Origin of the sequence: Novosphingobium sp. TCA1 (assembly GCF_009811895.1) — a bacterium.
Taxonomy (GTDB): Bacteria; Pseudomonadota; Alphaproteobacteria; order Sphingomonadales; family Sphingomonadaceae; genus Novosphingobium; species Novosphingobium panipatense_A.
Window position 1 is genome coordinate 1 of sequence record NZ_BLJH01000011.1, and the last position, 164,082, is coordinate 164,082.

Here is a 164,082-nt window from a genome sequence, read left to right on the forward strand (position 1 = left end):
AAGGACGGCGTGAATCATAACATGCTGGTATTGCTCAACAACTTTTGGATCAGGCTCTAATGCGAGCAATAATCAGCAGTAGGATCTTTTCGCCTACGCGCCAACAGATACGATAATGGTGACCGACGGGCCAGCATCCAAATCGATATGAGAGGCAGCGTCCATGAAAGCTAAATTCGGCGCGCAGGCTGTGCCGCGCCATTGAATATAGTGCATAGCCCGCTTGCCTGCCTCCAACTTAGCAAGGTATTCCGGTGTCGAAGATGGCGCTGCGACGTCGGTGGGGGCACGTGGAACTGAGTGCGTTAAAGAAGCAGCTTCAAGAACACTTTGGCGACGGCCTCGTTCTAGTTGTTGGATCCGGACTGTCCTGCGCAGAGGGCGTTCCCGGTATGGGGGCGCTTGGGCATCACCTCGTGACCCATATCCCGGCCAGCTTATCTCCGGACGACACCAAGCTCTGGGAGGATATCCATCCTCTCATCGAAACTGACGGGCTGGAAGCCGCATTGCTGAAGCATGCGCCCACCGCATCCCTTGAGGCCGCCATCGTACAGAGCACCGGCGATTTCATCGCGGCCGCGGAGGCAAGCATCATCGCCGAGGTCTTCAATAACACGAGGACGCTGAGGCTGACCAAGCTTGTCCCACACCTGCTGAAGCCAGGCACAGGCATACCGATCGTGACGACAAACTACGATCGTCTCGTGGAGTTGGCCTGCGAGGAAGCTGGGCTCGGCGTCGATACGATGTTTTGTGGCCATTTCGCAGCTCGCCTCGATCCCGAAGACAGCTACTGGAGCTTCTGCCGGCACGTGAAACTGGTGGGCAAAAACGTACGCTACAAATTCGCCTCAAAGGCCAATGTTTTCAAGCCTCATGGCAGCCTGGACTGGTATCATCGCGAGGGCAATCCAGTCCGTTATGCGGGAACATTGCCGCTGCCACGTCTTATCATCACGCCAGGGCTAAACAAATTCCGCAGCGGCTATGAGAGCCCGTTCGACAAGCATCGCGAAAAAGCGAACGACGCCATCGACAAAGCACGTCGATTCTTCATCATCGGCTACGGTTTCAACGATGATCATTTGGAAACCCATCTCACGCCACGAATCAAATCAGGCGTGAAGACAGTGATCCTTACCTATGCGCTGTCACCCAAGGCTCGAGGAATAGCGCTAGAAAACAAGAATGTGATCGCGGCGGAACGCCATGAGGAAAGCGGGGCCGCAGGCACGCGCTTCATCGTGGATGGAACGGAGATATTCCACCCTGGGATCGACTACTGGGACCTTGATGGATTTGTGAAGGGAGTTCTATCGGTATGACTGGCCCGGCGCTTGAGTTCACAGAGAACGATCAGATCGGGCGCGTAGCCGGTGTCGATACCAGTCGCGTGTCTATAGACGTGACCAATTCCGAAATGCTGACGCGCGTCGGAATCGGGCAGCTCATCGCCATCAAAGGAGCAACACAAGCGGAATTCTTGATCGGGATGACCGACCGGGTCACCCGCTCGCTACGCGAAGAGCTTCCCGATCCTGAAGGTGGCGAGTTCGGCGCGCTGACCGTCTCCCCCGCGGACCACATGCAGGCCTTCGTCATAGGCACCTATCGAACGGTCGATGGTGACAAGACCGACTCATTTAAGCGCGGCGCAGACAGTTTTCCGCAGATTGATCGGGATTGCTTCGTAATCGAAGGCGGCAATCTTCAGCGCTTCATGGGGATCTTGGGAGCCGGGTTCTCCGCAGAAGAACGGTTGAAGCTCGGCACTTTTGTTGCGGATCGCAGCGCCGAAGCGATCGCAAGTGGTGATCGCTTCTTCCAACGCCACGCCGCGATCCTCGGTAGCACCGGCTCCGGCAAGAGCTGGGCTGTAGCCCTCATCCTAGAGCGGGCGGCCAAGTTGAAATTCCCCAACATCGTAGTTTTTGACATGCACGGGGAATACGAACCACTTACGAACAAGGCCGGAGGCGGCTTCGCCCAGCGCTTCCGCATCGCTGGTCCTGGTGACCTCGCAGATCCCAAAGACGACGTGCTGTTCCTGCCTTATTGGCTTCTGAACCGTGATGAAATGCTGTCGATGATCTTAGATCGTAGCGATCAGAACGCGCCCAATCAGGCCTCCCGCTTCACGCTTCATGTCCGCGACCTCAAGGGTGCCACCCTGGATTCTTCAGGAAAAGCCAAGGTCAAAGAAACCTTTACGGTCGATTCGCCCATACCCTATGCCGTCAAGGATTTGGTGTCGCGGTTGAAAACCGACAACACCACAAAGGGGGTCGGTAAAACCGGGCCCGTCAAGGGAGAATGGGAAGATAAGCTAACTCGCTTCATCTCCCGGCTGGAAGCGAAGCTCGACGATCGCCGCTATGGCTTCATGTTCTCGCCACCCGCTGAGGCGCTAGAATATGGATGGCTCGCAAAACAAATCGTGAAACTGCTTCGGGCAGATTCTGGCAATGGCATTAAGATAATCGATTTCTCCGAGGTGCCTGCCGACGTTCTTCCTGTCGTTACCGGCACGCTTGCCCGCCTGCTCTACGACGTCCAGTTCTGGATGAGCGCAGAGTCGCGCACGCCAATCACCCTGCTGTGTGACGAAGCGCACCTCTATCTTCCGGTGAAGGATGATGCCGACGCCGTACAGCGGCAAGCGCTATGGTCGTTTGAGCGCATCGCCAAGGAAGGCCGAAAGTACGGTTTCTCGTTGCTTGTCGTGAGCCAGCGCCCCTCCGACGTGAGCCGCACTATCCTTTCCCAGTGCAACAACTTCCTCGCTCTCCGGCTAACGAACGACAGCGATCAGAATGTGATCAAACGCTTGATGCCTGACTCCCTTGTCGGCCTCACAGCGATGCTCCCGCTCCTCGACACCGGCGAAGCGCTCCTACTCGGCGATGCAGTCTTGCTCCCCACGCGGATTAAGCTCGATCAGCCGCAGGTGAAACCCGACAGCGCCACAAGGGACTTCTGGAAGGAATGGGGCACCCTACAACCCGACGAAAAGTTGCTTGAGGCAGCGGTCGAATGCCTTCGAAGCCAGGCGCGATCGAGCTGAATTATGCCCAGCCAGTCAACACAAGGCGATCTTCTGGCTCATAGCCTGTCATCACCAATGAAAATGGCAGACGTTGTTCTGCTGCCGAATGCAAATGATCCCATGATTACCGACGATTTGCTGTCTGCCGACATTGGCCGCTTTGAGGCAATCGTTGGGAATTCGGCTCAACGGCGACAGCCGCTGTGCTTCTCGACCGATGCCCCTCAGATTGCACGTTGGGCTGGCGACTATCTGGTAATGATTTCGCCCATCGCCACTGGGCTCATTGCAGCAGCCGGAACGTGGTTCGCATCCAAAGCAGGAAGGAAGGTTCGGTTAAGGGTGGGCGACGTTGAAGCGGAAGCGTCCACCATTGAGGAGGTGCAAGCACTCGTCGAGCGTGGCTTTGAGCTGAAGGCAAATTCGGCCACGACACCGTGAAGCTGAGTACGAGTTGACCAACCAAAGGTTGCAGCCAACACAACGTTATTGATCGGTCACCCACTTCTCGGGATGACCCTGCCGACCCCGCCAGCACGATGCCCTGCAATAGTCTGGTTCGTGTCTCACGCGAGTCAATGATCTGCAGTAGCAGCATCTCCGTCACGCTCGTTGGCGAATTCCACAGGCGGGACCGAAGGGCCCGTAGCTCCTCCTGAATCGTCACTAGCGTGCGTGATCCGCTCACCACACACTGTCGTAGCCATAGATATTGGGGTCAAACGCCCGCCAGCCCCATCATATAGGTGCAGCCTTCGGCGCCGAGGGCGTCGAGGTTTTGAGACAACCGCAAAAATGACTGGAGCATGGGGAGTGTATGCGCTACATTCTATCCCTACGAGGCTGTCTCATTTGCCGGGCTATCAGTGATCGGAGGGAGGCAGCGTGTGTATCAAATGCCCTTAACGGTCATTGAGGTCTGAAATGATGAAAATTACTGGGCGGAGCGCATGTACATACACACTGAGACAGAGAAACACTTATATTTATGCCTGCCAATAAATTGACGATTTCAGGAAAACCCCGGCGGGCTCGTCTCGCCGGGTTTCTTCTTGCCCGCGCGCCATTCATTTTTGCGTCATTCCGCGCTAAGGGCCGCGCCATGCAGAATGGCTGTGCTTCCCTGACCCCCTCCGGCGATAGCGCCGGCCGCGCGAATATATGCGTGGCGGCGCTCTATCAGTTCACCCGCTTCGCGGATTTCGCCGCGCTGCGCGCGCCGCTCCTGGCGCTCTGCGAGGAGGAGGGCATCAAGGGCACCCTGCTGCTCGCGGCGGAAGGCATCAACGGCACGATCGCCGGCAGCCATGAAGGCATCGGACGCGTGCTCGCCCATGTGCGGGCCCTGCCGGGCTGCGCCGATGTGGACGTGAAGCTCTCCGGCGCGGAAGACATGCCGTTCCACCGCATGAAAGTCCGCCTCAAGCGCGAGATCGTGACGATGGGCCAGCCCGACGTCGACCCGCTCTTGGTGGTCGGCACATATGTCGAGCCGCAGGACTGGAACGCGCTGATCTCCGATCCCGATACGATCGTGATCGATACCCGCAACGATTACGAAGTGGCAGTCGGTACGTTCGCGGGCGCGATCGACCCGCGCACCGCGACTTTCCGCGACTTTCCCGAGTGGTTCCGCACCGAGCGCGAGAAACTGCTGGCGGCACGGGGCGAGGGCGGCAAGGCGCCGAAAGTCGCGATGTTCTGCACCGGCGGGATTCGCTGCGAGAAGTCCACCGCCTTCCTCAAGCAGGAAGGCGTGGAGGACGTCTTCCACCTCAAGGGCGGCATCCTCAAGTATCTGGAGACGGTGCCCGAGGCAGAGAGCCTGTGGGAGGGCGAATGCTTCGTGTTCGACCAGCGCGTCACCATCGGTCATGGGCTGGTTCAGGGCAGCCATGCGCTGTGCCACGCCTGCCGCCGCCCGGTAAACGCCGAAGACCAGGCCTCGCCCCTCTACGAGGAAGGCGTCAGCTGCCCGGCCTGCCATCACGAACGCAGCGACGAGCAGCGCGCCTCCTACCGCGAACGTCACCGCCAGGAAGGGCTCGCCGCCGAGCGCGGCGAACTTCACGTCGGCGCCGTGCGCAAGCCGGAGAACCTCGCCGCGACCGATGACGACTGATCCGATCCTCTACAGCTTCCGCCGCTGCCCCTACGCGATGCGGGCAAGGCTGGCCCTGCTGGTGAGCGGCACGACATGCGCACTGCGCGAGGTGAAGCTCTCCGCCAAACCCGCAGACATGCTGGAAGCCTCGCCCAAGGGCACGGTGCCGGTTCTGGTACTGCCGGACGGCACGGTGATCGACCAGAGCCTCGACATCATGCGCTGGGCCTTGGAGCGCAGAGATCCCGAAAACTGGCTCGCCCGCGAAGACACGGCGCTCATCGCGGCCAACGACGGCCCGTTCAAGCACGACCTCGATCGCTACAAATACCCCGAACGCCACGGCACCGACGCCGCGGTTCATCGCAGCAACGGCTTGGTTTTCCTGCGCCAACTGGAGGAACGCCTGAACGATAACGATCAGCTCTGCGGCCCCACGCGCGGCCTGACCGATATGGCGATCATGCCCTTCATCCGCCAGTTCGCCGCCACCGACCCCAACTGGTTCGCCGCCCAGCCCCTTCCGCGCCTGCAACGCTGGCTGGACGCCCATCTGGCATCGCCCCTTTTCACAAAGACAATGCTCCGCCTGCCGCCGTGGCAACCCGGAGACGATCCGATACGCTTCGCCGAGGCGGATTGCTGAAGATTTGGAATGTAGGGGAAATGGTGCCGCTTACGTGACTCGAACACGTGACCCCATCATTACGAATGATGTGCTCTACCAACTGAGCTAAAGCGGCTTGCCTTGATCGGTTCGGGTTCAATACCATACCGGGGCAGGGGGCGCCTTTACCGAGCGGCGCGAGATCGCGCAAGGGGCTTTGCACCCACTCGCGAGGATCTTTTTTGGATTTCTTGTCCGTCATAAGCCGAAGCGGAGTTTGATCGCGCGATATCGCTCCAGCAGCAGCGCGGCGCGCTCGTCCGGCGTGACTTTCGCGGTCGTTGGCAGCAAGTGTTCCGGCAGGTCGGCAGCTTTCACCAGATGCGTGCGGAAAGTCGCGGGCTGCTGGCTCATCAGGTTGCGGTAGGTGAGGTTGCCGTCGGAGCAGCCTTGCGTGTCCAGCCAGTTGTGGAGGCCGGGGTCCTGGTGGGCGAGAATCAGGCGCACCACGCTGTCGTCGTCCACTTTCGTGCGGGCGGGGGTATAGCTGACCGGGCGGTGGAGGAAGTCCATCGATCCCATCAGCGCGCCGCCCATGCCGAACAGCCAGAAGCCGGGATGCCAGTCCATCTCGACGATCAGCGCTTCGTCCGGTTCGAGGTGCCAGACCATGTGCGCGGCCATGCGCCCGCGCTTGGCGTCGCTGGCGTCGTTGGCGGCCTTGTCCGCCGGGAACATGTTGAGGCTGGCGGGATCGCAGACGCCGCGCGAGGTGAGCCAGGCGTGTTCGGGCCAGTCGCGCATCAGGCCGGTGACGAAATTTCCGGCCCAGCCCATCGCTTCGGTCATCCGCGTGGGTGAGGGCAGTGGGCGGGGCGTGGCCATGCCGATCCGCTCGATCGAGAGCGTGGTGGGCGTTTCGCCGAAAGCGTCGAAGGCCTCCCGGATGAACAGCTTTCGTGATCCGGGTGTGGTGGGCAGCCAGTTCTTTTCCTGCGGAGGGCCGCCGATGATCACTTCGAAGCGGCCATCGGCATCGGCTTCGATCTGGTGACCGAACAGGTTGGCCTCTGGAATGTCGCCGAAGGGTTCGTGCAGGCTGGGCCAGTCGGTGCCGGGGATCTTGTCCGGGCGCGGGCCCTGGACTGTCACGTTCAGCCAGCGCGCGGTGCCGCGGCGGCCGCTGAGGCGGTAGACGTGATCGCCGGAAATCCATGCCTGCCGATAAGTGAAGTCGGCCAAGTCGCCGCCGAGTTTCATGGTCGGCGTGGTGAACCGGTGGATCTGCGGAAAAGCCGGATCGCGGGTTTCGAGGGCAAGGTCGAAGGCCTGCCCCAGATTCTGCGTCAGGAACCGGAAGGCATCGGCGCGCTGGAGCGGGTTGGCCGGATTGGCGTCCTTGAAGGCGGACATGCCGGCGTGCTTCAACTGTTCGCAGAACGTGTCCCACGCCGTCTTGAGTGCTGCGTCGTCGGTTCCATCGCCGAATGCCATCGTGTCAGGCTCCTAGCCGGGTGAGAATGTCGGAAAGCGTGTGGGCGGCGCGGGTGCAGGCTAGTTCGGCGCCCTCCGCCTCTATGCGCTGGCCGACCAGTTCGAGGTCGAACAGGCCGGTGTAGCCGAGATCCAGCACATCACGCAGGATCGCCTCCAGTGGCACCGCGCCGTCTCCGGGAACGGCGCGGCAGGGCGTGGTGCGGTCTCCGGGAACATGGTCGCTCACTTGCACGAGGCCGGCGAGGGGGAGGGCCTCGGCCAGCTTTTCGCGCAAGTCCGCCTCCACCCAGCAGGCGTGGAGATCGACGCAGAGGCCGATGCCCGCGAGCCGTGCGAGCCGCAGCGTATCGGGCAGCGTATGCGCGATGTGGATGTCCACCGTCAGCGGCGAGGCGTTCTCGACCAGTAGCGCGACGCCGCGGGCGGCGGCATGATCACGGCAAGGGGCGAGCAGTTCGGCGAAGCGCGTTGCCGCCTGTTCCCACGATAGTCTACCGCGCCCACCGGTGATGAGGTAGATCGATGGCGCGCCAAGCTCTGCGGCCATGTCGATCACTCGGATCAGATCGCGTGCGGCAATCCCGCTGTCTCGCTCAAGGTCGGGGTGGAGCGCGAAGGGATGGTTGATGCAGCCCACGGCGATCCGGCCATGCTGCACTGCCTCACGTGCACCATCTCGTTCGTTCGCCTGTAAGAGTCGCGGAGAAACCAGCGTGGCATGCTGCACCCCGATATCACAGCAAAACTGGAGGAAGGGGCCGGTCTCCCGGTCCACCATCGCCACTTGATGGAGGCTGACGCGCGGGTGCATCAGCGCTGTTCGATCTCTACGCCGAAGCGTTCCCGAAACGGCGCGAACTCTGCGTTCAGAGCATCGATGTCGTAACCGGCATCGACCAGCACTTGTGTCGAGTAGTGGAACTTGCCGTGGCGGTCGCCCTTGTTTTCCGCCAGATAGCGCTGCATTGCCGCTTCCGCTTCGGGCGTGAAGGGGCGGCCCGCGAAATTGTAGTAATCGCGGATCACGCCGATCGGATCGGCCACGAAGTCGCGATAGCGCACGTGGTGGATGCGCGGATCGTTCGCCAGCGGATGGGCCATCGTGTTGCCGATCGACCAGCGCACACGCTCCAGATGGGCGCGGGCTTCCTTCACCAGATCGATCTTGCCGACGATCCCGTCCATGATGTCCGCCATCATCATCGTCGAACTGGCCGCGACCATCACCGGATCGCGGTGGAGCCATACCAGCGAGGCGTCGGGATAGGCATCGAAGAAGGCGTCGAGCCGCGTGGTGTGAAAGCCCTTCAGCACCCAGTGGCGGCTGGGGCGGCTAAATTGCAGCGCCTGCAGCATGGCCTTGTGAATGCGGTACTGCGCAGGCGGATCGGTGGGCAGGCCGAAGGAGAGGTTCTGCATCGGCACGCGCCACCACGCCGTGGGGGTCATCACGCGAAAGTCGAAGGCCCAGGTGCGCTCGTCTTCGGGCAGACCTTGGCCCAGCATGTCGTTGTAGGGGTGGCAGAGCAGCCAGCGCGGCATCTTCACATTGATCTCGCGCCATTCGGCATCGGCGGTGGCGGTGCGGGGATCGGGGGCCTCCACCGTGCCCGGCGGCGGTGAGGGGTGCATGACCTCCCAGAACCGCAGCGCCCGCGCTCCGGGATCGACCGCGAGCAGCGCGTGCATCAGCGTCGTGCCCGAGCGGGGTTCGCCGCTAACGAACATGGGGCGGTCGATCGCTTCGTCGGCCAGCGGGAAGCGCTTGCGATCCTCGAAGAAGCGCAGGCGATCGGTCAGCAGCCAGAGCACGTTCTCCGCTGCCGCTGCGCGGCCTGCCGCGTCCATGGCGATGCCGTTGATGTGTTCCACCGCGAGGGCGAAGCGTTCGGGGAAGCCATCATCCGCCCAGTCGGAAACGCCGGTGATTTGCTGCGCTTCGAGAAGCAATTGCTGCGCGCTCAGGTCGGCCATGGTCAAGCCCCCACCAGACGGGCGATCTCGTCTTCGGTCTCGCGGACCTTGGCGGCGCTGGTGGCGGAGAACTTCATGCCGCCCATCGCGCCATATTCCATCAGCTTGTAGACGCGCATTCCGGCATCGGCGAAGCCCTTGATCTTGCGGGCGACCTCCTTCGGCGTGCCCACGGGCAGCACGTCGCGGATCGCCTGCGGGTCCATCTCGTCGCAGAATTTCAGCATTTTCTCGCGGCTGAGGCGCACGGGGTCGAAGTCCATGATGCCGCGCCAGTCCGTGCCCATCGGGTGTTCGTACCCGAACTGGGCAAGGTCCTTGGCGGTCATCATCAGGATGATCGATTTCACCATCGGCGCGCGCAGCATTTCGTCGATCTCGTCGGGCTCGCCGATCAGGCACATCTGGGTGAGAGCGGGGGTGAAGTGGCTCATGTCGCGCCCGGCGGCATCGCCCGCGTCGAGGATGACCTTCAGCTTCGCCGCATAGTCCTCCGGCGTCCACGAACCCGCCGGCCACCAGCCATCCGCCTCGCGCCCGGTGATGGACAGCATGCGGGGGCCTGCCGCGCCCAACCAGATCGGCGGCGCCTTGCCCTCGTAGAACTCGGTGTCCATCCGCGCATGGTGGAGGTGGAAGAACTGCCCTTCGAAATCGACCGGGCCGTCGGCATGCCACAGCAGCTTGATGACCTTGATCGATTCTTCCAGCCGCCCCACCGGCTTGTCGAAATCGAACCCGTAAGGAACCGTGTTTTCCAGCTCGCCCGAACCGAGGCCGAGGATGAAGCGGCCTTGCGACAAGTGGCTGATCGTCAGCGCCGTCTGCGCCAGCAGCGATGGATGGCGGCGCACGGTGTCGACCACGGTGGTCGCCAGCGGGGTGTTCTTCGTCAGCACTGCCGTCGCCGCCGCCACCGCCAGACCGTCGAGATGACGGTGCGGGCTGGGCGATGCTTTGGCGAGATCGGTGAATTCTGGCGTCCAGATCGAATCGGGCCAGAAGCTGACCATGTGATCGGGCAGCCAGATCGAGTGATAGCGGCCCGAATCGTAATCCTGCGCCATATCGATGCCGAGCGGTAGGGTGGTTCGCAGGAAGGCTGCGGGCTGCACATTCATAGGGCCATCCTCTCACGCAGCGTCCGCCGATCGTTGGGGTGATGGTTCGGCGCCGCTCGTTGTTTCTGGATGCGGTTGTGGGTTAGCCCTCGGCCGAGGCAAATTCCCATTTGGGGATCACGGAAATGCTGCAAGGGGAGGACGCGGCGCTCTTGGTGCCGCTGATCGAGGGACTGGTGGAAGACCCGCCCTGGCGGCGCTTCCTCGATGCCCTGCGCGCGCGGGTTGCGGCGGATTATGCCAGCCTCGTGTTCCGCCCCCTGCCGCTGGGCACGCCGGAGGCGCGGGTGATCCACCTCTATTCCGGCCAGCCCTCGCCCCCGCCGGTTTCGCGGCTCTATCGTGAGAGCCTCTACTTGCGCGATCCGATGCCCTATCACGCCATGCAGGAGGGGCGCAGCCACGCGCTGCACGAATTGCTGCGCTTCGGCGATCCGCGGCACGACGCCTATCTCGATCAATTGCTCGCGCCCTCCGGCATGAACCACATGCGCATGATCCGTTTCGCCGAGCCGGGCGGGGTGAATGGCTGGATCACGATCACCCGGCGCGACGACGAGTTCGCGGCGGATGTCGATGGCCTGCTCGAAGACCTGGCCCCCCATCTGCGCGCGGCGCTCGGCAGCTTCGTGGCGCTGGAGCGTGAGCGGATGGGCGCGGAGATCGAGCGCGAGGCCGTGCGGCGGATGAACTTCGGTTGGGTGACGCTCGACGGTGAGGGCAGGGTGCTCGATGCCGATCCGCTGGGCACGCGGATGCTGGCAGGCTCGACCGGACTCATGCGAACCCGCGATGGCCGGCTGAGCGCGCATGAAACGAAGCTGCGGCGGCAGCTTTCCGAAGCGATCGGGGAACTCGCGCGCGATCCCGATGCCCGGCCGCGTGCGCTGGTGCTGTGCCGGGAGCCGTGGCTGGACTTGCTGCTGGTCCCCTCCGGCCGGCGGATGGGGACGACGCGGGCGGCGCCGGCGGTGCTTTGCTACCTCCACGCCGATCACTGGTCTTCCGCCGACCGCTGCGGGCAGCTCGCTCAGCTGTTCGACCTTACTGCTAGCGAGGCGCGGCTGGCGCTGGCTCTCAGTCGCGGGCTGTCGATTGCCGAGGCGGGGCCGGAAGTTGGGCTGACGGTGGAATCGGCGCGGACCTATTCCAAGCGGATCTACGCCAAGACCGGGGCGCGGGGGCAGGCGGACTTGGTGCGGTTTATCCATCGCAGTGTGCTGGCGATTGCCTGAACCCATCTGATCATTTCGTCCAGTTGGATACATTCCCGCCACCTCGTGCAGGCGATTTGAACACTAGTTCAGCATTTCCCGTTGACTTCACCCTCGCCACGCTCCAGCCAATGGATACGAAAGCGGCCGCAAGGCGCCGCGCGGGTGAAGTGGAGAAGGCATGTCGGGCCAGCTTGCAGGAAAGGTCGCGCTCGTTACTGGCGCGTCGTCGGGGATCGGGGAGGCGGCGGCCTTGTGCCTTGCCGAAGCGGGCGCGACGGTGGTCGTCTGCGCGCGCCGGGCGGAGCGGCTCTCGGGGCTTGTGGAGCAGATCGAGGCGGCGGGCGGCAAGGCGCTGGCAATTCCGGGCGACATGACCGTGGAGGACGATGCGCGTGGGGCTGTGGCGCAGACCGTCGCGGCATTCGGGCGGATCGACATTCTGATCAACTCGGCCGGGATCATGGAAGCGGGCGGGATCGAGAACTGCGATACCGCGATCTATCGCCGGGTGATCGACATCAATCTGATGGGCACCGTCTACACCAGTGCCGCCGCCGTGCCGCACATGCTGGAGCAGGGCGGGGGCGATATCATCACCATCTCCTCGCTCGCGGGGCGCAAGGGCGGTCCGATGACCAGCGCCTATTCGGCCAGCAAGCACGCGGTCAACATGATGACTGACGGGATGCGGCAGGAACTGGGCGGCAAGAACATCCGCGTCACTACGCTGATGCCCGGCGCGACCGAGACCGAGGTGGCGGATTCGATTTCCGACCCGCAGTGGCGCACCGCGATCAAGGCCCATGTCAGCAAGGAAGGCGCGGTGAAGCCGCGCGATATCGGTGAGGCCATCGTCTTCATCCTCGCCATGCCGCGCCGGACGAACATCTCCGAAATTTCGATCCGTCCGACCATCGACACGAGCGCGTGAGGGGAACGATCATGGGAAGGCTTAAGGGAAAAGTCTGCATCGTCACCGGCGCGGGTTCGGGAATGGGCCGGGCGATGGCCGAACTGTTCCATGCCGAGGGCGCGCGGCTGGTGCTGGCCGATATCTCCGGCAAGCAGGACGAAGTGGCGGCATCGCTCGGCGGCGATACGGTCGGCGTGCAGTGCGACGTCTCCGACGAGGCGCAAGTACAGGCGATGATCGCTACGGCGGAGGACCGCTTCGGGCGGCTCGACGTGCTGTGCAACAATGCCGGGTTCGGCGGGCCGATGGCGCCGCTGCACACGCAGTCGCTGGAAACGTGGGATCGCGTCCACGCTACCAACTTGCGCGGCGCGTTTCTGGGCATGAAGTACGGCATTATCTCCATGCTCAAGACCGGCGGCGGGGCGATCGTGAATACGACTTCGGCCTCGGGCGTGATCGGCTGGAAGCACCATTCGGTCTACGGCGCGGCCAAGGCCGGGGTGAACCAGCTGACCAAGGTGGCGGCGCTCGACTATTCGGATCAGGGCATCCGGGTGAACGCCATCGCGCCGGGCACGATGTGGACAGGGCTGGTCGAAGCCTCCCGCACCCATGCCGAGCCGCCGGCCGAGTTCCCGGTGCTGGCGGGGATTCCGATGGGGCGCTGGGGACTGGCGAAGGATATCGCGCAGGCCGCGCTCTATCTGGCGAGCGACGAGGCGGCTTACGTGACCGGCGTGGTCCTGCCGGTGGACGGCGGCTATTCGATCGGCTTTTCGGGGATGGGGGCGGAGCGGCCGGGCATCGTCAGCGCCGGATAGAACTGCGCGGCTGGCGCTGCGGCGACCACCGGAACGAGTACTGAGGCGCGGCGCCGGTCCATCGCAGTTCGCCAGACCTCGGCGAGGAGGTCACCCCCTTGGCGATAATTTCCCCCCCGGGATTATCGCTCTGGGCGAAAATGGACCGGCGCCGCGATCCGGTCTGGGCCGGATCATGGAAAACCGAACAAAGCCGGCGGCAGTCGTCAGGGCTCCAGAAGCATAGGCTCCCGAGGATACTGGATCGGCCGCGAGGCCGGACTGCCGCCGAGTTAAGCGAAATCGCCTGCCGGGAAGGCCTGGCCGTGGGGTCGCGTCACGGGTCGGCCGGGTCTCGGCAGTGTCCGTGCCGGTTGCGTTGCCGCGGCCGATTCGAACAAGATCGTTATGTCAGCTTTCCGTCATGCCTGCCGTGAGGCAGATCACGCTTCATGACGAAAGGCCGCAGAGCGTTTGAACGCGCGTCCCGCCGATCTTGCCTGCCTTTCCCAAGCCGCCTAGCAACGCGCGCATGAATGCTCCCGAGATCGCGCAAGTAGACCCGTTCCACGCCATGGCCATCGGCCGCCTCGCCTATGAACTGGCGGGTGAGGGGCGCGATGTGATCCACATGGAATATGGCCAGCCCTCCACCGGGGCACCTGCCGCCGCGATCGCTGCCGCGCACAGGGTGCTCGACAGCGATCCGGGCGGCTACTGGGAAAGCACCGCGCTGCTCGAGCGCATCGCGCGGCATTACCGGGAAACTTACGGCGCGGAGGTCGATCGCGAACAGGTGATCCTGACGTGCGGCGCCTCTCCCGCTTTCGTGCTGGCGCTTTCCAGCCTTTTCGCGCCGGGTGCGCGGGTGGCGCTGGCCCGGCCGGGCTACGTCGCCTATCGCAATACGCTCAAGACCCTCTACCTCGAACCTGTCGAAATGGCCTGCGGCCCGGCCGAGCGCTATCAGGTCACCGCCGCCGCGCTGGACGCACTGGATCCGGCGCCGGACGGTCTGATCCTGGCCAGTCCCGCCAATCCCACCGGCACCGTGATCACGCCGGACGAACTGGCCGCCATCGCCGAAGTCTGCCGTCGCAAGAACATCCGGGTCGTTTCCGACGAGATCTACCACGGCCTCGTTTACGAGGGCGCGGCGCAGTCCACCTTGCAGCATCTGCCCGAAGCCGTGATCGTCAACAGCTTCTCCAAGTACTATTCCATGGCGGGCTGGCGGCTCGGGTGGCTGGTCGTGCCGCCCGAAGTGGTGGCACCGGCGCGGGCGCGGATGAACAACCTGTTCCTGACGCCTTCGGTGCTCGCCCAGCATGCCGGGCTGATCGCCATGGACGAAGTGGCGGAACTGGAAGGGCATGTGAAGAACTACGCCCGCAACCGCGAGTTGCTGCTGGCGGCGCTGCCCAGTCTCGGGCTCGACCGCATAGCCCCGCCGGACGGCGCGTTCTACCTCTATGCCGATATCGGGCACCTGACGAACGACAGCTTGGCCTTCTGCCAGCAATTGCTGCGCGATACCGGCGTGGCGACTGCGCCGGGCATCGACTTCGACCCGGTCGACGGTCACCGCTTCATCCGTTTCAGCTTTGCCGTTTCGACCGCGCTGGTGGAGGAAGCCATTGCGCGCATGGTGCCTTGGTTCGCCGCCAGAGTGTGAAGACCGGGCTTTGAGGGATCAGGAGGGGCAGACTCCGACCCTCGCGCCTCTTATCCGGCGTCTGTACCGTGTCTTGGTTTTAGCGGTTTCACCGACTATCGACACGGCGGTGTCCATCGTTTCGCCGTTTACCTTTCCGTGCAGATCGAAGCTGAGAGACCCCATTCCGATGCTGCAGGTCTTGCCGCCGGTCACTTTGCCCTTTCTCACGCGGATGGCCGAAAGCGTGCAGAGGCCTTCGTCTGACATGCCGATCGCGGCGCCGAGGAGCGCTTCAAGCGCCGTGTCCCGATATTCCGAGGCAATGCAGACGGTGTAGACCCTTCCGGGGAAGGGCTGAAAATTGCGATAGGGCGTCTCGCTGAAAGTGGCGGACTGATCGATCCGCCATAGGCCAGGTGCGACATGTGGCCGCCCTCCTGTTACTACGATCTCCGTGTCGGCGGGGTCCGGCGGAGCCGCAAGCACGATGGCGGCGGGACCGGCCGGTTGCTCCGGCGCGGAGGCCGCAGGATCCCATGGCGGCGGCCGGTAGGCAACGGAGGCGATCCGTTCGTCCAGACAGGCCTTGGCCGGAACGGGATCGCGAAAGCCGTCCCGGATGCAGGCATTGAGCACGGTGCAGACGAACCGGTCGATGTTGTCGTCGCCGCTGGAGATCACGGGATCGCAGCGTTTCATGTGCCTGCCCCAGAGCGCATAGTTCAGCCTGACCTTGCGGATCTTGCTGCCAAGCACGACGATATCCTCGCCCGAAGGAATGGCGGGGGATGAAGGGGCAGGGGCCTGTGCGAGGGAAACGGCTGAAGGTGCCGCGAAGGTCAGCGCTCCGGCAGCCAGGAAACGCGCTGCGCGATTTGCCGGGTGCCTCCCTCTCATGCTGCAAGGATATGCGGCTTCTTCAGGGCTGCAAGGGCTTTGCGGAGGTCCCGGCATCGGCCTTTCAGTGTTTTAACCGTAGGTCGGCGATGACGTCGCAAACATTGATCGCAGGGACGAAAGTAACGCGGTTGACCCGCGCGGCGGCCCGCCGCTTCCTTGTTGCAAGACAACGGGAGGGAAGCGATGGCGACGTTCGTGCTGGTCCATGGCGGCGGTCATGGCGGTTGGTGCTACAAGCCGGTGGCGCAATTGCTGCGCGGTATGGGGCATGAGGTCCACGCGCCTTCGCTGAGCGGCCTTGCCGACCGGGCACACCTGCTCAGCAGTGCCATCGATCTGGAGACGCATATCGATGACGTGGCGGGCCTCCTGGAATTCGAGGATCTGACGGAGGTCGTGCTGGTCGGTCACAGTTATGGCGGCATGGTCATCACCGGTGCGGCGGATCGCAAGCCGGGGCGGGTAGGCCACCGCGTCTATCTGGACGCGGCCTATCCGCGCGATGGCGAGTCTCTCTACGAGCATGCCTACGAACAGATTCACATGGCAAGACAGGGGTTGCAGGAAGTGGATGGCGTGTCCGTTGTCATGGCGCCGATGCCGGGCTTCGCGGCATTTTTCGGGGTAACCGATCCGCAGCTTGGTGCGTGGACCGATGCCAGGCTGACCGTGCAGCCGTGGAAATGCTTCGAGCAGAAGATCGTGCTGCAAAACGAATCCGCGATGAGGGCCATTCCCGAAAGCCATCTAATCTGCACTTCGACCATTCCCGGGCGCGATATGGCGCTTTTGCAATCCCGCTCGCAGGGGCGGGTGTGGGATATCGATACTGGCCATGACCTCATGCTGACCGAGCCCGCATGGGTGGCGGAGCGGTTGCATGCCATCGTTCAAACGTCTTGAACGGGTCGCCGAGACAATAAATTAAAGATAAGCTATTGAATTGTCGGATATGGCCGGAACAAGATTTAACCGCGAATAGCGTTTCACGATTGTTCGCGCCGCTGTAGCAAGCTGGGACGCGCCCCTTGTTCTGCTGGGTAGTGCGGATTGACAGTCCGCGCCGGTTGGGGACTTTGGCGCATATCAACCAGAAACACGGTGGCGAGTCCCTTGACCCAGATCGTATTCAGCAAGGAAGTATGGAGCGCGCGTCTGCGCGACTTCCTGCACGATTGCACGGGCAGCGCGCCCTCGGAAGAGCACGATCGCATTCGCGAGGCACTGCTGCTGTTCGTCGAAACGCCCGAACTTCGCGGCCGGGAAAGGCGCCCGTCCGGCGTGGATCCTATCCCTGTCGATCCGGCGGCGATCGAGGCCATGCTGGCCTGCGGGGCTACGGAGAGTGCGGTTCTGGCGCTGATCGGCCCGGACGATACTTTCATGCTGTCCCGCGGAATGAACGGCACGTGTCTGGCAACCCTGGTCATGGCCGACGGTTCCGAGGAAATGATCTGCGAGGCGGCCACGCTCTCCCTTGCCCTTCTGGCGGCCTATGTCTCGAAGCTCCTGACGGGCATGGAGCGCAAGGAAGACAAGGCACAGGTGACTTTGCCTTCGGGCGTCAGGCTGCACTGAGCGGCGAGGCTTTCGCAGGCCGGGCAATTCAATTCACCAATGCCGCTTCTATGGCGATGCGGATGGCGTCGGACGTGTGGTTCGCGCCCAGCTTGTTCAGCATGTTGGCGCGGTGGATTTCCACGGTGCGCGGGCTGATCGAGAGCCGTTCGCCGATGAGCCGGTTGGAAAGGCCGCTGGCGACGCCGCCCAGGACTTCGCGCTCGCGGCGTGTCAGGCGATCGATCCGGGCGCGGGCCATGACTTCGCGAAGCTTGCTGTTGCCGACATGCTCCGCTCGTTCGATGGCACGGGCCAGCGTGGCGTTCAGTTCATCGGCGGCGATGGGCCAGGCGATATAGTCGATCGCGCCGTCGAGAACGGCTTCGACGATGCGGTTCGCGCTGGGTTGCTCGCTGAAGGCGATGATCGGGAACCATTCGCCGTGATGTGCCATGTTGTCTATCAGATCGTCGATCGCGCCCGCCTCGTCGTGGATGAGGACCACGCCCGAACGCGGCCAGGCGCTGGACAGTTCGGTGATGTTCTCGAAAGGCTCGACGTGGATCTGTCCGGCCGAGAGGGCGTGACTGATCGCCGCGCGTCGTCGCAAGTCGTTGTCGATCAGGATGAGATTGGAAATCCGCTCCATACAGAATTCTCCCTCTTCGGCTTGTGCCTAGGGGGATATTCGCATGCGCGCCCCGATGCGCGCCCGACCTGCTCCGAAATCGAGCTATGCTTCGGATGTAACCCTGGAAGCGAGGGCTGGCGGGCGATTTCGGCAACCGAAACGGGAACAGTTGGCGCGACTTTTGATAGTGAGCGGCACCGGCCCACGCCCCCACCCGACCTCCCATTCAGTGTATCTTAGATGGGAGGTCGGGTGGGGGCGCCTGAAAGACCTAGGGGCCCGTGCCGCCAAAATCCGCTTGCGGCGGATTTTCAAACTTCTACCGATGCGCCAGCAGGGCCTGCCCGATCTCCGCGAAATCGGCGCGCAGGGCCTGCAGGCTGGGGGCGTCGAAGGTGACGGCGCTGTCCAGCACCGTGCGCCGTGCGGCATCGTAGAGCTGGTTGAGCGCGGCGGCGATCTCGCTAGAGCCGGAAACGCCCAGGTGCAGGGCGGTGATCGCGGTCAATGCGCGTGTCAGCGACCGGCTCTTGAGGCCGTTGTCGCCCTTGCGGTCGGCATGAATGGCCGTGCCGAGCGCGGCGACGAGATGTTCGTAGCACAGATGCACCAGCTCGGCCGGACCGGCGCCGCTCACCCGCGCGTCGAAATCCACCCGGCGGTATGCCTCGACCGGGGAAAGCTGGCGCCGCATCCTAGCTGCTCTTGTTCCACTGGGCGATCTGGTTCTGGAGCATCGTCAGCGTCGATTTCGAAATCCCGATGCGGGTTTCCGAAACCGTGAACTGGCCGGCGAGCCGTGCCCGCAGCTTCTCCTGCTGTTCAGCAAGCTCCGTCCGATCCTCGGCGATCTGCGAAAGCTGGCTGGTGTAGCGGCTGATCGAGCCGCCCAGCGTTCCCCCGTCGGTGGCGGAACTGGCGGCGCGGTAGATCTTGTCGTAGCTGGCGTAGACGCCGTAGAGCCCGTTGGTGAACATGGCGGCGACACCTTCGGGATCGGCCGCGAGGGCGGCGCCCACCCGCGCGGTGTCGAGCGCGAAAGTGCCGTCGCGCTGGGTCTTGAGGCCGAGGTCCGCCAGCGTTCGGGTCGCGCCAGTGGCATTCGGCATGATCGTGCTGCCCGCGAAACCCGAAAGCGCCCGCTTGAGGGCGCGCGTGCCGCTGTCCGCCGCCAGATCGCCGCCGATGGCGGTGGCGGCGTTCAGCGCGGCCATGACCTCGTTCAGCGCGTCGGTCAGATCCTGCATGGCCCCGGCGATCGAGGTTGCGGGGTCGGAGAAACCCACCGTGGTCGGCGCGCCGGGGGTGGCGGCCTTGAGTTGCAGCTTCACGCCGGGGATCGTGTCGGTGACGGTGTTCGACTTTGCGGTCATCGACAGGCCGTCGATCTTGAAAGCGGCGTCCTTCGCGCTTGCCAGCAATTGACCGCCGTTCGATGACGCGGGGGACCATGCCAAGTCCGAGAGGCCGGGGCTGGCTTCCAGCACGAAGCCGTTGGCCGCGCCCTCCTGTCCCTTGAGCACGAGACGGGCGCCGTCGACGGTTTGGGCGACATAGGCGCTGACCCCGGCGTTCGCAGCGTTGATCGCCTTCGCCGCGTCCGCCAGTGTCGCCCCGGCCGCGATCGTCACGTTGACGGGGGGATGGGCGGCATCCTCGGCGAAATCGCTCCCCGCGATAGTCCCGAAGCGCAAGGTCAGTGTTCCTGCGCCCACCGCCGAATTCGAGGCGGCGAAGGCCTTGCCGGCAAGTTGTTGTCCGCTCGCAAGCTGGGTCACTTCCAGCGAATAGGTGCCCTTGGGCGTGGTGGTGCCCGTCAACGTGCCCGCAGCGACCGCGCCGTTGGCGACATTGGGACTGCGCGACAGGTCGCCGGAGCGCACCAGCGTGCCGAGCGAGGTGTTCAGCGACAGCATCATCGACTTGATGTTCGATGCGGCCGAAATCTGCGCGGAGAGCTTGTCGGATCGCGCGGTCAGCCGGTCATTGCGGCTTGCGAACTGCGCGGCGGCGAGATTGTTCGCCAGGGCGGCCATGTCCACGCCGCTGCCGCCGCCGAGCGCGGTTACCAGCGAGGACGTGGTCTGCGAGGTGGAGGTGGGGGAAATAGCCATGCGGGGAAGAACGGCGGCTGCGAATTCTTGTTAAGGGCTGGTCTGCCGGGGATCGAGGCGGCCATCCGCGTCGAACCGGACGGTTATTGGCACGGAGACTTCGGGAGGGTGGCGGTTCTCCCCGCGTTTCAGGGCCAGCACGAAAGCCAGGATGGCGGCGACGGCGGCATAGTGGTCCTCGCGGATCATCTGTTTTTCGCGCGTGGTGAAGTAGACCGACCGGGCGAGTGCGGGATAGCGCAGCACCGGCACGGCAAACTCTGCCGCCATTTCGCGCATGGCCAGCGCCCGCTCGCCCCGCCCCTTGGCGATCACGACGGGGGCGGGCGCTTTCGCGGGATCGTAGGCCAGCGCCACCGCAAAGTGTGCGGGATTGGCGACGATGAACTGCGCTTCCTTCATGGCGGGCAGGAGGCCGCCCATGGCGATCCTGCGCTGACGTTCCCGGATTGCGGCTTTCTTCTCGGGAGAGCCCTCGCTTTCCTTTGCCTCTTCCCGCACGTCCTGAAGGGTCATCTTCAGGCGCAGCATGCGCCGCACCAGTTGCACCGGCAGATCGACCAGCGCGATGGAGAACAGTCCTGCCGAGAGCCAGAACAGCAGCCGGACAAGCGCATTCCAGGCATAGGCGAGTTCCCCGAAAAGGTTGCCGCGCCCCAGCCTTGCCAGGCTTTCCAGGTAGTCTTCCGCCCAGATCCAGGCGATCGTGCCCAGCAGGGCGACTTTGGCGATTCCCTTGGTCATCTCGATCAGGCCGGTCGGGCCGAACATGCGCTTGAGGCCGGAGACCGGGTTGATCCGTGAGGCCTTGGGCGCGAGGTTGCCGCCGACCCACCGCCCTTCGCCGAAGCCGAGCTGGGACAGGAGCGAGGCCAGGATGACGATCGCCCCCAGCAGGAGCAGCGGCGGCAGTACGGCGAGAAGCGCGCCCATCAGCGCTGCGCCGGGGGTAAAATCGTCCAGCGCCGTCCTGTTCCATGTGAAACCCGCGCGCAGGACTGCGGCTAGCAGGTCCAGCATCCATGGCCCCGCCGCCATGAGCCAGACCGCGCCGATTGCCACCGCGGCGGCAGTCGCCAGTTCGCGGGAGCGGATGACGTCGCCGCGTTTCGCCGCCTCGCGCTTGCGCTTTTCGGAAGGGGCGAAGCTCTTCTCGCCTTCCTGTTCGCTCATGGTGCCAGAAGCTCGGCTACCTGGGCGATGGCATCGGCGGAGAGCCGCACCACCACGTCGGTCAGCACTGGCGCGCCCACGAGCAGCGCAGCGATTCCGCCAAGCACGCCTGCCGGAAGCCCCAGCGAGAACAAGTTGAGCGAAGGCGCCGAGCGGCCCAGCACGCCGGTCACGATCTGCACCACCAGCAGGATCAGGCAGGCCGGGAGCGCGATGGTCACAGCGACCGCGAACATCCGTGCCGCGAACCCGGCGATCAGGGCGAAGCGCTCCGCACCCAGCCAGGTCTGTCCCGGCGGCAGGGCGCGGTAGCTTTCCACGATGAGGGCGAACCATTGCAGATGCGCGCCGTGTGCAAGGAACACCAGCGACAGCACCACGGCGAAATACTGGCCCAGTGCGGGCGATTGCGCCCCGGAACCGGGATCGACGGCAGTGGCGAGGCTCATGCCCATCGACCCGCCCACCAGCTCGGCGGCTAGGATCGGTGCGGCGAAGGAGAGTTGCAGCGCGAAGCCTAGTGCCAGCCCGACGAGGATCTCCCCCATGACCGCCATCATGCCCGCCACCGAAAACAGCACTGGGGGAGCCATTACCGGCGTCCATGCGCAGACCAGCACGGCAAGGGCGCCTGCACCGATCACCCGCACTTGCGGCGGCACTCCGGCAATGCCGAAAAGCGGGGCGGCCACCAGCGCGGCGCCGATCCGCGTCATCACGAAGAGGAGCCGCCAGAATTCCGCCTCCAGCGCGCCGAAGCCGAAATCGAGTTGGATCACGGCGCGGCCTGTCCACTTTGTCCGGCCTGTCCGCTCTGTCCGATAAGAGCGATCCGGGTGAAGACGTCCTGCGCGAATTCTCCCACCAGAGCCATCATCGCGCTGCCGAACAGGACCAGCACCAGGGCCGTCACCGCGAGCTTGGGCACGAATGTCAGCGTCTGCTCGTTCACCGAAGTGGCTGCCTGCACCACGCCTACCGCAAGGCCCACCGCCAGCGAGGCGATCAGCACCGGCGCGGCAACGAGCGCGGTGGTCCAGAGCATCCGGTCGGCCAGCGCGAGCAGGGGGGTGATATCCTCCATCAGTTGAAGCTCGCCGCCAGCGACCCCATCAGCAGTGACCATCCGTCCACCATGACGAAGAGCAGCAGCTTGAACGGTAGCGAGACCACCATTGGGCTCATCATCATCATGCCCAGGCTCATCAGCACCGAGGAGACGACGAGGTCGATCACCAGAAACGGCAGGAACAGCATGAAGCCGATCTGGAACGCGGTCTTGAGCTCGCTGGTGACGAAGGCGGGGAGCAGGATCGAGAAAGGGACTTCCGCACTATTCCTGAAGCGGAGCGGGCCGTCCTGGGCACCGTTTCCGGTGGCCATCTGCGCGAACATCGCGAGATCGCGTTCTCGGGTCTGGCGGATCATGAAGGCGTGGAATTCGCGCGCGCCTGCGGCAATGCCCTGTTCGGCATCGATCCGGCCCGCCGCATAAGGGGCAATGGCGCTGGCGTTCACGCGTTCGAGAGTCGGCGTCATGACGAAAAGCGAAAGGAACAGCGCCAGCCCGATCAGCACCTGGTTGGGTGGCGACTGCTGGAGGCCCAGCGCCTGCCGCAGGATGGCCAGAACCACCAGGATGCGGGTGAAACTGGTCATCATCAGGATCAGGCTGGGCAGGATCGTCAGCAGCCCCATGACCAGCAGGAGTTGCAGCGACAGGCTGAGGCCTGTTCCGCCCCCGGCCCCTGCACCAGATAACGAGCCGAGCGCCCGGTCGAGCGCGCCGGGGATTGCTGTCTGGGCCTGCGCGGCGCCGGGCAGGAACGCCGCGAGCACCAGACAGGAGGCGAAGTGGCCCCTCACGGCTCGGGGCTTTCCCTGCGGGCAGGGGCCTCGGCCAGCCGGGTGAGGCCCTGCCGGGTCGCCGCCACGAGGATTTCCCGGTCGTGGAAGGCGATCACCGCCAGCCGCTGGGTGGGGGAAAGCATCAGGGTCTCGACCACGCGCAGCGAACCACTACCGGGGCCGCGCCCCGCCCGTTCCTGGATCCGCCGCGTCGCCAGCAGGCAGCCCCATGCCAGCAGGCCGACCAGTGGCAGCAGCACCAGCAGCTTGAGCAGATACCACAGCATCAGGGCCGGGTGTCCTCGCCATCGGGCAGGGCGGGGGACAGCGCGTCCTCCGCCGCGTCCCCCTCCATCCCGGCGATCTCCACGATCCGCAGCCCGAACCGGCCGTTGTGGGAGACGACTTCCCCGCGCGCGATCGCCTTGCCGTTGACCAGCACGTCGAGCAATTCGTCGGTCATCCGGTCGAGCACCACCAGGCTTTCCGGCCCGAGCGAGAGCACGTCCTTCAGCTTCATCTGGGTGCGGCCCAGTTCCACGGTCAGGCACACGTCGACATCGCGAAGAAAGTCGAGGCCGCGGGGATGGATGCTCATCTTCGGTCGGTTTCCTGATCTGGCACGAGGGTTCGAAAAGCGTGGGAGGATGTTTGGAGGAGTGGGCCGGTGCCGCTCAAATCCGCGCCTCGCGGATTTCCAAACAGACTCTCAGAATGCATGGGTGAGCTGGACCGCGACGCGGTCGTCGATCTCGCCGATGGTGCCGGTGGCGAGGGTTTTTCCGCCGATTTGCAGGGGTACGCTGCGCGCCACGGCGACGGGCAGGACGTCGCCCGGTCGCAAGGCGGAAAGGCGCGTCATGCCGAGGCGCATGTCCACCAGCACGGCGGTCACTTCCAGCGGCATCGAAGCGAAGGGCTCTCCGGTCGGGCCGGGCGTGGCAAGGCGGCCCTGCCGCACGGGCGCATGGTGCTGCGAAGCCATGGCGGCGGTCAGGGTATCGATCGGCAGGGCCAGCGTGAGTGACCAGGAAGGGAAATCCACCTCTTCGATCTCCAGCGACAGGAGCAGCAACTGGGTGTCGGGCGGAAAAGGATCGAGCTGGCGCAGGCTGGTGTCGCGTCGCAGCGGGTGGACGCGGTGATCGTCACCGGGACCCAGCGCGAATGTCAGCGCATCGGCGAGGCATCTTTCGAGACGGGCGAGCAGCAGTTCGGCGGAGAGCGGGAAAGCGTCCGGCGCCGGTTCGGGCACCTCGCCGGGGCCGCCGAAAGCGCGGTCGACCAGCCGGAAAACGGGCGCGGAGTCGAAACTGGCCAGCAGCGGCAAGTCCGAAGCGCCCATGCCCATCAGGCAATGGGAGGCCAGCCCCTCGGCCGTGTCCCGGAGCGCAGCGAACGCGGCGTCCTTCGGTATGCCCGAACGGACAGAAGGGACTTCGTCGCCCGAAAGCCGGGCAAGGCCCAGGGCCAACCCTCGCGCGAGCCGTTCTCCGATCAGGGCAAGCGCGGGCTTCGGATCGGCAAGCGCGGAATCGCCAGCCACGAGTTCGCGGCAGTGGCTGGCGGCGGGGCGGGCGTGCGGCGGGGTCATCATCGCCTCACTGGATGATGAAAGTGCGGAAATAGACGCCATCCACGCCCCCGAACCCTTCCTTGCGCAGCAGCACCGCGTTGATCGCGGCGGTCATCCGCTTTTCCAGCCGGTCCTTGCCTGCGATCGTGTAGACATCGTTCTCCGGCGTATCGGCCAGGATTTCGAGCAGGGCGGAGCGGATCGCCAGTTCGTGCTTCTTCATCCATATCAGCACCCGCCCGTCGCGCCGGGTGGAGCAGGCCAGACTGAGCTGGACCAGAGCGTCGGAATCCTTGAGGTTGGAGGTGAAATCGTCGCTGAACGTGAAATAGGCGGTGCGATAGGGATCGCCGCCTTCTCCTTCCACTTCGGGCGCTGCGCCTTCCTCTCCCTCGCCTTCGGCCTTGGGCATATAGGGGTCATCCTCGCCCTTGCGGATCAGCTTGGGCTGGTTATCCTCCCGGCTTTCGGCATGGCCGCCGCCGATGGTGCCGCTCATCACCAGGGCAAGCACGCCTCCGCCGCCAGCCACCAGCATGCCCAGCGCGACCAGCAGCAGCCCGAGCTTGCTCTTGCCCTTTCCCGAGGCCCCGTCGCCCGTGGCGGCATTGCCGTCCTGCGCAGCCTTTACGTTCATGCTTGGTGCCCCCTGGCTTTCGGATCAGGCGTAGATGTCGCTCGGCCCATGGTCGGCGGTATGGGCGCGGCTGGGGAGGTCGGGGTCGCCCTGCCGATCCTGCGCCCGTCCCTCGCGGCTGGAACCGGGCTGACCTGCGCCACCGCCCCCGTTCCCGGAAGCCTGCCGCTCGGCATTGCCGCGCATGTCCGGTTGGGGCTGGCCTGATGGCTGGGGACCCTCGCGCGGCACATCGCCGTTCGATGCGCCATGGGCGAGAGCCACGGCCAGGGCGGTCTGTACCGAGCCGCCGAAGCCCGGCGCGGTACTGGCCATGGTCACGGCAAGGCCTCCCTCCTCATGACGGAATTCCAGCGAGACCTGCCCGAATTGCGCATGGCGCAGCGCCGTGCGCACGACTGGCGGGGCTACCGCGTCACGGGCTTCGGAAAGACGATCGACGAGCGCGGCGAAGTCCTGCGGTGCCTGTGGGGAAGCGGTCGTTTGCGATGGAACGGCTGCAAGCGGCGTGGTGATCTGCGCATGGAGTGGCGGCGATGCAGCGGGCAGGTCCTGACCCGTCAATATCGGCTTCGGTGCATCGCCGGATGGGGTGGCCGTGGCTGATGCAAGCGGCGTAGCGAGCGTTTGCGTGGTGGTCACCCGATGAGGTGAGTCTGGCGATGCGGGGGTAGCGATCTCCTGCGCGGGATTGCCAAGGGCCTGAGGTGCCGGTCCTGAAGGGATCGGAGTGCGATTTGTCAGCGCGGCGTGGACAGGGAGGAGATCCTGCGTACCGGCCCGGCGGGTGTCGGCGCCGGTGTTCGGGCCGATATCCGCTTCGACGGGGGCAGGGGCCAAGGGAAGTGCAACCGGAGCAAAGGTCAATTGGTCCGTATCGATCGTGGCTGCCGGAATGGGCTGCGTCACGGGTGCCGAAATCGCGGCAGGTGGGGGCAGAACGGCAGGGCGCCCAGGCAGCGTCTTCGCAATCGGAGGGTCGCCTTGTGCGACCTCGGCAGCAGCGACTTGTGGTGGAGGGGCGGGAGGCAAGAGCGGCGCCGCAAGGAGAGAGAGGTCCGGCAGCAGTGCAGGCAGGATCGGCGCGGGCTGTTCGTCAGGCGCCAATTCTTCCAGATCTTCGGTCGCGTCGACAGGCCCATCCGGCAGGATCTTGCCGGTCAGCTTGCCGACAATGCCGCTGGATGGAACGGTTGCCGGATCGACATCTTCGCCTGCCTCGAGGACGGGCTCGAGGAAAACTTCTCCGCCCATCAGCTGAAGCAGGGCAGCAAATCCTTCGTTTTCAGCCATTTCCGGAAAGGCCATGCTCCCGGTGGCCGCGATGTCGCTGCCCGGTGTGGGAATGCGCGCAGGCGTGGGGGCGGAAAACTGGATCATGCCTTGCGGCTCCTCGTTTCGGGCGAGCGGATCGTTCGCGGATTGCTATTCAAGACCCGTGCCAGACGGCTTTCGGCTCCCCAGCGCGGGGACGGTGCGGGCCCTGGCGATTGTGCGCTCCTGAAGCGCGGCGCGTTCCTCGGTGGCGGCGCGGCGGCGTTCGGCTTCGGCAAGAAGCAGTTGCTTGGCATCGGCAATGGACTGCGCGCGCAGGGCGTCGCCCTGGGTGGCCTGGCGAATGGTCTGAAGCCCGCCGACGAAGCGCCCCACCTGATGCAAAGCGCCGCCGTCGGTCATTTCGCGGCGGGTCGCATAGTCGTCGGCCATGCGGCGGGTCCGTTCGGAAAGATCGCGCAGGCGGGAGAGGGTGCTTTCCGCCTGCGCCGCCTCGATCGCGGCAGTCTGCCGGGCAATGGCGCGGATCTTTTCGAGGCGGCGCAGCCGCATGAGCCGCCTGCGATCCTCGTTCATCGTTCGGCGCCCAGCAGGGCCGCAAGCTGCGCGGCGCTTTCATCGAGCGGTACGATTTCGCGCTGGGGCTGGCCGAGAAAGCCGGTCAATTGGTCGTGCATGGCGATGGCCCGGTCCAGCTGAGGGTCGGCCCCGGCGCGATAGGCGCCCATCAGCACGAGGTCGCGATTGGTCTCGTAGCTGGCGATAAGCGCGCGGAACTGTCGGGCAAGCTGCTGGTGGTCCTGCGGGACGATATCGTTCATCACCCGGCTGAGCGAGGCCGCGATGTCCACCGCCGGATATTGCCCGCGCTGTGCAAGATCGCGCGACAGCACGATGTGGCCGTCGAGGATCGAACGGGCCGTGTCCACCACCGGGTCGTCCTGGTTGTCGCCGTCCGCCAGCACCGTGTAGAGCCCGGTGACCGAGCCGCCCGATGCCGCGGAATTGCCCGCGCGCTCGACCAGTTTGGTGATAGTCGCCAGGGCGGAAGGCGGATAGCCGCGCGCCGCGCCGGGCTCCCCCAGCAACAGGCCGATCTCGCGCGCGGCGTGGGCGACGCGGGTGAGGCTGTCCATGATCAGCAGGACCTGCCTGCCCCTTGCGCGAAAATGCTCGGCCATGGCGGTGGCCAGCATGGCGCCGCGCAGGCGCAGGTTTGGCGCATGATCGGCGGGTACGGCGATCACCACGGTCTTGTCCCGCTTTTCGGCCTGCATGTGCCGCTCGACGAAGTCCGAGACCTCGCGCGCACGCTCGCCGATCAGGCCGACGATCACCACCTCGGCGCTGGCCCCGCGCGCGATCATGTCGATCAGCACCGACTTGCCGACGCCCGAGCCTGCCATCACGCCGATGCGCTGGCCGACCCCGAACGTGGTGAGGGCATTGAGCGCGCGCACGCCGGTATCGAAAGGCAGGCGCACCGGGCTGCGGTCCAGCGCGGAAGTCCGCACGCCGCCCGCGGGCCATTCGAGGCGGCTGTGGATCGCAAAGCCGCCGTCTATGGGAAGCGCCTCGCCGTCCACTGCGCGGCCCAGGAACGGATCGCCTACCGGCAGCAGGCCGGGGCGCCCTTCCGCCCAGACCCGGGCGCCCGGACGCAGCAGGATCATGTCGCCGAGCAGCATCATCATCGTCCGCCCGTTGCGAAAGCCGATCACTTCGGCGGCCAGCGACTTGCCCGGTGCATGGGAGACGCGGCACATCGCACCGACCGGAACGGAAAGCCCGCTCACTTCCAGCAGCCCCCCGTCGCAGGCGGCGACGAGGCCGAAGCGGCGGGGCGAGAGGTCGAGCGGCTGGGCACCGAGATCGGCCAGGATCGGTTTCCAGAGCTTCAGCAAGAGGAGACTGCCCCGGTCAGCATCGCTGGAGCGCCTCGGCAATGGCGCGGCGCCAGTTGGCGGGGCCGTCCTCCACCCCGCCGGTCGCGGTTTCGATGCGGACCGTGCCGCGTTCGAGCGTGGCGTCGGGCTGTACCTGCCATTCGGCGGAGAGTCGGGGGGAAACAAGCCGGAGGTCATCGGGGTGAAGCCGGACCAGCCTTTCGTCCTCGGCGCGCTTCAGCATGGCGACGGCCACGGAGATGCGGCGCAGCAGGGCGTCGGGCTCTATCGCCAGCGGGGCTATGGCAGATTCGCACAAGGCCGAGACGGTATCGCGCAGGCGCAGGCGCAGTTCCTCTTCGAGCGCCGCGTCGAGCCGTTCGAAGGCCAGCGAAAGGCCGGTCCGTGCGGCGGCTTCCGCATCGGCGCGGATCTGCGCTTCGCGGGAGGCCTGTTCGTGGCCCATGGCGAACCCGTGGTTGAAGGCCTCGGCGACGGGGTCGGTGCTGTCGGGTTGGTCATTGGGCGGCGGCGGTGCGGGATCGGCGGCCGGAGCGGGCGTCATGTCTCCGGCGAAGCGGGCGTCCGGCTGGAATGCGGAAGGGCGGGACAGGCTTTCGGGTAGCCGCCTGCCGGTCTGGTCGGGGGGGCGTTCGCCTTCCGCGTTCCGGCGCGAGAAACCGAGGTCAGACATAGTCGTCGTCTCCCGATCCGAAAGCGATCGTGCCGTCGGCGGCCAGGCGGCGCGCTATCGTTACGACTTCCTTCTGCGCCGCGACCACATCGGCAAGGCGTGTCCGCCCCCGCGCGGCGATCTCGTCCTTCACGCCGTCGGCGGCGCGGCTGGACATGGCGCGGAAGAACACCTCGCGGTCCGCCTCGTCCACGCCCTTGAGCGCATCGATCAGGGTATCGTTGGGGACATCGCGCAGCAGGGAGCCCATCGCCTTGGGATCGAGCACGAAGAGATGTTCGAACTTGAACATCTCGTCCTCGATCTGCCGCGCCAGCACCTTGTCGCGGCGGCTCAGCTCACCCAGGACGCGCTTCTCCACGACTTTGCCGACGCCGTTGATGATCTCCGCCGCCTCGCGCGCGCCGCCGATCGAGAGCGGGCGGTGGCCGTGATGCTCGGCAATGCGGCGGGCCAGCAGGTCCTCCAGCATGAGGATGGCCTGGGGCGAGACCGGGCCGAGCGTAGCGATCCGGTGGACGATGCCGGGCTGGTCCTCGGCAGGAAGCGCGTGGAGCACGGCCGCCGCCACTTCGGGCGCGAGCTGTACCAGCAGCACGGCAATGGCCTGTGGATGCTCGCCGCGTACCAGCGGCGCGAGCGAATCCGGGGTGAGCCAGCGCGCGAGTTCGAGCGCGGGATGCTGGGGCGCGGCAGGCAGGATGCGGCGCATCATGTTGTCCGCCTTCACCTCACCCACGGCGCGGGCGAACATGCCGCGCACCTGCCCCGCCCGGTCGTGCGCGACCAGACCGAGCGTCTCGGTCCGCGCGACGAAACCGGCGATGGCCCCGGCGATCAGGTCTGGCCCGATTTCCCCCAGCGCGCACATCCTTTCGCCGAGACGGTGCAGCTCTTCCGGCTCCAGTTCCGCCAGGATGCGGCTGGTCTGCTCCTCATCGAGCAGCATCATCATGATCGCGGCGTTCTCCCCGGAAGTAAGCGGGGCGGTGAGGGGGGCGGGCGTTTCGCTCATCAGGCGGCCCTCGCCCCATTGGCCCTCGCCTCGTTTGCCTCATCGCCGGGCAACGGGTCGTTGATCATCTGGCGAAGCGCGGCGACGGCGCTGTCGGGCTGTTCCGACACCAGGCGTTGCGCCAGGTTGACCTGCCGCGAGAGCAGGTCGGCGCGTTGCAGATCGATGTCGAGACCGTCGGCGCCGGGGATCTCGGGGCGATGCGGCAGGGCACCCGCCAGCGCTGCGGTCGCGGCCGGGTCGTCGAGCGCACGTTCAAGGGCAAGGCGGACGGCGTCTCCGTCCCCGGCTTCCTCTATGACGTCGCCTTTCGCCTTGCGGCGTTTGCGGCCGGGGGCCTTGTTGCCTTGCGCAGCGTCGCCCCGCACGGCTGCGATGAGCGGGCGGATGCCGAGCATCAGCACCATCAGCACGGCCAGCAGGGCGGCGCCGTTGCGCACGATCATGGCGAACCATGGCGTTTCGTAGAAGCGAAGGGCGCTGTCGCTGGCCGGTGGGAACTTGCGGACGATCACCTTGACCTGATCGCCGCGCTGCGGGTCCGCGCCGACGGCCGCGCTTACCAGTGCCTCTATGTCCTGAACCTCCCGCGCGCCTTTCACGGCGTCCGACTTGATCGCCACGGCCACGGAAATGCGCTTGATCCCGCCGGGGCGGGTATTGGCCACCGAGACCTGACGGCCCAGTTCGTAAGTGCGGCTGGACGAGGATTCGCCGTTTGTCGGGCCGGTCGATGATGCCGATGCAGGCGTTTCCTGCGGCGGGCCGGGGCGGGGCTGTGCGGCAGGCGGCGGTGTGTTCGAGAGGACGCCCGGTACGCCCACAGCGGGAGGCGTGCCGGTGGATTGCGATTGTTCCTGCGTCTCGCTGCGCACTACGCCGTCCTTGTCGTAGCTTTCGCGCGCGGACGTCACGTCGTCCATGTCGAGCGCGACTTGCGCCTGGGTCGTGAAATTGTCAGGGCCGAGCACCGGGGTGAGCAGGCCGGAGACCTGATCGCGGATCTTCGCCTCCAGACGCGATTGCAGGTTCATGCCATCGGCGTCGGCACCGCTGTCCTGCGACAGCAGGCGCCCGTGCTGGTCCACCACTTTTACGGCATCGCTGGCAAGACCCGGTACCGATCCGGCAACGAGATTGACCACGGCCATGACCTGCCCCTCGGAAAGCTGGCGTCCAGCCTTGAGCCTGACCATGACCGAGGCGGTGGGCGGAACGTTCTCGCGCACGAAGACCGACTTTTCGCCTTCGGCGATATGAACCCGGACGGCTTCGACGCCGTCGATCTCGGCAATGGTCGCTTGCAGGTCGTGCTCGCGGGCGGAGCGCAGGCGTTCGCCTTCCAGCGTGCGGCTGGCGCCCATCGGCAGCTTGTCCAGCATCTGGTCGCCGCTTTCAGGTGCGGCGAGGGCGCCGTCGGAGGCGACCAGCATGCGGGCCTTGTAGAAGTCTCCCTCTCCCACCGTGAGCGCGCCCGTGCCGCTGTCGATCCGGTAACCGATGCCCGCCTGATCGAGCGCGGCGACCACGCCGGCGCGGTCGGCATCGTCGAGCTGTCCGTAAAGCACCCGCTGCGGCGAAGGGGCCAGCGTGGCCCATGCCAGCAGTGCCCCGCCCACGGCGGCGAAGCCGACGAAGGCAGGCAGCAGCTTCCTGACCGCGGGCTGGGCGGCGAAGGCGCCGAGGCGGGTCAGCACCGGGCCGCCCGAGCGGTCTATGAGCGGGGCGAAGAAGGAGGGGGCGGGGTGCCGGACGGCGTCACCGGCCCGCGCGGGAACGAGGTCGGCCATTCAGGTCAGACTCCCATCCGCATGATGTCCTGATAGGCCGAGAGCAGGCGGTTGCGTACCTGCATGGTGGCCTCGAAGGCGATCCCGGCCTCCTGCCGGGCCAGCATGACCCGGGCCACGTCGGTCACTTCGCCTTTCTGGTAGGCATCGGTCACGCTTTCCGCGCGGCCCTGCGCGGCATTGACGCCGTCCAGCGCCGCCTTCAGCGTATCTGCGAAGCCTTGGCCGGACGAAGGCGCAAGGTCGTTCGCCGTACTGCCTTGCGCGGCGTGGATCTGCTGAAGCAGGTCGCTGCGCTGGATGATCTGCTCCCGCATCGCCATGATCTGCTGGATGCCGCTTGAAAGGCCGGTCGGCGCGCTCATCGCCGGGCGCCCGCGGCGCCGCGCAGGCTATGCGGGCCGATGTCGATACCGGCCTCGCGCAGTGCGGCGAGGCGGTATCGCAAGGTTCTTTCGGAAATGCCGAGTTCGCGGGCGGCGCGCAGGCGGTTGCCGCCGCAGGCCTCCAGCGTCTCGACGATGGCGCGCGCTTCGGAGTGCTGGACGATGCTGGAAAGCTTGCGGCCGTGATCGGCCACCGGGACCGCCGTTGCCGCAAGCAGCGCCGCCGGGATCAGCCGGGCGGGACTGTCGAAAACGATGTGTTCCGGCGCGATCAGCGTCTTGCCGTGGACCAGCAGCAGGGCGCGGCGGATCACGTTTTCCAGTTCGCGCACATTGCCGGGCCATGCGTGGAGCTTGAGCATGGCCAGCGCGGCCTCGCCCAGGCAGGGCACCCGTGCCGGATCGGGCGCATGGCGCATCGCCATCGCGAAGGCGAGCGGCGCGATATCCTCGGGCCGCTCGCGCAAGGGACGCAAGGTGAGCGGGAAGACGTTCAGCCGGTAATAGAGATCCGCCCGAAAGCGCCCTTCGGCGACTTCGGCGGGCAGGTCGCGGTTGGCGCAGGCGATGACGCGCAGGTCTACCCTTATCGGCCGGGTCGCGCCGATCGGGACCACTTCCTGCTCCTGGAGCGCGCGCAGCAGCTTGGCCTGGAGCGGCAGGGGCAGTTCCGCGATCTCGTCGAGCAGCAGGGTCCCGCCGTCTGCCGCACGCATGAAGCCCTCGCCGGCCTGGGTCGCGCCAGTGAAGGCGCCCTTCTGATGGCCGAACAGCATGGCTTCCAGCATGGTTTCCGGCATGGCCGCGCAGTTGACGGCGATGAACGGGCCGCCCCGTCGCGGGCTGCGGGCGTGGATGAAGCGGCTGAGCACTTCCTTGCCGGTGCCGGTCGGGCCGTTGATCAGCACGGGAATGTCGCTGGCAGCCAGACGATCCGCCAGCGCGAAGACGGAAAGACTTTCGGGATCGGCGGCGATCGGATCGTCCGGCCCGGCCATGGCGGCCAGCAGCATGGCCAGCGCCGCTTCGCTCAGGGGATCGGCATAAGTCATCTCGACAAGGCCGACGCTCGTACGGGAGAGGGACGGCCGGGCACCGCGCGAAAGCCGCACGCTGCGTGTAGCAGAACGGGGGGCACTCTCGGCATCCCCGTGCAACGCGATCGCCGAACAGTCGAACAGCGACCCGGCGATGGCGACGGCGCGCCGGACCAGGGGGCCGTGACGCCGGTTAAAATCCGTGTCGAATTCCTGCTCGACCATATGTCGCATCCCCAGCGGAATTAATCGGTTTCGGGGGATCGCTATGCGTGCCTAACGGCAAACCTTTGGGAAATTTAAGGCCCCGTAGCAGCCCTTAGTGAAGGTAAATTCCGGCAGATATCCGTGTGTTCCAGAGACGGGCCGTGGCGCAGCCGGGCTTAAATTCGCCGCCCGCATGCCGGTCTTTGTCTCGACAGCCGCACCGGATGGGCCGGCAAATGCTGTTTGACCTTCGATACACGCAACGGGAGCCGATACATGTCCGTAATCAACACCAATATCAGCGCGATTCGCGCTTCGAACGCTTCGAACGCCGCCAACAAGATGCTGGGCACCGCGATGGAGCGCCTTTCCACCGGCAAGCGCATCAATTCCGCCAAGGACGACGCCGCCGGTCTTGCCATCGCCACCTCGATGACCGCGCAAGTCCGCGGCATGAGCCAGGGCATCCGCAATGCCAACGACGGCATCTCGCTGGCCCAGACCGCCGAAGGCGCGCTGTCGGAAGTGACGAACATGCTCCAGCGCGTTCGCGAACTGGCGATCCAGGCGTCCTCGGAAACCTACCAGGATACAGACCGCGATGCGATGCAGCTGGAAGTCACGGCCCTGACCGGCCAGATCGACGATATCCTCACCCAGACCACCTTCAACGGCAACACCCTGTTCGCCACCACCGGCACCGACGTCACTTTCGACATCCAGACCGGCGCGAACTCGGGCGAGACGGTCACGCTGACATCGAAGATGATCGACGGCACCAATCTCGATGCCACGGCGCTCGACGTCTCCACTGCCGCGGATGCTTCGAACACGCTCGACAGCATCGATGATGCGCTTGAGGACGTGAATCAGGCCCGCGCCTCGCTCGGCGCCGGTCAGAACCGGCTCGAATCTGCGATCAACAACCTGACGAACAACGTCACCAACCTGTCGGACGCCCGCTCGCGGATCGAGGATGCCGATTACTCGGCGGAAACCACGCAGATGGCCAAGGCGCAGATCCTCAGCCAGGCTTCGACCGCCATGCTCGCGCAGGCCAACCAGAGCCAGCAGAACGTGCTGTCGCTGCTGCGTTAAGACCTATCGGCAAAGCGGCGGGTCTATGCCCGCCGCAAGGACCCGGCGCCATTCCCCTGAGCGCCGGGTCCTCCTTTGGAGCGGCCTGGCCATCAGCCAATACCGTGAGGCAACAGACGGGAAACGATCGGTTCATAAAAGAACATAACCTTTATCCCGATCTGGAATCCCATGCGCCGCGTTCCTGCCTGCTGCCTTGCTCTTGCCTCGTTTTGCACCGCCTCCGTCGCCTCGGCAGAAACCAGCGAGGACGAGCAGGTCTGGGTCAATCTCACGGCGATGGGGCCGATTACCGGCGACGTCGTCTACTTTGCCGAACTGCAACCGCGCATGGGCGACGGCGCCTCGCGGCTCGACCAGCTGCTCTTGCGCGGCGCGGTGGGCCTCAAGCTCTCGCCCGCGGTCACGCTCTATCAGGGCTATGCCCATGTCGTGGTGCCGGTGGACGGCGGCAAGGACGTGAACGAGGAACGCAGCTTCCAGCAGCTCAATTGGGCCATGGGCAAGCCCTGGGGCGGCGAACTGACCTCGCGCTCGCGTTTCGAACAGCGCTGGCGTTCGGACGGCGGCGACACGGGCTGGCGCCTGCGCGAGATGCTGCGCTATGAAAAACCGCTGAAGCCCGGCACCCAGACGGTGAATGCGCTCGCCTATGCGGAAGGCTTCCTGGCGCTCAACGATACCGACTGGGGTGCGCGAAGCGGGTTCGACCAGTTGCGCTCCTTCGTCGGCGTCGAACTGGGCGTGAAGGATGCGACCACCGTGGAACTTGGCTATCTCAACCAGGTGATCGACCAGAGCCGGGGGCGGACGCGGGTGAACCACGTCGCGTCGGTGTCGCTGTTCTTCCGGCACTGAGGGCGGGGCGTTCTGCTGCGGGGCCTTCGACAGGCTCAGGCTGAGCGGGAACACGGCAATGCAGCGGAGATGGAAAGCGCTTCTCCAGTCCGCTCAGCCTGAGCCTGTCGAAGGCCCCGCAGCCAAGCACTCCACGACAAAAAAAAGGGCAGCAAGCCTTGCGACTGCCGCCCCTTTTTCAAATGAAACCGGAGATCAGGCCGCTTCGGCAGCCTCGGCGATCTCTTCCGGTGCTTCGTTGCGGATCAGGTAGTCGAAGGCCGACAGTGCCGCCTTAGAGCCTTCGCCCATGGCGATGATGATCTGCTTGTAGGGCACCGTGGTCACGTCACCCGCGGCGAAGATGCCGGGCAGGTTGGTGGCCGCCTTGTCGTCGATCACGATCTCGCCGCGAGGGGTGAGTTCGACGCCGGAGTCCTTCAGCCATTCGGTGTTGGGCACCAGACCGATCTGGACGAACACGCCTTCCAGCTCGACCTTGTGCTCCTGGCCGGTCTCGCGATCCTTGTAGACGAGGCCGTTCACCTTGTCCCCGTCGCCTTCGACCTCGGTGGTCTGGGCATTGGTGAGGATCACCACGTTCTTCATCGAGGCCAGCTTGTCGACCAGGACCTGGTCGGCGCGCAGTTTGCTGTCGAATTCGATCAGGGTGACGTGGCCGACGATATTGGCCAGGTCGATCGCCGCCTCGACGCCGGAGTTGCCGCCGCCGATCACCGCCACGCGCTTGCCCTTGAACAGCGGGCCGTCGCAGTGCGGGCAATAGGCCACGCCCTTGTTCTTGTACTCGGCCTCGCCGGGTACGCCCAGGTTCCGCCAGCGCGCGCCGGTGGTCAGCACGAGGCTGCGGGCCTTGAGCGAGGCGCCATTGGCGAAGACCACCTCGTGATAGCCGCCGAGTTCCTTGGCCGGGATCAGCTTTTCGGCGCGCTGGAGGTTCATCACGTCGATGTCGTATTCAGCGACGTGCGATTCCAGCGCGGCGGCCAGCTTGGGGCCTTCGGTATAGGGAACCGAGATGAAGTTCTCGATGCCCATGGTGTCCTGCACCTGGCCGCCGAAGCGTTCCGCGACCACGCCGGTGCTGAAGCCCTTGCGCGCGGTGTAGATTGCAGCCGAGGCACCGGCAGGACCGCCGCCGACGACGAGCACTTCGAAAGGCTTCTTGCCGGCCAGTACGGCGGCGGCCTTCTCATCGGCGCCGGTATCGAGCCGGGCGAGGATTTCCTCGATGCTCATCTTGCCCGAACCCCACATCTTGCCGTTCAGGAAGACGGCAGGGACGGCCATGACGCCGCGCTCCTCGACTTCCGCCTGGAACGTGCCGCCCTCGATCAGGGTGGCGTTCACATGCGGGTTGTTGAGCGCGAGCAGGGTCAGGGCCTGCACGACGTCCGGGCAGTTGTGGCAGGAGAGCGAGAAATACATCTCGAACTCGTGCTCGCCCTCAATGGCGCGGGCGATCTCGAGCGCTTCTTCGGAAACCTTGGGCGGGTGCCCACCGGCCCAGAGCAGGGCAAGGACCAGCGAGGTGAATTCATGGCCGAGCGGGAGCCCTGCGAAGCGCACCCAGGCGCCTGCGTCGCTCGCACGGCGGATGATGAAACTGGGGCGGCGCTTGTCGTCGCCGTCGAACGTCGCGGTGACCTTGTCCGAGAGCGAGGCGATCACGGTCAGCAGCTCGCGGGTCTCGGTGGACTTCTGGTCGTCGCCAAGGGAGGCGACAAGCTCAATCGGCTCGCGCAGCATGCCGAGATATTGCGAGAGCTGTTGCTTCAGGTTGGCGTCGAGCATGGTCTGGGGTCCTTTGGAATTTCGTTGGTAAAGGGGCGGCCGGGGGTTTCTGTTCCGCGTGAGGGCGCGGCTCGGGACGAGGGAAACCCCCGAGCCGCGCACCTTCAGCACGCGACCCGGAAGATCGCGTAAGTCTTAGAGCTTGCCGACGAGGTCGAGCGAGGGAGCGAGGGTTTCAGCGCCCTCTTCCCACTTGGCCGGGCAAACCTGGCCGGGGTGCTCGCGCCAGTACTTGGCGGCCTTGATCTTGCGGACCAGTTCGGCGGCATTGCGGCCCACGCCCTCGGGGGTGATTTCGACCAGCTGGATCACGCCGTCCGGGTCGACCACGAAGGTGGCGCGGTCGGCCAGGCCAACGCCTTCGCGCAGCACGCCGAAGTTGTTGGTCAGGGCGTGGTTCTGGTCACCAAGGAACGCGTACTTGATCTTGCCGATCTTGTCCGAAGTGTCGTGCCAGGCCTTGTGGCTGAAGTGCGTGTCGGTCGAAACGCCGTAGACTTCGACGCCCATGCCCTGGAGCGTTTCGTACTGCTCACCGAGGTCTTCCAGCTCGGTCGGGCAGACGAAAGTGAAGTCGGCGGGGTAGAAGAAGAACACGGCCCACTTGCCGGCGATGTCTGCTTCGGTGACGTCGAAGAAGTCCTTGCCGGCCTGGAAGGCGGTGTTCTTGAACGGCTTGATCTGGCTGCCGACGATACCCATGGATATGATCTCCCTCGATTGGGTGTTGAAGTTCGAGGAGGGAGATAGGCTGCCCATGTGACGTTGTGTAGGGCGTTGATCCGATTGACTTGATCGGATTGACCGATAAGTGGCGCCCAAATGAACGTTTCTGTCGATAAAACGTTCGCAGGCACGAAAAGCCGTGCGGCGGTGCGGCATATGGGGCAACAGCGGGGCATGGGAACGATACGACTTGCGCTGCTTCTGGCAGCCTGCGCCGCGCTTGGTGCCTGCAACAACTGGCCGACCTCGCTGGACAATCGCGCCTCGGGCGATGTGCGGTTCCGCTACCATCATCGCCTCTACGACGAATGGTCGTTCTGGGCGCCGGTAAAGCAGGGCAAGGCCGTGCTTTTCGCGCACGAGCACCGCGTGCGGGACATGTCCGGGCTGGAGATCACGCAGGGCGCGCTGACCTATCGCTACGGCCCCCGCGCGCTCGCGCCCGTGCAGCGGTTCTGCGCGGGCAGTTCCAGCTGCGCGCTGATCTATCGCGGGGAGGGGCGGCTCGAAGCGCGCACTTCCGCGCTGCCCGACGCTACGGAGCGGTAGGGAGGCTGTCGGGGCGGGCTGGAAGGCGAGGGTGCGGTCCGAAAACCGACGTCATCCTGAACTTGTTTCAGGATCCATCTTGCCGATTGAGCCGCCGTTGATGGCCAGCACTGGATCCTGAACCAAGTTCAGGATGACGTTGAGCTTTTTGGATTTCAGCTGCGTCGCTGCCAAAATCTCGTGCGCTCCTCAATCCGCCAGCGTGATCGAGATGCGCCGGTTGCGCGGGTCGTGTGGGTCGGCGGGGATCAGCAGTTCGGTATCCGCGACGCCCTCAATGCGCCGGAACCGGGCGCTTTCCACGTCGTTGCGGATCAACTGCTGGCGGGTCGCCTCGGCCCGGCCCGCAGAGAGCGACCAGTTGTTGCCGGGGACGCCCTCCCTGTAGGGCAGGGCATCGGTGTGGCCGCGGATCGTCAGCGCGCCTCCGCCGGGGCCGATCGCCTGCGAAATCGCGGCCAGCAGTTCCACCGCCTGCGGTGTCAGGATCGTGGTGCCGAGCCGGAACATCGAGAAATCGGCGTCGTCCACCATGTCGATGCGCACCCCTTGCGTCGTGTCCACCATGCGGACCTGCCGGGCAAGGCGCCGCAGGCGCTCAGTGGAGGCGAGCTTCTTCTCCAGCGCTTCCTTCGTCCGCGAACTGCGCCTGATCTTCGAGGCGCCCTCCTTCGGCCCGCCGGTGGCATCGCGGGGGATGGTGAGCGTCTTGGTGCCGGTCTGCCCGGCCTTGAAGGGATAGTTGTCCACCTGCGTCAGCGAGGCGCCGCCCAGCACGCCCTGTCCCGAACCGGCGCTGCCCTGCTTGGTCTTGACCAGGGTGGGCGTGAAATAGTCGGCAATGCCGCGCCGCTGCTTCTCGGTCGTGGCGCCCAGGATCCAGAGCAGCAGGAAGAAGGCCATCATGGCGGTCACGAAATCGGCATAGGCCACTTTCCAGGCCCCGCCGTGATGCCCGGCGGCGACCATGGTGATCTTCTTGACGATGATCGGCCGCGGCGGTTCGGGCTTCTTTTTCGTCGCCATTTCAGCGCCCCCTCAGGGCGTCGAGCAGTTCGGAGAGGCCGGGGCGGAAGGCGTGGCCCAGGCCCGAACGCGCGGATTCCACCACCAGCGGCTGCGGCCAGCCGTGCAGGGAGGCGATGATGACCTGCTTCACCGCCTGGAAGATCTGCTCGTCCTGCTCCAGGACCTGCTTCAGGCGCCCGGCCAGCGGCGAGACTATGCCATACGCCAGCAGCACTTCCATGAAGGTGCCGACCAGCGCCGAGCCGATCATCGCGCCGAGGATCGAGGGCGGTTTGTCGATCGAGCCCATGGTCTTCACCACGCCGAGCACGGCGGCGACGATACCGAGCGCGGGGAGGGCGTCGGCAAGGCCTTGCAAGGCATGCTGCGGTTCGTGGCTCTCGTGGAAATGGGTCTTCATCGCATTGTCCATCACGTCCTCCACCGCGTGGACCTCCAGCGTGCCGGAGGAGACGACGATCAGCGTCAGCGTGTCGCAGATCAGGTGGACCAGCGGCTTGTTGGAAAGCAGGCGCGGGAATTCGGCGAAAAGCGCGGAGGTTTCGGGCTCGGTGACGTGGCTTTCCAGCGCCACCGGACCTTCCGAGCGCAGGATCTTCATCAGCCGCGCGGTCAGGATGATGGCATCGACGTGATCCTGCCGATTATGGCGCGGCCCCTTGAACACTTTGCCGAGGCCGCCACCCAGGGCCTTGATCTCGTGCATCGAATTGCCGGTGACGATGGCCCCGATCGCGGCGCCGCCGATGATCAGCATCTCGTGCGGGATCGCTTCCAGCACCGGGCCGAGCGCGCCGCCGGTCATCGCGAAGCCGCCAAAGACCATCACCAGCAGAATGACCACGCCGACGATCACGAACATGCAGGAAGTCCCCCATCAGGCAGGCGCCGGTCCTGTCTCCCGCAGACCGGATGCGAGAGCAGGCTCAGCCGAGCCGGTCGAACAGGCTGAGCGAGGCGAGGCGGGTGAAGCTGGCCTGGCTGGCTTCCAGCACGGTCATCGTTTCCTGAAGCTGGGCAAGGGCCGTGGCGAGATCGATGCCGCCGAGGTCCGCCTCTTCCTTCGACCGCAGTTCCGAGAGATCGATCCGCCTGTCGTCGGTCACCTCGATCCAGGCGAGGCGGGTGCCGATCACCGTCTGGCCGGTGGTCAGCGTGTCGAGCCCGGTCCTGAGGTCGGCCAGCGCATTTCCCGCCGCGCCCGCCGGATCGGCGGAAGCTCCGCCCAGCGCGTCGGCCAGGGTCCTGACCACGGCCATGAGGTCCGTCTGCGTGCCGTCCGCCGCGGTGAACGAGAGGAAGGCCGGGCCGGAGATGGAGCGGATCACGCTCTGCCCGTCACCCAGCGGCAGTTCGCCGGAGCCGGAGGTACCGACGTAGACGGGCTTGCCCGAGGCATCGAGCACATAGGCATCGCCCGCGCTCTCGCCGCCGAACAGGGCATGGCCGCTCGAGTCCCGCGCATTGGCGAGCGAGAGGAGATTGTCGAAGATCTGGTCCAGTTCCTGCCCGATCGAGGCGCGCTGGATGTCGGTCAGGGTGGCGTTGCTGGCCTCCATCGCCAGTTCCTGCGCGCGGATCAGCGCGTCCGCCATGTCGGACATGGCGGCGTCTGCCAGCGAAAGATCGGCATTGGCGCGCGCGGCGCTGGTCCGGTCTATCCCTGCGAGTTTCTCCTGCCGGGCCAGCGATCGCAGGCGCGAGGCGGCAACCGGATTGTCGGAGGAGCGCTCCAGCTTGCTGCCGCTCGACATCTGCGCCTGGCTGTTTTCGGCGCGGGTGCGCAGTTCCTTCATGTCGCGGCGGGCACGCTCGAAGAAGGCGCTGGTGCTGGTGGAAATGATGGACATGGGCGCGCGCTACCTGATGGCGAGAATGGAATCGAAGATGTCGGAGGCGACCTGGATGACCCGTCCCGAAGCTTGATAGGCCTGCTGGAAACGGGTGAGGTTGATCGCCTCCTCGTCAAGGTCGACGCCCGCCTGGGCCTGGAGCGCGACGCGGGCGGTTCCGGCGATCGATTCCAGCGCGTCGCGGGTGACGGTGCGTCCGGCGACGGCGCTGGAAATGCCGAAGAGCAGGCGGTCCATGGTGCCGGCCGGGTTTGCGGTTTCGAGCGCGCCGCGCATGGCGGTGAGGTTCGAGGTGTCGCGGCTGTTGGCCCCTGAACCGGCGGGCGCCGTGGCGATCTGGCTGCCGCCGGCAAGGGCGAGGGTCATGGTGGAGGCATCGGTGCCGGAAAACATCGGTTGCCCTCCCGCGCCGTCGAGATCGGCGCCGGTGCCTTGCGCGGCGTTGAGCGTCGTGATCACCCCTGCGGCGATGGCGTCAAGCTGGCCGCGCACGCCCGTCAGCTCGGACAGCGCCTGGCCCTTGCCCGCCAGCGCACCGGAGGACAGCGTCACTGCCGTACCCCCCAGCGCAAAGGAAACGGTGCCGTCGCCCGCCGCCGTCATGGTCAGCGGGACCGCGCTGCCGCCGCTCACGAAAGAGGGGCCGCCAGATCCGCCGATCCGCACCTGCACGGAGCCATCGGCGGCGAACACGGTGGAGACGTCCACCTGACCGCTCAACCTCTCCAGCAGGGAATCGCGTTGATCCAGCAGGCTGGAGCGGTCGCTGGAGGTGTCGGAAGCGCGGGACAGGCGCAAGTTCACGCGGGCCAGTTCGGCGGCCGTGGTGTTGACGGAAGCCACGCCGTCCTGCGCCTCGAAGCGCAGGCCTTCCCCCACGGCAGCGAGGCTGGCGGCGGCGGTGTTGAAAGTCTGCGCCATGGTGCGCGCCTGCTCCAGCGCCGAGGCGCGCAGCGAACCGTCGGTGGGATCGGACAGCAGCTGCTTGAGCGCGGCCTCGAAGCCGACGATGGCATCGTAGACGCCGGTTTGCTCGGCGGCGCTCTCGATATTTTCCAGGCCCTGCACTTCGGCGCCTGCCCGGGCGGCATCGGATCCGGTGCGGCGCACTTCGGACTGGCGGAACATGTCCGCATTGCGCACGATGCCGTTGACCCGCACGCCCGCAAGATTGATCGCGCCGGGCGAGGAAGCCAGCGGGTTCAGGGCCAGCTCCGACAGCGAGACACTGCGACGGACATAGCCTTCGGATGAGGCATTGGCGATGTTCTGCGCGGTCACGTCCAGCGCGGCGCGGGCAGCGCGGGTGCCGGAGCGGGCGATGGTGATGAGGTCGGCGGCCATGGCTTACTTTGCCTTTGGTTCGACAGGCTGGGTGCGGGCAGATGCTTCGACAGGCTCAGCATGGGCGGAGGTGGGTGGCTTTGCGGGTGCGGTTGCGGTGTCGGCTTTCACGTCACCCACCAACCCCGCTCGGCCTGAGCCTGTCGAAGCATCTGCCACCAACCTTACCATCTGCGCCTCGATGATCCCCGCCAGCCCCAGTACGCTGCTGTCGGCGGTCAGATCCGCGACATGCTCGTCCAGCATGCGATGGAAGGTATCGAGCGCCTGACTGCCGAACAGCGGCTCGTCGCCGAAATGGGTCTTGCGGGCTTGGGCCAGCATCTGGCGAAGGAAGACCGCTTCGAACTGCTTCGCGGCAACCGCCAGCTTTTCGCGGTCGGTGGCGTTCGGCGCGATGGTCATGCCGGGAAGCGTGGAGGAAATCATGCTCATATCACCACCATTTCCGCTTTCAGGGCACCGGCCTGCTTGAGCGCTTCGAGGATCGCCACGAGGTCCGAGGGGGTGACGCCCAGCAGGTTCAGCGCATCGACCACCCGCGCGAGCGAAGCGCCGCCCCGAAACAGGGCTACCGAGCGCTTTTCCTCTTCGGTTCCGATCGCGGAATGCTCCTCTATCTCGGTCCGTCCCCGGCTGAACGGCGCGGGCTGGACGACCATGGGATTTTCCTGGATCCGCACGGTGAGCTTGCCGTGGCTGATCGCCGCCGGGGAAAGCCGCACGGCCGAATTGATGACGACCGTGCCGGTGCGGCTGTTGACGATCACGCGGGCCGGGGTTTCGGCGGGATCGACGTCGATCATCTCGATCGCCGCCATCATCGAGGCGCGCGTGTCGGCATCGGCGGACAGGCGCAGCGAGACGGTGACGCCGTCCTCCACCGTGGCCGTGTCCGGCAGGCGCGTGTTGATGGCGTCGCGAACGCGGGCGGCGGTGAGGAAATCGGAGTTGAACAGGTTCCAGCGCAGTACCTGATTGCCTTCCGGGCCACCTTCCAGCCCCGTCGCGACCGTGCGTTCGACGCTGGCGCCTTCGGCAATGCGGCCGACGGTGGGGATGTTGATCGTCACGTTGGACCCGTCGCGCGCGGAAACGCCGAGGCCGCCGACCGCGAGGTTGCCTTGCGCCATGGCGTAGATCTGCCCGTCGGCGCCGTAGAGCGGGGTAAGGATCAGCGCGCCGCCGCGCAGGCTCTTGGCCTTGCCGATGGTGGAGACGGTTACGTCAATGCGCTGGCCGGGCTTGGCGAAGGCGGGGAGGTCTGCGGTGACCATGACGGCGGCGGCGTTCTTGAGACCGGGCGAGATGCCGGGCGGCAGAGTCAGGCCCATGCGGCCGGATACGCCCTTCATCGCCTGGGTCGTATATTCGAGATTGTCGTCCCCCGTGCCGGGCAGGCCGACGACCAGGCCGTAGCCGGTCAACTGGTTGGAGCGGACGCCCTGGAACTGCCCCAGATCGCGCAGGCGCTCGGCATGGGCATCGAGCGGGGCGAGGAACACGATCAGCGATGCCAGCAAGGCGGCGAGCAGACCGGGCAGCCAGCGCTGGCGCCGTGAGAGGACTTGCCCCGCCATCAGAACGGCGCGATCATGTTGAAGAACCGGCCGAGCCAGCCCTGGCGCCCGCTGCGCATGATGGCGCCCTTGCCGGTATACTCGATCCGGGCATCGGCGATCCGCGTCGAGGCGACCGTATTGTCCTCGTCTATATCGGCAAGGCGCACGATGCCGGAGAACCGCACCCATTCGTCTCCCTGGCTGACGAGCATCTTCTTCTCTCCTCGGACGAGTGCGGTCCCGTTGGGGCGCAGTTCGGCAATGGTCACGGACAGCACGGAGGTCAGCGAACTGGTCTGCGTGGCGCTGCCCTGACCATTGAACGTCGAGGAGGAGGCGGCATTAAGGGCATCGGGCTTGAGAAAGGACAGCGGACCCGATGTCGGCGGGGTGATCGAGGCGCCGCCGCCTTTCTGGCTTCTGGAACCGGCGGTCTTGGCGGCGGTGGTCGTTTCCACCAGCAGGATCGTCAGCGGATCGCCCACCCGCGCCGCCCGGGTGCCGCCGTGGAGCGGGGCATAGCCGAGCGAGACGCTGAAGATGCCGCCCGTGGCAGGCTCGACTTGCGGGGCAGGAGGCGTGGGAAGGGTGGCTTCGAAACCCGACGGTTTCGGCGGTTTCCTCGCGAGCGCGGGGGCGGCGTGGACGTTCAGACAGGCGCAGAGGAGCGCTAGGCCGGCATGCTTCGACAGGCTCAGCATGAGCGGAGTTCTGTTTCCCGGAGCCAGGACGGGGCCGCGCGCTCCGCTCATGCTGAGCTTGTCGAAGCATGGGGTCCTCACGCGGCCCATCATCGTCACAGCGTCTGGTTCGCGTTGCGCAGCATCTCGTCCACGGCGGAGATCATCTTCGAATTGATCTCGTAGGCGCGCTGGGTCTCGATCATGTCCACCAGTTCCTCGACGATGTTGACGTTCGAGCCTTCGAGCATGCCCTGCCGGATCAGGCCGCGGCCTTCCTCCCCGGCGATGCCGAGCTGGACCGGGCCGCTGCCTGCGGTTTCGCGCAGGAAGTTGTCCGATGCGGCCTGAAGCGCGGCGGGATTGGTGAACTGGGCGATGGTGATCTGGCCGAGTTCGGTCGGGTCCGTCTGCCCTGCGACCTGGGCCGAGACGGTGCCGTTTTCGGCCACCGTGATCGCAGTGGCGCCCTCGGGCACGGTGATGGCGGGCTGGAGCAGATAGCCCTGCGACGTCACCAGTTCGCCCTGCGGAGAGCGGGTGAAATTGCCCGCGCGCGTATAGGCCAGTTCGCCGCCGGGCAGGGCGATCTGGAAATAGCCCTGCCCGTCGAGCGCGAGGTCGAAGGTATTGCCGGTGGTCTGGAGCGCGCCTTGCGTCTCCATGCGGCTGGTGGATTGCACGGCGACACCGGTGCCGAGGTTCAGCCCGGTGGCATATGTCGTCTCGCTGGAGGACTGGGCGCCTGCCACGCGCGAATCCTGATAGGCCAGGGTCGCGAAATTGGCGCGGTCCTTCTTGAAGGCGGTGGTGCTGACATTGGCCAGGTTGTTGGCGATCACGCGCATGCGCGTGTCCTGTGCCTCCAGCCCGGTGCGGGCGACCTGCAAGGCGGAAGTGGGCATCCTCGTGAAATCCTCAGCTATCCATGCGCATCAGGCGCACGCTGCCCTCGTCGAGTTCGCGGGCGGTCTCGACGAGCTTGGTTCGCATCTCGAACAGGCGCTGGGCCGAAATCATCTCGGTCAGCACTTCCGATGGCGAGACGTTGGAGCCTTCGAGCGCGCCGGGAATCACGCCGGCGTTCTCGTCGACCGGGAGCACGCTGGGTTCTCCATCTCCGCCGACCACCCGGAACAGTCCGGTCAGATCCTTGGCGATCGTGGATCCCGCCGGGTCCACCAGCCTGAGCCGGTCCACCCGCTGCGGCGGCTGGCCGGGCGTAGTGGGGTCGGTGACGAGAATGCCGCCGTCCTGCGCGATCGCGATGTTCGCGCCCGGCGGCAGCGTGATCGGGCCGCTCTCGCCCAGCACCGGCAGCCCCTCGCCGTTCTGCAGTACCCCCGTGACGGCCACCGAGAGATCGCCGCGCCGGGTATAGCCTTCCCCGCCGTCCCCGGCCTGCACCGCCAGCAGGGCATGTCCCTGCATGGCCACGTCGAGCGGCTGGCCGGTGCGATGGACGGCACCGGACTTCATCGAGGCGCCGATAACTTCGGTGCCGGAAAGCGCGCGCACTTCGATCTGCGGGCCTTCGAGGGTGTTGGGCGTGGCCTGCAGGATCTCGCCGCGAAAGCCGATGGTCTGGGCATTGGCCATGTTGCTGGCGATCACGCGTTCGCGGTTGAGCGAGGCGTTCATGCCCGAGACGGCGGTGTAGATGAGGCGGTCCATCGCAGGGCGCCCGTCAGGTCCGCAGGTTGATGATGGTCTGCGAGATCTGCGTCTCGGTATCGACCGCCTTGGCATTGGCCTGGAAATAGCGCTGCGCGGTGATCAGGCTGACCAGCTCTTCCGAAAGATCGACGTTGGAGCGTTCGATATTGCCCGAAAGCAGGCTGCCATAGAGGCCGGAGCCGGGCTGGCCGTAGCTCGCCTCGCCGGAGCGGCCGGTGGCCGACCAGGAGGCGTTGCCCAGCTGCTTCAGACCGTTCGGGGCGACGAACGAGGCGAGGGCAACGACGCCGACCGTCACGTTGGAGGCATCGGCATATGTCGCCACTACCGCGCCGTTCGGTTCGATGGTGATCCCGGCATATTCCGCTCCGGCGGCATTGACCGGCGGGATTTGTGCCGATTGCGGCGTCGTGCCGGTGATCGCACCGCTCCCATCGACGGCAAAGACCTGTAGCCGGGCACCCTGTGCATTATGGATATAGCCCTCGCCGTCCACCGCAAAGGCACCGGCGCGGGTATATTGGACGGCGCCCGAAACCGGCGCGGCGAGGGTAAAGAAACCCTCGCCATTGATCGCCACGTCGAGTGCCGATCCGGTCTGCTCCATCGCGCCGAGGCCGAAGTTCTGCTGGATGGAGGAGACGCGGGCACCGATCCCGGTCGTCAGGGAGGGGTCGGTGAGGATCGAGGACGAGACGATGTCGGCGAAGGCGGTGTTGCTTTTCTTGAAGCCCGCCGTTTCGGCATTGGCGATATTGTTCGAGATCACGTTGAGGTCGGTCTGGGCGCTCTTGAGCCCGGTGAGCGATGTGTAGAAGGACATGGCGTTCTCCTGTGAAAGCGGCTCAGGCGCTTGCCGCGCTGACGAGGGTGTCTAGCTTGGACGAGATGGCCTTGAGCGTGTCCGCCATCTCGGTCGTCCCGGCGAGGGCGGAGAACTGCGCCATCTGGGCCAGCATCTCGGTCTGATCCATGGGATCGAACGGGTCCTGCTGCTTCATCTGAGCGAGCATCAGTTCGAGGAAATCGCCCTGGTCGAGATCGCCCAAGGAGGTCTTGGAGCCCGAGGACTTGGAGTCGGAAGTCCTGGCGGTCGCCGTTCCTACGGCAGTCGTGGTGATAGGGGTCATTTCAGCCTCATCGTGTCGAGCATGAGCTGTTTCGCGGTCGCCAGGGCCTCGACCAGATTCTGGTACTGGCGCGAGGCTTCGAGCATCTCGACCATCTCCGCATTCTCATCGACGGGAGCGGTCCAGACGTCGCCGTTGGCATCGGCGAGCGGATGGTCCGGGCTGTGCTGGCGCACGGCGGCGGCGCCTTCGCGCATGACGCCGTGTACGGAAACCGAGGTCAGCCCGTCGGCTTTTTTTGCGTTGGCGTCGGAGTTGGACCTGGCGTCGGCGGCGAAGATCGCGCGGATCGGCTTGTAGGCCTGCGCCTCGCTGGCGGAGACGGTCCCGGCATTGGCGAGGTTGGAGGCGGCGGCGTTCATGCGCACCAGCTGCGCGGACATGCCGCGCTGGGCGAGCGTGAACAGCGTCATCGCTTCGCGGCGATCCGGCACCGTCATTCTCCCTTCAAGGCGCGGGTAAGCGTTTCCACGCGTCCGCGAATGAATTCGAGCGTTGCGGAATAGCCGACCGCGTTCTCGGCAAAGGCGAGCTGCTCGTTCTGGAGTTCCACGCTATTGCCGTCGAGCGAGGGCATGACCGGCACGCGGTAGAGTGCCGCGCCCTTGGCCGCGTCTCCTGCTCCCGCGCCGCGCGTCGCGGCGCGCAAGGCGGCGGAGAAGTCGATGTCGCGCGCCTTGTATCCGGGCGTCGCGGCATTGGCGATGTTCGAGGCGATCATGCCCATGCGTCGGGACCGCAGTTCCAGCGCGGCGGCGTGAATCCCGAACAGGTCTTGTGGCATGGCGGCTCGGCTCCGGTGAGGGTTCGCCTCATCAGCGCAAGGGATGTGCCAATCGCCGCAGTCTGGCTATTTTCGCAGGTTCATGGGCCGCAGCCCGATCGGGAGCGGCAGGACTTTGCCGCCTTTCCGGCAAGGCCTCTCCGGGACTGAAACCTTGCGTAGATTGCCGTTCTCCGGGTGAAAGGAGAAGCGCCCGCATGAATCCCGAACATCTTCTTGACCCCGTCAGCGCCCTGATCGTCGTGGGCGGGACTTTGCTCGCGACTGTCCTGCGATGCGGCATGGGCGATTGTCTTGCGGCGGCGCAGGCGCTGGGCGGGCTGGCGCGCCGCGCCTTCGATCCAGAGCGCGCGCGCGCCGAAATGGCGGTGCAGGTGCAGGAAATCCGGCAGGACGGGGTCATTCGCTCCCGCCCCGCGCCGACCGGCGATGCCGAGTTCGACGAAGCGACGGCGATGCTGATCGGCAGCCGCTGTCTGGGCGCGCTGCGCCAGGCCCATGCCGCGCACAAGCGGCGGCGGGTAGAGGCCAGCCAGCGCGCGGTGCGTACCCTGACTCAGGCGGCGGACCTTTCTCCGGTATTCGGGCTGGCGGGCACACTTGTCGCGCTGAACCAGCTTCCGCCGCTGGACCGGCCGGAGGCCGACTTCTCGGTGGCGATCTCGATGGCGGTGCTGACGACGCTCTACGGTCTGTTGCTGGGAAACCTGCTGTTCACGCCGCTCGCCCGTGTGGTCGCGCGGCGGGCTTCCGACGAGGAGCGTGACCGGCAGGCCGTGATCGACTGGCTGGAAGAGCAAGTGGCCGATGCGCTTCCCCATATCGAACGCAGCGAACGCCGCACCGGCCGGGTAGCCGAGGAAGCGCTGTCGTGAGCGCGCGCACGGCGGCGAGCTGGCAGACGTCGCTGGCCGATCTCTCGCTGATCCTGTTCATGATCGCCGCAGCCGCCATCAGTCGGCAACAGGGCCACCTCAGGCAGGAGCAGATGACTCAGGCCCCGCAGCGACTGCCTTCGCCCGAGGCTGCGCCGCTGGCGATCTACCTCGCGGCGCCGGGCGGGCCACCCCTGTCGCGCTGGCTGGCCGGTCAGGCGGCTGATCCCCGGCAGCACCTGACGGTGACGGTGCCCTATGGCCCGGCGCCGGGAGACCTGTCCAGCGCGCTCTTGCAGGCCGGGCACTTGGCCGACGAGGCCGCGCGCGCGGGCTATCGGGCGCGGATCGTGGTGGAACCGGGGCCGCCGCCCGCGCGCGCCGTGCTGGCTTTCGACGACGTGGTGGCACGAAGCTTGCTGGCTCCGAGGCGACGCACCGCCGAAGGAACGAGCTTGCGATGATGACGGGTCTGGCCCTGATCTATGCCGCCGCCGCGCCGGGCGCCTATGCCGATCTTGCGGCGATCGACCGGCAGGTGGCCATGTTTACCGGCGCGGCGATGGGGGAGGAGGGCGGCGCTGCCGCTCCGGTGGATCGCCGTCTCCGCCTCCGCCCCTGTGGAAGCGGTCTTGCTCTCTCCTGGCGGACGGCGGCGCGGGACAGCGTGCTCGTGCAATGCGGCGATACCGGCGGCTGGAGGCTGTTCGTGCCGACGCGCCGCGCGGTTCCTGCATCGCTGCCCGTCCCGCAAGAACCGGCGGTCAGGCGCGGCGACGCCGTGGTGATCGCGGTGGAGGAGGCGGGATTTTCCGTATCGCAGCCCGGGGAGGCGCTGGAAGGCGGCACGGTCGGCGAGTGGATCCGGGTGCGTCCGCTGGCGCTGGGCAAGGGGCGGCCTGCGGAAATGCGCGCGCGCATAGAGCGGCCGGGGCTGGTTTCCCTGCCGCTTCCTTAACCTCCCGAAATCCCGGATTCTCGCCCGCTTCGGGAAAATACGGCGCTGCACCCTTAACGCTTTCCCGGCATCGCCGTCCTTGAGGGAAAGGCAATCTCAAGGAGCCAGACTTATGCCCCCCATCGAAGTGGGCCCGACCGGCGCTCTCGGCCCGGTCACTGCCCGGTTTTCCCGCGCCGAGGAGGCGTCCCGCCCGGCGGCGCCCAGTCTCTCGGCATGGTCGGAAAGCCCGGCGGTCGAACCTTCCACGGCGCTCGATCCCGGTGCCGCGCCGATCGATGCGGAACGGGTGGCGATGATCCGCAAGGCGGTGGAGAACGGCACTTATCCGGTGATCCCGACCCAGATCGCCGACGCCATGATCGCGGCGGGCGTCCTGCTCTGGAGCCATGAGGAATGACCGCCAGCCCCGCGCGAGACGATCTGCGCGAGACCTTGCGGCAGATGCTTGCCGTTCTGGAAGCGGAGCGGCAAGCGCTTGCCGGTTTTGATCTCGATGCGATCGTCGGCACGACCCGCGACAAGGACCGCCTCTGCGGAATTCTGGACGGCGCCGCGCTTCTCGAACCCGACGAGGAATGCCGTGGGCTGCTGGAAGCGGCGCGCCGGCTCAACGAGATAAACCGGCAGGTTCGCAACATCATAGCGGCCAATGTCGCGACGCGGCTCAACGTCCTCACCGGAGCCCCGCAGCTTTACCGCGCCGGAGCGAACTATTCGCTCGTCGCCGGTCGCGGCTGACGATCTATCGGTTTCTGGCATGAGCCTTGCAGAACCTTTTCCCGGATCAATCGCCGGGAGTTGCTGGATTGAGCGAGGCAGAGGTCATGGTGGCGGGCACCGGCAGGTCGGTCTCGCCCGGTCCCCCAGAGGCGGCGGCACAGGCGGCGGCACGGGCCGCGATCGCGCGGGCTGCACAGGCCACCGGCATCGACTTTGCCTATCTCATGGCCCAGGCCCGGCTTGAATCGAGCCTAGATCCTGGTGCCCGCGCGGAGACCTCCAGCGCGGCCGGGCTTTTCCAGTTCACCGGCGGGACCTGGCTCGCTACGCTCGGCCGTCACGCGGGGGACCATGGCATGGGCTGGGTCCGGCAGGCCATCGGCGGCAACGGGCTTGCCGATCCCGGCCTGCGCGCCCGGATCATGGATCTCAGGTACGATGCCGATGCCGCTGCGCTGATGGCGGCGCAACTGGCGGGCGACAACCGCGCCGACCTTGCCGCCCGGCTGGGACGGGAGCCGGATGCGACCGAGCTTTACCTGGCGCATTTCCTAGGCTCGGCCGGGGCCGGGCAATTCCTGTCGGCCCTTGCCGCCGATCCTTCGCAGAGTGCGGCGGCGATCCTGCCGGTCGCGGCCTCGGCCAATCGCGCCATCTTCTACCAGGGCGGCGCCCCGCGCAGCCTCGGTGCGGTAATGGAACTCCTGCGTGGGAAGATGGCCGGGGCGATGAATGGAGTGGAGATTGCCGGAAGCGGCTCGCCCACAATCGCTTACCAGGCCTTCGCGGACCTACCGCAAGGCCCCGTAGCCAAGGAATTTCGCAAGAACGCGGATGAGGCCGTCAGGCCTGCCGCCGAAAATCCGCGCATATCGATGGCCGACACCTTGCGCGGCCTGTTCGACCCATCCGGCGCCGATACGCCCGCGCATGTCCGCAAGGCCTATGCGAAGCTGGCGGGGCTGGGGCTGTGAACCGGCTGCTCAACCGCTTCGGTTCCTTGGGCGCGATGGCGCTTCCGGCGGGGATCCTGGCGCTGATCGTGCTGATGATCGTGCCGGTTCCGGCTTTCGTGCTCGACCTGTCGTTCGTGCTGAACATCGCCCTTTCGCTGGCGATCCTGATGGCGGCGATGAATGCGGAAAAGCCGCTCGATTTCTCGTCCTTCCCCTCGGTCCTGCTCTTCGCGACCCTGCTGCGGCTGGCGCTCAACGTGGCCTCGACCCGCGTGGTGCTGGTCCATGGCCATGAGGGTGAAGCGGCGGCGGGGGTGGTGATCGAATCCTTCGGACGCTTCCTGATCGGCGGCAATTTCGCGGTGGGCATCTTCGTCTTCCTGATCCTCGTGATCATCAACCTGGTGGTGGTGACCAAGGGGGCGGGCCGCGTCTCGGAAGTTTCGGCGCGTTTCACGCTCGATGCCCTGCCGGGCAAGCAGATGGCGATCGATGCCGATCTCGCCGCCGGGCTCCTGACCGCGGACGAGGCCAGGGCGCGCCGCCGCGAAGTGTCGACGGAGGCCGATTTCTACGGATCGATGGACGGTTCCAGCAAGTTCGTGAAAGGCGATGCCATTGCGGCCCTGCTGATCCTGGCGGTCAATATCGTGGCGGGTTTCTGCCTCGGCATGATCAGCCACGGCCTTTCCGCGGGCGAGGCGGCGCAGACCTACATCACCCTGGCCATCGGCGATGCGCTGGTTGCGCAAGTGCCCGCGCTGCTGCTGTCGATCGCGGCGGCGGTGATCGTCACCCGCGTTGCGGACAGCCGGGACCTGGCGGGGCAGATCGGCGGTCAGTTCGCTGATCCGCGCACCTGGTTGCCGGTCGGCGTGGTGCTGACTGCCATCGGGCTGATTCCGGCCATGCCGCAGACGGTGTTCCTGCCCGCGGCCGTGCTGGCCTTCGCCGTCTGGCGCGGCCTGCGCAGGCGAAGCGTCCTGCCTCTGCCGGTAGCCGACACGCCGCAGCCGTCCGATCCGCCGCGCATCCTGCTGGAGGACGTCTCCGACCACACGCTCGTCACGATCGAACTGGGTTATGGCCTGGTCCAGCTGGTGGACGAACGGCGAGGGGCGCCGCTGGTCAGCCGCGTCACCGGCGTGCGCAAGCATCTCAGCCAGTCGTTCGGCTTCATCGTCCCGCAGTTCCGCGTTCGCGATGCGCTGGACATGCCGCCGCACGACTATCGCATCGTGCTCGGCGGGGTCACGCTGGGCAGCGCCACGATCCGCGCGGATCGCATTCTTGCCATCGACGCCGGAGAGGCCCGATCCGATCACGATCTGCGGGGCGAGGAAACGCGCGATCCCAGCTTCGGATGCCCGGCCCTGTGGATCGACCCGGCGGCGCGGGACCATGCCACGGCCGAAGGCTTCCTGACCGTGGACGCGGGCACCGTTATCGCCACTCATCTCAACCAGCTCCTTGCCGAACGGGCGCACGATCTGCTCGGGCCCGATGAAGTCAGGATGCTGCTGGAAGGCATCAGGCAGCACGCGGCGGGGCTGGTCGAGACGATCCATCCGCAGCCGCTTTCGCTGGCCGCCATCACGCGGCTGCTGCGCGCCCTGCTGGAGGACGGCATCGCCATCGCCCATCCCCTGCCGATCCTCGCAAGCCTGAGCCGGGCGGTCCAGCAGACCGTCGATCACGATCGGCTGGTCGAACTTCTGCGCGCGGACCTGGGCGCGCTGATCGTCGGACGCGTCTGCCCGCCTTTCGAACGGCTCCCGGTGGTGACGCTGGATGCCGGTCTGGAAGCCGCGATCCTTCAAGGCATGGTCGATCCCGTGACCGGACAGCCGGTGATCGAACCCGACCTTGCTCGCATGATCGGAGAGCGGATCGCGGCGATCTGCGAGGAACGGCGCGAGGAACGGGGCCCCGATGCGATACCGCCGGCGCTCGTCGTGCAGCCCCGCGCGCGGCGGGCGCTGGCCGCGCTGCTGCGGCTGCGCGCGCCGTCCTGTCTCGTGCTGTCGATCGCCGAACTGCCCCCGACCCAGCCGATCGAGGTGATCGACGTGGTTGGCGCTGCCCCGGCCGAGCGCCCGGTGCCGGGCCTCTCCCATCAACCGCAACCTGAAAGCATGGCCGCATGAAACAGGACCAGAGGGGCTTCGGCGCCTACGCCGGGCGTGTTGCCGGAGCCTATCAGGGCGATGTCGGAGACCGCGTCCGCCGTTTCCTGCCGATGGTGCGGCGGCTTGCCTGGCATGTTCACGGCGGCGGACCGGGCGGTAGCGGGGGCAGGCAGGGAATCGAGCTGGAAGACCTGCTCCAGACGGGCCTCGTCGCGCTGACCGAATGCGCGCAGAAGCACCAGGGACCGACCGAGGACGGCTTTGCCGCTTATGCCAAGATGCGCGTTCGCGGCGCCATGGTGGACCTTATCCGCCGCACCGTGCCGATGTCGCGCGGTGCCGGGGAGCGTCGGCGCCAGCTTGCCGCGAAGGAAACCGAACTGCGCGGTATTCTGGGCCGCGATCCGCTGCCCCACGAACTGGCGGCGGCCCTCGATATCGGGGAGGGTGAGCTTGCCGCCTTGCGCGGCGCAAGCCAGCCGCTGCATTTCGAGCCGATCGACGAGGCCTATTCGGATCGGAACATGGCCTTTGCCGAAGATCGCCCGGACAGCCATGCCCTGCTCGCGGACGAGGAATTGCGCGGCACGGTGGCGGAAGCGATCGCCGCCTTGCCGGACCGGCTGAAGCTGGTGGTGCAGCTCTATTTCGTGGAGGAGCTCAACCTGGCGGAAATCGCGCAAGTGCTTCAGGTCTCAATTCCGCGTGTCCACCAGTTGAAGGCGCAGGCGCTGGGCAAGCTGCGCGAAAGCCTGGAGGGCGTGGCGGATATCCTGTGATGGCGGGCGGGCAGGGCCGGAAAGAGGCACTGCCCGCTCTGCGCCTTATCCGAGGTAGATGCCCGCAGGATTGCCGGTGACGCCGGATTCGACTTCGAACAAGGCCCCGTCGAATTCGGATTCGGGCAGGCCCGTCGCCGCCGAAGTCACGAACATGCGGTTCAGCTTCTCGCCCGCAAAGGCGATGTTGGTGATGCGCTTCGCCGGCAGCTCGATCGAGCGTTCGCGGGTGCCGTCTGGCGCGAAGCGGCTGATTTTGCCGCCGTCCCAGTGGGCGGTCCAGAGATAGCCCTCGGCGTCGGTGGTCATGCCGTCGGGGTAGCCGTCCTCTTCGGAGAAGCGGATGAACTCCTCGCGATCGCGCGCGCCGTTCTCGTCCACGGCGAAGCGGTAGATCACGCGGCGGCCCGAATCGGCGTGGTACATCCACTGGCCGCAGGGCGAGAAGGCCGGGCCGTTGGGCACGGTATAGTCGGTGTCGATCACCTGCCATTCGCCCGAAGGGGAGAGGCGATAGAGCGAGCCGGTCACGTCCTCTTCGGCCATGTCCATGGTGCCGCACCAGATCGCGCCGTGGCGGTCGGCCTTGCCGTCGTTCATGCGATTGCCGGGGAGGTGCGGTTCGGGATCGTTGCGCTCCGAGATGGTCAGCGGATCGAGCGTGATGTTCGCCACGCCGTCCTGGAAGCCGCCGATGAGTCCGCCTTCCGCGCGCGGGGCGACCCAGCCGAGGCGGGCGGGCATGTCCCAGCGCGTCACGGTATTGTCGGCCAGGCTGAGGCGGTTGAGCGCAGGGGCGAGGATGTCGACCCAGTAGAAGGCATTGTCGCGCGCGCTCCAGAGCGCGCCTTCGCCCAGGGTATCGCGGACGTCGCGATCGATCTTGCGCCAAAGGGTCATGAAACTCTCCCTAAAAGTAAATCGGCCCCCGCCCCGTCCTTTCCCTTGAGGGGACAGGAAGGGACGAGGGCCGAAAGGTCATCCGACGGCTAGGTCGGACAGGATCTCAGTGCGATCAATGGTTATCGCCCTTAGTGGTTGTCCCTGGGCAGGCCCATGGTCTGGGCGATGCGCTGGTACTTTTCGGCGCCTTCGAGGATCGCGCCGGTGTCCATCTGGCCGACGACCGAGCGCTGGATTTCCTGCCACGGCGTCTGCGAGGCCGGGTAGGGGTAACCGCCCTTGGCTTCCAGAGCGGCACGGCGCGCGGCCAGTTCCTCGTCGGAGATCAGCACGTCCACGCGGCCCTTCTTGAGGTCCATGCGCACGCGGTCACCGGATTCCAGCAGGGCGAGGCCGCCCATGGCTGCGGCTTCCGGCGAGGCGTTGAGGATCGAGGGGCTGCCCGAAGTACCCGACTGGCGGCCGTCACCGATGCACGGCAGCGAGTGGACGCCTTCGGTGATGAGGTACGAAGGCGGACGCATGTTGACGACTTCCGCTGCGCCCGGATAGCCGATCGGACCGGCGCCGCGCATGAACAGCAGGGTGTCGGGGGTGATGCCGGTGGCCGGATCGTCGATGCGGTGGTGATAGTCCTCGGGACCGTCGAACACCACGGCATTGCCTTCGAAGGCATCCGGGTCTGCGGGGTTCGAGAGGTAACGGTCGCGGAACTCCTTGGAGATCACGCTGGTCTTCATGATCGCGGCATCGAACAGGTTGCCCGACAGGACCAGGAAGCCGGCTTCCTCGACCAGCGGCTGGTCGAAGGGCTTGATGACCTTCTCGTCCTCGATCACGGCATCGCGGCAGTTGTCGCCCATGGTCTTGCCGTTGACCGTCATCGCGCTCTCGTGGATCAGGCCCTGCTTGATCAGCTGCGCGATCACGGCGGGGACGCCGCCTGCACGGTAGTAGTCTTCGCCCAGGTATTCGCCGGCGGGCTGGAGGTTCACCAGCAGCGGGATCTTGTGGCCGATGCGTTCCCAGTCCTTCAGCGGCAGGTCGACGCCGATGTGGCGGGCGATCGCGGCAAGGTGGATCGGGGCATTGGTCGAACCGCCGATGGCGGCGTTGACGGCGATGGCGTTATGGAACGCGTCGAGCGTCAGGATGTCAGAGGGCTTGAGGTCCTCGTGAACCATGTCAACGATGCGCTTGCCGGTGCGCCATGCGCATTCCTGGCGGTCGCGGTAGGGCGCGGGGATCGCGGCCGAGCCGGGCAGCATCATGCCGAGCGCTTCGGCGAGCGAGTTCATCGTCGTCGCCGTGCCCATGGTGTTGCAGTAGCCGGTCGAGGGGGCCGACGAGGCGACGAGCTTGATGAAGCCGTCGGCGTCGAGTTCGCCTGCCGCCATCATCTCGCGGCCCTTCCAGACGATCGTGCCCGAACCGGTACGCTCGCCCTTGTGCCAGCCGTTGAGCATCGGGCCGACCGAAAGCGCGATCGCCGGGATGTTCACGGTAGCGGCGGCCATGAGCAGCGCCGGGGTGGTCTTGTCGCAGCCGGTGGTCAGCACCACGCCGTCGAGCGGGTAGCCGTAGATCGCTTCGACCAGGCCGAGGTAGGCCAGGTTGCGGTCGAGGCCTGCGGTCGGACGCTTGCCGGTTTCCTGGATCGGGTGAACCGGGAATTCCAGCGCGATGCCGCCCGCTTCGCGAATGCCTTCGCGAATGCGTTCGGCCAGCACGATGTGGTGGCGGTTGCAGGGCGACAGGTCGCTGCCGGTCTGGGCGATACCGATGATCGGCTTGCCCGAGCGAAGCTCTTCAAGGCTGATGCCGAAGTTCAGGTAACGCTCCAGATAGAGCGAGGTCATGTCGATATTGTCGGGATTGTCGAACCAGGCGCGCGAGCGCAGCTTCGGTGCAGTCTTGTTGTCGGTCATGGGCGATCGTTTCTTTTCGAGGTCAGCGCGAAGAGGTGGAAACGCGGTAGATCATGACATGCTTGTAGGGCTTGCCGGGATCGACGCGGGTGGACGGGAAATTCGCGTGGTTCGGCGAGTCCGGGAACTTCTGCGGTTCCAGTGCGATGCCGTCGCCCATGCGGTAGAGGTGGCCGTTCTTGCCGATGAACGTGCCGTCGAGGAAGTTGCCCGCGTAGAACTGCACGCCCGGTTCGGTGGTCAGCAGTTCGAGCACGCGGCCCGAAGCGGGATCTTCCAGGCGGGCGGCCAGTTCGGGGGCCTTGGTGATGCCCTTGTCGAGGACGAAGTTGTGGTCGTAGCCGCGGCCCATGAGGATCTGCTCGTCCTTGCCGTCGCGGACGCCTTCGCCCACCGCGCGGCCCTTGCGGAAGTCGAACACGGTGCCGTCCACGGGGCGCAGTTCGCCAGTGGGGATCAGCTTGTCGTTGACCGGAGTGAAGCGGCCTGCGGGAATGGTCAGCACGTTCTGCATGGCGTCGCGGGGCGCGCCTTCACCGGCCATGTTGAAGATGGCGTGGTTGGTCATGTTGAGCACGGTCGGCTTGTCCGTGGTCGCCTCGAACACGATCTGGAGGTTGCCCTTCTCGTCCAGCGAGTAGGTGACCTTGGTCTTGATCGTGCCGGGATAGCCCGAATCGCCGTCGGGGCTGACGAGCGAGAAGACCGCCGTGGCCACCGGGCCGGACTTGATCGATTCGAGCTTCCAGTTCTGGACGTCGAAGCCCTTGCCGCCGCCGTGGAGCGACTGGCCGTGGTCGTTGCCGGGCAGCTGATAGGTCTTGCCGTCGAGCGTGAATTTGCCGTCGGCGATGCGGTTGCCGTAACGGCCGATGGTGGCGCCCCAGTAGTTCGGGCGCTTTTCGTAGCTGGCGATGTCGTCGTAGCCTAGCAGGATGTCGGCCAGCTTGCCCTCGCGGTCGGGCGCCATCATCTTCCACAGGGTGGCGCCGTAAGTCAGGATCGTGGCCGAGACGCCGTTGGCCGCCTTCAGCGTGACCGCGCTGACCTGCGCGCCGTTCGAAAGCGTTCCGGCCGGAGCCTGCGAGGCATCGGCGGCGAGTGACGGTGTGGAAAGTGCCAGGGCCGGGGCGGATACCGCCATTGCTACGAACGCCTTGCGCAGTTTCCTCATTATCCTGGCTCCCATATCTGTCCTGTAAGTCATTTCCGCATCGTGTTACCGGACGCTGTCAGACGACGACGCCCATTGACGATATTGCTTCCCGCATATAGTCCGACAAATAGAAAGAGCGCAAGCCGGTTTGCCGCAGGGCACGGCGCGGTTCACTGGTTTAGAGAGGATAGTCATGCCCCCAGTGGTTTCATCTGGAGATGCCCCGGTGCTTCACGCCCAGCCAGCGGGCGTCCGTTACGGCCCGGCGCTGACGCTGCTTGCCAGCCTGTTTTTCATGTGGGGCTTCATCACCGTCATCAACAACACGCTGCTGCCGCACCTGCGCAGCGTGTTCGACCTCAGCTACACCCAGACGACGCTGATCGAATCGGTGTGGTTCATCGCCTATTTCGTGGCCTCGATTCCCTCGGCCAAGCTGATCGAGCGGGTCGGCTATCAGAAGTCGCTGGTCATCGGTCTGCTGATCATGGCGGCGGGCGCGCTGGGCATGACTCTGGCGGCGAGCATTCCGTCCTACGGCGTCACGCTGGTCATGCTCTTCGTGATCGCCAGCGGCATCACCCTGCTTCAGGTCGCAGCGAATCCTTATGTCGCCGTCGTCGGCAAGCCCGAGACCGCGTCCTCGCGCCTGAACCTGGTGCAGGCGCTCAATTCGGCGGGCACCATGCTGGCCCCGCTCTTCGGCGCATACCTGATTCTCGGCCGTTCCAAGAGCGGCACTTCCGCCGCCGGAACCGTGCTGACCGATGCCGAGCGCCTGGCTGACGCCCATTCGGTGATCCTGCCCTACGCGCTCGTCGCCGTGGTGCTGGTGATCCTGGCGGTGGTGATTGCCAAGTTCCCGCTGCCCGCGATGGGTTCGGCGAACTCGCGCCTTGCCAAGGAGCAGCGCAAGCATCTCTCGCTGTGGAGCCACCGCAACCTCGTTTTCGGCATTCCCGCGATCTTTATCTACCTGATTGCCGAAATCGGCGTGGCGAACCTCTTCGTGAACTTCGTCAGCCAGCCCGACATCGCCAACCTGACGCATGAGCAGGCTGGCAAGTACCTCACTTTCCTGTGGGGCGGCATGATGGTCGGCCGTTTCGCCGGTTCCGCGATCATGCAGCGTTTCGACGCCGGCAAGGTCCTGGCCTTCTTCTCGGTCGGCGCTTTCGCGGTGATGATGATCACCGTCTTCGCCCATGGCCCTGTTGCCATGTGGTCGCTGATCCTGGTCGGCCTGTTCCACTCGATCATGTTCCCGACTATCTTCACCCTCGGCATCAAGGGCCTCGGGCCGCTGACCGAGGAAGGCTCGGGCCTGCTCGTGATGGCGATCGCAGGCGGCTCGCTGGTGATCGTGCAGGGCTGGCTGGCCGACAACTACGGCCTTCAGAACTCCTTCCTGCTGACCGCGATTTGCGAACTCTACGTGCTGTTCTACGCCCTGTGGGGCAGCAAGACGACCAATGCGGAGCCGGATCTGGTTCCCGAGCCTGCCGAGTAACCCGGCAGCCTCTGGCGCAACGAAAAGGCCCCGGCGAGCGATCGCCGGGGCCTTTTTCTGTTTGGGTGGTGAGAAACGCGTCGTCCCGGACGACGAGGCTTACTTATCGGACGCCTTGCTCTTCTCCATCGCGCTGCGGGTATCCTCCAGCGCCAGATCGACCAGCACGTTCATCGCCTCGGCCGCCGCTGCCGCATCGCCTGCCGCGATGGCGTCGTAGACGCGCACATGGTCGGGGATGGGGTTGCGGGGCAGGGCGCGGGCGCGCTGCTTGAACTGGGTGGTCCAGTTCACCGCCGCGCCGATCGAGGCGCTGAGCGTGAGCAGGGCATCGTTGCGGGTGGCCTGGAGAATCGCGTTGTGGAAATCGCGGTCCGCCGCGCGCCCGGCCTCGGTGGTGAGGGTATGGCGACGCATGGCGGCCAGCGCGTCCTTCATCGCCTTGAGATCGTTCTTGTCGCGGCGCTGCGCGGCAAGGCGGGCGGCGGCGGGTTCGACGATGGCGCGCAGTTCGAACAGGCTGCGCACGAATTCGATGTCTGGCTCTCCCGCAAAGGCCCAGCCGAGCACTTCGGGGTCGAGCAGATTCCAGCGATCGCGGGGCAGCACGCGCGTTCCGGCCTTGGGGCGGCTCGCCACCAGCCCCTTCGCGCTCAGGACCTGAATGGCCTCGCGATAGGCGCTGCGTGAGACTTGCAGTTCCTCGGCAAAGGCAACTTCACCGGAAAGAATGTCTCCGGGCGCATATTTGCCGGACAAGATAGCCGTTCCCAGTTTATGGGCGATGGCGCCGTGCAGGCGTCGTCCGGGGCCCCGGGCCTCGTCGGCGGGTCTTGCACTTTCTTCTTCGTTCACAAAATTGGCTTCTGACACTGTTATTGGCACCTCTCCGAGGGAAGGTAACAGCCCTTCTCATGCGAAGGAACGACAAACATTGCGTTTCTGATGCGCTGGGAATATGTCGGAGTAAATAGGGAGACCCCAAATGACCGAATTCCGTTCCATCGTGGCCGAAACCGGCGAGCCCCAGGGCGAACCGCTGGCCGTGAACGGCCCTGCCGATGTCGCCGCCGCCTGCGCCGCAGCGGCTGCCGCATTCGATACCTACCGTGCCACCGACCGTGAAACCCGCGCCGCGTTCCTCGAGCGAATCGCGGACGAGATCATGGCCATCGGTGATTCGCTGATCGAAGCCTACATCGCCGAGAGTGGCCTGCCCCGCGGTCGCGGCGAGGGCGAGCGTGGCCGTACCGTCGGCCAGCTGCGCCTCTTCGCGGACGTCGTCCGCAAGGGTCAGTGGCAGCAGCTGCGCATCGATCCGGCCATGCCGGACCGCGCTCCGCTGCCCCGTCCCGACCTGCGCCTGCGCATGATCCCGGTCGGTCCGGTCGCCGTGTTCGGCGCCTCGAACTTCCCGCTGGCCTTCTCGACCGCCGGTGGTGACACCGCTTCGGCACTTGCCGCCGGTTGCCCGGTCGTCGTCAAGGGGCACCCCGCCCACCCGATCACCGGCAGCCTGATTGCAGCGGCGATCACCAAGGCGGTCAAGGATGCCGGACTGCCCGAAGGCGTGTTCCAGCATCTGGTCGGTCCGTCGAACGAACTCGGCGCCGCGCTGGTCCAGGATCCGCGCATCATGGCGGTCGGCTTCACCGGCTCGCGCGGTGGCGGTCTTGCCCTCGCCAAGCTGGCCCAGGCCCGCGAAGTGCCGATCCCGGTCTATGCCGAAATGTCGAGCATCAACCCGGTCCTGCTGCTTCCCGAAGCGCTCAAGGCCCGCGGCGAAGCGCTTGGCACCGCTTTCGTCGGTTCGCTGACGATGGGCGCAGGCCAGTTCTGCACCAACCCCGGCCTGATCCTGGCCGTCGAAGGTGAAGGTCTGGACGCCTTCGTCGCTGCCGCCACCGGCGGCGTTTCGGAAGCCAAGTCGCAGACCATGCTGACCACCGGCATCGCCGCCGCTTATGCCAAGGGCGTGGAAGCGCTTGAAGGCAACGCGGGCGTCGAGACCCTGGCCAAGGGCGAAGAAGGCAGCAAGACCACCGGCGGTGCGATCCTGTTCCAGACCACGGCCGCGCAGTTCCTGGCGGACAAGGCCATCGGCCACGAAGTGTTCGGCGCTGCGTCGATCGTCGTGCGCTGCAAGGACGAAGCCGAACTCGCCGGTCTGCTCGAAGGCCTGGAAGGCCAGCTGACCGCCACCCTGCACATGGACGCTGCCGACGAAGCCGCTGCTTCGCGCCTGCTGCCCGTGCTGGAGCGCAAGGTCGGCCGCATCCTCGTCAACGGCTGGCCCACCGGCGTCGAAGTGTGCCACGCGATGGTTCACGGCGGCCCGTTCCCCTCGACCTCCGATCCGCGCACCACGTCGGTCGGCAGCATGGCGATCGACCGCTTCCTGCGTCCGGTCAGCTACCAGAACTTCGCACAGGGCCTGCTTCCGGCAGAACTGCGCGACGCAGCCTTCGGTGACGGCGCTCCCCGCCTGATCGACGGCGCGCTTACCCTCTAACCAGTCCAACCCAATCCCCGCGGCGCGCTCCCCCAAGAAGGCGCGCCGCGGTTAGGGCCAAGTCCCTTCCGGGAGAGATCCATGACCTACCTTCGCCTGCTCCAGCATCGCGCGCCGAACGGCGTGCGCTCCGTCATCCTTGCCGAGGGCGATGCCGCCCACTTCCTTCAGGGCGTCACCACCACCCGCGAACTCGCGCTGCGCGCCATTGCCGAAGGTGTGACGCTGGCCGAGGCCGCCAAGGCTTGCGCTGCGGGCGAAGCGGTCGACATCGCGGCCGAATTCGCGGCCGGCACCCTGCTGGCCCCGATCGACCATGACGATTCGGCCCACTTGCTGATGACCGGCACCGGCCTGACGCACCTCGGTTCGGCTGAAGGCCGCAACAAGATGCACGCCGCCGCCGCCTCGGGTGAGCACGTCACCGATTCCATGCGTATGTTCCTTGAGGGCCTCGAAGGCGGCAAGCCCGCCGCAGGCACCGAAGGCCAGCAGCCGGAGTGGTTCTACAAGGGCGACGGCCAGCTGCTCGTCGGCCCCGGCGAAGCGCTCACCATGCCTTCCTTCGCCAAGGACGGCGGCGAAGAGCCCGAACTGGCCGGCATCTACCTCGTCGGCGAAGATGGCGCCGTCTACCGCCTCGGCCTCGCGCTCGCCAACGAGTTCTCGGACCATGTGACCGAGCGTCACAACTACCTCTGGCTCGCCCACTCGAAGCTGCGTCAGGCCGCGCTCGGCCCGGAACTGCTGCTCGGCACCCCGCCGGAGAAGATCGAAGGCACCAGCAAGATCGTCCGCGGCGGCGAAACCATCTGGGAAAAGCCCTTCCTCTCGGGCGAGGCGAACATGTCGCATACCTTCGCCAACCTTGAGCACCACCACTTCAAGTACGACCTGTTCCGCCGCGCCGGTGACGTGCATGTCCACTTCTTCGGCACCGCCACGCTCTCGTTCAGCGACGGCGTGACGACGCAGGAAGGCGACGTGTTCGAGATCTCGGCCGCGCCCTTCACCCTGCCGGTTTCCAACCCGCTCGCCCGCGCTGCCGCTCCGGCCGCGCCGACCACCACCGTGAAGGCGCTCTGAGCCATGGATCCGATCCGCATCGCCATCGTCGGCGTGGGCAAGATCGCCCGCGACCAGCACATCCCCGCGATCGAGGGCAACCCGAACTTCAGCATCGGCGCCACGGTCAGCCCGAATCATCGCGGCCCTGAAGGCATCCCGCACTTCAACAGCCTTGAGGAGCTGATCGAGAGCGGCCCGGCGATCGACGCTGTGGCGCTCTGCACCCCGCCGCAGGTGCGCTACGACCTTGCCGCGCTGGCGCTGTCAAAGGGCATGCACGTGTTCCTCGAAAAGCCGCCGGGCGCCACCCTGGCCGAAGTGGCCGCGCTGGAAAGCCGCGCCGAGAAGGTGGGCGTCACCCTGTTCGCCTCGTGGCACTCGCGCTACGCGGCCGGTGTCGCGCCCGCCCGCGCCTGGCTGGCCGAGCGCACCATCCTCAGCGCCAAGATCGTCTGGCGCGAGGACGTGCGCGTCTGGCATCCGGGTCAGGACTGGATCTGGGAGCCGGGCGGCCTTGGCGTGTTCGATCCGGGAATCAATGCCCTTTCGATCGCCACCCACATCATGCCGCGTCCGTTCTTCCTCAAGGAAGCGACGCTCAGCCTGCCCGCCAACCGCGCCGCGCCGATCGCCGCCGATATCGAGTTCCGCGATACCGCCGGAGCCGAGATCCACATGGACCTCGACTGGCGCCAGACCGGCCCGCAGTCGTGGGACATCATCGTCGAGACCGATGCGGGCACGCTGAAGCTCTCGAACGGCGGCGCCGTGCTCACCCTGCCGACCGGCACCGAGCACAATGAAGACCTGGAATATCCGGGCCTTTACTCGCGCTTCGCCAACCTGATCCGCGGCGGCCGCAGCGATGTCGACATCGCGCCGCTGCGCCTCGTCGCCGACGCATTCCTGCGCGGCAAGCGCGACCTCGTCGAAGAATTCCACGACTGATATCCCAGGGAGGGGACTGAAAATGTTGAAGGCGCTTCGCCTGACCACTGCTGCCGTCCTGTTGAGCGCCACCACGCTCGCAGGCACGGCTCAGGCTGACACCAACGGCCAGCCGACCACCGCGACGATCGAAGCCGACAAGCCCGGCCCGGTCTACCACAAGGAAGTCTTCACCCAGTTCGCCGAGCACCTCGGCACGGGCATCTACGGCGGCCTGTGGGTCGGCAAGAACAGCAAGATCCCGAACACCAACGGCTTCCGCAACGACGTCGTCAGCGCGCTCAAGGACCTCGCGGTCCCGGTGATCCGCTGGCCGGGCGGCTGCTTTGCCGATGAATACAACTGGCGCGAAGGCATCGGCCCGCAGAACAAGCGTCCGGTCAAGATCAACACCCACTGGGGCGGCGTGACCGAGCCGAACACCGTGGGCACGCACGAGTTCTTCGAACTGATCCGCCAGGTCGGCGCGGAAGCCTATGTTGCCGGCAACGTCGGCAACGGCACGCCCCGCGAAATGGCCGAGTGGGTCGAATACATGACCTCGCCCGCCGGCTCGCTGGCGGACGAACGCGCCCGCAACGGCCACAAGGAGCCCTGGAAGGTTGCCTACTTCGGCGTCGGCAACGAGCTTTGGGGCTGCGGTGGCAACATGCGTCCCGAATTCGCGGCCGACGAGACCCGTCGCTACGCTACCTTCGTCAAGGCGCCCGCGGGCACCAAGATCCTGAAGGTCGCCGCAGGCGCCAATGTCGACGATTACAACTGGACCGAGACGATGATGCGCGTCGCGGCCGATCGTCTCGACGGCGTTTCGCTGCACTATTACGTCCACCCGGCGGGTGGCTGGCCGCCGCGTGCGCCCGCCGTCGACTTCGACGAGAACGGCTGGGCCGATGCGCTCAACGGCGCGCGCAAGATGGACGAACTGATCACCAAGCACTCGGCGATCATGGACAAGTACGATCCCGAGAAGCGGGTCTTCCTGGCCGTGGACGAATGGGGTTCGTGGTACGCACAGGATCCGGGCACCCATCCGGGCTTCCTGCGCCAGCAGAACACCCTGCGTGACGCGCTGATCGCCTCGATCCACCTGGATATCTTCGCCAAGCACGCCGACCGCGTGCGCATGACCGCCATCGCGCAGATGGTGAACGTGCTTCAGGCGATGATCTTCACCGAAGGCAACAAGATGGTGCTCACGCCCACCTATCACGTCTTCGAGATGTACAAGCCGTGGCAGGACGCGACCGTGCTGCCGATCGACATCAAGTCGCCCTGGTACGCCAAGGACCAGTACACGATGCCTGCGGTCAGCGGTTCGGCGGTCAAGGCGAAGGACGGCAAGATCCATGTCGGCCTGTCCAACCTCGATCCGAACCAGCCGAACACGGTGACGATCAAGCTTGCCGGTGTAAGCGCTTCGGCGGTCACGGGCCGTATCCTCACGGCACCGGCGATCAACTCGCACAACACCTTCGACGCGCCGAATGCCGTGAAGCCCGAGGCCTTCTCCGGCGCGACCGTGCAGGGCGGCAACCTTGTCGTCACCCTGCCGGCCAAGTCGGTCGTGGTGCTCGAACTGCAATGAGCGTGAACCACGTCCCCCAGGACCCATACGTATTGGGCGATTGGGGGACGACCCGCCTGCGCCTGTACCGCCTCGAAGGCGGGAACGTGGCCGCCCGGCTCGATGGGCCGGGCGCGCTGCAAGGCGACGCGCGGGGGGCTCTGGCCGAACGGCTGGAGCTCTGGAAGGCGGAAGGGGCGCTCGATGAGGTCGTGCTTTGCGGCATGGCCGGAGCGCCGGGCGCTCTTGTCGCGGCAGGCTATGCAGCCTGCCCGGCAGACGCCGCCAAGTGGCTGTCTTCGCGCACGCGGCTGGAAGTCTCCGGCATCCCGGTCTCGGTCCTGCCGGGGCTGAGCTGCAAGGATTCCGAAGGCGTGCCCGAAGTGATGCGGGGCGAGGAGGCGCAAGTCTTCGGCGCCCTGGCGCTCCATCCCGAACTCGCCCTGGGCGAGCATCTCGTCGCGCTGCCGGGTACGCACTGCAAGTGGGTCTCGGTGGTGAACGGCACGATCGCCGGTTTCCGCACGCACCCGACCGGGGAACTCTACGCGTTGCTGGCAGGCCAGTCGACGCTGACCGGGCCGGATACGCTCCCCGACGGCACTTTGGGTGAAGGCAGCTTCGATGACGGTTTCGCACGCGGTCTCGACCGCTGCGAGGAGCCGCTGACCACCGCCCTGTTCGAAGCCCGTGCCGCGCGGATGCTCGACGGACGTTCGAAAGACTGGTCGCGCGGATATATCTCGGGCCTGCTGATCGGCGGTGAAGTGGCGGCGCAAGTGCCGAACGGCATTTCGGTCGTCCTGATCGGCGATCCGGCGCTCTGCGGGCTCTACGATCGCGCGCTGGCGGTCCGTGGCTGCACGTCGCGCAAGATCGATGGTGATGCGGCGGTTCTCGCCGGTCTGGCTCTCGCGAAAGGACAGAAGGCATGAAGATCGAAGACGTTCTCGCCGCAGGTCATGCGCCTGTCGTCGCGATCCTGCGCGGGATCCAGACGCACGAAGCGGTCGCCATCGGCGAAGCGCTGGTCGAGGCCGGTGTGCGGATCATCGAGGTGCCGTTCAACTCCCCCGATCCGGCAGGCTCCATCGGCGCCATGGCCGAGGCCCTGGGAGACCGTGCGGCGATCGGCGGCGGTACCGTGATCGGCACCGACCTTGCCGAGACGCTGGCGGGCGTCGGCGGGACTTTCATGGTTTCGCCCAATGTCGATCCCGAGGTGATCAAGCGCTCGATCGCACTCGGCATGGACGTGCTTCCCGGCTTCCTCACCCCCACCGAGGCTTTCGCCGCCGTGGCGGCAGGTGCCAGGGACCTCAAGCTGTTCCCCGGTTCGGCGCTGGGCAGCGGCTATATCAAGGCGATCCGCGAGGTCCTGCCCAGGCAGAGCCGCGTCTGGGCCGTGGGCGGCGTGGGCGCTGCCAATGTCGCGGAATACCGCGCGGCGGGCGTCTTCGGCATCGGCGTGGGCGGCAGCCTCTACAAGCCCGGCTTCGATGCCGCCACGGTCGGCGTCAAGGCCGCCGAGATCGTCGCCGCATGGAATGCCTGCGCGGCATAATTACAAGAAATATCTGGAGAGTTTACGTGTTCAGGAACATCCTCGCCGCCGCCGGTCTGGCGGTTCTGGCCGCCTCGGGTGCGGCGGATGCGCAAGTGCAGGCGGGCGAGAAAGGAGCGGCAACGCTCAACGCCCAGCTGACCGGCGATCTCGTGGTGCATGACCCGGTGATCATCCGCGAAGGCGATACCTACTACGTCTTCAGCACCGTGGGCCGCTATATCGGCATCAAGACCTCGAAGGATATCAAGACCTGGAAGGACGCGGGCTCGGTCTTCGCGGAAATCCCCGCCTGGGCCAAACAGGCCGTTCCCGGCACCGAGGGCATCTGGGCGCCGGACATCTCCTATGTGAACGGCGAATACCGGCTCTACTATTCGGTTTCGACGTTCGGCTCGAACCGTTCCGCCATCGGCCTGGCCACCAGCAAGACGCTCGATCCCAAGGCCAAGGGCTATGGCTGGAAAGACCAGGGCCTCGTCGTCATGTCGACGCATGATGACGACTTCAACGCCATCGACCCCAATTTCGTCGAGGACGCACAGGGCCGCCAGTGGCTTTCGCTCGGCAGCTTCTGGAGCGGGCTCAAGCTGTTCCCGCTCGATGCGAAGACCGGCAAGGTTCCTGCCGGCACCGAGCCCTATGCGATCGCCCGCCGCCTTGCACCGGCAGGCGGCCCGGCGCCGGTCGAGGCGCCCTTCATCATTCCGCACGGCGGCTGGTACTACCTGCTCGCCAGCTACGACTATTGCTGCAAGGGCGTGAACAGCACCTATTACACCGTGGTCGGGCGCTCGAGGAAGATCACCGGGCCCTACCTCGGCAAGGACGGCAGTTCGATGATGGACGGCCGCGGCACGATCTTCCTGCGCGCCGACCTTGAAGAACAGCAGCGTTTCCGTGGCCCCGGCCATGCGGGCGCCTTCACCGACAAGGACGGCACCACTTACGTCGTCTACCACGCTTACGACAAGCAGGCCAACGGTGCGCCCACGCTGCGCATCGCGCCGATCCGCTGGGATGCGGACGGCTGGCCTCAGGCCGAATACTGAACCCACCTGACGGCACCCCGGTCCCCCGACCGGGGTGCCCTTTTTCCTATCGCCGGGCAGAATGTCCGGCGCCACGAATCAGGAATATCGGAGAGGATGACATGAACTTTTCCCTTTCGCGCCGGGCCTTCGCCGCCAGCGCCGCCCTGCTTCCCATCGCCTGCAACCGCGCCGCCGATACCGCGATCGGCGGCGGCGAAAAGGGCGCGCCGGTCGATCCGCTCAAGGGGCCGATCAACCCGCTGGTCAAGAACCGCGCCGATTCCCAGGTCTTCCGCCACGAGGACGGCTACTACTATCTCACCGGCTCGGTCCCCGAGTACGACCGTCTGATCCTGCGCCGTTCGAAGACGCTGGCCGGCCTTGCCACGGCCGAGGAGCGCGTGCTCTGGCGCCATGAGAAGACCGGGCCGATGTCCGGCTTCCTCTGGGCGCCCGAATTGCACCTGGTGGACGGCAAATGGGTGATGTACTTCGCGGCAGGCCCGAGCGGCGGCGGCGAGGACGTGTTCCGCATCCGCACGTATGCGATCGGCTGCGACGGCGCCGACCCGATGACCGGCAAGTGGTCGGTCCTGGGCGAATTCAAGATGCCGTGGGACAGCTTCAACCTCGATTCCACCGTCTTCACGCACAAGGGCCAGCGTTATTTCGCCTGGGCCCAGCGCGAGGAGGGCATCGACACCAATTCCAACCTCTATCTCGCGCCGATGAAGGATGCGCTGACCCTTTCGGCCGAGCCGGTGCGCCTTACCGTGCCGACGCTCGACTGGGAAACCCGCGCCTACAAGGTGGCCGAAGCCCCGGCGGTGCTGGCACGCAACGGCCGCCTGTTCATGACCTACTCGGCCAGCGGCACCGGCGCCGTCTATTGCCTCGGCATGCTGACTATCGATGAGAACGCGAACCTCATGGATCCGAAGGCCTGGACCAAGTCGCAGAAGCCGGTCTTCGCCACCAATGTCGAAACCTCGGTCTACGGCCCTGGCCACAACAGCTTCACGGTGGATGAGAACGGCAACGACATCCTCGTCTATCACGGCCGCGACTACGAGAAGATCGAAGGCGACCCGCTGCTCAACCCCGATCGCCACACCCGCGTCCAGCGCATCTATTACGATGCGAACGGCGCGCCGGACTTCGGTGTTCCGGTCGGCAACGGCGCGCTGCCCGAGCGGTTCTCCCCCGCCGTGCGCCGCGACGTGATGCTCGGCCATGACGGCACGAAGCTCATGCTCGCCAAGGGCCTGCCGATCGCGCAGACCCAGTTCCGCGAGATCGCCGGCGCTGATGGAGCGGTACAGCTTTCGCCGATCCTGCTGCGGGACCACGGCTTTGCGGTCGGCAAGGACGGCGCCGTGTCGGTCGCGCCGCTTGGCGAAGCAGGCCAGTTCCTGCGCGAGGCGGGGGAAGCCAAGGACACCGTGCGCTTCGTGGCGAAGTCCGATTCGTCGAAGGCGCTCGCGTTCTCCGGCGATGCCATCAGGCTGGCCGACAAGAACGACCCGGCGACAAGCTGGATCGTCGGATAAAAGCCCGCAACAAGTCAGACAAAGACCGTCCGGGAAGCATGCTTTCCGGGCGGTTCTGCGACCATTCTGCCACACCTCCCCGAGGTTTTTCGCCGCCCTCCCGCTTTTCCGCTTGCAAGCGATTAGTCAGACTAATAATTAGTCCGAGTAATTGAAGGGGCATGGTATGGGCCAGCCCCAATGGGAGGGTTGATCCATGGCATTCAAGCCATTCGCTTTCTGCACCGCATCCGTTTTCGCACTGAGCCTCGCCACCGTCGCCCAGGCCCAGGAAGCGACCGCGCAGGAAGCCGCTCCGCAGTCGGCCGACGAAGGCGAAGCCACTGCCGAAGACATCATCGTCACCGGTGTGCGCGCCTCGATCGTCGGCGCCATCAACAGCCGCAAGGACAACATCCAGATCGTCGACTCGATCGTGGCTGAAGACGTCGGCAAGCTGCCGGACAACAACGTCGTCGAGGCGCTCCAGCGTGTGACCGGTATCCAGGTCACCGACCGTGCCGGCGGCGAAACCGCGACGATCACCATTCGCGGCCTTTCCGATCCCGTCACCACCTGGAACGGCCGCAACATCTTCACCGCGGCAGGTACTTCGTTCGCGCTTCAGGACGTTTCGGCGAACCTCGTACGCAAGATCGACGTCTACAAGACCCGTTCGGCCGACCAGCTCGAATTCGGCCTCGCGGGCCAGATCGACGTCGCCACGCGTCGTCCGTTCGACTTCGACGGTTTCACCGTTTCCGGCCTAGCGCGCGGCATCTACAGTGAGCTGGCAGACGAAGTTAACCCCAACGTGGCGCTGCTGGTCAGCGACCGCTTCGAAACCGGCATCGGTGAGATTGGCTTCCTGATCAACGGCAGCTACACGCGCGCCAAGTATCGCAACATGAACGTCCAGGCGGGTGCGCTTGTGCCGTTTGCCACCGAGAACCCGCCTTCGGGTACCTGGCTCACGCCGCTGCAGCGCATCTTCCCGAACACCGACCCGAACAATCCGTACTGGACTCCGGGCCTGAACGCGGGTCTGCCGACCACGCCGGGTTCGACGCTGAACATCGACGGCGTCGACGTTCCCTACTACCTGTCGCGCGATGCGGTGATCAGCTCGGACCTTTACGGTAAGCGTGAGCGTCCCTCGATCAATGCCGCGCTGCAGTGGGCACCGAACGACCGTTCGACCTACACGGCCGAATTCTACTACACCGGCTTCCGCGGCAACACCTTCAACTCGATGATGTTCAGCTACGCCGACTGGTGGGGCGACCTGGGTTCCAATCCGGGTTCGACTTTCGAGCTCTATGACGGCACCAACATCGTCAAGTCGCGCCAGATGGGCAGCGTCGCCGGCTTCAACAGCGCCGACTACGCCACCAACAAGACCGACAGCTACGTCTACGCCCTGAATGCCGACTGGGACGTCGGTGATCGCGGCAAGATCACGGCCGACCTGACCTACCAGGACAGCACGAACGAGACCTCGTTCTTCGCCATGCGCACCAACCGTGGCCCGCTGGACCTTGACGTCGATTTCAACAGCGGCGGCGGCATCCCGTCGTACAGCTTCGGCACCCCCGAAGTCCTCACCGACCCCAGCGCCTGGACCGTTGGCGACCTGTTCGACAACGGCAACAAGAGCAAGGGCAACGCCTGGACCTTCATGCTCGACGGTCATTACGACTGGGACGAAGGCTTCCTGCGCCGCATCAAGGCGGGCTTCCGCTACGACAACCGCAAGGCCAGCACTTTCGTTCGCGAACAGAGCGCAGGCGCTCTGAACACTTCGCTGGCCGATCTGGGTGACGGTTATACCTTCACCAACAGCGGCTTCTTCGACGGCCGCGCCGATGTTCCGACCAGCTGGGTTCTGGCCAATGGCCCGGCGCTCTACAAGAACGCCGATGCCATCCGTTCGATGTACCAGGCAATCAATCCGAACCTGCTGCTGTCCGATCAGATGTCGTTCGGCCGCGTCTTCGACATCAACGAAGTCACGCTCTCCGCGTACCTGCTGGCCGATGGCGAAGTCGAGATCTTCGGCCGTCCGCTCATGGTCGAAGGCGGCGTGCGCATGGTCGCGATCGATACCGACTACAACTACTTCGATCGCTACAACGGCTTTGCACGTACGGGCGTCTCGACCGGCGAAGTGAAGTTCCTGCCGAGCTTCACCGCCCGCTACGAGATCACGCCGACCCTGCGTCTGCGCTTCAACTACGGCGAAACCCTGCGTCGTCCGGCCTTCGGCGACCTCAACCCGAACGTGACCCTCACGGGCGACCTTTCGGGTCTGGGCTTCGGCACCGGCAGCGCCGGGAACGCGAACCTGAAGTCGACGACGTCGAAGAACTTCGACCTCGCGCTGGAATGGTACTTCGAGCGCAACAGCGCGATCTACGTCACTGGTTTCCGCCGCGAAATCCAGGGCCTGGTGGTTCCGCTCACGACACTTGAGTACATCCCGAACAACAACATCCAGGGCAGCACGGCTACCGACTACTTCCAGGTCACCCGTCCGACCAACGCGTCCGACGGTGTGCTCAAGGGCGTGGAAATCGGCCTGACTTACTTCCCGACCTACCTGCCGAGCATCCTCGACGGCCTGGGCTTCCAGGGCAGCGCGACGATCCTCGACTCCGAGCAGACGATCCCCGAAACCGACGCGGCCGGCAACACGGTCCTGACCAAGTCGGCCTTCTTCGCGGTTTCGAAGTTCTCGTACAACGCCACGCTGGCTTACGAGCGCGGTCCGGTCGGCGCACGTCTCTCCTACGTGTGGCGCAAGGGCTTCCTCAACAACAACGAGGCGCGTGCCTTCGCCAACCCGATCGGCATGTGGCGCAAGCCTGAAAAGAGCCTGGACTTCCAGCTCACCTACAACGTGACCAAGGACATCGGCCTGACCTTCGACGCGGTGAACATCACCAAGTCGAAGCAGCAGAACTACTACAAGTTCGAGGATGCCGGTGGTCCGCAGACGATGAACTCGAGCACGCTGCTGATCGATCGCACTTTCGCGCTCGGCGTCCGCTTCAAGTTCTGACCTGAAAAAGCAGGTCGCGACGCACGCCATTCCGCGTCGCGGCCTGCCACGGGCGGCCGTTTCTTGCCGGGTTCCTCTCCCAACACAGGCCCGGCAGGGACGGCCGCCATTTTTATTCTTGCATCTGCTGACGCTCGCCAGACCATGAAGGGGTAACGATGCGCGGAAATATTCGGACGATCCTCGCCACCGCGGCACTTCTTGCGAGCGGGGCCAGCGTGCCGCTTGCCGCGTCTTCTTCTTCAACGACGGTCTCCGCAGCGACCTCTCCCCGGCTCGATGCCGCTGCCATCGCCAAGGCCCGCTTCGGCAACGATGCGGCCTGGTACGAACAGCGCATTCCCTTCTTCGAAAGCGCCGATCCGAAGATCGATGGCGTCTACTACTATCGCTGGGGCCTGTTCCGGGCGCATCAGCGCGATCTGGGCGCGCAGGGCTATATCACCACCGAGTTCGCGGACGACGTGGACTGGCAGCGCCATCCCTTCGCCAGCCTCAACGACGCCAGCGGCTTCCATATCGCCGAAGGCCGCTGGCTGAACGACCGCCGCTTTACGGCCGACTACATCGACTTCATGTACGAGGGCGGCAACGACCGCCACTTTACCGATCACATGGCGGACTCGGTCTGGGGCCGCTATCTGGTCGACGGCGACCGCAATGCCGTGCTCGCGCACCTCAAGACCATGCGGCATATCTACCGCCTGTGGGACGAGAAGTTCGATTTCACCAAGGGACTCTACTTCGTCGAACCCCTGCTGGACGCGACCGAGTACACCGTTTCCTCGATCGACGCCTCGGGCGGCAAGGATGGGTTCCGGGGCGGCGATTCCTTCCGCCCCTCGGTCAATAGCTACATGTTCGCCAATGCCCGCGCGCTCTCGCGCATGGCGGAAATGGCGGGCGACACGGCCATGGCGAAGGAGTACGCCGACCGCGCCGAAGCGCTGCGCACGCGCGTGCTGGAGGACCTGTGGAGCCCGAAGCTGGGCCATTTCGTGGACCGATACCAGGTCGATAACGAGTATGTGAAGTATTGGGACCAGATCCGTAACCGTGAACTGGTGGGTTACCTGCCGTGGATGTTCGACCTTGTCCCGGACGAGGCGAAGTATTCCGGCGCATGGGCGCATCTGCTCGATCCGAATGCGCTTGCGGGGAAGGCGGGCATGCGGACGGTCGAGCAGAACTACGAATACTACATGCGCCAGTACCGCTATCTCGGCTCTGCGCCCGAGTGCCAGTGGAACGGCCCGATCTGGCCTTACCAGACCACCCAGGTCCTGACCGGCATGGCCAACCTGCTCGACCATTACGGCCAGAAAGGCCCGGTGACGCGCAGCGACTACATGCGCCTGCTGCGCCAGTACACGCAGCTTCACCATCAGGGCGATGGCAAGAACGGGCGGCTGGACCTTGAGGAGGACTACCATCCCGAGACCGGCAAGCCGATCGTCGGGCTGGACCGCAGCCACCACTATTTCCACTCCGGCTATCTCGACCTGATCCTGACTGGCCTGGTCGGCATCCGCCCACGCGCGGACGACGTGCTGGAAGTGAACCCGCTGCTGCCGGCTGCGGGCGATCCGCAGGCGCTAGGCTGGTTCCATATCGAGCGCGTGCCCTACCACGGCCATCAGGTCTCGGTGACCTGGGATGCCGACGGCAAGCGCTATGGCCGCAAGGGGCTGACGATCACGGTGGACGGCAGCGAAGTGGCGCATCGTGCCGATCTCGGCCGCATCGAAGTGCCGCTGGCGCGCAAGGCCAATGTGCCCGTGGTGCGCGAAACGAACCTGGCCGTGCAACTGGTGCGCGAAAACTTCCCCAAGGCGAGCGCCTCTTCGGGCAGCGAGGCGGAAAACCTCCACGACGGTATCGACGGCCGTGCCTGGTTCTATCCCGAACTGCCGAACGGCTGGGATTCGGCCGCAGGGCCTGCCGAGCAGTGGTATGCAGTGGACTTCGGCAAGACGGTCACGCTGGGCGCCACGGAACTGGCCTTCTTCGCGGACGGCGGAAAGTTCGCGGCCCCTCGCAAGGTCCGCATCGAGGCCTGGCAGAACGGTCGCTGGCAGACTGTGGCCATGCCTGCCGCCGCGCCCCTGGCGAACGGCGTGACGCGGCTGAACTGGACCCCGGTTCAGGCCGAGCGCATCCGCGTGGTGATGACGCCTGCGGGCAGGAAGGCGATCCGTCTGGCCGAGCTCAAGGCTTTCGTCCGCTGAGTTACCCTTCCGGCAGTCCTGTCGAGATCACGACAGGGCTGCCGGAATTTTCTTTCGTTAAGCCGAAGGAAACCCTGTCCGGCTAACTGGAATTAACCGCGGAGGCAGCTTTCTGAGAGCATGTCTCACGGCTATCCCTTCGCCTCGTTCGCTGCGGCCACTTCGTGCTTCGCAGGTCTTTCGACCCTGATGCCCGGCTGGATGGCCGGTATCGCCGCCGCGCATATAGCCTGCGCGGTGCTGTTCATGGGGCTTTTCAAGCACGAGACCTCTTAGGCGCCGGCTTTCCCTGCGAGCAGCTCCGGCGTCAGCACTTGCGGCAATTGCTCGGCCTTGCCGGAGCCGCCCGCGTACCAGACGTAGAGCGGAACCCCGGCGGCGCCTTGGGCGGTGAGGTAGCGGGTGATCTCGGGATCGCGCCGCGTCCAGTCTCCGCGCAGCACGACGACACCGGCTTTTTCGAAAGCGGCGCGGGTATCTTCGCGCTCGATGGCGACTTGTTCGTTGACCTTGCAGGTCAGACACCAGTCGGCGGTCATCCACACGAAGACCGGCTTGCCCGAGGCCCGTGCCTCGGCAAGGGCCTTTTCGCTAAAGGGTTTCGCGGCCAGCAGCGATTCCGAGGTTGTCGAGGGCGGCGCGGGCTGCGGCAGCAGGGGGAGCGCGATCACGGCGAGGGCGGCGGCTACCAGCGCGGGCGACTGTGCCGACTTGCCCCGGCGCTGCGCCTTGCCCGCCACAAGAAGCGCGGCGAGCACGAGCAGCAACGCGGCCAGAGCCGCCAGCACGAAGCCCGTTCCGCCGACTTTCCAGGTCAGCCATGCGAGGGCGAGCGCGGTGAGGCCCATGGGCAATGCCATCCAGCGGCGGAACGTCACCATCCAGCCCCCGGGCCTTGGCATGCGTCTGCGGAGCGCGGGCACGAAAGCGACGGCCAGGAACGGCAGGGCAATGCCGAGCCCGAGCGCGGCGAATAGGCTCATCGCGGGCAGAACCGGCAGTAGCAGCGCCGCGCCCATGGCGCTTGCCATGAAGGGCCCGGTGCAGGGCGTAGCGACGAACGCGGCGAGCAATCCCGTCGCGAAGGCGCCCCGCGTGAAGTTGGAAGGGGAACCGCCCGCGGCAAAGCCCGGCACGGCAAATTCGAACAGCCCCAGCAGGTTGGCGGTGATTGCCGCCGCCAGGACCAGCAGGCCGGCGACGACCAGTGGCTCCTGCAGCTGGAACGCCCAGCCCACCTGCTCGCCGCCCGCCCGCAGCGCCAGCAGCAAGGCGCCGAGGCCGAGGCAGGCAAGGATCACGCCCGTCGCATAGGCCAGTCCCTCGATCCGGGCATGAGCCTCGCTCTCGCCCGCGCGGGCGAGGCTGAGGGCTTTGAGGCTCAGGATCGGGAAGACGCAGGGCATGACATTGAGCAGCAGCCCGCCCGCCAGCGCGGCGAGCAGGAGCAGCGGAAGAGAGGGCAGTTCGGGAGCGGCCGCGTCGCTGGGGATCGGTGTTCCGCCAGCAGGAACCGTGCCGGGGCGCGCCGAGAAGGCGATGCCGTCTCCAGCGCCGTTGAGGCGCAGAACGCCGGTCAGGCTGTCCGACCCGCGCGGGTCCAGTTTGACGCGGGGCAGGGTGACGATCAGCATGTCGCCCTTCCAGGCGAACTGCTGCGCGCCCGCATAGTCGATCAGCTTGTCCTCGCCCACGAAGACATGGGGGCCTTCCAGCGGGGTGGAGGCGGGGAGGGGAATGGCGATGCGCACCGTGCTATCGTCGAGGCTGAACGTGCCTTGCGCATCGAGCGGGGCAGGCAGGCGGCGTTGCCATTCCGCGAAGCGCGGGTCGGACTCGGCGGCAGCTTCTGTGGCGGCTTTGGCGGCGATCGGCACTTCCACCGCCAGATCGACCTGTTCGGGCACGCAGATCTGTTCGGTGCAGGCCAGCCACTGGGCGCGAAGATGCACGGGGATGCGGCTGCCCGGCATGGCGCCGGAGGGCACAGTGAAGGGCACGAGAATGGCGTAGTCGCTCTCGTAGACGTGATTCATCAGCCCGGAGACGACCAGCGTCTGCGGCACCGGATAGCGTGGATTTCCGGCCTTGGCCCCCTCGGGCAGGGTCCAGTCGAGCTGCATGCCGAGGCCCGCGTCGCCGGGGTTGGACCAGTAGCCGTGCCAGCCCTTTTCGGGCTTCATGTGGATGGCGATCGTCGTTTCGCCGCCCGGTGCGGCGGCAGGACCGGCCACCAGTTCGGCCGCGATATGCGCGGGCGCCGCTGCGGCGAGGGCGGGTGAAAGCATGAGCGCCAGCAACTGACACATGAGTGCCATAAACAGGCGATAGCGGCGCTTTTCCATGAGACTCCCGTGCGTTGGGTGGCGCTTGCGTCGCGCGCGCATTCCAGACATCGCTGCATCTGCGCCGATTGCACCCAGATTTCAAGGAAGACCCCCGATGCGCCTGCTTTCCCCGTCGCTTGCTCCGCTGGCCCTGATCGCGGCTCTTGCCGTCTCGGCCCCCGCCATGGCGCAGGAAGCACCGGCCGCGCCTGCTCCCGCCGCCGCTCCGGCACCGCAGGCCCCGCCGAAGCTGATCGTGGCGATCTCGGTGGACCAGTTCTCCGCCGATCTCTTCGCGCAGTATCGCCAGCATTTCACCAAGGGCTTCACCCGGTTGCTGCAAGGCGCGGTCTTTGCCTCGGGCTTCCAGTCGCACGCGGCGACCGAGACTTGCCCCGGCCACTCCACGCTGCTCACCGGCGTTCACCCCTCGCGCACCGGCATTACCGCGAACTCGTGGTATCAGCCCGGCATCGCCCGCGCGGAAAAGGAAGTCTACTGCGTCGAGGATGAGACCAATCCCAGGTCCACGCCTGACAATCCGGTGGTCAGCCCCGTCCACCTCAAGGCCCCCACGCTGGGCGACCTCATGAAGAAGCGCGATCCGAAGACGATCAATGCGGCCGTTTCCGCCAAGGACCGCGCCGCCGTGATGATGAGCGGCCATGACACGGATGCCGTCTACTGGATCGGCGCCAAGGGCTTCACCACGTTCGAAAACAGGAAGATCAGCAAGGCCGTGGAGGCCCAGAACGCGGTAATGGCCCAGCGCGTCGCTGCCGGTGACGGCGACCTGACGGTGCCAGGCTGGTGCGGCCGGGTAGACCGGGCCACGCCGATCAAGGACTTCACCATCGGCACTTACCGCTTCCCGCTGGCGGCGGGCGACTTCAAGGCCTATTCCAATGGCCCCCGGATCGACACCGCCACCGCCGAGATGGCCGTGCGCATGGTGGACGAACTGGGCATGGGCAAGGATGCCGTGCCGGACGTGCTTTCGGTCAGCTTCTCGGCCACCGACAAGGTCGGCCATGCCTTCGGCACCGAGGGGGTGGAAATGTGCATCCAGATGAACGTGCTCGACGAAGCGCTGGCCACTCTGTTCAGCGGCCTCGATGCGCGCGGGATCGACTACGAGGTCGTGCTCAGCGCCGACCATGGCGGATTCGATGCGCCCGAGCGCCAGAAGCTCCGCGGCAACCCCGAGGCTACCCGCATCGATCCGGCGCTTTCGGCCAAGGAACTTGCCGCCGCCGTTTCGCAGGATACCGGCGTTACTGTGAAAAATGGCCCGCTGTTCTACGGCGCGGGCGAGGCAGGCAGCGTCTGGTTCTCGTCCGAACTGACGGCGGAGCAGAAGCAGAAGGTCATGGCCGCGCTCGTCGCCCGCCTGAAGGCCAATCCGCAGATCGCTGCGGTCTATACGCAGGACCAGATCATGCAGTGGCCCGAGCCCAAGGGCAGCCCGCAGGACTGGACCATGGAACAGAAGGTCCGCGCCTCCTTCGTGCCGGGCCGCTCGGGCGAAGTGCAGATGCTGACGGTGCGCGGCGTCGTGCCCGGCAAGCCCGCGCCCTTCAAGGTGGCCTCGCATGGCAGCCCCTGGGACTATGACCGCCGCGTACCGATGCTGTTCTGGCGCAAGGGCATGGTGGGCTTCGAGCAACCCACCCCGGTGGAGACGGTGGACATCGCGCCGACCCTCGCCGCCACCGTGGGCCTGACCGCGCCTGCCGGCACCTGGGACGGAAGGTGTCTCGACATCGACGCCGGAGAGGCCGATAGCTGCCGTCGATGAACGACTCTGCAGCGACACAAGACCAAAAGGCGGAATACCGCGACCTGACCATCCTGGGCGGCGGCCTCGTCGGCATGACGCTGGCGCTTGCCGCTGCCCGGGCGGGTATCACCAGCCATGTGATCGACCGGGCCGACCCGGCCGATCTGACTGCCGAGGGCGCGGATGGCCGCGCCTCGGCCATATCGACGGCGAGCTGGAACCTCTTCACCAACATCGGCCTCGCGCCTGCGCTCAAGGATCTGGGCTGCCCGATCGATTCGATCGCCGTCACTGATTCCATGAAGCCGGGCCGGATCGACTTCACGCCCAAGCCCGAGGAAGGCTCGCTGGGCCGCATGTTCGCCAACCGCGACTTGCGCCTCGCGCTTTTCGCCGCCGCGCGTGAGGAAAGGAACATTGCCTGGCACGTCCGCACCGAGGCCGTGCGCCGGGATCGCGGGCCGCACGGCGTGGAGGTGGAGCTTTCGGACGGCCGCCTGCTCAGGTCCAGTCTTCTGGTCGCCGCCGAGGGGCGCCAGTCGCCCACCCGCGATGAGGCCGGGTTCTCGCTGGCCAAGTGGGACTATCACCACCGCGCCATGGTGACCGGGCTGTTCCACGAGAAGTCGCACGAGAACACCGCCTGGGAAATCTTCTATCCCGCCGGGCCTTTCGCGCTGCTGCCGCTGCTCGACGACGATCAGGGCCGCCACCGCAGCGCGCTCGTCTGGACCGTGGCGGAAAAGGATGCGGCCGGGATCATCGCCATGCCGGACGCGATGTTCCTCCACGAAGTGGAAAGCCGCATGCACGGCGTGCTCGGCAGGATCTCGCTCTCCGCCCCGCGCATGAGCTATCCGCTGCGTTTCCACCATGCGGGCCATGTCATCGACGAGCGCCTCGCGGTGATCGGCGATGCCGCCCACGGCATGCACCCGATCGCCGGGCAGGGCCTCAACCTCGGCCTGCGCGATGTCGGTGCGCTGGTGGGGGTGCTGACCGAGGGGATGCGCCTGGGCCTCGAACCCGGCGACGCGCAGCTTCTGGCCCGCTACGAGAAGTGGCGCAGCCTCGATACTTTCATGGTCATGTCGGTGACCGACGGGCTGACCCGCCTGTTCGGCATTCCCGGCCGCCTGCCCAGTGCCGCGCGCCGTCTCGGCATGGGTGCGGTCCAGCGCCTGCCCGGCCTCAAGCGCTTCTTCATGGACGAGGCGCGGGGCATGTCGGGCCAGCTGCCGGAGCTGTTGCAGGGGTAGTAGATCAGAACGACGTTGGAGCAAAAAGCCGCGTCATCCTGAACTTGTTTAGCTTCGCTGGCCTTCGGCTCAGGATCCATTTCTGACCATCGACGGTGGGTCGCTCGGCACGATGGATCCTGGAACAAGTTCAGGATGACGGTGGTATGTAGGTGCAACGAAGCGTGCCGGGCGCCGCGCCCGACAGTTAGTGGAGCGCAAGGGCTTTTACCCTCGCACCCTAGCCTGTTCCTACTCGGGCAACACGCCTTCCGAGGCATCCGCCGAAGGCTCGTCGGTCGGCAGCGCGCCGGGCGTTGCCAGCGGGCTCGGCTGGTCCACGACATGGCCTTCGGCATCCGTCAGGCGGCGCGGTTCGAGCATGGCGGTGGTTTCGAGCAAGTTGAGCGCGTCCTGCACGTCCTGATAACGGCGGGCGTCGGCGATCCAGGTCTGCGCGGCCTGGGCGTTGGGCAGGCGTTCGACTTCGCTGATGGCATTGCCGATCCGGCGCGCCGTCAGCATCAGGCGGGCGCGGTCGATGCGTGCGGTGGGCGTCAGCAGCGTCGAGGATTCGCGGCGTACCACGAAGAGGCTGGACAGTTCGCGGCGCGCCTTCTGCCAGAGGCTTTCATCGCTCTGCGTTTCGCTGAGTTCGGGCGAGAGCGCTTCGAGGCGGGCGGAAAGCTCGTCGATGGTGACGGGGTTCTTGGAGAATTCGATCACCGCCTGCACGGCGCGCGGCTGGGCATTGGTGAAGCGCAGGCGCAGCTGGTCGGCCACGTAGCTGAGCGGCTCGCCGCGATCGACCATGCGGCGGGCGGCGAAGGCGATCAGCAGGCCTTCGGCGCGGGCGGCATTGCCCGACGCGGCATCGGTCTGAAAATCGATGCGCGAGAGGCGGTCCTCCAGCAGCGCCAGCCGCCCTTCGACCGAACTGAGCGAAGACAGCTGCTCGGGCGAGGCCGGGGCCATGGCCGCCGGAAGCGCTGGCGACGGGCTTGGCACGGGATCGGGCTCTGGTGCGGGCTGGACCTGCTGTTCTCCGCCGCGCTGCGGCAAGAGCTTGGCCAGCAGCCCGTCCTGTGCAGCCCAGACGACGAGCGCGCCGCCGAGCAGAAACGCGATGAAGGCAACGAAAAACAACCCGCCGCGTGAACGCGGGCGCGTGGAAGGATTTTGCGGCGAGGTGAAGTCCTGCATCAAGTCTGGTTCTGTCAGTTTACGATCCCGAGGGGAAGTCTTTGCACATCTCTGCAGCTAAGGCCAGCAGCGCGGCGTCTTCGGGCGCGTTCGCGTTCAATGATTTGGCCCAACCCTTGCCGGTGCGCCCACCCGCGAGATGTGCCACGCGCGGGCCTATGCAGGCCAGCGCGATCCGGCTGCGGTCGATCGTTAGCCGTTCGCATTCGGCGGCGAAATGCGCGGCGGCCTCGCCCGAATGGAGCAGCACGATCGCCTGCCGCTCCAGCAAGGCGGCAAGTTCGGGCGGGAAGGGGCGGGGCCTGCTGGCATAGACCTCGCGGGTGATCATCGTGTGACCGGCGGGAAGAACGAGTTCGACCCGCTCGCGTCCGGCGAGGCGCAGCAGGCGGCGGTGTCCGGGCGCGAGGTCCGCCATGACCGATTGCAGCCCGCCGCGTGCCACTTGCACGACCTCCAGCCCGGCCGCGCGCGCCGCCTCGGCGGTTCTGGCGCCCACCACATAGGCGGGAAGGCCGCGATAGCCTGCGATACTGCTGCCGCCGTGGCGCAGGGCGTTGGCGCTGCCGAGCAGCAGGGCGTCCACGTCCTCTCGCGCTACCGGATCCCATGCCAGCGGCGAGACCGCAAACAGGGGAAAGCCCTGCGCATCCAGTCCGAGCTTCCTGGCTGCGGCGACGGTTGCCGACGTGCCCGGTTCGGGACGGATGACGATGATCGGCGGCATCCCCGGCCTCAGGGGGCGCCCGCGAAGTGGTCCGCGATGGCGGGAACCGCGCGGGCGAGCAGGTCGGCGGCCAGTCGCGCCGGACCTTCGGCATCGCCTGCGGCGAAGCGCGCCTCGCCCTCTACCCTTTCGGCGCCGTCCGGGCTGAAGAGCGCGGCGCGCATCACCAGCGCATCGCCTTCGTGGCGGGTAAGCACGGCGATCGGGCTGTGGCAATTGCCGCCGAGGCCCGCCAGCAGCGCGCGTTCGGCCAGCACCGAGGCGCGGCTCGCGGCGTGATCGACGGCGGCAAGGAAGGAAAGCGTGCGCGCATCGTCGGCGCGGCATTCCACCATGATCGCGGCCTGGGCGGGGGCGGGCAGCCAGTCGTGCGCGTCCAGCGGATGGCCGGTGCCGGTTTCGCCCAGGCGCTTCAGCCCGGCCGCGGCCAGGAAGGTCGCGTCGGCTTCCCCGGCGGCCAGCTTGGCCAGGCGCGTGGCGACATTGCCGCGGAAGGTCACGACCTTGCAATCGGGCCGCGCATGGAGCAGCTGCGCGGCGCGGCGCGGCGCGCTGGTGCCGACCACGGCGCCTTGCGGCAGGGCGCGGATGCTCTCGGCGCCGACCAGCACGTCGCGGACGTCCTCACGCGGGAGGATGGCGCCGATCGTGAAGCTCTCGGGACGAATCGTCTCCACATCCTTGGCGGAATGGACCGCAAAGTCGATTTCCCCGCTCGCCAGCCAGGCGTCGAGTTTCTTCGTCCACAAGGCTTTTCCGCCGATTTCCGCCAAAGCGCGATCCTGTATGCGATCGCCGCTGGCGGTCACGGCAACGATCTCTATATGCGCGGGATCGATTCCGTGTGCGGCGGCCAGCCGGTCGCGCGTTTCCTCGGCCTGCGCCATCGCCAGCGGCGAGCGGCGGGTGCCAAGGCGGAAGTTTTGTTTTTGCGTGTCTGTTTGCGTCGTCATCGGCGGGTTGTGCTACCCGGCAATGTCGTCCAGTGGAAGGGTCGTTCAGGGAAAGAAAGAATGCGGACGGTACTGGGCATCGAAAGCTCGTGCGACGAGACGGCGGCGGCACTGGTGACCAGCGACCGCAAGATCCTCGCCCAGCGCATCGCTTCGCAGGACGAGGCGCATCGGCCTTACGGCGGCGTCGTGCCCGAAATCGCCGCGCGCGCCCATGCCGAGCGTATCGCGCCGCTGATCGAGGCCACCTTGGCCGACGCCGGAATGACACTGGACGAAGTGGACGCGATTGCCGCTACGGCAGGGCCGGGCCTGATCGGCGGGGTCATGGTCGGCCTCGTCACCGCCAAGGCGCTGGCCATGGCGACCGGCAAGCCGCTGATCGCGGTGAACCACCTCGAAGGCCATGCGCTTTCGCCGCGCCTTGCCGATGGCGAACTGCAATATCCCTATCTTCTGCTGCTGGTTTCGGGTGGGCACTGCCAGATCCTGCTGGTCGAAGGCGTGGGCAGGTTCCGCCGCCTTGCCACGACCATCGACGATGCGCTGGGCGAGGCTTTCGACAAATCCGCCAAGCTGCTCGGCCTCGGCTATCCGGGCGGTCCGGCCATGGAGCGGCTGGCGCTGGAGGGCGATCCGAAAGCAGTGCCGCTGCCGCGCCCGCTGAAGGGTTCGGACGAGCCGCACTTCTCTTTCGCGGGGCTGAAGAGCGCGGTGATGCGCGCCAAGCAGTCCGGCCAATATGCCGATGCCGATATCGCGGCCTCGTTCCAGCAGGCGGCGATCGACTGCCTGATCGACCGGGCACGGCGCGCGCTCGCGTCGGTGGGCAAGGTCAACGCCCTGGTGGTTGCGGGCGGCGTGGCCGCCAACAAGGCCATTCGCGGCGCGCTGGAAGCGCTGGCCTCCGAACACGACCTCGATTTCGTGGCGCCACCGCTGGCGCTCTGCACCGACAATGCGGCGATGATCGCCTGGGCGGGCGTGGAGCGCTTCGCCATGGGCCAGTCCGACCCGCTCGACGTGGCCGCGCGCCCGCGCTGGCCGCTCGACCCCGAGGCCGAGACCGTGCGTGGCGCAGGGGTAAAGGCATGAGCGCGGCTCAAGTTGGAGTCATCGGCGCCGGTGCCTGGGGCACCGCGCTGGCGCAGTCGCTTGCGGGCGACGGCAGCGACGTCCTGCTCTGGGCGCGTGAAACCGATCTCGCCGATCGGATCAATACCGAGCATCGCAACGCCGCCTATCTGCCCGGCGCCGCCTTGGCCGAAACGGTGCGGGCGACCAGCGACCTTGCCCGGCTGGCGGCACTGCCGGTGCTGCTCGCGGTCGTCCCGGCGCAGTTCCTGGGCGGTGTGCTCTTCCGCCTTCCGGCGCTCGGGTTCGCCGGAGATCTGGTGCTCTGCGCCAAGGGGATCGAGGCGGGCAGCGGACGGCTCATGGCCGAAGTGGCGGCCGCGGCCGTGCCCGGCGCCGAGATCGCCGTGCTTTCCGGTCCGACTTTTGCGCATGAAGTGGCCGCCGGGCTGCCCACGGCCGTGACGCTTGCCTGCTCGGGCGGCGAGGCGCAGTGGCGGCGCCTCTCGCCCGTCATCGCCCGCCCCGCTTTCCGTCCCTACTATTCCGACGACGTGATCGGCGCCGAGATCGGCGGCGCGGTCAAGAACGTGCTTGCCATCGCCTGCGGCGTCGTCGACGGGCTGAAACTCGGCCAGAACGCCCGCGCCGCGCTGATCGCGCGCGGCTATGCCGAGATGCTGCGCTTCGGCCTGGCGCGCGGCGCGCGGGCGGAAACGCTTTCGGGCCTTTGCGGCCTTGGAGACCTCGTGCTTACCTGTTCCTCATCTTCCAGCCGCAATTTCTCGCTCGGGCTCGCGCTCGGGCAGGGGCTGACCGCCGCCGAGGCGCTTTCCGGCAAGAATTCGGTGGCCGAAGGCGCCGCCACCGCGCCCGTCCTTGCCGAGATCGCCCGCCGCGACGGCATCGAGATGCCGATCGCCGAGGCCGTCTGCCGCCTCCTCGAAGGCAAGGCTCCCGCCGGGGAGGTCGTGTCTCAGATTCTTGCCCGCCCGCTGCGTGCCGAGCAGGAGCCGCATTCTTGACCGAGGGTATCGTGGGCCGCGACGCGGCCGAACAGGGAGCCCGCGAGCGCGACGATATCGCGGCGCTGGCCAAGGGCGGCCGCACCAATCTCTTCGGGTTCTTCCTGCGCCTTGCCGCGCGCATCCCGTTCCTGTTCATCGCCGGTCGCGCCTCGGTCTACGGCCCGGCGGCGCTGGGGCGCTTCGCCTCGGCGCTGGTGGTGATCGAACTGACCTCGATGATCTGCACGATGGGCGAGAAGCGCGGTCTGGCGCAGCGCCTTTCGGATACCGAAGGGCAGGTCCATCCCGCCAATGTGATCGCCGACGGCATGATCATCGCGCTGATGGCATCCTGCGCGGCGGCACTGTTCTTCTGGTTCGTGCCCGCGCCGATGTTCCCGGGCGGCCACTATACGCAGATCGACCGGCTGATGGTGATCGCCATTCCGCCGCTGACGATGACGGAGATCTGGCTGGCGGCGCTGGCCTATCGCCTGCGGGTGACGCCGACCGTCTGGTCGCGCGCGATCGTGGAGCCGTGGGCGATTTCAATCCTGGCGGGGGCGATGATCTGGCTGGCGCCTGCCAGCGGCCTGTCGATCGCCTATATCGGTTCGGTCCTGGCCGCCGCGATCACCGCCTTCATTCCCTTCTTCCGCGAATACGGCATTCCGCAAGGCTGGCGTCCGCGCTTCACCGACATGCGCAAGCTGGCGCTTCGCTCTGCCCCCATCGCGCTCGCCGACACGATCGAGTGGGCGACGCGGCGGGTGGACATCTTCCTGCTCGGCTTCCTCGCGCCGTCTTCGGCCGTCGGCGTCTACTATGCGGCGCAGCAGGTCGCGAGCCTGCCCCAGAAGCTCAAGACCAGTTTCGAGCCGGTGCTCGGCCCGGTCATCACCCGCAATCTCAAGCAGAAGGACTATGCCGCGATCGCCCGGCAGGTCTGCCAGGTCGGCTTCTGGATCACCGCGGCCCAGGCGGGTATCGCGCTGGCGCTCGGCATTCCGGGCGAGGGCGTGATGGGCCTGGTCGGCCGCGAGTTCGTGGGCGGCACCGGCGCGCTGGTGTTCCTGCTCGCCGCCGAAGTGGTGGCCGCCACTGCCGTGGTGAGCGAGGCTGCGCTCGTCTACGTCGCCCGCATGCGCAATCTCGTCGTCTCGATCTCGACCATCGCGCTTCAGGCGGTGCTGACGCTGGGCGGCATTCTGGTGATGCAGAAACTGGGCTACAACCCGCTGTTCCAGGCCGCCACGGCGGCTGCCGCGCTGATGCTGGCGCTGGGCTTCGCCTCCCTGGTGAAGTCGAAGATGCTGGCGGACTTTCTCGGGGAGCCGATCAACAACTGGCGCTGGGCGCTGGTATGGGCGGCGGCCCCCGCGGTGGTGATGGGCTATCTCGCGACCGAGTTCCTGCCGGAATGGGCGGAGCTGGCCTTCGGGATCCCGGCGATCCTCGGTTCCTATTTCCTGGTGATCTGGAAGAAGGCTTTCGGCCCCGAGGACCGCAAGCTGTTCCAGAAAACCAAGGAGGCATGAGCGCGTATCCGGTTTTCCTTGGGTTTTTCGCAAACTCTTCGGGTCTCGGGCGTTTCCTCCCGGCGCTGAAATGCTCTAGGCTCGTGCCATGAATCCCCGTCGCGCTTCCATCGTCGCCGCCGGTGCCGCTTTTTGTCTGGCGCTTTCCTTCGTCGCCACGCGCATGCAGGGTACGGTCTTCATCGGCCAGCTTGAGCATGAGGCGGAAACCGTGCGCGATCAGGCCGGGGGCACGGGCATCGACCTGGCCTTTCGCGATCGCTACGGCTGGCTGACCCGTCATCCGGTGCTCTCGGGCGGTAAGGATCTCGATTCCGAAACCCGCAAGCGCGTCGCCGCCGCCGTGGCGGGCGTGCCGGGGATCGGCGGCATCAGCTGGTCCAGCGAAGGCGATGGTGCGACCGGCAAGCTGCGCTGTCAGGACGACGTCGAAGCGATCCTTGCCAGCCGGACCATCCGCTTCACCGAAGCCAGCGCCCGGATCGACCCGGTGAGCGAGCGCCTGCTGGACGAAGTGGCCCGGGCGCTGCGTCCCTGCGTGGGCAGCATCATCGCCGTCACCGGGCATACCGATGCAACCGGCAACCCGGAGGCGAACAAGGCGCTGTCGCTGGCGCGGGCCGAATCCGTGCGCTGGGCACTGATCGGGCGGGGCATTCCCGCCGACGGACTGCGTGCCGCCGGGCTGGGTTCGAAGACGCCGATCGCAGGGCTCGATCCGCTCGACCCCGCCAATCGCCGCATCGAATTCTCGGTGATCGCCTCGGCGCCGGTCAAGCCGACGCCGATCGATACGCCCGGACCTGAATGAGCGCCCGGAATGAGAGGGCTGCCGGGCGAATGCAAATTACGATGAAAGGAGCCGCCGATGCCGCTATGGCTTGAAATGGCCGTTTCGGTGCTGATGACCTACATGGCAGGTTTCGGCATCGGCTGGCTGGTGTGGAACCGGAAGGGATAAGTTGTGGTGGAAATGATTTCGGCCAACTGGCTGATATTCGTCGTTGCGTTGCTGGTGGGCATCGCGATTGCCTACTGGCTGTTCGCGCGCGCCTCCAGGCCCGCTCCGCGCCAGCATCGTCCCGACGTGCTGGACGAAGGCGCGGCGCCCGCACAGCGTAACCAGGCGCTGATAGACGATGCCCCGCCCGCCGCGCAGTTCGCCGCGCCGGTCCATATCGATCCGCCGGCCATGGCGGGGACGATGGCAGGCATTGGCGAAGTGATCGCCGTGGCCGCGCAGGAGGAAGTGGACGCGGTAAAGACGCCGCCCCAGACCATTGCGGCCGAACCGGAACCGACCCCCGCGCCTGCTGCACCGGCAGAGGCCGAAGGGGACGACCTGCGCAAGATCAAGGGACTCGGCCCCAAGATGCTGACGCTGCTCCATTCGCTGGGCGTGACCCGTTTCGCGCAGATCGCCGCCTGGACCGAGGGCGACCTTGACGAGCTCGACGGCAAGCTGGGCGCCTTTGCTGGACGTCCCCGGCGCGACAACTGGGTGGAACAGGCCCGCCTGCTCGCCAGCGGCGATACCGGCGCTTACGAAGGCAAGTTCGGCAAGCTCTGAGAGTTCGGTTGAAAATCCGCCGCAGGCGGATTTTGGCGGCACCGGCCCGCGCCCCCACCCTACCACCCAACGGTATTATCCTGCGGGTGGTAGGGTGGAGGCGCGGGCCGGTGCCGCCAGAAAATGTCTTGCAGGCATTTTTCAAGCAGCTCGAAGCGCACGAAAAAGGGGCGGGAAGTTTCGACTTCCCGCCCCTTTTTTCTGTCTGGGCCTAACGCGCCCGAACCTGGATCATGCGGCTTCCTTGGTGCCGAAACGTCCATGGTTGCGGAACGGCGTCATCCAGCGGTCGAGGAACAGCTCCAGCGGGCGCGGTGTGATCTTGAGGTCCGCGAAGGCGGGGAAGGCGCCGCTGGCGACATTGCCTGCCTTGAGCAGCTTGAGCTGGTCGCCGCTGATCGGCGTGCCCGGCAGGGCGGCGACGAGACCGGCGATGCCGTCCGAAAGTTCCGCGAAGCTGCGCTTGCGGCAGGCAGCCTCGGCGATGCGCTTGTTGAGGTCGATCATCGAGACGACTTCGGGTCCGGCGAGTTCGAAAGTCTTGCCGCCGTGTACTTCCGGGGCGCCGAGGGTTTCGGCGATGGCCAGGGCCACGTCGTCCACGAAGACCGGCTGAAGTTGGGCCTGGGGTGCGAAGACCGGCAGGACCGGCAGGCGCGAGACGAGGTTGCCGAACATCATCACGAAATTGTCGTCCGGCCCGAACATGACCGAGGGACGCAGGATCGTGGCGGTCGGGAAAGCAGCCAGCACGGCCTTCTCGCCCTCGGCCTTGGTGCGCGCATAGGCGACGCTGGACGAGGCATCGGCGCCGATCGCGGAAATGTGGACGAATGCCGTGGCTCCCGCTGCCTTTGCCGCAGCGGCGACGCGGCCCGCGCCTTCGCCCTGCACGGCATCGAGATTGCCGGTGAAGGCGCCGACGAGGTTCACGACGGCGTCCGATCCGGCCAGCACGGCGGCCAGCGATTCGGGCCTGGTCACGTCCACGCCCGCGAACTGCACCTGGCCGAGATTGCCAAGCGGCTTGAGCGCGAAGGACTTCTTGGGATTGCGGCTGGCGACACGCAGGCGCGCGCCGCGCGCAAGCAGTTCCTGTGCTACGTGCTTGCCGACGAAGCCGCTGCCGCCCAGCAGCGTGACGATCTTGCCGTAGAGGGGGTCGGTGGCTTGGCTCATGATCAGAACGGGTCCTTCAACGTGGCGCAGGCTCATCGGGCGCAGGTAGGCGAAGAAGGAAAGAACAGCCGCCCGCGCCGGTTTCGCGCATGATAAGCGCCCTTGGCACAAGGCCGGTTCCCGAGCAACCGGGCGAAGGCCTGAGGCCGAGATTTCGCCTTTTTTCACGCTATTTGAAAAAAGTTGAATTCGGGGCGTTGACAAGAATCAGGCAGCCCCTTAGAGGCGCCCTCCTACCCGGCGAGGACGGCAACAACGGCCCCCTCGCTTCCGTGCCCAGATGGCGGAATTGGTAGACGCACCAGCTTCAGGTGCTGGCGCTCGCAAGGGCGTGGAGGTTCGAGTCCTCTTCTGGGCACCATTCTTTGCCAAATAGCTGATATGTCGCGAAAATCACCCCCTCGGGGGACCCCCGCACAGCAATCCGGTACACAAAATGGTACACTGGAGGGCTTGTTGCCGAAGGGACTTGATTGGATTCGCGAGGAGAAGTCGGGGCGGCTGATCTATCGGCGGCATTACCCTGCCGATGTCCGCAAAGTTCTGGGCAAGCTCGAAAAGAAGGTGTCGCTCCAATCTAGGTGGCGGCTGACCGCAACCGGCTCTACCCTTTACCATCGGGCATGCGCGGAGTTCGACCGGGAAGTCCGGGAGGCTCGTGCGTCACTTGAGTTGGCCGCGAAGCGTAAGGCCGCTGCTCATGATCCCATCACTCCCGAGATTGTCGAGCAAGTCGTCCTCGCCTTCCGCTACCAGCGCCATCAAGCCAACAACCTTTTGATGATGACAGGCGGCGGCCGTGCAGACCGGGCGGTGGGCGGTTTGGATTGGATGATTTCCGAGTTCCAGGAATGGAAGATCGAAGCCGACTATGAGAAAATGGAGGAGCATTGGGGCCGGATCGCCGACAAGCTCCTCGCCGATGCGTGCGTCTATCCGGACCCGGAGGATGTGGAAGGGCGGGAGCGCGTACTGTGGGCGCTGAACGACGCTGCGATGCTGCGAGAGGCTGCGGATCGCCTCCAGTTGGCAGGGAAGGCCGTAGAACCGCCTGCAAAGCCTATGCGTCCAAAGAATCCTCGCGGGCGCTCCAAAACCGTCACGGCCCTCGTTGAGGCCTACAAGGCGGACAAGTGGGACGGCTGGAGCCTGTCGAGCCGCGCAGCGGTGGAGGCGCCTTTCAGGATACTCAACGAGGTCCTCGGCGATCAGCCTGCTGTGGAAATTGATCGAGAAACTGCCCGCGAGATTTTCAGCATCGTGAGGGCAATGCCCGCTGGCCTCGGCAAAAACAAAGACCTCAAGGGATTGTCCATTCTCGCGGCGGTGGAACGGGGCAGGACGTTGGGATTGCCTGTCCTCGGGCCGAAAACCGTCAACAGTAGCTATATGGGGCATATCTCCGCCGCGTTTGGTTGGGCAGAGAAAGAGGGCTGGCTGGTGAAGAACCCGTTCGTCGGCCTGACGGCTGCGGACCCTGTCGCCGATCAAGACAAGCGCGACGCATTCACCGGCCCCCAACTTTCCAAACTTTTCAACTCCGCGCCGTGGGATCGACCACATGTGAAGGGAGCCAAATATCCGGGCCGCTACTGGATACCGCTCGTTGCACTCTTCACCGGCATGCGCTTGGCCGAGATAGGCGGGCTTAGGGTCATGGACGTGGAGACCCTCGACGGCTTCCTCTCGCTTCGAGTGCGTCCGCATGAGTTCAGGTCCATCAAGACGAAGGAAAGTCGTCGGGACATCCCTGTGCCGAAAGCCCTCCAGGCCCTCGGGTTACTCCAATACATCGAGGAGCGCCGGAAGGACGCAAAGCCCGGGGACCTATTGTTCCCCGACGTGCGGACGAACGTGAACGGAAAGGTCGCCGCCAAGATCGGTGAGTGGTTTGCGGCGCATGTGAGAACCTCTGGGATCGTTGGGACCAAGCTGGGCGTACATAGCTTCCGGCATAACTTTGAGGACCGCTTGCGGGCAGTCGGGGTGTCGGGAAGTGCAGAGGCCCTCGCGGTGTCTGGCCGCTCTGTGGCGGGCTCCCAGAGCATCTATGGGACTGCGGGAGCGGCAGGGGGCGGCTTCCCCTTGGCTAACCTCCTGTCGGTGCTGGAGATGGTTCAATACGCCGATCTGAACTTGGACCATCTAAAGGCCCGGTGACGTCGGCCGCATTTAGATATCGCAGTTGTGGCAAAAATAAAATTGCCGCAAGCGCTTGTAAGAACACCTAACATTCTGCCACATCAGCCTCGCAACTAAGGGGCTGCGTTATGACGAACGAAATGATCGAGCGGTGGCAGGATGCCTTCGGGGCGTGGCGCCGCTTCATCAGTGGAGCAGCCCGCCTTAAGCACATCTCTATTGTCGTAGACCTGTCGATTAATGGACCGTCCACTTTGGCTGATCTTTCGAAGCGTTTTAATCGCGCTCCTGAGTCTGTCCGAAATGATTTGAACAAGTTGGGCGATACTGACTCCCACGGGAAGGCGGGGGACCGTTTGGTCGAGAAGGTTCGTTTCGAGGACCGGAAGGGGCTGTATTTCCAACTGTCCGCTCGGGGGCATCTAGCCATCGAAGAGGTTGAAGCGGCCCTTAAGGAACAGGAGGAGCCCGATTTTTACTCGTTCGCCGATGAGGACGATGGCGGTATGATGGGAGGCTGGTTGAACTCCCGATCATTCGTGCGGGGTTAAACGCTCTTTCTGGCTTGCGGTGCGCGTTCACGTTAGGGCACCGTGTCATTGATGCCGAAAGAACCTTACGTATCGTTCGCCCAAGCTCAGGGCTATGCCTCTATACCGGAACAAGCAAAGCTCGGCTCCATAAGTCGCGCCACTACGGCCGGACTTTGGCGAATAATTTATGAAGACCTGCGTAATGCGGGAGCGAGTACCCGATTTCCGTTTACTCACCATCTTATCCATCAAGTATTATCTGACTGGTGGGTAGAGGCAGAGCATCAAATGGCGCACACTACGCCACGCTCTTGTGCGGACTGGGTCAAAATTCTGACAAAAAATTTCGAAAATGGGTTCCCCAATTCCTACAATATTGTGCAATATCTTTTGCAGCACCGGCGATGCGCTAGTCATTGGCGATCTGGATTTGCCGAGGTTCTTGAATCAACGCGTGCGGCTTACCGGGTCGTGGACAACACGATTGTCCCGTTCGGGTCGGACTTGGAATTAGCGCAAATTGAGGCGGCACTTGAATCCGCCACTGCCCTCGCTGCGTCGGGCAGTAAAGCGCATCTAATGGCCGCCGCCGCTGAAATGACCTCCGGCGAGAGCATAAAGGTCATCTGCAAGTCCACGGCGACGAAGCAGCACGAAACCTGTTCGACCGTCTCGCAGCCGAGCACGAGGGCTATCAGACCTTCGCCGCCGTGCGAGGCAACTCAATGACCGCAGGCCGCGAGGCCTCCGACGAAATCGCTCGACAGGAACAGGCACTCGCCGACACCGGCAGGGGCCTTTGGGCCGCAGCACAGGGCAGGGGCATTGATGCCGCCCGCCACTTCGGCTCTGCGTTCTCCGGGGAACCGGCGTTGACCAACCGTGTCAACGAGCTGACCGCCGAAGGCCTCGGAAACATCGATCCCTCCGGTGTCCGCCAGATGCTCGGCAACGTCCGGCGCAATCGCGTCATGGACAGCGCTGCCGACAACGTCACGAACGTAGCCGCGAAGCAAACCGCCAAGGTCATCGGGTCCCGTACAGGGGCCGGACTGTCCACTCCCGACAACGAGGTCCTCCTCGGATACCGTGAGCGACCTGACGGTAGCTTCGAGCCGGTCTATGGCAATCCATGGGCCGAACAGGACGGCGACTACATCCCCGCCGACCTCTAGCGCCTTGAGCCTAACACCACTCGGGCAATCTCAAAGCCTCTCAGTCACCTTCGGGCGGCTGGGGGGCTTATTTTTTCGATAGGTCAGAAGCCAAAGACCCATGAGGCCAACTGAAGCACGGCAGCCAGCGCCACAAAGTCTAAGAAGCCTAATGCCAGAGGGGAAAGAAGCCGCTCGGCTGCTAGAATGAGGGACGCCAAGATACCGGCAGGTAACCACCCGAGCCCGAAGCCGAAGAGGAAGCCATAGGTTTCTGCACAGTACCACCAAGCGCCCCCGAAGGTGGCGAACGCACAAAGACCGACGAGAGCGCGTCCAAAATCCTCCCATTTCTCAGCTTTTGAGATAGCCTGCTGTTGGTCCCCCATCGCCGTCCCCTAATGTAATCGGGCCCGAGCTGCCCGCTTCGAGTGGCGCCCGGGCTCCGCAGCCGTCACGCGAAAGCCAGCATAGCCTCCAGGTCGGCTCTCGTAAGGACCACATTCTGCATGGGGGCCCCCTTGGTGGCATGGTCTCGCTGCAAGACGATCACCACGCCATCCCCCATCTTCTGGACGGTGCAGTCGTCGAGGTTGAGCGTCAGTCCGGTAGCGTCCTTTTTCATAACCATTTTGGTGAAAATCCCGTGTGCCGATTTCGTTGGTTACGCCCCACCCCAGCGGGGCACAAAAGAGCCCTTTGCACAGCGATCAAAATGGTACAAGCAAAGGTACACGATTAGTCGAATTGTTGTGCATAAAATGACGTAAAACAGCCACATATGCGGAGTAGTTGTCCAATCCTCTTCTGGGCACCATTCTCACGCAGGTGAGAATACGCAAGGGGCCGCCGCAAGGTGGCCCCTTAGTCGTTTCTGGCGATCCTTATCCGCTTCAGCTCCATGCCGTTCCGCCCCTACCACTTGCGACGTAGTCCTTTGGGATATCGCGGGCAGGGCATTCGGATGAAGTCCTGAGATTACGGAGACTTGGCTTTCGGGTGATGGTGCTGGGGGGAGGCCGCCGCTAGTCTGCGCGGGACGGCAGGCTCTGCCGTGGCCGATACAGCTTCGAAAGGTCGCAGCCTTGCAGGCACTGGCACAGCAGATGATCTCCGGTTCGTTCCTGCCGATCGCGGGGCGATAGGACCGTTCATGGCGAAACCCGACGAAATCGGCCGGAAGGCCACGCGGGGCATGGCCTCGACGGCCATGGCGCAGATCGTCAAGGTCTTGACGACGATGGCGACCACGATCGTCGTCGCCCGTATCCTGTCGCCATCGGACTACGGCGTGGCGGCCATGGTCGCGCCGCTGATGGGGCTGATCATGACGTTCCAGAACCTCGGTTTCACCCAGGCGGTGGTCCAGGCGCGGGAGCTGGATTCGGAGCATTCGAATGCGCTGTTCTGGCTGAGCATCGCCATTTCCGTGGTCGCGGCGCTGGTCATGGTCGCGCTGGCGCCGGTGGTGGGCAGTTTCTACGGCGATGCGCGGGCGGGCTACGTGACGGCGGCGACCGGGCTGACCATCCTGGTCACCGGTTTCAAGCTCCAGCATCAGGCCCTGCTCAATCGCGAGATGCGGTTCCATGCGCTGAGTGTGAACGATATCGTCGTCGCCATCGCCACGTTCGTGCTGACCGCGCTCGCGGCGCTGATCCTGAAGAGCTACTGGGCGATCTGGCTTGGCACCCTGCTCAATGCCGTGGTCAGCACGGCGATGATGTGGCGGGCCTATCCGTGGCGCCCCCGGCTGGGCGCCTCGTTCGAAGGCGTGCGCAAGCTGGTGGTCTTCGGCGCGAACCTGACGGGGTTCAACCTGGTCAATTTCTTCGCGCGCAATCTGGACAACGTGATCATCGCCAAGGCCGAGGGGGCGGACGCGGTCGGCCTCTACGACCGCAGCTACAAGCTGATGCTGTTCCCCCTCCAGAACATCAATCAGCCGCTCAGCCGCGTGATGCTGCCGGTGCTGAGCCGGGTTCGCGACGAGCCCGCGCGCTACCGGCGGGTCTACGAACTGGCCTTGCGGGCGCTCGCGCTCGTTTCCATGCCGGGCATTCTGGCAGCGGCGATGTGCAGCGAGCAGCTCGTGCCGTTCCTGCTGGGCGAGCGCTGGGCGGCGGCCAGCCCGATCTTCTTCTGGCTGAGCCTGACCGCCATCGTGCAATGCGTGCCGAACACCACCGGCTGGCTCTATATCAGCAGCGGTAATACGCGGAACATGATGTACTGGGGCATGTTTTCCAGCACGATCAGCATCATCAGCTTCTTCATCGGCGTCCATTGGGGGGCGGCGGGCGTGGCCTGCGCCTATTTCATCGGCCAGCTCGTCACGCTGCCGCTGCTCTATCACTATGCGACGAAAGGCACGCCGGTTTCCCAGCGGTTCATGTACCTGGTGCAGCTTCCCTCGCTGGTGGGCGGGCTGTTCGCATGGGGCATCGTGTCGATGGTGCGCCAGATGCCCGCGGCCAGCGGGTTGCCGACGGTGGGCCTGCTGACCCTGGCGGTTGCCGCAAGCTATGCCGGAGCGGTCGCGGCGCAGGCCTGCACGCCGGGAGGGCGCCGGGCCATGGCGGAAATGCTGCGTCTGGCCGCGAATCTCCTGCCGGATCGCTTCAGGCGCGGGAAGCTGCAACCCCGGTAGCGCATGGGGTCTGAGAGTCTGTTTGAAAAATGCCCGAAAGGGCATTTTTTAGCGGCACCGGCCCGCGCCCCCACCCTACCACCCGCAGGATACTACCGTTGGGTGGTAGGGTGGGGGCGCGGGCTGGTGCCGCGAAATTCGCATCCGCGAATTTCCAAACAGACTCTGAACGAAAGTATGCTGGCGCGGCAGCGTCTTGCGGGTCTATCCTGGCCACCTGAGAAAGGAGCCAGGACCATGGCCGAAGATCGGATCGCGGACGGTGAAGTCGAGGGTATCCACGACTACAAGGGGCCTGCGGGCGGCTGGGGGGCGCTGGGCGCGGTGGCGCGCACGGTGCGTGAGCAAATGAAGGCCAGCCCCGATACCCGCGCGCTGCTGCAGATGAACCAGCCCGATGGGTTCGACTGTCCGGGCTGTGCCTGGCCCGATCCCAAGCATACGTCTTCCTTCGAATTCTGCGAGAACGGTGCCAAGGCGGTGACCTGGGAAGCGACCGTTAAGCGCGTCGATCCCGAATTCTTCGCGAAGCACAGTGTCAGCGAGCTTTGGACCTGGAGCGATCACCGGCTGGAGGACGCCGGGCGCCTGACCGAGCCGCTGCGCTATGATGCCGAAACCGACCATTTCGTGCCGATAAGCTGGGACGAGGCTTTCGCCCGCGCCGGGGCCGTACTGCGCGATCTGGACGATCCCCACGCCTGCGAATTCTACTGTTCGGGCCGGGCCTCCAACGAGGCGGCTTTTCTCTACCAGCTCTTCGCGCGGGAGTTCGGCACCAACAACTTCCCCGACTGCTCCAACATGTGCCACGAGGCGACGAGCGTGGGGCTGCCCAAGTCGATCGGCATCGGCAAGGGCACGGTGACGCTGGAAGACTTCGACCATGCCGATGCGATCTTCTGCATCGGCCACAATCCCGGCACCAACCACCCGCGCATGCTCTCCACGCTGGCCGCCGCTTCCAAGCGGGGCGTGCCGATCGTCGTCGCCAACCCCATGCGCGAGCGCGGGCTGGAGCGCTTCAAGTCGCCGCAGCATCCCACCGAGATGCTCTCCACTCACGCGACGCCGCTGGCCTCGGCCTATCACCAGGTGCGCATCGGCGGCGACATGGCGATGCTCAAGGGCATGATGAAGCTGGTGGTGGAAGCCGATGCACTCGACCATGCCTTCATTGCCGAACATACCGAGGGGATCGATGCTCTCAGGGCCGATCTCGATGCGACTTCGTGGGACTGGATCGAGACCACGTCCGGCCTCACGCGCGACGCCATCGAGGCGATGGCCAAGGTCTACATGAATGCCGAGCGGGTGATCGTCTGCTACGGCATGGGCATCACCCAGCACCGTCACGGTACGCAGAACGTGCAGTCCATCGCCAACCTGCTGCTGCTGCGCGGCATGTTCGGCAAGCCCGGCGCCGGGATCTGCCCTCTGCGCGGCCACAGCAACGTGCAGGGCGATCGCACCGTGGGCATTACCGAGATTCCTGCCGAAGCGATGCTGGAACGGCTTGATGCCGCTTACGGCATCACCTCGCCGCGCGAGCATGGGCACAATGCCGTCGAAGCGCTGGAGGCCATGCGCGAGGGGCGCTCGAAGGCGCTGATCGGGCTTGGCGGCAATCTCGCGGTCGCCATGCCCGATCCGCAGGCCTGCTTCGCGGCGGTGCGCGGGCTGGACCTTTCGGTGAACATCCTCACCAAGTTCAACCGCACCTGCCTGCTCACCGCTAAGGAGACGCTGGTGCTGCCCTGCCTCGGCCGTACCGAACTGGACGAACAGGCCACCGGCGCGCAGTTCGTGACGGTGGAGGACAGCATGTCCATGGTCCATGCCTCACGCGGGAAACTGAAGTCTCCGGGGCCGCTGGTGCGCTCGGAACCGGCGATCGTGGCGGGCCTCGCCAAGGCGGCCATGCCGCAGAGTAAGGTCGACTGGGACGGGCTCGTGGCCGATTACGACCGCATTCGCGAGGGGATCGAGCAGGTCTATCCCGACTTCCACGACTTCAACCGCCGCGTGCGCGTGCCGGGCGGCTTCCGCCTGACCATCGGCCCGGATCACCGCGTCTGGAACACGCCCAGCGGCAAGGCGCAGTTCCTTGCCCATCCGGTCGAGGCGGAAGCAGGCGCGCGGCCCCTGCTGCTCACCACGATCCGCAGCCATGACCAGTACAACACCACGATCTACAGCCTCGACGATCGCTACCGGGGCGTGACCGGCCGCCGCGACGTGATCTTCGCCAACGAGGTGGATCTGGATATGCTGGGCCTTGCCCACGGCGATCTGGTAGACGTGACCACGCCTGCGGGGCGCAGCCTGAAAGGGTTCACCGTGGTGAAGCACGCCATCGCGCGGGGATCGCTGGCGGCCTACTATCCCGAAGCCAATTGCCTCGTGCCGCTGGACGATTTCGATCCGGCCAGCGGTACGCCTGCCTACAAGTCGATACCGGTAAGGATCGCGCGGGCCGCTTAATTCCTCCCCGAACCGGGGAGGGGGACCATGCAAGGCATGGTGGAGGGGCACAGGCGCATTGCGTAACGGCGAGGGTGCGCGGGAAACCGGCATGACGCGGGGCCAGCCGGGCAATCTTGCTCGAACCGATGGTGCCCCTCCACCATGCTGCGCATGGTCCCCCTCCCCCTCGGGGGAGGAAATTCAAAACGACTGGCGAAGGGAAATGCCTGCCGACGTGGTATTCCCGGCCAGCGCATCGAAGCTGCGCGAGGCATAGATGTCGAGGTGCAGCCGATCCGTCAGCTTCATGTTCGCGCTGGCGCCCACTTCCCACCAGGCGTCCGAATAGTGCTGCGATGCCAGCAGGCCGGAGCGGGGAACCTGCGCCAGATCCTGAAATTGCCCGATCGTGACCTGGGAGACGGCATTGCTCGTCCAGTTGCGCGAGAGCGACAGCCCGGCGTAGTTGTCCGCATTCCGGCCGAAGGCATGGTCGATGCGCATCGTGCCGCCTAGCGTCCAGGTGGGCTCGCGGGTTTCCAGATCGACGAGGCCGGTGAAGTCCGGGGCAGGGCGCAGCAGGCGGCCCTCGGCGTAGGAGCCGACCAGCGTGGGCGTCACGAACCAGCGCGGCGAAAGCGGAAGGATGCGGCCGAAATCGCCGCCCAGCGCATAGTAGCCGCTGCTCTTGGCCCCGGTGCTCTCGCGACTGCCCCATGCGGTGCTGATGCGGCCGTATTCCTGCCGTCCATAGCTGGCCCAGCCGTCCACCACCCAGTTGTCGAAGTTCCCGCCCGCGCCGAGGGTGCCGACGTAATAGTCGGAAGGCAGGGCGGTATAGGCCTGGATCAGCGTGCCGTGGTAGCGCATCAGCCCGCCGCGTACATAGCCACGGCCGACCTGCCGGGTCAGCGAGAGCGATTGCCAGGAGCCGTCCGGGCCGTCGTCGCGGTTGCTGATTCCGGCGGAGAGCGTGACCGTCCAGGGGGCGGGTTTCGGCGCTTCGGTTGCGGCCGGCGCAGCGGCCTCGGCTTCGGGCTGGTCCGCGTCATCCGCCGGTGCGTCCTGCGCCCGCGCGGTGGAAGCGGCGAACAGGGCGGCGAGGCCTGCCGCCAGCAGGCGCGCTTGCGATCTGCGGGACATCAGGCGGCCTTTCGCAGGGTCGGATCGAAAGCGGCCGGAACCGTCACGCGCGCGGCGAACCCGTCGCCGCCGTGGACGAAGTTGACATCGCCGCCATGGGCACGGGCGATCGAGCGGCACACCGCAAGGCCGAGCCCGGTGCCGTTCTGACCGGACTTGCGGGCGGTTTCCGAGCGGTAGAAGGGCTCGAAGGCACGGTCGAACTCGTCCTCGGGAATGCCCGGACCGGCATCGACGATCTCCGCCACCGCCTCGCCATCGGCCAGACTGACCCGCACCTTGGCGCTCTCGCCGTACTTGATGGCGTTTTCCAGCAGGTTGCCGAGCAGGCGGCGAATGCCGACCGGATCGACTTCCACCGGAATATGAACATTGCACTCGATCGTGACATTGCCGCCGACCAGTTGTGCATCCGCGACGCTCCCGGCGATGAGATCGGCGAAGTCCACGCGCTTGCGCGGGCCGGGCGTGGAGGCGTCGCGGATGAAGGCGATGACCTGGCTGATCATGGCTTCCATCTCGGAAACTTCCTTCAGCAGCCCCTCGCGCTGGTCGTCCGGCACGTCCTCGATGCGGAAGCGCAGGCGGGTGAGCGGGGTGCGCAAGTCGTGGCTGATGGCGCCGACCATGGCGGTGCGGTCGTCCACGAAGGCGCGCAGGCGGTAGCGCATCTGGTTGAAGGCATTGGCCGCGCGGCCGATCTCCGCCGGGCCGGACAAGGGCAGGATCGTTGCCGAAGGATCGCGGCCCAGCTGCTCGGCGGCCTGTGCGAAGTCCTTGAGCGGCACGACGATGCGGCGGGCGAAGAGCCAGGCGAAGGGGCTGATGATCGCCAGCGAGAGCGCGAACCAGAGCATGACCCGCTTCTGCCAGGCATTCGGGAAAGGCTCCGCGCGCGGCGCCACCGCCAGCCACTGGCCATTCGGCTGGCGGGTGGCGGCCACGAAATCGCCTTCGATGAACGGCGGGGACGTCAGCGCGAAGAAGCTGCCCCCGGAATGGCGGAAGGGAATAGGCTGGGGCGTGCCCGGAACCGCCGGAAGCGGCGCGGCGGCGGCGGGCGCCTCTGCCGTAGGCGTGATTCGCGGCGCGGCCGGAAGCGCCGGGGCGGGCGATACCAGTGTGACGGGCGGCGCCGCGACGGTGACGGGAATCGGCCTGTCGGCGGCGGAGCGGGGCACCGGCGTCACAGTCGGCACCGATACCGGGAGCGTCGTGCGCGGAAGGTCGTTGATGCCGGGCATAACCGGTGTGAGCACGCCCGAACCCATGGCGCCGCCACCGACCGGACCCATGATCCCGCCGGGGCGCAGGCCCGGTCCCGTGAAGCGCCCGGGCTGGCCGTCCTGATTGACGATGCCGCCGTTTCCGGGAGTCTGCGTGCCCGGATTCTGGTTTCCGGTCTGATTTCCGGCCTGTCCGCCGGGGATGGCGCCGGGCGGTCTGCCCGGGCGTTGCCCCTGTACGCCGCCCGGAACTTTGCCGCCCGGCATCTGGGCCCCTGGAACATGGCTACCGGAACCGGCGCTTCCGCCGGGCATGGACGGCGGGCGCGGCATCGAGCCGCCGGGGCGCATGCCGCCGGGGAACTGTCCGCCCGGCATCTGTCCGCCCGGAAAATGCCCGCCGGGCATGCCGCCAGGGCCGCTCGCGCCGCCGGGAGGCGGGCCGCCGGGGATCGACTGGGCATCGGCGGAACCGACCAGCAGCGAAGAGACGCCGCCATGCGGGCGGGTCTGGCTTTCTACCCTGGCCAGCGGCGAGCGCCCGTTGCTGGGCACGGCGACGCCGCCCACCGGCAGCTGGGTATAGAAAGCCAGCACCACGTCCTTGCGTGCGCGGCCGAGTCGCTGGGCCAGTGCCTCGCGAGAGGATTCGGAGACGAGCCAGCCCTGGCCGCTGACGTCGGGCGGGCCCACCATGGGCTTGCGTTCAAGCCGGTCCGGGACCTCGCCGCTGGTCAGCGCAATGGCCACTTCGTCGATATTCCAGCGCGCGGTCGGGCTGGGGGGCAGGATCACGGTGAGCGCCAGCGTCACCAGCTGCGCGCCGATAAGGGCGCAGACCAGGATGACGATCATCTGCATCGCCAGCGGCAGTCCGAGTCGGCTGGTGAGGCGAGGCGGGGTCATGACGGCGCACCTGCCACGGGATCGTGGCAAATTCGAGATGCCACGGACTTGTGGCCCATACGAGGCGCAGGGAGGGAGAGGGGGAGGGCGCGATTTTGCGGCGCGGGCTCGGAAGAGAGGGACACTGCTCTTCCGAACCCGCTCCGCGCCCTCGCTACGGGGCCTGAAGCCGCGCGGCGAGGACGGTCACCTCGGGGACGGTCCGGTAAGAGCCTGCCAGGCCTTGCCGGACGGTAATCTCTGTCAGCTCCGTTCGCCGCATCACCTTTCGGAAGGGCGGGCCGAGCCTGATGTCGCCGCGCCGGATAGCACCGATTTGTGTCAATCTCGGGTACGGCTTCCGGCAGTCCGCCAACCGATAATGCAAGTTCTGGCGACAATATAAGTCCGGGGCCGTCGCAGGACAGGGCGGGTGCGACTACGTGACCTGCCGCTGCGACGGACCCGGCGCCGTCCGGCGCCTTGGCGGTGGCTAACCGGATGGCGGTTCCGGCCGTTCCGGCGGATTGCGGCGCGGATACGGGCACGACGGGGGACGTCGCTCGACCTGTGCCACAGTCCATCCAGGACGGAACCTGACGAACTCGAATGTTCATGAGGCTGCTTCTCGGGTCGCGAGTTTGCCTGCACATTTCATCCAGATTGCAATGCGGCTGCGATCTTGTCGCAAGCTGTATCCCGCCTGAAACTGTGTTGAAATCCGGGGGGCACACAGGGTTTCTATCGCCGCGCAATGATCCTAGAACGTGCCACGATGGACCTTGAAACCCGCATCCTCATCGTCGACGACGATGAAGGCATCCGCTCGCTGATCGGCGAGTTCCTGGGCAAGCACGGCTATGCCACCGAGACGGCGGCCGATCCCGCGGCCATGCGCGAGCATCTGGCGCGCGGGCGATTCGACCTGATCGTGCTGGACGTCATGATGCCCCGCGAGGACGGGCTTACCGCGCTTCGCGCGCTCGGCCCGGATGCACCGCCGGTCATCATGCTGTCGGCCGTGTGCAGCGATGTCGACAGGATCGTCGGGCTGGAAATGGGCGCCGACGACTATCTCGCCAAGCCCTGCAATCCGCGCGAGCTGCTGGCGCGGATCCGCACCGTGCTGCGGCGCCGGGCGGGAACGGGCGGGCCGGTGGAGCGCGTGATTTCCGCCGCCCCGGAACCGCGCCCGGTCAACGACGTCCATTCCGGCGAATGCCTCTATTTCTCCGGCTGGCGCATGGACCTGGGGCTGCGCCTGCTGTTCGATCCCGCCAACCGCCTGATCTCGCTGTCGGACGGAGAGTTCCGTCTGCTGCGCGCCTTTGCCGAGCATCCCCGCCGCGTGCTCACCCGCGATCAGCTGCTTGACTGGTCGCGCGGAGAGGACAGCGATCACTACGACCGCGCCATCGACGTCCAGCTCTCCCGCCTGCGGCGCAAGCTGGCGGAAGGCGAAGGCGGCGGCGATATCATCCGCACCGTGCGCAATGAAGGCTACCTCTTCGTGCCTTCGGTTTCCGGCGACATTCCAGCCGCATGATGCCTGTGCGGCGGCCAGTTGTGCCGCCACAGGGATGAAATGCGCCTGAAATCACGCTGAAATTGCGCTGAAATCCTGGGGCAAACGCCGGCTTTCAATTCTCGTCGCGACCTGATCCGCGACGTCGCTCTCCCGGCCCGTCGCGCGAACTTGCGCCATGCGGGGAAGATAGCAATGGAAGACCATGACGGCGGTTACGGGCATGCGGAAGGGCTGGCCCACGACCTGAAGACCATACGTGAAAAGCTGATGGGCCCGGAAAAAGCTGTGGGACGGCGCCGCGCGCTTGCCATCATGGCCAGCGCGGGAGGCTTCGCCGCCGTGACCGCTTGCGGCGGCGACGACGGATCCTCGTCTTCTAGCGGCACGAGCAGCTCCACCGGCAGCACCAGCACGACTTCGGGCAGCACGAGTTCCACCACGACCTCGTCCACCAGCACTGGAACCAGCAGCACCAGCACGACCACTTCGGGCGGGACTTCCGCCAGCACCTGCATTGCCGATCCCACCGAAACCAACGGGCCCTACCCGGCGGACGGCACCAACAATGCCAGCGGTTCGACGTCCAACGTGCTCACCGTCAGCGGCGCCGTGCGTTCGGACATCCGCTCCAGCTTCATCAATTCCACGTCGACGGCGGACGGCGTCCTGCTCGAACTGACGCTGCAACTGGTGGACGTGAACAACGGCTGCGCCGCCATCGAGGGCGCGGCGATCTATGTCTGGCACTGCGATGCGGCGGGCCGGTATTCGCTCTATTCCAGCGGCGTCACCACCGAAAGCTACTTGCGCGGCGTGCAGGTAACCGATGCCGAGGGCAAGGTGACCTTCACGACGATCTATCCCGCCTGCTATTCCGGGCGCTGGCCGCATATCCACTTCGAGATATTCACGGGCGGCCTGACCGCCGCCAGCACCGGTCGCACCGCCAGCCTGATCTCGCAGCTGGCGATGCCGGCGGCGACCAATACCGCCGTCTTTACCGGCGATACGCGCTACACCGCCAGCATCGCCAACTACAACGCGATCTCGCTCTCCTCGGACAATGTCTTCGGCGACAACAGCGCGGCGCAGATCGCGCAGATGACGCCCAGCCTGAGCGGCAGCCTGACCGCCGGATATACCGGCACCGCGCTGATCGGCATTTCCGCCTGAACCACGCATTTCCGCGCGGCCGGGGCGTCCTGGCCGTGTTTGTCCGCTCATCAAGAGACCCATCATCATGAATTCGCTGCACACCACTTCCAGCGTCGGTGCGCTGGTGCTTGCGCTCGCCGCCACCACCGCCCCCACTCCCGCGCTCGCCGCGACCACCGTTTCCACCGACACCACCAAGGCGCTCGTCACCGCGAGCGCCGGTGATGTGACCGTTACCGAAGACGGCACGATCACGCTGTCCAGCGGCAGCGCGATCACGGTCGACAGCAGCAATGCCGTCGATATCGAAGGCGCACTGGCGTTGGACGATGCCGACGGCGCCAGCGCGATCACCGTCCAGGCAGGCACCGTTTCGACCATCACCATCGGCGAGGATGCCACCCTGACGGTGACCGAGGACTTCGTGCCCGAGGATACCGATTCGAATGCAATCGCCGATGGCGCGATAGCCTCGGCCAGCGACCGCTATGGCATCCACGTGCTGTCCGGCGCGACCACCAGCGGCGCGATAACCAATGCAGGCACGATCAAGGTGGAAGGTCTGAATTCGGGCGGCATCGTCGTCGATTCGGACTATCTTGGGACCATCACCAATACCGGCACGATCAACGTGATCGGAGACGGTTCACTCGGCATCTCCACAAAGGCCGTGGACGGCGACGTGACGGTGGAAGGCACTGTCTATGCCACGGGGGCAGGTGCCCAGGCGCTGGTGGTCGGCGGCGACGTCAGCGGCACGGTGACGATCCAGGGCACCGTCTCGCAGCGGGCCTCCTATAGCGACGACGATGGGGACACCATCGTGCTGTCCCGCGCGGCCTTGCGCACGGGCGCGGCGGCGGTGGAGATCACCGGCAATGTCGCGGGCGGCATCTACGTCGCGGCGCCTCCGGTCGATAACGACAGTTCGAACGACGACGAGGACGGCGACGGCGTCGATGACGACGAAGAAGGCACCGGCGCGGTCGTGGGCTATGGCAATGGCCCTGCGATCCAGGTGGGCGGCACCAGCGACATCACCGTGGGCGGGGTATCGAGCAATTCGGGCACCTACTCCATCGCCATCGACGGTTCGGTCAGTTCGAACGCCTATTACAGCAATACCGATGCCTATGGCCTGGTGATCGGCGGGCAGGGCGGCAACGTCACGCTCACGGACGGGATCGGCGTTACCGGCACCCTCAGCGCCACGACTTACGATTCGGCAGCGACCGCGCTGCTGATCAATGCGGGCAGCACGGTCACCAGCCTCTACAACAGCGGCTCGATCACGGCCTCGATCACGTCGCAGGGTGAAGGCTCCTCCACCGCGATCCGCGACCTGTCCGGGACGCTGACCACGATCGACAACACCGGCTTCATCGCCGCGAGCGGATCGAGCACCGATACCCGCACCGCGATCGACCTGTCGGCCAATACGAGCGGCGTGACGATCAACCAGTATCTCAACGATGCCGACGCCGAGACCAGCGCGGACTATCTGGACGATAACGACACCGATACCGACCCCACCGTCTATACCGCGATCACCGGCAACATCCTGTTGGGATCGGGGAACGACACCATCAATGCCGCGGCGGGCACGATCACCGGCAACACCCTGTTCGGGGACGGCGACGACGTGCTGAACCTGTCCGGCAACGCGCTCTACACCGGGGATGTCTATTTCGGCGACGGGATCGGCACTGCCACGCTGGCGGGAACGTCCAGCTTCGTGGGCACGATGGACTTCGGCGGCAATAGTGGCACGCTCAGCCTGTCGGGAAGCTCGGTCTATGCGGGCAATTTCAGCAATGCCGACGGTCTCACGGTCACGGTCGGCAGCGGGGCCAAGCTGACGGCCAGCGATTCGGAGAATATCGCCTTCGGCAGCCTGATCGTGAAATCTGGCGGTGCGCTGGGCGTCTATCTCGACACGGCCGAGGGCACCAGTTCGCTGTACACCGTCGCCAATGCCACGCTGGAGGACGGCGCAAAGATCACCGCCACCGTGACCGATCTGGGCGATGCGGAAGGCACTTATACCGTCCTGACCGCCAGCAGCCTCGACGTGCAGGGCGCGCTGAATTCCACCGACACCGATCTGCCGTTCATCTACGATGGCGAAGTCAGCACCGATGCGAACAGCATCTATCTCACCATCGCCCGCAAGACGACCGGCGAACTGGGCCTGACGCGCAGCGAGGCTTCGGCATGGGACGCGATCTATGCCGCCGCGCAGAACGACGACAGCCTGACCGCAAGCCTGCTCGACGTCGAGGATTCCGCGACTCTGCAAAGCCAGGTCGCAGGCCTGCTGCCCGATCATTCCGGCGGGGTCTTCGATGCCGTGACCCACGGCGATCGCATGGCCGCCCGCCACCTTTCGGACGAGACCTCGCTCTTCACGATCTCGGACATCGGCGGCTGGTTCGAACCGGTCTACTGGCGCACTGCCAAGGATGCCGGATCGACGGCGGGCTACAAGGCAAGCGGCTGGGGGCTTTCCGCCGGGGTCGAGCGCCGGACGGACCTCGGCTATTTCGGCCTGTCCTATGCCTGGCTTCATGGCACGGTGAAGGACGGGGGCGGCACAGGCGATCTCGACGTGGGCCAGCACGATCTCGGCGTTTTCTGGCGCACGGCGAAAGGGCCGTTCATGGCCTGGGCGCGGATCGGCGCCTCGAAGATCTCGGTCGATTCGACCCGCACGTTCACCGGCACGATCGACGACACGGACTTCACCTACTCGGCGGACGGCAAGTGGAACGGCTGGATGTTCTCGGGGCTGGCCGGCGCTTCCTATCGCTTCCAGATGTCGCGCCGCTTCAACCTCAAGCCCAAGGTCGAACTGGAGCAGTTCTGGCTGAAGGAGAACGGCTACAGCGAAAGCGCCGACAGCGACGCGATCGCGCTGAGCGTGGCCAGCCGCACCAGCAAGATGACCACGGTGACGCCGACGCTGACCGCATCCTACTCGCTGGGCACGATCTCGCCCGACTGGCGCCCGCTGACCTTCCAGCTTGAGGCCGGTCGCCGCGAGGTTGTGTCGGGCAAGCTGGGCAGCACCACGGCCTGGTTCAACGGCGGCGACACGTACGACGCGGGCGAGGCCTTCACGATCACGCCCGAAAGCCTGAAGGGGGCCTGGGTCAGCGAAGTCTCGATGCTGGCGGGCGGTTACGACTTTACCTGGAAACTGACGGCCCGCGCCGAACGGACCCAGGACGCCACCGACCTTTCGGCCCGCGCTTCGCTAAGCGTGGCGTTCTGAGGGAAGAGCAGGCGGTCTGCTGCCGACCGACACTATGGCCGATATCGATTTCCCGCAGGATATCGATATCGGCCGTTACTCTTAGAGCCCGTTTGAAAAATGCCCAGCAGGGCATTTTCTTGCGGCGCCAGCCCGCGCCGCAACATTCGCGTTACGCGAATTTTCAAACAGACTCTTAGCTCTCCCCGCGCAGTTCCGTCAGGCGGCGTTCCCAGGCGAGCGCATGTTCCACGATCGTGCCGAGATCGGCATATTTCGGCTGCCAGGGCAGGGTCGCCTTGATCCGGCGATTGTCCGAGATCAGGGCGTCGGGATCGCCCGCGCGGCGGCCCTGGAGGCGGCGGTCGATGGTGCGGTTGGTGACGCGGTCCACGGCGTCGAGCACTTCCAGCACCGAGAAGCCCTGGCCGTAGCCGCAGTTGATCGTCAGCGATTCCCGGGGCGCGGCAATCAGCTGTTCCAGCGCCAGGACGTGGGCATTGGCGAGGTCGGAGACGTGGATATAGTCGCGCACGCCGGTGCCGTCGGGCGTGTCGAAATCGGTCCCGAACACGCCGACATGCTCGCGCTTGCCGAGCGCGGCTTCGACCGCCACCTTGATGAGGTGGGTGGCGCCTGCCGTCGACTGGCCGGTGCGGGCCTGCGGATCGGCCCCGGCGACGTTGAAATAGCGCAGCGCGCAGTAGTTGAAGGGATGCGCGCGCGACACGTCGTCCAGCATGATCTCGGTCATCAGCTTGGACATGCCGTAGGGATTGATCGGCTGCTTCGGGCTGTCTTCCGTTACCGGCGAGACTTCCGGGATGCCGTAAGTGGCGGCGGTGGAGCTGAAGATGAAGTGCGGCACCCCGGCCTTGACCGCCGCATCGATCAGGGCGCGGCTCTTGACGGTATTGTTGTGATAGTACTTCAGCGGGTTCTCGACCGATTCCGGCACGATGATCGAACCGGCGAAGTGCATCACCGCCTTGATGCCCTGTTCGCGGAAGATCCGCGCGAGCAGGGCCGCATCCTCGATATCGCCTTCGTAGAGCGGCACGCCTTCGGGAATCGCGAAGCGGAAGCCCGTGGTCAGGTTGTCGATCACGGCGACCGGCCAGCCCGCATCCTTGAGGGCGAGCACGGCATGGCTGCCGATGTAACCGGCACCGCCGGTGACGAGAACCGGGACTCTGTCGGGATTCTGGCTGGTCATTGTCTCACTCTGCTGGGCGGAAAAGGTTGGGCTGGGCGGAAAGGTGGGGCGAGATCGCGTGTTGGACGATGGGCTTGGACGATGGGATCGGGCGACGCAAGGGACGATAAGATCCCGGATCCTGTAGACTTGGCGCAGGGATATGCCGCGCGCTGCGGTGCGTCAAACGGAACAGGCTCCATTGCTGCACTATCCTTTCGGAAGCAGTAACCAACAGAGATCACACCTTGGGAGTAGTCATTACTGGGATTTGACTGATATCCTGCCTTCACGGCGCAGTTGAACGCCACATGAACGACCGTAAAGGCCGATGCTAACCATTGCATCGTGTTTCGGGATTCGCTGCCGGAACGGTCGCATCGATGCTTCGGGCGGCTGTCTACTTCGCACTTGCGGAAGAGATTTGCGACGTGCCGTTTTAGGAGTGGGTTTCCCCGTTTTCGAGCAGCCCTCAAGCACTTGCACCCCCATGCCCAGCCGATTACCCGAATAGGTGATTGACACTGGCCTTATGGAGACGACCGTAAGTGCGCTGCACGAAGAAAATTTCCGGGCTTTCCGTCCTCCTTTACAGCTCGGTTCTGGCCGGGTGTACCTCCACCATCACGCCCAACCCGGACATGCCGGTGGGACAGGCCGCCTATCAGACGATTCCGGCCACGATCCCGGCGCCCACCGTCTATGCGATCGCGCCGAAGGATGTCCTTCAGGTCCGTGTCTTCGGCGAGCCCGATCTCTCGGTGGAGAAGGCGCGCGTGGACGAAGCCGGTTTCATCCAGCTTCCGCTGGCCGGTCAGGTCAAGGCGGCGGGCCGCAGCGCCCCCGAAGTGACGAGCGAGATCACCGGGATCCTGGGCCGCAAGTATCTGAAAGACCCGCAAGTCGTTGTCGCCGTGGACGAACCGGCGCCGCGCCTGGTTTCGGTGGAAGGCGAAGTCAAGGTGCCGGGCTCTTATGAACTCAGCTCCAACACCACGCTACTGGGCGCACTGGCACGGGCGCAGAGCCCGCTCGTCACCGCCAAGCTCGATCAGGTGGTGATCTTCCGCACGATCAACGGCCAGCGCATGGCCGCCCGTTTCAACGTGAAGGACATCCGCGGCGGCATCAGCCCCGATCCTATCATCATGGACGGCGATGTCGTGGTTGTTGGTTTCTCGAAAATTAAGGGGCTTTGGCAGGATTTCCTGAAAATGGCGCCGATATTCAATGCTTTTGCGGTCTTCGCACGCTGATCGTCCGGCTCTCTGCGGCTCAACAGCCGAAACCGCGAACACAACGCCCGGTGAAAGGATAAGCGATGTTGAATCCTGCAAGCGGCGGATCAGGTCCCGTAAATTATAGAGTGGCGTTCCTCTCCCCCGTTTCCTTCTTTAAAGGAGGGGCGGAGCGGTCGCTGTTCGACCTGATGGCCAATCCGAACGTGGACCCGCTGCTGGTGGTGCCCGCCGAAGGTCCCGTATCCGAACAGGCCGCAAGCCGGGGCATTCCGGTGGAAGTCGTCGATTTCGGCCAGGTGGCCGCGATCCGGCGCCCGGTGCGGCCCTCCAGCGTCGGCGCGGCTTTCGGCGACTGGTTCGGCGCGGCGCGCAAGCTCATGGCGGTAACGAAACGCCACGGCGCCGATATCGTCCACAGCAACGGGCTGAAGGCGCACTGCATCGCCGGCCTCGCGCGCAAGCTGGGCGGCGAGGCCTGCGTCTTCCATGTCCGCGACATCGCGGTGCGCGGTTCCGAGCGGCTGATCTGGAAGGGCCTGGCCCGCAGTTCCGACCATACCGTGCTGGTCAGCCGCGCCTGCTGGCCGGGCGAGGCGCTGCCCGGCAACGTCTCGGTCGTGTTCAACGGCGTCAAGCGTAGCGATGTGCCCCAGTTGCCGTCAGGCTCGCTGTCGGAAGCCATTCGCCCACGCGGGGCGGGCACGTCGCTGGTGGTCGGCATCTGCGGCCGTATCCATCCCTTCAAGGGCCACCATGTCGCCATCGACTGGCTGGGCGCGGCGCATCGGCGCGGCTTGCCGATCACCCTGCTGGTGCGCGGCGAGGCGGAAGAGGAAGACCGGCCCTATCTCGACAGCCTGAAGCGTCAGGCCGAGGCGCTCGGGCTGAAGGACTTCGTCCGCTTCGAAGGCCGCTTCGAAGGGCTGGCGGCGATCTACAACGGTCTCGACGCCGTGCTTGTGCCGTCCGAGACGCCCGACCCGCTGCCGCGTTCGGTGATGGAGGCGATGTCGATGGGCCTGCCTGTGGTCGGCTATCCGGCGGGCGGCATTGTCGAGATGATCGACCACCGCGAGAACGGCTGGCTGGCCGGCGACGCCGAGGCCTTCTGCGCGGCGATGGAGGAGATCTCCAGCCTCGGGCCGATGCTGGTCGAACTGCAGAAGTCGGCCGCGCGCACGGTGGCCGAGCGGTTCGGCATGGAGCGCATGCACCGGCAGGTGAACGACGTCTATTCGGCGGTGCTCGGCAGGTGATCGACTGGCGGCAGACTGGAAGTGGCCTCGGTACTGCGCGCCGTCGGGCACGGCGTGCGCGTCTGCGCAATGCCGTGCTGGCGGGCGCGTTGCTGCTCACCCCCGGCGCTTTACTGGCCGCTGCCCTGCTGCTCCAGCCTGCCGCCGTCCACTCCGATCGCCACGTTACCGCGCCGGTAGGCGAAGTGGTGGGCATTGCCGGCAACAACCTGACCCCCGCCGACCTCGACCGCATCGCCGCGCTGGGCCTGCGCTATGTGCGCAGCGATTTCAGTTGGGCCGGGACCGAGCGCAAGCCCGGCACTTACGACTTCGGCACTTATCTGGAATTCGCGCGGGAGGTCCATGCGCGCGGAATGCGGCCGCTGTTCATTCTCGACTACGGCAACCCGGTCCACACGCCTTTCACCAAGATCCAGTGGCGGGGCAAGGACGAGCGGCGCACCTCGCCGCCGGTCGCCCCGGACCAGATCAAGGCCTATAGCGACTGGGCCGCCGCCGCCGCCAAGGCCTTCGCGGCCTACCGTCCGATCTGGGAGGTCTGGAACGAGCCCGACCACCCCCGTTTCTGGCCGCCTAAGCCGGATGCCGCCGCTTATGGCCGCATGGCGTTTTCCGCTTGCCAGGCCATCCGTAGTGCCGACAGCGGCGCCGAGGTCTACGGGCCTGCCGCCTCGAAATGGGTGGACGGCGCGTTCCTTTCGGCGCTGGCAGGATCGAAGGCGGTGACCTGTTTCAGCCGGATCAGCGTCCACCCCTACCAGATGACCGGCGACGTCACCCGCGACGGGGCGCTGTGGCAGGGATTGTCGCGCCGGATCGCTGCGGGCGGGCAAGTCTCGGCGCCGAAGATCGCCAATTCCGAATGGGGCCGCCCGGTCGTGGGCCGGGTCGATGGCGAGGCGCAGGCGCGTTATCTCGTGCGCACGCTGGTCTCCGCGCTGGCGGCCGACGTGGCGCCGAACGTCTGGTACTCGTGGAAGGACGCGGGCAGCGATCCCGACTACGATCAGCACCATTTCGGCCTCCTGCTGCCCGATGGCACGCCCAAGCCCGCCTACCATGCCTTGCGCACCATGCTGAAGGAACTCGGCGCGATGCGCTATGCCTGCCCGGTCCAGCGGGCCGGGGTGGAAGGCGCGATCTTTTCCGGCGACAGCGGCGCGGAGGCGCTGGTCTGGGCGAAAACCGGCGCGGCCCTCCTGGAGCCGGCCAAGCTGGTACCGTCCGGCTGGAAGCTTGCAGGGCTTGTGGACATGACCGGCAAGCCTCTTCCCGATGGCGAGCAGCGGCTGAGCAATGCCCCCGTCTACATGCGCCTGCGCCCCGCCTCCAGCGGCGCGCGCCCGGCGCTGAACTGCCCGCAGAACCCATGAGCGATATGAGCACTGCACCTCGCAACGGAGACAGCACGTCCATGACGTCCCGACGAATTCTCTTCATTATCCGCTCCTACCGGCCCGACCAGGTGGGCGGCGGTGCCAAGTCCGTGCAGACGCTGGCAGAGGGGCTGGTCGAGCGCGGCCATGACGTCCACATCCTGCGCCTCGCCCCGCGCGGTGAGGAAGCCGCGACCTTGCGCGCAGGCATGGAGGCCGGGGTGACCGGGCCGGGCAAGCCGACGCTACACGTCCTGCCGATCCGCAACATCTACTGGCCTTACGACAAGCGCCGCCGCTCCCCGGCGATGAAGGCGGTATGGCATACGCTGGACCTGTGGAACTTCCGCGCCGCGCGTGACGTGCGGCAGATGCTGGACATCATCCGCCCCGACGTGGTCAACACCAGCATCATCGACGGCTTCTCCACCGCGATCCTGCGCGAGGCCAAGCGCAGCGGCGCGCGGCTGATCCACACCATGCGCGACTACTACCTGATCTGCAGCCGCTCGGGCATGTACCGTGCGGGCGAGAACTGCACCTCGCTCTGCTCGGGCTGCAAGGTGGTGGCCGGTGTCAACCGCCGCCAGACTCGCAATGTCGACATGTTCCTGTCCAACAGCGCCTTCGTGGCCGAGACCCATCGCCGCCACGGCGCTTTCGGAGACGACAAGCCCTGCGCGGTGCAGTGGAACGTCAACGACCGTCCGCTGGTGCCGGAGCCGAGAGCACTGGCGGATGGCGCGCCGATGGTGTTCGGCTATATCGGCCGCCTGGCCCCGACCAAGGGCGTGGAGAAGCTGATCGAGGCGGTCCGTCAACTGCCGCAGGGCGGCCGTCCCTGGACGCTGGTGATCGCGGGCGACGGTGAACCCGGCTATGTCGAGGGGCTCAAGGCGCAGGCGGCGGGCGATCCGCGCGTGAAGTTTCTCGGCTGGCAGGCGGCGGAAGACTTCTACGGTGCGGTCGACGTGGTGATCTGCCCCTCGGTCTACAACGAGCCGCTGCCCCGCGTAATCTACGAGGCCTATGGCTTCGCGCTGCCGGTTGTGGCCTCGCGGGTCGGCGGCAATCCCGAAGTCGTGACCCCCGGCGAGACCGGCGAGCTTTACGACGGAGAGGACGCAGCCGAACTGGCCGAGAAGATCCAGCACTTCCGCACCCTCCCGGCCGAGACTTACGCGCATTACAGCGCGGGCGCGCTCGACATGGGCGGGGTGTTCACTTCGGGCGCGGTGATCGATCGCTACGAGAGCCATCTGGAGAAGCTGTTCGATGCGGCCTGAGCGCGAAATGGCGGTGACGGACGGGACTTTCGCGCCGGTCGCGGTGCCGCATCCGGTCGCGACGCGCCTGCCGGTGGGGCGTTTCAGCCCCAGCAGCGGCATTCTGCGCGCCTGGCAGCGCATGAGCGGCCTCTGGGCCTCGGGACCGGCGGGGCGTCTGCTAGCGCGGGCTATCCGGGGGCATATCCGCCGCGCCTATGGCTGCTACATCGCGCCGACCACGAAAGTGGGCGAGGCGGTCTACCTGCCGCATCCGGTGGGCGTGGTGATCGGCGACAATGCCGTGATCTCGGACGGCGTGACGATCTACCAGAACGTCACCATCGGCCAGGACGGCGCGGCCGGCCGCTGCCCGCGCATCGGCGCCGGGGCGACGATCTTCGCGGGCGCCACCGTGATCGGCGATATCGATATCGGCGCAGGCGCGGTGATCGGCGCCAATGCCGTGGTCAAGACTTCGGTTCCGGCCGGACATATCGCCGTGGGCGTTCCCGCGCGCATCCTGCCGCCCCGATCCGGCGCGCGCTCGCAGGCGCTGCGATGAGCGGCGCACGCGCAATGGAAGGCGCGGGCCTCGTCTCGCTGTGGCAGCGCATGTGCCGCCTGCACCGGCGTGGCGGGGCGAGTCGGGCACTGGCGAACGTGATCCGGCGCTACATCCACTGGCGATACGCCTGCCACATCTCCCCGCTCTCGCGCCCGGCGGGCTGGATCAACCTGCCCCATCCGGTGGGCATCGTGATCGGCCACAATGTCGAGATCGGCGAAAACGCCACGATCTACCAGAACGTCACCCTGGGTCAGTCGGGCCGCGAGGAAGGCTATCCGGTGATCGGCGCGGACGCGGTGATTTATGCCGGGGCCGTGGTCGTCGGGCCGCTGCGCATCGGCCGGGCCAGCCGGATCGGCGCCAATTCCGTGGTTCTGAGCGACGTGCCGGAAGGCGCCACTTCGGTAGGCGCCCCGGCGCGGATCGTGACGCCTCGGCGCAAGGACCGTCTGGCCGGATGAAACTCGCCCGCACGAAACTTGGCAGCATGAAACTTTCCAAGGGCGCGATCACCACGGCGGCGCTCGGCATTTCCAGCGGGCTCAACTTCCTCTCGCTGATCGTCTGGACACACCTGCTCAGCCCGGCCGAGTTCGGCACTTACGCGCTCGTCTCGGCGACGGTGCTGTTCCTCAATGCCGCGATCTTCGAGTGGCTGCGCCTCACCGCCTCGCGCCTGCTCTACGATCCCGCCGCCGAGCACCAGCTCAATCCCGAGATCGCCAATGCGCTTTCCATGGTCTGCCTCGGGCTGATCCTGCTGCTGCTGCCGGTGGCGCTGTCGCTGCGCGCGTTCCAGATCCATTTCCTGGGCGTGGCGCCGGACTGGTGGCCCGCCATGTGGCTATGGCTGTTCTCGGAAATGCTCTTCGCGATCAGCACGGTCACCGCGCGCCTGCGCCTGCTGAGCTGGCGCTTCTTCGCGATGATGACGCTGCGTTCCTCGCTCTCGCTGGCGGCGGGCGCGGTGCTCGTGTGGGTCTTCGACATGGGCGCGCTGGGCGTGGCCCTTGGCATTCTCGGCGCGCAGATCGGCTGCGCGGTGCTGGGCAATCTGACCGACGCCGCCTGGCGCGGCCTGCGGCCCTTCCGCGCCCGCCGCGCCGATCTCCAGGAAATCATGCGCTACGGTGCGCCGCTGATCGTCAGCTCGGGTCTGGGCTATGCCAGCGCCGTGGCGGACCGCTACATCGTCTCTTCCACGCTCGGTCAGGCGGCGGTCGGGCAATATTCGGTCTCGGTGGACCTCATGCAGAAGACCGTCATCTTCCTGATGCTGGCGGTCAACCTTTCCGCCTATCCCGCCATCGTTCGCGCTTTCGAGAAGGACGGGCGCGAGGCCGGCGAGAAGATCCTGGCCGAGAACTTCATCGTCTACCTGATGATCGGCGCCCCGGCGGCGGCGATCCTGGCGGCGCTTTCTCCGGGCGTGGCGCGGCTTTTCGTCGGGCCTTCGTTCCGCGACACCGTGGCCATGCTGCTGCCCTACGTGGCGATCGCGGCGATCCTGAAGGCGCTGACGACGTTCCACCTCTCGGTAGCGCTGCAACTGGTCAAGAAGACCAAGCTGCTGATCATCTCGCCCGCCGTCAATCTGGCGCTGCTGGTGCCGAGCGGGATCGTCGGCGTGAAACTGGCGGGCCTTACCGGTATGGCGATCGGTATCGCCATTTCGCAGATCGGCAGCTTCGCGCTGTTCTATCTGGTGGTGAGCCGCCATGTCCGCACGCCGCTGCTGACGCGTTCTTCGCTGTTCGTGGTCGTGCTCTCGCTGGTGCTCGGCGCGGCGCTGGTGCCGCTCAGGGGCTTCAGCGAGCCGGTCGCCTGCCTCGGCCTGCTGGCGGCGGCGGGGCTGGTTTATTGCCTCGTCATCTGGCGCGGACGGGGCTGGATCATGCGCAACAGCCAGAGCTGGAGCCCGGCGTGAAAGCCGATACCCGACATAGACCTCTGTCGCCTCGGCCCACCTCACCGCAGCCCAGCCCGCGCGATCCTGGCAAGCGCAGCTTCGCTACGCTCCTGACGACGCTGACCGGGGCCGCCGTGCTGCTGATCGTGGCGCGCGAAGTCTTCGGCGGGGCGGCGCGCTATTATTTCGACCGCTTCGGGCTGGGGCCGCTCTGGTTCGTGCCCGACCTTGCGGTGATCGCGGTAGTGCTGATGCGGCTGCTGCTGGCCGCAGTGACCCTGCGCCTGCCGACGCCGCTGATCTGGCTCTTCGCCGCGACCGGCGTGCAGATGGCGGTCGGCATTGTCGTCTATCACAACCCGGTGGCAGTGTTCTCCGGCTTCAAGCTGCTCTGCCCGATCATCGCCGTGCTCATGCTCCCGCCGGGCTACATCAACGCGAAGTGGTGGCGCACGGTCTGCCTGGTGCTGCTGGCGCTCGGCATTGCCGGGGTGGCCGCCGATACCCGCATGACCATGCCCTGGACCGGCTATTCCGTCTCGCAGTTCGGGGTCGAGCGCGAGGCGGGCCGCGAATGGTGGATCCACGGGCAGGAGCGTATCGCCGGGCTCGGCGCCGCCAGCAGCGCCTCGGCCAGCGTCCTGCTGCTGCTGGCGCTGATCGTGCTGCGGCAGGCCCGTGCCTGGCATGTCCGCCTGCTGATCTACGTTGCGACGCTCTGGGCGCTGAACACCACGACGTCGCGCACCAACCTCATCGCGCTGGCCGTGGCGATGATCGTGGACTTCTGGCCCTGGCACTGGTTCCAGAACCTCGGCCCGGGTCGCAAGACGCTGGGCGCACTGCTCTCGATCTGCTTCTTCCTGCCTGCGCTGGCCGGGCTCTGGCTGCTGGCGATAGACGGCGTGGGCGAGATATCGGTGGGCATGAGCAGTACGGTCGTGCGCCTTCACGTCACTTGGCCGGGCGTCTGGGACATGATCATGGACGGCGGCCCCGCCACCGCCCTGCTCGGCCACGGGTTCGGTTCGGTCGGCCCCGCGGCCTTCTACACCGGGGTCTATGTCTCTCCGTTCAGCGCGGTGGACAACCTGTTCCTCTACATCCTCTACCAGTTCGGCCTGTTCGGCGTGCTGATGGGCGTGGAACTGATCCGCAGGCTGGTGCGCGTGCCCCGGCCAGACCGCCACATCGGCTTCGTGATCGCGATCCTTTCCGCCACGATCAATTGCCAGGGCGCCGCGCCGCTGGTGCTGATCGGCCTTGCCGCCTCGCTCGGCGCTTATCCGGCGCTGGCGAACAATGTGCGGAATACGGGGCGCAAGCCGATCCGCATGCTGCCGAAGCCAGGTCCCCGAGGGTCCTGGCAGCCGCGAACGCTGTGATGACTTACCGAGGAAACCATGAGGATTAAGGGCCTGGACGCCGCGCGCGGCGCCGCGATCGTGTTCGTCGTGTTCGGCCACGTCTGGCGCGGGCTGGACGGGCAGGGGCTGGTGGAATCGCGCCTGTTCGAGACGATAGACCGCGCGGTCTATCTCTTCCACATGCCGGTGTTCTTCCTGATATCCGGCATGCTGTTCAAGGCGCCGCAGAGCTTGCGGGGCGGCCTGTCGCGCAGTGCTCTCAACCTGCTCTGGCCGATGTGCCTCTGGGCCTGGGTGGAGGGCTGCGTCCACCTCGTGACCGGGGCGGGCAACAAGGGGCGGATCTCGCCCTTCGAAGTTCTGGCCTATCCGTTTCCGCCCAAGAGCGTGTTCTGGTTCCTGCTGGCACTGTTCCTGTTCCAGGCGGCGGCGATGGTTCTGCGTGGGCGGGGCGCGGCGGCGCTGATCGCGGCCGGCAGCGTGGCCCTTGTCGCGATCGCGCAGCCGCAGGGGCTGACCGGCCAGATCCTTCAGCACGCGCCGTTCTTCTTCGTCGGCCTGCTCGCAGGCACCCGCTGGCTGGAGAAGGGCCTGCCGCTGGCCGCCAGTCTCGCCGCTTTCGCTCTGGCGGAAGGCGTCGCCTGGGCGTTGGCAGTCTCGCCTTTCGAGACCGTGCCGGCCTATATCTGCGGCTTCGTGGCCTGCGTGGGCTTCCTCGGGATTTGCCTGAACGGACCGGCCCTGGTCCGCAAGCTGGGTGAGCGCACGATGCCGATCTACCTCACCCACATCATCTTCGCCGCCGGAATGCGCGTGGTGCTGACGCGGCTCGGCCTGAAGGACGTGGCGACGGTCGTGCTGGTCTCTACGGCGGCGGGCGTGGTCCTGCCGCTGATCTTGTTCGAGATATCCCGGCGGCTCGGCATGGCGGGCGTACTGGGCTTCGAACCGCTGCGAAAGCGCGGCGGAGAGGGCAAAATCATCGCTCCGAAACCCGCATTGTCAGAACCAGAACCCGCTCAGCCTGAGCTTGTCGAAGGCCCCTCGGCAGGACGCCGCGCCTGATCCTTCGACAAGCTCAGGATGAGCGGGTGAAGTGCTGTTGTGTGAGCAAGAAAAAAGGGGCCACGTCAGTGACGCAGCCCCCTTTTCCCGTCCGAATCTGAGCGATCAGACCTGATAGTAATCCCGATACCAGGCCACGAACTTGGCCACGCCTTCCTTCACCGAAGTCGTAGGACGATAGCCGGTAAGGTCCTGAAGCAGCGAAGCGTCCGCCCAGGTTGCGGGCACGTCTCCGGGCTGCATCGGCATCATGTTGATCTCTGCCTTCACGCCGGTCGCATCTTCGATGGCGCGGACGAAGTCCATCAACTGCACCGAATCCGAATTGCCGATATTCACCGCGCGCCACGGCGCCACGGGCGAGAGGCTGTCGTGCCCGGCAATGTCCTCGGCGCTGTCGGGGCGCACCGGGGCGCTGTCGATCAGCAGGCGGATGCCCTGGACGAGGTCCTCCACATAAGTGAAGTCGCGCTTCATGTCGCCGTGGTTGTAGACGTCTATCGGCTTGCCGGCGAGGATGTTCTTGGTGAACTTGAACAGCGCCATGTCCGGGCGGCCCCAGGGACCGTAGACCGTGAAGAAGCGGAACATCGTGATCGGCAGGCCGTAAAGATGGGCATAGGAATGCGCCATCGCTTCATTGGCCTTTTTCGTGGCCGCATAGAACGACATCTGCGTATCGACCTTGTGGGTCTCCGCATAAGGCATCTCGGTATTGGCGCCGTAGACCGAGGACGTAGACGCCATCAGCATGTGCTGCGGCGGATAGGCCCGCGCCGCTTCCAGCAGTTCGAAAACGCCGATCAGGTTCGCCTCGACATAGGCGCGCGGGTTGTCGATCGAATAGCGCACGCCCGCTTGCGCGGCGAGGTTGACCACGATGTCGGGGCGCTCGTCCGCGAAAAGCTGCATCAGCCGCTCGGGGTCTTCCAGCTTGCCCTTGATGAAGCGGAAGTGCTCGTTCTGGCTGAGCATCGCGAGGCGCCGCTCCTTCAGGGCGACTTCGTAGTAATCATTCAGGCTGTCCAGACCGATTACGCGAAAACCGTCATCCAGCAGTCTGCGACAAAGGTAGTACCCAATAAAACCCGCGGCACCCGTAATCAAAGCCGTGCGGGGGGCTGCCTTGCCGACGACGTCATCAGTCATGCTAAAGTCCAGATTTTGTGGAGATGTCCGCATGTTCTGAAGCCTGTCGGGGCTCTTGGCAAGCCATCCGAAAGGGCAAGTATCCGACCGGGGGAACGGGTGGCCGACAGTTTTCACGCGGTTGTCCGCAGTAGAGCGCGGAAGTCCGCCACCCGCCGATCCTATGCGCTCTCCTAGAAATTCGATTGCAGGGCAGTGGCATTTCCGTCGCTTGGAAATCGCAATCGATCTTGCGGTGCAGCATGGGTGGTTCGAGGCAGGCAGGATTGGGCGCTGACGCTCCGGGAAATGCTCTCCCGGAACCGGTGCAGATGGTAAATCCAGCTGAAACTATTATTTTCTTTCAGCAAGATGACTGGAAGATGAACGGCCCTGTGATAGGCTGGCGAAGTGGACGTTATGCCGAATCGGTTTGATCTGGAGGTCGGGATGAAGAAATGAATGCCATCGTTCGACAGTCTCGTGATTGCCCATTCGGGTGCGTCGCAGCATGGTCCAGGGGCGCGTTGGCGCCGCCATTTCGGATCGTCGATGAATTCCGTCGCGTTACTGCACCCGATTATCCCATATTCGCCCCGCTCGACTGGCCGCCGCTTGAACGTCCCGGCAATCCCCGGCAGAGCATCGCAGGCCGCCGCTTGCAGTTTCAACCGCTGGAAGTTTTCGATATTCCCCCACTCGGAAGCCCCGGTTCAAGCCGCCGGCGCATACTTGCCGAACCTGCCCTGCACGGGCGGTCAGAGGAGCAGAAATGAAGATCGCTGTTGCTGGCGTTGGATATGTCGGTCTGTCGAACGCGCTCTTGCTGGCGCAGAACCACGAAGTCGTGGCCAAGGATGTCGTGGCCGCCAAGGTCGACATGATCAATGGCGGAAAGTCGCCGATCGTCGATACGGAATGCGAGGAATTCCTGCGGCGCGATGATCTGAACTTGCGCGCCACGCTCGATCCGGTCGAGGCCTATAGCGGCGCCGATTACGTCATCATCGCCGCGCCGACCAACTATGACGAAGTGACCAACCGCTTCGACACCACGCTGGTCGAGGCGGTCATTCGCGAAGTCATGGAGCATGCCCCCAATGCGGTCATGGTCATCAAGTCCACCATCCCGGTGGGCTTCACGGCGGCGACTTCGGCGGCGATGGGTACGCCCAATCTGATCTTCAGCCCGGAATTCCTGCGCGAGGGCCGGGCGCTGCACGACAATCTCCACCCCAGTCGAATCGTGGTGGGCGAGCAGTCGGAGCGGGCCAGGGTCTTTGCGGAACTGCTGCTGGAAGGCGCGATAAAGAAGGATGTACCGGTGCTGTTCACCGATCCTTCGGAAGCCGAAGCGATCAAGCTATTTGCGAATACCTATCTCGCCATGCGCGTCGCCTATATCAACGAGCTGGACAGCTACGCCATGTCGCGCGGGCTGGAAGCGCGCCAGATCATCGAAGGCATCGGCCTCGATCCGCGCATCGGTTCGCACTACAACAACCCGTCCTTCGGTTACGGCGGATATTGCCTTCCGAAGGATACCAAGCAGTTGCTGGCCAATTACCACGAAGTGCCGCAGACCATCATCGGCGCCATCGTGGAAGCCAACCGCACCCGCAAGGACTTCATCTCCGACACGGTGCTGGCGCGGAAGCCCAAGGTCGTCGGCTTCTACCGCCTGGTCATGAAATCCGGTTCGGACAACTTCCGCCAGAGCTCGATCCAGGGGATCATGAAGCGGATCAAGGCGAAGGGTATCGAGACCGTGCTCTACGAACCCAGCTACCCCGATGCCAGCTTCTTCAACACGCCGCTGGAGGCCGACCTGGACCTGTTCAAGCAGCGGGCCGACGTGATCGTCACCAACCGCATGATGCCGGAGCTGGAAGACGTGAAGGACAAGGTCTTCACCCGCGATCTTTTCGGTTCCGACTGAGTTCTCGTTTCGTGAAGTACGGTATCGCTTCGCCTGAATTACTGTAAAGGACCACTTGCGCCATGAAACACAGTGTTCCTGTAGCCGAAAAGCCCCTGGCGGGGGCGCCGGCCGTCATTCGCGGCGAGCGCGTCGCGCTCGTCCATGACTGGATTCCGCTGATCGCGGGGGCGGAGCGGGTGCTCCAGCAGATGGCGAACTGTACGCCGGGAAGCGATATCTACACGCTGTTCAACTTCCTGCCGGAAGAGACCACGCGGGAGTTCTTCGGGGCGGATCACCGGATCCACACGTCCGGCCTCAACGATCTGCCCATGGTGGAGCAGTACTACCGCTTCCTTCTTCTGCAATCGACCCGTGCGATCGAGGCCTTCGACCTGTCCGAGCACGATGTCGTGCTCAGCTCGTCGGCGGCGCTTGCAAAGGGCGTGATTACCGGGCCGGGGCAGTTGCACGTCAGTTACGTTCACAGTCCTGCGCGCTATGCCTGGGATCTGACCCACGAATATATTGCCACTGTCGGCGGCAAGCTGGGCGGTCTCAAGCGGGCGGTCGCGCGGGAGATGATGCACCGCTTCCGCCTCTGGGACATGCGCACGGCGCAGAGCGTCGACCATTACCTGGCCAACTCGCACTTCATCGCCCGCCGCATCTGGAAGATCTACCGGCGCGAGGCGGAGGTGATCTATCCGCCGGTCAATACCGGCAACTTCGTGCCCGGCGTGGCCGCGCGCGGCGATCACTTCGTCACCGCGTCGCGGCTGGTGCCCTACAAGCGGGTGGAAATGATCGTCGAGGCCTACAATCGCCGGCCCGACTTGCGGCTGCGGGTCATCGGCGACGGGCCGGACATGAAGAAAGTCCGCCAGATCGCCGGTCCGAATATCGAACTGCTGGGCCATGTGCCGTTCGAGCAGTTGATCGCCGAATTCCAGACGGCGCGGGCGCTGGTCTTCGCGGCGCTGGAGGATTTCGGCATCGTGCCGGTCGAATCCCAGGCTTGTGGTACCCCGGTGATCTGCCTGGGCAAGGGCGGTACTGCCGAGACGGTGCGTCCGCTGGGGAGCAGCGGCGCCACAGGCGTTTGGTTCGAGGAGCAGACCGTCGAAAGCCTGGTCGAAGCGGTCGACAGGTTCGTGGAAGGCGAAGGCGACATCCGCGCCGAGGACTGCATCGCCAATGCCGCCAGCTTCGGCGAGGAGCGGTTCCGCCAGCAGTATTCGGACTGCGTGAACAGCCTCATTAGCTGATTATACTTATCCGATTCTCCAGATACTGACACCTTCGGCCGCGCCCCTCGGGTGCGGCTGGAGCGTGGCCGCCTTGGAGCGGCTTGGCGTTTCGCCACTAACACCCTGAAATATCGGCCAGTAATCGGCAGTTCTCTTGGAGGCAGGTTAGCCCACTGTCTTCCGGCCCAGATGGTGCAAACGGTTGCATGGGCAGGGCCTTTCGGAAGCGTGTCTGTACTGCGATGGAAAGCCTTGAAAGTGCGACGAGAGGGGGCGGATTTGCGCGAAATTCCGCCATCCAGGTTTGCCCTCGATTGTGCAGCGCGGTATGATCCGGGAAGACGTTATACCTGTAAGGGCCCTAATAGGCCGAAATTTTCAGGAGGACCCATGAAACAGAGGTTCGCGGCGATGCAAATGGCTGTTGCCAGCGCTCCTGTCGTTTCGGGATCGACCCGCGCTCGCGCTAATGATGGTCCTTATCCTCCTTTATAGCACGACAATCGCACTTCCGGTTTCTGGCCCCGGTTACTGACCAGTCGAAGGTAATGCTGAACGCTTGAGGTCGCCGAATACTGAAGTCGCTCCTTCCGGCGGATCGTGGAAGAACTGGGCGGCGGAAGTGGCGGGGCAATCCTGTCCCGATTTGCAGTCATAAGGAAGAAGCTCTGTCTGGGTCGATAGCTGACAAGCGCACGATCACCGTGCCGAGATTGCGGGCGCGAAGCCCGGTGGTGCAGGCCGGGGCGCTCATGCTGGTCGCCGTCCTGTTCGGCGGCGGCGGATCGGCTGCCGGTCTTGCCAATCTCGTCGTCCAGCTCGCGGGCATGGCGGTACTGGCCTTCAACGGTCCTGCCGTCTTGACCTTCTTCCGCAGCGCGCCGCGCGCGGTGGTTCTGCTGGTTGCGGCCTCGCTGCTGCTGCCGTTGCTGCAACTTGTGCCGCTGCCCCCGGCGATCTGGCAGGCGCTGCCGGGCCGCGAACTGGCGGTACAATCGCTCGATCTAGTCGGCGGCAGCCAGGTCTGGATGCCGTTCTCGGTCGATCCCAACCGCACCGCCATCGCCTTCTTCGCGCTGATGCCGGTGCTGGCGATCCTGGTGCTGTCATGGCAATTGCCGCGCGAGCAGCGCCGAGGCCTGCTCATGCTGGTCGTCGCCTGCGGGTTGCTGGTGGTCATCCTGGGCGCCCAGCAGCTTGCCAGCGGCAATCGCCATCTGGTGTTCTACGCGCAGACGATCGGCTCGCCCGATCTCCAGGGCACTTTCGCCAATCGCAATACCGGCGGCCTCATGCTCAACGTCGCGCTGGTGGCGCTGATCGCGGCATTTCCGCTGGAACGGCCCCGTGCGATCTGGACTCTCGGCGGGATGGCCGCCGTCCTGCTGCTGGTGGTCGGCGTGGTGCTCACCCGTTCGCGTTCGAGCATGGCGCTGCTGCTGATCCCGGCCGCGCTTGCGGTGTGGCGGTGGCTGCGCTGGCGGCGCCCGGTCTGGGACCGCCGCATGGTGATCGGCGCCGCCGCGATCGTGCTGGTGCTGGGCGGCGCGGCGAGCCTGCTGGCCGGGAACGACCGCGTGCAGCGCAGTTTCGCGCGCTTCGACACGGTGGAGGACGAGCAGCGCCCGCTGATCTGGAAGGACACGATGGTCGCCATCGGGCGCTACATGCCGGTCGGCAGCGGCATCGGTTCCTTCGACGATGTCTTCCAGGTCGACGAGGCGCTGGAGAACCTCAACTATGGCCGCGCCCAGCGCGCGCATGACGATTTCCTGGAGGCGGCGCTCGAATCCGGTGTGGTCGGCATTGCGCTGGTCGCGGGATGGATCGCGGTACTTGCGCGGTTCGGCGTGCAGACGCTTCGGCGCGGCGGAATCGGATTGGCAGCCGTCGGCACTTTCGCTCTGGTCGCGCTTCAGTCGATCACCGACTATCCCTTGCGCAGCCAGACCATGCTCTGCGTCTTCGGCCTGATGCTGGGCCTGCTGCTGGCAGCGGGTCCCCAGGATGCGGAAAGCAGGGCGAACGGCGATAGCCACGCCCGGCGCCCCCAGGTCCGGCACAAGTCGCGGCGGTCCGCCCCTTCCAGCACGGATTCTGCGAAACGATGAACGAAATTCGGGTCAACCACTACTCGCGTGGAAACGATAACAAGGCGGGATATATCTTGAACGAAGCTTTTCTCGATCGCGTCGAACTGGAGGGACGTGCCCAGGGCGCGGCCTATCCCGAGGAGTCCGGCCCGGACCTGACGGCGCTGCTCAAGACCATCATGGGCATGGTCCGCCGCAATATCGCGCTGATCGGCGCGATCGTGGCAGCCACGCTGGTGCTCGGCGTGATCGTGACCCTGCTGATCGCGCCGCGCTACAGCGCCCAGGTGCGCGTGCTGATCGACGATCAGGCGGACCAGATCATCGAGGGCAGCGAGCTTCAGAAAGTCAACAATGTGCAGGACGCCGAACGCTTCCTGCAGACCCAGCTCGGCATCATCCAGAGCCGTTCGCTGACCGAGAGCGTGGTGGAAAGCGGCCGGCTGGAGCGCGATCCCGCCTTTTACGAGGCCATGGGTATCGACATGCCCACGCAGGAAGACGTGCTCAAGTCCGGCGGCACCAAGAAGCTCGACCAGATCCGCAAGGAAGCCGCGATCGACGCACTGCTCGGCAATCTCACCGTGGCGCTGCCGCCCGACAGCCGCATCGCCAGCATCAGCGTCAGCAGCCGCAGCGCGGTCTATTCCGCGAAGCTGGCTCAGCTTTACGGCGAGCGCTACATCGAGCGGAACCTCAACCAGAAGTACGACAGTTCGTCCTACGCCCGCCGCTTCCTGGCCGACCAGCTCGACGAGGCGCGCGCCAAGGTCACCCAGTCCGAACGCGATCTCAACCAGTACGCCAGCGCCGCAGGGCTGATCCGCGTGACCAGCCAGGGGCAGGACGGCAATCAGGAAGCGGTCCTTTCCGTCACCAACAATAGTCTCGTCCAGCTCAACGACGCGGCCTCCAAGGCGACGGCGGACCGGATCGCGGCGCAGGATCGCTGGCTCACGCTGGCGAAGGCTGCGCCGCTGGCGATCCCGGAAGTCAACAGCAACCCGGCCGTGTCGGGCCTGCTGGCCGAGAAGGCCAAGGTCGAGGCCAGCCTTGCGGAAGAGCGCACGCGCCACCTGGACGATTTCACGACCGTGAAGTCGAAGCAGGCCGAGATCGCCGAGTACGAAAACCGCATCGGCGCCATCGCCGATTCCATCAAGAAGTCGGCCTACCTCGAATACCAGTCGGCGGTGGAGCGCGAGAAGAGCTTCACCGGGCAGGTGAACTCGCTGCGCGGCGAAGCGCTCAAGGAGCAGGATCGCGGCGTCCAGCTGGCAGTGCTGAAGCGCATCGCCGATACCAACAAGACGCTCTACGACACGCTGCTCTCGCGCTACAACCAGCTCAATGCCACGGCGGGCGCCTCGTCCAACAACCTGACGCTGGTGGACCGGGCCGAAGTTCCGGCCAAGCCCTATTCGCCGCGTCTTTTGGTCAATATCGTCGCCTCGCTGGTGCTGGGCCTGGTGCTGGCCGCCGGGGCGGTGCTGCTGCGCGAGATCTTCGACGATGCGATCCGCTCGCCGGAGGATGTCGAGCGCAAGCTTGGCATGCCGCTGCTGGGCCTGATCCCGCTGGAGAAGGACGGCGATGTCGCCAGCCACTTCGACGATCGCCGCTCGCGGGTGAGCGAGGCCTATCGTTCGCTCGTCACCAACTTGCGCTACTCGACCGCGACCGGTCTGCCCGAAGTGCTGATGGTCACCAGTTCGCGCCAGTCAGAGGGCAAGTCCACGACTGCCCGGGCCGTCGCCCGCGACATTGCCGTGCTTGGCAAGCGGGTGCTGCTGGTCGATGCCGACTTGCGCCGCCCCACGCTTCACAACTTCATGGCCGACCGCAAGATGACCGGCCTGACCGATGTGCTGACCGGCGAAAAGACGCTCGACGCCGCGCTCCAGCCCTCCGAAGTGCCGACGCTGAGCTACATGTCGGCCTTGCCCGCGCCGCCCGATCCGGCGCTGATCCTGGCGGGCGAGGGCCTGAACCACTTCATGGAGGAAGCGCGCCGCAAGTTCGACGTGGTGGTGATCGACGCCCCGCCGCTGCTGGGTCTTTCCGATGCGGCGCTGCTGGCCAACCATGCCGACGGCGTGCTGTTCATGGTGGATGCCTCCAACTTCCATCGCGGCGCGGTGAAGTCGGCGCTGCGCCGCCTGTCCCTGATCAAGGCGAACATGCTGGGCGTCGTGCTCAACCGCTTCGCGCCGAAAGTCGGCGGGGAGGACTACGACTACTACACCGCCAATTACTACAGCTACGGCGAAAAGGACTGACGCGGGATGACCTCGCTCTTCGGCCGCACGGCGTGGTTCGCGATCCTGGCTCTGGCCGCACTCCTCGCCGTGGGCGTCCAGCTGGACCGGGAAGGGCGCCGCAATCCCAGCGCCGCGATGCTGGTGCCGCCGCCGCTGCTGTCGTCCTCGCTGCAACCGCTGGCCCAGTCGGCCTATGGCGGCAAGCACGTCGATGCCGGTCTGGCCTATGCCCGCGCCATGGTGCGCCGCCGCCCGGTGCCTGCCGAGGGACTGGGGTTGCTGGCCTATGGCGAGCTGGAGAAGGGTAACAAGGACGCGGCGCTGCGGGCGATCATCCGCTCGGGCGACCGGGGCTGGCGCGATCGGTTCACGCAGGAGATGCTGGTGATGCTGGCTCTCCAGGCGGAGAAGTGGGACATCGCGGCGCAGCGCACCGTGGCGCTCTGGCGGATCGGCATCAATGACGACCGTATCAAAGGCATGACCGCGGAACTGCTCTCGCGTCCCAAGGGCGCGGATGCCTTCGCGGCGCAAGTGGGGCGCGAGAAGTACTGGGCCAATGCCTTCCTGCCGTGGTCCGGCCTGGCGATCGGTCCCGACGCGCTGCGCAAGGTGGCGGGCTCGATGGCGAGCAAGGGCGCGCGGGTGGACTGCGGCGCGCTTTCGCCCAGGACGCTGGCGCTGGTCCGCATGGGCCGGGCGGAGGCGGCGTCGATCCTCTGGCGCGATCTTTGCGCGAAGGGCCGTTTCACCGAGCCGACCGCTTTCGCTTTCCGCGAGGATCTGGGCGACGATGCGCCGATCGGGCCGTTCGACTGGCAATATCCCGAGGAACCGGGGCTTGAGCGCACCTTCACCCAGGGCAAGGGCGGCACCGTGCTGCACTACCGCAACCGCGAACCGCTGCGCAGCGTGGTGGCTAAGCGCAATGCCCTGCTCAAGCCCGGCAACTATGCGGCCTATCTCGACGGCGCGGCGCGGGCCGAGGCAGGCTTCCGGCCCATCGTGTTCCAGATCATCTGCTATGCCAGGGACGGCAGCGGACGCCGTCTGGGCGACGGGCAGATGAACGCGGGCGCGACCGATTTCTTCATCCCCGACAGCCTCTGCGAGAGCCAGGAAATCCTGTTCCTCTCCGGCCGCGGCGAGGGCGAGATCAGCAGTCCGAGGATCGTGCCGCGCTAAGGTTTGATTGGAAAATGCCTTGAGGGCATTTTCAGAGCGGCACCGGCCCACGCCCCCACCCTACCACCCGCTAGGATAATACCTTGGGTGGTAGGGTGGGGGCGTGGGCCGGTGCCGCTAAATCCGCCTGCGGCGGATTTTCAAACAAACCCCAAAGCTCTCCAATGGCCTGAACGAGAGAGATTTCGGCTAAGTACCTGCCCGAATGGCTGACTTGCCGAGCGGGCAGGGGACAAGGATACCGTCCCTACGTTCATCTCCCAGGTTCATAAGGAAATGGAAGCGCCATGAAGATTGCGATGGTAGGTTCGGGCTACGTCGGCCTCGTCTCCGGTGCCTGTTTTGCCGATTTCGGCCACGAAGTCGTCTGTATCGACAAGGATGAGGGCAAGATCCAGCGCCTGCTCCACGGCATGATGCCGATCTATGAGCCGGGCCTTGCCGAACTGGTCGAATCCAATGTCGCGGCAAAGCGCCTGTCCTTCACCACCGACCTTGCCGAAGGCATTGCCGGGGCGCAGGCGATCTTCATCGCCGTCGGCACCCCCTCGCGGCGCGGCGACGGCCATGCCGACTTGTCCTATGTCTACGCCGTGGCGCAGGAAGTGGGCGAGCACTTGTCCGGCGATGCGGTGGTCGTCACCAAGTCGACGGTTCCGGTCGGCACCGGCGACGAGGTGGAGCGCATCATCCGCGCATGCAATCCGGCGCACCGGGTCTCGGTGGTCTCCAACCCGGAATTCCTGCGCGAGGGCGCCGCGATCGGTGACTTCAAGCGCCCCGACCGCATCGTCATCGGCGCCGAGGACGACTTCGGCCGCGACGTCATGCGCGAAGTCTATCGTCCGCTGTTCCTCAACGAATCGCCGATCCTCTTCGTCAGCCGCCGCTCCTCGGAACTGACAAAATATGCCGCCAACGCCTTCCTCGCGGTGAAGATCACCTTCATCAACGAGATGGCCGACCTCTGCGAGAAAGTGGGCGGCAACGTGCAGGACGTGGCGCGCGGCATCGGGCTGGACAACCGCATCGGTTCCAAGTTCCTCCACGCCGGGCCGGGCTATGGCGGCTCCTGCTTCCCCAAGGACACGCTGGCCCTGCTCAAGACGGCGGAGGACTACGACAGCCCGGTCCGCATCGTCGAGGCCGTGGTCAAGGTCAACGACGCCCGCAAGCGCGCCATGGGCCGCAAGGTGGTGGACGCACTCGGCGGCGTGGAGACGGCGCGCGGCAAGCGCGTCGCCATGCTGGGCCTGACCTTCAAGCCCAATACCGACGACATGCGCGATTCGCCCGCGATCGCGATCGCCCAGACCCTGACCGACGCCGGGGTGAGCGTGGCCGCCTACGACCCCGAAGGCATGGAGCAGGCCCGGCCGCTCATGCCCGAAGTGGAGATGAAGCAGGATCCCTATGCGGCGATCGAGGGTGCCGACGCGGTCGTCCTGGTGACCGAATGGGACGCCTTCCGCGCGCTGGACCTCACCCGGATCAAGACCATCGCCAAGGCCCCCGTGCTTGTCGACTTGCGCAATGTCTACAAGCCGGAGCACGTCCGCGAAGCCGGTTTCACCTATCTTTCGGTAGGCCGCGGAACTTCGGCGAAGGACAAGGTGCAGAACGGAGAGCGCGCGGCCGACGCCATACCTGCCTGATATTCCCGCGTCGCCACCGACCGATCCCAGATCCGAGCCCGTCTCGGGTCCGGGATCGTAATCATGGTCGATGCATCGCCTGGCATTATTCGATTTCGCTCATCAGTCTCAGGCGAGCATGGGTTCCATCCGCAGCGTAAATTTCCAGCACCTTTCCCGATCGCTTCCAGCGATTCGCACTGGCCATGAAACGCCAGAAGGAAGCCGCGAAATTGGTACGATCCTGTTCCGCACATCCCATGGCGGTGAAGATGATCGGGCCGCCCAATCCCGAAAAACCGCCCTCGCGGGACCAGCGGGCATTGGCAGAGCCGCCGTTGTTGCAATCCCATGATCCGCCCACCGTGCCATCACGGCCCATGAACAGTGTCGCGGCTGGCAATCGGGAACGCTTCGGTGCCTGCCGATCACCAAGCCGGGTGACTTCCCACCGCGTTCCGGGCCGCCGCCCGTCGCTGGCTACTGCAAGCATCGACAATGCCGCGCAGAAAAGAACAATGCCCATTGCCAAGCAGCGGACCGGTATCGTTCTCACTTCTAAGCTCCATCGGTCATGAAGTTTCAAGGCGCTGCGGGCGGCGTGGCCGGTTCGACTCTCACGAAGGTCATGGTTTTTGCCGGGATATCGAGAACCACCTCGGCCTTCGAAAGGACGGCCTGACCGAGCAGCCCCTCCCGGTCACCTGGCAGGGGACCGCTTGTCACGACGGGAACGCCCTCGGCCTGGAAGCCGGAAAACGCCAGCCGGTTGTCAGGCAAATAACGTGCGGGGAGTTCGGCTCCCTCGGCGCGGACTGTCACGCTGGGCAGGGCCTTGCTGTCGTCCTTGAAGATGCGGTGCCAGGCCTTGTCCGACAGGGTGACGGCTTGGTTGGAGCCAAGATCGACCTGGAGGCGAACGGGCTTGCCGTTCAGTTCCGCCGCCACTTCATCGCGGTTGATGAGGGGGAATTGGCGGCTATGGGCGCCAGCCTTGGGGTTGATCGCGCCGCTGGGAACGAATGCCAGCCTGTGATTCTGGTTGAAGATGCCGAGAGCCATAAGGCCCAAAAGGTCACCGCCCAGCACGGCATCAACGGGGCGTCCCAAATGCCCGGCCATAGCCGCGAGATCGAGCACACCCATCGCCGTGGAGCTCTGTAGTTGATGCGGAATTTCCAAGGTAATTCCCCGGGCCAGCTTGACCGGCGCATTGGCGGTGCCGGTCTGGAACGGCATGGCGAGGTCTTCCGTTTCCACGCCGATGCTTCGTGCAAACTCCGCGCTGAGAACGCTGTGCGAGAAACCGTTGTCGAGCACAACGTTGGCCGGTTTGCCGTTGATCACTGCCTGGAAGAAGATCAGGCCCATGTGGCGTTCGAAGGGCACCATGGCCCAGCCGTTGTTCTTGCCGACATAAGTGATGTTGACCTGGACGTTCAGGTTCTGGGAGGCTGTCGCTGCCTTGTCGATAACAACGGCGCCGGGGTTGGCCAGTGCCGTCTGGGACAAGGCCGGAGCGCCGTGAAGCATGGCTGCGGCGACGACGGCCGGAACGAGGCAGGACAAGGATTTAAGGATAGGACACTCCCGGCATTATGAAGCACCGGACGAAGTTGCACACTTCGCCTGTCAGTTGTGCTTCAAGCGCCGGGAATGACGGGAATTGTCATCTCAGGGGTTTGAAATTTCCGGCCGGATCGGCTCAGGCGAGCGCGAAATGCTGGACGATCTGGTTGTCCAGCGGTTCGGCGAAACGGACCGAAAGGCTGCGTGAATCCCGGCGCGTGGCGGTTGCGGCGAAGGGGCCGACGGCGCCGATCCACAGCGTCAGATCGCCCTCGATGCCGAGGGCTGGGCTGTCCGTTTCCACGGCGCAGCCGAGGCTGGCGAGATCGGAGATGCGCACCGTGGTCGAACCACCGGCGTTGACGCATTCGCCATAGAGAGTCGTATTCATAATCATTCTCGTGCCTGTGCTTCCGGCGCCGGTTTCCCGGATCCGGGTCTGGTCATCCTGCGGCCCGCGACTTTGCCGCGTGACCTTGCGGAATCACTTCCGCATTTCCCTTCTTAGTGACGTTAGAGGTCAGATTGGTGGCAGGCGAGTGACGTTTTGCGAATGACAGGGCTTTTCATGATGAATGCCGGCCCTTTCGAGTTAGCCCGAGACGCGTGAATTGCGCGTCTCAGAGTTTGTTTGAAAATCCGCCGTAGGCGGATTTTGGCGGCACCGGCCCGCGCCCCCACCCACCACCCAACGGTAGTATCCTGCGGGTGGTGGGTGGGGGCGCGGGCCGGTGCCGCGAGAAAATGCCCTTTTGGGCATTTTTCAAACATATGCTCAGGCCGCTTCGTCCTGCTTCGTGCTGCCGGATTGCAGGGGCGCTTGGCCGCCGCGCAGTGCTTTCACAAAGTCCTCCCGCCAACGCTGCACGTCGTTGTCGCGCACCGAGGCGAGCAGCTTGGCGTGACGCTGGCGGCGTTCGGCCAGCGGCATGTCCAGCGCCTTGCGGATGGTTTCGGCGACATGTTCGATCGAATGCGGATTGACCAGCAGGGCATCGGGCAACTGGTGCGCCGCGCCCGCGAACTGCGAGAGGATCAGCACGCCGGGATTCTCGGGGTCCTGTGCGGCGATATATTCCTTGGCCACGAGGTTCATGCCGTCGCGCAGCGGCGTGACGAGGCCGATCTCCGCCGCGCGGTAGAACCCGGCGAGTTGTTCGCGCGGGTAGCCCCGGTTGACGTAGCGGATCGGCACGAAGGCCACGTCGGCATGGGCGCCGTTGATATGGCCGGTCTTGCGCTCCAGGTCCTCGCGGATCTGCTGGTAGCTGGCGACATCGCCGCGCGAAGGCGGAGCGATCTGGAGCAGCACGGCCTTGCCGGCATCCTCGGGATTGTCGGCCAGGAACCGGCCGAAAGCCTCGAACCGTTCGCCCAGCCCCTTGGAATAGTCGAGCCGGTCGACCCCGATCAGGATCTTGCGCCCACGAACGCTGGACTTGAGCCGGTCGTGCGCTTCCTTGGCCTCGGCCCCCTGCGCGGCCTCGGTGAATTCCGCGAAGTCGATGCCGATCGGAAAGGCGCGGGCAATGATCTTGCGGCCCTGGTATTCGACCGAATTGTCGAGGCCGACCCTGAGGCCCATTTCCTTCTGCACATAGTGCAGGAAGCTCTCCAGCCACTCGGTATTCTGGAAGCCGATCACGTCGTATTCCAGCATCGAGGCGACCAGGCGCTCATGGAAGGGCAGGGAAACGAGCAGGCGCGTCGGCGGCCAGGGGGTGTGGAGGAACAGGCCCATCCGGTTCTTCACGCCCTTTTCGCGCAGCTGCGAGCCGAGCGGGAGCAGGTGATAGTCGTGGACCCAGACGAGGTCTTCCTCCTCGATCAGGGGCAGCACCGAAGTGGCGAAGCGCGCATTGACCCGCTCGTAGCCCTCGCCGAAATTGCGGTCGTATTCGGTCAGGTCGATGCGGTAGTGGAACAGCGGCCAGAGCGTGCGATTGGCATAGCCGTTGTAATATTCCTCGATATCCTGGGGTTCGAGATCGATCGTCGCGGTGGTGATGCCGTCGTTGCGCTGCATGTCGAGGTGGCCGGTGAATTCCTCGGTTTCCTGCCCCGACCAGCCGAACCAGATCCCGCCATGCTCGCGAAGCGCGGAATTGAGCGCCACCGCAAGGCCGCCCTGCGCCCCGGCGGCACCGGCCGCCTTGGGGACCGAGACCCGGTTCGAGACGACGATCAATCTACCCATTTCAAATCCCCTGTGGCGCGTCTTGTCCTGAAAAGTGACGGACACGCTTTGCGGGACCGGTTGAGAGCCCGTCTGGAAAATGCCCGAAGGGCATTTTCGGTTCGGCACCGGCCCTCTCCCCCACCCGACCTCCCAACGATAGTACCCTATGGGAGGTCGGGTGGGGGAGAGGGCCGGTGCCGCCAAAATCCGCCCCTGAGGGCGGATTTTCAGACGAACTCAGCGCCAGTCCCGCCAAGACCGGGACAACTGCCCGGCACAATTGATGATACCTACTAGCGAATAGGTCTGCGGAAAGTTCCCCCACAGCTCGCCGGTCTCGAAATCCATGTCTTCCGAGAGCAGGCCCGACTGGGTGCGATGATCGAGCATGGCTTCGAAGAGGCGGCGGGCCTCTTCGTCCTGGCCGCTGCGGTGGAGGGCCTCGATCAGCCAGAAAGTGCAGATGTTGAAGGCGGTTTCGGGCAGGCCGAAATCGTCCTCGCTGTCGTAGCGCAGCATGTGCTCGCCCCGGCGCAGGGCCTTCTGCACGGCCTGGAGCGTGGCGCGGAAACGCGGATCGTCGGCCTCGACGAAGCGCAGCTCGACCATTTGCAGCAGGCTGGCATCTAGCTGCGAGCCGCCGAAGCTGGCCGCATAGTGCCCGCCCGCGCCGCTGTCGTCGAATTCCGGGTTCTCCACCGGGTGCCAGGCCTGCTCGTCGATATTCCTGCGCACGGTTTCCGCCCGCTCCCGCCAGATGGCGGCGCGGTCTTCGAGGCCGAGGAACTCGGCGGCGTTGGCGAGGCGGTCGCAGGCGGCCCAGCTCATGACGGTGGAGTAGGTATGCACGGCCGTGCGCGTGCGCAGTTCCCACAGGCCCGCGTCGGGCTGGTCGTGGGTCTTCCACGCCATTTCGCCCACCTGCTCCAGGCTGGCGAAATCCTCGCGCGTGGCGATCCGCAGCAGGCGGCGGTCGGAGAAGGCCTGGATGGAGGGCAGGACGATCTGGCCGTAGCAGTCGTTCTGGACCTGATAATAGGCCGCGTTGCCGATGCGCACCGGCCCCATGCCGCGATAGCCGGCAAGGTCGGGCGCCTCCCACTCGATGATCTCGCGCCCGCCGCTGACGGCATAGAGCGGCTGGATCGCGCCGCCCTCTGCCCCGTCCACGATATTGCGCAGATAGGCGAGGTACTTTTCCAGCACGTCCAGCGCGCCCAGGTGGTTGAGCGCCTGCACCGTGTAATAGGCGTCGCGGATCCAGCAGTAGCGATAGTCCCAGTTACGCTGGCTGCCTGGTGCCTCGGGGATCGAGGTGGTGAGCGCCGCCACGATCGCGCCGGTTTCCTCGTGCTGGCAGAGCTTGAGCGTGATGGCGGCGCGGATCACCGCGTCCTGCCAGTCCAGCGGAGTGGCAAGGCCGCGCACCCAGAGCCGCCAGTAGTCGCCGGTGTGGCGGAGCATCGATTCCATCTCGTGCTCGATGTCGCCCGCGAAGGGTTCATCCGGGCCGAGGAAGAAGTGCTGCGTGGTCTCCAGCCGGTAGAACCGCTCGTCCAGCACATAGCCGACCGGGGCATTGGTGGTGAGGCGCAGGGTATTGCGCTCGACCAGGTAGCGGATGTGGTTGGAGCCGCGCGTGGTGGGCGCAAGCTGCGCGCCGTAGCCGCTCATCGGCGTGAGCACCGAGCGGATGCGCGGCGAGCCGCTGACCGGGCGGACGATGCGCGCATAGGCGACGGGGCGGTAGGTACGGCCGGACCGTTCGAAACGGGGGCAGAAGTCGATCACTTCCACCGCGCCGCCGCGCGAATCCTCCAGCCGGGTGACCAGGATCGGGGTATTGCGCGAATAGCGCTGGGTCACCGAGACCTGGTTTTCCAGTTCGAAGCGCCAGGTGCCGCCGTCCTGCCCGTCCGGGCCGCGCAGCAGGGCGCAGAAGGTGGGGTCTCCATCGACGCGCGGCACACAGCCCCAGACGAGGGCGCCGCGGGTGTCGATCAGGCCGGAGACCTGGCAATTGCCGATGGGCCAGAGTTCGAGCGCGCTCATGCCGGGCTGTTCTCCTTGTGCGAATTGGGGGTGCTGCTGCGGTCTGCCGCAAGCCATGCGTGTACGGCGGACACGGATTCGAGCCGCCAGCGGGCGTGCGTTTCGCGCATGGGGCCGACGAGTATGCCCGCCCCGCCGAGCCGGGTCACGGCGGCGAAGGCGTCCTCGTCGGTCACGTCGTCGCCGATGAAGAGGGGGAAGGCGCCTGCGAAGGGCGGGCCCTGCATGAAGCGCTCCACCGCGCTGCCCTTGTCGGATCCGGGCATGGCCAGTTCGATGACCTGCTTGCCGTGCTTGAGCTTCAGCCCGAAAGCCGCGCCGGTTTCATCGGCGCAAGCGACAAGTGCCGCAAGCGCTTCGGGGTGGCGGCGATAGTGTACCGCGATGCTGAAGGGCTTGGGTTCGACCAGCAGGCCGCCATGATCCTTGGCGAAATCAGAGAGGCGTTTCGTAACGGCACCGGGAAGCGGCTGGGCGAGCGGGGTGACCTCGCGGCTTCCCGCCTGACGGAATTCGCCGCCGTGGGAACCCGCCACGGCCACGTCCAGGGGGCCGAGCATCGCTTCGAGCGCTTCGAGCGAGCGACCGGTGACGACGGCGAAGCGCCCTTCGAGCCGCGCGTTCAGATCGGCGATCAGGGCGGGCAGGCTTGCCGGAACGTAGACGCCATGGGGATCATCCGCGATCTCCACCAGAGTACCGTCGAAATCCAGGAACAGCGCGACTGGATCCGTACTGGACGAGAGAGTGGCCAGAGGAGGGGGTGACGGCAGATCGCGCGGAATTGCGCCATGTTCCGCCAGCGATTGGGCTTCGCGTGGATCGGTCATTGCGTTCAGTCTTGCACCTTCGAAGGAGGATGGCCACCCCTCTTGCGGCGAAACTTGCGCCGGATTGGCCGAATGATGCCATGCAACGAGCGGTCCCGCCGAGGGTTCCGGCGCGGCAGGGCGGGCGGCACGGAAAATTGCCGCCGAATTCGAGGCAAGATGTTGCGGTCCATGAAATTTTCCGCACGTTTCGCGGATTTTGTCATCGTATTGGCGCAGGAACGCGATTTCCTTCCTGCGCGGTTGATGGCAGGGCCGTTCCACACGCAAATGCGAAAAGGCATGAGATGAAGCAGATCGTAGCGTTCGACCTCGATGGAACCCTGGCGCTGAGTAAGCAGCCGCTGACCGACGAGATGGCGCAGCTCATGGCCGAACTGCTGGAAGTGGCGCAAGTCGCCGTGATTTCCGGTGGTGACTGGCCGCAGTTCGACAAGCAGGTGGCCAGCCGCCTGCCCGCCCATGCCGACCGTTCGCGGCTCTGGCTGATGCCCACCAGCGGCGCCAAGCTCTACGTCCACAAGGATGAGCGCTGGACCCCGGTCTATGCCGAACTGTTCACGGATGAACAGAAGCGCGAGATCCTGGAAGCCTTCGATGCCTCGCTGGCGGCCACCGGCTTCACTCCGGAGGAAACCTGGGGCGAGCGGATCGAGGATCGTGGCAGCCAGATCACTTTCTCGGCGCTGGGCCAGCAGGCGCCGCTCGAAGCCAAGGAAGTGTGGGACCCCGATTTCGCCAAGCGCAAGGTGATCCAGGCCGATCTGGTGAAGCGCCTGCCCGGCGTTTCGGTCAATCTCGGCGGTGCCACGTCGGTGGACGTCACCCAGCCGGGCGTGGACAAGGCCTGGGGCCTCAGGCGCCTGGCCGAGCACAGCGGCGTGGCCGAGGCGGACATGCTGTTCATTGGCGATGCCATCTTCCCGGGCGGCAACGACTATCCGGCCAAGGCCATGGGTCTCGACACGGTCTGCGTGCGCGATCCGGCCGATACGGCCAATGTCATCACCGCCATCATCGCCTGCCAGAAGGCGGGCTGAACACGGCCTTTGCGGGCGCGCGATGCCCGCGTTCTACCTAACCCTGATCGCGGTCCTGCTCGCCGGTTTCGGTGCGCGGGACCAGATCACCATCGCGTCCCTTTCCGCGCGGCAGGGGCAGAGGCCCGGCGTCCTGCTGGCGGCGCTGCTCAGTGCGGGGCTGACGGCCGCTGCCGCCGCCTGGGCGGCGGGGTTCATGCTGGTGCAGCTGCCGCCTCCGGCGCGCGCGATCTTTGCAGGAATCGCTCTGGCTCTGGCCGGACTCGAATCGCTGGCGCTGGTGCCACGTCGCCGCCTTGCCGAGCCGACCAATTCGCTGGGCGCGCTGCTCTTGGTCCTGCTCGCCAGCCAGATCACCGATGCGGCGCGCTTCCTGATCCTCGGCATGGGCGTGGGCATGGCCGCGCCGATCGCATCGGGCGCGGCAGGGGCCGTGGGCGGCGCGATCCTGGCGGGCACAGCCTGGGCGGCGCCGCAGATTCTGGACGGCACGGCGGCGCGCTGGACCCGGCGGATCGTCGGGGGCGTGCTGGTTGTAGCGGCGCTGATCCTGTTCCTGAGGGAATTTTCGATACTCTGATCGAAAAATCATTTCGAACCGGGGGTTCATTTCCGCATTCATAAATCTAAATAGATCACGGAACGAGAAACCCGACTGCAACGAGGGAACCAACGGCATGACTTCCAAGGACAATTCCAAGGCCGCTCTGATCGACAGCCTGAACGGGCTGCTTGCCGATACCTTCGCGCTCTACGTGAAGACCAAGAATTTCCACTGGCATGTCCGCGGCCCGCAGTTCCATGACCTGCACCTGCTGTTCGACGCGCAGGCCACCGAAGTGTTCGGCCTGACCGACCTCATTGCCGAGCGCGTCCGCAAGCTGGGCGGCACGACCCTGACTTCGATCGGCTCGATCGCCGCCAAGACCTCGATCAAGGACGAGGACGATACGCGCCTCGATGCCATGGCCATGGTCAAGGAACTGTTCGAGGACAACTCCGCCTATGTCGCCAGCCTGAAGGCGACCAAGGAACTGGCGGGCGAAGCCGGCGACAATGCCACCGACGGCATCATCGACGACTGGACCGACCAGGCCGAACAGCGCGCCTGGTTCCTGCGCGAAATTATTGCCTGATACCGAATCGGGGCTCTCCCCTGTTGAGCCCCTGTGTCGCCGGTGCGGACACGCTGTCCCTTTGCGGGGCCGCTCCGGCAAAAGGATGGCGTCGTTCCTTCTCGGGGGCGGCGCCTTTCCTTTTGCCGGCACCCTGAAATGCCCGCTTGGGCATTTCGCGAAGAGGCTTTAAGCCTAGCCTCATGCCCAAACTCGAAATCATCGAAGACGCCGACGACGGCGTTATCGCCGAATGGTTCGCGGCGCGCCTCCGCGCCGCGCTGGCGACCAGCCCCGAAGATATCGCGATCACTGTGCCGGGCGGCTCCACGCCCTTCCCGATCTTCGACCGTCTGGCGGTGATGGACCTGCCCTGGCACCGCATCGCGGTCTGGCCGGGGGATGACCGTATCGTCGATGAGGACCATCCCGCCAGCAACGTCGGCAAGATCCGCGCCCGGCTGGAACCCGCAGGCGCGCAGATCGTGCCGCTTGCCGAGGACGCCCAGCCTCCGCACTTCGCCATCGCCTGGCTCGGCATGGGCGGCGACGGGCACGTCGCCTCGCTGTTCCCCAACACCGATCCGCAAGTGGACGATGCTTACGCGGTGCGCCGCCTGACCCCCGATCCGCTGCCGCCCGAAGCGCCTTTCGACCGCCTCAGCCTGACCATCCCCGCGCTGACCGACAGTGACGAGATCATGTTCGTCATCCGGGGCGCCGACAAGCGCGCCGTGTTCGACGCCGCCGTGAAGGGCGAACACGACCTTCCGGTAGCCCGCCTGCTGCGTGCCGCGCGGCACAAGGTGACGTGTTTCTGCTGAACGCAGTCCTCCACCGGCTTCCGGCGCCCCTGCACCGGAAGCTCTACCGGCTGGCCCATTGGGGCCGCAAGCAGGTGTGGCGGATATGGCGGCCCAGCCTCGACGGTGTGCGGGTGCTTGCTCTCGACGGCGAGGGCCGGGTGCTGCTGGTGCGCCACTCCTACGGTTCGGATCGGTGGATGCCGCCGGGCGGCGGGCTGGGCCGGAGGGAAGACCCGGTGGCGGCGGCGCGGCGTGAGCTGTTGGAGGAAACCGGCTGCGCGTTGTCCGATGCCCGGCTTCTGGCGATAGCCACCGAGGACCTTGTCGGCGCCAGCAACCATGTCCACGTCGTTGCCGGGCGGACGGGCGACCTGCCGCGCGTGGACGGCCGCGAGATCGTCGAGGCCCGGTTCTTCTCCATGGATGCCTTGCCGCAGCCGATGGCGGCGCGGCTTCCGGCGGAATTGCGGCAATGGGTGAGCGACTATGCGAGGTAACGGCGCGCGGGATGATGGCGTCTATCGTGACGGAATCCTTCTCGAAACCCCGCGCCTGCGGCTGCGTCCGCCCGTCGCCGCCGATTTCGAGCCGATGCGCCAGATGTTCTGCGATCCGCAGGTCGTGACCCATATCGGCGGCAGCCCGCTCTCCCGCGCGGAGGCCTGGGGCCGCTTCCAGCGGGACGTCGGGCACTGGGCGCTGGAGGGCTTCGGACAGTTCACCCTGCTGGAGAAATCGTCGGGCCGCTACGTCGGCAAGCTCGGCCATGCGAAGTTCCTGCGCGATCTCGGGCCGAAGGCCGGGGCGGAAATCGAGATGACCTGGACGCTGGCCTCGGGCTTCCACGGGCAGGGCTATGCGGCCGAGGCGGGGCAGGCGGCCCTCGCCTGGTTCGACGCGCAAGGACCGCGCCGCACGGCCTGCATCGTGGCAGAAGCCAACTTGCCCTCGCTAAGGCTGGCGGAAAGGCTGGGTTACCGCGAAGTGGACCGGCTTTCCGGTGACGGCTGCACAAGGGTCGTTCTGGTGCGCTAGGATAAATTCCTAAAGCAGGGACAGTTGCCCGTCCCGTGGCGGCGGCGCTTCGTTTTCGCCGCGCGCCAGCGCGGAGAGCGTCAGGCCCATGAGGCGGATCGGCTGGGGCAGCGGCAGCAATTCTTCCAGCAGCGCATGGCCGATGCCGCCAAACTCGGCCTTGTCGGCCACGAAGTGATGCATCGACCGCGCGCGGGTGAGCGTGGTGAAGTCGGCATAGCGCAGTTTCAGCGTCACCGTGCGGCCGCGGGTTTCGGCGCGTTCCACCCGGTCCCAGACCACGTCCACGATCGTGTCCAGCGTCTCGCGCAGGGCCTCGGCTGTCTCGATGTTGTCGAAGAAAGTGCGCTCGCCGCCGACGGACTTACGGGGCCGATTGGCCCGGACCTGCCGCAGGTCCACCCCGCGCGCGGCCTGGAACAGATATTCCGCGAAGCTGCCGAACTGGGCGCGCAGGAAGGCGAGGTCCTTGGCGCGCAAGTCCGCGCCGGTCTCTATGCCGAGCCGCGCCATCTTCTCCGCCCCGCGCGGGCCGACGCCGTGGAAGCGGCGCACCGGCAGCCCCGCCACGAAATCGGCGCCCTGGCCGGGGCGGATTACGCAGAGTCCGTCGGGCTTGTTCTGGTCGCTGGCGAGCTTGGCGAGGAACTTGTTGTAGGACACCCCGGCGCTGGCGGTCAGACCCGTTTCGGCCTTGATGCGGCGGCGGATCTCCTCGGCGATGCGGGTGGCCGAGCCGATGCCCTTGAGGTCGGCGGTAACGTCCAAGTAGGCCTCGTCCAGCGAGAGCGGTTCGACGTGGGGGGTATAGTCGTGGAAGATCGCGCGGATCTGCTGGCTCACCGCGCGGTAGACTTCGAAGCGCGGCTTGCAGAAGATCAGGTCCGGGCAGAGGCGCAGGGCGCGGGCGGAAGGCATGGCCGAACGAACCCCGAAAGTGCGGGCCTCGTAGCTGGCCGCCGCCACCACGCCGCGCCGGGAGGAACCGCCCACGGCAACCGGCTTGCCGCGCAGCGCGGGATCGTCGCGCTGTTCGACGCTGGCGTAGAAGGCATCCATGTCGACATGGATCACCTTGCGCAGGCCGTCCGCTTCCTCTTCGGCGGTCGATTCGGTTTCGCGCGATGCCATCCCGGCGATATAGGGCCGATATCGGCAAAAGCGCCATCCGGCGCGCGAAAATGCTGGCCAGTGCGGCCGCGGTGCTGCATGCGCCGGACATGACCTCCGACACAGCGAATCCCGCACCCTTTCCGATGCGGGGGGTCGAGTTCGTCGTCCTCATGGCCGCGCTTCAGGCTCTTCAGGCGCTCTCGATCGATATCATGTTGCCCGCCCTTGGCGAGATCAGCCGCGACCTTTCGGTGCCGGATCCGAACCAGCGCCAGCTGATCGTAGGCGTGTTCCTGATCTGCACCGGGCTGGGATCGCTGTTCCCCGGCGCCATCGCCGATCGCTACGGGCGCCGCCCGGTGCTGCTTTTCGCGACGGCGGCCTATGTGCTGAGCGCGCTTGCCTGCGCGCTGGTCACCAGCTTCCCGATGATGCTGGCGGCGCGGGCGGTGTCGGGCCTGTGTACTTCGGCGCTGATGGTCATGCCGATGACCGTCATCCGTGACCGTTTCGAGGGCGATCGCATGGCCAGCATGCAGTCGCTGGTCTCGATGACCTTCATGGTCGTGCCGATGATCGCGCCGATGGTGGGTCAGGGGGTGATGCTGGTGGCGGGCTGGCGCTGGATCTTCGGCCTGATCGCCGTGCTGGGCGCCTGCGTCTGCGTCTGGACCGCGCTGCGCTTGCCTGAGACGCTCCATCCCGACTACCGGCAGGAAATCCGCCCGAAGGTGATCGCCGCCAACATGGCGCTCACCCTGCGCACGCGCGAGGCGGTGGGCTACTTGTTCGGCGTGGCTTTCGTGCAGGGCGCGATGTTCGGCTATATCAACAGCGCGCAGCAGCTGGTGGCGGAGCACTTCGGGGCCGGCTTTTTCTTCCCGGCGGTGTTCGGCGGCATGGCGCTGGTCATGGCCTCGACCAACTTCGTCAACTCGCGGATCGTCCAGCGTTTCGGCGCCCGGCGCGTCTCGCAGACGGCGCTGTTCGGCTATATCGCCAGTTCGCTGCTGCACTTCGTGCTGGCGCTGAACGGCGAGACGCTGTGGGTCTTCATCCCGCTCATGACGTTTTCGATGTGCATGATGAGCTTCATCGGCTCGAACTTCCAGTCGATCGCGATCCAGCCTTTCGCGCGCACGGCAGGGGCGGCGGCCTCGATCATGTCGTTCGTGCGGATGGTGATGGGATCGGTGCTGGGCGCGCTGATCGGCCAGGCCTATGATGGCACACCGCGCCCGATCCTGGCCTCGATGGTGGCGGCGGGGCTGACGGCGCTGATCTTCGTGCTCTATTCGGAACGCGGAAAGCTGTTCCGGCGCCTCAATTACCCTCCGGGCTATTACGCGGCGGGCAAGCGCCCCTGAGGTGATGGGGGCGTAATCGCCCCCCGTTCCTATGCTAGACCGCTCGGCCGCCCCGGAACAGCTGGACGAGGCCGACGACGATGGCGATCACCAGCAGGACGTGGATCAGCGCGCTGGAAACGTGGAACACCACGAAACCCAGCAGCCAGAGGACCAGCAGCACGGCGGCGATGGTGAAGAGCATGGCTATTCTCCCTAATTGTTACGAAATGTAAACGCGCGGGCCGCTGGGAGGCTCCCATCCTTTCGCCGTAGTTTTCATGGTGTTCGTGGCAGACGGCCATCCAGTCGCTTCGTCTCAGATGCGGCGCGGGGCGGCAGGTCGGCGGGGCCGGACGGCTTGCCCGCCGCTCCGAGTCGCGGCACCGTCACCTTGCGACCGCGAATCGCCCTTGAGGGCATTCCGCCGCGAGTCTTTCGGGTCCACCGCCCTCGCAGAGCCGCAACAGGGCCGCGAGGGGAAACGCCGGGGTTCATTCTCCAAGGATGTAGAAGGGGGCCATCCTTTGGAGATCTCTCCGCCGTCATCCTGAACTCGTTTAGCTTCGCTGGCCTTCGGCTCAGGATCCATCTTGCCGATGGAACGGCCGTTGATGGTCAGAAATGGATCCTGAAACAAGTTCAGGATGACAAGTGTCTGGCGCAGGAGTCGTGAGGGAAGATCGGCCTTCCCTTGCCTCAGGCCCGGGACAGCGCGCGCAATTCCCGGCGCGACAGGGTGGGGCGGGGCGCTTCGCCTTCCGGTTCGTTGGCGGTGCGGGCTTCCTGCAAGGCTGCCCAGACATGGGCCAGCTTCTCGCTGCGGGTCGTGCTGACCCGGTGATCCCAGGCATGGGCGCCGAGCCGCTCCACCTCGCGGGCTATGCCGCCGTAGATGTTCGCGGCCGAGAGCACGGCCCAGCGCTGGCGGAAGGCCAGTCTCGTCGCCCCCACGCGGGCCGATCCCTCGTAGTCCCGCGCCAGGGCGCAGGCGCGGGCGATCATCGGCACCAGGGCGTGGCGGTAGTGCGGCTTGGTGACTTCGCCGGGGGGAATGTCCGCCTCCACCAGCCATTCGATCGGCAGGTAGCAGCGCCCATTGGCATCGTCTTCCCAGACATCGCGCACGATATTGGCGATCTGGAAGGCAATGCCGAGGTCGCAGGCGCGGTCGAGCGTATCGTCGTCCCCGGGCGCGACGCCCATTACGGCGGCCATCATTACCCCCACCGCCCCGGCGACATGGTAGCAGTAGCGCAGCATGTCCGCCTCGGAGCGCGGGCGCCAGTCGGCGGCGTCGAGGGCGAAGCCCGCCAGCACGTCGTCCACCATGGCGGCGGTCAGCGGCACTTCGCGCATGAGCTGGCCGAGCGCGTCGAAAGCGGGCGTGCCGGTGCTTTCGCCCGCCATGGCCAGTTCGGTCAGGGTGCGGATCGTCGCCAGCCGGTCTTCGGGGGAGAGCCGGGTGCCGAGGCGCACCGGGCCGATGGCGTGGCCATGGTCCTGCTCGTCGGCAATGTCGTCGCAGGCGCGGCACCAGGCATAGAGCAGCCAGACCCGCTCGCGCGTTTCGCGGTCGAACAGGCGGCTGGCGGCGGCGAAGCTCTTCGATCCCTTGCGGATTGACCGGCGCGCTTCCTTGACGAGGCGCGCGCGGTCCAGCGGTCCGGGACGGACGGCGGCGCCGCTCAGGGCCGCTTCGAGCAGCTTCTCAGTCGGCACCGGCAGGCCTCGCCGAAGACCGGCCCGAAGACTGGCCCAGAGACCGCCCAGGAAACCTCACAGCGTGCTGGCGTCCATCTTGACGATCGGGACGATCGGTTCGTGGGCTTCCATGCGTTCCAGCAGGAGGTCGAGTTCGCTTTCCGCCAGGATGATGCCCTGATGGGCGGGGCGCACGAAGCCGACTTCGGCCATGTGGCGGTTGAAGGCGAGCAACCCGTCGTAGAAACCGAAGGAATTGAGCACGCCGACCGGCTTGTCGTGATAGCCGAGCTGGGCCCAGCTGACCGCTTCCCACAGTTCGTCCATGGTGCCGACGCCGCCGGGCAGGACCAGGAATCCGTCCGACAGGCGGGTGAATTCGGCCTTGCGCTCGTGCATGGTCTTGACGACGTGAAGCTCGGTGCAGTCGTGGTTGGCCACTTCGCCGCCCTTGCCGTTCGCGCCGGTGAGCGCTTCGGGGATCACGCCGATAACTTCGCCGCCCTGTTCCAGCGCACCGGCCGCGACCGCGCCCATCAGGCCGAGGCGGCCGCCGCCATAGACCACCCCCACGCCGCGCGCGGCAAGGGCGGCGCCCACGTCGCGGGCAAGCTGGACGTAGCGGGGATCGGCGGGGGTGGCGGAGCCGCAGTAGACGGCGATACGTTTCATCACTCAGGTAGCCTTCAGTTGCACCCGCGCGCCGTCCGGCAGATCGCGGGTCTGCCGGGCGAGGTCGCCGGTCAGGTAGATCAGGTCGACGAGGTCGATCCTGACCAGATTTTCGGGCTCATAGTCGCCCGAGAGGATTGCGGAAAGCGTGCGGCTATAGACTTCCCCGAGCGCGGTGAAGCCAAGCCGCTGCGTGGCGGCCTCCACCAGGGCATCGGCGCGCCAGATCGCCCTGGTTTCCGCGCTGGCCATATGGGTCTGCGCGGCGGCTTCGTCGCCAAGGCGCGTCACCGCGAGGATATCGGGATCGACGTAGTGGTAGACGCCCTGGGTGTCGATCGTCAGCACATGGCCCATCAGGCTATGCGCCACGTCCTCGGCGAATTCCACGCCGGTCCAGCCCCAGGCAGTGTTGAGGGCATGGACCAGGCGGCTCACTTCAGCCCCTCCAGCATGAGCTTCGCGGTGGCCTTGGCCGATCCGACGACACCCGGAATGCCGGCGCCGGGATGGGTGCCTGCCCCCACGAGGTAGAAGTTCCTCAGCTTGTCGTCGCGGTTGTGCCCGCGGAAGTACGCGCTCTGGGTCAGCAGCGGTTCTAGGCTGAAGCCGTTGCCCCTGTAGGCGCCGAGGTCCGCCTCGAAGTCCGGCGGGGCATAGTGGAATTTCGTGACGATGCGGTCGTCGATATCCGGGATCAGGCGGCGGCCGACTTCGGCCAGCACGCGCTTTTCGAGGATCGGGCCGACTTCCGCCCAGTCGATCGGCAGCTTGCCCATGTTGGCCACCGGGACGAGCGCGTAGAACGTGCTCTTTCCGGCCGGGGCCAGCGAGGGGTCGGTGACGGTCGGGTGGTGGAGATAGATCGAGAAGTCGCGCGGCAGCACGCCGTGCTCGAAGATGTCGTCGAGCAGGCCCTTGTAGCGCGGGCCGAACAGGATCGTGTGGTGCGGGATGCCCGGCCAGGTGCCTTCGAGGCCGAAGTGGACGACGAAGAGGCTGGGCGAGAAGCGCTTCTGCTTGAGCTTGTGCGCCATGTCGCGGCCGCGCTGGTTCCCGGACAGCAGGTCGCGGTAGGTATGCATGATGTCGCCATTGCTGGCGATGGCATCGAAGCGCTGTTTCCAGCCGCTTTCCGTCTCGACTTCGGTAACCTGATCGCCCAGCGTATGGATCTGCGCGACTTTCTCGCCCAGTCGCAGTTCCCCGCCGAGCCGCTGGAACAGCCGGGCCATGCCCTGCGCCAGCTTGTTGGTGCCGCCGCGCGCCCACCAGACGCCGCCGTCCTTTTCCAGCTTGTGGATCAGCGCGTAGATCGCGCTGGTGGTCATCGGATTGCCGCCGACCAGCAGGGTGTGGAACGAGAGCGCCTGCCGGAGATGCTCGTCCTTCACGTAGTGGCTGACCATCGAATAGACCGAGCGCCAGGCCTGGTAGCGGGCGAGCGCGGGGGCGGCCTTGACCATGCTGGAGAAGTCCAGGAAGGCCTCGTGCCCGAGCTTGACGTAGCCTTCCTGATAGACCCCGGCGGCATAGCGCAGGAACTCGTCGTATCCGGCCATGTCCTTGGGGGCGACGCGGTCGATCTCGCGCCGCAGGGCCAGTTCGTCGTTCGAGTAGTCGAAGGTGACGCCGTCCGTCCAGTTGAGGCGGTAGAACGGCATGACCGGCATCAGGTCCACGTCGTCGGCGATATCCTGCGAGGACAGCGTCCAGAGTTCGCGCAGGGCATCGGGATCGGTGATGACGGTAGGCCCGGCATCGAAAGTGAAGCCGTCCCGCTCCCAGGCGTAGGCGCGGCCGCCCACTTTGTCGCGCGCCTCGACCAGCGTGGTTTCGATCCCGGCGCTCTGCAGGCGGATGGCGAGGGCGAGGCCGCCGAAGCCCGCCCCGATGACGCAGGCCTTCTTCATCGCAGGTCACCCGCGCGGCCAAGCTGTGCGAGCGGATAGCCGCGTCCCGCCAGGCTGGCCATTGCCGCGCCTACCGGCACCGGCGGTTTGCCCGCCAGCACCCGCGCCATATCGGCCAAACCCGGACGGCCAGCGTAAAAGCGTTCGATGAGCCCTTCGGGCAGCGTGTAGAAGCGCTCAAGCACCGCCCGGCGTTCCTCCGGGCGAGCGGCCCCGAACAGCATGCGCGTCAACATCCGGTAGAAGCGCCCCCCGCGCCAGTGATTTGCGGCCCATGAATGACTCCTCCTTCCTAGGCTGACGCCGGAGAGGTTGTCGAGAGTGGTCAGGTGCATGGCAAATCTTACAGCATCGGGAAAGGAATAGGATGTCATCGGATTGACGAGCGCGGCCCGCGTTCCGGCACGGGCAACGCCGGGGTCGGGCGCGGAGTTCCAGAATTTCTCGAAATCGCCGCCCGCGATCACCGGCAGCACGCCGGTTTCCTCATAAGTGACGGAATCGATGTGCCAACCCATGGCATCGGCGTAATCCCCCACCCGTTTGCGCAGCACCGGCAGGTCGAGGCGGGGATCGTCCGAATAATACGTGTCCTCGACGAAGACCTCGCGCGGGGAAAAGGGCAGGCAATAGACGAAGCGGTAGCCGTCCAGCTGATCCACGCGTGCGTCCATCACCACCGGCCGCTCCAGCCCGTGGGGAACCGAAAGGCGCAGCATCCGCCCCAGGAACTTCTGCCAGCCGCCGGTCATATGCGGCAACCCGCGTATGCCGCGCGCGTCGATCACCGCCCCGGCGGCAATGGTCCTGCCATCGGCCAGCGCGACCCTGTCCGGGCTCGCCTCGGCGACTTGCGCGCCGGTCAGCAGGGCATTTGCGCCCAGTGACGCGCGGACCAGGGCATCGAGCTGCTCGCTCGTCACGCTGGCATAAGGCGTGGAGAGCAGGCGCGAATGGCCCGGGAAATGGACTTCGTACCCGCTCCATCGCCGCGCGATCAGCGGCTCCACCAGATCGCGGTGCGCGGGCGCGACGTCGGTTTCGAAGAAGGACCAGACATGGTCGCCGCCCAGCCGGTCCTCCTGCTCGACAAGCAGGATCCGCAGGTCCGGCCGATACCGGTTCATGGCGAGCGCGATCAGCGATCCGGCAAGGCCGCCGCCCAAAATTGCCAGATCTGAGGAAAAATTGGCCATTGAATACCGTTTAAGAGCAGGTTGTGCCTGCCGCAACTTGGCAGGGCGGGGGCTTTGCTGCATTGTCATGACAATGACCGAGGAATTGACCGTCTGCGGCGCTTCTATCGAAGACGCGGCAGGCATTACCGAGATCTATGCACATTACGTGCTCGAAAGTACCGCAACTTTCGAGACGGACCCGCCCGACCTTGCCGAAAGCGCGCGCCGGATCCGCGATATCGCCGATAGCGGCTATCCCTTCCTGGTTGTGCGCGAGGTTGACGAAGCGGGCGGTGAGGGCCGGGTCCTCGGCTTCGGTTACGCCCATCGCTACGGGCCGCGCGTCGGTTATCGCTACAGCGTGGAAACCACGATCTTCGTGGCACCGGACTGCATCGGCCGCGGCATCGGCGGGCGGCTGTTGGCCAGCCTGCTGGACGAATGCGAAGCGCGAGGGTTCCGGCAGGCTTTCGCCGTCATCGCCGAAAGCGAACCGGCCTCCGTGGTGCTTCACGCCCGCGCCGGTTTCCGGCCGGTAGGTACGCTGGACCGGGCGGGCTGGAAGCACGGCAAGTGGCTCGACGTCTTCATCATGCAGCGCCAGCTTGGAGAGGGCGACCAGACCCTGCCGGAAATGCAATCCTGAGCGGGAGGCCTGTTCAATCCCCAAGGACCTGCCGGATTCGTTCCTGCAGCGCGGGCAGGACCTCCTCTTCGAACCAGGGATTGCGGCCCATCCACAGGCGGCTGCGCCAGGCCGGGTGGGGCAGGGGGAACAGGCCCTCCGGCGCATCCTGCCATCGGCGCACCGCCTCGGTAAGGTTGGGTGCGAAGCCGCGCGGGAGATAGCGCTTCTGGGCATATTGGCCGACCAGCAGGGTCAGGCGGACGCGGGGCAAAGCCCTGCGCAAGGCATCGTGCCAGCGCGGCGCGCACTCCGGCCGAGGGGGCAGGTCGCCGCCCTTGCCCTTGCCGGGGTAGCAGAAACCCGTGGGCATGTCCGCAACCCGCGACGGATCGTAGAAAGTGCCCACGTCGATCCCGGTCCAGTCACGCAGACGGTTGCCGCTGTCGTCGTCGAAGGCCTTGCCGCTGGCGTGGACCTTGCTGCCGGGCGCCTGCCCGATGATCAGCAGCCGCGCTTCCGTGCCCGCCTGAACCACCGGACGCACGCCATGTTCGAGATCGGGCGCGCAGATCCGGCAGGCGCGGACGGCTTCGAGCAGGCCGGGAAGATCGCTGGGGAGGGACATCTCTGCTATCGCAGATGGCGCGGCTCCGGCCGGTCTGCAACCGTCTGCCGGATGCGGGAATCATGATGTCATATTCTCAACCGATAAGGTTGATAATCTGGCCCTGCCATCGCTAGATGGAAAATTCCTTTAGGTTACGGAGCTTGCCATTTGAATACCCGGAATGGAAACGGCGCGCTTCCTGTCGCCATCGTCGGTGCGGGGTTCAGCGGAACCCTGCTGGCGATCAACCTCCTGCGCAACGGCGTGCGCGTCGTCCTGATCGAGCGCAAGGATGCCCAGCTTGCCAAGGGCCTGGCCTTCGGGACCCGCTGGCCGGAGCATCTGCTGAACGTCCGCGCCGCCAACATGAGCGCTTTCCCGGACGATCAGGCCAATTTCCTGCGCTGGATCGGCCATAGCGGCGACGAGCAGGCCAATCGCTTCGTGCCGCGCCTGTCCTACGGCCTCTACTTGCGCGAACTCCTGATCCGCGCGCTGGCGGAAGCCGGGCAGAACGCGCTGATCGTCAATGCCGAGGCCTGCTCCACCCGTTTCGAGGATGGCCGCGTCGTCGTGGAAATGGCGGACGGCGACGAGATCGAGGCCCGCGCGCTGGTGCTGGCGCTCGGCAACTTCCCGCCTTCGCCGCATCGGGTGCTCTCCGCCATCCCGGAGGACCGCCGGTTCACCGATCCCTGGCAGCCGGGCACGCTGGAGCGGATCGAAGAGATCGACCATGTCCTGCTGGTCGGCACCGGCCTGACCGCGGCCGACATGGTGCTCTCGCTCGACAAGGCGGGCTTCAGGGGCCGGATCACCGCGCTTTCGCGGCGGGGCCTGAAGCCGCATGCCCATGCCGAGAGTGGCCCTGCGGTGGACTACGTCCCCGCCCCGGAAGAGCGCGGCTCGCACCTCGTGCGCCGGGTGCGCAATCGCGCTGCGGAGATCGGCTGGCGCGCCGCCGTGGACGAGCTTCGCCCCCATACCCAGAACCTCTGGCGGCGGCATGACGAGGCGGGACAGCGGCGGTTCCTGCGCCATGCACGCCCCTATTGGGACGTCCACCGGCACCGCCTGGCGCCCGACGTGGCCAGGCGCCTGGCCGAGATCGAGGCGGAAGGGCGGCTGGAATTCGTCGCGGGCAAGCTGGTCAGTGCCGAACCGACCGAAACCGGCGTCGCGGTGGCCTGGCGCCCGCGCGGCAAGGACGATCTCGTAAGGCAGGAAGTCTCCCGCACCATCAATTGCACCGGCCCGGAAGGCGACCTGATGCGCAGCGGCGCGCCGCTGGTGAAGGATTTGCTGGCACAGGGCAAAGTGCGTTCGGACGCGCATCGGCTGGGGCTCGATGTCGATCATCTCGGCCGGGTGCGCGATGCGGAAGGCGCGCCGCAGGATACTCTGTTTGCAGTAGGGCCGGTCACCAAGGGCGAGGCCTGGGAGATCGTCGCGGTGCCGGATATCCGACGGCAGGTGTGGAACCTTGCGCGCTATCTGGCGGATGCGCATTGGGTTGGGGGTGAGGGGCTTTAAGGAAGAGAAGACCCGGGGGATGATCCCCCGGACCCTCGGAATGTCTACCTTGCGCGCGACCTAGCCGTTGTGCGCTCCCTGCGGCGCAGCCATTAAGTCTCCCGACGTTGCCATGAGCGCTCTACGGAGCCGGTCCGCGTGAACTAGACGGTAATGGGGGTGCAGGGGGTGTTGACCCCCTGCTTTTCCCTTTTCCTCAGAAGTCCTTGCGCAACATGATCCCCGCATAGCGCTTGTCGTCACGCGGCACGTAGCGGACGATCCCGGCGAGCGTGCCGTTGGCCAGGAAGTTGGAGTAGCTCTGGTTCGTGATGTTCTTCACGAAGCCGCGCAGCTGCCAGTCGCCGGTCGTGCCGATCAAGGCGACGCTGGCGTTCCAGATATAGTAGCCCGGCTGGATCGTGCCCGGCGTCTGGGCCAGCTGGTACTGGGTGCGGCTCTTGAGCGTGATGTCCGACTGCACTTCGAGGTCGAGCGAATCCGACAGCGCGAAGCGGTAGGCGGCGTTGCTGTAGAGCTTCCACTTCGGCGCGAAGGGCAGGACCTGCCCGTTGATGTCGCAGCTGGCCGGAGCGCCGGGGGGGCAGATGAAGTTCAGCACCTTCGCGTCGGTATAGGCCACCGAGGTATCGAGCGAGAGGCCCCGGATCGGGCGCAGGCCAAAGTCCAGTTCCACGCCCTTGGTCTGCACGGTGCCGGCGTTGATCAGGCGGGTGACCTGCGCGCCGCCGACCACGTCGTTGTAGTTGGCCTGGTAGTTGTGGAACTTGGTCGAGTAGACCGCCAGCGCGTAAGTGATCTGGTTGCCCAGCGCCGAACCCTTCACGCCGCCTTCGAACGAGTCCGAGGTTTCCGGCTTCAGCGCGATCTCGTCCAGCGGCGTCGTGGCATTCAGCGAACGCATGTTGAAATAGGCGTTGTAGGCCGGGCCCTTGTAGCCGCGCGAATAGGTGAAATAGGCCTGGTTGTTCGCTGCGAAATCGAGCTGGAGGCCGCCGCGATAGGAATCGCCGCGCGTCGAGGTGGAGCCGGCCGAATTGTGGTAGGCGCGGATGCCGGCTACGTCGAGCGCGGGCGCGCCCGAGTTCGTGGGGTCGTTGCTCGACGTGCGGACGTGGTAGTAGCTGAGATCGTCCCAGGTCGAACGGTAGCCCGCAATGGCGCGCAGCCAGGGGGTGAAGTTGATGTTGGCTTCACCGAACAGCGCGTAGTTGTCGCTCTTCACGCCGTAGTTCGCCACGCCCGTCACCACGTTTTCCGCGCCTGAGATCAGGCGCGTGAGCGAGCGGGTGTAGACCTCGTCGGTCTTGGCGTGGAGGTAATAGGCACCGACCACGTAGTCGATCAGCTTGCCCTTGGGTGAAGTCAGGCGGAGTTCCTGTGAGAACTGGCTGTTGTCGACCGTGCCGCGATCGTCGCCTTCCGGGAAGGTGGCGGAAAGCTGCGACAGGGCGTCGTAGTCCTGGTGCTGGCGGTTCTTCCACTCACGATAGGCGGTGATCGAAGTGACCGTATAGTCGCCCAGGCCCCACTCGGCGGTCAGCGAGCCGCCGTAGTTCCTGTCGCGCACGTCGGTGTCGAAGTCGGTGCTGACCTTGCGGTTTTCCGGGCCGGCGGCGATGCCCTGCCCTGCCAGGAACGCGGCGAGCGCCGGGGACGCGGTGATGGCGCCGGTCGGATACTGGATCTGGTTGGTGTTCGCGTAGACGCCGCTCGGCGTGGTGTCGTGCGAATAGAGGTAGTCGCCCGCGAGGGTGAGCTTGAGGTTGTCGGTCGGCGTCGCCTCGATCTTGGCGCGGGCGCCGTAGCGCTCGTAGCCGTTCACCTGGTTGCCGGTGGCGACATTGTGGACGTTGCCGTCGTAATTGGCATAAAGGCCGTCGATCCGGGCGGCGACGTTGGGCGCGATGCCGCCGGTGACGCCCGCCTTGATGCGGTATTCCTCATCCGTGGTGGCGGTGCCTTCGGCATAGGCATGGAATTCCTGCGAAGGCGCGGCGGTGACCACGCTGATGACGCCTGCCGAGGCGTTTTTGCCGAACAGGGTGCCCTGCGGACCGCGCAGCACTTCGATGCGGGAGACTTCGCCCACGTCCAGCGTGGCCTGGCCCGGGCGGGTCAGGACGACGCCGTCGAGCACGGTCGAGACCGAGGATTCGACGCCGGGCGAGGTGCTGATCGTGCCGACGCCGCGAATGAAGACGGTGCGGTCCTTGTTGGAGGCGCCGTTGCGGAAATCGACCGAAGGCACCGTGGCGCTGAGGTCCTGAAGGTTGTGGATGGCGCGGTCGTTCAGCGATTCGCCGCTGACTGCGGTGATGGCGATCGGCACCTGCTGGAGCGACTCGTCGCGGTAGCGCGCGGTCACGACGATCTCGCCCGAACCGGAGTCCGGGGCTTCGTCGGCATAAGCGGTTACCGGGAAAATGACCGCGGAAGCCAGCAGCAGGGTGCGGGCGGCGCGGAGCGGGGTCATGGTCATTAAGGTCTCCCTGAATCGCGCCGGACAATACTCAACCGTTTAAGTTGAGAAAGATAGTTTTCCTTTAGTCGCCCTATGCGCGGGATGAATCGGCGTCTTCTGCCGGGACGATTTTGGGCATGGTAAGCTGGATCCAGCCGAGTGCCAGCAGGTAGGAAACCGCCGCGAAGGCGAACAGCGGGCCATAGCCGAGCCCCGCCGCGAGCACGAGACCGGCGATCTTGCTGATCGCCGTGCCGCCCAGATTGCCGCAGAACGCGCCGAAGCCGGTCACGCGGCCCACCTTGTGGCGCGGCGTCACGTCGGCGATCAGGCCGAACAGGTTGGTTGAGAAACCCTGATGCCCCGCGAGTGTCAGCGCCATCAGGGCGACGGCGGGCCAGTAACCCTCGACATGGAGCGCCAGCGGTACCGGCACCACGCAGAGCGCGGAGATCAGCATCAGCGTCTTGCGCGTGCGATTGGCGCTCCACCCGCTCGACAGCAGGCGGTTGGCGGCGAAACCGGAGATCAGTGAACCTGCCGCCGAACCGCAATAGGCCAGCGCCAGCGGCGGGCCGAGCTCGGTGCCGGAAAGGCCGAACTGCCGGTTGAAGTAGTCCGGCATCCAGAACAGCATGAGCCACCAGGTCGCGTCCGACAGGACCTTGGCCAGCGCGATCGTCCAGGTGCGGCCTTCCTTGAGGAACAGTTTGTCGCCGGAAATGAGGTTGCCCGAACCCGCAGGCTGGCGGTCGCCGAAGTCCACCCCGCGCGAGGCGGCGAGCCAGGCCATGACCCAAACAAGCCCGACCGCGCCTGCCAGCACGAAAGCCGCGCGCCAGCCCCAGACCGCCGCCACCAGCGGGATCCCCAGCGGGGCCAGGATCGCGCCCAGGCTGTTCATCGCGTTCGAAAGCCCGAAGCCCAGCGAGCGCAAGTTCGGCGGAAAGATCGTCGCGATGGTCTTCACGCCCGCCGGCGTGCCCATCGATTCCGTGGCGCCCAAGCCGATGCGGCAGAGCACGAACTGGCTGAATGTATGCGCCCAGCCATGCGTCATCGCCGCCAGCGACCATGCCGCCACGCCCGCCGCGTTGGCCCACTTCGCGCCCAGCCGATCAACGATCCAGCCCGCCGCAAGGAAGCCGAAGGCGGCGCCCGCCTGGAACCAGGCGGCCAGGGTGCCGTAGTCGTCGTCGCTCCAGCCGAGATCGGCGGCGATCGTCGGCTTCAGCACCGAGATGATCTGGCGATCGACGAGATTGAGCACGCCCGCCGTCAGGGCGAGAGCGAAAAGCAGCCAGCGGCGGCGCGGGGAAAGGGTCATGCGCGGCGCGACCGGGTCTGGGAGAATTTCTGCATCGCGGATCGTCTAGCGACGGCGGGGGGCAGGGGCGAACAAGAAATTCTAGGGAGAAAAGTCCTGGGGGATGATCCCCCAGACCCTCGGAATGTCGACCTTAGGCGCTACTTATCGGTTCCGCGCTCCTTGCGGCGCAGCCATTACGTCTCCCGACGCCGCTATGGGCGCACGACGCGGTTGGCCCGCCTGACCTAGACGGTAATGGGGGTGCAGGGGGTGTTGACCCCCTGCTTTCTCCTTGTCCTTAAAAAGCCAGCGGCCCGTGATCGATCCGCGGCAGCACATGCCGCGCGAACAGGTCGGCCTCGGCGGCGTGCGGGTAGCCGGAGAGGATGAAGGCATCGATCCTGGCCTCACGATAAGCCTGAAGCTTCGCCAGCACCTGATCCGGGTCGCCGACGATCGCCGCGCCGCAGCCCGAGCGGGCGCGGCCGATGCCGGTCCAGAGGTTGTCTTCGGCATAGCCGTCGTCGCTGGCGGTTTCGCGCAGCGCGGCCTGTGCTTGCACGCCGACCGACTGCGAATCCAGCGAACGCGCGCGGATCGCCGCGCCTTCTGCCGCGTCGAGGCGCGAGAGCAGGCGGTCGGCGGCGAGGCGCGCATCGGCTTCGGTCTCGCGCACGATCACGTGGACGCGGTAGCCGAAGCGCAAGGAGCGCCCGTATTTGGCGGCGCGGGCGCGCATGTCGGCGATGGTTTCCTTCACCGCTTCCATGCGGTCGGGCCACATGAGGTAGACGTCGCAGCCCTTGGCGGCCACTTCGCGGGCGGGCTCGGAGAGGCCGCCGAAATAGAGCGGCGGGCATTTCGAGCCCGGCGCGATCATGCGCGGGGCGTCGAGCTTGAGGTTCCAGAAGCGGCCCTGATGGTCGAGCGACTGGCCCGAGAGAAGGGTGCGCAGGATCTCGATGGCCTCGGTCGTGCGCTCGTAGCGGGCGCCGCCGTCGAGGGTTTCGCCGGGCATCTCGCTGGAGATGATGTTTATGTTCAGCCTACCACCGAGGATCTGATCGATGGTGGCGATCTGGCGGGCGAGCTGGGCGGGCCACATCTCGCCGATGCGCACGGCCATCAGCAGCTTGATGCGGCGGACCTGCGTGGCGATGGCGGCGGCGAAGGCGGTAGTGTCGATGCCGAGCGCATAGCCCGAGGGTAGCAGCACGTTGTCGAAGCCGCCTTCCTCAGCCGTCGTCACGATGTTGCGGCAATGCTCCCAGCTGGAGCGCAGCATCGGGTCCGGCTGGCCGAGGAACTCGTAGTCATCGTCGCAGAGCGCCGAAAACCAGCTGATCTCGCAAGGATCGCGTGTCACGGCAGGCGTGCTCCCATCGAGGCTTCGAGCACGGCATACCATTCCGAAGCCGTCCATTCGACCTTCAGGGCATCGCGCGAGGCGAGAATGCGCTCGGGGGTTTGCGAGCCGACGATGGGAATGGCGCGCGAGGGATGGGCCATGATCCACGACAGCGCCGCAGCGGCGGCATCGGTGCCATAGCGCGCGCCCTGTGCAGCTACCAGCTTCGCTACCGGGTCTTCCGAGCCCGCAGCCAGTCGTCCGCCGCCCAGCGGCGACCATGCTAGCACCGCCACGTCGCGGGCCATCGCCTGGTCCAGCGTGCCGTCATAGAGCGGCGCATAGCGCGCGGCCGAGAATTCCGGCTGGGTGGAGACGATGGGGAAGGGCAGGTAGGCCTGGAGCGCTTCGAATTCGGCGGGGCTGTAGTTGGAGACGCCGATCGCCTTGACCTTGCCGCTCTCGACCATGGCGGCGAGGGTTTCGGCCACGTCGCGCGGGTGGGCCAGGAAGTCGCGGCGGTGGATCTGGTAGAGTTCAACCGAGGGCAGGCCAAGGCGTTCGAGCGAGGCTGCGAGCGCCTTGTTCAGGTAGTCCGGGCTGGAGTCGTAGGGAATGCCCAGCACGATGCCGCCCTTGGTGGCGATGGTCATGCGGTCGCGCAGGTCCGGGCGGGCAGCGAGCGCCTTGCCCAGCAGCACTTCCGCACCGCCGAAGCCGAGCGCGGCGTCGCAGCCGTAGATGTCGGCGGTGTCGAACAGGGTGATCCCCGCTTCAAGCGCCGCTTCGATGCGGGCGACGATGGCGCCGATATCGTCGTTGCCGTCGGGTCGGGCGAGCCGCCACATGCCCCAGGCAATCGGAAAAACGGAAATTCCGCTCTTGCCGAGCGGGACGGGTTGGGCCGATAGGCGCAGCGTCGTTGGGGAGGTCATGGACCGCCACATGACACATGGAGTCGTGAAATGGTAGAGACGCTGCGTTACGGAATTGTCGGCACCGGGATGATGGGTGTCGAGCACATCCACAACCTCAAGATCCTCGAAGGCGCCGAAGTGGTCGCCATCGCCGATCCCGAGCCGACCTCGCTCGGCTGGGCCAAGGACGCCCTGGGCGAAAAGGCCGAGGGCGTGGCCGAATATGCCGACAGCGCCAGCATGATCGCCAATGCCGGGCTCGATGCCGTGGTGGTCGTCTCACCGAATTTCACGCACCGCGACGTGCTGGAGCCGCTGCTGGACAGCGACGTGGCGATCCTCTGCGAAAAGCCGCTCTGCACGACGATGGAGGATGCCCGCTGGGTCGTCGAGCGCGCGGAGGCCTGCAAGGCCCCGTTCTGGACCGGCATGGAATACCGCTTCATGCCGCCAGCCAAGGCCTTCATCGACGAGATCCACGGCGGCAAGGTCGGCCGCCTGCACATGCTCTCGATCCGCGAGCACCGCTTCCCGTTCCTGGTGAAAGTGCGCGACTGGAACCGTTTCTCGGTCAATACCGGCGGCACCATGGTGGAGAAGTGCTGTCACTTCTTCGACCTCATGCGCCTGATCACCCGCTCGGAGCCGGTGCGGGTCTATTGCTCGGGCGCGATGGACGTGAACCATCTGGATGAGCGATATGACGGCCGCCAGCCCGACATCATCGACAACAGCTTCACCACCGTCGATTTCGCGGACGGCAGCCGCGCGCTGTTGGACCTCTGCATGTTCGCGGAAGGGGCCGAGCACCAGGAAGAGATGAGCGCGACCGGCGACAAGGGCCGCCTCGACGTGCTGATCCCACCGGGCGATCTCGTCTGGTCGCCGCGTGTGGGCTGGCCGGGGCCGAAGTCGGTGGAGCGCTGGCATGTGGCGGTGGACGAAGCGGCGATGGACGCCGGATCGCACCACGGCGCGACGTTCTATCAGCATGAGGCCTTTGCCCGCGCCGTTCGCGGCGAGGGCGAGGTTCAGGTGACGGCGCGCGACGGACTGATGGCAGTGGCCATCGGCGCTGCGGCGGAACTGAGCGCGCGCGAGAAGCGCGTGGTGGAAATGGCCGAGCTGCTGGGCTGAAGGCCTGAAACCTTGGATTGATGTCGCCCCGGTTCCGTTCGGGGCGACAAGGCTCGGGCGGGTTCAGGCACCGGCAACCCGCACCTTCATCAGGGACGACGAATAAGGCGCGACCAGCTCTGCCGCGCGCTTCCAGTCGCCGCGCAGCCAGATATCCTGGGTTTCGGGGGGAAGGATCACCGGCATCGTGTCGCGCCCCTCGCTGCGCAGGGCGGCGTTGGCCTCGCAAGTGAGCAGGGCGAAGCTGGGCACTTCGCTGTCCTTCCACACCCCCGCCATCGCAAAGATCGGCTGGTCGGCGGCGCCGAACCAGCACTGGCGGCGCTTGCCGTCGCGCGGATCGACCTTGCCCCATTCCATGAAGGCACTGGCGGGCACGAGGCAGCGGAACTCGCTGTTGCGCAAGTTGCCGATCCAGAACGGGCTTTCCAGATTGCGCACGGTGAGGATGCCGTGGCGCCTTTCATCCCAGCCCTGCGGCGGCGGTGGTACGCCCCAGAGGCGCGGGATCATCCGGCGCGGCAGGCGTTTTTCCGGGCGCGGACCCGCCACGAACTCGCGCCCCATGGTGATGACGGGCGCAAAGCCGCCCGCCGAAACCGGGCCGCCGGGCCAGGGGTCGTCTCCCGCCTCGGCACCGAACGTGCGGGCGACTTCGCGGGCGGCTGCGTCGAGGCGATAGATCATCGGCATGTCTGTTGGAGGACCTAGACGGCTGGGAAAGCCGCGTCTATCGTCCCGCCATCCCCGGGGAGCCTGTGCCCAAGGTTTTCGCTATTGCGAAAGCCGAAAGGAAACAAATGGCTGAGAGGGGCAGGTCACGCTGCCCGACCCGTTGAACCTGAACCCGTTAACACGGGCGGAGGGAAGGGCGGGCCACAGGACTATTCTTGTCGCGACCTTTCTTTCGTCCATAAGTCGAAGGAAAATCGCTTATGGCCGACATCAACTCCAAGCTGGAGATCGGCGTTACCACCGGACCCATTCGCGGGTCGAAGAAGATTCATGTCGGGCCGCTTGGCGTTGCCATGCGGGAAATTCACCTTGAGCCCGGTTCGGGCGAGGCGCCGGTTCGTGTCTACGACACTTCCGGTCCCTACACCGATCCGAACGTCACCATCGATATTGCCGCCGGTCTTGCCGCCAAGCGCCGGACATGGATTCTCGCCCGCGGCGACGTGGAGGAATACGACGCCCGCGCGGTGAAGCCGGAGGACAACGGCCAGCTCGGCCCGGACCGCTCGGGCGGAGTCCCGGCGTTCCCCAACGTGGTGAAGCGCCCGCTGCGTGCGAAGCCGGGCATGAACGTCAGCCAGATGCACTACGCCCGGCGCGGCATCATCACGCCGGAGATGGAATACGTCGCCGAGCGTGAGAACCTTGGCCGCGCAATGCTGAAGGAATATGCGCGCGACGGGCAGGACTGGGGTGCGGCGATCCCGGACTACGTCACCCCCGAATTCGTGCGCGAGGAAGTGGCGCGCGGCCGGGCGATCATCCCCTCCAACATCAACCACCCCGAAAGCGAGCCGATGGCGATCGGCCGCAACTTCCTGGTGAAGATCAACGCCAATATCGGCAACTCCGCCGTCGCCTCGGACGTGGCGAGCGAGGTCGACAAGATGGTCTGGTCGATCCGCTGGGGCGCGGACACGGTGATGGACCTCTCCACCGGCCGCAACATCCACGACACCCGCGAATGGATCATCCGCAACTCCCCCGTACCGATCGGCACCGTGCCGATCTATCAGGCGCTGGAAAAGGTCGGCGGGATTGCCGAGGACCTGACTTGGGAAGTCTTCCGCGACACGCTGATCGAACAGGCCGAGCAGGGCGTGGACTACTTCACCATCCACGCCGGCGTGCGCCTGCCGTTCGTGCCGCTCGCCGCCAAGCGCGTGACCGGCATCGTCAGCCGGGGCGGCTCGATCATGGCCAAGTGGTGTCTTGCCCATCACCGCGAATCGTTCCTCTACGAACGCTTCGACGAGATCACCGAGATCATGAAGGCCTACGACGTCGCCTATTCGCTGGGCGACGGCCTTCGCCCCGGCTCGATTGCGGACGCCAATGACGAGGCGCAGTTCGCCGAACTCTACACCCTTGGCGAACTGACCAAGCGCGCCTGGGCGCAGGACGTGCAGGTGATGATCGAGGGGCCGGGCCATGTGCCGATGCACAAGGTGAAGGAGAACATGGACAAGCAGCTTGAGGCTTGCGGCGAGGCGCCGTTCTACACCCTCGGGCCGCTCGTGACCGACATCGCGCCGGGCTACGACCACATTACCAGCGGCATCGGCGCGGCCATGATCGGCTGGTACGGCACGGCGATGCTCTGCTACGTCACGCCCAAGGAGCATCTCGGCCTGCCGGACCGCGACGATGTGAAAGTCGGCGTCGTCACCTACAAGCTGGCCGCCCATGCCGCCGATCTGGCAAAGGGCCACCCCGCCGCCAAAGTCCGCGACGATGCGCTGTCTCGCGCCCGTTTTGAATTCCGCTGGCGCGACCAGTTCAACCTCAGCCTCGATCCCGACACCGCCGAGCAGTACCACGACCAGACGCTTCCGGCCGAGGGCGCCAAGTCCGCGCATTTCTGCTCGATGTGCGGGCCGAAGTTCTGTTCGATGAAGATTTCGCAGGAAGTGCGGGACTTCGCGGCGAAGCAGAACCAGCCCTCGACCGGCTTCATCGCCGCAGAGGAGGGCGGCAAGCTGGCCATCCTTGAGGCCGAGGCGGGCATGGCCGAGATGAGCAAGGTGTTCCGGGAAACCGGCAGCGAACTCTACATGGGCTCGGGCGGGCGCGAGCACGATTGAGAAACGTCGTCGTCCCGGACTTGATCCGGGACCGCTGGCCATGAACGGCCTACATTGCGGCAAGGCGCTTATCCGCGCCGAACCGCCTCAAGAACTGCCAGCGGTCCCGGGTCGAGCCCGGGACGACGACTTTCTCTTTCGGCAGGAAATCCTCTTCGCGAGAATCGATTGCGCTGGTATTCAGGCTCTCCCTCTGGAGAACCTGAATGTCCCGCAATGCCAATGGCGACTGGATGAAGCTTGCCCATGACAGCTACTGGCTCTGGGCCGAATCCATGATGGTCATGGGCATGCGCACCACGGACATGATGACCGGCAGGGGCAGCAACCGCGAAAACGTGCTCATGGTCACCGAGAAGCTTCAGGCCAATGCCGAACTGGCGATCAAGCTGGCCACCGGGGGACTGACTTCTCCCGAACAGACCGCGCACAAGGCGGTGCGGCACTACCGCAAGCGGGTGACCGCCAATCGCCGCCGCCTTTCGCGAAAGAAGACCCGGTGAGCGGGAAAGCGCCCGGGGAGATCCACGTCGGCATCGGCGGCTGGAGCTACGATCCCTGGCGCGAGACTTTCTATCCCAAGGGCGTCTCCAAGGCGCGCGAACTGGAATATGTCGGCCAGCACCTGACCGGCACAGAGATCAACGCCACGTTCTATGGCCGCCAGAAGCCGGCCAGTTTCGCCAAATGGCGGGACATGGTGCCGGACGGTTTCAAGTTCGCGCTCAAGGGCTCGCGCTATTGCACCAACCGTAAAAATCTAGCCGAAGCGGGCGAGAGCGTTACCAACTTCGTCGAGCAGGGGATCGTCGAGCTTGGCGACAGGTTGGGACCGATCAACTGGCAACTGGCCGCCACCAAGAAATTCGATCCCGACGAGATCGCGCAGTTCCTGGCCCTGCTGCCGGAACGGCAGGACGGCCTGCCGCTGCGCCACGCCATCGAGCCCCGGCACGAGAGTTTTCGCGACCCGGCCTTCGTCGATCTCGTCCGCAAGGCAGGGGTTGCCGTGGTCCTGGCCGACAGCCCCAAGTATCCTGCGTTCGAAGAAGCGGCAGAGGCGGGGTCTTTCGTCGTAAGCGCGCATTTCGTAGCACGCCGTTTCCGGATGCGGTGCGGCCATCATAGTTGACG

At 65.9% G+C, this 164,082-nt stretch carries 152 protein-coding genes, 2 tRNA genes and 1 riboswitch; of the genes, 79 read left to right on the forward strand and 75 right to left on the reverse strand.

The window, feature by feature from the left end:
- The first annotated feature begins 290 nt into the window (after nucleotides 1–290).
- From NTCA1_RS13715 to NTCA1_RS13735, 5 genes are all read left to right on the forward strand, one after another.
- Nucleotides 291–1,328, forward strand: coding sequence for an SIR2 family protein (locus NTCA1_RS13715; protein WP_133084767.1), 1,038 nt, complete (start codon nucleotides 291–293; stop codon nucleotides 1,326–1,328).
- Nucleotides 1,325–3,067, forward strand: a complete 1,743-nt coding sequence (locus tag NTCA1_RS13720; RefSeq protein ID WP_133084766.1) for an ATP-binding protein — start codon at nucleotides 1,325–1,327, stop codon at nucleotides 3,065–3,067. Before NTCA1_RS13715 ends, NTCA1_RS13720 begins: the two co-directional genes overlap by 4 nt.
- Nucleotides 3,068–3,070: 3 nt before the next feature.
- The gene (locus NTCA1_RS13725; protein WP_133084765.1) at nucleotides 3,071–3,490 is read left to right on the forward strand and encodes a hypothetical protein; all 420 of its coding nucleotides are present in this window, start codon (nucleotides 3,071–3,073) and stop codon (nucleotides 3,488–3,490) included.
- Nucleotides 3,491–4,151: 661 nt separating this feature from the next.
- Entirely contained in the window at nucleotides 4,152–5,171 is a 1,020-nt protein-coding gene (locus NTCA1_RS13730) for a rhodanese-related sulfurtransferase (RefSeq protein ID WP_086493572.1), read from the forward strand.
- Nucleotides 5,161–5,799, forward strand: a complete 639-nt coding sequence (locus tag NTCA1_RS13735) for a glutathione S-transferase (RefSeq protein ID WP_159830917.1) — start codon at nucleotides 5,161–5,163, stop codon at nucleotides 5,797–5,799. The genes NTCA1_RS13730 and NTCA1_RS13735 overlap by 11 nt, the downstream gene beginning before the upstream one ends.
- Nucleotides 5,800–5,820: 21 nt before the next feature.
- On the opposite strand, the gene NTCA1_RS13740 is transcribed toward NTCA1_RS13735, so the two are convergent.
- From NTCA1_RS13740 to NTCA1_RS13760, 5 genes are all read right to left on the reverse strand, one after another.
- Nucleotides 5,821–5,896 (reverse strand) — tRNA-Thr (locus NTCA1_RS13740).
- A 122-nt stretch (nucleotides 5,897–6,018) separates the two neighbouring features.
- The gene (locus NTCA1_RS13745) at nucleotides 6,019–7,254 is read right to left on the reverse strand and encodes a DUF1214 domain-containing protein (protein WP_159830918.1); all 1,236 of its coding nucleotides are present in this window, start codon (nucleotides 7,252–7,254) and stop codon (nucleotides 6,019–6,021) included.
- Between the two features lie 4 nt (nucleotides 7,255–7,258).
- Entirely contained in the window at nucleotides 7,259–8,068 is an 810-nt protein-coding gene (locus tag NTCA1_RS13750) for a sugar phosphate isomerase/epimerase (RefSeq protein WP_159830919.1), read from the reverse strand.
- Nucleotides 8,068–9,231, reverse strand: coding sequence for a sulfotransferase (locus NTCA1_RS13755; protein ID WP_159830920.1), 1,164 nt, complete (start codon nucleotides 9,229–9,231; stop codon nucleotides 8,068–8,070). Before NTCA1_RS13755 ends, NTCA1_RS13750 begins: the two co-directional genes overlap by 1 nt.
- A gap of 2 nt (nucleotides 9,232–9,233) precedes the next feature.
- Entirely contained in the window at nucleotides 9,234–10,352 is a 1,119-nt protein-coding gene (locus NTCA1_RS13760) for an LLM class flavin-dependent oxidoreductase (RefSeq protein WP_159830921.1), read from the reverse strand.
- 125 nt (nucleotides 10,353–10,477) lie between these two features.
- On the opposite strand from NTCA1_RS13760, the gene NTCA1_RS13765 reads away from it, so the two are divergent.
- The 4 genes from NTCA1_RS13765 (at nucleotide 10,478) to NTCA1_RS13780 (ending at nucleotide 14,960) form a co-directional block, all read left to right on the forward strand.
- Entirely contained in the window at nucleotides 10,478–11,587 is a 1,110-nt protein-coding gene (locus tag NTCA1_RS13765) for a helix-turn-helix transcriptional regulator (protein WP_159830922.1), read from the forward strand.
- A 160-nt stretch (nucleotides 11,588–11,747) separates the two neighbouring features.
- A complete protein-coding gene (locus NTCA1_RS13770) occupies nucleotides 11,748–12,500 on the forward strand; it encodes an SDR family oxidoreductase (RefSeq protein WP_159830923.1) in 753 nt (250 codons plus the stop codon).
- An 11-nt stretch (nucleotides 12,501–12,511) separates the two neighbouring features.
- Nucleotides 12,512–13,306: an SDR family NAD(P)-dependent oxidoreductase gene (locus NTCA1_RS13775; protein WP_159830924.1), complete on the forward strand. Its 795-nt coding sequence runs from the start codon at nucleotides 12,512–12,514 to the stop codon at nucleotides 13,304–13,306.
- 511 nt (nucleotides 13,307–13,817) lie between these two features.
- Entirely contained in the window at nucleotides 13,818–14,960 is a 1,143-nt protein-coding gene (locus NTCA1_RS13780; protein WP_159830925.1) for an aminotransferase class I/II-fold pyridoxal phosphate-dependent enzyme, read from the forward strand.
- An 18-nt stretch (nucleotides 14,961–14,978) separates the two neighbouring features.
- Here NTCA1_RS13780 and NTCA1_RS13785 read toward each other — a convergent pair whose 3' ends face one another.
- Nucleotides 14,979–15,839 (reverse strand): hypothetical protein, encoded by an 861-nt coding sequence (locus NTCA1_RS13785; protein WP_159830926.1) that lies wholly within the window; start codon nucleotides 15,837–15,839, stop codon nucleotides 14,979–14,981.
- Nucleotides 15,840–16,025: 186 nt separating this feature from the next.
- Here NTCA1_RS13785 and NTCA1_RS13790 point away from each other — a divergent pair, with 186 nt between their 5' ends.
- Complete coding sequence (locus NTCA1_RS13790) at nucleotides 16,026–16,745, forward strand: alpha/beta fold hydrolase (RefSeq protein WP_159830927.1); 720 nt, start codon at nucleotides 16,026–16,028, stop codon at nucleotides 16,743–16,745.
- 210 nt (nucleotides 16,746–16,955) lie between these two features.
- Nucleotides 16,956–17,420, forward strand: a complete 465-nt coding sequence (locus tag NTCA1_RS13795; protein WP_086492862.1) for a hypothetical protein — start codon at nucleotides 16,956–16,958, stop codon at nucleotides 17,418–17,420.
- Nucleotides 17,421–17,448: 28 nt separating this feature from the next.
- Here NTCA1_RS13795 and NTCA1_RS13800 read toward each other — a convergent pair whose 3' ends face one another.
- From NTCA1_RS13800 to NTCA1_RS13890, 19 genes are all read right to left on the reverse strand, one after another.
- Nucleotides 17,449–18,051, reverse strand: coding sequence for a response regulator transcription factor (locus tag NTCA1_RS13800; protein WP_086492863.1), 603 nt, complete (start codon nucleotides 18,049–18,051; stop codon nucleotides 17,449–17,451).
- Between the two features lie 301 nt (nucleotides 18,052–18,352).
- On the reverse strand, nucleotides 18,353–18,727 hold the full coding sequence (fliS, locus tag NTCA1_RS13805; RefSeq protein WP_159830928.1) for a flagellar export chaperone FliS: 375 nt from the start codon (nucleotides 18,725–18,727) through the stop codon (nucleotides 18,353–18,355).
- 1 nt (nucleotide 18,728) lies between these two features.
- Nucleotides 18,729–20,147 carry a flagellar filament capping protein FliD gene (gene fliD, locus NTCA1_RS13810; RefSeq protein ID WP_159830929.1) on the reverse strand — a complete coding sequence of 473 codons (1,419 nt, stop codon included), beginning with the start codon at nucleotides 20,145–20,147 and terminating at the stop codon, nucleotides 18,729–18,731.
- A gap of 30 nt (nucleotides 20,148–20,177) precedes the next feature.
- Entirely contained in the window at nucleotides 20,178–21,320 is a 1,143-nt protein-coding gene (locus NTCA1_RS13815) for a flagellar biosynthesis protein FlhB (protein WP_159830930.1), read from the reverse strand.
- Nucleotides 21,317–22,099 carry a flagellar biosynthetic protein FliR gene (gene fliR / locus NTCA1_RS13820; protein ID WP_159830931.1) on the reverse strand — a complete coding sequence of 261 codons (783 nt, stop codon included), beginning with the start codon at nucleotides 22,097–22,099 and terminating at the stop codon, nucleotides 21,317–21,319. The genes NTCA1_RS13815 and fliR overlap by 4 nt, the downstream gene beginning before the upstream one ends.
- On the reverse strand, nucleotides 22,096–22,404 hold the full coding sequence (locus NTCA1_RS13825; protein ID WP_159830932.1) for a flagellar biosynthetic protein FliQ: 309 nt from the start codon (nucleotides 22,402–22,404) through the stop codon (nucleotides 22,096–22,098). Before NTCA1_RS13825 ends, fliR begins: the two co-directional genes overlap by 4 nt.
- Complete coding sequence (gene fliP / locus NTCA1_RS13830) at nucleotides 22,404–23,186, reverse strand: flagellar type III secretion system pore protein FliP (protein ID WP_159830933.1); 783 nt, start codon at nucleotides 23,184–23,186, stop codon at nucleotides 22,404–22,406. The genes NTCA1_RS13825 and fliP overlap by 1 nt, the downstream gene beginning before the upstream one ends.
- Entirely contained in the window at nucleotides 23,183–23,455 is a 273-nt protein-coding gene (locus tag NTCA1_RS13835; RefSeq protein WP_159830934.1) for a flagellar biosynthetic protein FliO, read from the reverse strand. The genes fliP and NTCA1_RS13835 overlap by 4 nt, the downstream gene beginning before the upstream one ends.
- Nucleotides 23,455–23,766, reverse strand: a complete 312-nt coding sequence (fliN, locus tag NTCA1_RS13840; protein WP_159830935.1) for a flagellar motor switch protein FliN — start codon at nucleotides 23,764–23,766, stop codon at nucleotides 23,455–23,457. The genes NTCA1_RS13835 and fliN overlap by 1 nt, the downstream gene beginning before the upstream one ends.
- A gap of 111 nt (nucleotides 23,767–23,877) precedes the next feature.
- A complete protein-coding gene (locus tag NTCA1_RS13845; protein ID WP_159830936.1) occupies nucleotides 23,878–24,762 on the reverse strand; it encodes a FliM/FliN family flagellar motor switch protein in 885 nt (294 codons plus the stop codon).
- A 7-nt stretch (nucleotides 24,763–24,769) separates the two neighbouring features.
- Complete coding sequence (gene fliL, locus NTCA1_RS13850; protein WP_159830937.1) at nucleotides 24,770–25,381, reverse strand: flagellar basal body-associated protein FliL; 612 nt, start codon at nucleotides 25,379–25,381, stop codon at nucleotides 24,770–24,772.
- A gap of 24 nt (nucleotides 25,382–25,405) precedes the next feature.
- Nucleotides 25,406–26,761: a hypothetical protein gene (locus NTCA1_RS13855; protein ID WP_159830938.1), complete on the reverse strand. Its 1,356-nt coding sequence runs from the start codon at nucleotides 26,759–26,761 to the stop codon at nucleotides 25,406–25,408.
- Nucleotides 26,762–26,806: 45 nt separating this feature from the next.
- Nucleotides 26,807–27,232 (reverse strand): hypothetical protein, encoded by a 426-nt coding sequence (locus NTCA1_RS13860; RefSeq protein ID WP_159830939.1) that lies wholly within the window; start codon nucleotides 27,230–27,232, stop codon nucleotides 26,807–26,809.
- A complete protein-coding gene (locus tag NTCA1_RS13865) occupies nucleotides 27,229–28,560 on the reverse strand; it encodes a FliI/YscN family ATPase (protein ID WP_159830940.1) in 1,332 nt (443 codons plus the stop codon). Before NTCA1_RS13865 ends, NTCA1_RS13860 begins: the two co-directional genes overlap by 4 nt.
- A gap of 16 nt (nucleotides 28,561–28,576) precedes the next feature.
- Entirely contained in the window at nucleotides 28,577–29,236 is a 660-nt protein-coding gene (locus NTCA1_RS13870) for a FliH/SctL family protein (protein ID WP_159830941.1), read from the reverse strand.
- On the reverse strand, nucleotides 29,229–30,251 hold the full coding sequence (gene fliG / locus NTCA1_RS13875) for a flagellar motor switch protein FliG (protein ID WP_159830942.1): 1,023 nt from the start codon (nucleotides 30,249–30,251) through the stop codon (nucleotides 29,229–29,231). The genes NTCA1_RS13870 and fliG overlap by 8 nt, the downstream gene beginning before the upstream one ends.
- Nucleotides 30,251–32,041, reverse strand: coding sequence for a flagellar basal-body MS-ring/collar protein FliF (fliF, locus tag NTCA1_RS13880; protein ID WP_159830943.1), 1,791 nt, complete (start codon nucleotides 32,039–32,041; stop codon nucleotides 30,251–30,253). The genes fliG and fliF overlap by 1 nt, the downstream gene beginning before the upstream one ends.
- A 5-nt stretch (nucleotides 32,042–32,046) precedes the next feature.
- On the reverse strand, nucleotides 32,047–32,406 hold the full coding sequence (fliE, locus tag NTCA1_RS13885) for a flagellar hook-basal body complex protein FliE (RefSeq protein WP_159830944.1): 360 nt from the start codon (nucleotides 32,404–32,406) through the stop codon (nucleotides 32,047–32,049).
- Nucleotides 32,403–33,689 (reverse strand): sigma-54-dependent Fis family transcriptional regulator, encoded by a 1,287-nt coding sequence (locus tag NTCA1_RS13890; RefSeq protein ID WP_159830945.1) that lies wholly within the window; start codon nucleotides 33,687–33,689, stop codon nucleotides 32,403–32,405. The genes fliE and NTCA1_RS13890 overlap by 4 nt, the downstream gene beginning before the upstream one ends.
- Before the next feature lie 258 nt (nucleotides 33,690–33,947).
- Here NTCA1_RS13890 and NTCA1_RS13895 point away from each other — a divergent pair, with 258 nt between their 5' ends.
- Together NTCA1_RS13895 and NTCA1_RS13900 are read left to right on the forward strand one after the other, a co-directional pair.
- A complete protein-coding gene (locus tag NTCA1_RS13895) occupies nucleotides 33,948–34,769 on the forward strand; it encodes a flagellin (protein WP_159830946.1) in 822 nt (273 codons plus the stop codon).
- Nucleotides 34,770–34,940: 171 nt separating this feature from the next.
- Nucleotides 34,941–35,627, forward strand: coding sequence for a DUF2490 domain-containing protein (locus NTCA1_RS13900; protein ID WP_159830947.1), 687 nt, complete (start codon nucleotides 34,941–34,943; stop codon nucleotides 35,625–35,627).
- A 195-nt stretch (nucleotides 35,628–35,822) separates the two neighbouring features.
- On the opposite strand, the gene ahpF is transcribed toward NTCA1_RS13900, so the two are convergent.
- Both ahpF and ahpC read right to left on the reverse strand, forming a co-directional pair.
- Nucleotides 35,823–37,421, reverse strand: a complete 1,599-nt coding sequence (gene ahpF, locus NTCA1_RS13905) for an alkyl hydroperoxide reductase subunit F (RefSeq protein WP_086492884.1) — start codon at nucleotides 37,419–37,421, stop codon at nucleotides 35,823–35,825.
- Between the two features lie 135 nt (nucleotides 37,422–37,556).
- Nucleotides 37,557–38,123, reverse strand: a complete 567-nt coding sequence (gene ahpC, locus NTCA1_RS13910; RefSeq protein WP_086492885.1) for an alkyl hydroperoxide reductase subunit C — start codon at nucleotides 38,121–38,123, stop codon at nucleotides 37,557–37,559.
- 198 nt (nucleotides 38,124–38,321) lie between these two features.
- Here ahpC and NTCA1_RS13915 point away from each other — a divergent pair, with 198 nt between their 5' ends.
- Entirely contained in the window at nucleotides 38,322–38,696 is a 375-nt protein-coding gene (locus NTCA1_RS13915; RefSeq protein ID WP_086492886.1) for a hypothetical protein, read from the forward strand.
- A 51-nt stretch (nucleotides 38,697–38,747) separates the two neighbouring features.
- On the opposite strand, the gene NTCA1_RS28985 is transcribed toward NTCA1_RS13915, so the two are convergent.
- From NTCA1_RS28985 to flgB, 14 genes are all read right to left on the reverse strand, one after another.
- Entirely contained in the window at nucleotides 38,748–38,870 is a 123-nt protein-coding gene (locus NTCA1_RS28985; RefSeq protein ID WP_255490482.1) for a hypothetical protein, read from the reverse strand.
- Nucleotides 38,871–38,885: 15 nt separating this feature from the next.
- Nucleotides 38,886–39,722: a flagellar motor protein MotB gene (locus NTCA1_RS13920; RefSeq protein WP_133083356.1), complete on the reverse strand. Its 837-nt coding sequence runs from the start codon at nucleotides 39,720–39,722 to the stop codon at nucleotides 38,886–38,888.
- Between the two features lies 1 nt (nucleotide 39,723).
- Complete coding sequence (gene motA / locus NTCA1_RS13925; protein WP_159830948.1) at nucleotides 39,724–40,587, reverse strand: flagellar motor stator protein MotA; 864 nt, start codon at nucleotides 40,585–40,587, stop codon at nucleotides 39,724–39,726.
- 64 nt (nucleotides 40,588–40,651) lie between these two features.
- Complete coding sequence (locus NTCA1_RS13930; RefSeq protein WP_133083358.1) at nucleotides 40,652–41,575, reverse strand: flagellar biosynthesis protein FlgL; 924 nt, start codon at nucleotides 41,573–41,575, stop codon at nucleotides 40,652–40,654.
- A gap of 9 nt (nucleotides 41,576–41,584) precedes the next feature.
- The gene (flgK, locus tag NTCA1_RS13935; RefSeq protein ID WP_159830949.1) at nucleotides 41,585–42,922 is read right to left on the reverse strand and encodes a flagellar hook-associated protein FlgK; all 1,338 of its coding nucleotides are present in this window, start codon (nucleotides 42,920–42,922) and stop codon (nucleotides 41,585–41,587) included.
- 3 nt (nucleotides 42,923–42,925) lie between these two features.
- Nucleotides 42,926–43,357: a rod-binding protein gene (locus NTCA1_RS13940; RefSeq protein ID WP_159830950.1), complete on the reverse strand. Its 432-nt coding sequence runs from the start codon at nucleotides 43,355–43,357 to the stop codon at nucleotides 42,926–42,928.
- Nucleotides 43,354–44,502 (reverse strand): flagellar basal body P-ring protein FlgI, encoded by a 1,149-nt coding sequence (locus tag NTCA1_RS13945; protein WP_159830951.1) that lies wholly within the window; start codon nucleotides 44,500–44,502, stop codon nucleotides 43,354–43,356. The genes NTCA1_RS13940 and NTCA1_RS13945 overlap by 4 nt, the downstream gene beginning before the upstream one ends.
- Entirely contained in the window at nucleotides 44,502–45,275 is a 774-nt protein-coding gene (locus NTCA1_RS13950; RefSeq protein ID WP_374705192.1) for a flagellar basal body L-ring protein FlgH, read from the reverse strand. Before NTCA1_RS13950 ends, NTCA1_RS13945 begins: the two co-directional genes overlap by 1 nt.
- A gap of 5 nt (nucleotides 45,276–45,280) precedes the next feature.
- On the reverse strand, nucleotides 45,281–46,069 hold the full coding sequence (gene flgG / locus NTCA1_RS13955; RefSeq protein ID WP_159830952.1) for a flagellar basal-body rod protein FlgG: 789 nt from the start codon (nucleotides 46,067–46,069) through the stop codon (nucleotides 45,281–45,283).
- A gap of 13 nt (nucleotides 46,070–46,082) precedes the next feature.
- Nucleotides 46,083–46,838, reverse strand: coding sequence for a flagellar basal body rod protein FlgF (locus NTCA1_RS13960; RefSeq protein ID WP_159830953.1), 756 nt, complete (start codon nucleotides 46,836–46,838; stop codon nucleotides 46,083–46,085).
- Nucleotides 46,839–46,851: 13 nt separating this feature from the next.
- Nucleotides 46,852–47,664, reverse strand: coding sequence for a flagellar hook-basal body complex protein (locus NTCA1_RS13965; protein WP_159830954.1), 813 nt, complete (start codon nucleotides 47,662–47,664; stop codon nucleotides 46,852–46,854).
- 22 nt (nucleotides 47,665–47,686) lie between these two features.
- Entirely contained in the window at nucleotides 47,687–47,971 is a 285-nt protein-coding gene (locus NTCA1_RS13970) for a flagellar hook assembly protein FlgD (protein ID WP_236549321.1), read from the reverse strand.
- Entirely contained in the window at nucleotides 47,968–48,384 is a 417-nt protein-coding gene (gene flgC, locus NTCA1_RS13975) for a flagellar basal body rod protein FlgC (protein ID WP_159831027.1), read from the reverse strand. Before flgC ends, NTCA1_RS13970 begins: the two co-directional genes overlap by 4 nt.
- A gap of 23 nt (nucleotides 48,385–48,407) precedes the next feature.
- On the reverse strand, nucleotides 48,408–48,755 hold the full coding sequence (gene flgB / locus NTCA1_RS13980) for a flagellar basal body rod protein FlgB (protein ID WP_159830955.1): 348 nt from the start codon (nucleotides 48,753–48,755) through the stop codon (nucleotides 48,408–48,410).
- A gap of 197 nt (nucleotides 48,756–48,952) precedes the next feature.
- Between flgB and NTCA1_RS13985 the strand changes: the two genes are divergently transcribed.
- The 8 genes from NTCA1_RS13985 (at nucleotide 48,953) to NTCA1_RS14020 (ending at nucleotide 55,175) form a co-directional block, all read left to right on the forward strand.
- Entirely contained in the window at nucleotides 48,953–49,630 is a 678-nt protein-coding gene (locus NTCA1_RS13985; RefSeq protein WP_159830956.1) for a MotA/TolQ/ExbB proton channel family protein, read from the forward strand.
- On the forward strand, nucleotides 49,627–50,094 hold the full coding sequence (locus tag NTCA1_RS13990; RefSeq protein WP_159830957.1) for a hypothetical protein: 468 nt from the start codon (nucleotides 49,627–49,629) through the stop codon (nucleotides 50,092–50,094). Before NTCA1_RS13985 ends, NTCA1_RS13990 begins: the two co-directional genes overlap by 4 nt.
- Nucleotides 50,091–50,588 (forward strand): flagella basal body P-ring formation protein FlgA, encoded by a 498-nt coding sequence (locus NTCA1_RS13995; protein WP_159830958.1) that lies wholly within the window; start codon nucleotides 50,091–50,093, stop codon nucleotides 50,586–50,588. The genes NTCA1_RS13990 and NTCA1_RS13995 overlap by 4 nt, the downstream gene beginning before the upstream one ends.
- A 112-nt stretch (nucleotides 50,589–50,700) precedes the next feature.
- Nucleotides 50,701–50,988 carry a flagellar biosynthesis anti-sigma factor FlgM gene (locus NTCA1_RS14000; protein WP_086492902.1) on the forward strand — a complete coding sequence of 96 codons (288 nt, stop codon included), beginning with the start codon at nucleotides 50,701–50,703 and terminating at the stop codon, nucleotides 50,986–50,988.
- Nucleotides 50,985–51,329: a flagellar protein FlgN gene (locus NTCA1_RS14005; RefSeq protein ID WP_236549322.1), complete on the forward strand. Its 345-nt coding sequence runs from the start codon at nucleotides 50,985–50,987 to the stop codon at nucleotides 51,327–51,329. The genes NTCA1_RS14000 and NTCA1_RS14005 overlap by 4 nt, the downstream gene beginning before the upstream one ends.
- Before the next feature lie 68 nt (nucleotides 51,330–51,397).
- Nucleotides 51,398–52,285, forward strand: a complete 888-nt coding sequence (locus NTCA1_RS14010; protein ID WP_236549323.1) for a lytic transglycosylase domain-containing protein — start codon at nucleotides 51,398–51,400, stop codon at nucleotides 52,283–52,285.
- Between the two features lie 35 nt (nucleotides 52,286–52,320).
- Nucleotides 52,321–54,414 carry a flagellar biosynthesis protein FlhA gene (locus NTCA1_RS14015; RefSeq protein WP_159831030.1) on the forward strand — a complete coding sequence of 698 codons (2,094 nt, stop codon included), beginning with the start codon at nucleotides 52,321–52,323 and terminating at the stop codon, nucleotides 54,412–54,414.
- On the forward strand, nucleotides 54,411–55,175 hold the full coding sequence (locus NTCA1_RS14020) for a sigma-70 family RNA polymerase sigma factor (RefSeq protein ID WP_159830959.1): 765 nt from the start codon (nucleotides 54,411–54,413) through the stop codon (nucleotides 55,173–55,175). Before NTCA1_RS14015 ends, NTCA1_RS14020 begins: the two co-directional genes overlap by 4 nt.
- Nucleotides 55,176–55,220: 45 nt before the next feature.
- Here NTCA1_RS14020 and NTCA1_RS14025 read toward each other — a convergent pair whose 3' ends face one another.
- From NTCA1_RS14025 to NTCA1_RS14035, 3 genes are all read right to left on the reverse strand, one after another.
- Nucleotides 55,221–56,075, reverse strand: a complete 855-nt coding sequence (locus tag NTCA1_RS14025; protein WP_159830960.1) for an SMP-30/gluconolactonase/LRE family protein — start codon at nucleotides 56,073–56,075, stop codon at nucleotides 55,221–55,223.
- A 131-nt stretch (nucleotides 56,076–56,206) separates the two neighbouring features.
- Entirely contained in the window at nucleotides 56,207–58,006 is a 1,800-nt protein-coding gene (locus NTCA1_RS14030) for an IlvD/Edd family dehydratase (protein WP_159830961.1), read from the reverse strand.
- Between the two features lie 22 nt (nucleotides 58,007–58,028).
- Nucleotides 58,029–59,180, reverse strand: coding sequence for an aldose epimerase family protein (locus NTCA1_RS14035; RefSeq protein ID WP_159830962.1), 1,152 nt, complete (start codon nucleotides 59,178–59,180; stop codon nucleotides 58,029–58,031).
- Between the two features lie 175 nt (nucleotides 59,181–59,355).
- On the opposite strand from NTCA1_RS14035, the gene NTCA1_RS14040 reads away from it, so the two are divergent.
- Nucleotides 59,356–60,672 carry a sugar MFS transporter gene (locus NTCA1_RS14040; RefSeq protein ID WP_086492907.1) on the forward strand — a complete coding sequence of 439 codons (1,317 nt, stop codon included), beginning with the start codon at nucleotides 59,356–59,358 and terminating at the stop codon, nucleotides 60,670–60,672.
- 99 nt (nucleotides 60,673–60,771) lie between these two features.
- Here NTCA1_RS14040 and NTCA1_RS14045 read toward each other — a convergent pair whose 3' ends face one another.
- Entirely contained in the window at nucleotides 60,772–61,527 is a 756-nt protein-coding gene (locus NTCA1_RS14045; protein ID WP_159830963.1) for a FadR/GntR family transcriptional regulator, read from the reverse strand.
- Nucleotides 61,528–61,657: 130 nt separating this feature from the next.
- Between NTCA1_RS14045 and NTCA1_RS14050 the strand changes: the two genes are divergently transcribed.
- The 11 genes from NTCA1_RS14050 to NTCA1_RS14100 all read left to right on the forward strand — a co-directional run bounded on the left by NTCA1_RS14050 (nucleotide 61,658) and on the right by NTCA1_RS14100 (nucleotide 76,459).
- Complete coding sequence (locus NTCA1_RS14050; RefSeq protein WP_086492908.1) at nucleotides 61,658–63,184, forward strand: aldehyde dehydrogenase (NADP(+)); 1,527 nt, start codon at nucleotides 61,658–61,660, stop codon at nucleotides 63,182–63,184.
- 81 nt (nucleotides 63,185–63,265) lie between these two features.
- Complete coding sequence (gene araD1, locus NTCA1_RS14055) at nucleotides 63,266–64,270, forward strand: AraD1 family protein (RefSeq protein WP_159830964.1); 1,005 nt, start codon at nucleotides 63,266–63,268, stop codon at nucleotides 64,268–64,270.
- Between the two features lie 3 nt (nucleotides 64,271–64,273).
- Nucleotides 64,274–65,200: a Gfo/Idh/MocA family protein gene (locus tag NTCA1_RS14060; RefSeq protein ID WP_086492910.1), complete on the forward strand. Its 927-nt coding sequence runs from the start codon at nucleotides 64,274–64,276 to the stop codon at nucleotides 65,198–65,200.
- Nucleotides 65,201–65,222: 22 nt separating this feature from the next.
- Entirely contained in the window at nucleotides 65,223–66,788 is a 1,566-nt protein-coding gene (locus tag NTCA1_RS14065) for an alpha-N-arabinofuranosidase (RefSeq protein WP_159830965.1), read from the forward strand.
- 32 nt (nucleotides 66,789–66,820) lie between these two features.
- Nucleotides 66,821–67,702 carry a 2-dehydro-3-deoxygalactonokinase gene (locus NTCA1_RS14070; RefSeq protein WP_236549325.1) on the forward strand — a complete coding sequence of 294 codons (882 nt, stop codon included), beginning with the start codon at nucleotides 66,821–66,823 and terminating at the stop codon, nucleotides 67,700–67,702.
- Nucleotides 67,699–68,331: a 2-dehydro-3-deoxy-6-phosphogalactonate aldolase gene (locus NTCA1_RS14075; protein WP_159830966.1), complete on the forward strand. Its 633-nt coding sequence runs from the start codon at nucleotides 67,699–67,701 to the stop codon at nucleotides 68,329–68,331. The genes NTCA1_RS14070 and NTCA1_RS14075 overlap by 4 nt, the downstream gene beginning before the upstream one ends.
- Nucleotides 68,310–69,383, forward strand: coding sequence for an arabinan endo-1,5-alpha-L-arabinosidase (locus NTCA1_RS14080; protein WP_201282490.1), 1,074 nt, complete (start codon nucleotides 68,310–68,312; stop codon nucleotides 69,381–69,383). The genes NTCA1_RS14075 and NTCA1_RS14080 overlap by 22 nt, the downstream gene beginning before the upstream one ends.
- 101 nt (nucleotides 69,384–69,484) lie before the next feature.
- Nucleotides 69,485–70,915 carry a family 43 glycosylhydrolase gene (locus NTCA1_RS14085; protein WP_159830968.1) on the forward strand — a complete coding sequence of 477 codons (1,431 nt, stop codon included), beginning with the start codon at nucleotides 69,485–69,487 and terminating at the stop codon, nucleotides 70,913–70,915.
- Nucleotides 70,916–71,111: 196 nt separating this feature from the next.
- Nucleotides 71,112–73,955: a TonB-dependent receptor gene (locus NTCA1_RS14090; RefSeq protein WP_086492916.1), complete on the forward strand. Its 2,844-nt coding sequence runs from the start codon at nucleotides 71,112–71,114 to the stop codon at nucleotides 73,953–73,955.
- A 158-nt stretch (nucleotides 73,956–74,113) separates the two neighbouring features.
- Nucleotides 74,114–76,183, forward strand: a complete 2,070-nt coding sequence (locus tag NTCA1_RS14095; RefSeq protein ID WP_159830969.1) for a discoidin domain-containing protein — start codon at nucleotides 74,114–74,116, stop codon at nucleotides 76,181–76,183.
- A 120-nt stretch (nucleotides 76,184–76,303) separates the two neighbouring features.
- A complete protein-coding gene (locus tag NTCA1_RS14100; RefSeq protein WP_159830970.1) occupies nucleotides 76,304–76,459 on the forward strand; it encodes a hypothetical protein in 156 nt (51 codons plus the stop codon).
- On the opposite strand, the gene NTCA1_RS14105 is transcribed toward NTCA1_RS14100, so the two are convergent.
- Complete coding sequence (locus tag NTCA1_RS14105; RefSeq protein WP_159830971.1) at nucleotides 76,456–78,528, reverse strand: protein-disulfide reductase DsbD; 2,073 nt, start codon at nucleotides 78,526–78,528, stop codon at nucleotides 76,456–76,458. The two genes, NTCA1_RS14100 and NTCA1_RS14105, sit on opposite strands and share 4 nt — an antisense overlap.
- 97 nt (nucleotides 78,529–78,625) lie before the next feature.
- On the opposite strand from NTCA1_RS14105, the gene NTCA1_RS14110 reads away from it, so the two are divergent.
- The gene (locus tag NTCA1_RS14110) at nucleotides 78,626–80,308 is read left to right on the forward strand and encodes an alkaline phosphatase family protein (protein WP_159830972.1); all 1,683 of its coding nucleotides are present in this window, start codon (nucleotides 78,626–78,628) and stop codon (nucleotides 80,306–80,308) included.
- Nucleotides 80,305–81,549 (forward strand): FAD-dependent monooxygenase, encoded by a 1,245-nt coding sequence (locus NTCA1_RS14115; RefSeq protein ID WP_159830973.1) that lies wholly within the window; start codon nucleotides 80,305–80,307, stop codon nucleotides 81,547–81,549. The genes NTCA1_RS14110 and NTCA1_RS14115 overlap by 4 nt, the downstream gene beginning before the upstream one ends.
- A gap of 231 nt (nucleotides 81,550–81,780) precedes the next feature.
- On the opposite strand, the gene NTCA1_RS14120 is transcribed toward NTCA1_RS14115, so the two are convergent.
- The 3 genes from NTCA1_RS14120 to hemC are packed head-to-tail and all read right to left on the reverse strand — an operon-like array spanning nucleotide 81,781 to nucleotide 84,411.
- Nucleotides 81,781–82,731 carry a hypothetical protein gene (locus NTCA1_RS14120; protein WP_159830974.1) on the reverse strand — a complete coding sequence of 317 codons (951 nt, stop codon included), beginning with the start codon at nucleotides 82,729–82,731 and terminating at the stop codon, nucleotides 81,781–81,783.
- A 19-nt stretch (nucleotides 82,732–82,750) separates the two neighbouring features.
- Nucleotides 82,751–83,458, reverse strand: coding sequence for a uroporphyrinogen-III synthase (locus NTCA1_RS14125; protein WP_159830975.1), 708 nt, complete (start codon nucleotides 83,456–83,458; stop codon nucleotides 82,751–82,753).
- Between the two features lie 8 nt (nucleotides 83,459–83,466).
- Nucleotides 83,467–84,411, reverse strand: coding sequence for a hydroxymethylbilane synthase (gene hemC, locus NTCA1_RS14130; protein WP_159830976.1), 945 nt, complete (start codon nucleotides 84,409–84,411; stop codon nucleotides 83,467–83,469).
- 60 nt (nucleotides 84,412–84,471) lie between these two features.
- Between hemC and tsaD the strand changes: the two genes are divergently transcribed.
- The 5 genes from tsaD to NTCA1_RS14155 all read left to right on the forward strand — a co-directional run bounded on the left by tsaD (nucleotide 84,472) and on the right by NTCA1_RS14155 (nucleotide 89,600).
- Complete coding sequence (tsaD, locus tag NTCA1_RS14135; RefSeq protein ID WP_159830977.1) at nucleotides 84,472–85,506, forward strand: tRNA (adenosine(37)-N6)-threonylcarbamoyltransferase complex transferase subunit TsaD; 1,035 nt, start codon at nucleotides 84,472–84,474, stop codon at nucleotides 85,504–85,506.
- On the forward strand, nucleotides 85,503–86,510 hold the full coding sequence (locus tag NTCA1_RS14140) for an NAD(P)H-dependent glycerol-3-phosphate dehydrogenase (protein ID WP_159830978.1): 1,008 nt from the start codon (nucleotides 85,503–85,505) through the stop codon (nucleotides 86,508–86,510). Before tsaD ends, NTCA1_RS14140 begins: the two co-directional genes overlap by 4 nt.
- Nucleotides 86,507–88,030 (forward strand): lipopolysaccharide biosynthesis protein, encoded by a 1,524-nt coding sequence (locus NTCA1_RS14145; RefSeq protein ID WP_236549326.1) that lies wholly within the window; start codon nucleotides 86,507–86,509, stop codon nucleotides 88,028–88,030. Before NTCA1_RS14140 ends, NTCA1_RS14145 begins: the two co-directional genes overlap by 4 nt.
- 88 nt (nucleotides 88,031–88,118) lie before the next feature.
- Nucleotides 88,119–88,841 (forward strand): OmpA family protein, encoded by a 723-nt coding sequence (locus NTCA1_RS14150; protein WP_133083393.1) that lies wholly within the window; start codon nucleotides 88,119–88,121, stop codon nucleotides 88,839–88,841.
- A gap of 162 nt (nucleotides 88,842–89,003) precedes the next feature.
- Nucleotides 89,004–89,600, forward strand: coding sequence for a hypothetical protein (locus tag NTCA1_RS14155; protein WP_159831032.1), 597 nt, complete (start codon nucleotides 89,004–89,006; stop codon nucleotides 89,598–89,600).
- Between the two features lie 231 nt (nucleotides 89,601–89,831).
- Here the strand turns inward: NTCA1_RS14155 and NTCA1_RS14160 are convergent, their stop codons facing one another.
- Nucleotides 89,832–90,779, reverse strand: a complete 948-nt coding sequence (locus NTCA1_RS14160; protein ID WP_159830979.1) for a complex I NDUFA9 subunit family protein — start codon at nucleotides 90,777–90,779, stop codon at nucleotides 89,832–89,834.
- Between the two features lie 274 nt (nucleotides 90,780–91,053).
- On the opposite strand from NTCA1_RS14160, the gene NTCA1_RS14165 reads away from it, so the two are divergent.
- From NTCA1_RS14165 to NTCA1_RS14185, 5 genes are all read left to right on the forward strand, one after another.
- Nucleotides 91,054–91,140 (forward strand) — tRNA-Leu (locus NTCA1_RS14165).
- A gap of 95 nt (nucleotides 91,141–91,235) precedes the next feature.
- Nucleotides 91,236–92,939 carry a site-specific integrase gene (locus NTCA1_RS14170; RefSeq protein ID WP_159830980.1) on the forward strand — a complete coding sequence of 568 codons (1,704 nt, stop codon included), beginning with the start codon at nucleotides 91,236–91,238 and terminating at the stop codon, nucleotides 92,937–92,939.
- A 110-nt stretch (nucleotides 92,940–93,049) separates the two neighbouring features.
- Complete coding sequence (locus tag NTCA1_RS14175) at nucleotides 93,050–93,472, forward strand: hypothetical protein (protein WP_159830981.1); 423 nt, start codon at nucleotides 93,050–93,052, stop codon at nucleotides 93,470–93,472.
- Nucleotides 93,473–93,523: 51 nt separating this feature from the next.
- On the forward strand, nucleotides 93,524–94,183 hold the full coding sequence (locus NTCA1_RS14180; RefSeq protein ID WP_159830982.1) for an AbiJ-NTD4 domain-containing protein: 660 nt from the start codon (nucleotides 93,524–93,526) through the stop codon (nucleotides 94,181–94,183).
- Nucleotides 94,180–94,629: a hypothetical protein gene (locus NTCA1_RS14185; RefSeq protein WP_159830983.1), complete on the forward strand. Its 450-nt coding sequence runs from the start codon at nucleotides 94,180–94,182 to the stop codon at nucleotides 94,627–94,629. The genes NTCA1_RS14180 and NTCA1_RS14185 overlap by 4 nt, the downstream gene beginning before the upstream one ends.
- A gap of 83 nt (nucleotides 94,630–94,712) precedes the next feature.
- Here NTCA1_RS14185 and NTCA1_RS14190 read toward each other — a convergent pair whose 3' ends face one another.
- Nucleotides 94,713–94,997: a hypothetical protein gene (locus tag NTCA1_RS14190; RefSeq protein WP_159830984.1), complete on the reverse strand. Its 285-nt coding sequence runs from the start codon at nucleotides 94,995–94,997 to the stop codon at nucleotides 94,713–94,715.
- Between the two features lie 65 nt (nucleotides 94,998–95,062).
- Nucleotides 95,063–95,239, reverse strand: a complete 177-nt coding sequence (locus NTCA1_RS14195) for a hypothetical protein (RefSeq protein ID WP_159830985.1) — start codon at nucleotides 95,237–95,239, stop codon at nucleotides 95,063–95,065.
- Nucleotides 95,240–95,761: 522 nt separating this feature from the next.
- Between NTCA1_RS14195 and NTCA1_RS14200 the strand changes: the two genes are divergently transcribed.
- A complete protein-coding gene (locus NTCA1_RS14200; protein WP_159830986.1) occupies nucleotides 95,762–97,258 on the forward strand; it encodes a lipopolysaccharide biosynthesis protein in 1,497 nt (498 codons plus the stop codon).
- A 237-nt stretch (nucleotides 97,259–97,495) separates the two neighbouring features.
- Nucleotides 97,496–99,742, forward strand: a complete 2,247-nt coding sequence (locus NTCA1_RS14205; RefSeq protein WP_159830987.1) for an FdhF/YdeP family oxidoreductase — start codon at nucleotides 97,496–97,498, stop codon at nucleotides 99,740–99,742.
- Between the two features lie 183 nt (nucleotides 99,743–99,925).
- Here NTCA1_RS14205 and NTCA1_RS14210 read toward each other — a convergent pair whose 3' ends face one another.
- Together NTCA1_RS14210 and NTCA1_RS14215 are read right to left on the reverse strand one after the other, a co-directional pair.
- Complete coding sequence (locus NTCA1_RS14210) at nucleotides 99,926–100,867, reverse strand: autotransporter outer membrane beta-barrel domain-containing protein (protein ID WP_159830988.1); 942 nt, start codon at nucleotides 100,865–100,867, stop codon at nucleotides 99,926–99,928.
- A complete protein-coding gene (locus NTCA1_RS14215; protein ID WP_159830989.1) occupies nucleotides 100,867–102,999 on the reverse strand; it encodes an ATP-binding protein in 2,133 nt (710 codons plus the stop codon). The genes NTCA1_RS14210 and NTCA1_RS14215 overlap by 1 nt, the downstream gene beginning before the upstream one ends.
- A gap of 733 nt (nucleotides 103,000–103,732) precedes the next feature.
- Here NTCA1_RS14215 and NTCA1_RS14220 point away from each other — a divergent pair.
- The 3 genes from NTCA1_RS14220 (at nucleotide 103,733) to NTCA1_RS14230 (ending at nucleotide 108,935) form a co-directional block, all read left to right on the forward strand.
- Complete coding sequence (locus NTCA1_RS14220; protein ID WP_236549327.1) at nucleotides 103,733–104,524, forward strand: response regulator; 792 nt, start codon at nucleotides 103,733–103,735, stop codon at nucleotides 104,522–104,524.
- 174 nt (nucleotides 104,525–104,698) lie between these two features.
- Nucleotides 104,699–105,679 (forward strand): intradiol ring-cleavage dioxygenase, encoded by a 981-nt coding sequence (locus NTCA1_RS14225; RefSeq protein WP_159830990.1) that lies wholly within the window; start codon nucleotides 104,699–104,701, stop codon nucleotides 105,677–105,679.
- 67 nt (nucleotides 105,680–105,746) lie between these two features.
- Complete coding sequence (locus NTCA1_RS14230; RefSeq protein ID WP_159830991.1) at nucleotides 105,747–108,935, forward strand: autotransporter domain-containing protein; 3,189 nt, start codon at nucleotides 105,747–105,749, stop codon at nucleotides 108,933–108,935.
- Between the two features lie 175 nt (nucleotides 108,936–109,110).
- Here NTCA1_RS14230 and galE read toward each other — a convergent pair whose 3' ends face one another.
- The gene (galE, locus tag NTCA1_RS14235; protein ID WP_159830992.1) at nucleotides 109,111–110,130 is read right to left on the reverse strand and encodes a UDP-glucose 4-epimerase GalE; all 1,020 of its coding nucleotides are present in this window, start codon (nucleotides 110,128–110,130) and stop codon (nucleotides 109,111–109,113) included.
- Between the two features lie 527 nt (nucleotides 110,131–110,657).
- Here galE and NTCA1_RS14240 point away from each other — a divergent pair.
- The 9 genes from NTCA1_RS14240 to NTCA1_RS14280 all read left to right on the forward strand — a co-directional run bounded on the left by NTCA1_RS14240 (nucleotide 110,658) and on the right by NTCA1_RS14280 (nucleotide 120,162).
- Nucleotides 110,658–111,365: a polysaccharide biosynthesis/export family protein gene (locus tag NTCA1_RS14240; protein WP_133083402.1), complete on the forward strand. Its 708-nt coding sequence runs from the start codon at nucleotides 110,658–110,660 to the stop codon at nucleotides 111,363–111,365.
- 173 nt (nucleotides 111,366–111,538) lie between these two features.
- The gene (locus NTCA1_RS14245) at nucleotides 111,539–112,606 is read left to right on the forward strand and encodes a glycosyltransferase family 4 protein (RefSeq protein ID WP_159830993.1); all 1,068 of its coding nucleotides are present in this window, start codon (nucleotides 111,539–111,541) and stop codon (nucleotides 112,604–112,606) included.
- Nucleotides 112,603–113,982, forward strand: a complete 1,380-nt coding sequence (locus tag NTCA1_RS14250) for a hypothetical protein (protein WP_159830994.1) — start codon at nucleotides 112,603–112,605, stop codon at nucleotides 113,980–113,982. The genes NTCA1_RS14245 and NTCA1_RS14250 overlap by 4 nt, the downstream gene beginning before the upstream one ends.
- Nucleotides 113,983–114,023: 41 nt before the next feature.
- Nucleotides 114,024–115,271: a glycosyltransferase family 4 protein gene (locus NTCA1_RS14255; protein WP_159830995.1), complete on the forward strand. Its 1,248-nt coding sequence runs from the start codon at nucleotides 114,024–114,026 to the stop codon at nucleotides 115,269–115,271.
- Entirely contained in the window at nucleotides 115,261–115,815 is a 555-nt protein-coding gene (locus NTCA1_RS14260; RefSeq protein WP_159830996.1) for a serine O-acetyltransferase, read from the forward strand. The genes NTCA1_RS14255 and NTCA1_RS14260 overlap by 11 nt, the downstream gene beginning before the upstream one ends.
- The gene (locus NTCA1_RS14265; RefSeq protein WP_159830997.1) at nucleotides 115,812–116,282 is read left to right on the forward strand and encodes a serine O-acetyltransferase; all 471 of its coding nucleotides are present in this window, start codon (nucleotides 115,812–115,814) and stop codon (nucleotides 116,280–116,282) included. The genes NTCA1_RS14260 and NTCA1_RS14265 overlap by 4 nt, the downstream gene beginning before the upstream one ends.
- Nucleotides 116,283–116,308: 26 nt before the next feature.
- Nucleotides 116,309–117,748: a lipopolysaccharide biosynthesis protein gene (locus NTCA1_RS14270; protein WP_159830998.1), complete on the forward strand. Its 1,440-nt coding sequence runs from the start codon at nucleotides 116,309–116,311 to the stop codon at nucleotides 117,746–117,748.
- Nucleotides 117,745–119,115, forward strand: coding sequence for an O-antigen ligase (locus NTCA1_RS14275; protein WP_159830999.1), 1,371 nt, complete (start codon nucleotides 117,745–117,747; stop codon nucleotides 119,113–119,115). The genes NTCA1_RS14270 and NTCA1_RS14275 overlap by 4 nt, the downstream gene beginning before the upstream one ends.
- 18 nt (nucleotides 119,116–119,133) lie before the next feature.
- On the forward strand, nucleotides 119,134–120,162 hold the full coding sequence (locus NTCA1_RS14280; RefSeq protein ID WP_159831000.1) for an acyltransferase family protein: 1,029 nt from the start codon (nucleotides 119,134–119,136) through the stop codon (nucleotides 120,160–120,162).
- A gap of 105 nt (nucleotides 120,163–120,267) precedes the next feature.
- Here NTCA1_RS14280 and NTCA1_RS14285 read toward each other — a convergent pair whose 3' ends face one another.
- Nucleotides 120,268–121,311, reverse strand: a complete 1,044-nt coding sequence (locus NTCA1_RS14285; RefSeq protein ID WP_133083411.1) for an NAD-dependent epimerase — start codon at nucleotides 121,309–121,311, stop codon at nucleotides 120,268–120,270.
- A 751-nt stretch (nucleotides 121,312–122,062) separates the two neighbouring features.
- On the opposite strand from NTCA1_RS14285, the gene NTCA1_RS14290 reads away from it, so the two are divergent.
- The 6 genes from NTCA1_RS14290 (at nucleotide 122,063) to NTCA1_RS14315 (ending at nucleotide 131,655) form a co-directional block, all read left to right on the forward strand.
- Entirely contained in the window at nucleotides 122,063–123,229 is a 1,167-nt protein-coding gene (locus NTCA1_RS14290; protein WP_159831001.1) for a nucleotide sugar dehydrogenase, read from the forward strand.
- A 62-nt stretch (nucleotides 123,230–123,291) separates the two neighbouring features.
- Nucleotides 123,292–124,479 (forward strand): glycosyltransferase, encoded by a 1,188-nt coding sequence (locus NTCA1_RS14295; RefSeq protein WP_159831002.1) that lies wholly within the window; start codon nucleotides 123,292–123,294, stop codon nucleotides 124,477–124,479.
- A 686-nt stretch (nucleotides 124,480–125,165) separates the two neighbouring features.
- Nucleotides 125,166–126,572, forward strand: coding sequence for an O-antigen ligase (locus NTCA1_RS14300; RefSeq protein ID WP_159831003.1), 1,407 nt, complete (start codon nucleotides 125,166–125,168; stop codon nucleotides 126,570–126,572).
- Between the two features lie 56 nt (nucleotides 126,573–126,628).
- Nucleotides 126,629–128,833, forward strand: coding sequence for a polysaccharide biosynthesis tyrosine autokinase (locus NTCA1_RS14305; RefSeq protein WP_159831004.1), 2,205 nt, complete (start codon nucleotides 126,629–126,631; stop codon nucleotides 128,831–128,833).
- 6 nt (nucleotides 128,834–128,839) lie between these two features.
- Nucleotides 128,840–130,000 carry a hypothetical protein gene (locus NTCA1_RS14310; RefSeq protein WP_159831005.1) on the forward strand — a complete coding sequence of 387 codons (1,161 nt, stop codon included), beginning with the start codon at nucleotides 128,840–128,842 and terminating at the stop codon, nucleotides 129,998–130,000.
- Nucleotides 130,001–130,287: 287 nt separating this feature from the next.
- Nucleotides 130,288–131,655 (forward strand): UDP-glucose/GDP-mannose dehydrogenase family protein, encoded by a 1,368-nt coding sequence (locus tag NTCA1_RS14315; RefSeq protein WP_159831006.1) that lies wholly within the window; start codon nucleotides 130,288–130,290, stop codon nucleotides 131,653–131,655.
- A gap of 85 nt (nucleotides 131,656–131,740) precedes the next feature.
- Here the strand turns inward: NTCA1_RS14315 and NTCA1_RS14320 are convergent, their stop codons facing one another.
- From NTCA1_RS14320 to otsB, 6 genes are all read right to left on the reverse strand, one after another.
- Complete coding sequence (locus NTCA1_RS14320; protein ID WP_159831007.1) at nucleotides 131,741–132,220, reverse strand: META domain-containing protein; 480 nt, start codon at nucleotides 132,218–132,220, stop codon at nucleotides 131,741–131,743.
- A complete protein-coding gene (locus NTCA1_RS14325) occupies nucleotides 132,217–133,146 on the reverse strand; it encodes a retropepsin-like aspartic protease (protein ID WP_159831008.1) in 930 nt (309 codons plus the stop codon). Before NTCA1_RS14325 ends, NTCA1_RS14320 begins: the two co-directional genes overlap by 4 nt.
- A 193-nt stretch (nucleotides 133,147–133,339) precedes the next feature.
- Nucleotides 133,340–133,594 (reverse strand): hypothetical protein, encoded by a 255-nt coding sequence (locus NTCA1_RS14330; RefSeq protein WP_086492963.1) that lies wholly within the window; start codon nucleotides 133,592–133,594, stop codon nucleotides 133,340–133,342.
- Between the two features lie 384 nt (nucleotides 133,595–133,978).
- On the reverse strand, nucleotides 133,979–135,400 hold the full coding sequence (otsA, locus tag NTCA1_RS14335; protein ID WP_159831009.1) for an alpha,alpha-trehalose-phosphate synthase (UDP-forming): 1,422 nt from the start codon (nucleotides 135,398–135,400) through the stop codon (nucleotides 133,979–133,981).
- A gap of 219 nt (nucleotides 135,401–135,619) precedes the next feature.
- Nucleotides 135,620–137,434 (reverse strand): glycoside hydrolase family 15 protein, encoded by a 1,815-nt coding sequence (locus tag NTCA1_RS14340; protein ID WP_086491170.1) that lies wholly within the window; start codon nucleotides 137,432–137,434, stop codon nucleotides 135,620–135,622.
- Complete coding sequence (otsB, locus tag NTCA1_RS14345) at nucleotides 137,431–138,264, reverse strand: trehalose-phosphatase (RefSeq protein ID WP_086491374.1); 834 nt, start codon at nucleotides 138,262–138,264, stop codon at nucleotides 137,431–137,433. The genes NTCA1_RS14340 and otsB overlap by 4 nt, the downstream gene beginning before the upstream one ends.
- Nucleotides 138,265–138,551: 287 nt before the next feature.
- On the opposite strand from otsB, the gene NTCA1_RS14350 reads away from it, so the two are divergent.
- The 6 genes from NTCA1_RS14350 to NTCA1_RS14375 all read left to right on the forward strand — a co-directional run bounded on the left by NTCA1_RS14350 (nucleotide 138,552) and on the right by NTCA1_RS14375 (nucleotide 142,260).
- Complete coding sequence (locus NTCA1_RS14350) at nucleotides 138,552–139,304, forward strand: HAD-IIB family hydrolase (RefSeq protein WP_159831010.1); 753 nt, start codon at nucleotides 138,552–138,554, stop codon at nucleotides 139,302–139,304.
- 22 nt (nucleotides 139,305–139,326) lie between these two features.
- Complete coding sequence (locus NTCA1_RS14355) at nucleotides 139,327–139,884, forward strand: hypothetical protein (protein ID WP_159831011.1); 558 nt, start codon at nucleotides 139,327–139,329, stop codon at nucleotides 139,882–139,884.
- A gap of 97 nt (nucleotides 139,885–139,981) precedes the next feature.
- Nucleotides 139,982–140,440 carry a Dps family protein gene (locus NTCA1_RS14360; RefSeq protein ID WP_086491173.1) on the forward strand — a complete coding sequence of 153 codons (459 nt, stop codon included), beginning with the start codon at nucleotides 139,982–139,984 and terminating at the stop codon, nucleotides 140,438–140,440.
- Nucleotides 140,441–140,622: 182 nt separating this feature from the next.
- Nucleotides 140,623–141,243: a 6-phosphogluconolactonase gene (locus NTCA1_RS14365; protein WP_159831012.1), complete on the forward strand. Its 621-nt coding sequence runs from the start codon at nucleotides 140,623–140,625 to the stop codon at nucleotides 141,241–141,243.
- Nucleotides 141,231–141,722, forward strand: a complete 492-nt coding sequence (locus NTCA1_RS14370) for an NUDIX domain-containing protein (RefSeq protein ID WP_159831013.1) — start codon at nucleotides 141,231–141,233, stop codon at nucleotides 141,720–141,722. The genes NTCA1_RS14365 and NTCA1_RS14370 overlap by 13 nt, the downstream gene beginning before the upstream one ends.
- Nucleotides 141,712–142,260: a GNAT family N-acetyltransferase gene (locus tag NTCA1_RS14375; RefSeq protein ID WP_159831014.1), complete on the forward strand. Its 549-nt coding sequence runs from the start codon at nucleotides 141,712–141,714 to the stop codon at nucleotides 142,258–142,260. Before NTCA1_RS14370 ends, NTCA1_RS14375 begins: the two co-directional genes overlap by 11 nt.
- A gap of 9 nt (nucleotides 142,261–142,269) precedes the next feature.
- On the opposite strand, the gene dinB is transcribed toward NTCA1_RS14375, so the two are convergent.
- Nucleotides 142,270–143,391, reverse strand: coding sequence for a DNA polymerase IV (dinB, locus tag NTCA1_RS14380; RefSeq protein WP_159831015.1), 1,122 nt, complete (start codon nucleotides 143,389–143,391; stop codon nucleotides 142,270–142,272).
- 50 nt (nucleotides 143,392–143,441) lie between these two features.
- Between dinB and NTCA1_RS14385 the strand changes: the two genes are divergently transcribed.
- Nucleotides 143,442–144,740: a multidrug effflux MFS transporter gene (locus NTCA1_RS14385; protein WP_374705191.1), complete on the forward strand. Its 1,299-nt coding sequence runs from the start codon at nucleotides 143,442–143,444 to the stop codon at nucleotides 144,738–144,740.
- A gap of 34 nt (nucleotides 144,741–144,774) precedes the next feature.
- Here NTCA1_RS14385 and NTCA1_RS14390 read toward each other — a convergent pair whose 3' ends face one another.
- From NTCA1_RS14390 to crtY, 6 genes are all read right to left on the reverse strand, one after another.
- Nucleotides 144,775–144,924 carry a lmo0937 family membrane protein gene (locus NTCA1_RS14390; RefSeq protein ID WP_021232111.1) on the reverse strand — a complete coding sequence of 50 codons (150 nt, stop codon included), beginning with the start codon at nucleotides 144,922–144,924 and terminating at the stop codon, nucleotides 144,775–144,777.
- Between the two features lie 494 nt (nucleotides 144,925–145,418).
- The gene (locus NTCA1_RS14395; RefSeq protein ID WP_159831035.1) at nucleotides 145,419–146,381 is read right to left on the reverse strand and encodes a phytoene/squalene synthase family protein; all 963 of its coding nucleotides are present in this window, start codon (nucleotides 146,379–146,381) and stop codon (nucleotides 145,419–145,421) included.
- A 117-nt stretch (nucleotides 146,382–146,498) separates the two neighbouring features.
- Entirely contained in the window at nucleotides 146,499–147,095 is a 597-nt protein-coding gene (locus NTCA1_RS14400; RefSeq protein ID WP_086491377.1) for a TIGR00730 family Rossman fold protein, read from the reverse strand.
- Between the two features lie 3 nt (nucleotides 147,096–147,098).
- The gene (locus tag NTCA1_RS14405; RefSeq protein WP_159831016.1) at nucleotides 147,099–147,533 is read right to left on the reverse strand and encodes a hypothetical protein; all 435 of its coding nucleotides are present in this window, start codon (nucleotides 147,531–147,533) and stop codon (nucleotides 147,099–147,101) included.
- The gene (locus tag NTCA1_RS14410) at nucleotides 147,530–149,008 is read right to left on the reverse strand and encodes a phytoene desaturase (RefSeq protein WP_159831017.1); all 1,479 of its coding nucleotides are present in this window, start codon (nucleotides 149,006–149,008) and stop codon (nucleotides 147,530–147,532) included. Before NTCA1_RS14410 ends, NTCA1_RS14405 begins: the two co-directional genes overlap by 4 nt.
- A complete protein-coding gene (crtY, locus tag NTCA1_RS14415; RefSeq protein ID WP_159831018.1) occupies nucleotides 149,005–150,204 on the reverse strand; it encodes a lycopene beta-cyclase CrtY in 1,200 nt (399 codons plus the stop codon). The genes NTCA1_RS14410 and crtY overlap by 4 nt, the downstream gene beginning before the upstream one ends.
- A gap of 67 nt (nucleotides 150,205–150,271) precedes the next feature.
- Between crtY and NTCA1_RS14420 the strand changes: the two genes are divergently transcribed.
- Complete coding sequence (locus NTCA1_RS14420; RefSeq protein WP_236549328.1) at nucleotides 150,272–150,832, forward strand: GNAT family N-acetyltransferase; 561 nt, start codon at nucleotides 150,272–150,274, stop codon at nucleotides 150,830–150,832.
- Nucleotides 150,833–150,845: 13 nt separating this feature from the next.
- Here the strand turns inward: NTCA1_RS14420 and NTCA1_RS14425 are convergent, their stop codons facing one another.
- Nucleotides 150,846–151,439, reverse strand: a complete 594-nt coding sequence (locus tag NTCA1_RS14425; RefSeq protein ID WP_159831019.1) for a uracil-DNA glycosylase family protein — start codon at nucleotides 151,437–151,439, stop codon at nucleotides 150,846–150,848.
- A 150-nt stretch (nucleotides 151,440–151,589) separates the two neighbouring features.
- Here NTCA1_RS14425 and NTCA1_RS14430 point away from each other — a divergent pair, with 150 nt between their 5' ends.
- Nucleotides 151,590–152,954 (forward strand): FAD/NAD(P)-binding protein, encoded by a 1,365-nt coding sequence (locus NTCA1_RS14430; protein WP_086491183.1) that lies wholly within the window; start codon nucleotides 151,590–151,592, stop codon nucleotides 152,952–152,954.
- A 196-nt stretch (nucleotides 152,955–153,150) separates the two neighbouring features.
- On the opposite strand, the gene NTCA1_RS14435 is transcribed toward NTCA1_RS14430, so the two are convergent.
- The 4 genes from NTCA1_RS14435 to NTCA1_RS14450 form a co-directional block, all read right to left on the reverse strand.
- Nucleotides 153,151–155,436 (reverse strand): TonB-dependent receptor, encoded by a 2,286-nt coding sequence (locus NTCA1_RS14435; RefSeq protein ID WP_159831020.1) that lies wholly within the window; start codon nucleotides 155,434–155,436, stop codon nucleotides 153,151–153,153.
- Nucleotides 155,437–155,509: 73 nt separating this feature from the next.
- Entirely contained in the window at nucleotides 155,510–156,745 is a 1,236-nt protein-coding gene (locus NTCA1_RS14440; RefSeq protein WP_159831021.1) for an MFS transporter, read from the reverse strand.
- Between the two features lie 280 nt (nucleotides 156,746–157,025).
- Nucleotides 157,026–158,093: an LLM class flavin-dependent oxidoreductase gene (locus NTCA1_RS14445; protein ID WP_236549329.1), complete on the reverse strand. Its 1,068-nt coding sequence runs from the start codon at nucleotides 158,091–158,093 to the stop codon at nucleotides 157,026–157,028.
- The gene (locus NTCA1_RS14450; protein ID WP_236549330.1) at nucleotides 158,090–159,010 is read right to left on the reverse strand and encodes an aldo/keto reductase family oxidoreductase; all 921 of its coding nucleotides are present in this window, start codon (nucleotides 159,008–159,010) and stop codon (nucleotides 158,090–158,092) included. The genes NTCA1_RS14445 and NTCA1_RS14450 overlap by 4 nt, the downstream gene beginning before the upstream one ends.
- Nucleotides 159,011–159,040: 30 nt before the next feature.
- Here NTCA1_RS14450 and NTCA1_RS14455 point away from each other — a divergent pair, with 30 nt between their 5' ends.
- Nucleotides 159,041–160,129, forward strand: coding sequence for a Gfo/Idh/MocA family protein (locus tag NTCA1_RS14455; RefSeq protein WP_201282491.1), 1,089 nt, complete (start codon nucleotides 159,041–159,043; stop codon nucleotides 160,127–160,129).
- 63 nt (nucleotides 160,130–160,192) lie between these two features.
- Here the strand turns inward: NTCA1_RS14455 and NTCA1_RS14460 are convergent, their stop codons facing one another.
- Nucleotides 160,193–160,822 (reverse strand): SOS response-associated peptidase family protein, encoded by a 630-nt coding sequence (locus NTCA1_RS14460; protein ID WP_236549331.1) that lies wholly within the window; start codon nucleotides 160,820–160,822, stop codon nucleotides 160,193–160,195.
- Between the two features lie 45 nt (nucleotides 160,823–160,867).
- Nucleotides 160,868–161,014, forward strand: a riboswitch (TPP riboswitch).
- 50 nt (nucleotides 161,015–161,064) lie between these two features.
- Here NTCA1_RS14460 and thiC point away from each other — a divergent pair.
- The 3 genes from thiC to NTCA1_RS14475 all read left to right on the forward strand — a co-directional run bounded on the left by thiC (nucleotide 161,065) and on the right by NTCA1_RS14475 (nucleotide 164,080).
- The gene (gene thiC, locus NTCA1_RS14465) at nucleotides 161,065–162,948 is read left to right on the forward strand and encodes a phosphomethylpyrimidine synthase ThiC (RefSeq protein ID WP_159831023.1); all 1,884 of its coding nucleotides are present in this window, start codon (nucleotides 161,065–161,067) and stop codon (nucleotides 162,946–162,948) included.
- 206 nt (nucleotides 162,949–163,154) lie between these two features.
- On the forward strand, nucleotides 163,155–163,451 hold the full coding sequence (locus NTCA1_RS14470) for a hypothetical protein (RefSeq protein WP_086491190.1): 297 nt from the start codon (nucleotides 163,155–163,157) through the stop codon (nucleotides 163,449–163,451).
- Nucleotides 163,448–164,080 carry a DUF72 domain-containing protein gene (locus NTCA1_RS14475; RefSeq protein ID WP_159831024.1) on the forward strand — a complete coding sequence of 211 codons (633 nt, stop codon included), beginning with the start codon at nucleotides 163,448–163,450 and terminating at the stop codon, nucleotides 164,078–164,080. The genes NTCA1_RS14470 and NTCA1_RS14475 overlap by 4 nt, the downstream gene beginning before the upstream one ends.
- Nucleotides 164,081–164,082 lie beyond the last annotated feature (2 nt).

Excerpts from the sequence above, each read along its gene's own strand:
- NTCA1_RS13735 (WP_159830917.1), top strand. The coding sequence starts at position 5,161 with ATGACGACTGATCCGATCCTCTACAGCTTCCGCCGCTGCCCCTACGCG.
- NTCA1_RS13835 (WP_159830934.1), bottom strand. The coding sequence starts at position 23,455 with ATGCTGTGGTATCTGCTCAAGCTGCTGGTGCTGCTGCCACTGGTCGGC.
- NTCA1_RS14365 (WP_159831012.1), top strand. The coding sequence starts at position 140,623 with ATGCCCAAACTCGAAATCATCGAAGACGCCGACGACGGCGTTATCGCC.
- NTCA1_RS14385 (WP_374705191.1), top strand. The coding sequence starts at position 143,442 with ATGCTGGCCAGTGCGGCCGCGGTGCTGCATGCGCCGGACATGACCTCC.
- fliE (WP_159830944.1), bottom strand. The coding sequence starts at position 32,406 with ATGAGCGCGCCGACCGGCCTTTCAAGCGGCATCCAGCAGATCATGGCG.
- fliD (WP_159830929.1), bottom strand. The coding sequence starts at position 20,147 with ATGGCTATTTCCCCCACCTCCACCTCGCAGACCACGTCCTCGCTGGTA.
- NTCA1_RS14450 (WP_236549330.1), bottom strand. The coding sequence starts at position 159,010 with ATGACCTCCCCAACGACGCTGCGCCTATCGGCCCAACCCGTCCCGCTC.
- NTCA1_RS14355 (WP_159831011.1), top strand. The coding sequence starts at position 139,327 with ATGCCCGCGTTCTACCTAACCCTGATCGCGGTCCTGCTCGCCGGTTTC.
- NTCA1_RS14265 (WP_159830997.1), top strand. The coding sequence starts at position 115,812 with ATGAGCGGCGCACGCGCAATGGAAGGCGCGGGCCTCGTCTCGCTGTGG.
- NTCA1_RS14435 (WP_159831020.1), bottom strand. The coding sequence starts at position 155,436 with ATGACCATGACCCCGCTCCGCGCCGCCCGCACCCTGCTGCTGGCTTCC.
- NTCA1_RS14310 (WP_159831005.1), top strand. The coding sequence starts at position 128,840 with ATGACCTCGCTCTTCGGCCGCACGGCGTGGTTCGCGATCCTGGCTCTG.
- NTCA1_RS13890 (WP_159830945.1), bottom strand. The coding sequence starts at position 33,689 with ATGGTCGAGCAGGAATTCGACACGGATTTTAACCGGCGTCACGGCCCC.
- ahpC (WP_086492885.1), bottom strand. The coding sequence starts at position 38,123 with ATGGGTATCGTCGGCAGCCAGATCAAGCCGTTCAAGAACACCGCCTTC.
- NTCA1_RS13730 (WP_086493572.1), top strand. The coding sequence starts at position 4,152 with ATGCAGAATGGCTGTGCTTCCCTGACCCCCTCCGGCGATAGCGCCGGC.
- otsA (WP_159831009.1), bottom strand. The coding sequence starts at position 135,400 with ATGGGTAGATTGATCGTCGTCTCGAACCGGGTCTCGGTCCCCAAGGCG.
- NTCA1_RS13860 (WP_159830939.1), bottom strand. The coding sequence starts at position 27,232 with ATGAACGAGGATCGCAGGCGGCTCATGCGGCTGCGCCGCCTCGAAAAG.
- otsB (WP_086491374.1), bottom strand. The coding sequence starts at position 138,264 with ATGACCGATCCACGCGAAGCCCAATCGCTGGCGGAACATGGCGCAATT.
- NTCA1_RS14060 (WP_086492910.1), top strand. The coding sequence starts at position 64,274 with ATGGATCCGATCCGCATCGCCATCGTCGGCGTGGGCAAGATCGCCCGC.
- NTCA1_RS13765 (WP_159830922.1), top strand. The coding sequence starts at position 10,478 with ATGCTGCAAGGGGAGGACGCGGCGCTCTTGGTGCCGCTGATCGAGGGA.
- NTCA1_RS14245 (WP_159830993.1), top strand. The coding sequence starts at position 111,539 with ATGGCCAATCCGAACGTGGACCCGCTGCTGGTGGTGCCCGCCGAAGGT.
- NTCA1_RS14040 (WP_086492907.1), top strand. The coding sequence starts at position 59,356 with ATGCCCCCAGTGGTTTCATCTGGAGATGCCCCGGTGCTTCACGCCCAG.
- NTCA1_RS14315 (WP_159831006.1), top strand. The coding sequence starts at position 130,288 with ATGAAGATTGCGATGGTAGGTTCGGGCTACGTCGGCCTCGTCTCCGGT.
- NTCA1_RS13755 (WP_159830920.1), bottom strand. The coding sequence starts at position 9,231 with ATGGCCGACCTGAGCGCGCAGCAATTGCTTCTCGAAGCGCAGCAAATC.
- NTCA1_RS13745 (WP_159830918.1), bottom strand. The coding sequence starts at position 7,254 with ATGGCATTCGGCGATGGAACCGACGACGCAGCACTCAAGACGGCGTGG.
- NTCA1_RS13920 (WP_133083356.1), bottom strand. The coding sequence starts at position 39,722 with ATGGCGACGAAAAAGAAGCCCGAACCGCCGCGGCCGATCATCGTCAAG.
- NTCA1_RS14340 (WP_086491170.1), bottom strand. The coding sequence starts at position 137,434 with ATGAGCGCGCTCGAACTCTGGCCCATCGGCAATTGCCAGGTCTCCGGC.
- flgK (WP_159830949.1), bottom strand. The coding sequence starts at position 42,922 with ATGGCCGCCGACCTCATCACCATCGCCCGCTCCGGCACCCGCGCTGCC.
- NTCA1_RS13945 (WP_159830951.1), bottom strand. The coding sequence starts at position 44,502 with ATGGCGGGGCAAGTCCTCTCACGGCGCCAGCGCTGGCTGCCCGGTCTG.
- NTCA1_RS13800 (WP_086492863.1), bottom strand. The coding sequence starts at position 18,051 with ATGGAGCGGATTTCCAATCTCATCCTGATCGACAACGACTTGCGACGA.
- NTCA1_RS14175 (WP_159830981.1), top strand. The coding sequence starts at position 93,050 with ATGACGAACGAAATGATCGAGCGGTGGCAGGATGCCTTCGGGGCGTGG.
- NTCA1_RS14420 (WP_236549328.1), top strand. The coding sequence starts at position 150,272 with ATGACAATGACCGAGGAATTGACCGTCTGCGGCGCTTCTATCGAAGAC.
- NTCA1_RS14030 (WP_159830961.1), bottom strand. The coding sequence starts at position 58,006 with ATGACCGACAACAAGACTGCACCGAAGCTGCGCTCGCGCGCCTGGTTC.
- NTCA1_RS13915 (WP_086492886.1), top strand. The coding sequence starts at position 38,322 with ATGGGAACGATACGACTTGCGCTGCTTCTGGCAGCCTGCGCCGCGCTT.
- NTCA1_RS13940 (WP_159830950.1), bottom strand. The coding sequence starts at position 43,357 with ATGAGCATGATTTCCTCCACGCTTCCCGGCATGACCATCGCGCCGAAC.
- NTCA1_RS14285 (WP_133083411.1), bottom strand. The coding sequence starts at position 121,311 with ATGACTGATGACGTCGTCGGCAAGGCAGCCCCCCGCACGGCTTTGATT.
- NTCA1_RS14050 (WP_086492908.1), top strand. The coding sequence starts at position 61,658 with ATGACCGAATTCCGTTCCATCGTGGCCGAAACCGGCGAGCCCCAGGGC.
- NTCA1_RS14220 (WP_236549327.1), top strand. The coding sequence starts at position 103,733 with ATGATCCTAGAACGTGCCACGATGGACCTTGAAACCCGCATCCTCATC.
- NTCA1_RS14390 (WP_021232111.1), bottom strand. The coding sequence starts at position 144,924 with ATGCTCTTCACCATCGCCGCCGTGCTGCTGGTCCTCTGGCTGCTGGGT.
- NTCA1_RS14210 (WP_159830988.1), bottom strand. The coding sequence starts at position 100,867 with ATGTCCCGCAGATCGCAAGCGCGCCTGCTGGCGGCAGGCCTCGCCGCC.
- NTCA1_RS14200 (WP_159830986.1), top strand. The coding sequence starts at position 95,762 with ATGGCGAAACCCGACGAAATCGGCCGGAAGGCCACGCGGGGCATGGCC.
- NTCA1_RS13930 (WP_133083358.1), bottom strand. The coding sequence starts at position 41,575 with ATGTCCATCATTTCCACCAGCACCAGCGCCTTCTTCGAGCGTGCCCGC.
- NTCA1_RS14215 (WP_159830989.1), bottom strand. The coding sequence starts at position 102,999 with ATGACCCCGCCTCGCCTCACCAGCCGACTCGGACTGCCGCTGGCGATG.
- NTCA1_RS14330 (WP_086492963.1), bottom strand. The coding sequence starts at position 133,594 with ATGAATACGACTCTCTATGGCGAATGCGTCAACGCCGGTGGTTCGACC.
- NTCA1_RS14460 (WP_236549331.1), bottom strand. The coding sequence starts at position 160,822 with ATGCCGATGATCTATCGCCTCGACGCAGCCGCCCGCGAAGTCGCCCGC.
- NTCA1_RS14400 (WP_086491377.1), bottom strand. The coding sequence starts at position 147,095 with ATGAAACGTATCGCCGTCTACTGCGGCTCCGCCACCCCCGCCGATCCC.
- hemC (WP_159830976.1), bottom strand. The coding sequence starts at position 84,411 with ATGACGACGCAAACAGACACGCAAAAACAAAACTTCCGCCTTGGCACC.
- NTCA1_RS14260 (WP_159830996.1), top strand. The coding sequence starts at position 115,261 with ATGCGGCCTGAGCGCGAAATGGCGGTGACGGACGGGACTTTCGCGCCG.
- fliG (WP_159830942.1), bottom strand. The coding sequence starts at position 30,251 with ATGAGCGAAACGCCCGCCCCCCTCACCGCCCCGCTTACTTCCGGGGAG.
- ahpF (WP_086492884.1), bottom strand. The coding sequence starts at position 37,421 with ATGCTCGACGCCAACCTGAAGCAACAGCTCTCGCAATATCTCGGCATG.
- NTCA1_RS14120 (WP_159830974.1), bottom strand. The coding sequence starts at position 82,731 with ATGCAGGACTTCACCTCGCCGCAAAATCCTTCCACGCGCCCGCGTTCA.
- NTCA1_RS14180 (WP_159830982.1), top strand. The coding sequence starts at position 93,524 with ATGCCGAAAGAACCTTACGTATCGTTCGCCCAAGCTCAGGGCTATGCC.
- NTCA1_RS13725 (WP_133084765.1), top strand. The coding sequence starts at position 3,071 with ATGCCCAGCCAGTCAACACAAGGCGATCTTCTGGCTCATAGCCTGTCA.
- NTCA1_RS13780 (WP_159830925.1), top strand. The coding sequence starts at position 13,818 with ATGAATGCTCCCGAGATCGCGCAAGTAGACCCGTTCCACGCCATGGCC.
- NTCA1_RS14280 (WP_159831000.1), top strand. The coding sequence starts at position 119,134 with ATGAGGATTAAGGGCCTGGACGCCGCGCGCGGCGCCGCGATCGTGTTC.
- NTCA1_RS13995 (WP_159830958.1), top strand. The coding sequence starts at position 50,091 with ATGATGACGGGTCTGGCCCTGATCTATGCCGCCGCCGCGCCGGGCGCC.
- flgC (WP_159831027.1), bottom strand. The coding sequence starts at position 48,384 with ATGACGCTGTTCACGCTCGCCCAGCGCGGCATGTCCGCGCAGCTGGTG.
- NTCA1_RS14015 (WP_159831030.1), top strand. The coding sequence starts at position 52,321 with ATGGCGCTTCCGGCGGGGATCCTGGCGCTGATCGTGCTGATGATCGTG.
- NTCA1_RS14440 (WP_159831021.1), bottom strand. The coding sequence starts at position 156,745 with ATGACCCTTTCCCCGCGCCGCCGCTGGCTGCTTTTCGCTCTCGCCCTG.
- NTCA1_RS14035 (WP_159830962.1), bottom strand. The coding sequence starts at position 59,180 with ATGAGGAAACTGCGCAAGGCGTTCGTAGCAATGGCGGTATCCGCCCCG.
- NTCA1_RS14085 (WP_159830968.1), top strand. The coding sequence starts at position 69,485 with ATGAACTTTTCCCTTTCGCGCCGGGCCTTCGCCGCCAGCGCCGCCCTG.
- NTCA1_RS14225 (WP_159830990.1), top strand. The coding sequence starts at position 104,699 with ATGGAAGACCATGACGGCGGTTACGGGCATGCGGAAGGGCTGGCCCAC.
- NTCA1_RS14105 (WP_159830971.1), bottom strand. The coding sequence starts at position 78,528 with ATGGAAAAGCGCCGCTATCGCCTGTTTATGGCACTCATGTGTCAGTTG.
- NTCA1_RS14470 (WP_086491190.1), top strand. The coding sequence starts at position 163,155 with ATGTCCCGCAATGCCAATGGCGACTGGATGAAGCTTGCCCATGACAGC.
- NTCA1_RS13815 (WP_159830930.1), bottom strand. The coding sequence starts at position 21,320 with ATGAGCGAACAGGAAGGCGAGAAGAGCTTCGCCCCTTCCGAAAAGCGC.
- NTCA1_RS14140 (WP_159830978.1), top strand. The coding sequence starts at position 85,503 with ATGAGCGCGGCTCAAGTTGGAGTCATCGGCGCCGGTGCCTGGGGCACC.
- fliL (WP_159830937.1), bottom strand. The coding sequence starts at position 25,381 with ATGAACGTAAAGGCTGCGCAGGACGGCAATGCCGCCACGGGCGACGGG.
- NTCA1_RS13965 (WP_159830954.1), bottom strand. The coding sequence starts at position 47,664 with ATGTCCTTCTACACATCGCTCACCGGGCTCAAGAGCGCCCAGACCGAC.
- NTCA1_RS14270 (WP_159830998.1), top strand. The coding sequence starts at position 116,309 with ATGAAACTTTCCAAGGGCGCGATCACCACGGCGGCGCTCGGCATTTCC.
- NTCA1_RS14230 (WP_159830991.1), top strand. The coding sequence starts at position 105,747 with ATGAATTCGCTGCACACCACTTCCAGCGTCGGTGCGCTGGTGCTTGCG.
- NTCA1_RS14005 (WP_236549322.1), top strand. The coding sequence starts at position 50,985 with ATGACCGCCAGCCCCGCGCGAGACGATCTGCGCGAGACCTTGCGGCAG.
- NTCA1_RS13790 (WP_159830927.1), top strand. The coding sequence starts at position 16,026 with ATGGCGACGTTCGTGCTGGTCCATGGCGGCGGTCATGGCGGTTGGTGC.
- NTCA1_RS13985 (WP_159830956.1), top strand. The coding sequence starts at position 48,953 with ATGAATCCCGAACATCTTCTTGACCCCGTCAGCGCCCTGATCGTCGTG.
- NTCA1_RS13750 (WP_159830919.1), bottom strand. The coding sequence starts at position 8,068 with ATGCACCCGCGCGTCAGCCTCCATCAAGTGGCGATGGTGGACCGGGAG.
- NTCA1_RS13970 (WP_236549321.1), bottom strand. The coding sequence starts at position 47,971 with ATGACCCCTATCACCACGACTGCCGTAGGAACGGCGACCGCCAGGACT.
- NTCA1_RS13845 (WP_159830936.1), bottom strand. The coding sequence starts at position 24,762 with ATGACCCCGCCGCACGCCCGCCCCGCCGCCAGCCACTGCCGCGAACTC.
- NTCA1_RS13950 (WP_374705192.1), bottom strand. The coding sequence starts at position 45,275 with ATGGGCCGCGTGAGGACCCCATGCTTCGACAAGCTCAGCATGAGCGGA.
- NTCA1_RS13870 (WP_159830941.1), bottom strand. The coding sequence starts at position 29,236 with ATGTCTGACCTCGGTTTCTCGCGCCGGAACGCGGAAGGCGAACGCCCC.
- NTCA1_RS13960 (WP_159830953.1), bottom strand. The coding sequence starts at position 46,838 with ATGGACCGCCTCATCTACACCGCCGTCTCGGGCATGAACGCCTCGCTC.
- NTCA1_RS14360 (WP_086491173.1), top strand. The coding sequence starts at position 139,982 with ATGACTTCCAAGGACAATTCCAAGGCCGCTCTGATCGACAGCCTGAAC.
- araD1 (WP_159830964.1), top strand. The coding sequence starts at position 63,266 with ATGACCTACCTTCGCCTGCTCCAGCATCGCGCGCCGAACGGCGTGCGC.
- fliS (WP_159830928.1), bottom strand. The coding sequence starts at position 18,727 with ATGCGGCGCCAGCTTTCCCCGGTCGAGGCATACCGCCGGGTGGATTTC.
- NTCA1_RS14455 (WP_201282491.1), top strand. The coding sequence starts at position 159,041 with ATGGTAGAGACGCTGCGTTACGGAATTGTCGGCACCGGGATGATGGGT.
- NTCA1_RS14020 (WP_159830959.1), top strand. The coding sequence starts at position 54,411 with ATGAAACAGGACCAGAGGGGCTTCGGCGCCTACGCCGGGCGTGTTGCC.
- NTCA1_RS14185 (WP_159830983.1), top strand. The coding sequence starts at position 94,180 with ATGACCGCAGGCCGCGAGGCCTCCGACGAAATCGCTCGACAGGAACAG.
- motA (WP_159830948.1), bottom strand. The coding sequence starts at position 40,587 with ATGTTCGTGATCGTCGGCGTGGTCATTCTGCTGGTGATGGTCTTTGGC.
- NTCA1_RS14150 (WP_133083393.1), top strand. The coding sequence starts at position 88,119 with ATGAATCCCCGTCGCGCTTCCATCGTCGCCGCCGGTGCCGCTTTTTGT.
- dinB (WP_159831015.1), bottom strand. The coding sequence starts at position 143,391 with ATGGCATCGCGCGAAACCGAATCGACCGCCGAAGAGGAAGCGGACGGC.
- galE (WP_159830992.1), bottom strand. The coding sequence starts at position 110,130 with ATGACCAGCCAGAATCCCGACAGAGTCCCGGTTCTCGTCACCGGCGGT.
- NTCA1_RS14080 (WP_201282490.1), top strand. The coding sequence starts at position 68,310 with ATGGAATGCCTGCGCGGCATAATTACAAGAAATATCTGGAGAGTTTAC.
- NTCA1_RS13900 (WP_159830947.1), top strand. The coding sequence starts at position 34,941 with ATGCGCCGCGTTCCTGCCTGCTGCCTTGCTCTTGCCTCGTTTTGCACC.
- NTCA1_RS14160 (WP_159830979.1), bottom strand. The coding sequence starts at position 90,779 with ATGAGCCAAGCCACCGACCCCCTCTACGGCAAGATCGTCACGCTGCTG.
- NTCA1_RS13770 (WP_159830923.1), top strand. The coding sequence starts at position 11,748 with ATGTCGGGCCAGCTTGCAGGAAAGGTCGCGCTCGTTACTGGCGCGTCG.
- NTCA1_RS14410 (WP_159831017.1), bottom strand. The coding sequence starts at position 149,008 with ATGAAGAAGGCCTGCGTCATCGGGGCGGGCTTCGGCGGCCTCGCCCTC.
- NTCA1_RS14095 (WP_159830969.1), top strand. The coding sequence starts at position 74,114 with ATGCGCGGAAATATTCGGACGATCCTCGCCACCGCGGCACTTCTTGCG.
- NTCA1_RS14375 (WP_159831014.1), top strand. The coding sequence starts at position 141,712 with ATGCGAGGTAACGGCGCGCGGGATGATGGCGTCTATCGTGACGGAATC.
- NTCA1_RS14155 (WP_159831032.1), top strand. The coding sequence starts at position 89,004 with ATGATTTCGGCCAACTGGCTGATATTCGTCGTTGCGTTGCTGGTGGGC.
- NTCA1_RS14195 (WP_159830985.1), bottom strand. The coding sequence starts at position 95,239 with ATGGTTATGAAAAAGGACGCTACCGGACTGACGCTCAACCTCGACGAC.
- NTCA1_RS14295 (WP_159831002.1), top strand. The coding sequence starts at position 123,292 with ATGAAACACAGTGTTCCTGTAGCCGAAAAGCCCCTGGCGGGGGCGCCG.
- NTCA1_RS13775 (WP_159830924.1), top strand. The coding sequence starts at position 12,512 with ATGGGAAGGCTTAAGGGAAAAGTCTGCATCGTCACCGGCGCGGGTTCG.
- NTCA1_RS14205 (WP_159830987.1), top strand. The coding sequence starts at position 97,496 with ATGGCCGAAGATCGGATCGCGGACGGTGAAGTCGAGGGTATCCACGAC.
- NTCA1_RS14090 (WP_086492916.1), top strand. The coding sequence starts at position 71,112 with ATGGCATTCAAGCCATTCGCTTTCTGCACCGCATCCGTTTTCGCACTG.
- crtY (WP_159831018.1), bottom strand. The coding sequence starts at position 150,204 with ATGGCCAATTTTTCCTCAGATCTGGCAATTTTGGGCGGCGGCCTTGCC.
- NTCA1_RS14075 (WP_159830966.1), top strand. The coding sequence starts at position 67,699 with ATGAAGATCGAAGACGTTCTCGCCGCAGGTCATGCGCCTGTCGTCGCG.
- NTCA1_RS13855 (WP_159830938.1), bottom strand. The coding sequence starts at position 26,761 with ATGATCCAGTTTTCCGCCCCCACGCCTGCGCGCATTCCCACACCGGGC.
- thiC (WP_159831023.1), top strand. The coding sequence starts at position 161,065 with ATGGCCGACATCAACTCCAAGCTGGAGATCGGCGTTACCACCGGACCC.
- NTCA1_RS13760 (WP_159830921.1), bottom strand. The coding sequence starts at position 10,352 with ATGAATGTGCAGCCCGCAGCCTTCCTGCGAACCACCCTACCGCTCGGC.
- NTCA1_RS14000 (WP_086492902.1), top strand. The coding sequence starts at position 50,701 with ATGCCCCCCATCGAAGTGGGCCCGACCGGCGCTCTCGGCCCGGTCACT.
- flgG (WP_159830952.1), bottom strand. The coding sequence starts at position 46,069 with ATGCCCACTTCCGCCTTGCAGGTCGCCCGCACCGGGCTGGAGGCACAG.
- fliF (WP_159830943.1), bottom strand. The coding sequence starts at position 32,041 with ATGGCCGACCTCGTTCCCGCGCGGGCCGGTGACGCCGTCCGGCACCCC.
- NTCA1_RS13720 (WP_133084766.1), top strand. The coding sequence starts at position 1,325 with ATGACTGGCCCGGCGCTTGAGTTCACAGAGAACGATCAGATCGGGCGC.
- fliN (WP_159830935.1), bottom strand. The coding sequence starts at position 23,766 with ATGAGCATCCATCCCCGCGGCCTCGACTTTCTTCGCGATGTCGACGTG.
- NTCA1_RS14025 (WP_159830960.1), bottom strand. The coding sequence starts at position 56,075 with ATGACCCTTTGGCGCAAGATCGATCGCGACGTCCGCGATACCCTGGGC.
- tsaD (WP_159830977.1), top strand. The coding sequence starts at position 84,472 with ATGCGGACGGTACTGGGCATCGAAAGCTCGTGCGACGAGACGGCGGCG.
- NTCA1_RS13825 (WP_159830932.1), bottom strand. The coding sequence starts at position 22,404 with ATGGAGGATATCACCCCCCTGCTCGCGCTGGCCGACCGGATGCTCTGG.
- NTCA1_RS14100 (WP_159830970.1), top strand. The coding sequence starts at position 76,304 with ATGTCTCACGGCTATCCCTTCGCCTCGTTCGCTGCGGCCACTTCGTGC.
- NTCA1_RS14190 (WP_159830984.1), bottom strand. The coding sequence starts at position 94,997 with ATGGGGGACCAACAGCAGGCTATCTCAAAAGCTGAGAAATGGGAGGAT.
- NTCA1_RS14065 (WP_159830965.1), top strand. The coding sequence starts at position 65,223 with ATGTTGAAGGCGCTTCGCCTGACCACTGCTGCCGTCCTGTTGAGCGCC.
- NTCA1_RS14290 (WP_159831001.1), top strand. The coding sequence starts at position 122,063 with ATGAAGATCGCTGTTGCTGGCGTTGGATATGTCGGTCTGTCGAACGCG.
- NTCA1_RS14255 (WP_159830995.1), top strand. The coding sequence starts at position 114,024 with ATGACGTCCCGACGAATTCTCTTCATTATCCGCTCCTACCGGCCCGAC.
- NTCA1_RS13895 (WP_159830946.1), top strand. The coding sequence starts at position 33,948 with ATGTCCGTAATCAACACCAATATCAGCGCGATTCGCGCTTCGAACGCT.
- flgB (WP_159830955.1), bottom strand. The coding sequence starts at position 48,755 with ATGCCACAAGACCTGTTCGGGATTCACGCCGCCGCGCTGGAACTGCGG.
- NTCA1_RS13785 (WP_159830926.1), bottom strand. The coding sequence starts at position 15,839 with ATGAGAGGGAGGCACCCGGCAAATCGCGCAGCGCGTTTCCTGGCTGCC.
- NTCA1_RS14425 (WP_159831019.1), bottom strand. The coding sequence starts at position 151,439 with ATGTCCCTCCCCAGCGATCTTCCCGGCCTGCTCGAAGCCGTCCGCGCC.
- NTCA1_RS14115 (WP_159830973.1), top strand. The coding sequence starts at position 80,305 with ATGAACGACTCTGCAGCGACACAAGACCAAAAGGCGGAATACCGCGAC.
- NTCA1_RS14350 (WP_159831010.1), top strand. The coding sequence starts at position 138,552 with ATGAAGCAGATCGTAGCGTTCGACCTCGATGGAACCCTGGCGCTGAGT.
- NTCA1_RS14125 (WP_159830975.1), bottom strand. The coding sequence starts at position 83,458 with ATGCCGCCGATCATCGTCATCCGTCCCGAACCGGGCACGTCGGCAACC.
- NTCA1_RS14110 (WP_159830972.1), top strand. The coding sequence starts at position 78,626 with ATGCGCCTGCTTTCCCCGTCGCTTGCTCCGCTGGCCCTGATCGCGGCT.